This window comes from Nocardia sp. NBC_01730, from assembly GCF_035920445.1.
In the GTDB taxonomy this organism is placed as follows: Bacteria; Actinomycetota; Actinomycetes; order Mycobacteriales; family Mycobacteriaceae; genus Nocardia.
In genome coordinates this window covers 5,743,840-5,974,525 of record NZ_CP109162.1, presented here as the reverse complement: position 1 = coordinate 5,974,525, position 230,686 = coordinate 5,743,840, and the positions used below count along the sequence as shown (strand labels likewise).

The 230,686-nt window shown below is 66.8% G+C and carries 203 protein-coding genes, 2 pseudogenes and 1 riboswitch (1 of these 206 cut by a window edge); of the genes and pseudogenes, 88 read left to right on the top strand and 117 right to left on the bottom strand.

Translation table 11 applies throughout. The features are described 5' to 3' along the window. Both OHB12_RS24990 and OHB12_RS24985 read left to right on the top strand, forming a co-directional pair. On the top strand, positions 1–171 hold the 3' end of the coding sequence (locus OHB12_RS24990) for a ParB/RepB/Spo0J family partition protein (protein ID WP_327111183.1). Its footprint begins 846 nt before the window's first position; 171 of the gene's 1,017 nt are visible here — the last part of the coding sequence; its start codon lies off the left edge, out of view; its stop codon occupies positions 169–171. 251 nt (positions 172–422) lie between these two features. Then, on the top strand, positions 423–1,151 hold the full coding sequence (locus OHB12_RS24985) for a GNAT family N-acetyltransferase (RefSeq protein WP_327121420.1): 729 nt from the start codon (positions 423–425) through the stop codon (positions 1,149–1,151). A 76-nt stretch (positions 1,152–1,227) separates the two neighbouring features. On the opposite strand, the gene OHB12_RS24980 is transcribed toward OHB12_RS24985, so the two are convergent. The 8 genes from OHB12_RS24980 to OHB12_RS24945 all read right to left on the bottom strand — a co-directional run bounded on the left by OHB12_RS24980 (position 1,228) and on the right by OHB12_RS24945 (position 13,588). Then, the gene (locus OHB12_RS24980; protein WP_327111181.1) at positions 1,228–2,421 is read right to left on the bottom strand and encodes an N-acetylmuramoyl-L-alanine amidase; all 1,194 of its coding nucleotides are present in this window, start codon (positions 2,419–2,421) and stop codon (positions 1,228–1,230) included. A 158-nt stretch (positions 2,422–2,579) separates the two neighbouring features. After that, the gene (trxA, locus tag OHB12_RS24975; RefSeq protein WP_327111179.1) at positions 2,580–2,912 is read right to left on the bottom strand and encodes a thioredoxin; all 333 of its coding nucleotides are present in this window, start codon (positions 2,910–2,912) and stop codon (positions 2,580–2,582) included. 36 nt (positions 2,913–2,948) lie between these two features. Beyond that, positions 2,949–3,935 carry a thioredoxin-disulfide reductase gene (gene trxB, locus OHB12_RS24970; protein WP_327111177.1) on the bottom strand — a complete coding sequence of 329 codons (987 nt, stop codon included), beginning with the start codon at positions 3,933–3,935 and terminating at the stop codon, positions 2,949–2,951. Between the two features lie 106 nt (positions 3,936–4,041). Beyond that, positions 4,042–4,851 carry a hypothetical protein gene (locus tag OHB12_RS24965; RefSeq protein WP_327111175.1) on the bottom strand — a complete coding sequence of 270 codons (810 nt, stop codon included), beginning with the start codon at positions 4,849–4,851 and terminating at the stop codon, positions 4,042–4,044. Between the two features lie 101 nt (positions 4,852–4,952). After that, positions 4,953–5,492: an RNA polymerase sigma factor SigM gene (gene sigM, locus OHB12_RS24960; protein WP_327121418.1), complete on the bottom strand. Its 540-nt coding sequence runs from the start codon at positions 5,490–5,492 to the stop codon at positions 4,953–4,955. Between the two features lie 347 nt (positions 5,493–5,839). Further along, positions 5,840–10,264 carry a murein biosynthesis integral membrane protein MurJ gene (locus OHB12_RS24955; protein WP_327111173.1) on the bottom strand — a complete coding sequence of 1,475 codons (4,425 nt, stop codon included), beginning with the start codon at positions 10,262–10,264 and terminating at the stop codon, positions 5,840–5,842. Between the two features lie 220 nt (positions 10,265–10,484). Beyond that, on the bottom strand, positions 10,485–13,055 hold the full coding sequence (locus OHB12_RS24950) for a DUF6049 family protein (RefSeq protein ID WP_327111171.1): 2,571 nt from the start codon (positions 13,053–13,055) through the stop codon (positions 10,485–10,487). Next, the gene (locus OHB12_RS24945; RefSeq protein WP_327111169.1) at positions 13,052–13,588 is read right to left on the bottom strand and encodes an NUDIX hydrolase; all 537 of its coding nucleotides are present in this window, start codon (positions 13,586–13,588) and stop codon (positions 13,052–13,054) included. The genes OHB12_RS24950 and OHB12_RS24945 overlap by 4 nt, the downstream gene beginning before the upstream one ends. Positions 13,589–14,196: 608 nt before the next feature. On the opposite strand from OHB12_RS24945, the gene OHB12_RS24940 reads away from it, so the two are divergent. Then, positions 14,197–15,657, top strand: coding sequence for a CCA tRNA nucleotidyltransferase (locus tag OHB12_RS24940; protein ID WP_327111167.1), 1,461 nt, complete (start codon positions 14,197–14,199; stop codon positions 15,655–15,657). 5 nt (positions 15,658–15,662) lie between these two features. Here OHB12_RS24940 and OHB12_RS24935 read toward each other — a convergent pair whose 3' ends face one another. The 3 genes from OHB12_RS24935 to OHB12_RS24925 form a co-directional block, all read right to left on the bottom strand. After that, positions 15,663–16,478: a hypothetical protein gene (locus OHB12_RS24935; RefSeq protein WP_327111165.1), complete on the bottom strand. Its 816-nt coding sequence runs from the start codon at positions 16,476–16,478 to the stop codon at positions 15,663–15,665. A gap of 239 nt (positions 16,479–16,717) precedes the next feature. Then, the gene (locus OHB12_RS24930) at positions 16,718–20,371 is read right to left on the bottom strand and encodes a hydantoinase B/oxoprolinase family protein (protein WP_327111163.1); all 3,654 of its coding nucleotides are present in this window, start codon (positions 20,369–20,371) and stop codon (positions 16,718–16,720) included. Positions 20,372–20,489: 118 nt separating this feature from the next. After that, the gene (locus tag OHB12_RS24925; RefSeq protein ID WP_442799841.1) at positions 20,490–22,130 is read right to left on the bottom strand and encodes a DUF4185 domain-containing protein; all 1,641 of its coding nucleotides are present in this window, start codon (positions 22,128–22,130) and stop codon (positions 20,490–20,492) included. Positions 22,131–22,379: 249 nt separating this feature from the next. On the opposite strand from OHB12_RS24925, the gene OHB12_RS24920 reads away from it, so the two are divergent. Beyond that, entirely contained in the window at positions 22,380–22,889 is a 510-nt protein-coding gene (locus tag OHB12_RS24920; protein WP_327111161.1) for a hypothetical protein, read from the top strand. Here OHB12_RS24920 and OHB12_RS24915 read toward each other — a convergent pair. Both OHB12_RS24915 and OHB12_RS24910 read right to left on the bottom strand, forming a co-directional pair. Next, on the bottom strand, positions 22,879–24,207 hold the full coding sequence (locus OHB12_RS24915; RefSeq protein WP_327121414.1) for an MFS transporter: 1,329 nt from the start codon (positions 24,205–24,207) through the stop codon (positions 22,879–22,881). The genes OHB12_RS24920 and OHB12_RS24915 overlap by 11 nt on opposite strands. A 78-nt stretch (positions 24,208–24,285) precedes the next feature. Further along, a complete protein-coding gene (locus tag OHB12_RS24910) occupies positions 24,286–24,750 on the bottom strand; it encodes an NUDIX hydrolase (RefSeq protein ID WP_327111159.1) in 465 nt (154 codons plus the stop codon). 233 nt (positions 24,751–24,983) lie between these two features. On the opposite strand from OHB12_RS24910, the gene OHB12_RS24905 reads away from it, so the two are divergent. Continuing rightward, complete coding sequence (locus OHB12_RS24905; RefSeq protein ID WP_327111157.1) at positions 24,984–25,772, top strand: pirin family protein; 789 nt, start codon at positions 24,984–24,986, stop codon at positions 25,770–25,772. A 136-nt stretch (positions 25,773–25,908) separates the two neighbouring features. Further along, on the top strand, positions 25,909–26,391 hold the full coding sequence (locus OHB12_RS24900; protein WP_327111155.1) for a DUF4190 domain-containing protein: 483 nt from the start codon (positions 25,909–25,911) through the stop codon (positions 26,389–26,391). Here the strand turns inward: OHB12_RS24900 and OHB12_RS24895 are convergent. Then, entirely contained in the window at positions 26,378–26,884 is a 507-nt protein-coding gene (locus OHB12_RS24895) for a hypothetical protein (RefSeq protein WP_327111153.1), read from the bottom strand. The genes OHB12_RS24900 and OHB12_RS24895 overlap by 14 nt on opposite strands. 130 nt (positions 26,885–27,014) lie before the next feature. Here OHB12_RS24895 and OHB12_RS24890 point away from each other — a divergent pair, with 130 nt between their 5' ends. The 3 genes from OHB12_RS24890 to OHB12_RS24880 all read left to right on the top strand — a co-directional run bounded on the left by OHB12_RS24890 (position 27,015) and on the right by OHB12_RS24880 (position 30,350). Continuing rightward, positions 27,015–27,866 (top strand): Scr1 family TA system antitoxin-like transcriptional regulator, encoded by an 852-nt coding sequence (locus OHB12_RS24890; RefSeq protein ID WP_327111151.1) that lies wholly within the window; start codon positions 27,015–27,017, stop codon positions 27,864–27,866. Between the two features lie 10 nt (positions 27,867–27,876). Beyond that, positions 27,877–28,257, top strand: coding sequence for a DUF397 domain-containing protein (locus OHB12_RS24885; protein WP_327111149.1), 381 nt, complete (start codon positions 27,877–27,879; stop codon positions 28,255–28,257). Between the two features lie 65 nt (positions 28,258–28,322). Next, positions 28,323–30,350, top strand: coding sequence for a M13 family metallopeptidase (locus tag OHB12_RS24880; RefSeq protein ID WP_442800133.1), 2,028 nt, complete (start codon positions 28,323–28,325; stop codon positions 30,348–30,350). A 34-nt stretch (positions 30,351–30,384) separates the two neighbouring features. On the opposite strand, the gene OHB12_RS24875 is transcribed toward OHB12_RS24880, so the two are convergent. From OHB12_RS24875 to OHB12_RS24845, 7 genes are all read right to left on the bottom strand, one after another. Further along, on the bottom strand, positions 30,385–31,467 hold the full coding sequence (locus OHB12_RS24875; RefSeq protein WP_327111145.1) for an ABC transporter ATP-binding protein: 1,083 nt from the start codon (positions 31,465–31,467) through the stop codon (positions 30,385–30,387). A 32-nt stretch (positions 31,468–31,499) separates the two neighbouring features. Then, a complete protein-coding gene (locus OHB12_RS24870) occupies positions 31,500–32,780 on the bottom strand; it encodes an ABC transporter substrate-binding protein (RefSeq protein ID WP_327121412.1) in 1,281 nt (426 codons plus the stop codon). Positions 32,781–32,919: 139 nt separating this feature from the next. Next, positions 32,920–33,711, bottom strand: coding sequence for a carbohydrate ABC transporter permease (locus tag OHB12_RS24865; RefSeq protein WP_327121410.1), 792 nt, complete (start codon positions 33,709–33,711; stop codon positions 32,920–32,922). A gap of 71 nt (positions 33,712–33,782) precedes the next feature. Next, the gene (locus tag OHB12_RS24860) at positions 33,783–34,712 is read right to left on the bottom strand and encodes a carbohydrate ABC transporter permease (RefSeq protein ID WP_327111143.1); all 930 of its coding nucleotides are present in this window, start codon (positions 34,710–34,712) and stop codon (positions 33,783–33,785) included. A 320-nt stretch (positions 34,713–35,032) separates the two neighbouring features. Beyond that, positions 35,033–35,926 (bottom strand): L,D-transpeptidase, encoded by an 894-nt coding sequence (locus OHB12_RS24855; protein WP_442799840.1) that lies wholly within the window; start codon positions 35,924–35,926, stop codon positions 35,033–35,035. Positions 35,927–36,226: 300 nt separating this feature from the next. Next, positions 36,227–37,618, bottom strand: coding sequence for a cytochrome P450 (locus tag OHB12_RS24850; RefSeq protein WP_327111141.1), 1,392 nt, complete (start codon positions 37,616–37,618; stop codon positions 36,227–36,229). Between the two features lie 65 nt (positions 37,619–37,683). Further along, the gene (locus OHB12_RS24845; RefSeq protein ID WP_442800132.1) at positions 37,684–38,973 is read right to left on the bottom strand and encodes a serine hydrolase domain-containing protein; all 1,290 of its coding nucleotides are present in this window, start codon (positions 38,971–38,973) and stop codon (positions 37,684–37,686) included. A gap of 327 nt (positions 38,974–39,300) precedes the next feature. On the opposite strand from OHB12_RS24845, the gene lppU reads away from it, so the two are divergent. Then, positions 39,301–39,927 (top strand): LppU family putative lipoprotein, encoded by a 627-nt coding sequence (lppU, locus tag OHB12_RS24840; RefSeq protein ID WP_327111139.1) that lies wholly within the window; start codon positions 39,301–39,303, stop codon positions 39,925–39,927. Between the two features lie 33 nt (positions 39,928–39,960). Beyond that, positions 39,961–41,412 carry an MFS transporter gene (locus OHB12_RS24835; protein ID WP_327111137.1) on the top strand — a complete coding sequence of 484 codons (1,452 nt, stop codon included), beginning with the start codon at positions 39,961–39,963 and terminating at the stop codon, positions 41,410–41,412. Between the two features lie 58 nt (positions 41,413–41,470). Here OHB12_RS24835 and OHB12_RS24830 read toward each other — a convergent pair whose 3' ends face one another. Beyond that, the gene (locus OHB12_RS24830; RefSeq protein ID WP_327121404.1) at positions 41,471–42,145 is read right to left on the bottom strand and encodes a serine protease; all 675 of its coding nucleotides are present in this window, start codon (positions 42,143–42,145) and stop codon (positions 41,471–41,473) included. A 526-nt stretch (positions 42,146–42,671) separates the two neighbouring features. Here OHB12_RS24830 and OHB12_RS24825 point away from each other — a divergent pair. The 9 genes from OHB12_RS24825 to OHB12_RS24785 all read left to right on the top strand — a co-directional run bounded on the left by OHB12_RS24825 (position 42,672) and on the right by OHB12_RS24785 (position 52,220). Next, the gene (locus tag OHB12_RS24825; protein ID WP_327111135.1) at positions 42,672–43,526 is read left to right on the top strand and encodes an MlaE family ABC transporter permease; all 855 of its coding nucleotides are present in this window, start codon (positions 42,672–42,674) and stop codon (positions 43,524–43,526) included. A 4-nt stretch (positions 43,527–43,530) separates the two neighbouring features. Beyond that, positions 43,531–44,394, top strand: a complete 864-nt coding sequence (locus OHB12_RS24820) for an ABC transporter permease (RefSeq protein ID WP_327111133.1) — start codon at positions 43,531–43,533, stop codon at positions 44,392–44,394. Between the two features lie 7 nt (positions 44,395–44,401). Beyond that, complete coding sequence (locus OHB12_RS24815; protein ID WP_327111131.1) at positions 44,402–45,895, top strand: MCE family protein; 1,494 nt, start codon at positions 44,402–44,404, stop codon at positions 45,893–45,895. Beyond that, positions 45,892–46,935, top strand: a complete 1,044-nt coding sequence (locus OHB12_RS24810; protein ID WP_327111129.1) for an MCE family protein — start codon at positions 45,892–45,894, stop codon at positions 46,933–46,935. Before OHB12_RS24815 ends, OHB12_RS24810 begins: the two co-directional genes overlap by 4 nt. Continuing rightward, on the top strand, positions 46,935–47,933 hold the full coding sequence (locus OHB12_RS24805) for an MCE family protein (protein ID WP_327121402.1): 999 nt from the start codon (positions 46,935–46,937) through the stop codon (positions 47,931–47,933). Before OHB12_RS24810 ends, OHB12_RS24805 begins: the two co-directional genes overlap by 1 nt. Beyond that, positions 47,930–49,039 (top strand): MlaD family protein, encoded by a 1,110-nt coding sequence (locus tag OHB12_RS24800; RefSeq protein ID WP_327111127.1) that lies wholly within the window; start codon positions 47,930–47,932, stop codon positions 49,037–49,039. The genes OHB12_RS24805 and OHB12_RS24800 overlap by 4 nt, the downstream gene beginning before the upstream one ends. Before the next feature lie 8 nt (positions 49,040–49,047). Next, positions 49,048–50,139, top strand: a complete 1,092-nt coding sequence (locus OHB12_RS24795) for an MCE family protein (RefSeq protein ID WP_327111125.1) — start codon at positions 49,048–49,050, stop codon at positions 50,137–50,139. Next, positions 50,136–51,314, top strand: a complete 1,179-nt coding sequence (locus OHB12_RS24790) for an MlaD family protein (RefSeq protein ID WP_327111123.1) — start codon at positions 50,136–50,138, stop codon at positions 51,312–51,314. Before OHB12_RS24795 ends, OHB12_RS24790 begins: the two co-directional genes overlap by 4 nt. Positions 51,315–51,449: 135 nt before the next feature. Beyond that, positions 51,450–52,220, top strand: a complete 771-nt coding sequence (locus tag OHB12_RS24785; RefSeq protein ID WP_327111121.1) for a hypothetical protein — start codon at positions 51,450–51,452, stop codon at positions 52,218–52,220. A gap of 119 nt (positions 52,221–52,339) precedes the next feature. Here OHB12_RS24785 and OHB12_RS24780 read toward each other — a convergent pair whose 3' ends face one another. The 6 genes from OHB12_RS24780 to OHB12_RS24755 all read right to left on the bottom strand — a co-directional run bounded on the left by OHB12_RS24780 (position 52,340) and on the right by OHB12_RS24755 (position 54,091). Then, entirely contained in the window at positions 52,340–52,618 is a 279-nt protein-coding gene (locus OHB12_RS24780) for a Clp protease N-terminal domain-containing protein (RefSeq protein WP_327111119.1), read from the bottom strand. Positions 52,619–52,633: 15 nt separating this feature from the next. Further along, on the bottom strand, positions 52,634–52,972 hold the full coding sequence (locus tag OHB12_RS24775) for a hypothetical protein (RefSeq protein WP_327111117.1): 339 nt from the start codon (positions 52,970–52,972) through the stop codon (positions 52,634–52,636). Between the two features lie 245 nt (positions 52,973–53,217). Continuing rightward, on the bottom strand, positions 53,218–53,466 hold the full coding sequence (locus OHB12_RS24770; protein WP_327111115.1) for a helix-turn-helix domain-containing protein: 249 nt from the start codon (positions 53,464–53,466) through the stop codon (positions 53,218–53,220). Next, entirely contained in the window at positions 53,453–53,659 is a 207-nt protein-coding gene (locus tag OHB12_RS24765; RefSeq protein ID WP_327111113.1) for a hypothetical protein, read from the bottom strand. The genes OHB12_RS24770 and OHB12_RS24765 overlap by 14 nt, the downstream gene beginning before the upstream one ends. Then, complete coding sequence (locus OHB12_RS24760) at positions 53,649–53,858, bottom strand: hypothetical protein (protein WP_327111111.1); 210 nt, start codon at positions 53,856–53,858, stop codon at positions 53,649–53,651. Before OHB12_RS24760 ends, OHB12_RS24765 begins: the two co-directional genes overlap by 11 nt. After that, positions 53,840–54,091: a hypothetical protein gene (locus tag OHB12_RS24755; RefSeq protein WP_327111109.1), complete on the bottom strand. Its 252-nt coding sequence runs from the start codon at positions 54,089–54,091 to the stop codon at positions 53,840–53,842. The genes OHB12_RS24760 and OHB12_RS24755 overlap by 19 nt, the downstream gene beginning before the upstream one ends. Before the next feature lie 205 nt (positions 54,092–54,296). Here OHB12_RS24755 and OHB12_RS24750 point away from each other — a divergent pair, with 205 nt between their 5' ends. Beyond that, on the top strand, positions 54,297–55,523 hold the full coding sequence (locus OHB12_RS24750; protein ID WP_327111107.1) for a helix-turn-helix domain-containing protein: 1,227 nt from the start codon (positions 54,297–54,299) through the stop codon (positions 55,521–55,523). Positions 55,524–55,852: 329 nt separating this feature from the next. Here the strand turns inward: OHB12_RS24750 and OHB12_RS24745 are convergent, their stop codons facing one another. The 5 genes from OHB12_RS24745 to OHB12_RS24725 all read right to left on the bottom strand — a co-directional run bounded on the left by OHB12_RS24745 (position 55,853) and on the right by OHB12_RS24725 (position 59,772). Then, on the bottom strand, positions 55,853–56,425 hold the full coding sequence (locus OHB12_RS24745) for a ribonuclease H family protein (protein WP_327111105.1): 573 nt from the start codon (positions 56,423–56,425) through the stop codon (positions 55,853–55,855). Positions 56,426–56,435: 10 nt separating this feature from the next. Beyond that, complete coding sequence (locus OHB12_RS24740; RefSeq protein ID WP_327111103.1) at positions 56,436–56,906, bottom strand: SRPBCC family protein; 471 nt, start codon at positions 56,904–56,906, stop codon at positions 56,436–56,438. Positions 56,907–57,078: 172 nt separating this feature from the next. Continuing rightward, positions 57,079–57,777, bottom strand: coding sequence for a hypothetical protein (locus OHB12_RS24735; protein WP_327111101.1), 699 nt, complete (start codon positions 57,775–57,777; stop codon positions 57,079–57,081). A 353-nt stretch (positions 57,778–58,130) separates the two neighbouring features. Further along, complete coding sequence (locus OHB12_RS24730) at positions 58,131–58,922, bottom strand: TIGR03084 family metal-binding protein (RefSeq protein WP_327111099.1); 792 nt, start codon at positions 58,920–58,922, stop codon at positions 58,131–58,133. Between the two features lie 388 nt (positions 58,923–59,310). Then, entirely contained in the window at positions 59,311–59,772 is a 462-nt protein-coding gene (locus OHB12_RS24725; protein ID WP_327111097.1) for a MarR family winged helix-turn-helix transcriptional regulator, read from the bottom strand. Positions 59,773–60,016: 244 nt separating this feature from the next. On the opposite strand from OHB12_RS24725, the gene lon reads away from it, so the two are divergent. The 4 genes from lon to OHB12_RS24705 all read left to right on the top strand — a co-directional run bounded on the left by lon (position 60,017) and on the right by OHB12_RS24705 (position 66,712). Further along, positions 60,017–62,446: an endopeptidase La gene (lon, locus tag OHB12_RS24720; RefSeq protein ID WP_442800131.1), complete on the top strand. Its 2,430-nt coding sequence runs from the start codon at positions 60,017–60,019 to the stop codon at positions 62,444–62,446. Between the two features lie 368 nt (positions 62,447–62,814). Further along, positions 62,815–64,416: an FAD-dependent monooxygenase gene (locus OHB12_RS24715; protein WP_327111093.1), complete on the top strand. Its 1,602-nt coding sequence runs from the start codon at positions 62,815–62,817 to the stop codon at positions 64,414–64,416. Positions 64,417–64,599: 183 nt separating this feature from the next. Next, positions 64,600–65,670, top strand: a complete 1,071-nt coding sequence (locus OHB12_RS24710; RefSeq protein WP_327111091.1) for a DNA polymerase IV — start codon at positions 64,600–64,602, stop codon at positions 65,668–65,670. 46 nt (positions 65,671–65,716) lie between these two features. Continuing rightward, a complete protein-coding gene (locus OHB12_RS24705; RefSeq protein WP_327111089.1) occupies positions 65,717–66,712 on the top strand; it encodes an oxidoreductase in 996 nt (331 codons plus the stop codon). A gap of 60 nt (positions 66,713–66,772) precedes the next feature. Here the strand turns inward: OHB12_RS24705 and OHB12_RS24700 are convergent, their stop codons facing one another. Continuing rightward, entirely contained in the window at positions 66,773–68,296 is a 1,524-nt protein-coding gene (locus tag OHB12_RS24700) for a DHA2 family efflux MFS transporter permease subunit (RefSeq protein WP_327111087.1), read from the bottom strand. A gap of 125 nt (positions 68,297–68,421) precedes the next feature. Between OHB12_RS24700 and OHB12_RS24695 the strand changes: the two genes are divergently transcribed. Both OHB12_RS24695 and OHB12_RS24690 read left to right on the top strand, forming a co-directional pair. Further along, positions 68,422–69,141 carry a TetR/AcrR family transcriptional regulator gene (locus OHB12_RS24695; protein WP_327111085.1) on the top strand — a complete coding sequence of 240 codons (720 nt, stop codon included), beginning with the start codon at positions 68,422–68,424 and terminating at the stop codon, positions 69,139–69,141. Positions 69,142–69,250: 109 nt separating this feature from the next. Then, positions 69,251–70,765: an alpha/beta hydrolase gene (locus OHB12_RS24690; protein WP_327121400.1), complete on the top strand. Its 1,515-nt coding sequence runs from the start codon at positions 69,251–69,253 to the stop codon at positions 70,763–70,765. Between the two features lie 51 nt (positions 70,766–70,816). Here OHB12_RS24690 and OHB12_RS24685 read toward each other — a convergent pair whose 3' ends face one another. After that, a complete protein-coding gene (locus OHB12_RS24685; protein ID WP_327111083.1) occupies positions 70,817–72,697 on the bottom strand; it encodes an ABC transporter ATP-binding protein in 1,881 nt (626 codons plus the stop codon). Between the two features lie 691 nt (positions 72,698–73,388). On the opposite strand from OHB12_RS24685, the gene OHB12_RS24680 reads away from it, so the two are divergent. Together OHB12_RS24680 and OHB12_RS24675 are read left to right on the top strand one after the other, a co-directional pair. Further along, positions 73,389–76,199 (top strand): FAD-binding and (Fe-S)-binding domain-containing protein, encoded by a 2,811-nt coding sequence (locus tag OHB12_RS24680; RefSeq protein WP_442800130.1) that lies wholly within the window; start codon positions 73,389–73,391, stop codon positions 76,197–76,199. 372 nt (positions 76,200–76,571) lie between these two features. Then, positions 76,572–77,507, top strand: a complete 936-nt coding sequence (locus tag OHB12_RS24675; protein WP_327121398.1) for a DNA-3-methyladenine glycosylase family protein — start codon at positions 76,572–76,574, stop codon at positions 77,505–77,507. A 49-nt stretch (positions 77,508–77,556) separates the two neighbouring features. Here the strand turns inward: OHB12_RS24675 and OHB12_RS24670 are convergent, their stop codons facing one another. Beyond that, positions 77,557–77,763, bottom strand: a complete 207-nt coding sequence (locus tag OHB12_RS24670; protein WP_327111079.1) for a hypothetical protein — start codon at positions 77,761–77,763, stop codon at positions 77,557–77,559. Continuing rightward, a complete protein-coding gene (locus OHB12_RS24665) occupies positions 77,763–78,146 on the bottom strand; it encodes a hypothetical protein (RefSeq protein WP_327111077.1) in 384 nt (127 codons plus the stop codon). The genes OHB12_RS24670 and OHB12_RS24665 overlap by 1 nt, the downstream gene beginning before the upstream one ends. Positions 78,147–78,346: 200 nt before the next feature. On the opposite strand from OHB12_RS24665, the gene OHB12_RS24660 reads away from it, so the two are divergent. The 4 genes from OHB12_RS24660 (at position 78,347) to OHB12_RS24645 (ending at position 80,129) form a co-directional block, all read left to right on the top strand. Beyond that, positions 78,347–79,300, top strand: a complete 954-nt coding sequence (locus OHB12_RS24660) for a helix-turn-helix domain-containing protein (protein WP_327111075.1) — start codon at positions 78,347–78,349, stop codon at positions 79,298–79,300. Continuing rightward, entirely contained in the window at positions 79,297–79,503 is a 207-nt protein-coding gene (locus OHB12_RS24655; RefSeq protein WP_327111073.1) for a DUF397 domain-containing protein, read from the top strand. The genes OHB12_RS24660 and OHB12_RS24655 overlap by 4 nt, the downstream gene beginning before the upstream one ends. Positions 79,504–79,534: 31 nt before the next feature. Continuing rightward, a complete protein-coding gene (locus OHB12_RS24650) occupies positions 79,535–79,756 on the top strand; it encodes a DUF397 domain-containing protein (RefSeq protein ID WP_327111071.1) in 222 nt (73 codons plus the stop codon). A gap of 175 nt (positions 79,757–79,931) precedes the next feature. After that, positions 79,932–80,129 (top strand): hypothetical protein, encoded by a 198-nt coding sequence (locus OHB12_RS24645; protein WP_327111069.1) that lies wholly within the window; start codon positions 79,932–79,934, stop codon positions 80,127–80,129. A gap of 49 nt (positions 80,130–80,178) precedes the next feature. On the opposite strand, the gene OHB12_RS24640 is transcribed toward OHB12_RS24645, so the two are convergent. The 7 genes from OHB12_RS24640 to OHB12_RS24610 form a co-directional block, all read right to left on the bottom strand. Then, positions 80,179–80,925: a succinate dehydrogenase/fumarate reductase iron-sulfur subunit gene (locus OHB12_RS24640; protein ID WP_327111067.1), complete on the bottom strand. Its 747-nt coding sequence runs from the start codon at positions 80,923–80,925 to the stop codon at positions 80,179–80,181. A 2-nt stretch (positions 80,926–80,927) separates the two neighbouring features. Beyond that, positions 80,928–82,868, bottom strand: coding sequence for a fumarate reductase/succinate dehydrogenase flavoprotein subunit (locus OHB12_RS24635; RefSeq protein ID WP_327111065.1), 1,941 nt, complete (start codon positions 82,866–82,868; stop codon positions 80,928–80,930). Between the two features lie 25 nt (positions 82,869–82,893). Continuing rightward, positions 82,894–83,760, bottom strand: a complete 867-nt coding sequence (locus OHB12_RS24630; RefSeq protein WP_327111063.1) for a hypothetical protein — start codon at positions 83,758–83,760, stop codon at positions 82,894–82,896. 799 nt (positions 83,761–84,559) lie between these two features. Next, the gene (locus OHB12_RS24625; RefSeq protein ID WP_327111061.1) at positions 84,560–84,847 is read right to left on the bottom strand and encodes a hypothetical protein; all 288 of its coding nucleotides are present in this window, start codon (positions 84,845–84,847) and stop codon (positions 84,560–84,562) included. 196 nt (positions 84,848–85,043) lie between these two features. Continuing rightward, on the bottom strand, positions 85,044–86,006 hold the full coding sequence (locus OHB12_RS24620; RefSeq protein ID WP_327111059.1) for an alpha/beta fold hydrolase: 963 nt from the start codon (positions 86,004–86,006) through the stop codon (positions 85,044–85,046). 494 nt (positions 86,007–86,500) lie between these two features. Further along, positions 86,501–88,456 carry an acyl-CoA dehydrogenase family protein gene (locus OHB12_RS24615; RefSeq protein WP_327111057.1) on the bottom strand — a complete coding sequence of 652 codons (1,956 nt, stop codon included), beginning with the start codon at positions 88,454–88,456 and terminating at the stop codon, positions 86,501–86,503. Between the two features lie 162 nt (positions 88,457–88,618). After that, positions 88,619–89,800 carry an ATP-binding protein gene (locus OHB12_RS24610; protein WP_327111055.1) on the bottom strand — a complete coding sequence of 394 codons (1,182 nt, stop codon included), beginning with the start codon at positions 89,798–89,800 and terminating at the stop codon, positions 88,619–88,621. Positions 89,801–89,967: 167 nt separating this feature from the next. On the opposite strand from OHB12_RS24610, the gene OHB12_RS24605 reads away from it, so the two are divergent. From OHB12_RS24605 to OHB12_RS24595, 3 genes are all read left to right on the top strand, one after another. Beyond that, complete coding sequence (locus OHB12_RS24605) at positions 89,968–90,231, top strand: hypothetical protein (protein ID WP_327111052.1); 264 nt, start codon at positions 89,968–89,970, stop codon at positions 90,229–90,231. A 220-nt stretch (positions 90,232–90,451) separates the two neighbouring features. After that, positions 90,452–90,620: riboswitch (cyclic di-AMP (ydaO/yuaA leader) on the top strand. A gap of 78 nt (positions 90,621–90,698) precedes the next feature. Next, positions 90,699–91,283 carry a C40 family peptidase gene (locus OHB12_RS24600; protein WP_442800129.1) on the top strand — a complete coding sequence of 195 codons (585 nt, stop codon included), beginning with the start codon at positions 90,699–90,701 and terminating at the stop codon, positions 91,281–91,283. Between the two features lie 3 nt (positions 91,284–91,286). Further along, the gene (locus OHB12_RS24595) at positions 91,287–91,691 is read left to right on the top strand and encodes an RNA-binding S4 domain-containing protein (protein ID WP_327111048.1); all 405 of its coding nucleotides are present in this window, start codon (positions 91,287–91,289) and stop codon (positions 91,689–91,691) included. Positions 91,692–91,827: 136 nt separating this feature from the next. Here the strand turns inward: OHB12_RS24595 and OHB12_RS24590 are convergent, their stop codons facing one another. Genes OHB12_RS24590 through OHB12_RS24580 form a run of 3 tightly spaced genes read right to left on the bottom strand, consistent with a single transcriptional unit; the run spans position 91,828 to position 98,953 of the window. Beyond that, positions 91,828–93,564, bottom strand: a complete 1,737-nt coding sequence (locus OHB12_RS24590; protein WP_327111046.1) for a fatty acyl-AMP ligase — start codon at positions 93,562–93,564, stop codon at positions 91,828–91,830. Beyond that, a complete protein-coding gene (locus OHB12_RS24585) occupies positions 93,561–98,660 on the bottom strand; it encodes a type I polyketide synthase (RefSeq protein ID WP_327111044.1) in 5,100 nt (1,699 codons plus the stop codon). The genes OHB12_RS24590 and OHB12_RS24585 overlap by 4 nt, the downstream gene beginning before the upstream one ends. After that, positions 98,657–98,953 carry an acyl carrier protein gene (locus OHB12_RS24580; protein WP_327111042.1) on the bottom strand — a complete coding sequence of 99 codons (297 nt, stop codon included), beginning with the start codon at positions 98,951–98,953 and terminating at the stop codon, positions 98,657–98,659. Before OHB12_RS24580 ends, OHB12_RS24585 begins: the two co-directional genes overlap by 4 nt. A gap of 150 nt (positions 98,954–99,103) precedes the next feature. On the opposite strand from OHB12_RS24580, the gene OHB12_RS24575 reads away from it, so the two are divergent. The 3 genes from OHB12_RS24575 to OHB12_RS24565 all read left to right on the top strand — a co-directional run bounded on the left by OHB12_RS24575 (position 99,104) and on the right by OHB12_RS24565 (position 102,679). Further along, entirely contained in the window at positions 99,104–100,075 is a 972-nt protein-coding gene (locus OHB12_RS24575; protein WP_327111040.1) for an MBL fold metallo-hydrolase, read from the top strand. Positions 100,076–100,439: 364 nt separating this feature from the next. Beyond that, complete coding sequence (fadD5, locus tag OHB12_RS24570) at positions 100,440–102,011, top strand: fatty-acid--CoA ligase FadD5 (protein WP_327111038.1); 1,572 nt, start codon at positions 100,440–100,442, stop codon at positions 102,009–102,011. Positions 102,012–102,073: 62 nt separating this feature from the next. Further along, positions 102,074–102,679, top strand: a complete 606-nt coding sequence (locus OHB12_RS24565) for a cysteine hydrolase (protein ID WP_327111036.1) — start codon at positions 102,074–102,076, stop codon at positions 102,677–102,679. A gap of 171 nt (positions 102,680–102,850) precedes the next feature. Here OHB12_RS24565 and OHB12_RS24560 read toward each other — a convergent pair whose 3' ends face one another. Continuing rightward, positions 102,851–105,223, bottom strand: a complete 2,373-nt coding sequence (locus tag OHB12_RS24560) for a lysylphosphatidylglycerol synthase domain-containing protein (protein WP_327111034.1) — start codon at positions 105,221–105,223, stop codon at positions 102,851–102,853. Positions 105,224–105,514: 291 nt separating this feature from the next. Between OHB12_RS24560 and OHB12_RS24555 the strand changes: the two genes are divergently transcribed. Both OHB12_RS24555 and OHB12_RS24550 read left to right on the top strand, forming a co-directional pair. After that, entirely contained in the window at positions 105,515–106,414 is a 900-nt protein-coding gene (locus tag OHB12_RS24555) for a polysaccharide deacetylase family protein (protein WP_327111032.1), read from the top strand. 20 nt (positions 106,415–106,434) lie between these two features. Beyond that, positions 106,435–107,292: an SDR family NAD(P)-dependent oxidoreductase gene (locus OHB12_RS24550; RefSeq protein WP_327111030.1), complete on the top strand. Its 858-nt coding sequence runs from the start codon at positions 106,435–106,437 to the stop codon at positions 107,290–107,292. Between the two features lie 13 nt (positions 107,293–107,305). Here OHB12_RS24550 and OHB12_RS24545 read toward each other — a convergent pair whose 3' ends face one another. Continuing rightward, positions 107,306–108,079: an SDR family NAD(P)-dependent oxidoreductase gene (locus OHB12_RS24545; RefSeq protein ID WP_327111028.1), complete on the bottom strand. Its 774-nt coding sequence runs from the start codon at positions 108,077–108,079 to the stop codon at positions 107,306–107,308. Beyond that, entirely contained in the window at positions 108,066–108,854 is a 789-nt protein-coding gene (locus OHB12_RS24540) for a 2OG-Fe(II) oxygenase family protein (RefSeq protein ID WP_327111026.1), read from the bottom strand. The genes OHB12_RS24545 and OHB12_RS24540 overlap by 14 nt, the downstream gene beginning before the upstream one ends. Before the next feature lie 85 nt (positions 108,855–108,939). On the opposite strand from OHB12_RS24540, the gene OHB12_RS24535 reads away from it, so the two are divergent. Beyond that, complete coding sequence (locus tag OHB12_RS24535; RefSeq protein ID WP_327111024.1) at positions 108,940–109,539, top strand: DUF459 domain-containing protein; 600 nt, start codon at positions 108,940–108,942, stop codon at positions 109,537–109,539. Between the two features lie 236 nt (positions 109,540–109,775). On the opposite strand, the gene OHB12_RS24530 is transcribed toward OHB12_RS24535, so the two are convergent. Beyond that, complete coding sequence (locus OHB12_RS24530) at positions 109,776–110,327, bottom strand: PadR family transcriptional regulator (protein ID WP_327111022.1); 552 nt, start codon at positions 110,325–110,327, stop codon at positions 109,776–109,778. Positions 110,328–110,413: 86 nt separating this feature from the next. Here OHB12_RS24530 and OHB12_RS24525 point away from each other — a divergent pair, with 86 nt between their 5' ends. Next, entirely contained in the window at positions 110,414–110,818 is a 405-nt protein-coding gene (locus OHB12_RS24525; protein ID WP_327121397.1) for a nuclear transport factor 2 family protein, read from the top strand. Positions 110,819–110,826: 8 nt separating this feature from the next. Here OHB12_RS24525 and OHB12_RS24520 read toward each other — a convergent pair whose 3' ends face one another. Beyond that, positions 110,827–111,618, bottom strand: a complete 792-nt coding sequence (locus OHB12_RS24520; RefSeq protein WP_327111020.1) for a M15 family metallopeptidase — start codon at positions 111,616–111,618, stop codon at positions 110,827–110,829. Between the two features lie 424 nt (positions 111,619–112,042). Here OHB12_RS24520 and OHB12_RS24515 point away from each other — a divergent pair, with 424 nt between their 5' ends. Next, positions 112,043–112,819, top strand: coding sequence for a GntR family transcriptional regulator (locus tag OHB12_RS24515; protein ID WP_327111018.1), 777 nt, complete (start codon positions 112,043–112,045; stop codon positions 112,817–112,819). A 386-nt stretch (positions 112,820–113,205) separates the two neighbouring features. On the opposite strand, the gene OHB12_RS24510 is transcribed toward OHB12_RS24515, so the two are convergent. The 11 genes from OHB12_RS24510 to rpsF all read right to left on the bottom strand — a co-directional run bounded on the left by OHB12_RS24510 (position 113,206) and on the right by rpsF (position 125,429). Next, positions 113,206–114,330, bottom strand: a complete 1,125-nt coding sequence (locus OHB12_RS24510; protein WP_327111016.1) for an NAD(P)H-dependent flavin oxidoreductase — start codon at positions 114,328–114,330, stop codon at positions 113,206–113,208. Between the two features lie 240 nt (positions 114,331–114,570). Continuing rightward, a complete protein-coding gene (locus OHB12_RS24505) occupies positions 114,571–115,923 on the bottom strand; it encodes a WS/DGAT/MGAT family O-acyltransferase (RefSeq protein ID WP_327111014.1) in 1,353 nt (450 codons plus the stop codon). Between the two features lie 135 nt (positions 115,924–116,058). Further along, positions 116,059–116,727: a class I SAM-dependent DNA methyltransferase gene (locus OHB12_RS24500; RefSeq protein ID WP_327111012.1), complete on the bottom strand. Its 669-nt coding sequence runs from the start codon at positions 116,725–116,727 to the stop codon at positions 116,059–116,061. A 13-nt stretch (positions 116,728–116,740) separates the two neighbouring features. Continuing rightward, on the bottom strand, positions 116,741–117,151 hold the full coding sequence (locus OHB12_RS24495) for a nuclear transport factor 2 family protein (RefSeq protein WP_327111010.1): 411 nt from the start codon (positions 117,149–117,151) through the stop codon (positions 116,741–116,743). A 108-nt stretch (positions 117,152–117,259) separates the two neighbouring features. Then, positions 117,260–118,171 (bottom strand): DMT family transporter, encoded by a 912-nt coding sequence (locus OHB12_RS24490; protein WP_327111008.1) that lies wholly within the window; start codon positions 118,169–118,171, stop codon positions 117,260–117,262. A gap of 368 nt (positions 118,172–118,539) precedes the next feature. Next, complete coding sequence (locus OHB12_RS24485; RefSeq protein WP_327111006.1) at positions 118,540–120,267, bottom strand: cutinase family protein; 1,728 nt, start codon at positions 120,265–120,267, stop codon at positions 118,540–118,542. Positions 120,268–120,498: 231 nt separating this feature from the next. Beyond that, on the bottom strand, positions 120,499–123,096 hold the full coding sequence (gene dnaB, locus OHB12_RS24480) for a replicative DNA helicase (protein ID WP_327111004.1): 2,598 nt from the start codon (positions 123,094–123,096) through the stop codon (positions 120,499–120,501). Positions 123,097–123,724: 628 nt separating this feature from the next. After that, on the bottom strand, positions 123,725–124,177 hold the full coding sequence (gene rplI, locus OHB12_RS24475) for a 50S ribosomal protein L9 (protein ID WP_327111002.1): 453 nt from the start codon (positions 124,175–124,177) through the stop codon (positions 123,725–123,727). Between the two features lie 17 nt (positions 124,178–124,194). After that, complete coding sequence (gene rpsR, locus OHB12_RS24470) at positions 124,195–124,446, bottom strand: 30S ribosomal protein S18 (RefSeq protein ID WP_327121395.1); 252 nt, start codon at positions 124,444–124,446, stop codon at positions 124,195–124,197. Between the two features lie 57 nt (positions 124,447–124,503). Beyond that, on the bottom strand, positions 124,504–125,049 hold the full coding sequence (locus OHB12_RS24465) for a single-stranded DNA-binding protein (protein WP_327111000.1): 546 nt from the start codon (positions 125,047–125,049) through the stop codon (positions 124,504–124,506). A gap of 92 nt (positions 125,050–125,141) precedes the next feature. Further along, positions 125,142–125,429, bottom strand: coding sequence for a 30S ribosomal protein S6 (gene rpsF, locus OHB12_RS24460; RefSeq protein WP_327110998.1), 288 nt, complete (start codon positions 125,427–125,429; stop codon positions 125,142–125,144). A gap of 339 nt (positions 125,430–125,768) precedes the next feature. On the opposite strand from rpsF, the gene OHB12_RS24455 reads away from it, so the two are divergent. Continuing rightward, positions 125,769–127,160: a glycosyltransferase family 87 protein gene (locus tag OHB12_RS24455; protein ID WP_327110996.1), complete on the top strand. Its 1,392-nt coding sequence runs from the start codon at positions 125,769–125,771 to the stop codon at positions 127,158–127,160. Here the strand turns inward: OHB12_RS24455 and OHB12_RS24450 are convergent. Next, the gene (locus OHB12_RS24450) at positions 127,157–127,258 is read right to left on the bottom strand and encodes a CGNR zinc finger domain-containing protein (protein ID WP_327121393.1); all 102 of its coding nucleotides are present in this window, start codon (positions 127,256–127,258) and stop codon (positions 127,157–127,159) included. The genes OHB12_RS24455 and OHB12_RS24450 overlap by 4 nt on opposite strands. Before the next feature lie 38 nt (positions 127,259–127,296). Then, complete coding sequence (locus tag OHB12_RS24445; protein ID WP_327121391.1) at positions 127,297–127,614, bottom strand: ABATE domain-containing protein; 318 nt, start codon at positions 127,612–127,614, stop codon at positions 127,297–127,299. Between the two features lie 60 nt (positions 127,615–127,674). Here OHB12_RS24445 and OHB12_RS24440 point away from each other — a divergent pair, with 60 nt between their 5' ends. Then, positions 127,675–128,430, top strand: coding sequence for a DMT family transporter (locus OHB12_RS24440; RefSeq protein WP_327110993.1), 756 nt, complete (start codon positions 127,675–127,677; stop codon positions 128,428–128,430). A gap of 1 nt (position 128,431) precedes the next feature. On the opposite strand, the gene OHB12_RS24435 is transcribed toward OHB12_RS24440, so the two are convergent. The 3 genes from OHB12_RS24435 to OHB12_RS24425 all read right to left on the bottom strand — a co-directional run bounded on the left by OHB12_RS24435 (position 128,432) and on the right by OHB12_RS24425 (position 130,983). Continuing rightward, positions 128,432–129,055 (bottom strand): TerD family protein, encoded by a 624-nt coding sequence (locus OHB12_RS24435; RefSeq protein WP_327110991.1) that lies wholly within the window; start codon positions 129,053–129,055, stop codon positions 128,432–128,434. Positions 129,056–129,149: 94 nt separating this feature from the next. Further along, complete coding sequence (locus tag OHB12_RS24430) at positions 129,150–130,247, bottom strand: DUF475 domain-containing protein (RefSeq protein WP_327110990.1); 1,098 nt, start codon at positions 130,245–130,247, stop codon at positions 129,150–129,152. 160 nt (positions 130,248–130,407) lie between these two features. Further along, positions 130,408–130,983 (bottom strand): TerD family protein, encoded by a 576-nt coding sequence (locus OHB12_RS24425; RefSeq protein ID WP_327110988.1) that lies wholly within the window; start codon positions 130,981–130,983, stop codon positions 130,408–130,410. Positions 130,984–131,127: 144 nt separating this feature from the next. On the opposite strand from OHB12_RS24425, the gene OHB12_RS24420 reads away from it, so the two are divergent. From OHB12_RS24420 to OHB12_RS24405, 4 genes are read left to right on the top strand one after another with little or no spacing between them, the layout of a single operon-like run. Then, complete coding sequence (locus tag OHB12_RS24420) at positions 131,128–132,345, top strand: hypothetical protein (protein WP_327110986.1); 1,218 nt, start codon at positions 131,128–131,130, stop codon at positions 132,343–132,345. 13 nt (positions 132,346–132,358) lie between these two features. Continuing rightward, on the top strand, positions 132,359–133,573 hold the full coding sequence (locus OHB12_RS24415) for an HpcH/HpaI aldolase/citrate lyase family protein (protein ID WP_327110984.1): 1,215 nt from the start codon (positions 132,359–132,361) through the stop codon (positions 133,571–133,573). Then, complete coding sequence (locus OHB12_RS24410) at positions 133,570–136,161, top strand: phosphoribosyltransferase (RefSeq protein WP_327110982.1); 2,592 nt, start codon at positions 133,570–133,572, stop codon at positions 136,159–136,161. Before OHB12_RS24415 ends, OHB12_RS24410 begins: the two co-directional genes overlap by 4 nt. 56 nt (positions 136,162–136,217) lie before the next feature. Beyond that, positions 136,218–136,997 carry an HAD family hydrolase gene (locus OHB12_RS24405; RefSeq protein ID WP_327121389.1) on the top strand — a complete coding sequence of 260 codons (780 nt, stop codon included), beginning with the start codon at positions 136,218–136,220 and terminating at the stop codon, positions 136,995–136,997. 104 nt (positions 136,998–137,101) lie between these two features. On the opposite strand, the gene OHB12_RS24400 is transcribed toward OHB12_RS24405, so the two are convergent. Next, complete coding sequence (locus OHB12_RS24400) at positions 137,102–137,503, bottom strand: MerR family transcriptional regulator (protein ID WP_327110981.1); 402 nt, start codon at positions 137,501–137,503, stop codon at positions 137,102–137,104. 49 nt (positions 137,504–137,552) lie between these two features. On the opposite strand from OHB12_RS24400, the gene OHB12_RS24395 reads away from it, so the two are divergent. After that, a complete protein-coding gene (locus tag OHB12_RS24395; protein WP_327110979.1) occupies positions 137,553–138,350 on the top strand; it encodes an MBL fold metallo-hydrolase in 798 nt (265 codons plus the stop codon). Between the two features lie 198 nt (positions 138,351–138,548). Here OHB12_RS24395 and OHB12_RS24390 read toward each other — a convergent pair whose 3' ends face one another. The 3 genes from OHB12_RS24390 to OHB12_RS24380 form a co-directional block, all read right to left on the bottom strand. After that, positions 138,549–139,400: an alpha/beta fold hydrolase gene (locus tag OHB12_RS24390; RefSeq protein ID WP_327110977.1), complete on the bottom strand. Its 852-nt coding sequence runs from the start codon at positions 139,398–139,400 to the stop codon at positions 138,549–138,551. 33 nt (positions 139,401–139,433) lie between these two features. Beyond that, complete coding sequence (locus OHB12_RS24385) at positions 139,434–140,246, bottom strand: oxidoreductase (RefSeq protein ID WP_327110975.1); 813 nt, start codon at positions 140,244–140,246, stop codon at positions 139,434–139,436. Positions 140,247–140,352: 106 nt separating this feature from the next. After that, positions 140,353–141,063: an SDR family oxidoreductase gene (locus OHB12_RS24380; protein ID WP_327110973.1), complete on the bottom strand. Its 711-nt coding sequence runs from the start codon at positions 141,061–141,063 to the stop codon at positions 140,353–140,355. Positions 141,064–141,150: 87 nt separating this feature from the next. On the opposite strand from OHB12_RS24380, the gene OHB12_RS24375 reads away from it, so the two are divergent. Further along, positions 141,151–141,789: a TetR/AcrR family transcriptional regulator gene (locus tag OHB12_RS24375; protein WP_327110971.1), complete on the top strand. Its 639-nt coding sequence runs from the start codon at positions 141,151–141,153 to the stop codon at positions 141,787–141,789. Positions 141,790–142,325: 536 nt separating this feature from the next. On the opposite strand, the gene OHB12_RS24370 is transcribed toward OHB12_RS24375, so the two are convergent. From OHB12_RS24370 to OHB12_RS24360, 3 genes are all read right to left on the bottom strand, one after another. Next, positions 142,326–143,090: an AIM24 family protein gene (locus OHB12_RS24370; RefSeq protein ID WP_327110969.1), complete on the bottom strand. Its 765-nt coding sequence runs from the start codon at positions 143,088–143,090 to the stop codon at positions 142,326–142,328. Between the two features lie 70 nt (positions 143,091–143,160). Further along, the gene (locus OHB12_RS24365; RefSeq protein WP_327110967.1) at positions 143,161–143,910 is read right to left on the bottom strand and encodes an AIM24 family protein; all 750 of its coding nucleotides are present in this window, start codon (positions 143,908–143,910) and stop codon (positions 143,161–143,163) included. 8 nt (positions 143,911–143,918) lie between these two features. Then, the gene (locus OHB12_RS24360; protein ID WP_327110965.1) at positions 143,919–144,542 is read right to left on the bottom strand and encodes an AIM24 family protein; all 624 of its coding nucleotides are present in this window, start codon (positions 144,540–144,542) and stop codon (positions 143,919–143,921) included. Between the two features lie 186 nt (positions 144,543–144,728). On the opposite strand from OHB12_RS24360, the gene OHB12_RS24355 reads away from it, so the two are divergent. Further along, on the top strand, positions 144,729–146,111 hold the full coding sequence (locus OHB12_RS24355) for a TerD family protein (protein ID WP_327110963.1): 1,383 nt from the start codon (positions 144,729–144,731) through the stop codon (positions 146,109–146,111). Positions 146,112–146,144: 33 nt separating this feature from the next. Further along, on the top strand, positions 146,145–147,722 hold the full coding sequence (locus OHB12_RS24350; protein WP_327110961.1) for a TerD family protein: 1,578 nt from the start codon (positions 146,145–146,147) through the stop codon (positions 147,720–147,722). Between the two features lie 4 nt (positions 147,723–147,726). Here the strand turns inward: OHB12_RS24350 and OHB12_RS24345 are convergent, their stop codons facing one another. After that, positions 147,727–149,430 (bottom strand): glycosyltransferase family 87 protein, encoded by a 1,704-nt coding sequence (locus OHB12_RS24345; RefSeq protein WP_327121387.1) that lies wholly within the window; start codon positions 149,428–149,430, stop codon positions 147,727–147,729. Between the two features lie 206 nt (positions 149,431–149,636). Between OHB12_RS24345 and OHB12_RS24340 the strand changes: the two genes are divergently transcribed. After that, entirely contained in the window at positions 149,637–149,897 is a 261-nt protein-coding gene (locus tag OHB12_RS24340) for a hypothetical protein (protein ID WP_327110959.1), read from the top strand. 223 nt (positions 149,898–150,120) lie between these two features. On the opposite strand, the gene OHB12_RS24335 is transcribed toward OHB12_RS24340, so the two are convergent. Beyond that, on the bottom strand, positions 150,121–152,472 hold the full coding sequence (locus OHB12_RS24335) for a transglycosylase domain-containing protein (RefSeq protein ID WP_442800128.1): 2,352 nt from the start codon (positions 152,470–152,472) through the stop codon (positions 150,121–150,123). Between the two features lie 499 nt (positions 152,473–152,971). Next, positions 152,972–153,391: a DUF5318 domain-containing protein gene (locus OHB12_RS24330; RefSeq protein WP_327110957.1), complete on the bottom strand. Its 420-nt coding sequence runs from the start codon at positions 153,389–153,391 to the stop codon at positions 152,972–152,974. A 42-nt stretch (positions 153,392–153,433) separates the two neighbouring features. Here OHB12_RS24330 and OHB12_RS24325 point away from each other — a divergent pair. The 4 genes and pseudogenes from OHB12_RS24325 to OHB12_RS24310 form a co-directional block, all read left to right on the top strand. Then, positions 153,434–153,640, top strand: a pseudogene (locus OHB12_RS24325) (DUF1707 domain-containing protein); the annotation flags it as partial. Between the two features lie 19 nt (positions 153,641–153,659). Further along, on the top strand, positions 153,660–153,995 hold the full coding sequence (locus OHB12_RS24320; RefSeq protein ID WP_327110956.1) for a DUF1707 SHOCT-like domain-containing protein: 336 nt from the start codon (positions 153,660–153,662) through the stop codon (positions 153,993–153,995). 573 nt (positions 153,996–154,568) lie between these two features. Next, positions 154,569–155,126 carry a PadR family transcriptional regulator gene (locus OHB12_RS24315; RefSeq protein WP_327110954.1) on the top strand — a complete coding sequence of 186 codons (558 nt, stop codon included), beginning with the start codon at positions 154,569–154,571 and terminating at the stop codon, positions 155,124–155,126. Continuing rightward, on the top strand, positions 155,119–156,219 hold the full coding sequence (locus OHB12_RS24310; protein WP_327110951.1) for an inositol-3-phosphate synthase: 1,101 nt from the start codon (positions 155,119–155,121) through the stop codon (positions 156,217–156,219). The genes OHB12_RS24315 and OHB12_RS24310 overlap by 8 nt, the downstream gene beginning before the upstream one ends. 92 nt (positions 156,220–156,311) lie before the next feature. Here OHB12_RS24310 and OHB12_RS24305 read toward each other — a convergent pair whose 3' ends face one another. From OHB12_RS24305 to OHB12_RS24280, 6 genes are all read right to left on the bottom strand, one after another. Next, a complete protein-coding gene (locus tag OHB12_RS24305) occupies positions 156,312–156,737 on the bottom strand; it encodes a GyrI-like domain-containing protein (protein ID WP_327110949.1) in 426 nt (141 codons plus the stop codon). A gap of 9 nt (positions 156,738–156,746) precedes the next feature. Continuing rightward, positions 156,747–157,205 (bottom strand): GyrI-like domain-containing protein, encoded by a 459-nt coding sequence (locus OHB12_RS24300; RefSeq protein WP_327110948.1) that lies wholly within the window; start codon positions 157,203–157,205, stop codon positions 156,747–156,749. 176 nt (positions 157,206–157,381) lie between these two features. After that, positions 157,382–159,658: a transglycosylase domain-containing protein gene (locus OHB12_RS24295; protein ID WP_442799839.1), complete on the bottom strand. Its 2,277-nt coding sequence runs from the start codon at positions 159,656–159,658 to the stop codon at positions 157,382–157,384. A gap of 483 nt (positions 159,659–160,141) precedes the next feature. After that, positions 160,142–161,020, bottom strand: coding sequence for a carbohydrate ABC transporter permease (locus OHB12_RS24290; RefSeq protein ID WP_327110945.1), 879 nt, complete (start codon positions 161,018–161,020; stop codon positions 160,142–160,144). Between the two features lie 136 nt (positions 161,021–161,156). Next, complete coding sequence (locus tag OHB12_RS24285) at positions 161,157–162,182, bottom strand: carbohydrate ABC transporter permease (protein WP_442799838.1); 1,026 nt, start codon at positions 162,180–162,182, stop codon at positions 161,157–161,159. 43 nt (positions 162,183–162,225) lie between these two features. Beyond that, on the bottom strand, positions 162,226–163,527 hold the full coding sequence (locus OHB12_RS24280) for an ABC transporter substrate-binding protein (protein ID WP_327121381.1): 1,302 nt from the start codon (positions 163,525–163,527) through the stop codon (positions 162,226–162,228). 121 nt (positions 163,528–163,648) lie between these two features. On the opposite strand from OHB12_RS24280, the gene OHB12_RS24275 reads away from it, so the two are divergent. Beyond that, a complete protein-coding gene (locus OHB12_RS24275; protein WP_327110944.1) occupies positions 163,649–164,506 on the top strand; it encodes a DUF2786 domain-containing protein in 858 nt (285 codons plus the stop codon). A 181-nt stretch (positions 164,507–164,687) separates the two neighbouring features. Then, a complete protein-coding gene (locus tag OHB12_RS24270; protein WP_327110942.1) occupies positions 164,688–165,218 on the top strand; it encodes a TIGR04338 family metallohydrolase in 531 nt (176 codons plus the stop codon). A gap of 72 nt (positions 165,219–165,290) precedes the next feature. Here the strand turns inward: OHB12_RS24270 and OHB12_RS24265 are convergent, their stop codons facing one another. Beyond that, entirely contained in the window at positions 165,291–166,271 is a 981-nt protein-coding gene (locus OHB12_RS24265) for an o-succinylbenzoate synthase (RefSeq protein WP_327110940.1), read from the bottom strand. 89 nt (positions 166,272–166,360) lie between these two features. On the opposite strand from OHB12_RS24265, the gene OHB12_RS24260 reads away from it, so the two are divergent. Then, complete coding sequence (locus OHB12_RS24260; RefSeq protein WP_327110938.1) at positions 166,361–166,774, top strand: hypothetical protein; 414 nt, start codon at positions 166,361–166,363, stop codon at positions 166,772–166,774. 43 nt (positions 166,775–166,817) lie between these two features. Then, positions 166,818–167,156, top strand: coding sequence for a hypothetical protein (locus tag OHB12_RS24255; RefSeq protein WP_327110936.1), 339 nt, complete (start codon positions 166,818–166,820; stop codon positions 167,154–167,156). 38 nt (positions 167,157–167,194) lie between these two features. Here the strand turns inward: OHB12_RS24255 and OHB12_RS24250 are convergent, their stop codons facing one another. After that, complete coding sequence (locus OHB12_RS24250; RefSeq protein ID WP_327110934.1) at positions 167,195–168,364, bottom strand: thiolase family protein; 1,170 nt, start codon at positions 168,362–168,364, stop codon at positions 167,195–167,197. Between the two features lie 99 nt (positions 168,365–168,463). Between OHB12_RS24250 and OHB12_RS24245 the strand changes: the two genes are divergently transcribed. Then, entirely contained in the window at positions 168,464–168,988 is a 525-nt protein-coding gene (locus OHB12_RS24245; RefSeq protein ID WP_442799837.1) for a winged helix-turn-helix transcriptional regulator, read from the top strand. 193 nt (positions 168,989–169,181) lie between these two features. Here OHB12_RS24245 and OHB12_RS24240 read toward each other — a convergent pair whose 3' ends face one another. Then, on the bottom strand, positions 169,182–170,264 hold the full coding sequence (locus OHB12_RS24240; protein WP_327110930.1) for an ABC transporter ATP-binding protein: 1,083 nt from the start codon (positions 170,262–170,264) through the stop codon (positions 169,182–169,184). 227 nt (positions 170,265–170,491) lie between these two features. Continuing rightward, complete coding sequence (locus tag OHB12_RS24235) at positions 170,492–173,407, bottom strand: helix-turn-helix transcriptional regulator (protein WP_327110928.1); 2,916 nt, start codon at positions 173,405–173,407, stop codon at positions 170,492–170,494. 461 nt (positions 173,408–173,868) lie between these two features. On the opposite strand from OHB12_RS24235, the gene OHB12_RS24230 reads away from it, so the two are divergent. Then, positions 173,869–174,087: a hypothetical protein gene (locus OHB12_RS24230; protein WP_327110926.1), complete on the top strand. Its 219-nt coding sequence runs from the start codon at positions 173,869–173,871 to the stop codon at positions 174,085–174,087. A gap of 80 nt (positions 174,088–174,167) precedes the next feature. On the opposite strand, the gene OHB12_RS24225 is transcribed toward OHB12_RS24230, so the two are convergent. Further along, positions 174,168–175,148 carry a phosphotriesterase family protein gene (locus OHB12_RS24225; RefSeq protein WP_327110924.1) on the bottom strand — a complete coding sequence of 327 codons (981 nt, stop codon included), beginning with the start codon at positions 175,146–175,148 and terminating at the stop codon, positions 174,168–174,170. Positions 175,149–175,508: 360 nt separating this feature from the next. After that, positions 175,509–176,762: a PucR family transcriptional regulator gene (locus OHB12_RS24220; RefSeq protein WP_327110923.1), complete on the bottom strand. Its 1,254-nt coding sequence runs from the start codon at positions 176,760–176,762 to the stop codon at positions 175,509–175,511. A 153-nt stretch (positions 176,763–176,915) separates the two neighbouring features. On the opposite strand from OHB12_RS24220, the gene OHB12_RS24215 reads away from it, so the two are divergent. The 6 genes from OHB12_RS24215 (at position 176,916) to OHB12_RS24190 (ending at position 182,170) form a co-directional block, all read left to right on the top strand. Continuing rightward, positions 176,916–177,710 carry an LLM class F420-dependent oxidoreductase gene (locus OHB12_RS24215; RefSeq protein WP_327110921.1) on the top strand — a complete coding sequence of 265 codons (795 nt, stop codon included), beginning with the start codon at positions 176,916–176,918 and terminating at the stop codon, positions 177,708–177,710. A gap of 148 nt (positions 177,711–177,858) precedes the next feature. Continuing rightward, positions 177,859–179,655 (top strand): ABC transporter substrate-binding protein/permease, encoded by a 1,797-nt coding sequence (locus OHB12_RS24210; protein WP_327110919.1) that lies wholly within the window; start codon positions 177,859–177,861, stop codon positions 179,653–179,655. Next, complete coding sequence (locus OHB12_RS24205; RefSeq protein ID WP_327110917.1) at positions 179,656–180,381, top strand: amino acid ABC transporter ATP-binding protein; 726 nt, start codon at positions 179,656–179,658, stop codon at positions 180,379–180,381. A 117-nt stretch (positions 180,382–180,498) separates the two neighbouring features. Beyond that, positions 180,499–180,795 carry a hypothetical protein gene (locus OHB12_RS24200; protein ID WP_327110915.1) on the top strand — a complete coding sequence of 99 codons (297 nt, stop codon included), beginning with the start codon at positions 180,499–180,501 and terminating at the stop codon, positions 180,793–180,795. A 30-nt stretch (positions 180,796–180,825) separates the two neighbouring features. Next, positions 180,826–181,665 (top strand): alpha/beta fold hydrolase, encoded by an 840-nt coding sequence (locus OHB12_RS24195; protein ID WP_327110913.1) that lies wholly within the window; start codon positions 180,826–180,828, stop codon positions 181,663–181,665. Between the two features lie 55 nt (positions 181,666–181,720). Next, complete coding sequence (locus OHB12_RS24190; protein WP_327110911.1) at positions 181,721–182,170, top strand: nitroreductase family deazaflavin-dependent oxidoreductase; 450 nt, start codon at positions 181,721–181,723, stop codon at positions 182,168–182,170. A gap of 93 nt (positions 182,171–182,263) precedes the next feature. Here OHB12_RS24190 and OHB12_RS24185 read toward each other — a convergent pair whose 3' ends face one another. Genes OHB12_RS24185 through OHB12_RS24170 form a run of 4 tightly spaced genes read right to left on the bottom strand, consistent with a single transcriptional unit; the run spans position 182,264 to position 187,428 of the window. Then, positions 182,264–183,520, bottom strand: coding sequence for a CHAT domain-containing protein (locus tag OHB12_RS24185; RefSeq protein WP_327110909.1), 1,257 nt, complete (start codon positions 183,518–183,520; stop codon positions 182,264–182,266). Then, positions 183,517–185,043, bottom strand: coding sequence for a tetratricopeptide repeat protein (locus OHB12_RS24180; protein ID WP_327110907.1), 1,527 nt, complete (start codon positions 185,041–185,043; stop codon positions 183,517–183,519). Before OHB12_RS24180 ends, OHB12_RS24185 begins: the two co-directional genes overlap by 4 nt. 1 nt (position 185,044) lies before the next feature. After that, entirely contained in the window at positions 185,045–186,067 is a 1,023-nt protein-coding gene (locus OHB12_RS24175) for a hypothetical protein (RefSeq protein WP_327110905.1), read from the bottom strand. Next, positions 186,067–187,428 (bottom strand): hypothetical protein, encoded by a 1,362-nt coding sequence (locus OHB12_RS24170; RefSeq protein WP_327121379.1) that lies wholly within the window; start codon positions 187,426–187,428, stop codon positions 186,067–186,069. Before OHB12_RS24170 ends, OHB12_RS24175 begins: the two co-directional genes overlap by 1 nt. A 183-nt stretch (positions 187,429–187,611) precedes the next feature. On the opposite strand from OHB12_RS24170, the gene OHB12_RS24165 reads away from it, so the two are divergent. From OHB12_RS24165 to OHB12_RS24155, 3 genes are all read left to right on the top strand, one after another. After that, complete coding sequence (locus OHB12_RS24165; RefSeq protein WP_327110903.1) at positions 187,612–188,148, top strand: lipoprotein LpqH; 537 nt, start codon at positions 187,612–187,614, stop codon at positions 188,146–188,148. A gap of 99 nt (positions 188,149–188,247) precedes the next feature. Beyond that, the gene (locus OHB12_RS24160; protein ID WP_327110901.1) at positions 188,248–189,048 is read left to right on the top strand and encodes a hypothetical protein; all 801 of its coding nucleotides are present in this window, start codon (positions 188,248–188,250) and stop codon (positions 189,046–189,048) included. Between the two features lie 239 nt (positions 189,049–189,287). After that, complete coding sequence (locus OHB12_RS24155; protein WP_327110899.1) at positions 189,288–191,354, top strand: PhoX family protein; 2,067 nt, start codon at positions 189,288–189,290, stop codon at positions 191,352–191,354. Positions 191,355–191,399: 45 nt separating this feature from the next. Here the strand turns inward: OHB12_RS24155 and OHB12_RS24150 are convergent, their stop codons facing one another. The 3 genes from OHB12_RS24150 to OHB12_RS24140 form a co-directional block, all read right to left on the bottom strand. Further along, entirely contained in the window at positions 191,400–192,350 is a 951-nt protein-coding gene (locus tag OHB12_RS24150) for a helix-turn-helix transcriptional regulator (RefSeq protein WP_327110897.1), read from the bottom strand. Between the two features lie 206 nt (positions 192,351–192,556). Further along, positions 192,557–193,765 (bottom strand): cytochrome P450 family protein, encoded by a 1,209-nt coding sequence (locus tag OHB12_RS24145; RefSeq protein ID WP_327110895.1) that lies wholly within the window; start codon positions 193,763–193,765, stop codon positions 192,557–192,559. A 202-nt stretch (positions 193,766–193,967) separates the two neighbouring features. Then, positions 193,968–194,645 carry a macro domain-containing protein gene (locus tag OHB12_RS24140; protein ID WP_327110893.1) on the bottom strand — a complete coding sequence of 226 codons (678 nt, stop codon included), beginning with the start codon at positions 194,643–194,645 and terminating at the stop codon, positions 193,968–193,970. A 111-nt stretch (positions 194,646–194,756) separates the two neighbouring features. On the opposite strand from OHB12_RS24140, the gene OHB12_RS24135 reads away from it, so the two are divergent. Both OHB12_RS24135 and OHB12_RS24130 read left to right on the top strand, forming a co-directional pair. Then, positions 194,757–196,340: an ADP-ribosyltransferase domain-containing protein gene (locus tag OHB12_RS24135; RefSeq protein ID WP_327110891.1), complete on the top strand. Its 1,584-nt coding sequence runs from the start codon at positions 194,757–194,759 to the stop codon at positions 196,338–196,340. A 541-nt stretch (positions 196,341–196,881) separates the two neighbouring features. Next, positions 196,882–197,160, top strand: coding sequence for a hypothetical protein (locus OHB12_RS24130; protein WP_327110889.1), 279 nt, complete (start codon positions 196,882–196,884; stop codon positions 197,158–197,160). A 176-nt stretch (positions 197,161–197,336) separates the two neighbouring features. Here the strand turns inward: OHB12_RS24130 and OHB12_RS24125 are convergent, their stop codons facing one another. From OHB12_RS24125 to ggh, 3 genes are all read right to left on the bottom strand, one after another. Then, positions 197,337–198,089 (bottom strand): glycoside hydrolase family 25 protein, encoded by a 753-nt coding sequence (locus tag OHB12_RS24125; protein ID WP_327110887.1) that lies wholly within the window; start codon positions 198,087–198,089, stop codon positions 197,337–197,339. Between the two features lie 197 nt (positions 198,090–198,286). Continuing rightward, on the bottom strand, positions 198,287–198,859 hold the full coding sequence (locus OHB12_RS24120; protein ID WP_327110886.1) for a hypothetical protein: 573 nt from the start codon (positions 198,857–198,859) through the stop codon (positions 198,287–198,289). A gap of 100 nt (positions 198,860–198,959) precedes the next feature. Next, positions 198,960–200,297: a glucosylglycerate hydrolase gene (ggh, locus tag OHB12_RS24115; RefSeq protein ID WP_327110884.1), complete on the bottom strand. Its 1,338-nt coding sequence runs from the start codon at positions 200,295–200,297 to the stop codon at positions 198,960–198,962. A 229-nt stretch (positions 200,298–200,526) separates the two neighbouring features. Here ggh and OHB12_RS24110 point away from each other — a divergent pair, with 229 nt between their 5' ends. Beyond that, the gene (locus tag OHB12_RS24110; RefSeq protein ID WP_327110882.1) at positions 200,527–201,222 is read left to right on the top strand and encodes an SDR family oxidoreductase; all 696 of its coding nucleotides are present in this window, start codon (positions 200,527–200,529) and stop codon (positions 201,220–201,222) included. 319 nt (positions 201,223–201,541) lie between these two features. On the opposite strand, the gene leuS is transcribed toward OHB12_RS24110, so the two are convergent. Next, positions 201,542–204,388 carry a leucine--tRNA ligase gene (gene leuS, locus OHB12_RS24105; RefSeq protein ID WP_327110880.1) on the bottom strand — a complete coding sequence of 949 codons (2,847 nt, stop codon included), beginning with the start codon at positions 204,386–204,388 and terminating at the stop codon, positions 201,542–201,544. Between the two features lie 164 nt (positions 204,389–204,552). Here leuS and OHB12_RS24100 point away from each other — a divergent pair, with 164 nt between their 5' ends. The 3 genes from OHB12_RS24100 to OHB12_RS24090 all read left to right on the top strand — a co-directional run bounded on the left by OHB12_RS24100 (position 204,553) and on the right by OHB12_RS24090 (position 208,414). Next, the gene (locus OHB12_RS24100; protein ID WP_327110878.1) at positions 204,553–204,960 is read left to right on the top strand and encodes an SdpI family protein; all 408 of its coding nucleotides are present in this window, start codon (positions 204,553–204,555) and stop codon (positions 204,958–204,960) included. A 75-nt stretch (positions 204,961–205,035) separates the two neighbouring features. Further along, positions 205,036–206,430, top strand: a complete 1,395-nt coding sequence (locus OHB12_RS24095) for an ATP-binding protein (protein ID WP_327110876.1) — start codon at positions 205,036–205,038, stop codon at positions 206,428–206,430. A 31-nt stretch (positions 206,431–206,461) separates the two neighbouring features. After that, positions 206,462–208,414 carry a vWA domain-containing protein gene (locus OHB12_RS24090; protein ID WP_327110874.1) on the top strand — a complete coding sequence of 651 codons (1,953 nt, stop codon included), beginning with the start codon at positions 206,462–206,464 and terminating at the stop codon, positions 208,412–208,414. 9 nt (positions 208,415–208,423) lie between these two features. Here OHB12_RS24090 and OHB12_RS24085 read toward each other — a convergent pair whose 3' ends face one another. The 6 genes from OHB12_RS24085 to OHB12_RS24060 form a co-directional block, all read right to left on the bottom strand. Next, complete coding sequence (locus tag OHB12_RS24085) at positions 208,424–209,503, bottom strand: ADP-ribosylglycohydrolase family protein (RefSeq protein WP_327110873.1); 1,080 nt, start codon at positions 209,501–209,503, stop codon at positions 208,424–208,426. Positions 209,504–209,600: 97 nt separating this feature from the next. Further along, positions 209,601–210,140, bottom strand: coding sequence for a YaeQ family protein (locus tag OHB12_RS24080; RefSeq protein WP_327110871.1), 540 nt, complete (start codon positions 210,138–210,140; stop codon positions 209,601–209,603). A gap of 112 nt (positions 210,141–210,252) precedes the next feature. Further along, positions 210,253–211,302 carry an aminotransferase class I/II-fold pyridoxal phosphate-dependent enzyme gene (locus tag OHB12_RS24075; protein ID WP_327110869.1) on the bottom strand — a complete coding sequence of 350 codons (1,050 nt, stop codon included), beginning with the start codon at positions 211,300–211,302 and terminating at the stop codon, positions 210,253–210,255. Further along, positions 211,299–212,336: a 3-oxoacyl-ACP synthase III family protein gene (locus OHB12_RS24070; protein ID WP_327110867.1), complete on the bottom strand. Its 1,038-nt coding sequence runs from the start codon at positions 212,334–212,336 to the stop codon at positions 211,299–211,301. The genes OHB12_RS24075 and OHB12_RS24070 overlap by 4 nt, the downstream gene beginning before the upstream one ends. Before the next feature lie 10 nt (positions 212,337–212,346). Beyond that, the gene (locus OHB12_RS24065; protein ID WP_327110865.1) at positions 212,347–213,006 is read right to left on the bottom strand and encodes an SRPBCC family protein; all 660 of its coding nucleotides are present in this window, start codon (positions 213,004–213,006) and stop codon (positions 212,347–212,349) included. Positions 213,007–213,074: 68 nt separating this feature from the next. Beyond that, positions 213,075–214,757, bottom strand: a complete 1,683-nt coding sequence (locus tag OHB12_RS24060; RefSeq protein ID WP_327110863.1) for a thiamine pyrophosphate-binding protein — start codon at positions 214,755–214,757, stop codon at positions 213,075–213,077. Between the two features lie 142 nt (positions 214,758–214,899). Here OHB12_RS24060 and OHB12_RS24055 point away from each other — a divergent pair, with 142 nt between their 5' ends. Beyond that, complete coding sequence (locus tag OHB12_RS24055) at positions 214,900–215,430, top strand: EXLDI protein (protein ID WP_327110861.1); 531 nt, start codon at positions 214,900–214,902, stop codon at positions 215,428–215,430. Positions 215,431–215,556: 126 nt separating this feature from the next. On the opposite strand, the gene OHB12_RS24050 is transcribed toward OHB12_RS24055, so the two are convergent. The 3 genes from OHB12_RS24050 to OHB12_RS24040 all read right to left on the bottom strand — a co-directional run bounded on the left by OHB12_RS24050 (position 215,557) and on the right by OHB12_RS24040 (position 217,588). Next, positions 215,557–216,270 carry an anti-sigma factor family protein gene (locus OHB12_RS24050; protein ID WP_327110859.1) on the bottom strand — a complete coding sequence of 238 codons (714 nt, stop codon included), beginning with the start codon at positions 216,268–216,270 and terminating at the stop codon, positions 215,557–215,559. Next, positions 216,267–216,812, bottom strand: a complete 546-nt coding sequence (locus tag OHB12_RS24045; protein ID WP_327110857.1) for a sigma-70 family RNA polymerase sigma factor — start codon at positions 216,810–216,812, stop codon at positions 216,267–216,269. The genes OHB12_RS24050 and OHB12_RS24045 overlap by 4 nt, the downstream gene beginning before the upstream one ends. Positions 216,813–216,943: 131 nt before the next feature. After that, positions 216,944–217,588: a YqgE/AlgH family protein gene (locus OHB12_RS24040; protein WP_327110855.1), complete on the bottom strand. Its 645-nt coding sequence runs from the start codon at positions 217,586–217,588 to the stop codon at positions 216,944–216,946. Positions 217,589–217,712: 124 nt separating this feature from the next. Here OHB12_RS24040 and OHB12_RS24035 point away from each other — a divergent pair, with 124 nt between their 5' ends. Next, positions 217,713–218,474: a lysophospholipid acyltransferase family protein gene (locus tag OHB12_RS24035; RefSeq protein WP_327110853.1), complete on the top strand. Its 762-nt coding sequence runs from the start codon at positions 217,713–217,715 to the stop codon at positions 218,472–218,474. Between the two features lie 72 nt (positions 218,475–218,546). On the opposite strand, the gene OHB12_RS24030 is transcribed toward OHB12_RS24035, so the two are convergent. Then, a complete protein-coding gene (locus OHB12_RS24030; RefSeq protein ID WP_327110851.1) occupies positions 218,547–218,858 on the bottom strand; it encodes a GNAT family N-acetyltransferase in 312 nt (103 codons plus the stop codon). A 156-nt stretch (positions 218,859–219,014) separates the two neighbouring features. Here OHB12_RS24030 and OHB12_RS24025 point away from each other — a divergent pair, with 156 nt between their 5' ends. After that, positions 219,015–220,613: an alpha/beta hydrolase gene (locus OHB12_RS24025; protein ID WP_327110848.1), complete on the top strand. Its 1,599-nt coding sequence runs from the start codon at positions 219,015–219,017 to the stop codon at positions 220,611–220,613. 47 nt (positions 220,614–220,660) lie between these two features. Next, a complete protein-coding gene (locus OHB12_RS24020) occupies positions 220,661–221,785 on the top strand; it encodes a glycerate kinase (protein WP_327110847.1) in 1,125 nt (374 codons plus the stop codon). On the opposite strand, the gene OHB12_RS24015 is transcribed toward OHB12_RS24020, so the two are convergent. Further along, positions 221,782–222,132, bottom strand: coding sequence for a winged helix-turn-helix transcriptional regulator (locus OHB12_RS24015; RefSeq protein WP_442799836.1), 351 nt, complete (start codon positions 222,130–222,132; stop codon positions 221,782–221,784). The genes OHB12_RS24020 and OHB12_RS24015 overlap by 4 nt on opposite strands. Before the next feature lie 142 nt (positions 222,133–222,274). Here OHB12_RS24015 and OHB12_RS24010 point away from each other — a divergent pair, with 142 nt between their 5' ends. From OHB12_RS24010 to OHB12_RS24000, 3 genes and pseudogenes are all read left to right on the top strand, one after another. Continuing rightward, complete coding sequence (locus OHB12_RS24010; protein ID WP_327110844.1) at positions 222,275–223,150, top strand: NAD(P)-dependent oxidoreductase; 876 nt, start codon at positions 222,275–222,277, stop codon at positions 223,148–223,150. Between the two features lie 86 nt (positions 223,151–223,236). Further along, positions 223,237–223,383 (top strand): annotated as a pseudogene (locus tag OHB12_RS24005) (DUF1348 family protein); the annotation flags it as partial. 158 nt (positions 223,384–223,541) lie between these two features. Next, positions 223,542–223,988, top strand: a complete 447-nt coding sequence (locus tag OHB12_RS24000) for a nitroreductase family deazaflavin-dependent oxidoreductase (protein WP_327110843.1) — start codon at positions 223,542–223,544, stop codon at positions 223,986–223,988. Between the two features lie 55 nt (positions 223,989–224,043). Here OHB12_RS24000 and aroQ read toward each other — a convergent pair whose 3' ends face one another. Beyond that, positions 224,044–224,499 (bottom strand): type II 3-dehydroquinate dehydratase, encoded by a 456-nt coding sequence (gene aroQ / locus OHB12_RS23995; RefSeq protein WP_327110842.1) that lies wholly within the window; start codon positions 224,497–224,499, stop codon positions 224,044–224,046. 25 nt (positions 224,500–224,524) lie between these two features. After that, a complete protein-coding gene (locus OHB12_RS23990) occupies positions 224,525–225,130 on the bottom strand; it encodes a hypothetical protein (protein ID WP_327110841.1) in 606 nt (201 codons plus the stop codon). A gap of 414 nt (positions 225,131–225,544) precedes the next feature. Between OHB12_RS23990 and OHB12_RS23985 the strand changes: the two genes are divergently transcribed. After that, entirely contained in the window at positions 225,545–227,182 is a 1,638-nt protein-coding gene (locus tag OHB12_RS23985; RefSeq protein WP_327110839.1) for an NTF2-like N-terminal transpeptidase domain-containing protein, read from the top strand. Here the strand turns inward: OHB12_RS23985 and OHB12_RS23980 are convergent, their stop codons facing one another. From OHB12_RS23980 to OHB12_RS23970, 3 genes are all read right to left on the bottom strand, one after another. After that, positions 227,183–227,557, bottom strand: a complete 375-nt coding sequence (locus tag OHB12_RS23980; protein ID WP_327110837.1) for a DUF3054 domain-containing protein — start codon at positions 227,555–227,557, stop codon at positions 227,183–227,185. It abuts the gene before it with no gap. 101 nt (positions 227,558–227,658) lie between these two features. Beyond that, positions 227,659–228,747, bottom strand: a complete 1,089-nt coding sequence (locus OHB12_RS23975; RefSeq protein ID WP_327110835.1) for a lysylphosphatidylglycerol synthase transmembrane domain-containing protein — start codon at positions 228,745–228,747, stop codon at positions 227,659–227,661. A 4-nt stretch (positions 228,748–228,751) separates the two neighbouring features. Next, positions 228,752–230,272, bottom strand: coding sequence for an adenylate/guanylate cyclase domain-containing protein (locus OHB12_RS23970; RefSeq protein WP_327121377.1), 1,521 nt, complete (start codon positions 230,270–230,272; stop codon positions 228,752–228,754). Between the last annotated feature and the right edge of the window lie 414 nt (positions 230,273–230,686).

Below are 230,686 nucleotides of genomic sequence, written 5' to 3'. Positions count from 1 at the left end.
ATTCACATGCCCGGGCTGCAAGACGTGGCGGAACGGTTGTCCGGTTCGTTCGACACCAGGGTCACCGTGAGTCTGGGCAAGCGCAAGGGCAAGATCGTCGTCGAATTCGGATCGGTCGAAGACCTCGAGCGCATCGTCGCCCTGATGGAGCAGAACACTCCCACTGTGTGACAGAAGTGACAAAAATAGCTTGTGATTCCGATGGGTGTGGATCCGCTGCCGAAACGTCACTGTGACGGCGTGGGTTCACGTGGGTCGCGGGGCGTTGCACGGCTCCCCGCGGAACACCACAAGTTCTCCGACCAACAGCACAGCGATATGGAATGAGGCGGGTTCTCTTTGATCGCTTATTCTTGCTGGCGAGAAACCATTGATGCGGCATGAGCGTGGATGAATCGGACAGCTGGAGGCTGAGCAGAGCGGTGTCGACCAGCGTCACAGCACTAACCCTCGGTGGACTGGAGAAGCTCCCCGCACATGCGCGGCGCTGCGTGTTCTGGGAGATAGATCCTGCCGTGGCCGAGGACTCCCGCAACTTCAGCGATCCGGTCTTCGAGAAGGAAGCCTGGTTGTCGACGGTGATGCTGGAGTGGGGCTCGTGCGGGCAGGTGGCGAATGTCGACGGCAACATCGCTGGCTGCGCCTTGTACGCGCCGCCGAGCGCGGTGCCGCGGGCCACCCTCTTCCCCACATCTCCGGTGAGCCCAGACGCGGTCCTGCTGACCACGCTGCGGGCCGAATTCCCCTATCAGGATGCCGACATCGCCCACCGGCTGATCCAGGCTGTCGTGGCCGATCTGGTGCGCCGCGGTGTCCGCGCGCTGGAGGCGTTCGGTATTCGCACCGACCCACCGGCGCGGGCGCTGTCGGAGCGATTCGGCTCGATGACCCTGATGGAGCGGATCATCGCGCCGATCAAGGGCGCAGGCGTGCCGGGCGCAATGACCGAATGCTCGCCCGAGACCTGCATGGTCGACGCTGACTTCTTGGAGGACGTCGGCTTCGAGGTGGTCGCTCCCCACCACAGATTCCCGCGGCTGCGGTTGGAGCTCAATTCCGATCACGGCTGGAAGGAAGACGTCGAACGGGCGTTGGACCAGCTGCTCGCCGCCGCCTCGATGGCTCCTCCGGCCCGCGTCGGAGCATGCTGAACCGAATCGATATCCGAAGCGCCACTTGCCGATAGGAAATGGCAAGTAGCGCTTCGTGATTCGATTGGGACCCCTACTACATCCGATCCGCCGCGGCAAGCTCCTCTGCCAGCAGCTCCGCGAAAGTGTAGGTGCCGGTGGGCTGGTCATCCTGACCGAGCAGGTACAGCCGCTTCACCGAGATCAGGATGGCTTCGGCGATCACGTCGCGCATACGCGGGTTGGTGAGCACCGAGGCGTCGTACGGGTTTGTCAGGTAACCGATGTCGACCTGGACGGTCGGCATCTTGGTGAGTCGCAACAGATCCCAGGTTCGTGCATGGGTTCGGCAGTCCTGCAACGAGGTTCGCGCTACGACCTCGCGCTGGATGAATCCGGCCAGCACTTGGCCGATCATCGACACCGAGCCGTGCGAGTTACCGAAGTAGAATCCGGCAACGCCGTTGGCCAGCGGACTCGGGTTGACGGCGCAACGCAGCGAGATCATGAGATCTGCGTCGAACGCGTTCGAGGTGTCGGCGCGTTCGGAGTCGGTCGGATTGGCGCCCCACGGCCGGGACAGGAAGGTCTCCATACCGGTCGCCGCCATCCGGCCCTCCAGGCGACTTGCCAAGTCCCACAGGACTTCCGACTGGTAGACGTCGCCGTACTCGGTGGGCACCACGTAGCCCTTGTCCGGTCCGCCGAGGCCCGGATCGATGACGATCCGTTTGCCGGTGAGCTGCGGACCCGCGCGGTGTACCACCTCTTCCTCGGCGATCCGGTGTGGGTTGCCGCCGGTGACCCTTGCACCGAGCAGGTCGAGCGAGCGCAGCGTGTCGGGACCGCAGATGCCGTCGGCGGCCAGCCCGATCTCCCGTTGGAAGGCCGTGAGCCCGTCATGGGTATGCGGACCGAAGTAGCCGTCCACGCGGTGGACGTAGAAGCCGAGGTCCTGCAGCCTGCGCTGGAGCGTGGCCACGTCGTCGCCGTACAGCGGCGCGGAGAGTTGGTAGATCAGCGTCCGCGCACCGAGCCGGTAGGACGCTTCCTTCAGTGCACGGTAGGTCGCGGGGCCGACTACGCCGTCGACCAAGAGCCCGCGGTGCTGCTGGAACGCGCGCACCGCGGAGTCGAGGTGATGGTCGAAGATAGCGTCTTTGTCCATCCAGTACTCGCGCGCGCCCGCGCGCCCGGTACTGACATGGGCGTGTAGGAACCCGAGGCTTGCCAGGGTGCTCCGAACCTCTGCTACGGCTGGACCGGTATCGCCGTGACGAAGTCGGTGCATGCGTGAGAGCCCTTTCCTTCCGTCAACCCGCGGGTACCCACTCATGCGATGGCACACACCCTCGCACGACCGGAGCGTCGGTCGATTGTCTCAAACCTGGACCGGATTTCGGCAATCCCGGGTCCAGGCATCCTACGGCGCGTCGTCGAATCGCGTCGTCAGATGACGCCTTCGAGTTCCCGCAGAAGGGCGGCTTTGCCCTTCGCTCCGACGATCTGCTTGACCGGCTTACCGCCGCGGAACAGCATCATAGTAGGCAGCGAAAGAATCTGATAATCGCGGGCGGTGCCGGGGTTTGCATCCACGTCCAGTTTCGCGATGGTCAGCTTGTCCGCATGTGTCCCTGCGATCTCCTCCAGGACTGGGGCGACCATCTTGCACGGTCCGCACCAGTCGGCCCAGAAGTCGACGAGGACGGGCTTCTCGCTGAGCAGCACGTCGTCGGCGAAGGACGCGTCGGTGACGGTGACCGTCTTGGCAGACTCGGCCATAAATTCTCTCTCCTTGCGGTGAAACGAGACGGAAGCTCAGTTGGCGGGTACGGAAACCGAGTCGCCCGCGTTCTCGAGGCGGTTCGAGGTGATGTCGCCATGTTCGGCGAGCCAGCGCTCGGCATCGATAGCCGCGCGGCAGCCGGTCCCCGCGGCGGTGATCGCCTGACGGTAGGTGTGGTCGACGAGGTCGCCCGCGGCAAAAACGCCAGGCACATCGGTGGCGGTCGACGGGTGCAGCACCTGCACGTAGCCCTCGTCGTCCAGCTCGACCTGGCCCTCGACCAACTCGCTACGCGGATCGTGGCCGATCGCCACGAACAGGCCGGTCGCGGCCAGTTCGGAGATCTCGCCGGTGCGGGTGTCGCGCAGGGTCAGGTGGGTGACGCTGTTCTCGCCGTGCACCTCGAGCACCTCGGAGTTCAGCACGAACTCGATCTTCTCGTTCGCCCTTGCCCGCTCCAGCATGATGCGGGAGGCGCGGAACTCCTCTCGGCGGTGCACGATGGTGACGCTGGAGGCGAACTTGGTCAGGAAGATGGCCTCCTCCATCGCCGAGTCGCCACCACCGACCACGACGATGTCCTGGCCCTTGAAGAAGAAGCCGTCGCAGGTGGCGCAAGCGCTGACACCGCGGCCGAGCAGCCGCTGCTCACCCGGCACGTTCAGGTAGCGGGCGGCCGAGCCCATGGCGAGGATCACGGCGTGCGCCTGGTAGGTCTGATCGCCGACGGTGACCTTCTTGATCGGACCGTTGAGATCGATGGCATCCACGTCCTCGGTGCGGATGTCGGCACCGAACCGCTTGGCCTGCTCGCGCATCTCGTCCATAAGATCCGGGCCCATGATGCCGTCGCGAAAGCCTGGGAAGTTCTCCACTTCGGTGGTGGTCATCAGTGCGCCGCCGAACTGGGTTCCCTCGAACACCAGCGGCTGGAGCTCCGCGCGGGCCGCGTACACGGCCGCCGTGTAGCCGGCAGGGCCGGAGCCGACGATGATCAGGTCGGAAACTGGCGTGCTCATGGGGCCTTCCGGGGAGAATCGGTGGACGTAGCGGTCAACAACAGGGTAATGGCTGTTGTTCCCACGTTGACCGGGTCACACCACGAGCGTGGCCGAGATCGCAGTGTCAGCCGATGTCCTGCAGCGCTCTCCGCTGAGGATCGTCTGTGCGGCAACCGGTCCCGACGACCAGGGCGGTGATCTTGGGCGGGCGCGGGCCGGGGAGCAGGATGAGAACCGCGTCGCGGCCCTGGAACCTGATGTCGGTCGAGCCGAGCACCGCACGGTCCAGTCCGTTCGCGTGGACGCAGCGGTCGAGCGCTCCCGGCCTCGCGAGCGAGCCGGAGATGTCGTGGCGGCCCAGCGCGCTGAGCGCGGCCGTGGCGGTGAGGTCGTCGCCCAGTTCGTCATTGTTGCCTGCGGTCGGCTGGACGGTCGGCTGAGCGGTCGGCGCGACGTCGTCGTCGTCGCGCAGCGTCGTCACGGCAACTCCTGCGCACGCCACCATCGCGATCGCGGCCGCCGCGGCGAGCCAGCGACGCCTGCTGTGGCGTCGCTCGTCGAGCGAGACCAGCGGTGCGGGAACGGATTGGGAAACCATTGACTCGCCGTCGGATTCAGCCTCGGAACCGGATGACAGCCGGTGGATAGCGGTCCTCGGCTCGGTAGGAGGCTCGGACAGGTCCAACTCATCGACGACCCGCGCGAGCTGTGCGGCCACGTCCCCGGGCATGGCGTGGATGATGTGCTCGTCGCGGCCGAGAGCGCGCAGTTCCGCGGTGACGTCGTCGAGCGAGCGCAGAAAGCGCAGCGCCTCCGGATCGCGCGACACCACCGGCCACAACTGCTCGCGCTGCTCCGGCGTCACATTGCCGGCGTGCAGGTCGGCGAGCAGGTCGGCGGTGAACGGAGGCTGCGGCACGGACCGGGTCGCCATCGCACCTCCGTTGTTTGGATCTGACATCACGGGGATCCCTCGACGACGGGGACTACATGGACATCGTTCAGTGGTTCGTCACTATTAATGACGCATCTCAGCTACCTCCGGTTCCCCGGATCACGCAGAAACTCCAACCGCTCTTTCAAACGCTGCCGCGCCCTGGCGCACCGGCTCTTGATCGTCCCCTCGGGCACACCGAGCATCGCTGCCGCCTCGGACACGCTATACCCCTCCAGATCGATCGCCACCAGCGCAGTGCGCTGCTCCGGCGGCAACGAGAACAGCGCGTGATCGATGATCATGGACATCTCCAGCTCGGCCATCTCGTCGCGGTCATCGCCGGGTTCGGGCATGGTCTCGGGTGAGAGCGAGAACGCGCGCCTGGTCTTGTTGCGCCGGATCCGGTCCAGGCAAGCATTCACCACGATCGCGTGCAGCCAGCTGCGCACCTCGGCCTCGGCGCGGAACGAGGCCGCCCTGCGGTGGGCGGATAGCAGCGCGTCCTGTAGCGAGTCGGCCGCGTCCTCCCGGGTATAGGACGCGCGCAGGGCGGTCTGCCAGAGATGGTCGTTGTGCCTGCGCAGCAGCTCCGCGAACGCGTGCCGCTGGCCGCGGACATGCGCCTGCAGCAGTTCGATATCAGAGTATTCGTCGGGTACGAACGAGCGTTCGCGGTGCGCGACCGGCCGCGACGTCCCCCCGCGAAGTTCCTCGTTCAATTCGGACGACAATGCCAACCCCTTGGACAACGCTCACAGCAGCGACGGGCACCGTAGACCATCGCCGAAATTTCGCAGCATCCAGGAACGAGACACCAGAACCCGGGAAGCTCCCCTGCTGAGAGCGCGAGAAGATCATATCGTCCGTAACGATTTGGCAGCAACAAACCGATCGGGCTGAGCTTGATTGGAGTGCGCGACACATGGCGCGCGAGCGAATGGCCTGCACGAACGATGCGTGCGGCAGAAGTCCTACCTGGGCCGGGCTAAGGCGCGGCGTCGAAACGAATATCGGTGACAGCGGTTTGGAACTGACCTCCGGAGTTCCCCAGTCCGGTGATCCAGACGAGCACGTAGCGGGCGGCTTGGTCGGCGTGCACCGGGATGTCGGTGACGCCGTCGCCTAATCGGGCGGAGCCGATCAGCTGGGTCTGATCCAGGGTTGGTGAGCCGGTCGGCGAGGTGCGGATCTCCACCGAGGTGCCGGAGCTGGGCGAGTTGATCGAGACGTTCGTCAGCTTGGTCGGGCTGGGTAGCGTCGCCAGCAGGCCGACCCCCTTCTTGAGGGCCGGGAACTGCTGGAAGTACTGATCCGTGCGCCACTCGGTGCCCGGATCGTTGTCCAGCACCGCTTGGACGTGGCCGACGCCATCGGGGGTGCCTTCCGGCGAGAACACAGATACACCGGTCACCGGCACCGGGACGCCGTTCGACGCGATGTTCGGGCCCGCGGCTGCCGGTGTCGGTGAGGGCTGGCTGTTGGTCGTGAGACCGATGTTGCGCTGTTCGTTCAGCGGCGCGTCCGATGCGCCAGGCGCGAACACGCTGACCATCCACCAGATGACGATTCCGACAACTAGTGCGGCGAGGATGCCGAGCCCGACCATGATCCACATCATGCGCTGAGACCGTTCCCGCTCCGCCGCAAGCAGTTCCGGATCGGCGAGCGAGTCGTCGGTGCGCGCTGGTGCGCGCTGGCCCAGTCGCAGCACCGGGATGAAATCGGTCTTCTGGTCGACCACCGACGCCTGCTCGAGCACATGCTGCACGGTGGCGGCGGTGCGCACGCCCTTGTTCGACTCCAGCGATCGCACGGCGACCGCGGAGATTTCGAATGGCACTTCGGGACGGATCTGCCTGGGCTCGACCGGGGTGCCGTCCGGGCCGAGGTCTGCGAGGTGCAATCCGCCGATCGTCGCTGTGGTGCCGGAGACTCCGCCGAAGCGGATCGGCCAACGCGCGGTGATCAGCGCGTAGAGCATCGCGCCGAGACCTCGTACGTCGGACTGGGCATCCGAGTCGGACAGCGTTCCAGGGAAGGCGAGCACCGCGTCGCCGGACGCGCTGATGCGCACCCGATCCGGGTGATCGATGGACAGTGATCCGCCGCCTCGGTGTGCCAGCTCGGCCGCGGAGGCGAGAGCGCGGATCGCGCGCGCCGCGCCGATCGGCGAGGGCACCGTCTCCGCCATCTCGCGCAGCGAACGGCCCGGCGTCCACTCGGCCACCACGATGCCGCCGGAACTGCCGCGCACGACGTCGAGCACACGGGCGAGGCCGGGCGAGTTGATCCGGCCGAGGCGTAGCGTGCGCGACAGGATCGCCTGCGGGCCGTCGTGGCCGGAGTTGTCGGTGGCTTTCTGGTCGGCGTCGACGAACGTCAGCGCGACCTCGCGGTCGAGCTTGATATCGAGCGCCTGCCAGAACCGCAGGCCGCGTGCGCCGCCGTGGCCGGCCAGCAGCCGGTAACGGCCACCGGCCACCGAGGCGCCAGGAATCAGCTTGGGGCCGCGCGGAATTCGCCGTGCGCCCAGGTTTTCACCACCCATCGGCGGCATTTCCGGCGACCCGATCGGGATCATCCCGGTGTCGTACATCGGATCGCGGGGCGGCATATGGCCGTCCTGGGGTCTCGCCGCGTCCTGATTCGGCGGAGTCGTCCCCGGCGCCTTGTTCGCGTACGCGGGATCCAACGGCTCCCCCGCGGTCGGCGGAACATCCGTATACAGTCCGCCGGCCGTGGTCGCAGAAGAATCGGCGGCTGGGACGCCGCCCACCGCGTCGTCGCTCACCCTCGGTCCTCCTTCGCCCTGATATGTCGCGGTTTCGGCGAATTCGCCACTTGTGCTTCTCTGCCGAACAGGGTACGGGAACTCGCCCACACCGGTGATGTCAACGGCGTCGGCTCTGATCACTGGCAGCACCATGGTCTGGGCGTCCATGTACGCGTCGAAGCGCGGGTAGGCCAGATACGGGTCGGGCCTGCGGAGCACCTGTGTGACATAGGGATCTTCGACCGGGCTCTCCAGATCGAGATCCGGTGCGGGCGGGGTCCAGCCGAGGCGCCGCGAGATGGCCACGGTGATGGCGACGATTTCTGGAATACCGGCGAGTCGCATGAGGCCGAAGGCCACCGCCAACATGACTATCGCGGTGATCGCCACCCGGACCAGCGAACCGGGGCCACCGAAGGACTCGGTCAGCCGATCCAGGCCGAGTACCCGGTCGATTATCCACATCACCGCCCCGCCCGCGAGTGACGCGAGTACGACACGTGTCACCGTGCGGCCGACGTTGGCCATCCTGAGATCGCCCAGACTGCGGTGCAACAGATAGCCGCCGACCACTGCGCCGACCGCGAAGCCGAGGCCGTTCGCGACACCCAGCGCGATCACCACATGCTCGGCATCGGTGACGACGGGGGCAAGCGCGGAGAAGACGATCTTCGCGGCGGTGATGCCCAGGATGATCCAGGTCGGAATCCACGCCTGCTCCCTGGCATAGAACACGCGCAGGTGGATGAGCACGAGTGAATACGGAATCAGCGCGAACGCCGACCAGCTGACCGCGAGCCCGAGACGCGCGGCATCCGAGCCGCCGAAATTGCCGTACCCGTACAGTGCCTGGCCGACCTGCGGACCGGCCAGCGTGAGGAACGTGACTACCGGGACCAGCGCGATCATGGTCAATCGCGTCGCGGCAGAGAGGTCGTCGACCACCGCGGGCGTGTCGTCGGCCGCGGCGTTGCGGCTCAGCCGCGGCATGATCGCCGTGAGCACCGTGACGCCGAGTACGCCGTAGGGCAGTTGCAGCAGCAGCCATGCGTTGTTGTAGATCGCCGGACCCGCCGCATCGGCATGCGAGGAGATGCGGGTGGCGAAGATGAAACCCGACTGGCTGATCAGGACATACAGGATGATGGCAGCGCCCATGCCGCCGAACTGTTTGAGCCGCGCGTCGATACCCCACAACGGGCGCAGGTCGATGCCTGCCCTGCGGATCGCCGGCACCAGACTGACCGCCTGCACCACCACACCGACCGTGACGCCCACGCCGAGCACCAGCAGCTTCGGGTCGCTCATCCGGACCGGGTCCAGCGTGATCTCGCCGGGCATCAGCACATACATGCCGAGCACGGTCAGGACGACCAGATTGTTCAGCACCGGAGCCCACGCGCCGGGCTTGAACATCTGCCGTGTGTTCAGGATAGCCGTGAGCAGCGCCGACATTCCGTAGAACAGGATCGCGGGTAGCAGCAGGAAAGCCAGCGCCGTGGTCAGGCCGGTGTTCACCTTGCCGTCGTCGGAGAGGAAGACGTGCGTGGTCAGCAGCGGTGCCGCCGCGGTCGCCAACAGCGCCGCCGTGGCAAGGACCACGAAGGCGGCGGTCACCAGGCGCCGGACGAAGGCCTCCCCGCGATCGGGGTCCTCCTGCTCGGCCCGCACCAGGGTCGGCACGACGATCGCGGTGAGCACCGCGCCCAGCACCAGCTCGGCGATCATGTTCGGGATCTGGCTGGCAACGGTGAACGCACTCGCGATGGCTGGGCCGAGCACAGTCAGCAGCAGCAGCTGCTTACCGAACCCGGTGATGCGGCTGATCAGCGTCGCGAAGGCGATCGATCCGGAGTCACTGAGCAGTCGGGAACTCGAAGTCTGCTTCGGCTCGGCGGGCTTCTCCGCGGTCTCGGTGGCAGCGGGCCACTCCTGGGTCCGGGGGCGGTGCGGCGAGGCGGGCTCGCGTCGGACCGGAGCGGGCGGACGCTGCGGCGGAGGGTACGGCTGCGGAGAGGCATACCGTGGCGGCGGCACGCGGCCGGACTCCGGCGCGGTGGCCGGAATCGGGCCCGAGTGCGGCGGACGCGGGGCCGCTGGAATCGGGCCCGACTGCGGCGGACGCGGAGTCGCCGGAATCGGACCTGACTGCCCCGGACGTGGGGGCGCCGGGGATGGGCCCGGCCGCGGCCCGGCGGCGGGGGGCGGGCCGGATTGCGCGGGCCGTGGTCCTATGGGTAGTGCACCGGGCTGTCCCGGCCCTGGACGGGGCGGCACCGAGCGCGGCTGTGCGGGGCCAGGGGGTCCCGGCGGGTACTGCCGCTGGCCGGGGTGCTGTACGGGACCGGGACGCTGGGGCGGCAGCGGCGGCCGCTGGGGTCTCGGTTGCTGCTGCGGTGGCGGCGGGATGCGCTGGCCCGGCCTCGGCTGCTGCGGTGGGGCCGAAGGATGACTGATCTGCGGCACCCTCGGCATCTGACCGCTGTACGGGCCGACGTTCACGTCCGGATCCTCGGACTCGGCCTGAGGCAGAGGCGGGCGGCGTTCCCATGGCGCGACCGGCGCCCGGCGCGGGGATGGCCCGTCACGCCGATCTGCTGGTATGGGCCGATGAGCCGATATGTCATCGTCGCTCATCATGCCTCCTGTACCCGCCGGGATATCCGCATCCCCGTCGGTGCGGTGAGCCGCGTCTCGCCGACACCGTGACCGGTGAACGCTCTGCCCATCGCCGCCCTCCGGTCCGTATCGGCACGGGAACACTGTGATTGTCCTCCACCGTGCCATACGACACTGCGGCAGACCACATCAACGCAGGTGAAAGGCGGTTTGCGAGGGCCCGTCGGTGCGGGCCCGCTCACCGGGCCTCCTGGTGCTGCTCCTGCTCTCGAAGAACCCGTCTCCGTGCGCGCCGGTAGCGGTTGACCCGCCGCCGAGTGCTGGGGTCGAAGCCCTCGTCCGCCGGATCGGGCTGCCCGTGGAACCGACGCCACAAACGGCGGCCGGCCAGGAAGAACAGCAGGAGTCCCGCGCATGCGGTAATTATCGCCAAAGCCTGGCCGTAGGCGTTCGAACGCACCGAGACTTGCGTGGGATTACCGAGCGGGATCCCGTCGGGCGTGGTCAGCGAGATGGGAATGACCAAGTTGCGACTGTCACTGACCTCGGTCGGAACCTGGAACGAGCGCGTCCCTTTCGCCGGGAGCTGCTGCTCGCCGGGATCCGTGATCTTCGTCTCCGACGGGGCCCCGATCCGGAACCGGACCCGGATGGCAACCGGCAGGTCATTGCGCGCGACCAGCAGCAACGGGCTCTGCTCGGACGCGAGCGTATATACCCCGCCCGGCGGGAGCACGGTGACCGAACGGTAGAGGCTGTCCATCGTCCGGGTGGTCTGGTCCAGCCTTCGCTGGGCGAACGTGTCCGGTTGCGCGGCGTCGCCCGCGCGCCGATCCGACAGGCTCAGTACGCGGATCAGGTCGTCTCGCAACGGGGTGAGGAAATCGTGCGAGGTCGGCTCGGCCTCTGGCACGTCGACCAGCGCACGCATCATCTCGGTGATCCGACGGCCCTGATCGCGCACCGGAAGCACGAACCGGCCCGGCACCGCGTCCTGCGCGGCCTGCGCAAGGTAGTTCAGCTCGTAGGGCTGCGGGTCCGGCGGCAGCGTCACCAGGTCGGGGAACGGGCGAGCGGTGGCGAGGTTGGCGCGCAACAGCAGGTCGACCTGACGCAGCAGCGCGGTCGCCTCGTCCCGGTTCGCACCCCACTGCTGCGGTGGGACGAGCAACAGCGAGCGCGGGCCGTTCGCCTCCGGGTTGAGTGCGCTCCAGGACACCGCCCCCAGCGCGTCCTGCAGCCGCGCGGCACGCGAATCGTTGGTGACGTCGTAGCGGACCCGGGACGGGGTGAACGACGGCGTCGGCGGATTGGAGCCGACCGCGGCGAGCGCCGTCGCGGACCAGATATCGAAGGTCGCGGTGTGCATCGCAGGATCGGCCGCAGGACTGGGCGAAGGCGTCGCGGCGCCGTTGACCGGCGGCACGGCCTCGGGTGGGTTGGACGGCTGGATCGCGGTGATCTCGGGCATCCGAACGACTTCCGGCCCCGCGGGGTCCGCAGTCTGGATAGGTGAGTTCGAATTGCCGGTGGGCTGGCTGCTTTCGGTCAACTGTGCCGAGTCCGCGGTGCCCTCCGGAACGGTCGCAGTGTCGGCGAGCACAGCGGTCCCGAAACCGTGGCTCCGCAACAGGAGTCCGGCGCCGTCATCGATGCTGCCGGAATCCGGCAGGCTGACCCCGCGCACCGAGCGGGTGGTCAGAATCGAGTCGACGATGTCGGCGGGTTCGTTGATCGCGCGCGCGGACAGTGCCGGATCGTTCACCGCGGCCAGCGCCGCGAGATCGACCTGTGCGAACGGCAGCGCCACCGTGCACATCGACCCGGCCAGCGCGCGCAGCCGATCCAGCCAGGCCTGCGCCTGTTCGGCGCCTGCGCCCGCCCTGGTCGCGCCGTCGGGGTCGGACGGACTGGCCAGCACGCGATAGCCCCTGGTCATCGCGCGTACCGTCAGGAGCAGGTCAGGGTCGATGGCGAGGCATACCGCCGAGGCCAGGGCGCGGTCCCGGCCGCCATCGGCGCTGAGCATCCCCTCCAGCGCGGCCAGCAGCTGATCGAGGCGGCCACCTTTACCGAGCGAGGCGGCCAGTTCGTCGTCGGTAAGTTCCACCTTGCCGTCGACACTGCCCGGACGGCCCGCGACCTGCCTCGGGCGGTCAGCCAGTGGCCACAGCAACGTCGTTGCCACCGGGGCGCCGGTAGGCGCGGATACCGGCTCGGCGGCCGCACCCGACGAGTCTTCGCCCGCCGCGGGCGGCACGCCGACCACCGGAAGCAGGAACCTGGCGTCGTCGAGCCTGGCCTGTGTGCCGTACGCCGGTTCGCCGTTCACATTCAGCAACAGTGGGTAGACGCCCGGGGTAGTGATGCTCAGCGACGGCAAGCCGCTCTCGGAGCGCAACGGAATGCTCAGCGTGAACTGCATGCGCTGGCCCGGATTCAGCCGCTGCGCGACATCCTCGAAGCTGCCGGTCACGTCGTAGTTGATCTGGTCGAGGCGCAGCGTCGCCCGCAGCCCGCTCGGTGCGGTAATGGCCGCCGCCCGCTGGATACGGATGCTGACGTCGTCCACCACGCGGTCGCCGATATTCGTGACCGTGCCCGAAACGGTGAGCAGCGGATCGCTGGTTGTGGTCACCGCGGTCGGCGACACCGAATCCAGGGACAGCTTGAGGAATTTCGGGTTCGAGGAGGACCCGGACCCGGTGGGCTGCGCCTCGGCTGCCGGGGAAATCAGCAGCGGTAGCGTCGTCATCGGGCCGAGGATGGTCAGGACCGCCACGAAGATCCGGAACAGTCCACGCGTCATCGCTTGCCGGTCTCCATCCGGTCGATCAGTTTATTCGCCATCTCGGCCAGTCGCCGTTCGTCGGCGTAGGCCAGCCGAGAATTCAACTCGCTCAACGGAACCCACGCGACCTGAGTTACCTCCACGTCGGCGTCGGACAGTTCACCACCGACCGATCGCAGCAGATAATGATGCACCGTTTTGTGTACCCGCCGGCCGTCGGTAACGAACCAGTAATCGATGCTGCCGAGTTCGGCGACTACGACACCGTTGATGCCGGTCTCCTCGGCGACCTCGCGGATCGCGGTCTGCTCGGCGGTCTCGCCTTCTTCGATATGCCCCTTGGGCAGCGACCACAGTAACCGTCCGCGGCGGTCGGTGCGCCCGATCAGGGCCGCGCTGCGCTTTTCCCGAGGACCGTCCAAGCCGTCGACGACGAGTCCGCCCGCCGAGGTCTCGCGGACCGTTCGCATCCGCGACTTCGCGGCATTGGCGGCCGAACCGCGGCGCCGAGGCTGGCGGCGTCGACTGTTCGCACGATCGGCCGGAGACACCTGGCAATCCTACTGTGTTGAATTGCCGCGCCTGCGGCGCGGCGTGTTCACGGCCCCTTGATGGCTCGCGTCCGAGCGGCCGCCGCTGGCGACTTCGTCGCGGACGCGGCGGCCGCTCGGACGCGAGCCGGGCCGTGAACGGGAATGCTTGGTCTCGCTGCGCTCGGAACTGGGTGTAGAGCCGAGTGGATGCGTTTGGGTGGGCAACTGTGGCACCGGTTGTTTTGGCTGGTGAGGGGGTGGTTGCCGGTGGTGACTTCGTCGTGGGCGCGTCGATGGAGCGGACGCGAGCCGGGCCGTGAACGGGAATGCTTGGTCTCGCTGCGCTCGAAAGCGGGGGCCGGGCCGGGTGGATGCGTTGGGTAGGAAACTGAGGTACCGGTTGTTTTGGCTGGTGGAGGGGGTGGCTGCCGGGCGGTTGGTGTCCGGGTGGCTGGAGGTAGGCCGCGAGTGGTGGGGCGGCGGTGCGTGGTGATCGGGTGCGACTCGAATTGCGCCGGACGGCGGGTGCCGCTGCCTCGGTTGATGCGGATGGCTCTATATGTCTGGGGGTGCTGCGCGGGTAGCGCCGCGATATTCGTTGCCGCGCCTCGGTAAGCTGCTCATTCGTGGTTTCGCCCAAGTCCGAGGACGCTGCGCTGGATAGACGTACCCGATTGCTGGCCGCGGCGGCGGTGACCCTCGGGAGGCTGTCCGATGTGCTGACGCCTCTGGGCGAGTTGTTCGCCGCGCGGGGGCACGAGCTGTATCTCGTCGGCGGCAGCGTGCGGGACGCGGTGCTCGGCAGGTTGGGGACCGATCTGGATTTCACTACCGACGCACGGCCGGAGGCGGTGCAGGAGATGCTGCGCGGGTGGGCCGATCATCTGTGGGACACGGGCGGCCTCGCGTTCGGCACGGTCAGTGCGGCCAAGGACGACCAGCAGCTGGAGATCACCACCTTCCGTGCGGACAACTACGACCGGGTGTCTCGCAACCCCCAGGTGACCTTCGGCGACTCGCTCGAAGGTGACCTGGTGCGCAGGGATTTCACCGTGAACGCGATGGCCGTCAAGATCGGCGCGGACGGCTCTTTGGCGTTCGTCGATCCGCTCGACGGGATGGACGCCCTGCTCGAGGGCATGCTTGATACGCCTGCCGCGCCGGAGAATTCGTTCAACGACGACCCGCTGCGGATGCTGCGCGCCGCACGATTCGTCTCCCAGCTCGGGTTCGAGCTGCATCCGCGGGTGCGGGCGGCGATCAGCGCGATGGCCGATCAGATCGATCGGATCACCGCCGAGCGGGTGCGGGTCGAGCTCGACAAGCTGATCGCGGGCGCGCATCCGATCGACGGCATCAACATTATGTGCGAGACCGGGCTGGCCCAGCGGGTGCTGCCCGAGGTGCCCGCGATGAAGCTGGAGATCGACGAACACCACCAGCACAAGGACGTCTACTGGCATTCGCTCACCGTGCTGGAGCAGGCCATCGACCAGGAGGATGGCGACCCCGACCTGGTGCTACGCTGGGCCGCGCTGCTGCACGACATCGGCAAGCCCGACACCAAGCGTAACGAGCCTGGCGGTGGTGTCAGCTTCCACCACCACGAGGTGGTGGGCGCGAAGATGGTGCGCAAGCGGATGCGGGCGCTGAAGTATCCGAAGCAGTTCACCGAGGACGTGGCCCGGTTGGTTTTCCTGCACCTGCGCTTTCACGGCTACGGGAAGGGGCAATGGACCGATTCGGCGGTGCGCCGCTATGTCACCGACGCCGAGGACCTGCTCCCCCGCCTGCACAAACTAGTCCGCGCCGACTGCACTACCCGCAACAAGCGCAGGGCGGCCGCGCTGCGCGCCACCTACGACGAGCTGGAGGGGCGGATCGAGCGGCTGCGCCAGCAGGAGGACCTGGCCAAGGTTCGCCCGGACCTGGACGGCAACGCGATCATGGAGCTGCTCGGCCTGCCGCCGGGCCCCGAGGTCGGCCGGGCCTGGAACTATCTGAAGGAGCTGCGGCTCGATCGTGGTCCGCTCACCCGGGACGAGGCCGAATCGGCGCTGCTGGAGTGGCGGAAGACGCAGAACTGACCGAGTCAGAAGACGATCAGGGTGCTGCCCGCGAGTATTGCGGAGCGGATCTGGGCCAGATCGAACGAACCGGTGATCTCCGGTAATTCGATCCGGAACCGGATCAGATCGTCTTCGCGTTGGGTGGAGATGATCCGGGCGTTGTTGGGCAGCCGGTTCAGCGGCATTGTGGGGATACCGACCATCCTGCGCGGTATCCGGATGCCGAACCAGGCGGCCTTGCGGACTTCGATGCCGAGCCGGTTGTCTGTCACGGACGCATCGACCAGGGCGGTCATTCGCATTCGCCGGTGCCGTGCCAGGATCAATCCGGTCTTGTGCAGGTCGAGCGCCCAGCTCAGCGGTTGGGTGTTGAGCCAGCCGACCACTGCGGCGGTGGTGACGGTGCCGTCGATGTCGAGCTGTGCGGCGCGCAACTTGGTCGGCATGCCGGGGATCAGACGGACGCCGTGGGCGATGACCGTCACGGCCTCGATCCGGTGGTCGTCCCAGCGCAGCCGCGACAGCACCGTCTTGGTTTGGAAGTGCGCGCCACGGCGGCGCACCTTCAGCACCTGCAGGGTGGCGTCGAGGTTGTGGCCGAGTAGAGTCGCGCTGACCTCCTGCCCGCCGAACCGGCTCAGGATACCTTCGCTGAGCATAGTCATCAGGACGTCCGGCAGCAGCGCCGTGGCGGTCCCGGCGCCGAGATCGGCCACCGGGTCCATCCATGCGGTCCCGAGGGAGATCCACTGTTCCAGCCAGGATCGATCGAACAGGCGTTTCCCGAGATCGACGGCGCGCCACGGCGACCAGGACTTCGGATCGAAATACATGGCCATGATTGCTCCGAGCGTACTTGGCGGCGGAGAACACAGCCATGATGCTGTGCGCCGGCTCGCATTCTGCGCGGGGGTGTCCGCCGGACGGTGGGCGCAGGCGTGAAGCCGACAGCTTGGCCATCAGTGCCACGCTGTCGCTTTGTGCTTTGATTTCTGATTGCCCTCCACCCCCACCCAGTGCAGGTATCTTCGCCATCGCACCCCGCCCCGTTAGTGGGCGCGCCGAGCCTCAGGAATATTCAGCACCCGTATCCGCCGCCGCCCGGAGTCTCGACGACCAGTACGTCGCCGGGTCCAAGCTGCGCCGAATCCGCGCCGCTCAGGTGCACGACCGTACCGTCGGTGCGTTCGATCCTGTTGACGCCCAACGCTCCCGGCGCACCACCCGCCATGCCGTACGGCGGGACCTTGCGGTGACTCGACAGGGTGGAGACCGTCACCGGTTCGGTGAACCGCAGGCGGCGCACGGCACCGTTTCCGCCGCGCCAGCGACCGGCTCCTCCGCTGCCAGCGCGCACTGAGAATTCCTCCAACAACACCGGCAGTCGCCACTCGAGGACCTCGGGGTCGGTGAGCCGGGAGTTGGTCATATGGGTCTGGACGACGCTGGCACCGTCGAAGCCGTCGCCAGCACCGGAACCGGAACCGATGGTCTCGTAGTACTGGCTGTGGTCGTTGCCGAAGGTGATGTTGTTCATCGTGCCAGACCCCTCGGCCTGCACGCCAAGTGCCGCGTACAGTGCGCCGGTAATCGCCTGTGAAGTCTCGACATTGCCCGCGACGACGGCGGCAGGTGGTGCGGGAGCGAGCATGGATCCGGAGGGGACGATGATCCGCAGCGGCCGCAGACAGCCGTCGTTGAGCGGGATGTCGTCATCGACCAGCGTGCGGAAGACGTACAGGACCGCCGCATTGGCAACGGCATAGGGGGCGTTGAAGTTGCCAGGCAGCTGTGCCGATGTACCGGTGAAATCGACAGTTGCGCTGCGGTTTTCGCGATCTACCGTGACGCGTACCCGAATGATGGCGCCCAGGTCGGTCTCGTAGGCGTATGAACCGTCGTCGAGCGCGTCGATGACGCGGCGCACCGATTCTTCGGCGTTGTCCTGGACGTGGCGCATGTATGCCTCGACGACGTCTAGCCCGAAGTGCTCGATCATCCTCCCGACTTCTTCGACGCCCTTGGCGTTGGCGGCGATCTGCGCGCGCAAGTCGGCGAGGTTGGTAGCCGGGTTGCGGGATGGGTACAGCGCCTCGGTCAGCAGCCGGTGGGTCTCCTCCTCCCGGAACTTTCCGCTCTCCACGAGCAGCCAGTTGTCGAAGACGACACCCTCCTCTTCGATACGGCGACTGTTCGCTGGCATGGAACCGGGTGCGATGCCGCCGATTTCGGCGTGATGGCCGCGGGAAGCGACGTAGAAGAGGATCCGCTCTCCCGCCGAGTCGAAGACTGGCGTGATTACTGTGACGTCGGGCAGATGGGTGCCGCCATGGTAAGGGTCGTTGACCGCGTAGGTGTCTCCGGGGCGCATGATCTCCCGGTGCTTATCCCCGGGTCGCTTCGATCCTTCCCGCCGACGCCGAATGACCTCCTTGACACTGGTGCCCATGGATCCGAGATGGACGGGGATGTGTGGGGCGTTGGCGACGAGATTGCCGTCAGGATCGAACAGCGCGCATGAGAAGTCCAGGCGCTCTTTGATATTGACCGACTGAGCCGTCGACTCCAGACGCGCACCCATCTGCTCGGCGATGGACATGAACAGGTTGTTGAAAACCTCAAGCAGCACCGGGTCCGCCTCGGTACCCGCCTCCGGTCTCGCGACCACGGTCGTCCGCTCCATGATCAGGTGCCCGATGCCGTTCGCAGATGCCTGCCAGCCGTCGTCGACGACGGAGGTCGCGTTGGCCTCGGTGATCACGGCGGGCCCGTGTACGGTCTCGCCCGGCACCAATTCCGCACGTCGGTAGAGGAAGACGTCGCGCCAGACACCACCCGTGTGCATTCGAACGGTTTCTGGACCTGCCTCGCTTGCGGCGCGTTGGGCGAGACTGGACAGCTCGGGTTGTTCGGTGAGCCCGGTCGCCTCGACGGAGAGGGCTTCGAGAACAATCGGGCGGTCCATAGTGAAGGAGTACGTGGCGCGGTGGCGTTCCTCGAAATCCCTTGTCATCCCCATGGGTTCGGTGAGCCGCACGGCGAGGGTGGTGTCAGTGCCGTCGTAGCGCAGCTGAGCTCGCCGCACCACGCGGATTCGCTGCTCGGGGATGCCCTCGGCCAGCAGTTCTGTGCGAGCGGCGGACTCGAGCGCGTCGGCGGTGTCGGCGACACGCGGCATCGACCCGGGACGCAGCGGCAGTTCCACGGACTGCTCGCGCATGGCCGTCGTGTCGGCCAGCCCGATGCCGAGCGCCGACAGCACGCCGGCCATCGGCGGGACGAGAACGGTGCGGATGCCGAGGGCATCTGCAACCGCGCAGGCGAGTTGGCCGCCGGCACCACCGAACGTGGTCAGCGCGTACCGGGTGACATCGTGACCTTTCTGCACCGAGATCCGTTTGATGGCGGCCGCGATATTAGCGACGGCGATCTGCAGATAGCCCTCGGCGACCTGCTCCGGGGTGCGATCGTCCCTGGTGCTTTCGGCTATCTCGGCGGCCAGCTCGGCGAACCGGGTTCGCACCAGCTCATCGTCGAGCGGTTCATCGCCGTTCGTACCGAAAATGCTGGGAAAATAGGCGGATTGGATGCGGCCGAGCATCACGTTGGCGTCGGTCACGGTCAGTGGTCCGCCACCGCGATAACAGGTCGGCCCCGGCAGAGCGCCTGCGGAGTCGGGCCCGACGCGGTAGCGACTGCCGTCGAAATGCAGGATCGAACCTCCGCCGGCCGCGACGGTGTTGATATCCAGCATCGGGGCTCGTAGTCGCACACCGGCGAGCTGCGTGCTGAACACCCGCTCGTACTCGCCGGCGAAATGCGAGACATCCGTGGATGTTCCGCCCATATCGAAGCCGATCACCTGGTCGAACCCGGCGAGCTGGGACATCCGGACCATGCCGACGATCCCGCCGGCCGGTCCGGACAAAATGGCATCCTTACCACGGAACTTCCCGGCCTCGGTGAGTCCGCCGTTGGACTGCATAAACATCAGCCGTACGTCCATGAGCTGGTCGGCGACCTGTTGGACGTACCGGCGCAGTACCGGCGAAAGGTACGCATCCACTACGGTGGTGTCCCCCCGTGGAACCAGCTTCATCAGCGGGCTCACCTCGCTGGACAGCGAGATCTGCGGAAATCCGATGTCGCTGGCGACCTGGCCGATCGCCCTTTCGTGCGCGGGATAGAGGTGGCTGTGCATGCACACTACGGCGACGGCGCGAATACCGTCGGCGTACACCCGTTTCAGCTCGGCGGCGAGAGTTTCCAGGTCCGGCGGTGTCAGCACCGTACCGTCCGCTGTGACCCGTTCATCCACCTCGATCACCTGCTCGTGCAACAGTTCCGGTAGCACGATCTCGCGGGCGAAGATCTGCGGGCGATTCTGATACGCGATCCGCAGGGCATCCCGGAAACCCCGGGTTATCACCAGGACAGTTCCTTCACCTTTGCGTTCCAGCAGGGCGTTGGTGGCGACCGTAGTGCCCATCCGGACTGTGTCGATGCGGCGTTCGGTGCCGGTCGCGCCGTCGGCCGCGGCATCGAGGATTTCGCGCACCCCCGCCACCGCGGAATCGGCGTAACGCGCGGGGTTCTCCGACAGGAGCTTGTGCGTGACGAGTCTGCCGTCCGGGCGTCGGGCGACCACATCGGTGAAGGTGCCGCCTCGGTCGATCCAGAACTGCCAGCCCGGCTCCCCCGGACCGGAGGTCGTCGTGCCTGTCTCGGTCACCGGAATCTCCCGTTCTGAGTGCATACACGCCGGTCGATCACACCGCGCACGATACCGAACGGCGGTCCGTCACATCGACCAGCAGCATGGTGGTCCACCGAGCCCGGTGACGTCGCCGTCAGCGGCCCGAATCCAGCCGGGCATGCATGAAGTACACGTTGTAGCTGTCCCACGCCGAGAGCATGAAGTACAGATCCTTGCCGGTCGACCACGGGTGAATGAACCCGCCGTAGGACTTCGGGTAGTCGCTCGTGGACACCAGCGGGATCGCGTCTGTCCATACGCCCTGCGGGCTCGCGGCCGTGCGCAGCACGATCGCGCCCCGCGCCGAATCGAGGTAGACCATCTGCCACCGCGCGGTTTCCCGGTCATAGCGCACCGACAGCTCGCTGGCCATGCCGAGCACAAGGGGAGTAGCCAGGTTTTCGGCCGCGGGCGCCCAGGTGCCGCCGACCCAGTACTGGTAGGCGGACTTGTTCAGCACCTCGTCCTTCCGCACCCTGGCCAGTCCGATCATGCCGATGCGACCGTTGGGCGTGCCGAACATATAGACGTGGTCACCCTGCGGCACCATCGCCGCCACTTGGAACCGACCGACACCGAAGAGGTTGTCCCACTTGGCGTGCTGGTCCTTCTTCCAGGTGCGCCCTTTGTCGTCGGAGTAGGCCAGGCCGCCGTAGTTGGTCCACCACAGGCCGGGGATGCGGCTCCACCGGTTCACCGACATATAGCTCAGGTACTGCCGGTCCCCGATGGCGAACCCGGAGGTGGGGATGGTGGTGGTCTCCCAGTTCTTGACCTTGCGGCTGCCCAGGATCTCCGCGGCGTGGCAGCGGGTGTCCTGCGCGAACGTGTCCAGCGTCAGACCGTCGGACAGATCGCGGTCGGAGCTGAAGCCGATCACGTTGCTGCGCCAGTCCTGGTCGTCGTGGCCCGCGCCACCGCCGCCCCAACCCTTGCCGAAGGTGTCGCCGAAGACCACGGCGACCTCGCCAGGCTCGGTCTCCCACATGAGGCCGAGGTCGGTGCCGTCGACCTGCCAGCGCATGTCGGTGCGATTCTCCGAGCCGTGCCCGGTCACCTGCCCGACCAGCCGCACCGACTCGACGCGCGGCCCGTCGATCGGTGCCGCGAGCGGACCCGGTGCAGCCGGGTGCACCACCTGCGGCGGGGCGGGTTGCGGTTCATCGCCGGGGACGCCGGGCACCGGGATGGGAATCGGTTCGGTCTCCGGCTCGAACTCGATGCGCGGCAGCTTGATCGGCTCGCCGGAACCGCTGCCTGAGCCGGAACCCGAACCAGAACCGCTGCCTGAGCCGGAACCGGAGGCGGAGCCCGAACTCGAGCCGGTCCCGTCGTCGATGCCGTTGTCCGGCGTCGGGCTGGGGTCGGGATCCGGTTCCGGTGGCTTCGGGGTGTCCCGGATGTCGGGGCACGGGTTCTCGCACGGATCGGTCGGCAGCGGGGCGGGGACGATCCGCGTGTTGTCCTGCGGCGGGTCGGGCACCGGAACCGGTGTGAGCTCCGGAATCGGTACCGGGATGTCGATCTGCGGCGGCAGCGGCGGTGGAGGCGGCTGTGCGGGATCGGGCTCGCGATCGAGTGGGTCGAATCCGGCCTCGCCGCAGCTGTTCACCGGTGGCGGCGCCCACGGGAACGGTGCGGCCTGCGCCGCGGGCATCGGCAGAGTGAGCACTCCGGCGAGTAGGGCGCCGAACAGCGCGGGCGCACAAGGGGAGGTGATTCGGGATTCGCGCATCACGTCGGTTCGGCCGATCGGCTATTCGGCATCCCGGACGGATAGGGCCGATCGAATATTCCACGCGCCCAGCAGTTCTCGCACCGCGTCGGGGTTATTCGCCGAAAAACCCATCTCGTGTTGACTCCTATCGAATCGGGCCGCAGAAAGAGCAACTTACCCGAATAGCGTCTGTGAATGTGGGACGACGGAATCGGAGAATTACTCGAGAAATGGAACCGGTGTCACGGTGTGCGCGTCCAAACACATATGAACGAGATCGAGTACGTGTTCGGTACCGGTGACGGGAGGGTGCACGTCTGGACCAGCGAGGCGGATCTGCAGCTCACCGGCACCGGCATGGCCGACGCGGTCGGGCTGGACTTCGACGGTGACGGCTTCGCCGACGACGCGCTGTGGGATTCGGGCGGCTCCGGAATCGCGGACATCGCGGCGCTGGATCTCGACGACGACGGCGTGCTCGACTACTTCTTCACCGACCCCACCGGCCTCGGCACCTGGGATCACCAGATCACGGGATTGTCCGCCGATGCCGCGAGCGAGCCGTTCGACTGGATCGTGCGCACCGGGGCGGATGGGCCCGATCGTTCGGTCACCGATGCGCCGCACTCGGATTCGGGGTCCCCGCACCCGGACGCCGATCACCCGGCGGCGCTGCCCGATCGTGCCCCATACCCGGCCGATACGCTCCCCGAACATTTGGCGCACTGGTTGAGCCGCGATGGTCGGAAGCTCGGCGACGAACCGATCATCGCGTAAGCGTGCCGCGGCGCGTGTTCAGCGCGATTGCCGCGATTCCCGCGCAGTAGATCGCGGCGCCGGCCAGCACTACGGCGAGCGATCGCCCATCCTCCGGCATCACCAGCGCAGCAAGGGCGATGGCCAGCACGAACGCGATGTTGAAGACGGTGTCCTGCAGCGCGAATACTTGGCCGCGCCGTGCGTCATCGATGTCGATCTGCATGGTGACGTCACCGGTCAGTTTGATCGTCTGTCCGGCCAGTCCCAGCAGGAACGCACCGACCAGCAGGAGCTGATGCGCACGCTGCATCGCGGTGGCCGAATCGGCGAACGCGATCGGCGTGACGAGCGTGAGCTGCACCAGCGTCGCGGTGAGCAGACCGGCGACCACCGTGCGCGGGCGCCCGAAGCGGGGTATGAGCAGCGGCGCGACGACGGCGGCAACCAGCATGCCCGCCGCGGTGGCGGCTATAGCGACGCCGAAGCCGACCAGACCACCGCTGAGCCCGGAGCCGTCCAGCGGAGCCTGGCGCAATACCAGCACCATGATCAACGTATTCACGCCGAACACGATCCGGTGTGTGCCGATGCCCAGCATCGCCGTGGTGACCTGTACCGATTCCCAGGCAGCCGCGGCGCCCGTGCGCAGGCCTGCGGCGATGGCGTGCACGGTGTTCTCTCCAGGCTTCGCCTCGGCTGCGGGACCGAGAACCCGCGGGCGGAACCCGGCCGCCAGCACCGCGCCGAGCACCGAACCGGCTCCGCTGAGCGCCACCGCGACCGCCGAGGCGAAATCCCCCGCCCCGATCAGGCCGATCACCGCCACCGAGGTAGCCGCGCCGAGCCCGGCACACCCGGCGGCCACCGTCGTGAACACCGCGTTCATCGGCACGAGCCACGCTCGAGCCAGCACCCGGGGCAGTGCCGCCGACACACCGGCCAGTACGAACCTGCTGATTCCGACCACGGCCAGCGCCAGTAACAGCAGCGGCGTCTCCCCCATCCCCGCGAGCAGTCCCGCGCTCACCACGCCGATCAAGGCCGCACGGAACACGTTGGCCACCAGCAGCACGGCGCGCCGGTCCCATCGATCCAACAGCGCACCCGCGTACGGTCCGATCAGCGAATACGGCAGCAGCAGCACCACGAAGCCTGCGGCGATGGCCAGCGGATCGGTCTGCCGTTCGGGGTTGAACAGGATCGCGCCCGACAGCGCCGCTTGGAACATCCCGTCGCCGAACTGCCCGGCGAACCGGACCACGGCCAGCCGCGACACGCCCGGGCTTTCACGCAGCGCGGCGCGCAGCGGGGCGGGCCGTTCCTCCGCGGAGCTCAGACCTTCGGAGCGACCAGTCGACACGTTCGCGAGGGTACTGCGTCCGCTCGACAACGAGCGAACAACTTCTCGACCGGCTCAAACCTGGTCGAGGAGCGTGCTCACCGTCGCCCGCATATCCGGCGCCATCGGCAGCTCGTCGAGCGCACCCGCGTCGATCCAGGCGAACGCGTCGTGCTCCCGTGGTGTGAGGGCGACATCGCCCGGTTCCGCCTCCACAACGACGCTGTATTTGCGCACTTTCGCCTTGGTCCGGGTCGCGTAGTCGAATCCGGCCAGAAAGCTGGTGACGGCGCGTACCCGCAGCCCCGTTTCCTCCAGCAATTCCCGCGTCACGCATTCGGCGAATGTCTCCCCGGATTCCACACCGCCGCCGGGGAGTTCGTACATACCGCCGTGATAGTCGTCGGGCACCCGGCGCACCACTAGAAGTCTGCGCTCGCGGAACACGGCGACACCGATCACGAAATGTGTGATGCCGTCGCGGTGCGCTTCACTGCGGAGTTGCCGCTCTATCCGGGCGAGTTCATCGGGTCCCAGCACGTCGTCACCTCCGGTTCCATTGTGGCGCTTGGCGGTCGGCGCTGGGTCGCGCTATCCGGCGAGATGGCCCGGCGTTTCGACGTACCGGTTGGTTCTGCTCGCCTGCCGTTCACCCAGTGGTCGCTCGCGTAAAATGCCGAGTGCAGGACAATTTACTAGGAATGTGGAGTACCGCGATGGGAGTGCTCCTACCCTGGATGGCGATCGGTGCACGGTCCCGAGAGGAGGACCTGATGTCCACACTCACGACACCACACATCGATGTTCACCGCGGCGGCGACCGTTTGAAGACCCGGATCTCGTGGCTGGATTCGAAGCACTCGTTCTCGTTCGGCGAGCATTACGATCCCGACAACACACATCACGGTCTGCTGCTCGTCAACAACGAAGACATCGTTTCTCCCGGTCAGGGCTTCGATACCCACCCGCATCGCGACATGGAAATCGTGACCTGGGTGCTCGGCGGCAGCCTGGTGCACCAGGATTCTCTCGGCCACAGCGGCATCATCTACCCCGGGCTTGCCCAGCGGATGAGCGCGGGCACCGGCATCCTGCACTCGGAGAAGAACGACTCGTGGCGACTGGATGACCATCGCTCCGAGCACGAGGACCCGGTGCATTTCGTGCAGATGTGGGTGGTGCCCGATGAACCAGGCCTCACCCCGGGCTACGAACAACTGGAGATCGATGACGAGCTGGCCGGCGGTGGCCTGGTGACGGTCGCCTCGGGCCTGCCGCGCTACCGCGATCGCACCGCCATCGCGATCAACAGCAGCCATTCGGCGCTGCATGCGGCGCGTATGGCAAGCGCGGAGCCGGGCGTCGAATCGGTCGTAGACCTGCCCGACGCACCGTACCTGCATCTGTTCGTCGCGCGCGGAGAGGTGGAAATGGAGGGGGTCGGCCCGCTATATGAGGGCGACGCGGTGCGTCTGACCAGGACCGGAGGGCAGCGCGTTGTCGCGAGGCAGCCTTCGGAAATCCTGGTGTGGGAGATGCACGCGCGATTGGGCGCCCAGTAGTCGTTTCGCATCAATGTCTGTCGGGAGCGGTCTGTCGGGAGCGGTCTGTCGGGAGCGCGATGACGGCGACCGTCGCGCACTGTCGTACCACCTCGCCCGGACCGAGCATCGCGAGGCACTGACGGAGAGGAAGTCCATGTCGCAATATCCCCCGCCCGGCCAGTACCCGCCGCCCCCGGGGCAGTACCCGCCGCCGAGCCAGCCCGCCTATTGGCAGGAGTCGCCCAAAGGCAGGGGCCTCGCGATCACCGCGCTGGTGCTCGGCATCCTCGGATTGCTGAGCTGCTGGACGGTCGTCGGCGGTTACTTGTTCGGCATCTTCGCACTAATCTTCGGCGTAGTCGCGCTGATCAAGGCCCGCTCGGGTACCGCGGGTGGCACCGGCATGGCGATCGCAGGCCTAGTCCTCGGCGTGCTGAGCCTCATCGCCGCCATCGTGATCACTGTCGTGGGCTACAGCTTCTTCGTCGACTCCGGCGGCAAGGACTTCATCGACTGCATCAGTAAGGCAGGCAACGACCAGTCCAAAATCGATCAGTGCGAACGCGAGTGGAACCAGAAGCTACAGGACAAATACAGCGTCACACTGACTCCGCCGCCCGCTCCTACACCCCGGTGACCGCGGCGCACGCCCGGGTGGCGGTGATCACCTCGGCGAGTTCGCGGCGGAAGTCTCCCTCAGGCGCGTCGACCCAGACCCGATAGCCGCCGCGTTCGTCGGTGGGTGAGGGCAGCACGATGTGGCTGCCCGGCAGCGCGATCGACGCGCAGACCCGGAACAGATCGGCGAACAGCGTGGTATCCAGGTATGAGTTATCGGTAGGGCCGGTCAGGAACGTCCAGCGGTCCGAGCGCGGATGCGCGATGATCGGCCCTGGCCGGTGTTCGAGTCCCGCGGTGAGCCGGTCGCGCACCTGCCTGCCGAATGCGGCGGGCATCACGACCGCGCCCACGGAGCCGACTTCCAGCATGATCCGCCCCAGGGTCGGGTCCACGATGCCGTACAGACCGTGCTCCGAGCCATACCGGTGGCAGCGATCGAACGCGTCCTGGGTCTCCGGGAAATCCGGGGGCCCGGTATGGCCGTATGTTTCGGTGCGGGACGTAGTCATGACGAACAACCTCGCCTCGATGCGGGTGGATCGCTGGGAAACCGACCGCTGCTACCGACCCTAGCCGGGTGCAACTGGGTTGACAATAGTCACCCGCGGGTGAGTCGGAGGGGGCGTAGCATCGCCAGGCATGGCACCCGTGTCGCCGACCGTCGCCCGCTGGGAACTGGTGCTTCGGCTACGTGAGCTGCGGGAACAGCGCGGCTTCGACTCCGCGGGCTTCGCCGAGCGGGTGGGGTTCACTCCGGCCAACTGGTCGCACGTGGAGAAGGGCAGGCGCGTGCTCACGACCAGCACCATCGGACCGGTGCTCGAGCTGCTCGAGGTGGAGACCGAGGAACGCGCGGAGCTGCTCGCTCTACTGGAGGCGAGCAAGCAGCGCGGGTGGTGGGCGAAGTCGTCGGCGCTGATCGGACCGGAGCTGCAGCGGTTGTACGGGATGGAGTTCGGTGCGCAGAGCATCCGCAGCTACGACAGCCTCGTCGTGCCTGGCCTGCTGCAGACCGAGGACTACGCCCGCGCGCTGATCAGCGCTGATGTGATGATCCGCCCAGTACAGGTCGAGCAGCTGGTGGCGATTCGGATGCGTCGGCAGGAGCGGCTGCGCGGCCCGGACCCGGTCGAACTGACCGCGGTGTTCGGCGAGGGCACCCTACTGCAGGAGACCGGCGGGCCGGAGGTGCTTCGCGGGCAGCTGAACTATTTGGCGGATCTGATCGACGAACTGGAGACGGTGGAGGTGCGGGTGATCCCGTTCGCCGCCACCTCGGGCGCGGTGCTCGGCGGCTCCAGCTTCCATCTCATCGACTTCGCGGGCGAGCAGCTGCCCACCTTCGGCTGGGCGGAGAGCGCGGTGTTCGGCGGGGCGGTGGACGACCCGGATCTGGTGCGCGATCTCAGCTTCGCGTATGTGCGCGCGCTCGAACAATCACTCCAACGCATGCAGTCATTGGCCCTGATCAGGCACTATTCCCGCGTGTAAAATCCTGGCCATGGCCACCACCGCAAGCCCCATGCCGGTATCCACCGGCTGGTTCACATCGACTCGATCGAACAACGGCAATCAATGCGTCGAAGTTCGGTTCGATGGTGATGCGGTGCTCATCCGTGACAGCAAGTATCGCCGCAACCCGGCACACCGCACGGCCGAAGAGCCCGTCATCACCGTCACCGCCGCCGAATGGACCGCGTTCCTCGACCTCCTACGCACCCGCGGGCGACCGGAGGGCGAACTGAGTACACACACCGCCGCGGACGGTCACACCACACTCCGCCGCGGCACAACTACCCTCACTTACACCCCTGAGGAGTGGGACGCCTTCCTGCTCGGCGCCCGCGACGGCGAATTCGACCACATCCACCTGCCTGCCTGATTCCGCCGCTCACCACCCCCCGGTCGCATGCGGCCGGGGGGCCGACCCGCGCGCGTATCGGCATACTGGATGTCGTGACTTCCGAACTGACCCGTCCTTCCGGTATCGATCTGTCTCATCTCGACCAGGGCGTGCGCGTACAGGACGACTTGTTCGCGCATGTCAACGGCAAATGGCTGGCAGAGCATGAGATACCGGCGGACCGCGCGGCGGACGGCGCGTTCCGCACGCTGTACGACCAGGCCGAGCTGGACGTGCAGGCAATCATCCAGAATGCCGCGGCCGCCGACGCTGAGCCGGGTAGTGACGCCCGCAAGATCGGCGATCTGTACTCCAGCTTCATGGACACCGACACGGTAGCCGCCGCCGGTCTCGCGCCGATCTCCGCCGAGCTGGCCGCCGTCAACGAGGTAGCCGACAAGGGGTCTTTTGCCGCGCTGCTCGGCCGGTTGCAGCGCACCGGCGTCGGCGGTGCCGTCAGCGTCTACGTCGACACCGATGACAAGGACTCCAACCGCTACCTGGCGCATGCCACTCAGTCCGGCATCGGCCTTCCCGACGAGTCCTACTACCGACAGGACGAGTTCGCCGAGATCCGCACCAAGTACATCGCGCATATCGGCCGCATGTTCGGCCTCGCCGCAGCCGACCCCCGCCTCGCCGCACTGCTGCCCGCGGACCTGGACACCGTCGGGCAGCGGGTGTTCGAGCTGGAGCAGAAGCTGGCCGCAGGGCACTGGGACGTGGTGCGTCGCCGCGACGCCGAACTGCGCTACAACCTGACCACGTTCCAGGCGCTGACCGAGGAGAATCCCGAGTTCGACTGGGTTGCCTGGGCTTCCGCGCTGGCCGAGGGCTCGGACCGCCCCGGGCCCGAGCTGTTCGCGGAAGTGGTGGTGGGCCAGCCGGACTACCTGCGCACCTTTGCCCAGGTGTGGGCCGCCGAGTCGCCGGCCGACTGGCGGGCCTGGGCGGCTTGGCGGGTGCTCCGTTCACGCGCGCCGTATCTGACCGACGCGCTGGTCGAGGAAAACTTCGACTTCTACGGCCGCACCCTCACCGGCACCGAGGAGAACCGAGAGCGCTGGAAGCGCGGCGTCTCGCTGGTGCAGGACCTGCTCGGTGAGGCGGTCGGCAAACTGTATGTGGCCGAACACTTCCCGCCCGCGGCCAAGGCCCGAATGGTCGAGCTGGTGGCCAACCTGCAAGAGGCCTACCGCCGCAATATCGCTCAGCTGGACTGGATGGGTCAGGACACCAGGGCGGCCGCGTTGGCCAAGCTGGAGAAGTTCACCCCGAAGATCGGCTACCCGGACAAGTGGCGCGACTACTCGGCCGTCGCGATCGACCCGGCCGACCTGGTCGGCAACTATCGCAACGGCTACGCCGCCGACCACGATCGGGACCTGAACAAGCTCGGTGGCCCGGTCGACCGCGGCGAATGGTTCATGACCCCGCAGACGGTGAACGCCTACTACAACCCGGGCATGAACGAGATCGTGTTCCCCGCTGCCATCCTGCGGCCGCCGTTCTTCGATATGAACGCCGACGACGCCGCCAACTACGGCGGTATCGGCGCGGTGATCGGGCACGAGATCGGCCACGGCTTCGATGACCAGGGCGCGAAGTACGACGGCGACGGCAACATGATCGACTGGTGGACCGACGAGGATCGCGCCGAATTCGGTAAGCGGACAAAGGCTTTGATCGACCAGTACAGCGCGCTGTCGCCCACGGCCCTCTCTGACGAGCACACCGTCAACGGCGAGTTCACCATAGGCGAGAACATCGGTGACCTCGGTGGCCTTTCCATCGCGCTGCAGGCATACAAGATCTCGCTGGACGGCGGCGAGGCGCCGGAGATCGACGGTCTGACCGGTCTGCAGCGGGTGTTCTTCGGCTGGGCGCAGGTGTGGCGCTCCAAAACAAGGACGGAGGAGGCCATCCGCCGTCTCGCCATCGACCCGCACTCCCCGCCCGAGTTCCGCTGCAACGCCGTGGTGCGCAACGTCGACAGCTTCCACGAGGCGTTCGACGTCGAACCCGGCGATGCCCTGTACCTGGACCCGGCTGAGCGCGTGAAGATCTGGTAACCCGACGACCGGAATCGGTCCGGTCGGCCGGTTCTCAGCGCACGCGGTCCTCGGTTTCGGCGTCGAAGAAGAAGACGTCGTTCGCCTTGGGCCGCAGGCGAAGTCGGTCGCCAAGCGCCACCCGAAAGCGACGATCGACGCGCGCGACCACCTTCCCGGAACGGCTGGTCCACCCCTCGATGACGCCGTGGCTGTAGACGAACGACTCCGCGCCGAGTTCCTCGAGCAACTCCGCGTCCACGGCCAGGCTGTTGTCGGTGTCGGTGGTGACCTCCCACGACTCCGGCCGGATGCCGAGAACCACTCGGTCGCCCGTTTCAGCGCTGCGTGGCAGCGGAATTCGCAGATCGCCGAGCACGGCGGAACCGCCGTGCACGGGCGCCTCCAGCAGGTTCATGCCCGGCGAACCGATGAATCCCGCGACGAAGGTGTTCACCGGGTTGTCGTAGAGCTTGCGGGGCGCGGCGATCTGCTGCAACTTGCCCTCGCGCAGCACCGCCACGCGGTCGCCCATAGTCATCGCCTCGACCTGGTCGTGGGTGACGTACACCGTGGTCGTGCCGAGCCGCTTCTGCAGCGCGGCGATCTGCGAGCGGGTGCTCACCCGCAATTTCGCGTCCAGGTTGGACAGCGGCTCGTCCATGCAGAACACCTGTGGACGGCGAACGATGGCGCGCCCCATGGCAACTCGCTGCCGCTGGCCGCCGGACAGCTTCGCGGGCTTGCGGTCGAGTAGCTGCTCCAGTTCCAGCATCTGCGCGGCCTCCCGCACCCGGAGCTGGGTCTCGGCCCTGTTCATGCCCGCGTTGCGCAGCGCGAAGCCCATATTCTGCGCGACGGTCATATTCGGATATAACGCGTAGCTCTGGAACACCATCGCCACGTCGCGAGCACGGGGAGGCAGGCCGGTGACGTCCTTGCCGCCGATCAGGATGCGGCCTTCCGCAACGGATTCCAGCCCGGCGAGCATGCGTAGGCTGGTCGACTTGCCGCAGCCGGACGGGCCGACGAGCACGATGAACTCGCCGTCGGCGATGTCGAGTTCGAGCTGGTCGACGGCGGGCGCCTGCGCGCCGGGGTAGCGGTGCGTCACACCCTCGAACTGCACGGTGGCCATGCTGTCGGTCTCCTCGTGTCGGACGACGGGTACTACTTGGGCAGCTTCGGGGTGATCTGCCGGTCGATGATTGCCTGGAGCTGGCTGGTCACATTCGCGAACGTGGCTGCCACGTCGGCGTTCTGCAGGCCGATCTGCTCCAGGCCGGTGCCGATGATCTGGTCGCCGCCCGGCACGAATACCCGTGCGTAGTCCTGCGACTTGGTCAGCGACAGCTGCTCGATGGCGACCTTGGAGTTCGGGTTCTTCGTGAGGAAGTCCTGTTCGCTGGGGTCGCGCACGGCCGACTTGCGTACCGGCATGTACCCGGTGCCCTGCGAGAAGTACGCCGTGTTCTGTGCGTTGGTGACGAACTCGATGAATGCGAGCGCGCTCGCCTTTCGCTCGTCGGAGATGCGCGCCGGGATGGCCAGCCCCGCGCCGCCGGTGGTGACGCCGGGCCCGTTCGGGTGCGGAAGGACCGCGGTGCCGAAGGTCAGCTTGCCCTCCGCGTTTTTCTGGATTCCCCTCAGGTCGCCGGTGGAGGCGATGGTGGAGGCGATCACGCCGGTGCCGAAGTCGACCGCGATCTGCGGCTTGATGCCCGCGTATTTCTTGGTGTTGATCATGTTGCGTAGGAACGTGCCCGCCGCGAGGGTGCCGGGGTCGTTGAACTTCAACGTCCAGTTGTCCGAGTACGCGCCGCCGAAGGTCCAGTTCGGGCCTTGGAAGGTCCAGGCCAGGTAGTTCTTGGCGTCACCCCAGCCGTGTGCGAGCTTGCCCTCGCCGACAACCTCCTGCAGTTTCGGTCCCCACTCGTCGAACTCCTGCCAACTCTCCGGGCCGCGGTCGGGCAGACCAGCGCGGTTCCATACATCCTTGTTGTAGTAGAACAGCGGGGTCGAGCGGGCGTAGGGCAGTGCGTAGTGCTTGCCGTTGAACTGGTAGTCGGCGACCAGGGAATCGACGTAGTCGTCGAGCCGCACCCCCGCGTCGGCGAAGTGGCCGTCCAACGGTTCGATGGTGCCGTTGAGCGCGTAGTTGAACCACCAGACATCCGACAGCACAACGATATCCGGCAGGTCACCGCCGGACAGTGCCGCGTTGAACTTCTGCGACACCTCCTCGTAGTTCTTGCCCGCGTCGACCAGGTTCACCTTCCGGTCGGGATATTTCGCCTGGAACCGGTTGATCAGCTCGGTCTCGAGTTCCTTCGAGGTGCCGGGGTGGTTGGACCAGAAGGTGAGGGTCTTGCCGTCACCGGACTGCTTGGAGCTGCCGCCGGAGCCCGCGCACGCGGTCAACCCAGCGCCCGCGGCGACCGCCCCGGTCAGCCCGAGGAATCCGCGCCGGGTAAGTGCCGATCCCCTTGTCGCTGCGCTCCTGCCCGCGGGAGCCGATCCCCTTGTCGCTGCGCTCCTGCCCGCCGAGGCGGGGAACTGTGAAACGGACACGTGGCATCTCCTGTATCGGTTAACCCTTGACCGCACCCGAGGTGAGGCCCTTGATCATGTGGCGTTGTAGCAGCAGGAAGACGAGGAGGATCGGCAGCATCGTCAGCAGCGTGCCCGCCATCACCGGGCCCCAGTTCGTCACGCTCGGATTTTCGGTGTTCTGCAGCAGGGTCAGGCCGACCGGCAGTGTGGCGACGGTCGTGTCGTCGGCCATGAGGAATGGCCAGAGATATTCGTTCCATTCGTTCACCAGCGTGACCACCGCGAACGCGACCATGGTCGGCCCGGACATCGGCAGCACCACCCTGGTGAGCAGCCGCCACCAGTTCGCGCCGTCCATCCGCGCCGCCTCGATCACCTCCGACGGCAGCGAGAGAAAATGGTTGCGCATCAGGAACGTTCCGAAGGCGACGCCGCAAAGCGGAACGATGATTCCTTGGAAGGTATTTCGCCAGCCGAGCTGAGCGATCAGCGCGTAATTGGAGATCACGGTGATCTGGTTCGGCACCATCAACGCGGCGATAATGACCAGGAAGACTGCCGTCTTGCCGGGAAATCGCAGGAATACCAGGCCGTACGCGCTGAACACGCCGAGCACGAACTTCACAGCGGAGACGATCCCGGTGACGATCAGCGAATTGCGCAGAAATGTCCAGAACGGCAGTGTCGTGGTGGCTTCCTCGTAGTTCTCCGGGTGCCAGCTGTGCGGCCAGTACACCGCGGGCTGCACATAGATGTCGGGCCGAGCCTTGAACGAGGTGATGAAGATCCAGAACAGTGGGACGCCGACGATGATCAGCACGCACACCATCGCGGCGTAGCCGAGCAGGGTCACGGCGCGCTGTCTGCGTCGGTAGGAAAGCGTTTCCACGGCGGGGTGTTTCACTGCTCGCCCCGATCCATGATGCGAACCTGCACCAGCGTGACGACCAGCAGCACCAGGAACATGATGGTGGCCACGGTCGCGCCGTATCCGGCGCGGAAGTTGCGGAAGGACTCTTGGTAGACCTGATAGACCATGGTGGTGGTGCCGGTGCCCAGCGGGCCGCCGCGGGTCATCACGTTGATGATGTCGAACACCTGCAACGAATTCAGCAGCACCGTGATGGACAGGAAGAACGTGGTCGGCCGCAGCTGTGGCAACAGAACTTTGGTGAAGGTGGTCCAGCGGCTCGCGCCGTCGATCTCGGCGGCTTCCATCAGTTCGGCTCGAACCCCTTGCAACGCGGCGAGATAGATGACGAAGGTGTAGCCGAGGTTCTTCCATATGTAGGTCACCGTCACCATGCACAGCGCCCAGTGCGGGTTCTGGTAGAAGTCCGGTACGTCGTTCACACCAACGCGGTGCAGTACGTCCTGGATCAGGCCGAAGCTCGGATCGAAGATGAACTGGAATGCGACACCGATGGCGGCGCCGGAGATGACGAACGGCGCGAAGATCGCCGAGCGGACCACGTTGCGGCCGAAGAGCTTTCGATCCAGCAGCAGGGCAAGCGCCAACCCGACGACCATGCTGCCGACCACCGCGGCCGCGGTGAACAGCACGGTGTTGGTGACGACATCCCAGGAGTCCGACCGACCCCACCATTCGCGGTAGTTGTCGAACCCGATGAAGGTGGCGATCGGATCGGAGATGTTCCAGTCGAAGAACGACAACCGGATATTGTCGATCAGCGGTCGGTAGACGAACAGCGCGAGCAGGGCGAGATTCGGCAGCACCAGCACCAGGAACAGCGCGTAGTCCTGCCACGGCCGGTTCCACAGCCCACGTCCGCGTGGCTGCGGCAGAACTCGTTCCGGCCTGGTACGCACGGCGGAGACTCTACGGACCGGAGCAAACAGCCGGTGACGATTGCTCGCCGACGCGTTGAACTTCTCGCGCACCGGCCAAGTGAAGCAAACACCGGAGATGCTACGACCGACTTCAGACTATTCGATCGTTTTGTTCATCAGCCGTCTTGTTCGTCAGCGCCCCCGAAGGGGCGCGACGCGACACGACAACTGATTTCGCGAGCACATGGGTACCTCACCGGGCACGCCCAAGACCCAGCCAGGTACTTACGCAGGACCTGCGCCCGTCCTACCATGCACCCCAACTGGTACGGCCTGAATACGCGGAGTGGCGGTTCAGTTCAGTTCCAGTCGCCCAAGCCGTCGCCGGCGCTGAGCGTGCCGCCCTGGGTGTTCTCCACGATGACCGGGTCACCCTTGCGCGAGTTCTCCATGAACCATTTGGCGTTCTCGGTGCTGACGTTCAGGCAGCCGTGGCTGGCGTTGGACACGCCCTGCTGAGCAACGGACCACGGCGCGGCGTGTACGAAGATGCCGCTGTTGGAGATGCGGGTCGCGTACTCGACCTCGAGCTTGTAGCCCTCGGGGTCCGTGACCGGCACGCCGTAGGTCGACGAATCCATGGTCATCTTGGGCAGCTGCTCGCCGACGATGTAGGTGCCGTTCGGGGTCTCGTGCTTGGGCTTGCCCATCGAGGTCGGCATCTCCTGCACCACCTCGCCGTTGCGGGTAATCGTGATGGTGTGGGTGTTGTCGTCAGCGGTTGTCACGAGCGCGTCGCCGATCTTGAACGAGCTGGTCGTGCCACCGGCCTGCACCTGCACGTCGGTGTTGTCCGGCCAGAACTCGTCCGGCCGCCAGCGCACCTGCCTGTCGCCGCGCCAGTAGAAGTGACCGGGGGCAGGCTTGGACGAGGTGACCTTGATGGCCTGCTCGGCGGCAGCGCGATCGGCCACCGGGTCTTTGAAGGTGATGATGATCGGCTGCGCGATGCCGACGACCTCGCCGTCGGTGATGTTGATCGCCGGCGGGGCGAAGTTCGCCTGCGGATCGGTGGCCGATGCGGCCGAGCCCGTCCCGACGCCAGGAATCGGTTCGGCTTGCGCAGGCGCGACGAGCATGACACCGGCCGCCGCAATCGCGGCAGACAACAGGGCGCCCTTGCGCATCCGGCGGGTTAGGTGGCCTCCCTGACGGCGTGCAGGCAGCGACCTGGTGTGCAAAGCGGCTTGCATAGGTTTCTCGTCCATTCCAATTTTTCGCACGCGCGCGTAGCGAGATCTCTCATTCGTACGCGGAGCCAGCAGAGCGCCCCACAGATATTGATGGCCCGACCCCTGTGGTCCCTTCCTACCGTCCCGGTGCGCCCCGGTGCCAAGCGGTGTTTCACATTTATTCACGCCCTGCATGCTTTGTGACTTGCGTCATATTCGCTTTAGGTGGGCATAAAACCGTCGAACATCCGGGTCACAGGGGTAGGCGCGGTTTGCGGCCGGCGCCAGGCCGGTGACCGGAAGGCGTTCTTCCCAAACGTGTTAGTGAGATAAATCACTCAATACATCGAAGGTAATCGAGCGATGCGGACCAGTCGCAATGTTGTTCGGGACCGAAACCGGCGTGCGACCGTGCGCGTAGCGCGGCCCGAGCCGCAGGCGCACCCGGCCGAGGATGGTGGCCAGCGCGATCCGCAGTTCGTAATCCGCGAGCGCCGCGCCGACACAGCGTCGGTGGCCGCCGCCGAACGGAGCGAACTCGAACGGCCCGTACTTGCGCTCGACGAACCGGTCCGGATCGAAGCGTGCCGCGTCGGACCAGACATCCGGGTCGGAATGCAGCAACGGCACCGCGACCCCCATCGTGTCCCCCGGTGCGAGTGCCACGCCGCGCAGCGTGCACGGCGCGGTAAGGCGGCGCAGGACGATCGGCACCGGCGGGTGCAGGCGCAGCGTCTCCTGACACACGGCATCGAGGTAGGGCAATCCGGCCAGCTCGATCGGGCTCGCGCCCAGACCGGCCTCACGCAGCTCCATGCGCAGTCGTTCCAGCGCTTCTGGCGCGCGGTGCAGATGGAACAGCCCCCACACCAGGGTGGTCGCCGTGGTCTCGTGACCGGCGACCAGCAGGGTGCGCAGCTGCTCGCACAGGTCGTCGTCGGTGGGTGCGGTGCCATCGTCGTACCGGGTGGACAGCAGCATGTCTAGGATGTCGCTGGAGCGGGCGTCTACGGCCTGCCGCCTGCGTGCGATGTCGGCGCGGATCAGCCGGTCCAGCCGGTCGCGTGCCACGACGAACCGGTCCCATGGTGCGTGCCCGAACAGTCCGTGCCGCAGCGCCGGCACCAGCATCAGCGGCCCGGAGAACGCGGTGAGGAACTTCGTGACGGCTGCGGTGTACTCGACCCGCCGCTCATGGCTGTCCACCCCGAACACCGCCGCCAGGATCACCCGCAGCGTGATCGCCCGCGCGGCCGCTCGCGAATCGATGCGCGCTCCGGGCTGCCACGCCGGGCCCGTCTCGCCGGACATCTCCCGCAGAGTGGAGTCTCGGATGATCTCGCCGTATTCGCGAATCCGCACGCCGTGGAACGCCGGCGCGAGCAGCGCCCGGTCCTGTCGGTGCCGCTCACCCGATGTAAGGATCAGCGACGCGGCGCCGACCAGCGGCTCGATCGGATTCGGTCGCGGGGGCTCGAGGAACTCGACCGGCGCTCGGAACATTTCGCGTGCGCCCTCGGCCGTCCCCGTGAACAGCGCCGCGCCGAATCCCGGAAAGCGGACGCAGAACGGATCGCCGTCGCGCGCCCTGCGCCACCGAAAGTACCGCTCGAAATCGATGCTCGCCGCCAGCGCGTGCAGCGCGGTCAGTCGCGGCGCGCGCGGCTGTGCGCCTTCCTCGCCCGCTCTCGTCCGCGGCGCTCGCACGTCCATACCGATAGATACGAACTCGGCCCCCGTCGGGTTCGACCAACCGGACGACTGCGCGGGGACCAGCGCTACCGTTCGGTCCCGCCGAGTTTCTGCCTTCGCACCGTGGCCTGTGCCGTCGCCCCGAGCCGCGCGAGCCTGGCGTCACCGAGCGCGGTCACCGCGCCGCCGAGCCGGTTGGTCACGAACGCGATCGACATGCCGAGCTCTGGATCGGCGTAGGCGCCGGACCCGCCCATGCCGTAATGGCCGAACGCCTTTCGTGGTTGCTGCTTGGCCATCAGCACCGGACGGTGATAGCCGAGGGTGAAGCGGATCGGTACCCCCAGCACGTAGTCGCGACTTTCCGTCGGCTGCACCCGGCCGATCGTCTCGATCGTCTCCGGGCGTAGGAAACGCACGACGTGCTCCGGCCCGGACGCACCGATCCCGCGAACGCCTTCGGGCTGGTCGGTGTAGACCGCGCCGCCGTTGGCCAGTGCGCCGTACATCCGCGCCAGCGCACGCGCCGAGAACACGCCGTTCCAGCCGGGCATCACCGCGTCGTGCACGCGCGGGTCGCGGACCAGTTCGTCGAAACTCTCCGGCATGCCCGCCTCGGCAAGCCCGCGCACGGGCCGCACCCAGGACAACACCGACGAGGCGGTGTTCCAGCGGATCCCAGGGGGGCTCAGGGGCCGGAAGATCCTGGCGATCCGGCGTCGCTCGGATTCCGGCACCCGGAACCAGAACTCGTCGAGTCCCAGCGGATCGGCGATCTCATCGCGTACCACGTCGATGAACGCCGCGCCGGTCACCCGTTGCACGATCTCGGCGACCAGCCAGCCGAAGGTGATCGCGTGGTAGCCGGAGGTTCGGATGCGGCGCGGGTCGGGCGGGCTGGCGGCCAGCGCGCGCACCACCATGTCGTAGTTCAGGATGCCCTCGCGCCCTGGGACGAGGCCGCGCACCCGGTGCAGGCCCGCCCGGTGCGAGAGCACGTCGCGCACCGTGATGTCGTCCTTGCCGTGCGCGGCGAATTCCGGCCAGTACTCGGCGACCGGAGTGTCGTAGCCGATCAGGCCACGTTCGGCGAGCCGGTGCACCACGGTTGACGCCACACCCTTGCCGGTGGAGAAGGTGAGTGCGACGGTCTCCCCGTTCCAGCGGCGGCCCTTGTCCGCCCAGCCGGCCCAGATGTCGACCACGGGTCTGCCATCGAGATAGACCGTGAGTGCGCCGCCGCCGCGCGCGGGTTGGGAGAACATGCCGAAGAACTGGTCGGCCAGCCGGATGAATCGCGGGTCGACCAGCATTTCGCGCGGCGCGGTCGGTTTCCTGTCCGCCGAGTTGGCGGGCTCGAACTCGTCCGCCGCCATTGCCGAAACCATGGGGTCACCTCCTGACCGCCGTTCGTCGGGCCGGTCCATCAGGTTAACCGGTTTTACACCGTCTGCCAGCTATTCGAGGATGTGACGAGGCAGGCGGCGGTCATATCGGACGCGTTCGCGGAGTCATAGTGCACGTCGGCGCACCGGAATTCCACCCTACCCAGATCGGTTGCCGACGGCCCGTTTCCTGCTTTCGGCTCGACGTGTGCTCGGTCCATAGTGTATTCATGGCGTGGTATTTCAAGCACAGCCATATCAACTTCGGATTCTTGCGGGGGTGTGAGTTCGGAGCGTTACAGCTCGGGAGGACTGTACGTGTCTCGTCAACCGACCTGGGGTCGTCTCGCGTTCGCCGGACTTGCCGTCGCGGCGGGGCTGGCGGTCGTCGGGTGCAGCTCCACCATCAACGGCACCGCCCAGCCCGCTGTGAACAACGGGACGATCGACGCCGTTTCGGTCACCAGCACGCCGAAACCAACCTCGGGCAAACCCACTCCGAGCAGCAGCAAGCCGGCACCGACCACCAAGGGTGGCGAAACCGACTTCGAAGCCAACGTCGGTGACTGTGTGACACTCGGCGGCACCACCACCAACGCCACCATCGCCAAGTCGTCGTGCGGAAGCCGCGCGGCGAACTACAAGGTGGTCGAGAAGAAGCCGAAGAGCTCGCAGTGCGTGAGCGACGCCGACAACTACTACGCCGAGACCGTGAACGGCATCGAGCAGGGCGCGTTGTGCCTGGACATCGACTGGGTGGTCGGGGGCTGCATGGACGTCGGAGGCGACGATCCCAAGCGCATCGACTGCACGGGTTCGACCCCCGCGAAGGGTGTGAAGGTGGTCAAGATCCAGCAGAACGCCGACGATGTCAGCGTTTGCGGCAGCGGCACCGGGTACGTCTACGACAAGCGCCGTTTCGTCGTCTGCGTCCAGGAGCTCTGACCGTGTCTCCGGCCTGCCGCTAGGTTGGTTTCGGTGAGTACCACCGAGCTTCCCCGGCTGCGATCGGGTACCGGGCGTTGGATTCTGCTGGCCACCATCCTCGGGTCGTCGGTGGCCTCACTCGACGCGACAGTTGTCAATATCGCGCTGCCGCGCATCGGGGATTCGCTGGACACCGATGTTGCCGGGCTGCAGTGGACGCTGAACGGCTACACGCTGACCCTTGCCTCGTTCATCCTGCTCGGTGGCTCACTCGGCGATCGGCTCGGTAGGCGCAAGGTCTTCATCTGGGGCACTGTCGGTTTCGCGATCGCCTCGGTGCTGTGTGGCGCCGCGACGAACATCGAGATGCTGGTCGCAGCCCGCATCCTGCAGGGTGTGGCGGGCGCGATGCTCACGCCGGGCAGCCTCGCGCTGATCTCCTCGTCGATCGATCAGCGTGACCAGGGCGCGGCGATCGGCCTGTGGTCCGGCTTCGGCGGTGTGGCGGGTGCGCTGGGTCCGTTCCTGGGCGGCTGGCTGATCGAGGTGGCGGGCTGGCGGTCGATCTTCTTCCTCAATGTGCCGCTGACGCTGGTCGTCGTGCTGGTCGCGCTGAAGCATGTGCCGGAGAGCCGTGATCCGAATGCGGTGACCAGGCTCGACGTGCCGGGCGCCTGCGTGGTCGCCGGGGCGCTCGGCGCGCTGACCTTCGGGTTGATCGACTCCATGCCACTGCTCGTCGGCATTGGCGTCGTGCTGCTGGCCGTGTTCGTCGTGATCGAGGTGCGCAGCGACCACCCGCTGGTGCCGCCGTCATTGTTCGGCTCGCGGGTGTTCACCGCGGCCAACCTCGTCACATTCGCGGTCTACGCGGCCCTCGGCGGCGTGTTCTTCCTGCTGGTGTTGGAATTGCAGCTGGTCGCGGGCTATTCGCCGTTGCTGTCGGGCGTCGCGACCGTGCCGGTCACGCTGATCATGCTGGTGCTCTCGGCGCCCGCCGGACGCTGGGCACAGCGGCATGGCCCGCACCTACCGATGTCTGTGGGCCCGCTGCTTGCCGCGACGGGTTTGGTGTTACTGCTGCGCATCGGCCCCGACACCGCCTACCTGACCGACGTCCTGCCAGGGGTGCTCGTCTTCGGGCTCGGGCTCTCAGTGCTCGTGGCGCCGTTGACCGGGGCCGTGCTCGGTGCCGTGCCTTCCAGCGAGGCGGGCATCGCCTCCGGTGTGAACAACGCAGTCGCTCGCACCGCGCAGCTGCTCGCGGTCGCCGCGCTGCCCGGGCTCGTCGGTATCTCCAGTGCGTTCAGCGATCCGGCCGCGTTCGATGACGGCTTCGTCTCCGCGATGTGGATCTGCGTCGGCCTGCTGGTGGCGGGTGCGGTGCTCGCCGCGGTTCTGCTTCGGCCCGCGCGGCACGTGCCCGTTCTGGACAACGTCGACTGCCTGCCGCAGTGCGCGGTGGCAGGCCCGGCGCTCGCACCGGCGCACAGCGAAGAATGAGCGGCCCGGACGGATCGCTATCCGTCCGGGCCGCTCATCCGGGTAAGTCCGGCGTCGATCAGATCGGGGCGTAACCCGCGCCGACGCTGCCGCGCGCGTTGATGTCACCGATGATGGCGCTCATGTTGGTGCCTACCTCCGGGCCGAAGCAGGCGATGGCCAGGTAGGCGTTCACCATGCCGACCAGCGTCGTGCCGACGACCACCGGCGCGCCGGAGTCACCTTCCACGACGCACATCTGGCTCCAGGTCTCGACGTTGGTTCGGAACACATCACCCCAGGCGATGCCACAGGTGTTGCCGGTGGTGCGTCCTTCTTTGCAGACGATCTGCGGGAAGGTGGCCGGCGCGCCGATTCCGGTGATGGTGACGTTGCCGACCCGGTTCACCGGGATGATCTTGCCCGGATCGAACTGGATGACGGCGTAGTCCAGGTCGTGGTTGGAGTACGCGAACCGGCCGATCACGCCTGCGCCCCGGTCGGATTCGGCGTACACCTGCGAGCCGGGATCGCCACAGTGTCCAGCGGTCAGGCCGACCAGACGCCCCGCGTTGTCGTGGCCGATGGTGGTGACGGTGCACTCGAATTGGTTGTCGATGATGATCCCGGATCCACCTCCCACGACCGGCGGGCCCGGTTGGGCGTTGGCGGCCCCTGCGCCCGTACCGAGCAGCGCCGCGCCAAGGGCGACGGCGAAGGCGGCATTTGCCACCTTGGCGAGTTTGCTGAACATGTCCCTCCAGACGTCGGAAGTCCGCACGATATCAATCTGTCGCACCCATCGTGTCAGTAATCTGCTCCGGGCGCGTCACCTAACACAGGTTGTCCACCCGAGACCTGCTCAACCCTATTTTGTACATATCACATCGAATGTATCTTATACGCTGACAATAGCGGGACGCTATCGGAATTGCGAAAATCTGAGTCCGCGTTTGTCTCACCAGGGTAGGAGTAGTCGACCTGTTCGTCTTCGGAATCGAATGCGAATTTAAATGAATATTATCCGTAGTAATTCGATGAGCCGCGGAGTGAAGTGCGGGATTCGCGCAGGTGGGCAGTAGCTGTTCTAGTGGTCCAACCGGCAACCTTGGGATAAATCCCAAGGTTGCAGCCATCATCTCTTTGCTTTTCATGAAGGGTGACAGACATCTATGACTGCGATCACTAGTCATTGGTGTGTTCTGCGCTACCCCGTAGTAAGGTGCGTCAAGCAAACGAGTCGTCGGGGCATCCAACCGGCGTCGAGAGGGGTTTAGCCAGTGCAGTCGACCGAGAGTCCACCTACAGGGTCACGGTTCGGTGACGCGGTCGATTGGACGAAGTCGTACTGGGAGGATCATCCGAAGCGCTCGCTGGAGACTTTCGGTCGGCAGATCACGATGGGCATCGCGGCCGTCGCCGAACTGTTCGTCGCGATTTTCCGCAGGCGCTTCCCCTTCGCCGAGTTCGTCCGGCAGTGCGCTTTCATGGCGAGCGTCTCCGCTGCGCCCACCCTGCTGGTCGCCATTCCGATCGGCGTGATCGTCTCCATCCAGGTCGGTTCGGTCGCCGGTCAGGTCGGCGCCACTTCGTTCATCGGTGCGGCCAACGGCCTCGGCATCATCCAACAGGGTGCGCCGCTGGTCACCTCGCTGATGATCGCGGGCGCCGTTGGTTCCGCGGTCTGCGCCGACCTCGGCTCGCGCACCATCCGCGAGGAGATCGACGCCATGAGGGTGATGGGCGTCGACCCGCTGCGCAGGCTGGTCGCGCCCCGGCTCGGCGCGGCGATGCTCGTCAGCGTGCTGCTGTGCGGCTTCGTCGTCTTCGTCGGCTTTCTGACCGGCTACATCTTCAATATTTTCGCGCAGAACGGTACGCCGGGCTCGTATGTCGGCACCTTCTCGTCGTTCGCGGTGACCACCGATCTGCTTGTCGCACTGGTGAAATCGCTGATATTCGGTCTTCTGGCGGCAATCATCGCCTGCGATACCGGATTGAACACCCGGGGTGGTCCGGGCGGTGTCGCGAACTCGGTGAATTCCGCGGTGGTGAGTTCCGCCATCATGCTGTTCGGGGTGAACCTCATCATCACCCAGGTTTACAACGCACTGTTCCCGTCACAGGTGGTCTGAGCCGGTGTCATCAACCTATGTACCTCCGCTGCTGCGGCCCTTTCAGACGATCCGGAAATCCGCTCAGGCGCCGGTCGATCTGCTTGCCAGGCTCGGCCACCAGGTGTTCTTCCTGTTGCGCTCGATCGGCTCGATTCCTTTGGCGCTCAAGCACTATCCCAAGGAAGTGTGGCGCCTGCTCTCCGACGTCACATGGGGCAACGGCAACCTCGTCGTCGGCGGCGGCACCATCGGCGTCGTCGTCATCCTGAGCGCCTTCGGCGGTATGACCGTCGGCATCCAGGGCTACAACTCACTGAACCTGCTCGGCTTGAGCCCGATCACCGGCGCCATCTCGGCCTTCGCGACAACCCGCGAACTCGGCCCGCTGCTCGCGACGCTCGCCTTCGCCGCGCAGGCGGGCTGCCGGTTCACCGCGCAGTTGGGCGCCATGCGCATCTCCGAGGAGATCGACGCGCTGGAGTCCATCGCCATCCGGCCGCTGCCCTACCTGATCAGCACCAGGATGTTCGCGGCGATGGTTGCCATCATCCCGCTGTACTGCCTCGGCCTGGCCATGGCCTACATCTCCTGCGCGCTCACCGTTCAGCTGATCGGCGGCACCGCCACCGGCACCTACCAGCACTACTTCTACCAGTTCCTGATCCCGACGGACGTGATCTATTCGCTGATCAAGGCGATTCTGTTCGTCGCGATCACCACCTTCATCCAGTGCTACTACGGCTTCTTCGCCTCCGGAGGTCCGGAGGGTGTCGGCGTGGCCGCCGGCCGGGCGATCAAGATGAGCATCATCGCGGTCGTCTTCGCGAATCTGTTCATGACATTGGCGATCTGGGGCATCAACCCCGGCATCCGGATCTCGGGGTAATCACCAGATGATCATCGATCCCAGTGGGCGTGGACCCACCATGCGGCAGCTGCTCATCGCGGGCGTATGCGGTCTGGTCGTCTTCGCGCTGGTGCTGAGCTTCTTGACGCTGCGCTATAAGGGCTTCTTCCAGGAGAAGGTGAACGTCACCGCGAACCTGACCACCACCGGTGACGGCCTGCCCGAGCAGGCCGACGTCAAGTTCCGCGGCGTGCTCGTCGGCGCGGTCAAGAATGTCGACATCGCGGCCAAGGGTGAGCTGCAGAAGGTCCGGATCGAGATGAAGCCGGAATTCGCAGGCGACATCCCGGCCAATGTGACCGCCCGCGTGGTGCCGAGCAACCTATTCGCCGTCACCTCCGTCGAGCTGGTCTTCAACGGCCCCGCCGATCAGTACCTGCACGAGGGCTCGACCATCGACGAGGACCGCAGCAAGGGCACCATCGCGTTGCAGGACACGCTCACCACGGTGCGCAACATCCTCGACGAGATCGACCCGGTGCAGTTCGGCCGGGTGCTCGGCACCCTGTCGCAGGCGCTGGACGGCAGCGGCCGGATGCCCGGCTCCACCGTCGAGCGGTTCGACCGCTGGCTGCAGGCCGTCGACGACTCGATCCCCGATCTCGGCATATTGCTCGGCGATTTCTCCGCGTCGTTCCACGCGCTCAACCGGTCCGCGCCGGAACTGGTCGACGTGCTCGGCACCTCGGTGCAGACCGCGCGCACGATCGCCGACCGTCGCAGCGAGCTGGTCGCGCTGATCACCGGGACCAGCGGCACCGTGGACACAGTGAACGATCTGTTCGCCCGCAACCCGAATGTCGGCAAGGAGGTCACCGCGGGGACCAGCGACATGTTCGGTGCGATCACCGCCGACCCGACCGCTATCACCCGGAGCCTGCTCAACCTGAGCGAGACCATGCGCCGGATGGACACCACATTCACCTGGGGTCCGCAGAAGCAGCAGGTCTGGAACGCGGGTGTCACACTGACGCCGTATCGGCTGTACACCGTGGCCGACTGCCCGCGCTACGGCGAGATGGCGGGCCCTAGCTGCTCGACGGCCCCCGCGGTCAACGATGTGGGCGAACTCCCCGAAAAGCTGAAGCCGCGCGCTCTGGCCTCGGCCGCCGGGCTGCCTCCGGTGGTGCCGATGCCGGGTCTGCCGCTGATCCCGGGTGTCACCACTCCGGACCCGAGCCGGGCTACCGCGGCCGCTCCGACCGGCGGCGCACTCGCTCCGTTCGCGGGCACTCCGCTGGAGGGTTTGTTCCCGATGCTGCCGCCGGGCCTGCTTCCGCCTGCCGCAGCAGTGCCGGCGCCCGCCGCTCCGGCCGCGGCCCCAGAAGGCACGCCGTCGGCCCGGCCGATCGCCTACCAGGGCGACTCCGCGATCGTCGCGCTGCTCGGCCGCAAGCCGACCACCGCCGAATATCTGCTGCTGAGCTCGATTCTGAAGGGCGGAACCATGCAGGTGTCCGACAATGGTGCCGGACGATGAGCATTCGCAGGCCGCTGATCGGATTCGGCATCTTCGCGATCGTGTCCATCCTGGTGACGGTGCTCGTCTGGAACACGTTGGCGCGCATCGTCAGCGGTGACACCAACACCTACACCGCGACGTTCTCCGACGTGCTCGGTCTGCACGAGGGCGACGACGTGCGGATGGCGGGCGTGCGGGTGGGCAAGGTCGAGAAGATCGAGCTGGGCCGCGACACCAACCTGAAGAAGTCGGTCGCGAAGGTGACCTTCGTGGTGCAGCGCGACCAGACGCTTTTCGACGACACCAAAGCGCTTGTCCGCTACCAGAATCTGATCGGTCAGCGGTATGTGGCGCTGGCTCCCGGTAAGGAGTCGAGCCCGGCGGCGCTGAAGAACAAGGGCTCGATCCCGATCGAGCGGACCGAGCCGTCGTTCGACGTGTCGGGTCTGCTCAACGGATTCCAGCCGCTGTTCCAGGTGCTGCAGCCCGAGCAGGTCAACCGGCTGTCGGAGACCTTCATCCAGGCATTGCAGGGTGATGGTGTCTCGCTGAGCGCGTTCATCGTGCAGGCTGCGCAGCTGGCGACCGACTTCCAGCGCAGGGACGCCATTCTGTCCGATGTGATCTCCAACCTGTCCGGTGTGATGTCGGGGTTGGCCAAACGAGGTGATGAATTGGAGACCCTGGTGACCCAGACCCGGGCCTTGATCGGCGGGCTGTACGAGCAGGGGCAGTCCTTGCAGGCATCTACGGTGCAGATCGCGAACGCGACCACGTCGCTGATCGACATGATGGGACAGATCCAGCCGAAGCTGCAGACCGCGCAGAACTCCACCAGCGCGGCGCTGACCCTGCTGCTGGACAACGGCGCCAAGCTCGACCAGGCGGCGATCGACCTGCCGAACATTCTGGCTGCCGCGGGCAGGCACGCCTCCGAGGGCGCGTACGCCAACGCCTACATCTGCGGTCTGGACGTCTCGCTCTACGGCATCCTGTTCCCCCGCGGTCTGTTCTCGCAGATCGGTGGCACTTCGCACTCGGCGGTGTGCCGCCCATGATGACGAAGCTCAGATCCAGGTTCGACAACAACCGGTACTTCTGGCTGGGCATCCTCGGTGGTGTCCTCATCGTGGCGCTGCTGCTGGTGTCCAGCGTCTACAAGCTCGCCGGAGTCGGCGAGCAGACGGTCGAGGCCGAGTTCGTGCAGGCCGCAGGCATCAAAGTCGGCGACAGGGTGAACGTCGCGGGTGTCGGCTCCGGCCGGGTTGCCCGTGCGAAACTCGAGGGTGACCACGTACTGCTGACGTTGAACGTGAGCAACGATGTGAAGCTCGGCCCGGACGCACGCGCCTCGATCAAGATGGCGACGCTACTCGGAGCGCGGTTCGTCGACCTCGATCCCGGCGACGGCTCCGGCCTGAAGGGCGGGCGAATCCGGGTGTCCAACACTTCGGTTCCCTACAACCTGTCCGACGTGGTGCAGGTCGGCACGCCGAAGTTCGAGGCGCTCGACACCCAGAAGCTGGCGGCATCGCTGAACTTGATCAACAAGCAGATCGGCGACTCGCCGGAGCTGACGGCACAGGCGCTCGACAGCGTCGGCGCGCTGGCCAAGGTGATCGATGCTCGCAAGGGTGAGGTGGACGGTCTGCTCAAGGACCTGGACCGGGTCACCCAGATCCTCGGGGACAATCGCAACAGCGTGCTGCTGGTGATCACCCAGGGCGAGGCCATCGCCAACCGGGTGATGGAGCGCCAGGGCCTGCTGCGGCAGCTGCTGGACAATATCGCGACGCTGACCAAGCAGCTGCAGGAGATCGGCGCGGAGAACAACGATCAGCTCGGCCCGACGATTCAGCAGCTGAACACCATGGCCGAGGGCCTGCAGAAGAACAAGGACAACCTGGATCGCATGCTGTCGCTCATGCCGCCGACCTTGCGCTACCTGGCGAACTCGTACGGCGGCAGCGGTCCATACGGCGACGTAGGCCTGCCGTGGCTTTTCCCGGACAACTGGCTGTGCTTCGCCCAAGTCATCGAGGGGTGCCAGGGATGAAATTACGCAGCGCTTTCCAGCTGAAGACCGTCGCGAAGACACTGATGATCAGCGCCGCCGCATTGGCGGTCGGCAGTTGCTCGCTGCTGCCGAGTTCGGTGAACAACGCGCTGGGCACAACGATGCGGATCACCGCGGACTTCGAGAACATCGCGGGCATCTACGAGGGCAATCCGGTCACGGTGCTCGGACTCGACGTCGGCAAGGTCGACAAGATCGTGCCCAAGGGCACCCTCATTGAGGTGCACATCTCCATCGACAAGGACGTCAAGATCCCGAAAGACGCGATGGCGGCGATTATTTCGCCATCCATCGTGACCGACCGGCACATCGAACTCACTCCGGTCTATACCGCCGGTGACACCATGTCCGACGGTGCGCATCTGCCGAAGGGCCGCACCAAGACGCCGGTCGAGCTGGACACGATGATCAAGACGATTGATCAGTTCGCCGCCGCGCTGAAGCCGGAGCCCGGCCAGGAGGGCCTCGGCCCGCTGTCCGGCCGGGTGCTCTACCCGATGATGAACGGCAACGGCGCGAAGATGCGCGACACCCTCAACGCGCTGTCCGGGGCGCTGAAGGTCGGTGTGGACAACAAGGACGCGGTGTCGAACATCATCGTCAAGCTGAACGACCTCACCACTATGCTGGCCGAGAACGACCAGTCGGTGCGCGATTTCAGCAACCGGATGACGCAGATGAGCGGCCTCCTCGCGGAGCAATCCCCTGGCCTTCAGGCGACATTGGAACAGCTCAACGCCTTCCTGGCGAACACGAGCACCACGTTGTCGCAGTATAGGGATCAGCTGTCGGGCTCCATGACAGGTCTGACCAACGTCACCCAGCAGTTGCGTGACAACGCTTACGGCATCAACGAGGTCGTCGACCTCGCGCCGATGGTGATGCAGAACATCGATGGCATGGTGAACCGCGAGCACGGCTATGTCCGGCTGCACGGAGTGATCGGTACTGCGCTCTCGGGTGAGATCGTCAGCCTGTTCTGCGAACGGATCCAGATGAAGGCGGATGGCTGCCGTACCGGAAACATGCAGGACTTCGGACCCGACTACGGGCTCACCGCGGCGCTGCTCGGACTGACGAAATGACGTACCGCATGACGATCAAGGCACGCAGGGCGCTGGTCGCCGCCGCCGCGGTGACCGCTGTCGGCGTCACCTCAGGGTGCGGGCTCACGGTGGAGAAGCTGCCGCTGCCCAAGCCGGGCATGTCCGGAGACACCTACACTGTGCACGCGGTGTTCGAGAACGCCCTGAACCTGCCCGACCAGGCGAAGGTGAAGATCGGTGGCTCGGACGTCGGCGTGGTCTCCAACATCTCGACCAAGAACTTCCAGGCCGTTGTCGATCTGACCATCAGCAAGGACATCGAGCTGCCCAAGGGCAGCACGGCGGAACTGCGCCAGGCCACCCCGCTCGGTGACGTGTTCGTCGCGGTATCCAAGCCCAAGACCGAGCCCGGCACGCAGACGCTGCACGACGGCGACACCCTCACTCTGCAGAGCACGTCCGCGGGCGCGACCGTCGAGCAGTTGCTGATCTCGGTCTCCCTGCTGTTCAACGGAGGCGGTATCGCCAGCTTGTCGAAGCTGGGTGCGGAGCTGGACTCCATCGTCGGAGGGCGCGGCGGGCAGCTTTCCCACCTGATCACCGAGATGACCGGTGTGGTCGGCAGTTTGAACGACAACACCGCCCGCGTCGACGGTGTGCTCAACGAGTTCAGCACCTTGGCGACGACCATCGAGTCGCGCCGCGCCGAGCTCGGTGAGGTTGCCGACACGCTTCCGCAGATGATCGGCGCCATCGCCGAGAACAACAGGGCCATCGGCGAACTGCTGACCAAGGTGTCCACCACGAGCGCCGCGCTCGGCGACTACGCCGACACCACCAGCCAGCAGTTGAGCAGCCTGCTGGACAACACCCGTCAGCTGATGGACGCGCTGGCCAGGACTGGCGACGGCTTCGGCGTGCTGCTCGATCGGATGCGGGTGCTGCGGCCGAAGCTCGACGCGACTTTCCGAGGCAACAGCTTCGCGGTGTACGCGACCGCCACCAATCTCGACCTCAGCGCGCTCACCGATCCCCAGCACGGCAAGCTCCCGGATCTCAACGACCTGCAGGACTTCGCGGGCAGCCTGATCCAGGTGCTGCAACTGGTGTACGGCCGGGTGACCGGAGGACACCGATGACCTTCTTGTCCAAGCTGTTCGGGCGCAAGCTGCTGCTGTCGAATTTCGGCCTGATTCTTGTGTTGCTGGTCGGGGCCACGTACCTGATGGTGAATGTCATGCGGATCAATCCGCTGCGCTCGGACTACACCATCACCGTGAACCTGGACCGTTCCGGCGGTCTGCAACCGGGCAACGACGTGACCTTGCGTGGATGGCGGATCGGAAAGGTCACCTCGATCAAGCTGACCGACCGCGGCCAGGCCATCGCCGCCACCGCGCAGATCGAGTCGAAGTACCGGATCCCGGTCGACACCGCGATCGCCGTGCAGGCGCTCTCCGGCGCCGGTGAGCAGTACATCGACTTCCGGCCGAACGCCGAGCAGGGGCCGTACCTGGCCAACGGCGCGGTGGTCGAGTTCGATCCGGAGAAGATTCACACACCGACGCCGGTGTGGTCGGTGCTGGACAACTCCAGCGCGCTGATCGCGCAGATCGAGCCGGACAAGTTCAAGGTCATCCTGAACGAGCTGGACATCGCGCTCAGCGGTGGCCCGGATCAGCTGCGCGGCATGGTCAATGGGATCAGCCTGGCCGCGGCGGGCCTGGATTCGCTGTTGCCACAGACCACGAACCTGATTACGAACCTGCGCACCATCTCCGAGACCACGTCCCACGCGCAGCCGGATCTCGCCACCTTGACGCGCAACTCCGGAACCCTATTCGAGCAGTTCAACAACGCGAACGCGGAGCTGCAGAGCGTACTCGAGCAGGCTCCTGGCCAGCTCACCACCCTCGGAGCGGTGCTGGACAAGACGGCCGACCCGATCACCAGCCTGGCGACCAACTTCCAGGCGATCACCAAGGCGGCGCAGCTGCGGCTACCCGCGCTGCGTGCGCTGTTTCCCTCGCTCGCGCTCGGCGGCGAGGCGCTCGGCATCCCGGCGCACGATAACGAGTTCTACGCGATCGTCGACATCTGGCCGCGGCCGTTCTGCACCTACAACACCCCGAAGATCCGCAACGAAGTCGTGCAGGACGGCACGCTTCCGAAGTGGAATTACTGTGAGAACCCGCCGCCAGGGCAGCTGATCCGTGGTGCGGCGAACGCGCCGCGGCCTGATGTGCCGAACAACGGCGCGCATATGCCGCCGGGTGTGGATCCGAACGAGCGGACCCTTCCTCCGGTGCGGTGAGTTCGTACCCGGCACGGCGGCCATCCCGTCGGCCGGGCATACTCGCCGGTTGAACGCCTACGGTTCGCCTCTGTCGCGGGCCGGTCAGCCAATCGGCGCGCGCTGGTGCGCGCCGGGAAAGTGCAGGTTGTATCGATGTCTACCGACGACGGCGAGACCGACAAGGACGCCGAGACCAAGGCCGCCGACAACGACGAGGCCACCGAAGAGGTGACCGCCGAATCGGAGGATGACGCCGCCGCGAAGGCCGAGGAGTCCGAGGCGGAGAAGGCGGACAACGAGAAGACGGAAGAGAAGAGCGAGCCCAAGGCGGGCGCTGGTCCCGCTACGCCGAAGAAATCCGCTTCGCTGCCCTTGGTGGCTGCATTCGTGGCCGGTGTGCTCGCAGTGGCGGCGATCACGGCGGTCGTCGTGTTCTTCCTGCAGGGCAAGGACCGCGGTGACAAGCTCGACGCGATCCGCGATTCGACCAGCGCCGCGTGTGAGTTCGGCAAGGACGTCTCCGTCTACGACTATTCGAAGAACCTCGACGACTACTTCACGACGGTGAAGGCCGGCGCGACCGGCGAGTTTCTGAAGGAGTTCGACGACGCGACCAAGGCGCTCAAGGACGCCATGGTCCAGGCGCAGGTCAAGTCCTGGGCCGACGACGTGCAGTGCGGCTACCAGTCCGGGGACCAGACCTCGGCCAAGGTGCTGGTGACCCTCACGCAGTTCCGGACCAACTTCACCCAGACCAACCCGGAGCGGCAGTTCGTGGTGGTAATCGCCCAGCTGCAGAAGTCGGGTGACAAGTGGCTGGTCGAGAAGCTCGACTCGCCGATGCTGAAGGGCGCCGGCACCGGCCTGCCCGGCGCGCCCGCGCCAGGAAACGGCCAGCAGCCCGCACCGCAGCCGGGCAACTAGCAGAGAGGCCTCCGGCGGTGGGCAGAGCCACCACAGGAAAGCCCAGCTCATCAGGCAGCCCACTACTCACGACAACGCCCCTGCTCTCGTGAGAGCAGGGGCGTTCTTCGGCTTCGGGATCAGGCAGGTCGCATGGTGATGGTGCCATCCAGGGACCGCACCCGGTACTGGCCTGGTCCCGGAATCGGCGCATCCAGGAACAGGTTCAGCTGCCTAACGAGTTCGGCGACGTCGACGCCCATCCGGTGCCGCAGTTCGAACGTTGGCACGGCATCAGGATCGGCGAGGATTGCCAGCATGAGGTGCTCCACGCCAACGTAGTCGTCACCGCGTTCGTGGGCGATCCGCTCAGCGGCGGAGATGATCAGCTCATAGTCCTGGGTGTGCCTGATCGACATCAGTCCATCCTCCCATCACATGCCGAGGACTTCGGTCCATTGGTAGTAGGTGTGGCCCCACGAGTCCTTGTACTTCTTGCACAGCCAGAACCGGTTGCCGTGCGCGTCCCTGGTCCGGACGTGCTGGTTCTCATTCAGCCGGGTGCAGGTCAGTGCCGGTTCCCCGTCGGGACCTTCCTCCGATTCCGGCCATGTCGCCGAGTCGCTGTACTTGCAGGCGCTGTCGTTGTTGTTCGGGTCGACGTGACCGAACAGGCATGGTCCGGCCGTGTCTTCCGCCGCGGCGGTTGCTCCGCCGAGCACGGATGCGGTGATGGCGCAGGCCGTGAGCATGGCCCCAAGAAAGTTACGCATTCTCATCTCCCCTTTGTCTTCTGGTACGAACGCCCCCGCCGATCTCCTCGGCAAGGGGCGAATTTTCGCGTGTAGAGCTCAGTCCTGGCCGTCGTCGTCGGCGTTAACCGGGACGTTCCAGTCGGTCCACGTCGGCCGAGTTGCCATCCGGACCGGGGTTGTAAAGCTCGTTCATGCGGTCCTTACTCGGTTCTATCTCGGATATCCCGACTGCTGCCGGGACGTTCTATAGGCGGGCGCCGGGGTCAGGCGTTGGTGGTGCGGTACTCCCGGTAGGGGCGTGTCGCGACCAGGCGGAGTCCGCAGTCGGTAATCCGCCAGTAGGTGGGGATTCCGTCGGTGTTGGCTGTCCATCCGTCGTGAGTGAGGGATGTAGCGGCGGCCCGCACGGTTGTCGCAGCGAGCTCCGTCCGGGTGCTCAGTTCCTGGGTCGTCAGCGGCTGGCCTCGAGCCAGAGCACCGAGCACCTTGGCTTGGGCCTCACTGAGTGCCACCGGATTTCCTCTCCAGCGCACGCAGGGCGTCACGGACTAACTGGAGCAGCTCGAGGGACTCGTCTTCGCTGGCTTCCCTGAGGAAGTCGGCGGTCTCCTCGGCGCTGTAGGGCCAACCGTCGGCGCCGATGATCGACAAGGTGCCGTCTACGTAGCTCTGCCGGATGCCGATGGGCTCGTTGTCACGAGTCATGGTCGGACCCGTCCCCGGAGCCTATGATGTACGCCGTCGCGGCGAGGTACTGAAGGCAGGACGGCCCGTGGCCACCGTGCACGTTGGTGACGAACTGGGCCTGGTCCAGCGACCGGAATGTGCCCTTGGCGTAGCAATTACGGTGGAAGTGGCGCCATTGTTCGGCGTCGGCGAGGGTGGTCACCGGGCGGTCCGCCACGGTTTGACGATCTTGGCGTCGATGAGGACGTCGAGCGCCGCGGCTTTGTCTGCGCACGTTTCGGTGTCGCAGCCGATCCGCGCCTGCCACACCAGGTGTGCGTCCTCCGGGGTGTACGGGAAATCAGGTGCGAGATGGCACGTCTCAGCGCTTCTCACAGGCCGATCGAAGAAACAGATCGTGCCGTAGAAGACGGCAGCGACCGTGAAGGCGATCAAAAGAGCGATCGGCATCTTGTCTATACCCCCGGGCATGGTGTTGTGGTGTTGGAAGCGCCCGATGCCGGATCACGGCCCCGGTCGGGGTTGAGGCCAGCCCCGGCATGGGGAGCTGAACCTCACGTTAAGAACGAGACATGCACCGATCGGGTACATTCCGTACCCCATGCCATCTGGTCGGATACGCTTTAATCCAGTGGGTAGCCATAGGAGGGGCACCATGCAGGACCCCAAAGGTGAAGCGCCTGTCGGCACACGAATCAAGTGGCTACGCGAGCGCGCAGGCATGTCGCGCCCGGTCCTGGCCGGGCTGGTCGGGCGGTCGGCGGAGTGGATCAAAGCGGTCGAGACAGGCAGGCTCCAGCCACCGAAACTGCCGATGCTCCTCCGGATCGCGCAAGCGCTGGAGGTCAAGGATCTCGCCGAGCTGACCGGCAACGGTCACGCCGTGTCGGTGGCAGTGTTCGCCGGCGAGCAGCACGAAGCGCTGACCGAAGTACGTTATGCCCTCACCGACTATCGGATGACAGCCGGTCTCCGCGCCAGCAGCGTCGAGCATCTGGCGATTCGCCTGGACCAAGCGTGGAAGATTCGCCATATCAGCCCAGATCACCGAACCCAGCTAGGCGCCTTGCTCCCTGGCTTGATCAGGGACGCACAGCAGGCTGCTCGCATCCCTGGGCCGACGCGGAGGAAGGCGCGGCGGATCCTCGCTGGCGTCTACCAGTTGGCGGACTTCTACGTCGCGTATCAGCCTGCGCCGGAGTTGGTTTGGCTTGTCGCGGACCGTGCCATGAACGAGGGGTTCGAGGCGGACGACCCGTACGTGATCGCGTGCAGCACGTGGGCGATGGTGCAGGCGCTGCGTGACTCCGGCCGTTGGGAGGAGGCGATCGGGATTGCGCGGGATGCGATGGATCAGCTCGCGCCCTACCTCGGCAGGGATGAGACGCCAGACGATTGGCGGGGTATCGCGGGCGCGCTCGAGGCTGAGGTGGCGTATGTGCATGCTCGCCGTGGTCGTTATGGCGAGGCGTGGGAGCACTGGGAGGCCGCCGATGGGACGGCGCGGCAGTTGGGTCCGGGGTATCGGCATGTGCAGACGTCGTTCTCGGTGCCGGTGATGGCGGCCCATGCGACGACCTTGGGTGTGGAGTTGCGGCGATCGGCTGAGGCGCTGCGTGCCGCGAGGGAGTTGGACGCGGAGACGATCGTGTCGGTGCCGCGCCGCAGTCGGCATTACATCGAGGTTGCCCGTGCGTATTCGCAGCGGCGGGAGGCGGCTGCGGCGTTCGCGATGTTGGAGAAGGCGCAGCAGACGGCACCAGAGACGATCCGGTACAACGGGTTCGCGCGCGAGATGCTGCATGGGCTGGTGAAGTCTCCGCCTACGGGGATGAGCCGCGATGTTCGGGAGCTGAGTCGACAGGTCGGTCTACCCGTCTAGGTCAAGATGAGCCAAATGGCTCACGTCAGGGCACTGCCTGAAAAAAGGGGGGTACTCGAACGCGAGTACCCCCCTTTCGTGTGTCGGCAGCGCGCCCCGTCCGACGTGCCGAGCGTCTGACAGGGCGCTGTCCCGGCGTGACCACGCGCCGCTACCGTGGGCACGTTTTGGGCACAATCGACCGGGATTCGGCGTGATCGGGCGAGATGTCGTCAGAGATATCTCCACAGATCAGAGCCTATTTAACCTAGCCCAGAGGCCTCCGGCGGTGGGCCGAGCCACCACCGCCGGAGGCTATTCGGGTGGTCTTCGCGATCCGCGCGAGCGGATCAAAACAGCGTCAATGTCTGTGGTGCCGACGGCGCGGCCGCCTTCCCCGCGGCCTGGTCTTTCGGCGCTTCCGGCGCCGTCGACGCTTCCTCCACAGTCACCGCGGGGATTTCCACGGTGTTCACCTCGGCGACCGCCGCGGTGACCGCAGCCTGCCGAGCCGCTTCTCCGGCCAGCGCGTCGGCCTGCTCGTTGAAGTAGTTGCCGACATGTCCACGGACCCAGCGGAACCGGACCGGACCCGGCCTGCTCGCGATGGCCCGGTCGATCTGCCGGATGAGTTCGACGTTTTTCACGGCGCCCCCGGTGGATGTGCGCCAGCCGTTGAGCCGCCAGCCCGACACCCACTCCGAGGCGCACTTGATCGCGTACAGCGAATCGCTTTCGATGAAAAGGGGTTCGGACCCGGAATGGGCGGCGATCGCCTCCAGCACCGCGCGCAACTCCGCGACCTGGTTGGTTCCGGACGCGGCTCCTCCACTCGCCGAGGAGCCCTGGTGATTGACCCAAGCCCAGCCGATGGCGCCGCCGGGATTGCGGAGGCAGGATCCGTCGGTGCTCACGATGATCATAGGTGGCACCCTACGCAATCCGACCGACAAGATCGGTAACGTGGAATTCCTCTATCTCCCTTCGCAATTGGGTCTCCGTGCGGCGGAGTGCCGACTTCGCGGCGGAATCCACCGGACCGACGCACAGGCGCCCGGCGAATCCGCGCGGTGGACTGTACTCCGTCTCCGACGTCAGCGCCGACCGCCCGTAGCCGAGTGGGTCGAAGCGCAGCGTCAACGTCCAGGTCAAACGCCCACGGAGCGTATACCCGATCACCGCGTTGCGGCGGTATTCGGTGATCTCGCATGTCACGGTCTGTCGCCAGAGCCCGAGACGAACGGCGGCTGCGAAGGTTGCGCCGAGGCCGCGGTCGAGTTCGCCGGTCGGCTCGAAGCTCACGATGCCGAACATCCAATTCGGTACGAAGAGATGGTTGTCCGTGTAGGTGAACGCCACTTCTACCGGGGCTCCGACGTCACTCGCGTACTTGATGTGGCCCATAGGCCCTCCCTGTCCCACGACTGGCGTTAAAAGTACTACAGCTCTCCTCTTTATTCGAGAGGTCACCGGAATCTGGTGCGACGTATTTCCAGATCAGGACTGGACGGTCGCTCGGGAGTCTGGGTGGGTGCGGCCGCCTCAGGGCTGGTTGACGATGTGCTCCGCGATCGGGTTACACCGAGACGGCGTGCTCGGCGCCGGGTGGGAGCGCAACCGTGGTCTCGACGGTGGCGGGCTCGGGACCCATGCGCGCGGGGCGTGTCGTCTCCGAGGTCGCCGCGGGCTCAGGGCAATGGCTAAGGCGCAGGTTGTGCTCGCCGAGCGTCGGGTCGGAGAACGCCAACCGCACCTCGCCGCTCTGGATGTCGAGATCGGTGCGCACCGTGGTCACGGCCGACGGTTCGGCGCCGAGCGGTCCTGGCACCGGCGTCGGCAGGTGGTCGGTGAGCAGAGCGAACGCGTTGGTGTCCACCGTGACCGAGAGGGTGTTCGTCTCGGCCTCGGCGAACTGCGCCTCGACAAAGGCGTTGCCCAGCCTGACCTTGCCGCCTCGGTTCGTCGGCATGCGTTGGGTCGAATCGCTGTGTGGTTCCGTGAGTGTCGGTTCGGCTGCCAGCTGTCGCGTGTACGCCGCGGGCAGCGCGAAGCTGCGGCCGGTCAGCATCGGATCGGAGCCGATCGGGCCGCCGCGGTGGGTATGTTTCGGCCCGGACGGAGCGACCGGTCCGGCGAGCTCCCTGCCGGAGCGCTGCGCATCGGCCATCTGGTGCACGATGTACGCACCCGCGACGACGGTCAGGCTGAGGCTGGTGGCGCCGGCGAGCACGATGGCGGTGTGCCGTGCAAGCTGGGCAGGTCTGTGTGCTGTCATGATGCGTCCTTTGTCTCCGTTGCTGCTCCTCAACAGAACGACCCGCATCATCGGAAGTCGTACGTTTGTCCAGGTTACCGGGGTTGCTGGTGGCCACGCCGCGTGGGAGAGACCAGGATCACAATGTGCGGCCAGAGCTGCCGCACCCGGACGGTCGAGCACCGAATGTGAGGGCCTTTTGATGTTTCTGTCGGCACACGAGTGGGTAAACAATCGCGTAGCTGGCGAGCGTCATTCTCGACTGCCACATTGAGACACCCGGCCAACGGCGTCCGGCCGTCGACACGAACGGCGCACTTAAGTGTGGCGCTCGCCCGCTCCCGGATCTTCGGACCGGGTCGGGTGTCAGCGGGTCAGGCGAACTGGCCCGCTGTCCTGCCTTTTCCCGTCGGACCCGCGAAAGCCTGTGCGATAGTGAGCCATTCGGCGGCGTCCTCTCCATGCACCTCGATCGCGAGGTCGTCCGGATGGCGGCGCTGCGTCACCAGTAGGCAGAAGTCCACTGCGGGTCCCACTACTCGCTGAATGGCGTCCACGGGACCCCAAGACCAGATCGCGCCATCGGGCGCCGTCAGCTCAACCAGGAATTCCACTCTGGGCGGGATCTTTTCGCGCACTGTGTACGCGAAGTTCCTGGTCCGCACGCCGATGTGCGCCACGGCGCGCAGGCGCGTGGTGGGAGTCCTGGCGACTCCGAGGGCATCGGCCACGTCCTGCCCGTGCGCCCAAGTCTCCATGATGCGGGCGGTGATCATCGAAGCCGCGCTCAGCGGCGGACCGAACCAGGGCAGCTTGACGCCCGCGGGTACCGCGCGCAACGCATCGGTGAAGGTCGTGCGTCCGTGCCGCCACCGGTCGAGTAGTTCGGCGGGCGGTGCGGCCGCGGCTTCCTCGGCCGCTTCGTCGACGAAGGTGAGTGCACGCGGCCCGGCGTCGGCTACCAGCTTCTGGAAGCCGCCGCTGTCCGCGATGGCGATGGTCGCGAGCTCGTCGGTCCAGGCCAGATGGCCGATCTGGTGCGCGATGGTCCAGCCGGACGCCGGCGTCGGCCGCGCCCAGTCCGCCGGCGCCAACGGGGCGACGAGTCGGTCCAGATCCGCGCATTCGGCGGCGAAATCGCCGAGTAGTGCTTCGAGGTCAGCCATCCATTCCCCTGCCGATCGAGGCACACCGCCTCGGGGTGCCGCCGCGGTCCAGCTTCGCAGCGGGCCGAGAAAGATGCAAGCGTGCGTGCTTGTATTTTCCCCCACTCTGGGGCCGAGCGGTGCTCGGCCCGGCTATCAGCCGAAAACGACCAGGTGCGCGGTGCCGACGACCAAGCAGAGGGCCGCGCCGTGTAGGTAGAGCAGCCAGGTGTCCTGCTCGACCGGCGCGGGAAGTAGGGATAGAGCACGTGCAGGCCGGGAACTCGGACGCCGCGGAACCGCACCGGCCAGAACAGCATCAGCACGCCGGTCCAGTTGGTCAGCCAGCCCGCCAGCGCACTGAAGATCGGGAAAGTGATCAGGTCGACGACGAACTTCGACCGCCGGGTCAACTCCGACGGGCGGCACGGCGCCCGACAGCTTGCACGGCGGGAAAATAGCGGGCGAAGCCTCGCATCAGCTCGAGGGCCGCATCGACGGATCGGCCGTCCGTGACCTCGTCGATTGTCCGATACAGCCGTTCTTCGATCTCGGCGACTTCGGACGACAGTCGATCTCCCTCCGCTGTGAGTGTGAGCGTGATCCGGCGGCGATCGTCGAGCGCGGCTTCCCTCTTGATCAGGCCCATAGTGACCAGTCGATCGACAAGCCTGCTCGGGCTACCGCCGGTCTCGCAGACCAGCAGTTCGCCGAGCCCGGCGAGGGCCAGTGGTTGGTGATCGGTCAGCACCCGGAGAACTTCGGCCTGTGAAGGGGTCAAACCCAACGGCCGCAGATCCGCGGAGAGTATCCGATTTCCCTCGCGCTGAATGGCCAAGACGAGATAGCGCAGTTCCTCAGCTCGCCGCACGCGATCCTCCTCCTTTAAATGTTGTGTAATCAGATCACACAACATTTATCCGCGTGGCCAAGCCGACCAACGGCCACGCGAACCCACGGTTTTCGCTCGAAGCGAACGAGCTGAGCAGGGCGGAACAAACGTGGGAACACCGGGGTTGAGTAGGCATCGCTCAACTTTTGGAAGGGTCGAACACGTGACTACACCACAGAACCTACCGGTGCTGTTCTTGACCGATCCGATCGTGCTGCCGGGCATGGTCGTGCCCATCGAACTGGACGAATCCGCGCAGGCCGCGATCGACGCCGCACGCGCCGCCAAGACCGAGGCCGTGCTGCTCGCGCCGCGGCTGACCGAGGGCTACGCCGCCTACGGTGTGGTCGCCACCATCGAACAGGTCGGCCGGATGCGCGGTGGAGCACCGGCGGCCGTGCTGAAAGCCGAACGGCGCGCCAAGATCGGACACGGGGTCACCGGACCCGGCGCCGCGCTGTGGGTCGAGGCCGAGCCGGTCGAGACTCCCGCACCGGATGGCCGGACCAAGGAACTGGCCGCCGAGTACAAGAAGCTGGTCGTCTCGGTGCTGCAGCGCCGCGAAGCCTGGCAGATCATCGACACGGTCAATCAGCTGAGCGACCCGTCGGCGATCGCCGACACCGCCGGTTACGCGCCGTACCTGACCGCCGAGCAGAAGCGGGAACTGCTCGAAACCCCCGACGTGGCCACGCGGCTCACCACCCTGATCGAGTGGACCAAGGAGTACATCGCCGAGGCCGAGATCACCGAGAAGATCAGCGAAGACGTCCGCGAGGGCATGGAGAAGAGCCAGCGCGAGTTCCTGCTGCGCCAGCAGCTCAACGCCATTCGCAAGGAACTCGGCGAGGACGAGCCCGACGGCGCCGACGACTACCGCACCCGCGTGGAGCAGGCCGACCTCCCCGACAACGTCCGCGAGGCAGCGCTGCGCGAGGTCGGCAGGCTGGAGCGGGCCAGCGATCAGAGCCCGGAATCCGGCTGGATCCGGACCTGGCTGGACACCGTGCTGGAGCTGCCGTGGGCGGTGAAAACCACCGACAGCACCGACGTTTCGGCGGCCCGCGCGGTCCTGGACGCCGACCACCACGGCCTCGACGAGGTCAAAGACCGCATGGTCGAGTACCTGGCCGTCCGGTCCCGCCGAGCCGCCCGCGGCCTGGAAGTCGTCGGCGGACGCGGCTCCGGCGCGGTGCTGGTGCTGGTCGGCCCGCCCGGCGTCGGCAAGACCTCGCTTGGCGAGTCCGTAGCAAGGGCGCTGGGCCGCAAGTTCGTTCGCGTCGCCCTCGGCGGAGTGCGCGACGAAGCCGAGATCCGTGGTCACCGGCGCACCTACGTCGGGGCTCTGCCCGGTCGGATCGTGCGCGCCATGAAGGAGGCGGGCTCGATGAACCCCGTCGTCCTGCTCGACGAGATCGACAAGGTCGGCTCCGACTTCCGCGGCGACCCGGCCGCCGCCCTGCTCGAGGTGCTGGACCCGGCGCAGAACCACACATTCCGCGACCACTACCTCGATCTGGACCTGGATCTGTCCGACGTGCTGTTCATCGCCACAGCGAACGTGATGGAGACCATCCCCGGCCCGCTGCTGGACCGGATGGAGCTGATCACCGTCGACGGCTATACCGAGGACGACAAGGTGGCCATCGCCCGCGACTTCCTGGTGCCAAGGCAGCTGGAACGCAACGCGCTGACCGCCGACGAGGTGACCATCAACGAGGAGGCGCTGCGCGAGATCGCGGCGAACTACACCAGGGAAGCCGGTGTCCGGCAGATGGAGCGGTTGATCGCGAAGGCACTGCGTAAGGCGGCGACCCGGCTGTCCGAGGGCGGAAACGTTCCCACCGGATCGGGGTACGACCCCGAACTCGGCTACGACGCGCTGGTGAAGTCCGAGGACGGAACCACTCCGGTCGGATCGGCCTACGACTCCGAACTGGGCTATGAGGGGCTGGTGAAGTCCGAGCATGGTGGCGCTTCCGCGCAATCCATGACGATCGGTCTCGGCGACCTGAAGGACTTCCTTGGTCGTCCGCGCTTCACCTCCGATTCGGTGGAACGCACCGCCGTTCCGGGTGTGGCGACCGGTCTCGCCGTGACCGGCGCGGGCGGCGACGTCCTCTACATCGAGGCCAACGCCGCCGAGGGCGAGCGCTCGCTGATCCTCACCGGCCAGCTCGGCGACGTCATGAAGGAATCCGCGCAGATCGCGCTGACCTACGTGCGCTCGCACCTGGAGGAGATCGGCATCGAGCCGTCGGTACTGGATCGCAATATCCACATCCATTTCCCGGCGGGTGCGGTGCCCAAGGACGGGCCGTCCGCGGGCGTCACCATGGTCACCGCTCTGGTATCGCTGGCGCTGGATCGTCAGGTGCGCTCGGATGTCGGCATGACCGGCGAGGTCACGCTGAATGGGCGGGTGCTGCCGATCGGCGGCGTGAAGCAGAAGCTGCTCGCCGCCCAGCGGGCAGGGCTGAAGACGGTGTTCATCCCGGCACGCAACGAGCCGGACCTGGACGACGTCCCCGCGGAAGTGCTTGCCGCACTGGATGTCCGCCCCGTCGCCGACGTGGCCGACATCCTGGCCTACGCCATCGAGCCGGTCGCCGAACCGGCCGTGGAACGCCCGGCGTTCGCGGCCAGCGCCTGACAAACGCCGAACCGAGCCGGGCACGGAATCTTTCCGTGCCCGGCTCATTCGTGTGTGCCGAGTGCGCGACAACTCTCTGCTGTCATCCCAAGTGAACATCGACGCGACAACGTCGCCACGGTGCGGCGGATCCTTGACCTGTTGCCGGCGCGAATCGGCGTGGTGCGGTCTGCCTCGGCGTGCTTGTCCGCCTTGTAGCGCTGACGCCGCGCGCCGCGTCGAGGGCAGACGCTCGGCTGACACCGGGGATAGGGAAATGGTGGTTCGGTAGTCGACCGCAGCCGCCATATCACTGTTGCCGAGGTCGTTCAGGTCGCGCGCAATCGGCGCGCAAGGCCGGTGCAAGTGCCGCCGCGCAGTCTGGCGACATGACCACTGTGCACCATGTACCTGTTCTGATTGTCGGCGGAGGTCTGGTCGGACTGTCCGCCGCGTTGTTTCTCGAATACCACGGTGTCCCCTATCTTCTCGTCGAGCGCCGCGAGCAAGCCTCGGTGCTGCCGCGTTCGCGCGGGGTGCACACCAGGACCGTCGAGCTGTTCCGGCAGGTCGGCCTCGAGCGCCGCGTCCAGCAGCTGGCCGCGACGGCGCTGAAGGCGGGCGCGTTCGGCGGCGCAAGCCGGGGTGCCACGCTGCGGACCGCGACGCCGCTGAATCTCGATGGCCTGTATCGGGCGCTCGCGTCCGCGGAACCCAGCCCGTCGCAGTTCTGTTTCGCGCCGCAGGTACTGCTGGAACCGCTGCTCGCCGCGGCGGCCCGGGAGCGCGGCGGCGATCTGCGTTTCGGTGCCGAGCTGGTTGCGTTCCGTGCGGATGACGAGGGCGTCACGGCAACCCTGCGTGATCACTCCGGCGAATCGATCGTGCGGGCCGACTACCTGCTCGCTGCCGACGGAGCGGGGAGCTCGATCCGCCGGGCACTGGGCATCGGCGGCTGGGATCTGCCGCCTACGCACCACTACATCAACGCGTTCGTCCACGTCGATCTCACCGAGGTGCTCGGCGGCCGCACCTTCAGCCAGTGCGAAATTCGCAACGACGACGTGCGGTGCCTGGTGTTGTCCAAGAACAACACCGACGAGTGGTCGTTCCACCTCGAATTCGACCCGACCGTCCAGACACCCGCCGACTACCCGGACGATCGGTGTGCTGCCCTGATTCGGGCCGCGATCGGCGCGCCCGACATCCCGGTCCGTGTACTTGCGAAAAGTGCTTGGGACACCGGAGTTTTCGTCGCCGACGAATACCGACGCGGTCGGGTATTCCTGGTCGGCGACGCGGCGCACCGGCACGCGCCATGGGGCGGCTACGGCGCGAACACCGGAATCGCCGATGTCCACAACCTGGTGTGGAAACTGGCGGCGGTGCTGTCAGGTGTCGCAGGGGACGCACTCCTGGACAGCTACCGGGACGAGCGAAGGCCGCGTGCGCTCATCGCCGCCGAACAGGCACGTCTCGGAACCGATTTCGCGACCCGCTACGGCCTGCCGACCGCCGACAATGCCGACGAACTGGCGCGGCAAACGGATTTCGGCACCGTCATGAGCCGGTTCCGATACTGCTCGAACGCGGTCCTCGGCGGCGAATCCGCGTCGCATGTCGACACCTTGACCGGTCAGGTCGGTACTCGGTTGCCCCACCTGTGGATCGATGCGGACGTACAGGTCTCCACCCTCGACCTCGCCGGCCCAGGCTTCGCGATTCTCGTCGCGGGAGCCGCGGCGGCGTGGCATGCGGCAGCGGCGGAAGCGCAGCGTGACCACGGCTTCGAACTCACCGTGGACGCGCTGCCCGCCGAGCTGTGGTCCGCGCGCACCGGACTGCCGGAAGGGGGTGCGCTGATCGTCCGGCCGGACGGCGTCGTCGCCGCGCGTTCCGACGCCGGTCTGTCCCCTGCCTCACTCACGGCCGTGGTGCGCACGCTCACGGGCCGGACCGAGGCCGATGTCCGCGCCGCCACGTCCGCCTAGTACCGCCGCGTCGGCGTACCGCTGGGTCTGTGTTCCTGGATGAACAACAGTGCGGCGGCGAGCTCGGTCCATCCCTCGATGGAAGCATGATCAGCCCAGCAGCGCGTCTGTCGCTGTGCGGAACGGTGATCGATCCCGCCGGAATTCCGACGGCTTGTCGGACCACTGCGGTAAGAACGGCATATGGCCAGGTGGCTGTTGCACGTCGATCTCGACCAGTTCCAAGCGGCGGTGGAGTTCCGCCGCCATCCGGAACTGCGCGGACTGCCGGTCATCGTCGGCGGGCACGGCGACCCCACCGAGCCGCGCAAGGTGGTGACGTGCGCGTCCTATCCAGCGCGTGCGTTCGGTGTGCGGGCCGGGATGGCGCTGCGCAGCGCCCAGCGCAAGTGCCCGGAGGGTGTGTTTCTTCCACTGGACATGGCCGCATACGAGGAGGCATCCGACGAGGTCATGTCCCTGCTGCGGACTTTCCCGGGCCGAGTCGAGGTCTGGGGCTGGGACGAGGCGTTCCTCGCCGCCGACACCGACAACCCGGAGGGTCTCGCACGCGAGATTCGCGCCGCCATTGCCCGTTTGCACCTGACCTGCTCGATCGGCATCGGCGACAACAAGCTCACCGCCAAACTCGCCACCGGCTTCGCCAAGTCGTCGGGCAAGTCGTCGGCCGAACCGGCCACGGGCGCCGGTGCAGCCGCGGGCGTCTTCCGGCTGACCGCCGGAAACTGGGCTGAGGTGATGGCCCACCGCCCGACGAACGCACTGTGGGGCATCGGCAATCGAATCGCCGCCCGCTTGGCCGACCTGGGCATCGACACTGTCGGCGATCTGATGGCAGCGGACCGGCATCGCCTCGCCGCCGAGTTCGGGCCCAACACCGGCCCGCATCTCTGGGTGCTCGGCCACGGCAAGGGGGACACCGATGTCACCACTGAGTCGCGAGTTCCCGTGGGCCGCAGTAAATCCGAGACATTCCCGCACGATCTCACCGATCCCGGCGAGATCCGTGCCCAAGTGGCGCGGCTGGCCACCGAGGTCGCCGAGGAGATGGCCGCCGCGGGCCGGGTCGGTACCCGCGTGTCCGTGACGGTGCGCACCAACTCCTTCTACACCCGCAGCAAGCAGGAGAAACTGCCCGAACCGACCATCGACGTCGCGCGGATCGCCGAGTCCGCGCTGCACATCATCGATCGGTTCGAGCTCGACCGCCCGGTTCGACTGCTCGGCGTCCGGCTCGAACTCCTCCCGGAGTAGTCGTGGCGCCCCCGGCACCGGGCTCCGCGCTCGTATGCTCGTCGGCATGGAGTTCTGGGCGATGGTGGCACACGAATCGGACAGCGGGATCGTCCTGACCCGGCAGCAGGTCGACGAGGAGTTCCTCGGGCCGGGCGAAGTGACGATCAAAGTGCACTACTCGAGCGCGAACTACAAGGACAGCCTGGCGATCACCAAGGGTGGCGGCGTGGTCCGCAACTACCCGATCGTGCCCGGCATCGACTTCACCGGTGAGGTGGTCTCGTCCTCCGACGACGACTTCGCGCCCGGCGACCTGGTGGTCGCGCACGGGTACGACATCGGTGTCGCCCACAACGGCGGTTTCGCCGAATACGCCAGGGTGCCTGCCGACTGGGTGGTCAAGCTGGAGGGGCTGAGCCCGCGGGATGCCGCCGCGCTGGGCACCGCGGGCTTTACCGCGGCGCTGAGCGTGCAGTCCCTGCTCGACCGTGGCCTCACCCCGGACGACGGCGCGGTGCTGGTGACCGGTGCGACCGGTGGCGTGGGCAGCGTGAGCGTGGACATTCTCTCCGGCCTCGGGTTCGAGGTCATCGCCTCCACCGGCAAAATCGGCGCGGGCGGGCTGCTCAGCGAGATCGGCGCCAACGAGCTGATCGGCCGCCTGCCGGAGGACCCGAGCGCCAAGCCGCGGCCGCTGACCAAGGCGCGCTGGGCCGCGGCGGTCGACAGCGTCGGCGGCACCTCGCTCGCTTACGTCCTCAGCGCCATCGGCTACGGCGGCGCGGTCGCGGTCAGCGGGCTCACCGGCGGGTCCGACCTGCCCACGACGGTGATGCCGTTCATCCTGCGCGGGGTCTCGCTGCTCGGCATCGATTCGGTCAACATCCCGATCGAGAAGCGCCGTGAACTGTGGTCCCGGCTCGGCAACGAGCTGCGCCCGCAGCATCTGTCGACCCTGGAGAACTACGCGCCGATCACCGAGGCGGAGCGGGTGCTGCACTCGATCAAGAACGGAACCCACTCGGGTCGAACGGTGCTCGGCGTCGCAGGCGAATTCTGATCGTCCACCGACCTGCCAGGAAGCCCGGCTCGATTCGGTCGAGCCGGGCTTCGTGGCAGGCTACTCGGCCCGCACCCCCACCGCGGCGGTCTCGCCGACCTGCTCGACGGGCGCGGACCTGGTGTTGCGCATGAGGAACATGGCGACGATCGCGGCGGCCAGGATGCCGACCCCACCCGCGAGGAAGCTGGTCGACATGGCGGAGGTGAAGGCATCGCGGGCGGTGGTGACGAGTTCGGTGTTCCCGGTCCTGGCGGCGAGGGCGAGAGCGTCCGTGATCGAGTGCTTGGCGAGTTCCGGCGTCGACTCGGGCATGCTGCTGGTGAAGGTGCTCGACAGGATGCTCCCCAGGACGGCGATGCCGAGCGCGGCGCCCGCCTGCTGAATGGTGTCGTTCAGCGCGGACCCGACACCGGCCTGCTCTTGCGGCACCGCACTCATCAGCGCGGCGATGGCCGCGGGCTGCGCGAGACCGGCACCCGCGCCGAGCACCACCAGCGCGACGGCCGGCATTCCGAAGCCGCTGTCGGCGGACATGCCGGCCAACAGGCCGAGTCCGACCGCTGAGATCAGCATGCCGGTGACGGCCAGCGTCCGGTTGCCGACCTTGCTGCCGAGCCCCGCGCCAAGCCCGTTGAACACGATGGACGCGACCATCATCGGGATGAACGCCAGGCCCGCCTCGGTCGGCGAGTAGCCGAGTACGAATTGCAGGTACTGGGTCAGCACCAGCAGCAGACCGCCGTTGGCCACCTGGACCAGGGTCAGCGACAGGCTGCCGCCGCTGAAATCGCGGTTGCGGAACAGGCTCAGCGGAACCATCGGGTTGGCCACCCGCTTCTCCCGGATCACGAAGGCGGTCAGTGCTACGACGGCGGTGGCGAGCGTGATCAGGGTGCTTGCATGATCGAAACCGCCCTTGGGGAATTCGATGATGGTCCACACCAGTGCGGTCATGCCGACCATGGACAGGACGGCGCCGGGCAGGTCGGGTGCGGTCCGCGGCCCCCTGGACTCCGGCATCAACACGAGCGCTGCGACGATGGCGAGGACCGCGACCGGGATGTTGATCAAAAACGCCGCGCCCCACCAGAAGTGCGCGATGAGCACGCCGCCGAGCACGGGGCCGCCGACCAAGCCGAGCACCGACGCGGCGCTCCAGAAGCTCATCGCCTTGCGCCGCTCCTCGTCGTCGAACACCGTGATCAGGATCGACAGCGTGCTCGGAAGCACCAGCGCGCCGCCGACGCCCATCACGGTGCGGGCCACGATCATCTCGATCGGGCTCGCGGCCAGCGTCGCCCCCAGTGAGGCGAACCCGAACAGGGCGAGGCCGATGACCATCACCCGGCGTCGGCCGAATCGGTCGGCCAGGCTGCCCGCGGTGAGCAGCAGTCCCGCGAAGACCAGGATGTAGGAGTCCAGGATCCACTGGATGTCCTGCGCGGTCGCGTTCAGGTCCTCGGCCAGCGGCGGCACCGCCACGGCCAGGACGAAATTGTCGATGACCAGAACCAGTGTGCTGAGGCACAGCACGATCAGTATCCACCAGCGCTTCGGTTCGCGGGTCGGTGTCGCGTCCATCGGAAACCCTCTTCCAGCAGTGTTGCGTACGAAGTTCTCGTAATGCGAACACTGTACGCATGAAATTTGGACGTTCGCAAGTGCGAACGTCGTGCGCTAGGCTGGTCGCAACGGAAGGAGTCGATATGCCCGTGGAGAAACAGCAGCTGGGTTCGGTGTGGACGCGCCCGCGGCGCGGCAGGGAACAGCCGGCCCTGACCAGGGAACAGATCGTGGTCGAAGCGGTCGCGCTGCTCGATGCGGAGGGGATGGAGGCGCTGAGTATGCGCCAGCTCGGTGCGCGTCTGAACGCGGGCGCCACCTCGCTCTACCGACACGTGGCCAATCGCGACGAGCTCGTCGAGCTGGTGGTCGACGAGGTGTACGGGGAGATCAGCGTTCCGGAGATCGACGATCCGACGCACTGGCGCGCGGCTACGCGGGAGTGCGCGCAGAGCCTGCGCGCGATGATCCTGCGGCACCCGTGGATGGCCTCGACGCTCGGCCAGGTCGGCCTGTCCTACCTGGGCCCGAACGTGATGCGGCTCAACGATCGCATGGTCGGGTTGTTCCAAGCGGGAGGATTCCCCGGCGACGAGGCGAGCGACGGCATCGGCACGGTGATCAGCTACGTGGTGGGCATGGGTATCACCGAGGCGGCATGGCTGAGCATGCTGGCGCGCAGTGGACAGACCGAGAAAGAGCTGATCGCCGATCTCCGGCCCGCCGCAGAGCAAGCGGCGCTGGAGTTCCCGAGAGTTCAGCAGGCCGATTGGAACAGGGACCCGGCGGAGATGCGCGAGCGGAAGTTCCACTACGGGCTGGACCGCGTGCTGGTCGGACTCGATGCGCGCCGAAATGCTTGACTCACCCTGAGAGGGTGTGGGCTACCACAACCGAACCGCCCTATCGGCTACGGTTCACGTCGCACCAATCTGCGTGATCGCTTATGTCGAGAGGCGAAGTCTGTTGTTGGTGAACCTGTTCTGGCGTTCGATGTCTGTAGTGGCGGTGTCCCTGCTGATGGCTGTGCCTGCGTACAGCCAGGCCGACCCGGTGGACGACTCGCACCCGATCGGGTTGGACCGGTTCTATCACCAGCGGCTCGAGTGGAAGCCGTGCGGCGTCGAGAATGTAGACAAGGCCGGTGGCGAGTGCGCGGATGTACTGGTGCCGCTCGACTACGGGAAGTCCGACGATCGCACGATGACCGTCGCGATTTCGCGGGTGAAGGTCGGCGATCCGGCGCGGCGGCGGGGAATTCTGCTGTCCAATCCAGGCGGTCCGGGTACGGAGGGTCTTGACAGTCTGGATCTGCTCGGTGATGTCCTGTCGCCGGAGGTCTTGGCGAGTTACGACCTGATCGGCATGGATCCGCGCGGGGTCGGCGAATCCGGTCGGAGTCCGCGGTGCGGGTGGCCGGTAGGCGAGATGATTCGGTCGGCAGGTCTTGATTTGCTCGGATTCGTGCACGACACCGTTCAGTCCGGGGGGATGGCCGCGACCTGCCTGATTCGTGATCCGAACAAGCTGCGGCAGTTCACTACTCGCAACACCGCGCGCGACATCGACATTGTGCGAGGTGCCCTGGGTGAGGAGAAGATCAACTTCTTCGGCTTGTCGTACGGCACCTACCTCGGGGCTGTGTTCACGCAGATGTTCCCCGAGCGCAGTGATCGGGTAGTGCTGGACAGTGCGATCGATCCTGACCGGTATTGGGAGGGCTTGGTTCAGGATTGGGGTCCGGCGGACGAGATCGCGCTGGACGACTGGGCCGGGTGGGTCGCCATCCGGGATGACGAATTTCATTTCGGTGCCACTCCGCAGCAGGTGCGGGCAAAGATCGAGGAGCTCGTTCGGGTCGCCGCACGTCAACCGATTGTCATCGATGGGTTTGCGATCGACGATCACTGGCTTCCGTTCATCCTGCACGGATTGCTGACGAACTTTCGGCTGAACGAAGCGATGGCCGCCACCGTGCGAGAGATCGCCGATGCCGCGGGTGGTCCGCCCACTACGTCGCGCACACCCCGACTTCGCGCCATAGTGGCGGCGCTGCGCGACAACGAGAACTCGGTGCTGGCGCAGATCGCCTGCGGAGATGTCGGAGCACCGATTGATCCCACCTGGTACTGGCGCAACATCGAAGAAACCCGTGCCACGCAGCCGGTGTTCGGCGCAATGGCGAACAACATTCAGCCGTGCGCCTTCTGGCCTCGGCCGGTCGAACCTCCGACTGTGGTCCGGAATTCGGTGCCCGCGCTCATCGTGCAGGCGACGGGAGATGCCCGGACTCCTTATGCCCATGGCGTTCGACTGCATCAGGATTTGTCCGAGTCGCGCATGGTGACGCTGCAGGATGTCCGTATCCACATGACGTTCCGGCCCGAACTGAGCAGCTGCGTGAACAACGCGATCAACACATACTTCAGCGCGGGAACTATGCCGGATGCCGATATCACCTGCTATGCGGATCAGTCACCGCTTTAGGCGGACACCGACGACGCAGGATGATCGGTCTCATCCGGGCCGGCGGATCGGTCAAGCGGCGACTGTGACGGTTTCGTCGGCGAACTGGGTGCGGTACAACTCCGCATAGCGACCGTCGGCGGCCAACAGCTGAGTGTGGGTGCCACGCTCCACGATTCGACCGTCCTCCAGCACCAGGATCTGGTCAGCCGCGCGGATCGTGGACAGGCGGTGTGCGATCACCAGGGCGGTCCGGCCGTCCAGCGCTTCCGCGAGCGCCTCCTGCACGGCGGCTTCCGAAGTCGAGTCCAGCGACGCCGTCGCCTCGTCCAGGATCACCACCCGCGGCTGCTTGAGCAGCAGCCGGGCGATGGTCAGGCGCTGGCGCTCACCGCCGGAGAGCCGGTAGCCGCGCTCGCCGACCACCGTTTCCAGACCGTCCGCCAGCGACGTGACCAGATCGCGCAGCCGTGCGCGCTCCAGCGCGTCCCACAGTTCGTCCTCGGTCGCCTCCGGCCGGGCGAGCAGCAGATTGGCCCGGATGGTGTCGTGGAACAGGTGCCCGTCCTGGGTGACGAGCCCGACCGTCTCCCGGATCGACCTGGTAGTCAGTTCGCGCACGTCGGCGCCGTTCAACCGCACCGCACCGCCGTCGACGTCGTATAGCCGGGAAACCAGCTGGGCGACAGTGGATTTTCCCGCGCCCGACGACCCGACCAGTGCGATCAGCTGGCCGGGCTCGGCACGCAGCGACACCTGGTGCAGCACCTCCACCCCGCCGCGGGTGTCCAGATTCGCCACGTCCTCGAGCGAGGCCAGCGACACTTTGTCGGCCGAGGGGTAGCCGAAGCTCACCTCGTCCAACTCCACCGCGACCGGTCCCTCCGGCACCGGCTTCGCGCCAGGCGCGTCCTCGATCAGCGGCTTCAGATCGAGCACCTCGAACACCCGCTCGAAGCTCACCAGCGCCGCCATGATCTCCATCCGCGCGCTTGCCAGCGCGGTCAGTGGCGTGTAGAGCCTGGTCAGCAGCAACGACAGCGACACAACCGCGCCCGCGTCCAACTGTCCGCGCAGGGCGTACCAGCCGCCGAGCCCATACACCAAGGCGATCGCGAGCGCCGACACCAGCGTGAGGGAAGTGACGAACACGGTCTGCAGCATCGCGGTGCGCACACCGATGTCGCGCACCCGGCGCGCTCGCAGCGCGAACTCGTCGGATTCCTGCTCCGGACGGCCGAACAGCTTCACCAGCGTCGCGCCGGGCGCGGAGAACCGCTCGGTCATCTGGGTGCTCATCGCCGCGTTCAACCCGGCCGCCTCGCGCTGCATGCTCGCGAGGCGACTGCCCATCCTGCGCGCGGGGACCACGAACACCGGAAGCAATACCAGCGCGAGCAGCGTGATCTGCCACGAGATACTGACCATCACGCCGAGCGTGAGCGCGAGAGTCACCAGATTGGCCACTACCCCGGACAGTGTGTCGCTGAACGCGCGCTGGGCGCCGATCACGTCGTTGTTCAAGCGGCTGACCAGCGCACCGGTCCTGGTCCGCGTGAAGAAGGCGACCGGCATCCGCTGCACGTGGTCGAACACGGCGGTGCGCAGGTCGAGGATCAGTCCCTCGCCGATCCGGGACGACAGCCAGCGGATCACCAGCCCGAGTCCCGCGTCGAACACCGCGAGCATGCCGATCACCAGCGCCAGGGTGACCACCACGCGCGGCGCCGCCCCGCCGACGATGTCGTCGATCACGTGACCCGCCAGCACCGGCGTGGCGACCGCGAGCACCGCCGACAACACACTGAACAGCAGGAACGCGCCGATCCGTCGCCGATGCGGCACGGCGAACCGGATGATCCGCTCGGCGGTGGCCAGTCGGAACGGCCGCTGCTCCTGCGGCGCGTTCGCCCGCCGGTACATCTGGCTCCACGCCACGGATTCGATACTCACGTCGTTTCTCCCTCTCGCTCCCCACCCATCAAAGCCATGGCCACCGACACTAAGACCTCAACAGCGGTTGAGTTCAAGTCGATTCCGGGCGCGACCGCATTCCGCCGAAAGCGAAACCGGCCGCCGCGCCGATCAGGCGCACCGGACTCTGCCCGTCATCAGCCCGCGCCTGGCCGAGCGAAGGCGAGGCATGGCTCGCGGCCAAGTGTCCGCCGCGTCCGCGACGAAGTCGCCAGTGGCAGTCACCGCAGCTGCGAGCCATCCGAGCGAGGCACACCCCTGTGCCGCCGATACCGCCTCTACGCAACCACATCGGCTCAACTCCCAGTTCCGAGCGCAGCGAGACCGAGCATTGCCTGTTCGCGGCCCGGCTCGCGTCCGAGCGGCCGCCGTGTCCGCGACGAAGTCGCCAGTGGCAGTCACCCCAGTTGCGAGCCATCCGAGCGAGGCACACCCCTGTGCCGCCGATACCGCCTCTACGCAACCACATCGGCTCAACTCCCAGTTCCGAGCGCAGCGAGACCGAGCATTGCCTGTTCGCGGCCCGGCTCGCGTCCGAGCGGCCGCCGTGTCCGCGACGAAGTCGCCAGCGGCGGTCGCTCGGACGCGAGCCATTAGGGGGCCGCGAACACGCCGCGCCCGCGCGGCCAACAAACACAGCTTCTAGGCTGGCCAGGTGACCGAGAACCGGATGGCGGCACTGCACGCCAGGATCGCGGGTGAGGTCGACACCTCCGCACGCCGCCGCGCGGAGTACTCCTCGGACGCCTCGAATTACCGTGTTCTCCCCGCAGCGGTCGTTTTTCCCAAGACCGACGCGGACGTGGCGGCCACGCTGGAGTTCGCCTGTGATCACGGCCTGCCGGTAACCGCGCGCGGCGGAGGAACCTCGGTGGCGGGCAACGCGATCGGCCCCGGGCTCGTGCTCGACTTCAGCAGGCACATGAACCGGATTCTGGCGCTGGATCCGGCGGCGCGCGTCGCCACGGTGCAACCAGGTGTGGTGCTTTCGCAGTTGCAGGCCGCGGCGCGCCCGCTCGGCTTGCGCTTCGGACCGGATCCGTCGACGCAGAATCGCTGCACGCTCGGCGGCATGATCGGCAACAACGCCTGCGGGCCACGGGCCGTCGCCTGGGGGCGCACCTCCGACACCGTACGTGAGCTGCGGATTCTGGACGGCAACCGCACGGAGCGCAGGCTGGCCGCCGACCTGTCGGTGGTGCCGGGGCTCGCGGGGTTCACCAGGGCGCATCTCGCGGTGTTGCGCACCGATCTCGGCCGTTTCAGCCGCCAGGCCTCCGGCTACGGTCTCGAACATCTTCTGCCCGAGCGGGGCGCGTCGGCGGCGAAGGCGTTCGTCGGCAGCGAAGGCACCTGTGGCCTGCTACTGGACGCGACGGTCGAGTTGGTCGCGCTGCCCGCGGCGACCGTGCTCACCGTGCTCGGTTACCCCGACATCGCCACCGCGGCCGATGATGTCGCCGCCGTCATGGCTTGCGCGCCGATCGCGGTCGAAGGCATCGATGCGCGGTTGGTCGACGTGGTCCGCGCCCATCGGGGCCGGGTCCCCGAACTGCCACCCGGCGGTGGATGGTTGTTCGTCGAGACCGCGGGTGCGACGCAGGCGGAGGCGGTGGCGGTGGCACAGCGGCTGTGCCGGTCCGCGGATGCACTCGACGCCAGGATCGTCACCGATTCTGTTGCTGCCGCTGCACTCTGGCAGATTCGGGCCGACGGCGCCGGACTCGCCGGTCGCACACAGGACGGACGCCCGGCGTGGCCGGGGTGGGAGGACGCCGCCGTTCCACCTGAGCGGCTCGGCGCCTACCTGCGCGATTTCGCCGCGCTGACCCGAGACCACGATGTGGACGGCCTGCTCTACGGGCACATCGGCGACGGCTGCATCCACGTTCGCCTCGACCTGCCGATCGCCGACGCGCCGCAGCGTTTTCGTGCCTTCCTCTTCGACGCGGCCGAGCTGGTCGTGCGGCATGGCGGTTCGCTCTCCGGCGAGCACGGCGACGGACGCGCCCGCTCGGAGCTGCTCTCGGTGATGTACTCCCGCGCAGCGCTCGACGTCTTCGCGAGGTACAAGGCGTTGTTCGATCCTGGTGACGTGCTGAACCCGGGTGTCCTGGTCGCGCCGCGTCCGATCGATGTCGATCTGCGGCTCGCCGGGCTGCCGGGTGTCGGGTCGTCGGACGGGTACGGGTTCCCACACGACGACGGCGATCTGAGCACAGCCGTCCATCGTTGTGTCGGCGTGGGCAAGTGCCGCGCCGACGGCGGTTTCATGTGCCCGTCCTACCTTGCCACCAGGGACGAGAAGGACAGCACGCGAGGGCGGGCGAGAGTGCTGCAGGAAGTGGTCCGGGGTGCGCTGCCGTGGTCGTCGCAGGCCGTCGCCGAATCGCTCGATCTGTGCCTGTCCTGTCGGGCGTGTCGCTCGGACTGTCCGGCGGGCGTCGACCTGGCCACCTATAAGTCGGAGGCGCTGCACCGCCGCTACCGCCATCGCCCGCGCCCGCGCGATCACTACTCGCTGGGTTGGCTGCCGCGGTGGCTCGCCGTCGCGAGCCGGATGCCGCGGGTCGTCAACGCACTGGCCGGTCGTGCCGCGCTGCGCCGACTCGGACTGCGGGCGGCGGGAATCGATCCGCACCGTGACGTGCCGCGCCTCGCCGAACGCAGTTTCCGTCGCATATGGCGTGACCTGGACGACGGCGCTCGGCTCGCCGAGTCGGCGGACGCACCCGATCGGCTCGAGGCCCGCTCTGCCCGTGGCCGATCCGAGGATCGCTCCGGCGAGGTGATGTTGTGGATCGATACCTTCACCAATGCCTTCGACCCGGAGATCGCGCTGGCCGCGGCCCGTCTGGTGACCGCGCTCGGCTACCGTGTCCGGATTCCGGAGCGCGGTGTCTGCTGTGGTCTCACCTGGATCAGCACGGGGCAGCTCGACGGCGCCCGTGCCCGGCTGCGCGACACCACGGCCGCGCTGGACGAGCACGTGCGCGCGGGCGGCCTCGTGATCGGACTGGAACCGTCCTGCACCGCGGTCCTGCGCGCGGACCTACCAGAACTGCTTCCGGACGACCCGCGGTCGGCCGCTGTCGCGGCGGCCGTGCGCACGCTGGCCGAGTTCCTCGCCGAGCAGCCGAACTGGCGCCCGCCATTGCGGACCGGGCAGTCGGTGGTGGTCCAACCGCATTGTCACCAGCACGCGATTCTGGGGTTCGATCTCGATCGCCAAATATTAGCCAACATGGATGTCAACGTGAATGAAATCACTGGATGTTGTGGCATGGCGGGAAACTTCGGAATGCAAACCGGCCATTACGACATTTCGGTCGCGGTGGCCGAGAATGGCATGTTGCCCGCGTTGCGTACTGCGGGAGGCGACGCGATCCTCCTCGCCGACGGATTCTCCTGCCGCACCCAGGCCGTTGCCATGGCCGGGCGTCGAGGTCGGCATCTCGCTCAGTTCCTCTTGGGACAATGAGACTTTCGCGCACCCGCCGCGACTGACCGCGGCGAGTGCGCCACATCGCTCAGCTGCCGAAGGGCATGGTGCCGGGCGGAATCTGGTAACCCGAGCTGCCCGCGAAAACGCCGCCCAAGGCGTCGAGCAACCAGTTGAGCGCATTGGTGATCATCAGAAACCTCCGTAATGGCGACTGCCAGCTGTTTGCCGATCGAAACCAGTATCGGCAGGCTATTTCTTCGCGTTACAAAATAACCACCTTCACGTATTATGCAGAATTGCTATCGAATGGTGTGGTATCGCGTTGCGTGTGCGGCAATCCTCGGCCGATTGCGACGGGGGGACGTCCCCGAGCCGACACCGGGCAGAATGATCCGGGTGCGCAACGCGATGGTCGAGCCGGGAGCGGGCCGGACCGGTTCGTCCAGGACCCTGACAGCGGATCGGCCGATCGATCTCGCGTGCACCCTCGCCCCGCTCGGCCGTGGCAACGGCGACCCCTGCCACCGGGTCTCCAGTGACGGCGCGCACTGGCACGCTTCCCGCCTCCACACCGGCCCGGTCACCTACCGGTTGGCCCAGTCCGGGCAGTGCGCCGTCGAGGCCCGTGCCTGGGGCCCCGGTGCGGCCGAATTCCTCGACGGCCTCGAGCACATGCTGTGCCTGGACGAGGACCTCTCGGCGTTCGCCCCCGATCACCCGAAGCTCGTCGACGCCCACCGGCGTTATCCAGGTCTGCGCATGCTGCGCACCGGCCTGGTCTTCGAGGCGCTGGTACCTGCCGTGCTGGAACAAAAAGTGCACACCGTCTCCGCTCGCGCCTCTTGGCGAACACTGGTGCGGCGGTTCGGCGAGCCAGCGCCCGGGCCCGCAGCGGAGGAAATGCGACTGCCGCCGGACGCCGACACCTGGCGGCGGATTCCGTCCTGGACCTATCATCGCGCCAACGTCGGCCCGCAGCGCGCCCAGACCATCGTGCGCGCTGCCCGGGTGGCGAGCTCGCTGGAGCGGGCGGCGCAGGTCGATCCGGCCGAGGCCGCGCGCATGCTGCGGACCATCCCCGGCATCGGAGTGTGGACCGCCGCCGAGATCGCGCAGCGGGCGTTCGGTGACGCGGATGCGTTGTCGGTCGGCGACTACCACCTCGCCGCGACGGTCGGCTGGACCCTGCTCGGTCACCCACTCGACGATGAGGCATTGGTCGACTACCTGGAACCGCTACGCCCGCACCGGTATCGGGCGATCCGATTGCTGGAGATCAGCGGGCATTTCCACAAACCGAAGTTCGGCCCGCGCACGCCGCTCACGGACCACACCTGGCACTGAGCTACCCGGAAGTGCCAGGGCGTGATCGGCCGAGGAGACCGACGTCAACTCAGCTGGGCAGCGCGCGCTCGTCGAGCACACACTTGCCCGCCTCGACCAGCGTCGTGCGCGCGCGGCGGCGCACCTGGCACCGGTCCACGGTGCAGTCGATGTGTAATTGCATTGCGGCGTGGGCTTGCTCGATGCTCATCGCACCGGGATCGGCTCTGCAGGCGAGCAGCCCGACGACCTGTAGGTTCAGCTCGGTCAGCGGCATCAGGCGACTCCCTTTTCGCGGGGGCCGACTATCCCGCGATGCCTGGTCGGGGCGGCGCCGGGCCCCCCGCCCGACCGGCGCGCCGTCGGTCCGACCTCGTCGGCCGGATCGCCGCCCGAACCAGGTGGGGTGGGCACGACTTCGGCAACACGTAGGGCGGCGACCGCCTGCGCGCAGGCCAGGGTCAGAGAGGGCACCACCCAGCTCTCCTGTCCGACTCCACGTGCCTGATGCGGAGTGAGATCGCCGGTCATCAACGACGACGCTATGACGCCTGCTGCCATGACTCCTCGCTTCTGCGTGCGACTCCATGCGTGCCCGAGGGTTTCGTGGTGGGCGACGTACGGGCCGGAGACCTTCCGGGCATACTTCCAGCACACCATCGCCTCGACTGTGGGACAACGATCATCGTGGATATCCAAAATTTTCCCGCGAATTCCCAGCACGAAATCCAGCTCGCGAGAGAGGATTCTCCATAGTGGACGAAAGAGCCCTCTGCCCAAGCGAAGTGCCGGGGAGCCGAGCTTGTGGGTCGACCCCGATCGCCCTCGGGCGGCAATCGGAACACAGAACGGAGCGTGCTGTGTCAGAGAGTTCGGCAAGAGCGTCAGCGAATTTCCAGGAACCGTCCTGCGGGTCCGACAAACCAAGCGGCTCCGAGAATCCCTCCTCAACCCTACCCCGCCGGCAACTCGGCAGATACCTCCGGGATTGGCGCACTCAGGCGGGGCTCACCATCGCCGAGGCGTCGAAGCTCATGGAATGGGGCGCAAGCACTTTGCAGCGCCTGGAGAAGGGGCAGGCCGATCGCATCCGCACCATCGACATCCAGGAACTTTGCCGCATATACGGCATTCCGGACGACCTGGCCGACGGTCTCAAGGGCCTGGCCCAGCAGGCGGCGGTGAAGAGTTGGTGGCACGCCTACGGCGATCTGATTCCCGAAAACTTCGACGTCTACGTCGGTCTGGAGGCATCGGCCCGCCATCTCACCTCCTACCAGTCCGAACTCGTCCTGGGGTTGTTGCAGACCGCCGACTACGCCATGGCGCTGAATCGTCTGGGCTATCCGGAGGATTCGGAGGCGGAACTCCATCGGCGGGTCCAGCTGCGCTTACAGCGGCAGGCACTGATCACGAGGAAGGCCTCGCCCGCCACTGTCGACGTGGTGTTGCACGAGTCCGTGTTGCGCAGAGTGGTTGGTGGCGTGAAAGTGATGGCGGCGCAGCTAAGACATCTTGCCGATTTCGGTACTCGAGACAATATCTCGCTGCGTATCCTGCCGTTCGCGGCTGGTGTCCCGCTCGGAGTATCCACCGGTCCGTTCACGGTTCTCGAGTTCGGAACCGATAGCAAAGGGCAGCCGGTCGAACCGTCAGTGGTGTACACGGAAGGTTTCACCGGGGATCTTTACCTGGAAAGACGTGCCGATGTGCGGCGGTACGATCGGGCCCACGAGTGCCTCCAGCGCTGTGCGCTGGATATTCAGTCGAGTAGGCACCTGCTTCGGCAGGTAGCGAAGGAGTATGTGGCATGAGTTTCGATTTGGTTGGAGCGCAGTGGTTCAAGAGCACCCGCAGCGGAGCGGGCAAGGACTGTGTGGAGGTGGCCTTCCTCGACGGTAGCCACGTCGGCGTCCGTGACAGCAAGAACCCCGGCGGACCAGCCCTCGTCTTCACACCAGTGGAATGGGATGCGTTCACCGCGGGTGTGACCGGTGGAGAGTTCGTCCGCTCATAAGGGCGGCAAAGAGAGCAAAGGAGTCCATGTCGTGAGCATCCAAGGCAACACGAACGTCGATCTGGCCGGCGCCACCTGGCGTAAGGCGGGTGAAGGCGCGAGCAATAGCGTGGAGGTAGCGCTGCTCGCCGACGGGCACGTAGGCCTACGCAACGGCAAGGATCCCGACGGACCTGTCCTGGTCTTCACCCCGGGGGAATGGGCCGCCTTCACCGCGGGCGTCCACGACGGCGAGTTCGACCGGCCGGAATAGTGATGGCGCGGCCCGGCGGCGGGTGACGAGCTGCCGGGCCGAAGTCGGGCGGCCGACGCATTATCCCAGGTAGACGCGCACGATGTGACCGAATCTGCACTTTCAGATCACGAAATGGCACAGATTCGACAACGAATTCATGTTTGCCACGGCCGCCTACGGGTAGACACTTGTTGTGGACCGTGGGCTCAAGAGTTCCCATCCCCGGTACAAGAAGCTGCGTCCGGAGGATTGGGTCGAATGGCTGATCGTCGCGCTGTTGTTCGCGGTGTCGGCAATCGGTGTCTTCATCCTCACCAGCTCGGTGCTGTCGGCATTGTTCGTCGGCCTGCTGGTGTGGATCGTCGCCATCGGTGTGGTGGCGATGCTGTAAAGGTGCGCCCACCGGCCGGGTCTGCTCCCGGCCGGTGGCCACAGCGTGTTCAGCGGCGGAAAAGCTTGTTGCCCAGCCAAACAAGCGGATCGTATTTCCGGTCCGCCACCCGCTCCTTGAGCGGAATCAACGCGTTGTCGGTGATCTTGATGTGTTCCGGGCAGACCTCGGTGCAGCACTTGGTGATATTGCAGAGGCCGAGTCCCTGCTCCTCCTGTGCCAGTTCCCTGCGGTCGGCCACATCCAGCGGATGCATCTCCAGCTCGGCGATCCGCATCAGGTACCGCGGCCCCGCGAACGACGTCTTGTTCTCCTCGTGGTCACGTACCACGTGGCAGGTGTCCTGACACAGGAAGCACTCGATGCACTTGCGGAACTCCTGCGAACGCTGCACGTCGACCTGCTGCATCCGGTAGTTGCCCGGCTTCAGATCGACAGGCGGCGTGAACGACGGAATCTCCCTCGCCTTCTCGTAGTTGAAGGACACATCGGTCACCAGGTCCTTGATCACCGGAAAGGTGCGCATCGGTGTCACCGTGATCACCTCGCCCTCGGTGAAGGTGGACATGCGCGTCATACACAGCAGACGCGGACGCCCGTTCACCTCGGCCGAACAGGAACCGCACTTGCCCGCCTTGCAGTTCCAGCGGACGGCCAGGTCGGGCGCCTGCGTGGCTTGCAGCCGGTGAATGATGTCGAGCACCACCTCGCCCTCGTTCACCAGCACGGTGAAGTCGTGCAGTGCACCGCCCTCGAGGTCGCCGCGCCACACGCGGAATTTGGCGTCGTAACCCATCGCTACGCCTCTCGCTCCGTGGAATTCCCGGCCGCCGCCGGGTGCCCGGCGAGTTCGGCCGGGGTGTAGTACTTTTCGAGCTCGCCGAGATCGAAAAGAGCGAGCAGCTCGGGCCGCATCGGCTCCTGATCCTTGGGCGTCACCGTGACGGCGGGGATCGGGTCGTCGGCCGTTTTCGGGTCCACCGCGCAGACCAGAAGCCTGTTGCGCCAGTCGGGATCCATCGACGGGTGGTCGTCGCGGGTGTGCCCCCCGCGACTTTCGGTGCGCAGCAGCGCGGCCTGCGCGACGCACTCGCTGACCAGCAGCATGTTCTGCAGGTCGAGCGCGAGATGCCAGCCGGGGTTGAACTGGCGGTGTCCCTCCACGGTGACCTGCTGGAACCGGGCGCGCAGCGCGGCCAGCTTGCTGATCGCCTCGCGCACCTCGTGTTCCTTGCGGATGATGCCGACCAGGTCGTTCATCGACTGCTGCAGATCGGTGTGCAGGGTATAGGGGTTCTCGCTGCTGTCCTCGGTAGGCGGATCAAATGGGGCCAGTGCGACTTTCGCGGCCTTCGCGATGTCGTCCTCGGAGATCGACGGGCGCTCGCCGAGGTACTCGACATAGGCGGCAGCGCCGAGTCCGGCCCGGCGGCCGAACACCAGCAGGTCCGACAGCGAGTTCCCGCCGAGCCGATTCGACCCGTGCATTCCGCCGGAACACTCGCCCGCGGCGAACAGACCGGGCACGGTGGCCGCGCCGGTATCCGGATCGACCTCGACACCTCCCATCACGTAGTGGCAGGTCGGGCCGACCTCCATTGGCTCCTTCGTGATGTCCACGTCCGCGAGCTCTTTGAACTGATGATGCATCGAAGGCAGCCGTCGCATGATCTCCTCGGCGGGCATCCGGGACGCGATGTCGAGGTAGACGCCGCCGTGCTCGGTGCCGCGGCCCGCCTTGACCTCCTCGTTGATCGCCCGCGCGACTTCGTCACGCGGCAGCAGGTCCGGGGTGCGGCGTGCGGAATCGTTGTCGCGCAACCACTGATCGGCCTCCTCCTCGGTCTCGGCATACTGTCCCTTGAAGACCGGCGGAATGTAGTCGAACATGAACCGCTTGCCCTCGGTATTCTTCAGCACCCCACCGTCGCCGCGCACGCCCTCGGTGACCAAGATGCCCTTCACACTGGGTGGCCAGACCATGCCGGTCGGGTGAAACTGCAAAAACTCCATGTTGATCAGCGTCGCGCCCGCCCGCAGTGCGAGCGCATGCCCGTCGCCGGTGTACTCCCAGGAGTTCGAGGTCACCTTGTACGACTTGCCGATGCCGCCGGTCGCCAATACCACCGCCGGCGTCTCGAACAGGATGAATCGGCCTGACTCGCGCCAATACCCGAACGCGCCGGAAATCCGCTCGCCGTCCTTGAGTAGTTCAGTGATCGTACATTCGGCGAACACCTTGATCCGCGACTCGTAGTCACCGGTCTCCGCGAAATCCTCCTGCTGCAGCGAGACGATCTTCTGCTGCATGGTGCGGATGATCTCCAGGCCGGTCCGGTCACCGACGTGGGCGAGCCGCGGATAGGTGTGGCCGCCGAAGTTGCGCTGGCTGATGCGGCCGTCCGGGGTCCGATCGAACAGCGCCCCATAGGTTTCCAGTTCCCACACCCGATCGGGCGCCTCCTGGGCATGCAATTCGGCCATGCGCCAGTTGTTCAGGAACTTGCCACCGCGCATCGTGTCCCTGAAATGGGTTTGCCAGCTGTCCTTTTCATTGGCGTTGCCCATGGACGCGGCGCAGCCGCCCTCGGCCATCACGGTGTGTGCCTTGCCGAACAGCGACTTGCACACCACCGCGACGGACAGACCGTGTTCCCTTGCCTCGATCACCGCCCGCAATCCGGCGCCACCCGCTCCGATCACGACGACGTCGTAGTTGTGCCGTTCCACTTCTGCCATGCAGAGAAACTCCTCAGTGAGGCGGTCAGTTGATGAACCGCAGGTCCGAAATCGTCTTGCTGGCAACCAACATGACGTAGAAGTCGGTCAGTACGAGCGTGCCGAGGGTGGTCCAGGCCAGCGCCATGTGCCGCGTGTTGAGCTTGGAGATCTGGGTCCAGAACCAGTAGCGCACCGGATGCGCGGAGAAGTGCTTGAGCCGTCCGCCCGCGATATGCCTGCAGGAATGGCACGACAGCGTGTAGGCCCACAGCAGGATCACGTTGACCAGCAGCACGATATTGCCGAGGCCGAAACCGAAACCGCCGGTTTTGCCGTGGAACGCGACGATCGCGTCGTAGGTATTGATCACCGAAACCACCACGGCCACATAGAAGAAGTAGCGGTGCACGTTCTGGATGATCAGCGGCAGCCTTGTCTCGCCGGTGTAGGTGGCGTGCGGCTCGGCTACGGCGCAGGCGGGCGGGGAGAACCACACCGCACGGTAGTAGGCCTTACGGTAGTAGTAGCAGGTCAGCCGGAAGCCGAGCAGGAAAGGCAGCACCACGAAGCCGAGCGGCAAGACCACGGGCAGCTCGCCGAACGGTGTGCCGAAGTGGCTCGAACCCTCGACACAAGAGGTGCTCAGGCACGGCGAGTAGAACGGTGTCAGATAGTGGTATTCCGAAACCCAATATGCCGTGCGCACATACGATCTGATCGTCGCGTAGAGAAGGAACGCGGCTAGCCCGAGCACCGTGACAAGTGGGGGGACCCACCATCGGTCAGTGCGCAAACTGCGTTCGGAGATTCGGGCCCTTGTTCTGCTGAAGACGCCGGTGCCCGTCTCCGGGGCGGCGGTCGGTGCGGCACTCACTTGGATGCCTCGCTGATCTGCTGTGCGGGTGGTCATCGTTACCTCCGCAATCGAATGTGATGCTGAGCACCATACGACACACGTGCTATCGAGCGAGCGGGGTCCCGGCAATACCCACCCGGCCGTATGTCCGTGATTTGCGCCACATTCGACGTCGCGTCACCGAGTCGCCGAGGTCGGTGAACAGACCGCAAACACTTGGAACTCGACCGAATGGAACGTGTCCGGCGTGCGAACGCGCCAAGGAAACTCGAGGCCGAAATATCATGTCGGCACGCGATACGCGGGGCAACGAAAGTGTCGCTGTCTTTCCCGGAGATGTACCCGCTGACGTGCGCTGATTCGGCGTTGACCTGGCTCGGCCGGGAAGGGGGCACCGAGTGACGAGAACGGCGTCACGTATGCGACGAGCCTCGGCAGTCGAGCCGATCCGCACCCCGATCAGCGTGGTAGGAGACGCGCCGTCTGGTAGCCCGGGATCGCTCGCCACCACTGTCCGGTCAGTGGTGATCGAGCGGTCTGGAACGATCCGGTGCGCATCAACGACGCGCCGTGGTCTCCCCGTCAACGGGGGCCGGCAACCGCTCGGGAACTGAGCGGGCTTGCCGCGTAGGGCGGGTCTGCCGTTCGCGGTGCCGGGCTCATACCGATCACCTGCAGAGGGGCTCGGGGGCGCATGAGCTGGAAGCGATCGCATTTGGTCACGATCGCGGCAACACGGCCCTGTTCGAGTCGGCGGCGGGCTCGGCGCGGGGCGTTTGTTGTTCTGCCCCGCGCACCGCAGCACGGGCCTGGTCGGTGATGGGCAGGCCCGCGAAGTACTTGCGTTACGGGGCTACTTGGTCCGAGGGCGGGAGTGGAAGCCGAGCCCCTCGTCCTGTGCGCCCATCCATGCGGCCTCGTCGGACTTGCTGTCCGGAACGTAGATCGTGTCCTGCGGTCGGTGCGGCACTTCCGGGGGTGGCGACTGCTCGAGTTCGTCGGCGTCGATGACGAGCCGTTCGAGATCGTTCTCCAGTCGGCGCACCGTATTGGCGTCGCCATAGTGGGTGCGCAGTGCGCCGATGGATTGCCGGAGCTGGCCGACCGCGTAGCGGAGTTCCGCAAATTCGCTGCGTGTCATTGATGCCTCCTCTGTTCCTTGGCGGACAGTCGAACTCGGCGGGTAGTGCGTGGTTTCTGCCTGTCTCGAACCGTGCTCCACCGAGTTGTGTGACCCACCACACAACGTGATCTATAACACAGTACCGAATGATTTCGATTCTGGCTCGCTGGATGTCGATTCCGCCGCTTGTGCCGGGTTTTCCTGGTGTCTCCGATCAGCCCGCGGCCGCGTATCCGGATCCCTCGCGCACCGCGCCGAAGGCTCGCTCGGCGAGTCCGACGATGGACAGCGCGACCTCTTCGGCCCTCTCCAGCATCACGCTGTGTCCTGCCCCTTCCAGGCGCACCAGCTCCGAACTCGCCAGCTGGGAGGCCAGCACCACGGAGTGCGCGAACGGAATGACGATGTCAGCGGAGCCCGCGAGGACCAGCGCGGGGATGGTGCCGAGGCGGTGCAGCGTCGCTGTCTCGTCGAAGGTGATCAACGAGTGCAGGAAGCTGGACATCGTCAGCAGTGACGTGTCGTTGAGCATCGCGGTGGCGAGCGCGACGATGCGCGGATTCACCTTCCTGGTACCGAAGTTGGCCTCGCGGATGATCGGCGCGAACAACCGCCGCGACAGTCGCTTGGACGCCCGTGTCGCGCGGGGCGCGTGGGTGACGGCGGCTTGCAGTGAAGTCACCGCGCGGCGGCTCAGGAAGCGGCCGAGCCCGACCTCGGTGACGCCGTTGGCTGCTCCCGCGAGCAGTCCGACGCCAACGACACGTGTGCCGATGGCCTCCGGGAACAGCCGAGCGTAGGCGAGCGCCACCATCGCGCCCATCGAGTGCCCGACCAGGATCACCGGACCGGTCGGAGCGACCGTCCGCAGCACCGCGTCCAAGTCGTGTCCGAGCTGGTCGATCGTGTAGGTCGACGGATCCGCCATTCCCGACTCGCCGTGGCCCCGGTGGTCGTAGAACACCATCCTGGTGTCGCTGCCCCACTGCCGGAGCAGCTGATCACGCAGAAAGGACCAGGATTCGATGCGCAGGCAGTGACCATGCACGAAGACGACAGTCGCGGGAGCGTTCTCGGCGCCGAAGACGCGGACCGCGAGAGGGACACCGTCATCGGCCGACACCGTGACACGGTGGCCGTCGTAATCGGCGGCGCGGCGAGCGATCGTCGTGGACATGACACCCTCCTGAGGGCGAGCACCTGATCGGAGCTTCTTGCCTGCTTGTCGATCCGGATTTCGGTGCCGTTAACGACGCATGCCCGCTGTTATGCGCCCGTTGTCCAACGGGAGACGGTGAACGACACGGCGACCCGCCGCCGTGCTAGCCGAGGGATCCGAGAATGTGGGCCGGATGCCGACATCCTGTGCGTAGTCCGGGAATCCGTCGCTCGCCTCTTTATCGCCCAGTCGAGTGATTTTCCTAGAGTCCGCTAGATTTTGTTATCCGATGGGCCGTAGCCAGTGGTCGGGAAGTCTGCGCCTCTCTACAAATATCCCGATATGGCCGAATAGCGTGCGAGCGTCGAACCCGGCGGCGGCACGTCCGGGTGCCGCGCCCCGAACGTGACAAACGTCCTCGCCTATTGTGCGCAGCCGGACGAAGTCCGCCGCAGCCCGCGGGCGGCCGAGCGAAGGCCAAGGGCGGCCGCGGGCTGCGGGCCGAGCGACTCCTAGGTGCCTGCGTGGCTACGGGTCGAGGGCAGGAACGGGCGCAGCAGGTTCGCCTCGGTTGACGGACCGACCTGCCATTCGGCGATCCACGGCCCGGTCCCCTCGCTCGGATCCAGCACGCCCTCCTCCAGCCACTGGTAGCGACTGTCGAGCACGCCGCGGGTGAGGGTGCCATCGTCGTCGTCGGTGTTGTCCCACAGCGCATCGAACAGCTTGCGCACGCGCACCCGCGACTGCTTGCAGAAGACATCCGCCAACTCCTCGGCGGACTTGCCTTCCGGCGCCCCCGCGCCGCGCAGCGACTGCGCACGCACGCAGACTGCCGACATCGCGAACAACTCGGCGCCGATGTCGACGATCCGGCCGAGGAAGTTCTGCCGGTACTCGAGGCCCGCCTGCCAGCGGCCCATCGCGTACATCAGCGATCTGGCCTGCTTGCGCGAACTACGCTCGACGAACCGCAAATGACGTGCCAGCGGGCCGAATTCGGGATATGCCGCCGGCACCGTGCCCGCCCCGACGGCCAGCTGCGGGAACCACTTGGCGTAGAACCCGGTCGCGCCGACCGCCGCCTTCGCCTTGTCCTTCAACTCGGCCTTGCGGTCGACCAGCGCGCCTGCGGCCGCCATGTGCGCGTCGGCCATCTCCCTGGCGATCAGCAGCCGCATGATTTCGCTGGAACCTTCGAAGATGCGGTTGATCCGCAGGTCGCGCACCAGCTGCTCGGCGCCGACGGCGCGCTCGCCACGCGCGGCGAGTGAGGCCGCCGTCTCGTATCCGCGACCGCCGCGGATCTGCACGAGTTCGTCGGCGATCCGGCAGCTCATCTCGCTGGCCCACAGCTTGGCCAGCGCCGCCTCGATCCGGATGTCGTTGCGCGCCTCGTCGCACATGGCCGCCGACAAATCGAGCGTCGCCTCCAGCGCGAAGGTGGTGGCCGCGATGAACGAGATCTTCGCGCCGACAGCGGCGTGCTCGCCGACCGGCCTGCCCCACTGCACCCGCTGCGTGCTCCACTCCCGTGCGATCTTCAGCGACCACTTCGCTGCCCCGGTACACAGGGCGGGAATGGCGAGTCTGCCCGCGTTCAGGGTGGTGAGTGCGATCTTGAGGCCGTCGCCCTCGCGGCCGATCAGATTGCGCCTTGGCACCCGGACGTTGTGCATCCGGGTGAGGCCGTTCTCGATGCCGCGCAGGCCCATGAACGCGTTGCGCCGCTCCACCGTGACGCCCGGCGAATCGGCTTCGACCACGAACGCCGAGATGCCGCCGCGATGTCCCTCGCTCTTGGGCACGCGCGCCATCACGACCAGCAGTTCGGCGACTACGCCGTTCGTCGTCCACAGCTTGACGCCGTTGAGCTCGTAGAACTCGCCGTCTTCGATCGGCGTCGCGGTGCTGGCCATGCGGGCCGGGTCGGAGCCCACGTCGGGCTCGGTGAGCAGGAACGCGCTCACCGCGCCCGCCGCGCAGCGGGGCAGGAACTCGGATTTCTGCTCGGGGGTGCCGGCCAGCTTCAGCGGTTCCGGTACCCCGATGGACTGGTGCGCCGAGAGCAGCACACCCAGGCTCGGGTGTGCGGAACCGATCAGCATCAGCGCCCTGTTGTATCCGAACTGGGAAAGGCCCTGGCCGCCATAGGATTCCGGGATCTTCAGGCCGAAGCAGCCGAGTTCGGCAAGACCTTTCACGTAGTCGTCCGGGATTCGGCCTTCGGATTCGATCACCGATCCGTCGATGGTCTCGCAGTACTGCCGCAGTCGGGCCAGGTACGCCTCGGTGCGCGCGGCGTCCTCGGGGCCGGGCTGTGGATAGGGGTGGATCAGATCGAGCCGGAATCGTCCCAGAAACATCTCCTTGGCGAACGATGGCTTGGCCCAGCTGGTTTCGCGGGACTCCTCGACTAGTGCGCGAGCCTGTTCTTCGGTCGCGTCGACTTTCGCGGCTGTCGCCATGATGCCCTCCTAGGACGTGATCGGGATCACATACAAGTGTAGGAGGGATTGTTACTCGCTGGTAGGTCTTCCGGTCGAGAGAAATCTACGAATCTCTACTTCTTTCGCGAGAGAGGCAAATATACGGCTGATTCAAACGGTCATCGGCTGCGGCCTCCGTCATCAGACCGAGCGCAGGTAGCGGCCGAAGTGCGGCACGGTGAATCCGATCGTGCCGCGTTCGGCCGAGTAGATGAGGCCCTTCTTGATCAAGCCGTCGCGCGCCGGGGACAGCGAGGCGGGTTTGCGCCGAAGCTCGTTGGCCACCGCCGCGGTCGCCACCGGGCCGTCGTCGCCGGCCAGGTCGGCCATGGCGCGCATGTACTCCCGCTCCGCGGGGGTTGCGCGCTCATAGCGGGAACCGAAGAAGCCGACCGCCAACTCCTCCTCCGCTGACGGCGCGGCCACCTCGACATCTTCGGCGCCGATCGGACTCTCCGGCGCCTGGTCCCAGGCAGCCTTCCCGTACGCCTGCACGAAATAGGGGTAGCCGTCCGCCTTGTGATAGAGAGCATCGAGCGCTTCGTCGGTGAACTTCACGTCTTCGCGCAGGGCAGGCGCGATCAGAGCCTGGTCCGCGGATTGTCGGTCGAGTCGGTCGATGCGATGATAGCTGAAGAGTCGCTCGGAGTAGCTCTTCGAGGCGGACAGTACCGCGGGCAGGTGCGGGAGGCCTGCGCCGACCACGATCAGCGGCGCCGCGTCCTGGCTCAGCTCGTGGCAGGCGCCGCAGATCGCGGAGATGTCGGCGGCGCCGAGATCCTGCATCTCGTCGATGAAGACCGCGATGCCGACACCGATGTCGCCGGCCAGCGCGGCGGCCTCGATCAGAAGTTCCACCAGATCGATCTCGATGTCGCCGGAATCGGCCCGACCGGTCACGGCGGGCACGTCGATGCCGGGTTGCCAGCGTTCCCGCATGCCCTTGTCGGCGGTGGCCCGCAACGCGAACGCCTTGAGGATGCCGAGGAAGTCGTCGACCCGCTCCGGATGGCGGTGCGCCATGGCGATCGCGCGCACGGCCATGTGCAGCGCCGAGGACAGTGGGCGGCGCAGTTCCTGGTCCGGTCGCGCCTCGATCTTCCCGGTGCCCCAGCCGCGCGAGATCGCGGTGGAACGAAGTTGGTTGAGCAGCACGGTCTTTCCGACACCGCGCAGGCCGGTGAGCATGACGCTCCGTTCCGGACGCCCGCGCGCGACACGTTCGAGCACAATGTCGAACGCCGTGAGTTGCTTGTCGCGTCCGGCTAATTCGGGTGGGCGCTGTCCCGCTCCGGGTGCATACGGATTCCGCACGGGGTCCATGCCCTGACACCGTAGCGCGTCTTGTCCCCATATCTGGGTGTTTCTACGGCGTGTCCTAGAGAGGCTTAGCGGGCCGTATTGCACTATTGCTCGCGCCGCCGAACTTCTAGGCTGGTGGCGGTTCGGCCAGAATGGTCGCGCGGTACCGCGCGCGGGAACGGAGGGGCATGTCCGACGAACCCATCACGGAATCCACCGCAGAGGTGGTCGAGTCGTGGAACGTTCCGGCGGGCGCCACGGTGGCGCAGCGCATCAGGTCCAACATCCTCGTCGCGATCGAACGCGGCTACGACGACCCCCAGCTCGTCGCGGACCTCGCGGTCGGCCCGCTGGTCATGGCGCTGGGCAGACTCGAGGTCGAGCTGGCCGACGCGCGGCGCAGGATTGATGAGCTCGAGCGCGCGCTCAGGACACGCCGCGCGGAATCCTGATCGCATGACCGCGATTCGGCAGGCAGTTGTCCGTTCGGTGATCAAGTGCCGAAGGTCGAGATCGAGTCGTGACCATCGGGGGTGTCCGGTTTTCGGGTGATCATCCAGGGGTTTCGGTGTTGATGGAAAAACGCAGCTCTGTGCGCTGGACAACACCGCGTTCGCGCCGTAATCTCTTCGTGACTTAGTGGAGTCAGTCGCTTCGTAAGAGAAACGGCGCCACTAGTTACCGCCTAAACGGCTGTCGAGACCAATCAGTCTCGGCTGTCGTGCCGGGGACCCACAGGTTTGTCTGGGGTGAATCCTTGCGGCCATTTCGGTCGCGAGGTAGGGCCGTTCTCCCGGCCCGAACCCGTCAGCTAACCCGGTCGGCGGTAGAGCAGCAAGATCGGAGACGTAGCTCGGTGGGTAAACACAGCTTGCAGCGGGATTCTCGGGTTCCGAATTCCGTCAAGGGCGCCATTGTCATGGGTGCGGTTGCCGCGACTGGCGCGATGCCCGCGATTCCGGCGATGGCCGCGACTATCAACGTTCCCGGTGTCGGCAACTTCGACATCCCGCAGGAATACGAGCAGCCGGCCCAGCAGCTCAGCCAGCAGATCCAGCAGGCGCTTGCGGCTGTCCCAGCCGCCCCCGCCGCGCCGCAGGCAGCTCCCCAGCCTCCCGCCTTCGCACCGCTGCTGCCGGATCTGTTCTCCCAGCCGAGCAGCCCGGGTGACATCGCCCTCGACGCCGCCAAGAGCAAGGTCGGCGCCCAGTACTCCTGGGGCGCCGCGGGACCCAGGTCCTTCGACTGCTCCGGACTCGTCCAGTGGGCGTTCCGCCAGGCGGGAGTCGAACTGCCCCGTACCAGCTTCGAGCAGTCGCACGTCGGCGCTCCGGTGGCGTTCCAGAACCTGGAGCCGGGCGATATCGTTGTCACCGCCAACGGCGGCCATGTCGGTATCTACGCGGGCGACGGCAAGCTGCTGAACGCGGTGCAGTCGGGTACGCCGGTGTCCTACACCCCGCTGCGCCCCGACATGGTGGTCACCGCACGCCGTATCGTGTAACGAGTGGCTCGCGCCGAACACGGCACCCAGAACAGCGCGACACAGGCCCGAGTCGACTCGTGGACCTGGGCGGTGCGTCTGTTCAAGACCAGATCCGCTGCCGCGGAAGCCTGTCGCGGCGGACATGTTCGCGTAAACGGATCGACGGCTAAGCCCGCGCAGCCGGTTCGTGTCGGCGATGAGGTCCGTATTCGCGCGGGCGGTCTCGAGCGCATCGTCATCGTGGAACGGATCGTCACCAAGCGGGTCGGCGCTCCGATCGCGGCGCAGTCCCTGATCGACCGCAGCCCGCCGCCTCCCCCGCGGGAGATCACGGCGACCATGCCGCGTAGAGATCGCGGGGCAGGACGGCCGACCAAGCGTGAGCGCCGCGAGACCGATCGGCTCTTGGGCCGAGCCGAGCCCTGAATTCGTACGCACCGCATTCGCCTTACCGCTTGCCGATGGCACACCGACGACTTCCCGGCTCCAGCATGTGCGCTACGAGCCGACAGCGATCAGCCCCGACCGGCAATGCCGATCCGCGTCGCCGCCGGCGCCCCGGTCAGATCATCGCGACCGGCCGAAGCCGGCCCGCGAGGTAGCGGGCCCTGCACTCGCCGCGGCGTAGCTTTCCACTGCTGGTCTTGGGAATCCGACCCGGCTCGACCAGCATCACCGCGCCCGGCATCACCTCGTGCGTAGTGGCGACGGCGGTGCGGATGCGACGTGCAAGCACGAAGAGCTCGGCGGGCTCGGTGTCGACCGCGGTGGTGATTTCGGCGACCACGACCAGATCTTCGCGCCGACCGTCATCATGTCCGAACACCGTCACGTGGCCTGGCCTGATCTCCCGGGCGCAGGCCTCCACGGTCATCTCGATGTCGGCGGGATAGTGGTTGCGCCCGTCGACCACGATGACGTCCTTGCGGCGTCCCGCGAGGTAGAGCTGGCCCTCGTGCTGGAAGCCGAGGTCGCCGGTGCGCAGCCAGCGGCCGCCGCCGCAGGCCAGGGTGGCGCCGAAGGTTTCCTCGGTAGCGTCGGGCCTGCCGAAATAGCCGTCGCACACATTGCTGCCCATCACCCAGATCTCGCCGACTCGCCCCGGTGGCAGCACCGTCCGTGCGATCGGGTCGACCACCCGCACCGCCTGTCCCGCGGGTGTGCCGCAGCCGACGAGCGGCACACCGTCCTGGATTTCGGCGGCGTCGCTGGTGGGCATCGCGACAACACGCCCCTCGGCGAGTGCGCCGCGCTCGAAGTAGTGCCCCACCGGTTCGTCCCGCTGGTCGCAGAGGGTGACCGTCAGGGTGGCCTCGGCCAGGCCGAAGCCGGGGGTGTGCGCGTGATGGCGGAAGCCGTACGGGCCGAAGATTCTGGTGAACTCGTTCAGCGCGTCGGCACGGACCGGCTCGGCGCCGTTGAGCAGGATCGCAAGCCCGGACAGGTCGAGGCCGGTCCGCTCCTCGGGCGTAGTGCCCGAAACCGCCAGTGTCAGCCCGAAACTGGGGCAGCCGGTCAAGCCGGCGCGGTAGTCGCCGATCGCGCGCAGCCAGCGGATGGGGCGCTTGACGAACTCCGCGGGCGCCAGGGTGACGCCGTGGACGCCGAGCGAGAGCGGCAGGGACAGGCCGAAGATCAGGCCCATGTCGTGAAAGAACGGCAGCCAGGTCACGATCGGCCGGTCCCTTGCTGCGGACAAGGCGTGCCGCAGCTGCACGAGCGCCGTCGCCAGATTCGCGTGCGTCACGCGGACCCCGGTGGGGGATTTGGTCGAACCGGAGGTGTATTGCAGGTAGGCGAGGTCGTCGCATACCGGGTCGATAACCGGCTCAACCGCATCCGCCACCGAGACGGTCACATCCGGTGGCAACACCAGTAGGCGCCCGGTTGCCTGCCCGAGCGTCGGAGCGCTGACTTCATCGTGCGCCGACAGCAGCGTGAGCGCGGGCCGGGTGTCGGCGAGCACCGCTTGCAGCCGCTCTCGATTGCGTTCGCCCGTGGCTGGAAACAGCGGCACCGCGACGCGATTGCTGTACAGGCAGGCGAGAAAGGCGACGGCGTAGTCGATTCCGTGCGCGCAGAGAATTGCCACCCGGTCGCCGGGCACGCTCTCCTGCCGCAAGCGTGCGGCGAGCGTGCCCGCGGCGGCGTGCAGACTGGCGTAGGTCAGCGTGACCGGCACATGTTCCTGCATGCGGAAGCGCAGTTCGGTGAAGGCGTCTTCGTCCGGCCGGGCCGCGGCCCATTCGGCCACGCGGGTCGCGAGGATGTTGCTGAGAGGCGAGTCGGTCGCGGTCACGATGCCCCGCTGGTGTTCGCGGCGAACCGATCCAGCAGGGCGGCGCCGAGGGCGGTGATGGTTGGGTGCTTGAAGAGCTCGGCGGTGGAGATCCGAATGCGCAGCCGGGCTTCCAGGTTGCGGCGCATCTCGATCGCGAGCAGCGAGCTCAGCCCGAGGTCGTTGAAGTCCGCGGCGGGGTCGATGTGCTCGGCGGGAAGATCCAGCGTGCTCGCGAGGACGCGGCGGATGGTGCTGGTCAGTGGTTCGGCGATGTCCGGTGCTGTCCGCGCCCGCTCGAAGTCGGTCCTGCCGTCTTGACTCCGCGTCCGAATCGAATCTCCACTCGGGGCAAGGAGATTCATCAGACGGAGTGCCACCGGTGATAGGTCGGCGGTTGGGGCGTAGTCCAGCGCGAGCAGGTACGGGCCGTCATAGCGCATGGCTTCGGACAGCACGGTCATCCCGCGGCGCACGTCGAACGCCGCGATGCCCGCCCGGCGCAGATGGCTCGCACCGCCCGCGGCCGCGGCGAGACCGGAATGCCAGACGCCCCAGCCGATGCTGAGAATCCGCCGGCCCGGAGCGGTCGACGCCAACGAGTCCATGGCTGCGTTCGCGGCGGCGTAGGCGCCCTGACCAGGGGCGCCGAGTGCACCGGCCGCCGAGGAGAACAGCAGAACGAAGTCGGTGGGATCGGTTGCGGTGAGCTCGATCAGATTGTCCGCCGCGGTCGCCTTGGGCGAGAGCATCCTGGTCAGCTGGCCCGCCGTGACCGTATCGAACGCCGCACCCTCCAGCGCGCCCGCGGCGTGCACGACGCCACGGATGGTCGAGCCGCATTCGCGGATATCGTGCAGCGCGTTGGCCAGATCGTTCGGGTCGGCGGCATCGCAGCGAACTACGACGATGCGATCCTCCAGGCCGTCGAGCAGCGCGGGCACCGGGCGAGGCGCGCGCGTCAGCACCACGACGTCTCGCGCTCCCGCATCGAGCAGCCAGCGCACAGCGACCGAGCCCAGCAACCCAAGCCCGCCGATGACGACATAGGTTCCGCCTGCGTCGATGGCGGCGACGGGCAGCGCGCGCGGTCGTGCGGGCGTGAAGCGCCGAACGGCGACATCACCTGAGTGCAGACGCAGTTCGTCGGGAATCGCCAGGTCCCCGGCAGTCACCAGGCGGCACAGCGGCGGCAAATTTCTCGTGTCGGCATCCGCCCAGACCAGGCGTACCGCCCGGCCCGTCTCGAGCTGCAACGAACGCACCAGGCCCGCGATCGCCGCCGGTGCGACCGCCGCTCGCGAGCGGGCTTCGTCGGGCAGTGTGCGGGTGCCGCCGGGGTCCGGCAGCACGATCGTCACGGATGCTGTCCCGTCCTCGGAATGGACACGCTGTAGCAGATCGAGTACCCGTCCGACCGACGTGGCGGCGCCTATCGGTTCGGTCGCCTCGGCATCCGGCGGCCAGACCACCACCACCGCGGTGGGAGCGGCGCCACCACGGCCGGTCAGCACGGCGGTGGCGATCGCCATCGCTGCGTCGGGTTCACGTGCGATCCGCTCGGTCGGCATGTCAGCGTCCAGCGCCCTGGCCAGCCGGACCGCGAGGTCGGAGGCGCCGATCACCAACGCACGCTGCGCGAGAACCTCGCGCGCCGCGCCGAGCCCGAGCGACTCCGGATCGCACGGCTCCCACGTTTCCTGCCGGAACGGCGCGGGCCGCTCGTCGCGCGTTTCCCATTGCGTGCCGACACCCTCCGTGGTGCCGGGGTCCGTGTAACGGATGCGCACGCCGGAGAAGGCGAGGCAGGGAACGCCGTATTGGTCGGTGCCGATGACGTCGCCGACCAGTCCGGTTCCGGTCCGCTCCAGGATCAGCGCGTGCACCTCGAGCACAACGCGATTCGGTTCGCTCGACAGCCAGGCGGAGTCCACGCCGATCGGCAGCGGGACCGCCGCGGCGGGCAGCTCATCGACCACCACGGCGGCGAGCAGCTGCAGACAAGCGTCCAGAGTCGCGGTGTTGAGCAATTCGGCGGCGTCGAGCAGACCGATGGCCCGCTCGCTGCCCGCCGCGATGCCGCGCAGTGCACGGAAACGCGGACCGTACTCCAGCTGTCTACGGCGCAGTTCTTCGTAGAAGGAGCCGGTGGCGATGACTCGCATCCGGTGCCGGGCGGCCCGATTTGCGTCCACCACCCGCATCCATGCGACGATATCCGCGGGTGTGGGGTCACCGGCGGGCCGGGCCGAAGCCAGCGTTCCGGTGCCTGTGACCTCCGCCCGTACGCTTGCGTCTGCTCCGCCGCCACGATAGGTGACCTCGGGCAGTGCGCTCGGATCGGTCCGCTCGTGCACGACGAAGTCGACGAGCGTGGCCGCCGCGGCCGTCTCGCGGGCCAGGCGCAGCAGCCTGCGCAGCCAGAACACGGCGGGTACCGCGGCGAGGCCCTGCACCATGTGATCGGTGAGATCCTCGGCGGCGAAAACGGTTTCGGCCGTTTTCGCGTGTGGGGTCATCGAGACCAGAAGGGGAAACCGCCGCTTGCGCCACTGTCGTGGCGACGGCACGGCGAAAGGGCCGAGCGCCGACCAGTCGACCGGCCGTCCCTCCAGGTACAGCCGCGCCAGACAGGTGAGGAACCCGCCGGCCTCGTCCTCGCGGAGCGCCGCGGGGTGCGCGGCATCGCGAAAGTCCGGATACTCCCGCAGTGCGGAGATCAGCACCGGATGCGGAGCGACTTCGAGTACGGTCGAGATCCCGTCCGCGGCCGCGCGTTCCATCGCGGCGGCGAGCTCCACCGTGCCGACGACATTGTCGGCCCAGTAGTCGCGGTCCATGACCGCGCCGGTGATCTTCTCGCCGCGCCGGGCGGTGGAGTACACCGGGACGCGCGGTGCCAGCGGGGTGAGTTCACTCATTGCCGCGACGAACGATGGGAGCACGGCGGCGACCTGCGGACTGTGCGCGGCGAAGTCGACCGCGATAGTGCGCGCGAACATATTGCGGCGCTTGGCCCGTCGCACCAAGATGTCGATATAGCGTGGTGTGCCGGAGACGACCACCGACCGGGGGCCGTTGACCGCCGCGATGCCAACCTCTGTGTGCATCGGCTCGACCAGTTTCGCCGCCTCATCCGGGCCCACCTCCAGCACCGCCATCGCGCCGTGGCCGTCCAGGTGCGCCAGGGCCGCGCTGCGCAGCACCACGACACGTGCCGCATCGGCGAGGGACAATGCGCCGCTGACGACCGCACCCGCGATCTCGCCGAGACTGTGTCCGACGACCGCGTCCGGCCGAATTCCCCACGCCGCCAGCAGTTTCGCCAGCGCAACCTGAAACGCGAAGAGGGCGGGGTGCACCAGATCGGTGGCATGCGCGCCTGCGGCGCCCGACGGTGCGAGCGCGAAGCCGTACCGCGGAGTCCAGATTCGTGGTCCGCCCGCCGCGACGATGGCATCGGCGGCGTCGGCGAGTGCGCCGGCGAACACCGGATACCTTGCCGCCAGTGATCGGCCCATTTTCGGATGCTGGCTGCCCTGCCCGGAGAACAAGAAGAGCACGCCGCCGCGGCGGCGGTTCGGCACGGGACCGAGCGCCGCATCGGCGTCGCCGCGGCCGACGGCGCGCAGCCGATCCGCCGCATCGCGGCGGTCGCTCACCAGCACGGCGGCACGGGTCGACTCCGGAAGCAATCGCGCTGTGGCCGAGGCGAAATCGCACAATGCCGGACCAACGGTGGTGTCCGCGTCCAGCTCATCTGCCAGCCGCAGTGCGCGCTCACGCAACTCCGCGTCGTCCCGGGCGGTCAGCGGGATCAGCACCGGCGGCTGGTCGCCACGGTTGGGCCGCACCGCCTCGAGCCCGCGCAGCACGACGTGCGCGTTCGTGCCGCCGAATCCGAACGAGCTGACGCCCGCAGCGCGCTCGGCTACGGGTACGTCGGTCCAGTCCACCGGTTCGGTCGGCACCCGCAGTCCACGCTCGGCCAGTTTCAGCAGCGGGTGCTCGGTCCGGAAATGGATCGTCGGTGCGATCACCCCGTGGTAGATGGACAGCGCGGTCTTCACCATTCCGGTGACCCCGGCGGCGGCCTCGAGATGCCCTATGTTGGATTTCACCGATCCGATCCAGATCGGATCTCCTGCATCGCCGCCGAGCACCTCGGCGAGCGCGCCGACCTCCACCGCATCGCCCAAAGCTGTTCCGGTGCCGTGGCATTCGATGTAGTGGGCACTGCGCGGTGCGAGTCCGGCGCGTGACCAAGCGGTGCGCAGCGTCTCCTGCTGCGCGCGGCCGTTCGGCGCGTACAGGCCGTTCGAGCGTCCGTCCGATCCGACGGCCGTGCCGACGATCTCCGCGTACACCCGGTTGCCCTCGCGCAGCGCGTCCGCGGTGCGCTGCAGGATCACCACCGCGCAGCCGTCGCCGCGGGTGTAGCCGTCGGCAGCGGCGTCGAACGGTGCTGCCCGGCCGCCCGCCGCCAGAAAACCGCTTTCGGCGAGGTAGTTCGAGGTGTGCTCCAGCAGTACGAGATTGACGCCGCCGACGATCGCGAAGGGTACCGTGCCGTCGGCGAGCAGTCGGACCGCGAGGTCTACCGCGGCGAGCGAGGACGAGCAGGCACTGTCGAGCACCAGGCTCGGCCCGTGCAGATCGAGCACATAGGACAACCGGTTGGCGATGATGCTGAGCGCGGAACCGGTGACCGCATACGGTGCGTCGTGGCCCGCCCGGCCGAGCACAGCGATGCCGTGGTCGTAACCGGATGCCCCGAACACCACCGCCGCGCCGGAACCCCGTGCACGGTAACCGATCCCGGCGTCATCGAGTGCCTCCACCGCGACCTCCATCGCGAGCCGCTGCTGCGGATCCATCACGGCGCTCTCCCGATCGGAGATGGCGAACCAGTCGTTGTCGAACGACTCGACATCATCGAGGTAGCCGCCGTGCCGGTGGCCGCGTCGCCCGGCCGGCGGTGGGGTGGTGGCGTCGTGGCCGTCGAGTAGCAGCCGCCAGAAGTCGGTGACACGCGCCGCTCCTGGCACTCGACAGCCGATGCCGATGATGGAGACGGGCGGATGCGGGCCGGCGGAATCAGAGGTCGCGGTGCTCATCGCATCGCGAGATACTCGACAAGCTGTTCGATGTCCGGATGGTCGTAGATCGCGGTCAGTGGAACCTCCACTCCCATGGCGTCTTCGAGATGGGCGGTCAGCCTGGCCAGCTGGGTGGAGCTCAGGCCGAGATCGGTGAAGGGCGAATTCGTCGACACCATCGCGGCGTCGACGCCGAGTTGGTCAGCGACGGCCGAGACGGTGGTACAGGTCAGCGCGGTGCGTCGGCGACAGCCGAGCGAACCGTCTTTTTCCGTCGCACCACTACGCCCGTCCGGCAGACTGGGCCGCATCGCGTCCTCCCTACCCGTCTCCCGGTTGCTGTTGTCCACAGAGAACGGTACCCACGCGATTATGCCGGAGAAATCCCTCGGGGCAAGGAACGCATTTGCGCTGCCTGCCCGGCCCTTTCCCGAACTGCGGTGATCGCTTACGGTGGCACCGTGACCGAACCGGACAGCGGCGCCGATGCCCGCGCCGAGCGCACCCCGACCCTGCCCACCGTGCTGCGCTGCTGCGCCGCGCTGGCCGCAATGCCGGGCCGGTTGCTGCGCCCGCGCCGCCCAGACACCGCACTGCTGGCAAACCTCGAGGTGACGCCGCTCCCCTCGGCGAGCGCAGCCGTACGGCTGACCGTGCTGACGCAGGCCACCATGTCCGTACCGACCACCATCGTTGCCGAGGGCGTGCGCAGCCTGCGTGAGATGCGGCTGTCGATGGGGGCGTTCCTGATCGAGCATCCCGAGGCGCGCTTCCTGGTCGATCCCGCGTTGTGCTCGGGCGTGCACGACCGGGTGCTTCCCGAACTTCCGTTCCCGGTTCCGCTGCTCGTCGCTCCGGACAAGCCGGTACTCGGCCTGTCCGACGCGCTCGCCGCGCGCGATATCGCGGGCTCCGATATCGATTTCGTGGTGCCTACCCATCTGCACTGGGATCACGTGTCAGGCCTACTGGAGCTGCCGTCGTCGGTCGAAATCCGTTTGCCCGCAGTGGAATACGACTGGGCGATGGGTGGGCCGCACGCCCCGATCGGCGTGGCGCGCGGCCCGCTGCGGAATCGGTCCTTCGACCGCTTCGAATTGGACGGCCCACCGGTGCTGAGTTTTCCGCGCAGCAAGGATCTGTTCGGCGACGGTTCGGTGCTGCTGGTGGATCTCGCGGGCCATACCCCGGGCAGCATCGGCGTGTTGCTCGCGGTGGACGACGGCAGCCGGGTGCTGTTCGCGGGCGACGCCGTCTGGAGCAAGCTGCAGGTCGATCTGCTGCGCGAGAAGGCGCCGATGCCCGGCCGGCTGTTCGACGCCGACCGGGACGCCGCCTTCGCCACGATCCACCGCCTGCACGCGCTGCCTGACGGCATCGAACTGATCGCTGGTCACGACTACGCGGCAGTCACCGCGCGCGCGGCCAGGTAAGCGGAGCCGTCAGCTGACGACGGTTTCGGCGAGGACGCCGCCTTCGCGCGGCGCGCCGGTCCACCCGTCGGTCCTCGATGGTGACACGAGGGTCGCCACGCATACAACTCATATGTAAGCCAAGGTTCGCATATACTTTGAGCCAATTCTGGCATTGTCTTCGCGTCGGTATAGCGTAGATTTCGATGAAATCCCAGTTGGAGTTCGATGTACTCGCCGAGATCAGTCAGGTTGATCAACACGGATTCATTGCCCGATCTCTTGATGGACAATTAAGTTAGTTGTTATTCTGTTCTCGGTTCAGCCTGTCACCGCCGTCGGATGTCCCGACGGCCTCGGTGGCGGTCCGAGAGGAGTTCGTGGCATGACCACCGGTGCGGCAGCGCTCGATGAACCGATCAGGTCGCGGCGTAACCATTGGAACAACCAGATCGCGGTGCACGCGCAGATGCGCCCGGACGCGGTCGCGGTGCGATTCCGGGGTGTGGATACCACCTGGCGGCAGCTGCGCGAGCGGTCGCTGAAATTCGCCGATGGGCTCGCGCGCCGCGGCGTCGGCTTCGGCGACCGCGTGCTGATCCTCGCGCTGAACTACCCCGAATACCTCGAGGCGGTGTTCGGCATCAACGCACTCGGCGCCATCGCAGTCCCGGTCAACTTCCGGCTCACGCCACCCGAGGTCGCCTACATCGTGAGCGACAGTGGCGCCAAGTCGGTCGTTACCGACACTCTGCTGCGGCCGCTGGCCACCGCGGTGCGGGCGCAAGCGCCGACCCTGACGACCTGCGTGGTGATCGGCGGCAAGTCCGGCGACGGCGTGATCGGCTTCGACGACCTGCTCGCCGAAGCGGGTGAACTGCACACTCCGCTGGACATTCCCGAGGACACCCCGAGCCTGATCATGTACACCTCGGGCACCACGGGCAGCCCGAAGGGCGCGGTGCTGACCTACGCGAACATGAACGCCCAGGCGCTCACCTGCATCCGGGCCCTCGCGATGGAACCGGATTCGGTCGTGCTGTGCAGCTCGCCGCTGTTCCACATCGCCGGACTCGGCAGTCTCGCACCGGCTTTCCTGCTCGGCTCGAAAACCGTGCTGCACCCGCTCGGTGCGTTCGACGCCGGTCAGTTCCTCGACGCATTGGAGCGAGAGCAGGCCACCTCGGCGTTCTGCGTGCCCGCGCAGTGGCAGCTGGTGTGCGATCACCCGACCGTGAAAGACCGCAAGCTCGCCCTCGAGGTGCTCAGCTGGGGCGCGGCGCCCGCGTCGGATACCGTGCTGCGCGCCATGGCGGACTGCTTTCCGAACGCGTTCAACGTCGCGGTGTTCGGCCAGACCGAGATGTCGCCTATTACCTGCGTGCTGGAGGGCAAGGACGCGATCCGCAAGTCCGGTTCGGTCGGGAAACCCATCCCGACCATCCAGGCGCGCATCGTGGACGACGAGACGAATGACGTTCCGCCGGGCGAGGTGGGCGAAATCGTCTACCGCGGACCGACTCTCATGCAGGGCTACTGGAACAAGCCTGAGGACACCGCGCAGGCGTTCGCGGGCGGCTGGTTCCATTCCGGCGACCTGGTCCGCCAGGATGAGGATGGCTTCGTCTATGTGGTGGACCGCAAGAAGGACATGATCATCTCCGGCGGCGAGAACATCTACTGTGCCGAGGTGGAGAACGTGCTCTTCGCGCACCCGAAGATTCGGGAGGCCGCGGTGGTGGGCCGCTCGCACGAGAAGTGGGGTGAGGTGCCGGTCGCGGTCGTCGCACTGCGCGACCCGGACGACGAGCTGACCCTGGCCGAGTTGGAGCCGTTCCTCAACGAGAACCTGGCCCGCTACAAGCACCCCAAAGATCTGGTGCTGGTGCCCGAGCTGCCCCGCAACGCGAGCGGAAAAGTGATGAAAGTGCGGCTGCGCAAGGACTATTCGTCCTGATCGCTGGTTTGTTTCACGTGAATCGAACCGAGTGAGCGGCCGTGGATGCGTAAGGTCGGCATATGGCGATCCCAGGTATCCCCGCCGCCGTGCTGGCGCTGCACTGGCAGGTGAATGTCATTCGGCCGGAGGGCTTTTTCGGTCCGATGCTGGCTGCCCCGGTCGCGGCCAGTGGCGTTGTGACCTGCGCTACGGACTTTCATGCCGCGGCTCGCGCGCTTGCGCTGCCGGTGGTCTTCACCCGGTTCACCATCCCCGTCGGCGAGGGTGAACTCGTGCGCAACACCGGCTTCATGCGCTCGGTCGGTGCGGCGCAGACCGAGTTCCGGCCCGATTCCCCCGGTACCGCGATTATTTCGGAGATGGCGGCACAGCCGACGGAAGTATTCGACAACCAGAAGCTGTCCGGGCTGGCGGGCAGCAAACTTCCGGAGTGGTTGGCGGATAGGGGTATCGAGACGCTTTTCGTCACGGGAGTGGCGACCAATCTGACTGTCGAGCAGACCGCGAGGCACGGCACCGACCTAGGGTTCACGGTGCATCCGGTGGCCGACTGCGTGGCCGCGGCCGGCGTGGAAGCGCACGAAGCCGCCTTGACCAATCTCGAACTCGTCACGGCGGGCAATGTGACCGCGGCGCACGCGCTGGAGATCGCCGGAGGTCGCTGACGCCCGCCGGCTGCTGGTCGTCTGCGTCATCGACGCGGCTGGATAGCGAGTGCGGGCCGCGCGCTCGACGGGCGAGCTGTTCGTGGTTCCGAAGGGGTGAGGCGTCGACCGGTCGTCGAGGACACCGCGCATGTGCTCCTGATCGAGCGGACCGAGACCCTGGTGCGGAAACTAGATCAGATTCTTCGACGCCAGCCAGCGCATGGTCGGCCAGCCGCAGAACACCGGAAGCCAACAGGTGAGCACGCGGTACAGCAGCACGGCGGGTACCGCGATGCCCACTGGCAGGCCGAAGGCGCCGAGACCACCGATCAGCGCGGCCTCGACCGCGCCAACACCGCCGGGGGTGGGTGCCGCCGAGGCCAGCGTGCCGCCGATCATGGTGACGATGGTGACGGTGACGAAGGTCGTGCCGCCGCCGAACGCCTGCACACTGGCCCACAGTGCGCCGGCGAGGCCGAGTGTGACCGCCGCGCCGCCGAGGATGATCACCGAGAACCGTTTGGGATCGCGCGCCAGCTCGGCGAGTTCGCCGAGCACCTCCTGCAATTGCGGGCGGACAGAATTGTTCAGCCACCGGCGCAATTTCGGCACGAACATGAAGGTGCCGACAATGCCGACGCCGACACCGGCGAGCAGATACAGCACCGTGGCGTCGGGGACGAAGTGCGAGAGATCCGTCGAGGTGCCCGCCGCGATGCTGAATACGACGAGCAGGCTGACGTGGGTGATCACCTGCACCGCTTGCTGCAGCGCGACGGCGGCGGTGGCCCGCACCGCACCGATGCCGCCCTTCTGCAGGAAGCGCACGCTCAACGCGAGCCCGCCGACGCGAGCCGGGGTGGTTGTCGCGGCGAAGGTGTTGGCGATCTGCATGATCACCAGATTCCGGAAGCTCACCGCGCCGGATGCGCAGGCCCACAGCGCCGCCGCCGCACCGAGATAGGTCAGCCCCGAGACCGCGAGCCCGAGTAGTGCCCACCACCAGTTCGCCGTCGTCAGCTGGGTGAAGAAGGTCGGAACCGCGCTGATGAACGGGTAGGCGACGTACACGAGGCCGATCAGCAGCACCAGTTGGATGATCTGGTTGCGGGAGAAACGGGTGATCTGCTCGGCCTCGATCCGGTCCTGTCCGGTCTGCTTGCGGACTTCGTCGCGGGCCGCGGACAGCGCGGCCTTCCACTCCGGGACCGCCTTGCGGATCCCGAGCGGTATGGCGGACTTGGTCAATCGGCTCGCCGCGGTGAGTACTCGCTGCTCACCGAGCGCATCAATGGCCGCGCGCACGGCGGGTTCCTTGCCGAAGACCGCGGTGGTCGTCACGAGCAACTGTGCGACGTCCGACTGCATCTGCTTGTCCGACGCGCCGAACTCGGCGCTGCCGAAGCCGCTGAACACGGCTGCGCCGTCCGCGATTCGAATATCGGTCGGTCGGAGGTCGCCGTGTGAGATCTGGCCCCGGTGCAGGGTGTCCAGCGCCTGCCACACGCCGGGCAGCAGGTCGCCGGATACTTCGGCGATCGGCGTGCCCTGCGGTTGGGTGTGCGCGAAGAGCACCCAGCCGCGCGAGAGCGCCGCGACCGCAACCTGGGTGCAGCTGGCCAGTCCGAGGTCGCCGATGGCGATCGCCATCAGCGCGCGATGCTCGACCGCGCGGTGCATGGACCCGTGCAGCGCGGCGGTTTCGCTGGTACGGAAGGTGAGCCAGCGCCACAGCTGGTGCAGCGCGCCGAAGCTGCGCTGGTTCTTGCCGTACATCTCGACGATCAGCTCGCGTTCCGGGCCATCGATGGCCGCCACGAGCACCAGCGGTCCGCGACCCGCCGGATGCAAGACAGTGAACCCGATCACCGTGTGCCCGCGCTCCGCGAGCACCCGGGCGGCGGCGGCGAGCGGGACCTCCAGCGCGGGCGTGCCGACCACGAGCACGATCACCGCGCCGACCAGCCAGCCGACCGCGAGACCGAACATCGCCCGCGCGGGCACCACGGTGCTGACCACTAGGTGGATCGGCGCGAACGCGAGCAGCAGGAACCACAGCCAGCGCCGCGGTCGAGTAGGCAGCCACGGGCTGGAGACGGTGAGCACGGCCGCGAGCATCGCGATCCAGCGCGGATCGTCCAGGAACTGAGAGAGGAACGTGTCCAACCGGTCCGGCACCTGCAGGTGCCACCTCGGGGTGGACAGCCCGGTGCCGGTGATGGACAGCAGCAGCCCGGCGACCAGCCCGGCCGCGGCATAGCCTGCCAGCAGTTTCCACTGCCGGCCGATGACCAGCTCGATCAGGATCGCGAACGGCAAGGCCAGGATCGCCATGCCGTAGACCAGATACACCAGGTTCGACTGGTCGGGATTGAGGAAACCGACGATATTGGAGACCGAGCGCTCCAGGGCCAGCCATTCCGGCCGCGTGATCAGCGACGCCGCGATGACGACCGCGACCCACAGCGCCGCGATGACGACACGGACGATGTCACTTGTCCGACGGATCAGCGGCTGCAGCAGGTTACCCGTGACCGGGATCTCCCGCCCGTCGACTCGCATGTCTGTTCCGCCTCTCTGTTCCGCCTCTCCGCGCCTTTTGCCGGTCGTGGGTGGGGCTAACGTACCGTTGCGGGCTGGCGGATTACGGCGTGGCCGAGTTCTGGGCGTACCCGACGAGTTACCCAGGTGCGTACGAGATCAGTTGTTACGTTCACTGCACGAGCCAGGCCAGCACACTTCGGCGAGGTTTCGTAAATCCAGCTGGGTGCCACGGATCGACGGCACATTGTGTCCGACGTCACTCACGCCCGAGGTTGATCCTCACATCGGTGTGAGGTTTGAGCATGGGGCATGGACAACGAACTTTTCGACTACAGCCCGATCGTCGACCGCGCGCCGCTGCACTGGCCCAGCGGCGCCAGGGTGGCGTTCTATGTCGGTCTCAACGTCGAGCACTACCAGGTGGACCGCCCGTCCACGAGCATTTTTTCCGGCACCGCGGGACTCGCACCCGATCCGTTGAACTACGGTTGGCGCGACTACGGACCGCGGGTCGGCATCTGGCGGGTGATCGAGGCGCTCGACCGGCATGGCATCCGAGCCAGTGCACTGCTCAATTCCGATGTTGCCGAGCGCAATCCGCAGATCATCGCGGCAGGCGTGCGGCGGAACTGGGCGTGGCTGGCGCACGGCAAGAATAACTCGATCTTCCAGGCCGACATGTCGGTGGACGACGAACGCGCCTATCTCGCCGACCTCGTCGCCACCATCGAACGGGCGACCGGCCGCAGGCCGCGTGGCTGGATGGGGCCCGCGCTCACCGAGACCTTCCACACCCCGCGGCTGCTTGCCGAACTCGGGTTGAACTACGTGCTCGACTGGACCAACGACGACCAGCCGTACCGACTGAATGTGCCGGGTGTGCTCAGCGTTCCCTACTCGGTGGAGCTGAACGACAACACGTTGTTTCTGGGCAAGGCGACCAGCGGCCCGGATTTCGTGCGGATCGTCGAAGACCAGCTCGACCAGCTCTACGCCGAGTCCGCTGACAGCGGCCGCGTGATGGCTCTTGCCCTGCACCCGTTCGTGATCGGACAGGCATTCCGGATCAAATACCTCGACCAGGCGCTCGGGGCCGTGGCGAACCATCCCGGCGTCTGGTTGACGACCAGCGACGAGATCGCCGAACACTACGCGGTCGTGTCGGGTCTTGCCCAATCCGCGCGATCCGATGATCATCGGTTCAGTTAGCCGATGCTCGGGAGGCAGGGATGGCAGTGCAGGACACGGATCTGACCGGGAAGACGGTGGTGGTGACCGGCGCAAGCTCGGGCATCGGCGCCGCGGCGGCGGCGCAGCTCGCGGCCCGCGGGGCGTCGGTCGCGGTGGTCGGGCGATCGCCGGAACGCACGGCGGAGGTCGCCGCGCAGGTCAGCGCGGAGCCGTTCGTGGCCGACTTCGCCCGCTTCGACGACGTGCGTGAGCTGGCCGCCCGGCTGCTGGCCCGCTACTCGCGCATCGACGTGCTCGCCAACAACGCGGGCGGCACCTGGCCCGAGCGCACCGTCACCGACGACGGCAACGAACTCACCTTCCAGGTCAATCACCTGTCGCCGTTTCTGCTGACCAACCTGCTGCTGGAGCGTTTGCTGCAGTCGCACGCCAGGGTGGTCAACACCGCGAGCATGACCTACCGGACGGCGAAGCTGAACTTGGACACGATCAACGCGCCGACCGGTTCGTTCAAGCAACTCGGCGAGTACGGCGCGACGAAGCTGGCCAACATCCTGTTCACCAGGGAGCTGGCCCGGCGTACCGAGGGCACCGGCCTCACCACCGCGGCCTTCCATCCCGGTGTGGTCGCCACCCGCGTTTACGACACCGCGCCGTTCGGTCTCCGCTGGTTCATCCGGTCTCCGCTGTCGCGCCCCATCTTCATCCGCCCCGACAAGGGCGCCGAGCCGCTGGTGTACCTGGCCACCACCGAGAACGACGCGGCGATCAACGGCCGGTACTTCCACCGCCTCGAGCTGGAGCCGCCGCGTAACAAGCTGGCTGTAGACCCGGATCTCGCGCAGCGGCTATGGACACTGTCCGAGCAGGTCACGGGCATCGGATCGGTCGGGTAACAGCCGAATTCGCTCAGTACGATTCGGCGTCGAGCCCGACTCGGCGGCTGCCGGCCAGCTCCTCCGGCTCGACGCCGACCCCGAAGACACCACCGGACAGGCTGCTTGCGTCCAGCTCGGCGATCGCCTGGGCGACCCGCTCCGTGGGCACCAGCGCGGGAAAGCTATTGGGCGCGATGGCATTCGCCCGCACACCGAACTCCGCGAACTCGGCGGCGATACCGCGGGTCAGGTGATCGAGCGCGGCCTTCGACGCCGAGTACACCGTCTGTCCGGGGTACACCTCGGAGCCGGAGATGCTGGAGACGTTGACGATATTGCGGTTGCGCGAGCGGTTCTCGTCGCCTGCGTGTAGCCAGGATCGTTGCGCGAGGCGCGCCGAAAAACGCAGCGGCACACTCACATTCAGCGCGAAGTGCGGATCGAACTGTTCCAGCGCGGCGTCGCCGTCGACGATGCCGCGCGGGTGCAGCCGGACCTGCGCGGCATTGTTCACCAGCAGGTCGACCTGGCCGAACCGGGCCAGCGCCAAGTCCACCACGCGCTCGACCTCGCCCGGCTGGGTCAGGTCGGCGCGAACCACGAAGACGCGTGACTCGTTGTCCGGCACCGGTGTTTTCGGCGCCAGTGGATCTACATACCACTTCAACTGCGACGGTGTGTCGGGTGTGCGCGTGCGGCACACGGCCACGATGTCGTAGTCCTGATAGTAGGCGCGGCAGAAGGCGTCGCCCAGTGTCCCGCTCGCGCCGGTTAGCAGGCAGACGCGGCGTTCACCAGTGGACAATCCGATCTCCTCCCCAGCGCTGCTCGGCGTCCGCCCGTGTGCGGTGGACCCACATCACCACGCTGTTGCGGTCTTTGGCGTTGTTGCCCGCGAAGGTGTGCCAGCTGCGCGGCGTGACCTCGAACAGAACGAGCGAATTGTCCAGCGGCGGAACGAGGGTCACCGAAGGCAGCGCATTCCCGTCCGCGACATGGTCATAGAGGGCGGTCTCGCCGCCGTCACCCGGTGCCCACCCCGGATTGCCGAGATAGAACAGCACCGCGACGGCGCGCACGGTCTCCCGTGCGACCACATCCGGGGCGCGAGCACCGGTCTTGGTATCCACCGTGTCGTCCGGCACCCGCACCTCGTCGGGGCCCGGCGGTTCTCCGGGGAACCAGGCTGGATTCAAGTCGTTGTGCGGCCAGCCGAACGGGCTGCCGGGCGCGTGATGGTGCACCGACCCCTCGATATCGCCGGTCGCCTCGACCCCGCCGACCTGGGCGACCAGGTCGTGCCACTCCCGTGAGGTGAATACCGCGAGCGGGCCGTCGCGCAGTTCAGCCAGCTGGACTCCGTCGGCGCTGTAGCCCTCGGCGATCGCCCCGAACAGTTCGGGGCGCTCGCGGCGCACCCGGTCCAGCTCGTCGGTCAGCCGCTGATAGAACTCGGGAACGAACACGTCGCGGGCGTACACGTGCGGGAACGGCTGAATGCGGCGAATCCAGCGCCGATGCGCGAACAACTCCGCGAACCACTGCGGCGCCGAGTCGGTTGTCACCACCACCACCACCATCACTCCCTCCCAGTCGAACCCCTCGGATCATATTGCCCGCACCCGGGGACGTGCGGGCGGGCATCCGCGCTGCGAAGATCGTGGGGTGAGTGGTGACCTGCGTGTGTGTTTCATCGGAGATTCGTTCGTCGCCGGTGTCGGCGACCCACGCTGCCTCGGTTGGGCGGGTCGTCTCGCCGTCACGTCCCACGAGGAGGGTGTGCCGCTCACGTACTACAACCTTGGGGTGCGCAGACAGACATCAGTCGAGATCCTCGCTCGCTGGCACGCCGAGTGCGCTCCCAGACTCCCCAAAGGCGTAGACGCCAGGGTGGTGCTGTCGTTCGGCGTGAACGACGCCATGCATGAGAACGGCCGTCCACGTACCACTCCGGAGGAGTCGGTGGCCAATCTGGCGAAATTGCTCGCGCAGACCGCCGAGCACGGCTGGCCGGTGCTGATGGTCGCGCCGCCGCCGATCGACGACGCCGAGCACAATGTCCGCACCGAGGCGCTCGACGAGCGGTTCGCGCGGACCTGCGCGACGGCGGAGGTGCCGTACGTGCGCGTCCACCAACCCCTGTGCGACAACGCGGTGTGGGCTGCCGAGGTACGCGCAGGTGACGGCGCACATCCGGGCGCGGCGGGCTACGAGGAGGTGACGGCGCTGATCGCACCGCGGTGGCGGGAGTGGCTGTCGCGCTGACCTTTCCGACGATTACCGGCCCCGGGTACCCGTGCGCCTATGTCGGCCGACCGGTCGCCGACGGTCGTGCGCAGTGCAGCAAGCACGGCTGGAGTACCCCGGCCTCGGTCGCCGGCGTCGCCGCTGATGGGGCAGCGGCACTCCGTGCGAGACCAAGATGCCTTCGTCTGCGCCATGTGCGTTCGAAGTCCATGCCGGGGTGACGCTAATCGAGTGCCTGACACGAGGCTCCGCGGCTACCTCCGCCTGCCGTGTTCGGCGGGGTCGGCGGCGAGGTCTTCCCAGAACTCGACATATGCCTGCTCGTGCAGGATGCCGAGCCGGAGGACGCGTGCGCGCGAGGCCGCCCGGATCTGGTCGGCCCGATCTATCTCGGCGTGCAGTGATCGATAGAGATCGAGCAGGCGGCGATGCTCTGCGGCCTGGCTTTCCGCGAGCGCCACCACATCACGTGGGGCGCCGAGATCGGCGAAGAAGAGTTTGAGCTGCGCGGGGTCGCGGGTCTCCGCGGGCGGACTCTGTGGATCGGCGAGCCAACGCTTCAGTTCGGCCCGGCCCATGTCGGTCAGATGGAAGAGTCGCCGCCGCCGCCCTCCCTGCTCGGCCTCCTCGTCGAGCAGGCCATGCTCGGCCAGACGTACGGGAATTCGATACAGCTGCGCATGCGGCACGGGCCAGAAGTAGTCGACGCTCTCCTCGAGTTTGGCCTTGAGCTCGTACGGGGTGAGCGGCCCATGCCGGGCGATCAACCCGAGCACGATGTGGTCCTGCGGCCCGAGTTCCGGCATCTTGCCCCTCGCTCCCGTTGACACCGTATCGCTGAGACTATAAATTAGTGTCAGCGAGACCGTATCACTGATAGCATTAGGGAGTGATGATGCGCGATTTCGGCATCGACCTATTCGACCGATGGACCGCGATGTGGAACGGCGACCTAGCGCTCGCCGACCAGATCATGGCCCCCGAGTTCACCCTGCGCTACGCCCAGCCCGGCGCCACCGTCTACGACGACATCCACCATCCGCAGGCTCTCGCCGCCCAGATCGCCACTTCGCGTGAATCGACACCCGACCTCCGATTCGCCCCTCAGGGTGACGCGGTCATCGAGATGGACGACACCCGAACAGGTTTCGTCGCCCGCCCTTACGGAGCACAGTTCACCGGCACAGGCGGCACACCCGTAGCCGTCAGCGGAACCGACATCCTACGCACACTCAACGGTGTGATCACCGAGGTCTGGTCGGTATCCGGCGGACCCGGCGGCCGCAGCTTCTACTGACGCACCCATCAGCGCACGGGGAAGTCGAAGTAGGTCTGCGGGAAGGGCTCTTCCTTCAGGGTGAAATGCCACCATTCCTCGGCGAGGTTGGCGAATCCATGCTCGTCCATCAGATTCGTCAGGAGCGTGCGGAGTGCTCGTTGGGTGCCGCCGACGGCCCAGGCTGCGGTGTGTGCCGAGGGGTCGAAGCAGTCGTAGCCGGTGCCGAAATCGAGGATATTGTCGTGGAACCGCTGATCGGCAGGGAGGAAGCATTCGCGTAGCGGATCACCGTCTCGATACTGTTCGGGTGCGGCCGCGGGCAGTGCGACGATTGCGAGATCCACCGTGCTTCCTCTACTGTGACCGGACTTCTTGGCGATGTAGCCGTCCCGGAGCAGGTTCGCCTTCTCCACGGTGGGGTAGAACTCCTTCTGCATCTTCACATCACCGAGATCTTTTGCCCACGCCACGAATTGATCGACGGCACGCTGCGGGCGGTAACAGTCGTAGGTCTTCAGCGTGAGGTTCATCGGCCGCAATTCCTGCTGCACCCGCGCCAGAGCTGCCGCCGCCTGCCGAGTCAACAGACAGTGGGGTGCCTCGTAGCCGGTCACTCTGGCGCCGATGAAGTTGTGCTGCCCGAAATAGCGAGTCTCGACCATGATCGTCGGATCGACATCTGTGATCGAAACGAATGCCGCCGCACCCGTCACCGGCGCATCGGCATGACGATCCTCCCCGCAAGCCGAGATCATCACCGCCACCGAACAGGCGAGCGCCAACGAGCCGAGGCGCTGGAACGACCGAACAGAACTCATGTTTCTCCTCGCGATTCAGGCTTGGGCTCAACTACTTTCAGAACGTGGCGTCCCGATGAGGACGCGCACGTCACAATCAGTGTTGTGCGAGAACGCTACCGTCGGCATGCGCTGTCGCGCGCGGCTCCGCGGGACAGGAGGTTGGCGATGGGATTGACGCCGTCGCCGGAGATGAAGATGCCGTCGCCCAGGATCACTTGCTTGCATTCGGCATACCGGGGACCGTATAGACCTCCTGCGCCGTAACCTCTCTCACGGGTGTGAAACCAGCCTGGACGACGCGGGAACCGGTGACCACACCTCAACAGTTCGGACATCGGACGTCCGAAAAGGACTGCGTCACAGGCTCCCCACGGAGTTCTCAGACGCGCTGTTAGGCTGTCTGGGACGTTGTTTCGAAAGTACTCGAGAGGTGCCAACCGAGATGGGATCCCAGACGGTGGTCGCCGACGTTGCCGATGAGCTGGCGCGCAGGGTTGCCGCAGGGGAATATCAGCCGGGGGATCTGATGCCGTCGGTGCGTCGGGTGGCCGAGGAGTTCGACATGAACCGGGCGACTGCGCAGCTGACCCTCGGTCGGCTGGAGTCGTACGGCTTCGTCGAGGCTCGGCGTGGCAAGGGATTCACGATCCGTGACGTCCGCGAGGTGGGTGGCGTCGACGTGTACCGCCAGCTGTTCCGGTTCGCTATTCCGATGCCGGGCATCGCGGTCGAAATGTTCCGCGACATCGTCGACGTCGAGCGCAACCTTGTGCGGGAGGCGCTGCTCGCGTACACCGGCAGCGAGCGGCAGGTAGATTCGGCCGAGCTGAAGGCTTCGATCGACGAACTCGAATTGACTGTGCGCCAGGATGATCCGGATCTTCGGCGGATTTTGGCCATCGAGGTCATGCTGGTGCGCAGGCTGCTTACCGCACTCGGGCACACCATGCAGCGGGCGATCTTGAACTCGATCGGCGAGCTGGTGCTCGAGGTTCCGGAGGCGGTCGAGGCGTTCTTCGCAGGCGCTCCAGATCTGCACGTGCTGGTCTGGCGGGCGCTCGCCGCGGTGTGGGACTCCGGCTCGGGACCGTCCGACGCGCAGATCGCCCTGTTCGAGGACCTGCTCGGCAGGTACCACGAGAAGGTGGTCCTGCGGTTCGAGGAACTCGTCGGCGTGGTCGATGAGCAGTCGCGCGGGCCGCACGCTCTGCTGGCATAGCTGCTTTCGTACACTGCACAATCTGTCTGAGTCGCGAATGAATCACGCGCTGAGCGTTGTTCACTGTCATCGCTCGGGCGGGAAGCTGCCACGGCCTTCTGGATGAAAGGTTGTCTCAGACAAAATTGAGGCAATGCCTTCATCGCGCTGCATGCGTCCTCCGCGGCCATCTGATAGTCATCGGTCCGCGCGGATACGCATATGCCTCGGTGGTAGACGGATTCGGGCGCATCGCGGTCTGCGATAGTCCATTGGGGCGGCAGTTCGACGGATCCGCTCGCGAATTAGCTTTTGTCGCATAGGGATCGGATCCGAACTCGCCGGGTGGGATGCCGGGTAGCTGGTCCGCTGCGGCATCGCCGACCCGGTCGAGCGGTCGACCCGAGTCAGAGCCCGCCGTTGAGCTTGTTGAGACGGTCGCAGGCCTCGACGTACTCCTCGATGAGCCGGTTGATCACGTCGGCGGAGCGCTCCACCCGGTTCATCATGCCGACGATCTGGCCGACCGGATTGAAATTGACGTCCTTGGCGGCCTCCGGGTAACGGTGCCCGCGCTTCACACCGTCCAGCGCGACCATCATCTGCAGCGGCATCGGCAGCGGGTCCGGACTGTCGGCCTGCTCCCATGCCTCGGTCCAGTCGTTGCGCAGCATGCGGGCCGGCTTGCCGGTCCAGGCACGGGAACGCACGGTGTCGTGGCTGCTGGCGTCGATGTAGGTCTGCATCTGCGCCGGCGGCACATTCGCCTCCTCGACGGTCAGCCACAGCGAGCCGGTCCATGCGCCCGCCGCGCCCATCGCCATCGCGGCGGCGACTTGCCTGCCGTTGCCGATGCCGCCCGCGGCGAGCACCGGCAGGTCGCCGACGGCGTCGATCACCTGCGGCCACAGCACCAGGGAGGAGATCTCGCCGCAGTGCCCGCCGCCCTCGGTGCCCTGGCAGACAATGAAATCTAGGCCGGCGTTCTTGTGGTTGAGCGCGTGCTTGACCGAACCGCACAGCGCGCCGATCAGCCTGCCGGAGTCCTGTACCTGCTCGATCACGTCATCAGGTGGGGTGCCGAGTGCGTTGGCGACCAGTTTCGCCTTCGGATGCCGCAGGATCACCTCCACCTGTGGGCCCGCGGTGGTCGCGGTCCAGCCGAGCAGCTGGTTGTGATGCTCGCCATCGGGCAGCCGGGGGACGCCGTGGTCGGCGAGGATCTTCTCGGCGAAGTCGCGGTGTCCCTGCGGAACCAGTTCGGCCAGCTTGGCTTCCAACTGCTCGGGGGTGAGGCCGTCGACACCCTTGCCCTCGTACTTGGAGGGAATTACCAGGTCGACGCCGTAGACGCCCTGCACGTGCTCGTCGAGCCAGGCCAGCTCGACCTCCAGCTCCTCGGCGGTGAAGCCGACCGCACCGAGCACGCCGAGACCGCCGGCGTTGCTGACCGCGGCCGCCACGTCGCGGCAATGGGTGAACGCGAAGATGGGGAATTCGATCCCGAGTCGTTCGCAGATTTCGGTACGCATGGCGTGCTGATCTCCCTAACTGCTCCGCCGCGAACCGCGCGGCGCAGATGTCCTAGAACGAGTTGCATAATTGTCGCGTGTTCTGCGGTGGCCACGCCGGGTCGAATCCGCCGCAAGCCGCAGATATCGCCATGACGCGGCCGCGGCTTCCTCGACTGGCTTACGCACCATGCATCGACAGTAACACGTTCTAGTTTTCTGGGGGATCCCCCGTTCGGTCGCGACTTCCCATCGGCCCGCTCAGGCGGCGGCGTGCTCCAGTTCGGCGAGGGAGTCCTCCAGGTGATCGAGCAGCCGGTGCAGCTGCGGCACGCTGCGGCGGCAGCCGACTAGACCGAAGTCAAGATTGCCCGCGGTGGAGGTCAGCGTGATGTTCACGGCTTGGCCGTCGAACGGGATCGACAACGGGTAGTTGGCGTCGAGGCGCGCGCCGTTCCAGTACATGGGCTCGCGCTGGCCCGGCACATTCGAGATGACGACGTTGAACGTCGGGTTGGCCCACGGGATGAGTGCGGGCACGAGATTGACGGCGAGGGGACTGAGCATCAGTCCGGACAGCGCCATCGCCTGGATGCTCGACAACGAGCGGTAGACCTCCTTGCTCTTGCGCATCGATTCGCCGATGACACGCAGCCGATCCAGCGGATCGGCGACGTCCGTGCCGAGATTGCACAGGACGGCGCCGACCTTGACACCGTTGGTCTCGTGGTCCTCGTCGGACCGCAGCGATATCGGCACCATCGCGATCAACGGCTTGTCCGGCAAAGCATCTCGTTCGATCAGATACCTGCGCAGCGCCCCCGCCGACATGGTGAGCGCGACATCGTTGACCGTCGAGCGGGTTGCCTTCTTCACCTGCTGGAGCCGCTCCAGCGACCAGGACCGGACCGCCGATCGGCGCGCGCCCCCGATCGGCACATTGAACATGGTGCGCGGGGCCTCGAACGGCAGGGTCAACTGCTGCTGGAGCAGTGCAGCGCGGGCGGCGCGCAGCAGCGACGTGCCGGAAGCCGCCGCCGACAACAGATTTCGTGCCGTGTCGCGCGCACCCGACGCCTCCGCCGCGTGCTTGCGCGGTGCGCGGGGCAGGTCCCACGGCACCCGGGTCACGGCCGAGGACTGGTCGCTGGTCAGCGTGCGCTGTAGGAGGCGCTGGGCGGAGACGCCGTCGATCAACGCGTGATGCATCTTCGAGTACACCGCGAACCGCCCGTCGGTCAGACCTTCGATCAGATGGATCTCCCACAGCGGGCGATGCCGATCCAGCAGTGTGCTGTGCAGCCCAGAGGCCAACTCGACCAGTTGATCGATCCGTCCGGGACCGGGAACGGCCAGCCGCCGGACGTGATAGTCGAGCTCGACGGCCCGGTCGTGCGTCCACGCCAGCTGCGGCGCCCCGAGAATTGTTGCCGGACGCTTGCGGAAGGTGGAATCGATGTCCTTGCGGCCCAGTAGTTTTTCGTAGGTCTTCCTGGCGAAATCGGGGCCCGCCTCTTCCGGCGGTTCGAAGAGTTGCAGTGAACCGACATGCATCGGGTGTTCGCGGGATTCGGCGAGAAGAAAGACGGCATCGGCAGGCGCGATGAATTCCATAGTGAGTCGCCCCCTGACGACAGTGGTGAAAAGCGTTGGAATTTCAGATCGACCACGTTGTCGGCGGGCCCGCGCGGTCAGGAACCAGCGCGACACAATCAACCTACCCGGACCGGATGAACCGTGTTCGGTGAATCACCGAACCTTCGACGCCAGCAGGTAGGCCTGGCCGAACCGCTCGCCGGGAACCGGCTCGCGGACCATGCGGGCGATCATGGTGAACCCGGCTTCGGTCAGCAGACGCGCGAGCCTTTTCGGCGCCCACCGGTAGGCGCGAGTCACTTTGTGGTCGAAGGCCTCCACCGCGTCGGGCAGGTCGGCCGTCTGGAATGCCAGCAGCACGTGGCCTTCAGCTGCGAGTACCCGATGAAACTCGCGCAACACCCGCGGGACGCGAGCGGGCGGAATGTGGATCAGCGAGTACCAGGCGACGATGCCGCCGAGTGCGCCGCTGCCGATCGCTAGCTGCTCTAGCGAACCCTGGTCGAACGACAGGTGTGGAAATTCCGCCCGTGCGAGCGCGACCATGCGGGCCGAGAGATCGATGCCGAAGACTTCCGCACCCAGCGTCGCGAGGTGCGCGGTCACCCTGCCCGGGCCGCAACCGAGGTCTGCCACCGGCCCGGAACCGTTGTCCGCCACCGACTCCGCGAACACGGCGAGGATCGCCCGGTCGAGCGCTTGACGTTCGAGCTGGTGCTTGAAAAGGTCGGCATAAAGGTCAGCGATGTCGTCATAGGCGGCGCGGGTCGTCGTTACGTCGGCAAGCTCGGTGGCCGCGGGATCCTCGGTGGAATAAGGCACCCTGTGGAGGGTATTACGCCGTCGGACCAAAAGCTTGGGCGACGGCCAGACTGTCCTCGTATATGTGGTGGCGGGTGATCAGGCCGTGCTCGACCGTGAGGTGCAGTGCGAAGCGTGCACGGTAGGCGCGTCCGGTGGGGCGCGCGGTCTGCCGGATCTCCCCCAGTACTACAGCGTCGTCGCCGTCGACGAGTATCCGGTCGACGCGCGTCGCAGCCTCCTCCGGCACATGGTGCTCGGCGAGCGAGCGGTAGTGCGCGGCAGCGTCCGCCCTGGTCGAACGGTGTCTGATCCACGGTGTCGCCGTACGACCGTGTTCGGCCTGCGGCCAGTCCAGCTTCCAGTCCGAGTCCTCGGCGTACAGCTCGGCGATCGCTTCCGGATCGCCGGAACCGATGCGGCGCAACAGCTCCTCGACTACCACGCGGGTAGTCTGCGACGTGACTGACGACAACGGCATGTCCTCTCGAAGTGCGCGCCCCGTCGATCCGCGGCGCCCTCTTATTCTCGCCACGTCCGCGTCGGAGGGCAATTACCTCTCGGGTAATCCAGCGACGGCCTTCGGCGCGGTGGGGACCGCGTCCGGTCCTGCCTTGTCGCGGCTGCGGGCGGTGCCGAAGAACGAGCCGAGGACAACCAGCGGGAAGCCGATCAGCATGCCCGCGGTCAGCGGCTCGTCGAGCGCCGTGACGCCGAGCAGGATCGCCACCGCCGGATTGATGTAGGTGACAACCGTCGCGCGCGCCGGTCCGACCTCGGCGATCAGTGCGAAGAAGAACAGGAACGCCGAGGCCGTGCAGACGACGGCGAGGCCGAGCACCGACCAGGCCGAGTCGGCGGTGATGCGCGACGGCCACAGCCAGCCCGCGAACGGGGCATAGATCGCCGCGGCGAGCAGCAGCGAGCCGGCTACCACGCCCATCGGAGGCAGGTCGGCCAGCGCGCGGTTGATGACGATCGGGCCGACCGCGTACCCGATCGTCGTCAGCCCGATCGCGCCGATGGCAGCCGGATTCGACAGATCGATGTCCAGGCCGACGAGCGTGGCGACGCCCGCGAACCCGACCAACAGCCCAGCCACCCGGCGCGCATCGAACCGCTCGTGGCCGAGTTTGGTCACGATCACCACGGTGATCAGCGGAACCGCCGCGATCAGCAGCCCTACGGTCGAGCTGTTGAGCGTGGTCTCGGCGTACCCGATCAGGAACCACGGCCCGGTGATCTCCACCAGCGTGTAGAGCAGTAGCGGCCGCCAGCGGCGGAACACGGGTGCGAGCGCCTTGGTGTACAGCGCGATCGGCAACAAGAGCAACCCGCCGATCAGGGTGCGCCCGAATGCGACGACGATCGGGTCGAGATCCTCCACCGCGATCCGGATCATCGCGTACGGCACGCCCCAGATCACACCCATCGCCAAGAACAGCGCCCACCCGCGTCGCGTCATCGCGCGACCACCGATTCGCACGGATGACGGGGAACGATCTCGGTGTCTGACATGCTCCACTCACTTTCGATCAAGTGGAGCTTAGACAGGCGATCCGATGATCCGACAGATCCAGTTCTCGGCGGGAAGAAGGCCACTTTCGCGCCTGCTGCCGCGCCCGGCGAACATCCGCTTCGGCTGAATTGTCCACGGAGCTGCGGGTTTTCGGACTCGGCCCGCCGGGGCAATGGGACATGCCTGGTCGACGTGATCGGCCGACTTGGCCCGAGCCGAGTAGGTGTTCGCCGCAAGCGGGGTCTTCATCGGCTATTCGGCTCAGGTGTCGGGATCAGGCGGCATTGTCGGTCGAGTCAATTGATGTGCTGTCCTCACCGCGCACTGGTGGTGGTTGGCACTGCGGATTCCGTTGTCGTGGTGGTCGGCGTGGTGGTGGTCGGCTTCGTAGTCTCAGTGGGCGCCGCGACCGAAGACGGAGTCGGCGGGGTTGCCACCTTCGGTGTGACTGCCGTGCTCGTGGTCTGGGACGGCGACGCCGAAGTCGTCGGCACCGGGGTCGTCGGTTCGCTACTGGTAGCGGTCTTCGTGGCGGCGGCACCGGTGGTCTTCGTTGGGGCGGTTGTGGTTGTCTTCGTGGGGGTGGTGCTGGTGGTCTTCGGTGACGAGGCCGCGTCCTTGGTCGGTTCGCTCGTCGCCGCTGCCGAGGTGGCCGCCACCGCCTTGTACGCGGCGGCGAGGTCGGCCGCTTCCGGCTTGGCAGTCGTATCGACCGGCTCACCAGCCTGCGCCTGCTTTGCCAGGTGTGTGAGCCAGGCGGCCGCATACTCGGCGGATGTCAGTGGCTTGCCGTCGGAAGGATTGGCGTCACGCCAGTAGTCGAAGTGGTGACCGGTTCCGTTCGGCCCGAGCGTGAGCTGGTACGGGTCGCTCATGATCACGGGGATCGTGTTCTGATTCGTCACGATGAGACCGATGATCTCGTTCAGCACCTTCTGCGGCAGGTAGGCCAGCGGCGACATCTCGTTGGTCGAGATCGACTCCGACTTCGCCGGAGCCTTCGGCGTCTCACCTGGCTTGTATGCCGGGTCCGACACCCTCAGCAGTACCTGGAGAAAGGTCTCGTCGCTCTGCACCCAGTTCGGTTGCGACTGAATGTCCGCGAACGCCGCAAGCGCGATACGGCTGAGGGCAACGGCGACATCCTGCCCTGTGGCCGGCGTGAGGCCGTCTCGTTCGAGCGCGTCGACGTTCAACTGTCGGCCCACATTGACCGCCAACTGCAGCAGTGAAATATTCTCCGGTGCCGCACAGGTGAGATCGCCATCGGAGCAGAACGACGCGATTTTGCCGTTCAGCGCACCGAAGTCACCGCTGGTGCCCGGCAGCGCACCCTGACCAGGCGCCGGTTTCGTCCCGTTCTGATATTGCTGGTCGAAGCCGTCAGGACTGCCGAACGGATCCTCTGCGCCGGGGAACGGTCCCTCTCCCGCCGTGCGACCTGCGTCGGCGAGGATGACGACACCGACGACATCGGCCGGATCGACGATCCCGTATCCACCGTCCCGGTCGGCCTCCTGATGTCCGACATTCATCGCGACGCGGCGGACGACATCGGCGCCCTCGCTGTATCCGACGATCGAGAACTTGGTGTCGGGGCATGCCTTCGCGATCTCCCGCATCACCTGTTGCGTATTCGCGACACCGGTGGTGACGGCGTCTTCGTAGGTGGCCATGTTCGCCGGATACGCGATGTAGACGGCGGCGTACGAGCCGGGGTCGACGGCATCGGCCGGTGCGTTGACGACCGGATCGACCCAATCGCTGCGATGGTCACCGGACAGCGCTGCGGGCAATTCTTCACCGTTGGGCCCGACAAGCATCTTCGTGGTCCCCGCGACAGGAGTGTCGTTGCGGCCGGCCACCGAGATGGTCACCATGTCGTGGCATTCCGTAACGGATGCCGTGAGCTGCGTATTCCTGGTTTGCGGCGTTGATGTCAGTGCCCACGAGGCAGCGACGACCGCCACCACCCCCAACACTGCCGGCGCAGCAGCAGCCGAAGCGATGCGATGCCGTACAAAGAACTCGCGAAGAGCCATGCCCTGATCCCTATCCATAACCGACAAGTGGACGGATAGGCCCCCCCGAAGGGCCACGCGTCACCGAGGACTTCGTGGCTGGGAGGTCGAATGTTACTGATCAGTTTGTTTGTTGATCTTGATCAGGGGGTACAACGCGTTGTTGATTTCCCGATCAACGCGTGCTGCCGGATTCATCGGACGACGATCGGGACCGCCGAAGCCGACCACTGTGGGATCGATATCACAGCCTCAGCCGCGAGCCATATCCACGAACCGCGAGAGGTGCAGCTGGTGTGCGACGGTGATCGTCGCTGTCGGGCCGTTACGATGCTTGCCGAGAATCAGGTCGGCTTCACCGCCACGCGGGTCATCGCGCTCGAAAGCGTCGGGGCGGTGCAACAGGATGACCATGTCGGCATCTTGTTCCAGCGAGCCGGACTCGCGCAAATCGGACACCATGGGGCGCTTGTCGGTTCGCTGTTCGGGACCACGGTTCAGCTGACTGATCGCGACCACCGGGACTTCGAGCTCCTTCGCCAGCAACTTCAGGTTTCGGGAGAAGTCCGAGACTTCCTGCTGGCGGGATTCGACCTTTTTGCCGGAGGTCATCAGCTGGAGGTAGTCCACCACAACGAGCTTCAGATCGTGGCGTTGCTTGAGTCGCCGTGCCTTCGCGCGGATCTCCATCATGGTGAGGTTCGGCGAATCGTCCACGAACAGTGGTGCTTCGCTGATCTCGCTCATCCTCCGCGCCAGTTTGGTCCAGTCATCGTCGCTCATTCGCCCGGAGCGCATATCGCCCAGCTTGATCTTCGCTTCGGCGGAGAGCAGGCGCATGACGATCTCGGTGCGGCTCATTTCCAGCGAGAAAATGACACTGGCGAGTCCGTGCTTGATCGAGCAACTACGCATGAAATCCATGCCCAGCGTGGAATTGTGCGTGGGAATCATCGAGCTTCCGGCCAAATACAGATGGTCGGCGTTGTCCACTTCGACGCAACGTACCGGAACGCTGTCGACCCGGCGCACGTCCACGACGAACCGTGCGTTCCATCGCACAGTGCTGCGGCTCGCGCGCCGCTCTTTGTGCAGGACGACCTTTCGATGCAGGCCGAATACCTCGTCGTCGGTAGCGAACGTGATGGTATACGCGGTGGATGATTCTTCGGACCGACCGCGGACGCTTCTGGTGGAGCTGTGGCAGCGGTAGCCGAGGCTGACGATCAGCTCCTGCACGTCCCGAACGAGTTGTGAGTTGGTGGCGCAGAACTGCACCGAGCCGCTGTGCGTCACGGTGCCGTCGGTGTCCAGCAGACCTGCCAGGAGCGCACGACGTTGCCGTTCGGACGCCCGCAGGTAGTCGATGGGGATGTGCTTGTTCCCGAGGACGCCGAGCGTCCGGAGACGCGCCTGCACGCTGCCGACGGTGTTTCGGCACTTCTCGCACAGGCGCAGACCGATCGACCGCCCGCCGCAATTCGGGCAGCATGGCGCGGGGACCGAAGTGGAGCGGAACGGCGCCTTTCCGCCGCAGGACCGCCCACAGGTGCGGACCTCGTTCGTGAAAGGAACGAATTCCTTTCCACAGACCGCGCACTCGCGAGCGGTGATCGGCTCGTCGGCAGGCAACCGGAGTTGATAGCGCGACCGCGCCGACGGCGATGGCACGGCGACGATTCCCTCAGCTTCGATGCGCGCGACAATCTCCGGATCGGCACACGTCAGCTGTGCGGCCGCGGATGTTCTGTCGCCGAGCCAAGCGCCCAGTGTGTAAGGCGGCACCGGCAAGGTGCGTGCGGGCAGCTGCAGCGGGCCGGCGTTGGTGACCGAGTGATTGAGCCTGCGATCGGCCGTCTCGCACCGCAGCGTGCTCGCGATCTCGCCGGTGGTCCGCACCTGGGCGAAGGTTCGCTTCGATCGCCGGGATGACCTGGTCTCGGTGAGCCATTGGTGCTGTTCGTCCGCGACGAGCACGCTGCCGTCGGAGAACTCGACTTCGTAGCAGGGGCGTCCGGACATGACATCGGTAGCTGCCACCACACGAGTGGGAAAGCCCTCGGCATCGAGCAATTCGTCGCCGACCCGGACTTCACCCAGGGTGGTCCAGCCGGTGGGCGTGGGCAGCCGGGTGTCGAGGGCAAGCGCTTTGCCTACGCCGGGTCGCGCCGCGACGATGATCATCTGGCCGGGATGGAGGCCGTTGGTGACTTCGTCGAGTTCGGTGAAGCCGGTGGGAACGCCGAGGGAGATGCCGCCGCGGCTGGCGATGGAGTCGATTTCGTCCATCGTCGGTTGCAGGAGTTCCTCGAGCGGGAGGAAGTCCTCGGTGGTGCGGCGCTCGGTGACCTCGTAGACCTCGGCCTGGGCGCGATCGACCACCTCGGCGATGTCCTGGCCGTCGGCGCCCGCGTAGCCGTACTGGACGATGCGGGTGCCCGCTTCGACCAGACGGCGCAGGATCGCCTTCTCGGCGACGATCTCGGCGTAGTAGCCAGCGTTGGCGGCGGTGGGCACGGTCTGAGTGAGCGTGACCAGATAGGGCGCGCCGCCGATGCGCTTGAGCTCACCGCGGCGGTCCAGGCCCGCGGCGACGGTCACCGGGTCGGCGGGTTCACCGCGGCCGTAGAGATCGAGGATGGTGTCGTAGACGGCTTGATGAGCCGGACGGTAGAAATCGCCGGGGCGGATCACCTCGACGACATCGGCGATCGCGTCTTTGCTCAAGAGCATGCCCCCGAGGACCGACTGCTCGGCCGCCATGTCGTGCGGGGGCTGGCGGCCGAAGTCTTCACCGGGGGGTTCGGGCGGAAAATTCGTGTGCTCGCGGCGGTCATCAGTGGCTGTCACCAGACTCGACCGTCCTCTCTACCCCACGACCGGGTTCTGCCCTATTGATGACTCGTTGTACTCCCGGGCACCGACACTTTGCCTCGGTCGACTGTGTTCCAGCTACCGCCATGGCCTGCCGGTTGACTTCGGTCGGGAGGCGGCTCGCACACGGCAATGCGACGAACCTAGGTGACCCGACAGCCGTCCGCCAAACCGGGCTGTGCACATAGCTGTGGATAAGTTGGGGACTGTTTACCCGGTGTTGTGCACCCCCTGTGTACAACTTGGGGAAAACCCACGTCGCTGCGGATAAACATCCAGATAGACATGGATTTCCGCATCACTCGATGTGTGGATGAATCAAGTATCGGCGTGTCGACCAAGTTGAACAGCCGGGCGTGTTGAGTGAACAGCACGTAAGCGGAGTATGACTTGTATCACATTGCTCCCGGCTGGTTTCGCCAGTAATCCACAGGTCGAATAACCGGAGGTCCGGCGGACGGCAACCGATTCGCTGAGAATTTTCCGAGCGAAATGTCTGACGTGAGCAAGCGGACAGCTAACTGGCGCTGTGGAATATCACCGCGCAGCTGAAGACCACTCCTGTGCGGGGGCACGGGAGTGGTCCTTCGACGTAAAGCCTGAATCAGCTGGCGGTGACCGTCAGGTCGAACTTGGCCACCACATCCGGGTGCAGGTGCACGACGATGCCGTGCTTCCCGGTCGTCTTGATGTGCGCCTTCGGCAGATCGATACTGCGCTTGTCGACGACGGGGCCGCCCGCCGACTTGATGGACGCGGCGACGTCCGCTTGGGTCACCGAGCCGAACAGTTTGCCGGTGCCCGCGGTCTTCACGGTCAGCGAGACCGACTCCAGGCCCTCGATGGCCTGCTTCAGCTCGTTGGCGTGGTCCAGGTCGCGAACCCGACGGGCGTCCTGCGCCCTGCGGATGCCTTCGACCTGCTTCTGCGCGCCGCGGCTGGCCGCGATCGCCAAGCCGCGCGGCAGGAGGTAGTTGCGGCCGTAGCCGTCCTTCACCTCCACCGTGTCGCCAGGGGCACCGAGGTTGTCCACATCAGCAGTCAGAATCAACTTCATTTGTGTGCCTCCCTTTCTCAGCGAGCCGTCGACACGTAAGGCAGCAGAGCCACCTCACGCGAGTTCTTGACCGCAACCGCGATATCACGCTGGTGCTGCACGCAGTTGCCGGTGACACGGCGGGCGCGGATCTTGCCGCGGTCGCTGACGTACTTTCGCAGCAGCGTCGTGTCCTTGTAATCGATCGAAACGGTTCCGGTCTTGCTTTCTTTGCAGAACGCGCAAGCCTTCTTCTTGAGCACCTTTTCGCGCGCGGGCGCTTTAGGCATGGTCGTGTACTCCGTAATCATTGATGGCCCGGATCATGCGGGCCGATGTGTCCGTTCTCAGAACGGCGGTTCGTCATCCATGCGGCTGCCGCCCCCGAAGGAGCCCGCCGCGGGCGCACTGCCCCAAGGGTCGTCCTCGGCACCGCCGGAACGCCCACCGCCACCACCGGAGGAGGCGTAGTTACCGCCACCGCCACCGCCACTACCGCCGGACCCGAAGCCGCCGCCGCCACCGCCACGGCTGGCCTTGTTGACCTTCGCGGTGGCATAGCGCAGCGAGGGACCGACCTCGTCGACCTCGAGCTCGACGACCGTGCGCTTCTCACCCTCGCGGGTTTCGTAGGAGCGCTGCTTGAGCCGTCCGCTCACGATGACGCGGGAACCCCTGGTCAGGCTTTCGGCAACATTCTCCGCGGCTTCGCGCCAGATATTGCAGCGCAAGAACAGCGCTTCGCCGTCTTTCCATTCGTTCGAATTACGGTCGAAAACACGGGGTGTCGACGCGACGGTGAAATTCGCCACCGCCTGTCCCGCCGGCGTGAATCGAAGCTCGGGGTCGGCCGTCAAGTTTCCGATGACGGTGATGACCGTGTCGCCTGCCATGTGGTTGGTTCCTCCTGCTCGGTGTGCAGTTCGCGTCTCGCTGTTGCGCTAGAGCCTAGGCACAGGCTCTGACGCAAACGAGGGTTGCGGAACTACTTGTCGTGGCGCAGAACCTTGGTGCGCAGCACCGACTCGTTGAGACCGAGCTGCCGGTCGAGCTCGCTCACGGTGGCGGGCTCGGCGGTCAGATCGACCACGGCGTAGATGCCCTCGGCCTGCTTGGCGATCTCGTAGGCGAGCCTGCGGCGGCCCCAGATGTCGACCTTGTCGATCTTGCCGCCATCGGTGCGAACGACACTGAGCAGGTTGTCCAGCGACGGACCAACAGTGCGCTCGTCCAGGCTTGGATCGAGGATGACCATCACTTCGTAATGACGCACGGACCAATCACCTCCTGTGGACTAGGAAACGGCCACGGACGGTCCGTGGCAGGAGGGTCGTTGCGTCAGCAACCCGACAAGGCTACATGAGCGGGCGGTGCGCAACGAAACGCCCCACTCCTCCGCCCCACTCCTCCGCCTCGCTGCTCCGCCTCGCTCCTCCGCCTCTCCGAGTATTCAGGCCGGACTCGGCAGCCGCGGTGGTGGCGTCGGCGGCTGGCGGTGAGGTGGCGGGCGAGTCAGCCGGTGCTCGGCGAGTTAGCCATGTGCGTACGAAATCAGTCGTTGCGGTGGGGGGAACATCGGCATGGTCTGGTCGTGCCGCTTAGGGTGGTTGGCATGCCGACCGGACTCGCCGCCAGCGATCTGCTCGCAGGGCGCGTGCGACGTAGCGCGGCGCTGGCCGCGGTGGTTGTGCTGCTGTGCGGTCTGACCCTCGCGCTGGCATACGTGAACAAGGCCCGGTGTGCGGGCGCGCCGTTCGACGCGGACGGTCGCAGCATCGTCTTCGACATCGCCAAGGATTCGGACGTCTGCTATTCCGACATCCAGTTTCTCTGGCTCGGCCGCGATATCAACGAGCACGTCTTTCCCTATCTGGGCGGCGGCATCACCGACGACGGTGCGCTGGTCGGAGGCGCGGTGGAATATCCGGTGCTCAGCGGTCTGCTGATGTGGCTCGGCGCGGTCGGCGCGGACAACGACGCCGAGTTCCTGCTGCACTCCGCGCTGTTGCTCGCGCCGTTCGCACTGCTGACCGCATGGATGCTGGCCCGGCTCGCCGGGCGCGCCGCGCTGCTGTGGGCGGCGGGACCGCCGCTGGTGCTCTACGCCTTCCACAATTGGGAACTCCCGGTGGTGTGCACGGCGGTCGCGGCCGTCTACGTGATGGGTGTCCTGACCCGATACTCGTTGCGCACCAGGGGAATTCTGGCAGCGGTGCTGCTCGGTCTCGGCTTCTGCCTCAAGCTGTACCCGGGGATTTTCGTGTTGCCACTGGTGGCGTATGTGCTCACCGGGGGCGTCGAACGCGATCGGGATCAGTCGGATCGTGATTTCGACATCCGCGGCGCACTGCTCGCCGCCGCGGCGGCCGCCGGCACCGTCGTCGCGGTGAACCTGCCGTTCGCGCTGGCAGGTTACGAAGGTTGGCGCGCGTCGATCACCTTTCAGCAGCTGCGTCAGGCCGACATCACCACGAATTCCATTTGGTACTGGGGGCTCCGGCCGATGTTCGGCCAGGACGTCCAGAGTGAGGCGATATTCCAGCAGGTGGTGTCGGTCGCCTCCCCGATGCTGGTGATCGCCGCGTTCGCGCTGGCCATGTGGCTCGGTTGGCGGCGGTACCTGACGACCGGCGTCTTCCCCTGGGTCGGGGTGAGCGGTGCGATGCTGTGTGGATTCCTGTTGTTCCACAAGGTGCATTCGCCGCAGTACACACTGTGGCTGGTGCCGTTCCTCGTGCTGCTCGAGGTGCCGTGGTGGCAGATCGGCAGCTATCTCGTCGCCGACGCGGCCATCGGGATCGGTGTGTTCCGGTACTTCTACTCGATGGGGCAAGGCACCTCCGTGGATCTGATGGAGAACATCGTCCAGTTCGGGGTGTGGGGCAGGGCGAGCCTGCTGGTAGTGCTGTTCTTCGTGTTCCTGTGGGCGCTGCCGCGCGGGTATCGCCCGGCGCCGCCGCCGGTGCCGCGGTATGAGCCTGGCGATCTGGTCCCAGTGGTCTAGGGTCCGCTCCGGCGGGCGCGGAACGCGGCGCTCTTGGCGCGGTTGCCGCACAGTGTCATGTCGCACCAGCGGCGGGAACCGCCGCGAGAGGTGTCCAGGTACAGGCGAGTGCATTCGGCGCGGCCGCACTCCTTGATCAGCGCCCCGCACCGCCGAGCAGTTCGACCGCGGAGCGGGCGATCGCGGTGAGTGCGGCGCCCGCGTCGCCGGTTCGGGTCATCGTGCCGTCAGCCCGCAGGGCGACCGAAGGAAGGTCGCCATCGGCCATATCGTTCACCACCCGGCGGTCCGCGTCGGCAAACGGTTTGTCGTCCGCCGCGGCCAGCGCCATGCGGTAGGCGGCCTCGCGCAGCCGCACCGCGCGAGCGAGCGTGTCCGCGTCGCAGCGCGGGGCGGCGTCGAGCAGTTCGGCGGCGACGATCCAACCGGCGAGCGCGACCGGGGTGTCGAGCAGGTCGTCGAACGTGGTCGATCGGGCCTTGACGGTGCCTGCGAAGTCCAGTGCGAGCTCACGGTGTACGCCTGCGCGGTGCGAGCCACCTGGCCGCGCGGCAGCCGATTAGGGCACGTGCTCGTCGCCGGGCTACTGATGCAGATCGTGCAGTTCGGCGCTTTCTACACGGCGATGAGCGATCATGTCTCGGCCGCGGTGATCGCGCTGGTGCAGGGGTTGAACCCGGTGGTCATCGCGCTGTTCGCCGGGGTTCTCGGCGAAACCGTTACGGCGCGTCAGTGGTTCGGCTTCGGCATCGGCGGAATCGGGGTCGCGCTGGCGGTGATCGACCGATCCCCCCTCTCGCCGGTCGGGTTGCTGCTGTGCGTGGTCGGTTTGCTCGGCCTGAGCATCGGCACGGTGTACCAGAAGCGGTTCACCCCCACGATCGATCCGCGGGCGTCCACAACGCTGCATGTGCTGGTGAGCGCGCCCATCGCCGGGTTGCTGGCCTGGCTGACCGGTCAGATCCACGTGTCGGACGTCGGCCGGTTCGCCGGATCGGTCACCTGGATGGTGCTCGTGAACTCGATGGCGGCATTCCTGCTGCTGAACGCGATGCTGCGGCGCTGGGACGCGACCAGGGTGGGCAGGCTGTTCTTCGCGACGCCCGCGGTCACCGCGATCCTGGCCTGGCTGCTGATCGATCAGCCGTTGCGGCCGCTCACGATCACAGGGCTGAGTGTCGGCCTCGTCGGTCTGGTGTTCGCCGCACGCAAGCCCTCGGCTCCCTCCGCCTCGGTCGCGGCGCGGCGGCCCGCGGTCGCGGCCCGCTGACCTACTTGCGTGCGCTGTGCCACTGCATGCCCCAGCGGTACGCCTGGTCGATCTCGGCCTGGGCGCCGTTGACGTACTGCATCTCCCGGTACACGGTGATTCCGGGCCCCTGGTTCTGCAGCAGCGCGATCGCACACGAGCGGGCGCCTGCCACCGGAGAGTCCAGGCGGACCTCGATCCGCGGGCCCGCGGTGGGGTGCAGCGTGACCACACCATCGGCGGCGGCCCAGTTCGGCACGCCCTCGTAGATGAGGGCGAAGATCAGGATGCGGCGGAACAGCTCGGGGCGGGCGAGGTTGATGCGCATGTTCTCGCCGCCTTCGACGGAACCGCTGCGGTCGTCGCCGTCCAGCTGGATGTAGGGTTCGGCCTCCAATGCGCCGAAGTTGTCGCCGATCGCCTGCACGACGCCCTTCGCGCCGTTGGACAGCTCGTAGAAGCAGCCGAGGTCCAGGTCGACGGGCTTGGACCGGCGGAAGAATCCCTTGGATCCGCTCGACCAGTTCAGGTTCACCCGCATGGTTCCCTGCTGCTCACCAGGCTTGGTGACGTTGATGCTGGGTGTTGCCTTCGACAAGGTCACCTTGGGCAGGTTGACGTCGCTGGGATTGTGGTCGATCGCCATGGCGCGATCCCCCCTCAATTGAAACGAGAGCGGCAGCGGCCATCCCATGGGATGGGGCCGCTGCCGCAAAGGGTCTTCGGCTACATGCCGGGAATCAGCCTACCGGCGTCGGTTCCCGTTCGCTGGCAAGTTCCTCGTCGTCCTCGCGCCGGTTGCGGATGATGCTGGTGATGAATGCCGCGCCGATGAACGCGACGCCGACCATGCCGGTGACGAGCTCATTGACGTGCACGCCGATCGAGATGAGCAGGATCAGTGCCAGCGCGCCGATCGCCCAGTGCGCGCCGTGCTCCAGGTAGACGTACTCCGCGAGGGTGCCTTTGCGCACCAGGTACACCGTGATCGACCGTACGAACATGGCGCCGATCAGGCCGAGGCCGAGCGCGATGATGATGGGGTCGGAGGTGATGGCGAACGCACCGATCACACCGTCGAAGGAGAACGACGCGTCGAGCACCTCCAGATACAGGAACAGGAAGAAGCCGGCCTTACCGGTGGCCTTGACCAGCTCGGACGGTCCGCCGGTGTGTTCCTCGGTGTGGAACATCGAGCCGAGCCCGTCGACCGCGATGTAGGTGATCATGCCGAGCAGGCCCGCAACCAGGACGGTCGAGCGGTGCGCTTCGTCGGAGATGTACTCGGCGGTGAGGATCAGGCCGGCGCCCGCGACGACAACCGAGAGCATGTCCAGCTTGCCCGCCTTGGCCAGCGCCCGCTCCAGTCCGCCGAGCCAGGTGATGTCGCGCTCTTCGAAGATGAAGTTGAGGAACAGCAGCGCGAGGAACATGCCACCGAACGCCGCGATCTGCGGGTGCGCGTCGGTGAGCAGTTTCTCGTAGCTCGGGCTGCCGTCCGGGAAGGTCAGCGCGTCGTTCGCGGGCGGGTTGAGCGCGAGGTCGAAGGCCCGCACCGGATCCAGCCCGGCCGTGATCCACACGATCGCGAGGGGGAAGACCAGGCGCATGCCGAAGACGGCGATCAACACGCCGATGGTGAGGAAGATTCGCTGCCAGAAATCGCTCATCCGCTGCAGGATGGTGGCGTTGATGACGGCATTGTCGAACGACAGCGACACCTCGAGGATGCCGAGGATCGCGGCGAGCGCGAGGGCGGTCGGCCCGCCGTACAGCAGTGCCGCGACGAGCGAGACCACCGTGACGAGTAAGGACATGCCGAATATGCGCAGGACCACGCTGGGACCTTTCGTGAAGTGAAAAACGAGTCGGCGACGGTTGCTACCAGCGTGGCCGCTGAACCGCCGGTTGTCCAACGCTACTTCCGGGCCGCCGACATGCCCGGCCACATGACCAGGGGGCCCGTCGCCGGGCCCCCTGCGAATAGCTAGATGTTCCTCAGACGTTCACGCCGTAGTCACGGGCGATGCCGGCCAGGCCGGAGGCGTAGCCCTGGCCGACCGCGCGGAACTTCCATTCCGCACCGTTGCGGTACAGCTCGCCGAAGACCATGGCGGTCTCGGTCGAGGCGTCCTCGGAGAGGTCGTAGCGGGCGAGCTCCTCTCCGTTGCTGCGGTCCACAACGCGGATGTAGGCGTTGCGCACCTGGCCGAACGACTGCGACCGGGAGTCGGCGTCGTAGATCGAGACCGGGAAGAAGATGCTCTCGATCGTGGGCGGGGTGCCGGACAGGTCGACGTTGATGACCTCGTCGTCGCCTTCGCCCTCGCCGGTCCGGTTGTCACCCACGTGCTCGATCGAACCCTCGGGCGAACGCAGGTTGTTGAAGAAGACGAAGTGCTGGTCCGACACGACCTTCTTGTCCGCGCCGGTGGCGATGGCGCTCGCGTCGAGGTCGAAGTCGGTGCCGGTGGTGGTCCGCACATCCCACCCCAGGCCGACAGATACAGCGGTCAGGTTAGGCGCCGCCTTGGTCAGCGAGACATTGCCGCCCTTGGACAAACTGACACCCATGCGGGATTCCCTTTCAATAGTCCGTCATTGGTCCCAGCATGTCCGAATCGCCGGGTACGCCATACGACAGTAGTAGGTTTCCGCGAACTTTCGTAAGAACCGGCGTAACCCTCGGCAAACAGGAACATCTCCTACCATCGGGGCGTGGCAGGCCGAAGGCGTGGATGGTTCCGCTCGTCCGGGGACGACGAGTGGATCGAACAGGCCCGTACGGCGCTGGCATCGGCGTTTCTCGACATGGATCGACGCCAGAGCGCGGCCGACGCGGCGGTGCTTGCCTCCGACCAGGTTTTCCCCGAGCGGCGGATGGGCGCGCGCTGGGAACCGGTGCGCGACAGGTGCTATGAGGCCGCGGGCGTATACCTGGCGCTGACCGAGGAGTTGGAGGCAGCGCAGCGCGACGGCACACCGGTGCAACACGGCCCGCAGCGCACCGATGCCGTGGTGCGGCAGCTGGCCGACGCGGCCCGGGCCGTCGACGAGTTCTACCGCGGAAATCAGTCTCAGCTCGAACACGCGGTCGCCGTGCTCGGCACGGTGCCGCAGCTGGTGCGGCAGGTGAAGATCGCCGCGGCGACGGTGCGTGGGCAGGCCGCCGAATCCGAGTTCGCGAACTATCCCTCGGTGCGCGACCGTGCGGCCGCGGTGGACGACGCTGTGGTCGCCTTGGAATCGGCAGGCTCCGGCGCGCAGGCGGGGACGCTGCGCGAGGCCGCGAACCGGCTGGAGGCGGCCGCCAAAGAACTCGCGGACGCCTTGGCGCATGCCCCATCGCGGGCCGCTGCGGCGAACACCGCGATCTCCTCGGTGAGCACCCGCATCGCCGCTGTCCGGACCAGGGCGGAGGGGATCGCGCCCGCGTTCTCGGCGCTGCTTCGTGAGTTCAATGCTGCGAGTTCGGCCGATCTGGCTGACAATGAGCGGGAAAGTCAGCGAGCCATCGATGCCGCGGACGCGGCTCTCGGCAGGGCGCGCGCGGCAGCGGCGGAGACCAACCCGGAGTTTGCACTTGATCTGACCACATCCGCGCGCGGGTTCCTGGCCGAGGCCGAGCAGAAGGTCGATGCCGTCACCAAACGGCTCGCGGTGCTGCGCGACGTCCGGTCCAACCCGCAAGAACAGGCGAAGGCCGTACGATTCCGGCTGCGGGATGCGCAAATGCTCGCGGTGAGCCGCGGGCTCGTCGCCGAATGGGGATCGGTGCTCGACGCACAGGCCGCACGGATCGACAGAATCAGCGAAACACTGTCGGGGCGTCACCCCGACTACTGGGCCTATATGGCGGAACTCGATGCCGTCAGACAATTCATAGCCGGGGTAGTGGATCGAATGAGAAAACAAGCAGGACCACGACGAGAATGAGGATGGGGCAAGGATGACCGCAGGCATCGCCGTCCAGCAGGAGGTTTCCCTGCGGAAGCGAATGCCGCTGCGCCACTTCCGGCAGTTGCACGGCCAAGAGGCGAGGCGTCTTTTCCACCGGCAGCCCGAACCGTTCGGTGACGACTACACCGACCGAGAGCTGTTGGCGATCGGGCTCGGCGCAACCCTGTACGCGCCCGCGACGAGACCGGACCTCGCGCTGACGATCAGCAAACGCGCCGAGCGCGGCGTGTGCTCGATGGTGATAGACCTCGAGGACGCCGTCGCCGATCACGAGGTGGAGTACGCCAAAAGACAGACCGTCGCGGTGCTCGATCTGCTCGCGGCGAGCCCGGACGCCAAACCGCTGCTGTTCGTGCGGGTCCGCGACGCGGACACGATCACCGAGATCATCGAACAACTCGGCCCCGGCGCCAAAGTGCTGACCGGGTTCGTATTGCCGAAGTTCGACAGCATTTCGGGATCGAAGTACCTGAACGCCCTGAATGCGGCCGCGCAGCGACTGGACCGGCCCCTGTACGGGATGCCGGTGCTCGAATCCGCGGGCCTGGTGCACCGGGAGACCCGCGATGGCGAGCTCGTCCAGATCGCGGCGCTGCTTGCCGCGCATCGGGAGCGGGTGTTGGCGGTGCGGGTCGGTGCGACCGACATGTGCTCGACGTTCGGTATCCGGCGTGATCGCGACCTGACTATCTACGACGTGCGGGTGGTCGCCGACGTGATCGCCGACATCGTGAACTATCTGGGGCGCGCGGACGGGACCGGTTTCGTCATCACCGGGCCGGTGTGGGAGTACTTCGCCGACCACGAGCGGATGTTCCGCCCGCAGCTGCGCACCGCGCCGTTCGAGGAATCGGACGCGGTCCCGTTCCGTCAGTACCTGGTCAGCCGGGATCTGGACGGACTGCTACGCGAGATAACCCTGGACCGCGCCAACGGCATCCAGGGCAAGACGGTGATCCATCCGTCGCATGTGGCTGCCGTGCACGCGCTGTCGGTGGTGTCGCACGAGGAGTACTCGGATGCCCTGGACATCCTGCGGGCCGACGTCGGCGGTGTCGCGGCCTCGGGTTACCGGAACAAGATGAATGAGATGCGGCCGCACCGCAGCTGGGCCCGGCAAACCCTGTTGCGCGCCAGGGTGTTCGGCGTGGCGAACAAAGGAGTGTCGTTCGTGGACTTGTTGCAGGCGTCGGTCACCGTATGAGCCAGACCGCGGCCGAGCTCAGCTTGCATAGAATTCCTTGGGCCACAAGAACTTTAGGTATCGAACTCCACCACGAGCAGTCGCACGGCGATGCCGGATCGGAGCGGGCGCTACCTGCCGTGTCGTCGATTTCCGCGCTGATCCAGCCCGGTTTGCGGTGCAATCCGCGGCGGGCGCATCTGTTGGTGTCGACGGTCCTCGGCAAGCATCTGCCGACCGATCCGCGCGTGGTGCTCGACGCGGGCGACCGCTTGGGCGATCTGGTCCGTGCCATACTCGGCGAACGCGGCGCGGTAGTGCTCGGATTCGCCGAAACCGCGACGGGACTCGGGCACACCGTCGCCGCACGGATCGGGGCGGACTGCTACCTGCACTCGACGCGCCGTGCGGTCGCCGCCGCGGACACGCTCACCGGATTCGAGGAGGGGCATTCGCACGCCACCTCCCACCTGCTGCAACCGGTGCCCGCAGGCATCTTCGTCAACGATCTGCCGCTGGTGCTGGTGGATGACGAGATCTCCACCGGCGCGACGGCGATAGACGCGGTGCGCGCGCTGCACGCGTTCGCTCCCCGGGCGCACTACGTGCTCGCCGCACTGGTCGACATGCGCACCGCGGCCGATCGCGCCGTCTTCGACACTGTCGCCGCCGAACTCGGCGCCACGATCGACACGGTCTGCCTGGCGTCCGGCCGCACCGTCTTGCCGGACGGTCTGCCGAAGGCGGTCGCGGAGCTACCCGAACCGGAGCTCAATCCGGTCGCCGCGCAGCCCGGTGTGTTCGTACGCGGGATGCTTCCGTGGCCGGGATCGGTGCCGGAGGGAGGCAGGCACGGCATCCTTTCCTCGGACGCGACGGCGTTCGAATCGGCGCTCGCCGACGCCGCCGCCACGGTGCGCGATTGGCTCGCGGCGGATTTCGCGGGGCGGCCGGTCATCGTGCTCGGGCACGAGGAATTGATGTACCTGCCGCTGCGGATCGCGGCGGAACTCGCCGAATCCGGGACTCCGACCCGATTCCAGACGACCACTCGATCGCCCGCGTACGTGCTGGACGAGCCGGGATATCCGCTGCGCCGCGGCTTCCGGTTCCACGCTCCAGAGCCCGACCCCGGGCAGCCGCGGTACCTGTACAACGCGCGGTGGTCCCCCGGGTTCGCGGGGGCGACAGGTGACGTTGTCGCCGAACCGCGGGCCGCCGATTCCGCATCGATGGGCACCGATACGCGCGATGTCGAGTCCTTCTCCGGAGAGTTGGATTTCGGTTCAGGCGAGCCGGTGTTGCTCTTGGTGATCGATTCCCCCGCGGACACCCCCGAACTGGTCGCGGACGGCGGCTTGATCGATGTGCTGACCGCCTCCGGCGCGGATGTGCTGCTCGCGGTGCTGCCGGAGGCCGACCCACGGCAGCTGCACGCCGGGCGGTCAGGCGTCGCCGACCTGTCCGAGTCTGTCGCTACGTCGAAAGCGGGGCGTGCTGTGCCGTTGCACGGTCCGGAGTTCGGGTCCTACGCGGCCGAGGAGGTCAGCTGGTTGCTGACGGATCTGTCCGATGTCGACCTCGAGGCCGACGTGGCCGAGCGGGAGCGGAAGATCCAGGCCGGGAAGGCCCATTACGCCGAGTCGCTGCCGATCGAGTACCAGCCGGACGCGTCGTATCGGATGCTGTTCGACGAGGTGCTCGCGGCTAGCGCCGAGCGGCTCGCGCTCGCCGTGGCGACGGTGTCGGAACTCGTCGTCGCCGAACGCGGCGAGGACATCGTGCTGGTGTCGCTGGCCAGGGCCGGGACACCGGTCGGCGTTCTGATGCGCCGCTGGCTGCGGTCGCGGCGGCAGAGTATCGAGGTGCCGCACTACGCGGTGTCGATCGTGCGGGATCGGGGCATCGATGCGGTGGCTCTGGACTATTTGGCCGAGCACCATGATCCGGCTTCGGTCGTGTTCGTGGACGGATGGACCGGCAAGGGCGCGATCACCCGCGAGCTCACCGAAGCGCTCGACGCGTATCACGCGGCCGGTGGTGCGCGGTTCGACGACGAGCTGGCGGTGCTGGCCGATCCGGGACATTGTGTGCGCACCTATGGCACCCGTGACGACTTCCTCATCGCCTCGGCCTGCCTGAATTCGACTGTGTCCGGGCTGATTTCGCGCACCGTACTGAACGACGCGCTGATCGGTCCCGATGATTTCCACGGCGCCAAGTTCTACCGGGAGTTGATCGGCGTCGACGTGTCCGGGCGGCTGCTCGACACCGTGAGCGGCGCCTTCGACGCGGTCCGCGACCGGGTCGCCACCGAAGTCGCCGCGCTCCGCGCGAGTGACCGGACGCCGACTTGGGCCGGATGGGCATCGGTGGAGAACGTGCGCGCACAGTACGGCATCGCGAGCGTGAACTTTGTGAAACCAGGTGTCGGCGAGACCACCAGGGTGCTGCTGCGGCGGGTACCGTGGCGGGTGCTGGTCCGAGAGGCGGACGCGCCGGAGCACGCGCACATCAGAATGCTCGCCGCCGCCCGAGGCGTTCCGGTGGAGGTCGTCGCCGACCTGGCCTATTCATGCATGGGATTGATCAAGGACGTACAGCAGTGAACCTGGCCCGAAGACCACGAAGACGGGCACTGATCGCGACCGACCTGGACCGCACGATGATCTACTCGCGCAACGCCTTCAGCGCCGCCGGTGAGGTGCCGATGGTCTGTGTGGAGCATCTCGAGGGGGCGCCGCTGTCGTTCATGACCACCGCGGCGGCGCTGCGGATGCAGTCCCTGACCGAACCGGCCGCCGTCATTCCCACCACCACTCGCACCATCAAACAGTTCGGGCGCATCCAATTGCCCGGTGCGCCTTGGCGTTACGCGGTCACAAGCAACGGAGGAAACATCCTCGTCGACGGCGTTCCCGACGTGCGCTGGCGCATCGACGTCGATGCCGAGGTTCGTGCGGGCGGCGCGGCGCTGTCGGAGGTGAGCGCGGAACTGCGTGCGCGCATCGATGATTCGTGGGTCACCAAGTTCCGCCTCGCCGACCACCTGTTCTGCTATCTGGTGGTGAAACCCAAGGCTGTCCCTGCGGGTTTCCTCAGCGACTGGGATGCCTGGTGTCGTCAACGCGGCTGGTCCGCGTCCCAGCAGGGCCGCAAAATCTACACCATGCCGCTGGCTGTCTGCAAGAGTCGCGCGGTTGCCGAGGTGCGCCGCCGTCTCTGGGAAACCGGTGAACTCGCCGGTGCCGCGAAAACCTTCGCCGCGGGTGACGGCGCCCTCGACGCCGAGATGCTGCGCTCCGCGGACTTCGCCATCCGCCCCCGGCACGGTGAACTGGAACAACTCAACTGGACTCACCCTAACCTCACCATCACCCGCGCCACCGGCATCCTCGCGGGCGAAGAGATCATCAACTGGTTCCTCGAGTCCGCCCCGGCATAGAGTTCGATCAGCCAGCACCGCATCCGTGTACTTGCGGTTGTGCGATCGCTTCGATTCCGAGCTCGCATAGCGCGTTTCTCGAATGGCCTCGAGTGCTTCGATCATCACACCGGCTCGGCGGCGGGTTCGAAGGTGGACTTGAAGTCCGGGCATTCGACCAGGGGGGCGTGGGTACAGGTGGACGCATGGTGGAGGCTGTCGCGCATGCGGATCAGGCGGGCGATGTCCTCGTCGAGTTGACGGGCTTTCTCCGCCATGCGAGCGCGGAGTTCGGTGTCGGTGGGTGTGGCGCGCAGGAAGCGGGCGATCTCGGCGATGGTGAAACCGGCGCCGCGGGCGCAGGCGATGAGGGCGAGACGGCCGAGGACGTCGGGGTGGTAGGCGCGGCGCAGGCCGTTACGGCCGGTCGAGGTGATGAGGCCGCGTTTCTCATAGAACCGCAGGGCGGAGGGGGCCAGGGCGGCGTGGTCGGCCACCTCGGCGATATCGAGCAGGACGTCGGTCATCTCTCGTCTCCTTGACTTGAACCGCGCTTCAAGTCGAAGACTAGCTCGCATGACAGTTCATCACCTCAATTGCGGATCGGTACGACAGATCGAGGCGACCTACGATGGGCCGCCACCTGCCCACGCCGTCAACCATTGCCTGCTCGTCGAGACCGAATCGGACGGGCTGGTCCTGGTCGAGACGGGCATTGGGCTGGACGATGTCCGTGACCCGGCAGGCACCCTCGGCGCGGACTGGTTGGCGATGTCCCAGGCGGTCCTTTCCGAAGACGAGACCGCGATCCGGCAGGTCCAGCGGCTCGGCTACGACCCCCACGACGTCCGGCACATCATCCTCACCCACCTCGATGTGGACCACTGCGGTGGACTGCCCGACTTCCCACACGCACGGGTTCATGTCCTCGCCGCCGAACTCGAGGCCGCGCTCGCCGAAGCGCCCAGTTTCCGCTACCGCCCCGCGCACTGGGCACATGACCCGCACTGGGTCACCTATCCATCGGGGAAGACCGGAGACTGGTTCGGCTTCAACGCGATTCAACCGAAGGAGCTTTCCGCGGACTTCCAGCTGATTCCACTGGGCGGCCACACGGCAGGCCATACCGGAGTCGCCGTCCGGGACGGTGATCGCTGGCTCCTGCACTGCGGAGACGCCTACTACTACCACCGCGAACTCGATCCCGCCCCGCAGCCACATCCGATCCTCGATATCGTGCAAGCAGCCTCGGAGGTGCACCATGACCTGCGCTTGGGTACCCAAGCGCGCCTGCGTGAACTACACCGCGATCACGGCGACGAGGTGACCCTGATCAGCGCCCACGACCCCTGGGAATTCCAGCGCGTCGGCTGACCTGAGTGGAAAGCGACTGCCCGGCGGTCGTCCCTGATTCGACCGATATCGGGACGACCGCCCCGCCCGCCTGGCAGGGGCTGTCCCGCCCTTCAGAGGACTTTGCCGCTATCCCACTGGATCTTGTTCAACCCTCAGTTCACCGGGCAATGAGGTGATCTCATGCTGAGATGGATTGGCTCGTGCGGGCGAGTGGTGTCACTTGGTGAGGAAGTTGGTCACCTGGATGGCGAAGGCTTCGGCGTGTTGGAACAGGAAGGCGTGGCCGGCGTCGCTGTAGCCGAGGAGGGTGGCGTTGTCGGTGTGCTCGGCGGCGGTGTAGGACACCATGGCTGGGGTCATTACGTCGCGTAGGCCGGTGGCATACAGGACCGGTTGCTCGATTTGCTTCAGGTCCGTTCGCACCTGGTGGAATGGGATCGATGTGTTCTTGCCGATCGCGGTGAGCTGCCCCTTGGCCGCCACTTCGGATACGCCGGGCCTATTGGTGGTCAACCGGGTGGCGACCCTGGCGAGGTATTCGTGCCCGGCAGTGCGCCCGGCGTCGGTCTCTGGGAAGAACAGATACACCAGGTCGTCCCCGGTGACCTCCGGCTTGGTCATGGTGGCGAGCACCTTCTCGTTCGGGGCGGGTGCGCCCGGCACCTGACCGCCGGGATTGCTCGCCGCCAGTACCAGCCTGCGGACCAGGTCGGGGCGCAGCAGGGCCATCCGCTGGGCGATGGTGCCGCCCAGTGTCCAGCCGAGGAGGTCGACCTCGGTCAGGCCGAGCGCCTCGATGAATTCTATTGCGCCGTCGGCGAATCCCTCGATGCAGTCGCGTGGTTCACCAGTGGTGTAGCCGACGCCGATGTCGTCGAACACGATTACGTCGTGGTCGGCGGCGAGGTGGTCCAGCAATTGCGGGTCCCACCAGTCGATGGTTGCGCGCACGCGGTTCAGCAGGACCAGTGGGATACCGCCGTGGGGGCCGGTGCGTCGGTAGGTGAACCGGGCCGAGGGACCGGTCACGGTCGAGTTCTCGACGGTGTCGGAAAGATAGGCGCTCATGGCGAGCCTCACGTTCTGATTGCGATGGGCGTGTCAGGCGGGGAGCCGGTTGAGCTTGCGCAGCTGCTGGTCGAACATTCGGGCGGGCACGATTCGGCGCATGGTGCTGACGCGAGCGGTCTGGCCTATGGGATAACGCAGTTTCGGCTTGGTGTCGGTGGCTGCGGCGACGACTGCCTTGGCGACCAGGGCCGGATCGTCGCCGCCCTTGACCGCGTCGGCCATGTATTCCTCGAAGACCTGCCGATGCGCGGCGTAGACCTGCAGCGGCTGGTCGGGTTGCACGCTGTTCGCGTCGAACGCCGTACTGGTCCAAGCCGGTTCGATGAGCAGGACCCGGACGCCGTACTCGCGAACCTCGTGGTCGAGGGATTCGGAGTAGCCCTCGACCGCATGCTTGGAGGCGGCGTAGACGGCCATATAGGGCTGCGGCATGAATCCGACGATGGAGGAGATGTTGACGATGCGTCCGCTGCCGGCGGCGCGCATATGTGGTAGGACAGCGTTCGTCATGCGAATGACGCCGAAGACGTTGATGTCGAAGACATTGCGCGCTTGGGCCACCGAGCTTTCCTCGGCCGCGCCCGCGGAGCCGATACCGGCGTTGTTGACCAAGATGTCGATCCGGCCGAACTGGTGGATCACCTGCCCGACCAGGGCGGTGACCGATGCGTCGCTGGCGACGTCGAGGTCGAGGAAGGTGACCCCGTCGGGTGGGGTGAGTTTTGCGGTGTTGCGACTGGTTCCGATCACCTGGAATCCGGCGTCGACGAGGGCGAGGGCGGCTGCTTTGCCGATCCCGGAGGATGCGCCGGTCACGAGGGCTACGGGGCGTGTGGTGGTCATGGAAACTCCTGATTTGGGGGATTGTCGGTTAGGTCTCGAGGTCGGTGTGCCGCGGTGGCTGGGGGCAGCATGTTGTGCCGCCGTAGTGACGGCTGCCCGTCTTCCGCTACTCGGCGGCGACTTGGGGGTAGAGGACCGCAGGGTCGGCGGCGAGTCCGGCTTTGACCTGTTGCGTCAGGTCGTCGGCGATGACTTCGAGGGCGTCGGCCTCGATGCCGTCCAGGGCTTGGGTCGCGACGCTGTACGGGGAGGTCTTGGGGGCGGTGACCCCGGCGGCAAGGTCGGTGTCGACGTAGCCGACATGCAATCCGGTGACGCCGATACCGCGCGGGCGCAGTGCCAGTCGTAGCGCGTTGGTCTGTGACCACAGTGCCGCCTTGGACGCACCGTAGGCGTCGGTGCCGGGGACCGCGAGCCAGGACAGCACCGAGTGAATGGTCAGGATGTGGCCGCCGCCGTTGCGTTCCAGGATCGGTGCGACGGCGCGGGTGACGTGCAGTGACCCGAAGAAGTTGATGTCGAATTCGCGGCGGATATCGGCGATCGGCGAGTCGAGGAACGAGGAGCCGAACGCGACACCGGCATTGTTGATCAGGATCGTCACGTCGGGTGTCTTCTCGGCCAACGCCGCCGCGGCGGCAGGATCGGTGAGTTCCAGCGCGAGCGGGATCACGTCCGGGTGCGTGATGGTTCGCGGGTCGCGGGCGGTGGCGTAAACCTTGGCGGCACCCCGCGCGTAGAGCTGTTCCACCAATGCCTTGCCGATGCCGCGGCTGCCGCCGGTCACAAGTGCTACCGAATCTTTGATGCTGGTCATACGCCCTACTCCCTCGGAAACTGATCTGTTTCCTCAGAATAAACAGATCGGTTTCCAAAATGCAAGGGCGTAGGTAATCTGAGATTCATGTCCGACCCCACACCGCCTGCGGCACCAACCGGTGCTGCCTCGACCCGCGACCGTTTGCTCGACGCGGCGGCGCAACTGTTCTACGACCAGGGCGTCCACGTCGGCGTCGACACCTTGTGCAAAGCCGCCGGTGTGTCCAAGCGTTCGATGTACCAGCTGTTCAACAGCAAAGATGAACTCGTGGCCGCCAGCCTGGAACGCATCGCGCCCGACTATCGGACCGCCCTGCTACCGGCCGACGACGACGCCCGAGGGCCGCGGGCGCGGATCCTGCACGTCTTCCAACGATTGGAAGTCCTGGAACCGGTCCAGGGTTTTCGCGGATGCCCCTACGTCGCGGCGTCGGTCCAACTCAAATCACCCGAGCACCCGGCGAGTCAGGTCGCCCGACGACAGAAGGACGGACTGACCTCGTTCTTCCAGCATGAGGCCGAGCGTGGCGGCGCCCACGACCCCACCGAACTGGCCCGACAACTCACCCTCGTATTCGACGGAGCCAGCGCCCGCTCGGTCGTCCAAGCACACGATCTCGACGGCCTCGCCGTCACAACCGCCGCCACCCTCCTCGACGCCGCCGACCTCCGCGATCCCCAGCCCGACAGCCATGCCTCCCAAGGGACGATCACCGCGACCTAATAGGTCAACAAGGAGATCCTCGCGACCGAAACGCCCACCGCGCAACACTGCAACGACGGCGATAGCGGCAACGATCACAACGACCTCCTCGATCTGTGCCGACCCGGTTGTCGGCACAACTATGAGAGGACCAGACATCACCAAAGGATTCACACCGATGTCAGCACAGCCAGCGCCACGCCGAGTTCGGCCACCAGATCCACAACAGATCGGCGCGTTTGCGGTTGAGGCTTGCGCGCGATCCGGAACATTTCCCCTACACCCCGCAGTTCCTCACCTGCGGCCGCTCGAGCTTCCGGTACGACTCAACCCCACGTATTTCGGTGACCTCGCGATATGGGGGCCGCCCGCCTCCTGATAGGAGGTGAGCGCCGTGCGACGCTGCGACGCAAGCGCCAAGTCGGCCATGTCTCGATTCTCCGCCGACCGCGACTCCGTCCGGCACGCGTCGAGATGATTTCATCTTGTCGTCGCGAACCCTTCGCTGTCCGTGGGTGATCCGTCCAGCGATACGCTGGCGCGGTTCTAAGCCGGAATCAGTACTGCTGCTGCGCACCCAACTGCTGGGTGATGATCCCTTGCAGTCGTTGCAGGCCGCCGACGGTGATGCCGCTCTGGATCTGCCCCTCGATGGTGCGCACCAGCATCGAGTCGCTGAGCACCTTCTCACTGGACTGGATCAGCACGGTGCCCGCGCCGGTGAAGTCGAACTGGCGCTCCTCGCCGGAGTTCGCGCCGAAGGCCGCCGCACCCGCGGCCAGGAAGTTGGAGACCCATCGCTGGTCGTAATGGTGGCTGGGAGAGGGGCAATCCGCCCATCCGACCAGCGATTCCGGGTCGACGCGCAGCGGCGGCTCGGCGAATATGACCGGCCCGTTGGACGAGGCGAGGAACTTGCCGGTGCCGATGAGGGTGAGGAAGCCGGGCACGATGGACTGGTTCAGCGACAGGCCCGGCTCGAACGCGAGCAGGTTCGCCGCCCGAATGGTCAGGTTGCCGTTGTCCTCCAGGTCATAGGAATTGATGTCGTAGCCGCGGTCGCCGATGATCAGCTTGCCGTGCCCCTCGGCGACGACGTAGTCCCCGGTGAACAGTGGTGCGGAGAACTGTTGCGACACCATGTGCAGCAGGCCGCCCTGCAGCCCGTGGGTGAGCATCTGGAACCGCATGTCGCCGTAGTAGGCGATCATCGCGCCTTTGCGCATGAACCACGGTTTGTTCAGGTCGATGCAATATGCGTAGCTGTTTCCCGGGATGTTGTCGCTCTCACCGAGATTCATGGGATTGAGGATCTGGGTCATGACTCCGCCTCGCCGACGCTCGGCGCCGGCATGCCGATGGGCGCTGTGTTGATGATTCGCTCACTCATGGTCACAACTTCTCTTCGGAGGCCTGAACGTAGACGACGCCCTGTCCGGCGCAATGCAACTGCATCGCCTCGCCCGAACCGCGGCCGACCGCGTCGCGCCAGCTGAGGGCCGTCTTCAGCTCGGTTTGCACGTTGCCGTACGCGGCGACGAAGGCCTGCGGGTCGACTACGATCTGCCCGGGGTTCTGGGGGTGTCCCCCAGATGAGCCGAGCGGACCGCCCACTTGCAGTTCCAGGAAGCCGCCGTGCGCCAGCAGCACCGCGGCGCCCGGCCCGGACAGCTGTGTGGTGAACATGCCCTGGCCGGTCAACGCACCGGTCGCGGCACCGCGCAGTGCTCCCATCAGGCCTCCGCCTCCGCCTCCGCCTCCGCCTCCGCCTCCGCCGCCCGAACTCATCACGGAGACAACCGAACTCTGCAACCCGGCAGTATTGGCCAACAGTCGCGAGGCCTCGACACGCAGCGTCGCGCCCTGCTGCATATGCACCACGTGCACTTCCAGGCCCGCGAACCCGTAATGCACCTCGCCGGTCCCCTGCGCCAGCATGGTGCGCTCGTGCTCGCCCGCCATCGCGCGCCCGGCCATCCGCATCAGCCCACCCATGCCGCCCATCCCCTGGGCGCCCGGCACCTGATGCGGAGCAAAGGAAACGTCGCCGGTGTAGAAGAGCATCGCGCCATTTCGAGCGACCACGCCGCCCGCCATCCCGACGTCGACCTTGACGACTTTGCCGTTGACCTTCTCGAACATCGCTCGCCCTACCGTTCCGCCGGCTGGATCAACACCACACCCTGACCGTCCCAGCGCAGCGAGAACGCCTCGCCCGCACCCTGGCCGATCGCGGTCCGCCACGAGATGTCGGTGACGAACGACTGGTTGAGGTTGCCCCGCGCGGCTACGAACGCGTCCGGGTCCACCACCAGTGGATACTGCGGCGACACCTCCAGGTGGATGAGCGGTCCGCCCGCCGCGAGCAGCGCGACCTGCCCCTGCCCGGACACGGTGGTGGTGAACAAGCCCTGGCCGCTGGACGCGCCCCGCAGACCGGCGAAGCGCACGTCGGTGCGTAGATTCCCGACAAAAGCCAGCAGCTGCTGCGACTCCACTTGGAGTGTCTCGTTGTTCAGGTCGACCACCGTGACATGCTGGCCGTTCACCGCGAAGAAGACCCTGCCGTGGCCGGAGCACTCCATCAGCGACAGCTTCTCGCCGGTGGCCCGCCGCTTGAGGCCGGCGAGCACTCCGTCGCCTCCGCCGAAACCGGCCGTCTTGAACTGCACATTGCCTTCGTAGGCGATCATCGAACCGGAGATCGCGCGGAGGCTGGTTCCGGCAAGGTGAGCCTCGATCACCTTCTTCGATTGTTCGAACAATTGCGCCATGAGGGTGTCTTGCCTTCTGTCTCGATCGCCGAACACGGATGTGATTGCCGTACTGCATCTGCGTGCCGTCACACTAACCGATCATTTCGGCGGGTATCCGACCATCGCGGCCGTTACCTACGAGCGGCGGGAAGCGCGTTTCTCGTAGAGTGTCAGGCGAACGCACCGACAAGCGAAGGGTCGAACTTGTCCGCAACACTCGCCAAGGGTCAGAACGGTCCGCTGGCCATGAACGACGTGGTGATCTCCATCCAGCTCACAGCGCCCGCGGATCTGTCCGCGCTATTGGTCACCGAGCGCGGCAAGGTCCGTTCCGACGCGGACTTCGTCTTCTTCAACCAGCCGACCGGCCCTGGCGTGAACCTGCAGCCCGCGCCCGCCGGACAGCCCGCGTCGCTCGCGGTGTCGTTGAACGCGGTGCCTGCCGATATCGACCAGATCCGCGCGGTGATCACGCTGGACGATACGAACAGCAACTTCGGTCGTTTTCCCGCGCCGACCGCGATCGTGTCGGACGCGGCCGGTAATCGGTTGTACGAGTACCGGATCGACGGGCTGAACGCCGAGTCGATCGTGATCGCGCTCGAACTGTACCGACGCCAGGGCGCGTGGAAGGTACGCGCGGTCGGGCAGGGCTACGCGGGTGGGTTCGCCGCTCTGGTCACCGACCACGGCGTATCCGTCGACGACGCACCCGCGCAGGCCGCGCAGGCCCCGCAGCCCGCGCAGGCCCCGCCGCCTCCGCAGCAGCCGCCGGCCTACCCGCCGCCGACCACCCCGGCTTACCCGACGCAGCAGCAGACTCCCCAGTACGGGCCGCCCGGTGCGTACCCGCCGCCGCCCGGTCCCGGTCACCCGCCGCAGGGCGGTCCCGGCTACCCTCCCCCCGGTCCGGGTTACCCGCCGCCGCCGGGTTCGGGAGCCGGTTACCCACCTCCGGGTCAGCCTGTGCCGCAGCAGCCACCGGCCGAGGTCAGTTTGAGCAAGGACCGCGCGGTCAGCCTGGTCAAAGGCCAGCGGGTCACCCTCCGCAAGGAGGGCAACGCGCTGACCTTCGTCAAGATGGGTCTCGGCTGGGACCCGGTGCGCAGCCGCGGCATGTTCGGCAACCGCACGGTCGACATCGACCTCGACGCGGCGGTCATCCTGTTCGCCGACATGAACCCGGTGGACGTCGCCTACTACGGCCAGCTGATCTCCAAGGACGGCTCGATCCGCCACCAGGGCGACAACCTCACCGGTGAGGGTGAGGGCGACGACGAGGTGATCCTGGTCGACCTGACCCGCATCCCGGCGCACGTGACCACGCTGGTGTTCGTCGTGACCTCCTACAAGGGCCACACCTTCGAACAGGTGCAGAATGCGTTCTGCCGTTTGGTCGACGGCGTCAACAACGGTGAACTGGCCAGGTACACGCTGGCGGGCGGCATGCCGTTCACCGGGATGGCGATGGCCAAGCTGTTCCGGGTGGGCAACGACTGGAAACTGCAGGCGCTCGGCGAGGGCATCCAGGCCAAGCATCCCGGTGAGGCGGTGCCGCAGCTCGGCCGGTTCCTCGTGAACGGTTGACCGTGGGCGGCGCGAACAGCTAAGGCAGACAACGTGATTCAGCTGAAGGCCGGTCAGAACATACCGTTGACCGGCGATGTCGTTCGGTTCAGTGCGAAAGCCGGGGCTGCCCTCGATGTTTCCGCGCTGGTGGTCGCGGAGAACCTGAAGGTGTTCTCCGGCGACGATTTCGTCTTCTACAACCAGCCCGCCACGGCGGGGGTCGTGCTGGCCGCCGACGAGGTCACGGTGACCCTCGCCGAAGTGCGTGCCGACGCCGAGGCCGTGCTGCTGGTGGTCAGCGCCGACCCTGCCGCGCCCGCGCGCGCGGAAGGGCTCGGGCCGGTGACCGCGACGCTGTCCGAGAACGGCACCGTGGCAGCCGAATTCGCGATCACGCCGTCGGCCGGGGAGACGGCGCTGATCTGCCTCGAGGTGTACCGGCGCGGCGCCGCCTGGAAGCTGCGTGCCGTCGGCCAGGGCTACGCGGGCGGTCTCGCCGTGCTGCTCACGGCACACGGTGTGGAGGTCGACGGCGAGTCGCCGCAGAGCAGGCCCGCACAGCCCGGTCCGGGGACGCACACGATGACCGGCTCCATGGTGGGCGATGCGCGGAGCGCAGGGGGTGCGCCGCTGGAGGTCGGACATGGGCTGGACCGCCTGTGGATGGTCTTCGAGGACGCCGCGCGATCGGCTGCCGCGTTGGTCTCCGCGCGGGAGTACGCGGCCAAGCGGCTGGATCACGAACTGTCGCTCGCTGTTTCCGATCCGGCGACCAGGAACACCCCGGTGGCCGAGGAAGCCCGCCGCGCCGCGCAGAAACGCAATGACGAGCTGATCGCCACCGCCGAGCACAACCACCAGCGCGATACCGAGCAGCTGATGCGCGAACTCGCCGACGCCGACCAGGTGCTGCCGCCGTCGCTGGCGTCCTGGGACGCACCCGCCTGGGACAAGCCGGTCGCACCGAGCGACGGCCTTCGGCTCGGTGAGCTCTACGCGATCGACCGCGGGCCGCTGCGGATTCCGTATTGCGTTCCGGTGCCGCTGAATCGTCCGCTGTGGATCGATACCGAGTCGACCCGCGCGGTCGCGCCTGTGGTCGGCGCGTTGCTCGCGCGACTGCTCGCCGCGGCGCCGGAGCGACGGGCGCTGGTCGACATCATCGACCTCACCGACGCGTTCAGCGGGTTCACCAGCCTGCTCGCGCCGGTGCTGAACGGACCACCGATCACCGATCACAGCGATATCTCGGCGCGGTTGCAGGCATTGGTCGACGCTGCCGAACTCGCTGAATTGGCCTACACCAGTGGCGCTTTCACCCCGCCCAGCGAGCATCGTGTGCTGCTGGCCGCGGATTTCCCACACGGATACCAGACCTCGGACGCACAGCGGATCGGTACGCTGATCACGCGTGGTGACCTGATCGGATTGTCCACGGTGATCGTCGGGACCAACGAATCCGACTCGACCGACACGACGGTGGCGATGCTCTCGCAGTCCTGCAGGCACCTGCCCGCCGTCGGCGGAACCCCGTTGTTCGATCCATGGACCGGCAGCGCGTGGCAGCTGGATCTGGACATGTTGCCGCAGGAGCCGGAACGACAGGCGCGCTTCATGCGCACCCGGTGAGCGCTCAGCCGCGCGTGAGCGCCACGCGCGGGCGCAGGTGCTCGGGCAGCCAGGGCAGCAGTGGATCGGGCATACGGTCGACGATGCCGCCGACCGGGTCGTCGACGTAGTCGCGCCGCACCAGGTCTTCCTCTGGACGATAGATCTGGCGGACGATCACAGCGCACAAGGCGACCACCGCGAGGTCACGTAGCGCCACGGTGCCGGTGAACCACTGCTCGGGCAGGCCCTTGTGGTCCAGGCCGAGGTAGTAGAACATGCGTGGCACCCAGACCAGCGCGTCGATGGTCATCCAGGCCAGCAGGACACGCCGGTGCGGCAACGCGAGCACAGCCAGCGGGACCAGCCACAGCGAATACTGCGGGCTCCACACCTTGTTCGTCAGCAGGAACGCCGCGACCACCAGGAAGCACAGTTGCGCAAGGCGCGGCCGCTGCGGCGCGGTGAGGCCGATGTAGCCGATCAGCCCGCACGCCACGACGAACACCAACAGCGAGACCGCGTTCAGGATGACGGGCTGCTGCGCGTAGTCGAGCGCCCCGTCGAAGCCTGGCCAGTCGGTGAACGACTTGATCACGTTGTAGATCGAGTCCGGATCGGCGTGCCGGGTGGTATTGAGCCGGAAGAACTCTCGCCATCCGCTCGGGTACAGCGCGGCGATCGGCAGATTCACCGCCACCCAGGTGGTCAGCGCCGCGACGACCGTGACGATCGCGGCGCCGAGCGGGCGGGTGCTGAGAAACTGGACACGGTACGGGGTCTCCCGTACCCACGTCATGGCGGTGGCCCAGCAGTCGATATCGCGGATGCGCAGGCCGAGGTGGGTGCGCGGCGTGCGCTGCATCGGGTCTGCGCGCAGGCACAGCACGAGGATGGGTCCGAGTAGCAGCAGTGGATACAGTTTGGCGGCACCGCCGAGCCCGAGCAGCAGCCCGGCGAGCACGGGTTTGCGCCGGGCCCAGGCGAGCAGACCGGTCGCGGCGAAAGCCGTTGCGAGGGCGTCGAAATTGGTGAACGCGTGCGCGATCACCAGGGGCGAGCAGGCGACCAGCGCCGCGTCCCAGATTCGCCGACCTGCCAGCAGAGCGGTCGCCCCGACGGTGACCAGCCAAGCCATCGCGAGGCCGAACGCGACGACGTTGAAGTAGATGACCACCTGCAGCGCGCCAGGCAATGGCGAAGCGTCCCAGCTCTTGGCGATCCGCATCGAGAGATACTGGTACAGGCCCGAGAGCACCGGGTATTCCATGTACCGTGTCTCCAGGCCACCGTCTGGAGTCGACTCGGTCCACTGCTTCTTATACGGGAAGGCGCCTTCGTTCAGCCGTTCCGCACCGTAGAGCGGGACAGTGTCCGAATAGCACATGGCCACGTACTGGCGGCCGTCGCTCCAGTCGAGGGTCAGGCCGCCATCCGCGCCGGTGGTCTGCTGGATGCAGCCCGCCTTGCCGAACCAACCGAGCGCGAGGAACACCACCGCGAACGCCATCAGCACCCGCATCGGCGTCCAGAACCGCGCCCGCCCGATCAGGGCGTGATCACCGACCGGCCCCCCGACAACCGTGGACAGCTGGGCGGTCAGCGAATCGTTGCGGCTCGGCCGATCTCGCGCGTCCGCCGACCGCAGATCCGGCGCGAGCGGGCCAGGGGCGACATAATACGGACCGTCGGAAGACGTCCTACTCGTCTGCGGCACGCTCCCGTTCATCCGCTGGTTCACCAGTTCCTGATCGGTCACGGCACCCGAGGCTACCTGGAGCGCGGCTCTTGGTTCGGAGCGAGCCGTCGTCGCTCATCCATGCGAAGGCAGACCATGCAATGCATATTACCTTCCGAAAGCATTTCGCGGATGTTAGGGTTCGTTCGATCGGTACTCATTGCGGGAGCGTCGATCATTCGATAAAAGGGGTGGGTATGTTCACGAAATTCATTGTTTCAGTGGCTGTTGCCGGTGCGGCTCTGATCGGATTTGCCGGCAATGTCGCGGCCGGGCAACCGTCTTACGCGGACTGCCTGAACGGGAAGGGGGTGGCGGACAAATGCGTCCAGATATCGGATGGCTCGTGGATTGTCCTGCGTGGCTACTGGCAGTTTACCGATTGCTTGAGTGATGCCGGTGCGCTGGAGCGATGCTATCAGGATCCCAATGGCTTCTGGTACAAGACGCCTCAGTGAATTCGAACATTCTTGACGGTCGTAATCGGACTGAACAATGCTGGTCAGGACTGACTCGCTTCGCATGACGGCATTGTTGGCGATTGCCTGGTTCCGGTAGGGCAGTTGCGTAAAAATATTGACATGATCCCCGGTCCGGCATATAGCGCGGACCGGGGATCATTTCGTTATGACGAAGCCGCATTATGGTAAGGCAGCCGACATCGACTTAGTCGAGTCGGACTTATCTGCCGCGAGTCGGCGGAGTTCCGTCCTGACCTGAGTTGCCGTTATTGCCTGGCCGGGGTGCGCCGGTGACGGTCGGCGATGAGCCGTCCGTCGGTGCGACCGGCTGACCGGGAAGCGGGCCAGGGCCCTCGTCACGCTGTTGCGAGCGCTGCTGCTGCGGCGCGGGTTGGATGCCGGGGACCGGGACGATGACGCCGGGGAAGATCTCCACCTGAGTCGGCGCGACCACGACCGGAGGCAGGAGCGGCGAATCGACGGCGGACGGCGGAGTGTAGGGCGCCGTCCACTCCGGGACACCGGCCTGGCCCTTGATCGGCGCGGGCTTCGGGAAGGTCTCGTTGGTGGTGCCCTGCAGGGCACCGTCCATCGTGGCCTTCCAGATGTCCGAAGGCAGGCCCGAGCCGTAGACCATGCCGCCGCTGTAGTTGCGCAGCGGATCGCCCTGCTCGGTGCCGACCCAGACCGCAGTCGCCAACGACGGGGTGTAGCCGACCATCCACGCGTCTCGGTTCTCACCGGTGTCACCGAGCTGAGCGGTGCCGGTCTTGGCGGCCGACTCGCGGCCGCCCGCGAGGTTGTGGTTGCGCGACCAAGCCGCGATGGGTTTCATCGCCGCGGTCACATTGTCGGCCACCGCGGCTGACACGCGTTGCTCGCCCGCTACCTCACCGCGATCGAGCAGCACCTGGCCGTCGGCGGAGACCACCTTCTGCACGAAATGCGGTGCGTGGTAGACGCCGGAGGCCGCCAAGGTCGCGTAGGCAGAAGCCATGTCGAGCGGGCGGGTCTGGTACTGACCGAGCACGATGCCGTTGTTGGGGCCGGAGCCGTCCGGCTCGGTGAGCGTCTTGCCGACGCCCGGAATGGTGTCCGGGATGCCGAGCTTGTGCGCCATATCGGCGATCTTCCGCGGGCCGTTCTGCATATCTATCTGCATACGGTAGAAGCTGGTGTTCAGCGACCGCTTCAGCGCCTCGGCGATGGTGCACATGCCGCATTGCTCGCCCTCGACGTTGGTGATCTTGATGCCGTTCACGGTGATCGGCGAGCTGTCGTACATCTGCGAGAGCGGGATGCCGAGCTCCAGGTTCTCGGCGAGGCCGAAGACCTTGAACGAGGAACCGGGCATCAGACCAGCATTGGCGAAGTCGTAGCCCTGGCCGTCGTTGCCGCCGTAGTACGCGCGCACCGCGCCGGTGCGCGGATCCACCGAGACGACGGCGGTGCGCAGGTGGTCCGGTTCGCCTTCCAGCTTCTTGGTCGCCGCGTCGACGGCCGACTGCTGGGCCTTCGGGTCGATCGTGGTGGTGATCTCGAGACCAGCGGTGTTCATCTGCTGCTCGCTGATGCCCGCGGCCGCCAACTCCTTGAGCACCTGCGTCTTGATCAGGCCCTCCGGACCGCTGTCCAAGCCCTTGTCCTTGGTCGAGGTGACCGGGACGACCTGCGGGAACTGCTGGCTCTGCCGCTCCGGCGCGGACAGGTTGCCGCCGGCGACCATGCCGTCGAGCACGTAGTTCCAGCGAGTCTTCGCGCCCTCCGGATTCTTCTCCGGATCCAGACCGGACGGCTGCTGGATGGTGGCGGCGAGCACCGCGCCCTCGGCTACGGTCAGCTCCTGTACCGGTTTGCCGAAGTAGGCCTTGGCGGCGGCGTCGATGCCGTACGCGCCTCGGCCGAAGTAGATGGTGTTGAGGTAGGCGGCGAGGATCTCGTCCTTGCTCCACTGCCGCGCCATCTTGGCCGAGATGACCAGCTCATGCATCTTGCGTGAGAGCGAGCGCTCGTCACCGACCAGCGCGTTCTTCACATACTGCTGGGTGATCGTGGAACCACCGCCTGCGCTCTCCCTACCGAGGACGTTGTCCCTGGCGGCGCGCGCGAAGCCGGAGATCGAGAAGCCGGGATTGGTGTAGAAGTCCCGGTCCTCGGCCGCGATCACCGCATTGCGCACATGTGGCGGGATCTGGTCGATCGAGACGTCGGTCCGGTTGCCTTCCGGCGGGACGACTTTGCTGATCACTGTGGTGCCGTCGGTCGCGAGGATGGTCGCGACCTGATTTGTCTTCAAGTCACCGGGCTGCGGCACCGACACCGTCGTGTACGCGGCCAGGAAGATGCCGCTGGGCACCAGGATGGCCAGTACGAGGCAAACGTAGATGGTTCGGCGGACGATGCGCCATGGCGACTTCTTCTTCTGCGCGGGGCGACGCCTGCCCGGCCCGTCGGAGCCGTCGCCGCTGCCGCCGCCGCGGCGCGGAGGCGGACCGGATGGCGGGCCGCCTGCGGTCTGCCTGCGTTCGCCGGTTGTGCCGTTGCCCGGGACGCGACGGGCCGTACGGTCCACACCGGGGCGCGGGCCGGTGGCCGGATTCGGTCCGGTGGCTGGACCGCGCCGGTTTCGCTCGGCCACCGCCTCGGTCAGCGAACCGGGGCGTTGGATCTTCTGGGTTTCCTGGCGGCCTGAGGGCGCGCCGCGATTCGGCTGCGGTGGACGGCCCTGCTGCGGAGGAACGCCGTGCGGCGGAGGGCCGGGACGACGCGGCGGCTGCGGCCCGCGCGGATCGCCCGGGATCGGTCCGCCGGGGCGCGGACCGGGCGGCGGGCCCGGCCGGGCGCCGGGCGGGGGCCCAGGACGGGGGTTCTGGTACGGGTCAGGACCTGGATGTGAACTCCGTTGAGTACGGCCGCCATGCGGTTCATCGCCGTAGGGGGAAGTCTCGTAGGGCGAATTCACTGACAAGATCTCCATAACTCGTAACGGTCGAGGTGGCTAGCGGTCGTACGCATCGCGGCAGACGCGTACCGGCTCCGCGAGTCACCCGACGGGCTGATGACCAGGTATTTCATTCGGCGGCAGTGCGCCGGTTCGCTCGCGTCCCCTGGCGGCGGCGCGACGGCGCAGGCGTGGTGCCGAGCACATAGGACTGCACCAGATGATTCCAGCTGCAGGACCGGCATACCTCGACGACATGCACCGAGAACTCCTCGCGAGTCTCGGCGAGGCGCATGAGCTCTTCGGGCGTGCGAGCCGATCCAGCCACCGGTCCGAGGCCGTCGCCGTAGACCCAGGATACGAGCGTCAGCTGTTCCTTCCGGCAGATGGGGCATGTGACCTCGCTCCCCCGGCCGTGGAATTTCGCCGCCCGCAGTAGGTAAGGGTTGGCATCACACACCTCGGCGACATCGACACGGCCCGCATAGACGTCAGCCAGCAGCGACCGGCGCCGGAGGGCGTAGTCGACCACTTGCCGCTGAATTCGCACGAGAACCAGAGTAGCGGTGTTGCAATCCCCCCGCCCCGGGCTGTGCAGATTGGCTGGTTTAAATGCGCGCTCGAACGGGCATCAGGCGCCCAGTCGGACTACGATTCGGCTGTGTCCACCGCGACATCAGGGCGCACACGAGCGCGTGATCTCGACGGCGCCAACGCGTCGGGTCTGCTGGATGCCGCCTATGCCGAAGGACAGCTCGGCGCCGACGAGTACCACGACCGAATGGCGCAGGCCGCGGCCGCGAAGACGAGCGAACTGCATGGACTCCACCGCCGATCCGCAGACGCCGACCGCCGCGCGGGAACTTGGCGCCGACCGGCCGTCGATGACGCGAAAAGCGTTGGGCCACGCCCGATCTACCGGAAGTTATCCTCGTCACACGACGGCGCGCGATGCCGATCGAGCCACCACCCGGGAGCTGATAGACCTCGCCCGTGCCGATGGTCAGCTGTCCGAGGAAGAGCACGATCCGCTCATCGAACTCGCGGGCGAGGCGCGCACGCTGGGGGATCTGGCCGACTTGGTCGCCGACCTGCAACGGCCCGCGACCACCGCGCCCACACCGCCGCCGCTGGTCGGCCTCGGTCCGGTCTGAAGATCTCGGTGCAGAACAAGAGCGGCGCGTTCGGGCACTTGACGGTCACCTTCACGGGCGAGCCCCTTCGGGTCTCCCTGCCCCCCTCGCTGACACCCTCACGTAATCCGCACATTGGTGACCACAAGCTGCCACCCAGCACAACCACTTCGGCCCAACCCCCGATTCCGAGCAGCGAGACCGAGCAATCCCCCGTTCGCGGCCTGGGCCACAAGGGGCCGCGAACGGAAATGCCGCAGGCGCGGCCGAACAAACACAGCCGCAAACACCGGGTGCCACAGCTGCCACTCAGCGCATCCAGATCGGCCCGACATCCGGTTCCGAGCGCAGCGAGACCGAGCATTCCCCGTTCGCGGCCCGGCTCGCGTCCGAGCGGCTGCTGCGTCCGCGACGAAGTCGCCAGCAGCGGTCGCTCGGACGCGAGCCAATAGGGGCCGCGAACACGCCGCGGCGCAGCCGCGGCCGAACAAACACAGCCGCGGCCAAACAAACACTGCACAGATGTATCGTTCCGATATAGTGGAAAGTCGCATCCATCGGTTAGGTCTGGACATAGTCAGGTGGTGAAGCCCGGTGCTCGAACTGGCGATTCTCGGGCTGCTCCTCGAATCGCCCATGCACGGTTACGAGCTGCGCAAGCGGTTGACGGGCCTGCTCGGCGCGTTTCGGGCCTTCTCCTACGGGTCGCTCTACCCGACGCTGCGCCGCATGCAGGCGGACGGGCTGATCGCCGAGGAGATGCCGGCGGGCGCGACGACACGCCGTGCGCGCCGCGTTTACCAACTGACTCCGACCGGCCGGGAGCGGTTCAGCGATTTGCTCGCCGACACCGGACCGCAGAATTACACCGACGACGGCTTCGGCGTTCACCTCGCCTTCTTCAGTCGCACCCCCGCGGAAGCGCGGATGCGAATTCTGGAGGGCAGGCGGCGTCAGGTCGAGGAGCGCCGAGAGGGGCTTCGGGAGGCGATCAAGAAGGCCAGCGGGTCATTGGATCGCTACACCCGGCAGCTCCATCAACTCGGACTCGAATCAAGCGAGCGCGAAGTGCGCTGGCTGAACGAGTTGATTGCGGCGGAGCAATCGACGAAGGCGGCACCACAGAAAGAGGGAAATATCGGCCATGAGTGACGTCAATAAGGCTGACAACGCCACAGAAGTTCGCGTCGCCATCGTAGGTGTGGGCAACTGCGCCTCCTCGCTGGTCCAGGGCGTGCAGTACTACAAGGACGCGGACGAGTCCACGACGGTTCCCGGTCTGATGCACGTGAGGTTCGGGCCATACCATGTCCGCGACGTCACGTTCGTTGCCGCGTTCGACGTGGACGCGAAGAAGGTCGGCTTCGATCTGGCCGAGGCGATCTTCGCCAGCGAGAACAACACGATCAAGATCTCCGACGTGCCGCCGAGCGACGTCGTTGTGCAGCGCGGCCCCACCCTGGACGGCATCGGCAAGTATTACGCGGAGACCATCGAGCTGTCCGAGGCCGAACCGGCCGACGTGGTGCAGGTCCTGAAGGACAACAACGTCGACGTGCTGGTGTCCTACTTGCCGGTGGGCTCGGAGGAGGCCGACAAGTTCTACGCGCAGTGCGCCATCGATGCGGGCGTCGCCTTCGTCAACGCGTTGCCGGTGTTCATCGCCTCCGACCCGGTGTGGGCGGAGAAGTTCACCAAGGCCGGCGTCCCGATCGTCGGCGACGACATCAAGAGCCAGGTCGGCGCGACCATCACCCACCGTGTGATGGCCAAGCTGTTCGAAGACCGCGGCGTGCAGCTCGATCGCACCATGCAGCTCAATGTCGGCGGCAACATGGACTTCAAGAACATGCTCGAGCGCGAGCGCCTGGAGTCGAAGAAGATCTCCAAGACCCAGGCCGTCACAAGCAACCTGAAGAAGGAGCTCGGCGCCAACGACGTGCACATCGGCCCGTCCGACCACGTCGGCTGGTTGGACGACCGCAAGTGGGCCTACGTCCGCCTGGAGGGCCGCGCCTTCGGTGACGTGCCGCTGAACCTGGAGTACAAGCTCGAGGTGTGGGACTCGCCGAACTCGGCGGGCATCATCATCGACGCGGTCCGCGCGGCGAAGATCGCCAAAGACCGCGGCATCGGCGGACCGGTCATCCCGGCCTCGGCCTACCTGATGAAGTCGCCGCCCAAGCAATTGGCCGACGACATCGCCCGCACCCAGCTCGAGGCGTTCATCATCGGCGCGGATTAATTCACCGCACTATCTCATGAGGAAGTCGGCCGGAGGCGAAATGCCTTCGGCCGACTTCTCCAGGTCCGTCAGATTTCCGCCCAGGGGTGAATTCAGTCCAGCGAGACGTATACCTCTACCGATGCAGGCCCGGTGTAGCGCTCGATCTCGGCGGTGTGTGAGCGGGTGATGGTTCCCGCGTTCTCCGCCTTCGCGACCTGGGCCCATGCGGTGCGCAGCAGGTCGTAGGGTTTGTCCGAGACGACGAACCGCGCATAGCGGCCCTGCGGGATGATGGTGAGCACGTCACCCGCGTCCATGTCCGTCATGGCCGCGACCTCGTAGCCGAGCACGGCGACGGCATGGTCGTTCTGGTCGATATAGGCGGCCACCCTCGGCACGTTCTTATCCCGCGCCAGGTACCGGTCCCAGGTGAAGTTCACCAGGTCGAGGTCGCGCGCGGTCACCTCGCGGCCGGCGAGCGGAATGGTGAGTCCCGCGACCATGCTCTGGTCCAAAGTGACGATCTCGAAATCCACAGCCCGTTCCTACCCGTTGACCTGATCGTCTGCCATTGCCACGAAGACTTCCACCGTGCGGGCGTCGGGATAATGCTCCCAGTCGCCGGTATAGGCACGCACGAGTCGGCCTGCGGCCTCGGCGTCCCAGACCGCCCGCCAGATGCTCACGATGGTGTCGCCTAAGTTGTCCCCGCTGGCGATGAACCGGGCGAACCTGCCGCCGGGCACCCGGGCGAGCACGTCACCAGGCAGCAAATCGGCAAGGCCGTGGCAGCGGTAGCCGACGATATGGGTCAGGTACGAGTTGATCTCCGGCGCATGGTCGACGTATGCCGTGGTCGGCGGTCCGGGCAGCTTGCGAGCCAGATTGCGCTTCCACGCCTCTTCGACTCTCGCGCGGCGCGGCCCCTCGACCGCGAGCGCGGGGCTGCGAAGCACTGTTCCCGCCACCAGCGTCTCGGGTTGGTCAACGACATTGAAATCCACCGGCGTAGCCCCTATGTCTCGTCTTCCGTCGTCGCTCGAGCGCATATCCTCCCGCATCGTTCCCGGGGTATCGACGTCGGCCTGTTTCCGACGCACTCGCTGTTCGCTCTCACTCTGGCAAACGATGCTGCCATGTCATGCGTTCCCCCGGGCCACGGAAGGTCACAGCATCATCGCTATCCCGGCACGGGGATGCTCAGCCCGGGGAAAATCTCGACTTCCTTCGGCGCTTCGGTGGTCGGCGGGACGACGACGGCGGGTTCGCGCGCTGACGTCTGCGGCGGGTTCAGGATGTCGTAGGCGCCGCCGGAGGGCTTGCTCTGAAGTGGCTGCGCCGGGCTCGGCGTGCCAGGGAACTGCTCGACCAGGGTGCCGTCCAGCGCGTCGTCCATCACCTGCTTCCAGATATCGGCGGGCAGCCCCGAGCCGTAGATGTCGCTGCCGCGCGCGGTGCGGATCGGCTCCGACTGCTCGGTGCCGATCCACACCGCCGTGGACAGCGAGGGCGTAAAGCCGATCATCCACGCGTCCTTGTTCAGGTCGGTCTCGCCGAGCTGCGTGGTTCCGGTCTTGGCGGCCGAGGGGCGGTCGGCCGCCAGAGCGTGCCCGTTGGAGTAGGCAGCGATCGGGGTCATCGCCTGGATGGTGTTCTCCGCGATCGCGCGCGGGATGCGTTGCTGTCCCGGCGGCATCTGCTTGCCGACCTGCTGGTCGGGCGCGCCGCGATCCAGCAGCACGTGGCCGTCGGCGGTCGCCACCCGCTGCACGAAGTACGGCTGGTGGTAGACGCCCGACGCGCCGACCGTGGCGTAGGCCGAAGCCATGTCGATGGGACGGACCACGTATTGGCCGAGAACGACGCCGTTCAGCGGCTCTCCGCCGTCCTCGGCCAGGGTCTTGCCCGCGACACCGGGGATCTCCTCCGGGATGCCCGCCGCGTGCGCCGCGTCGGCGATCGACTGTGGCCCGTCGGACATCGACATGGTCAGCCGATAGAAGCTGGTGTTCAGCGAGCGCTTCAGCGCCTCGGCCATGGTGCACTTGCCGCACGACTCGCCGTCGACGTTGGTGATCCTGACGCCGTCGTCGGTCAGCGGGGAGCTGTCCAGCATGCGGGTCAGCGGAATGCTCTGCTGCTGCGCGGCGATCACCGCGAAGATCTTGAACGCCGACCCGGTCTGCAGCGGCGCCTGGGCGAAGTCGTAGCCGATGCCGTCGTCGCCGCCGAAGTACGCGCGCACCGCGCCGGAGCGCGGGTCGACCGACACCACCGAGGCGCGTAGCTGCGGCGGCTGCGAAGCCAGCCGGTCGTGCACCGCGCCGAGCACCGCCTGCTGGGTCCTGGCGTCGATAGTGGTGGTGATCTTCAGTGCGCCGGTGTTCAGCTCGCGCTCGCTGATGCCGGAGGCGCGCAGCTCGCGCAGCACTTGGTTGCGGATCAGTCCCTCCGGACCGCGGGCCACACTCTCGTCGGGGATCTCCGCGATCGAAATGATCGAAGGGAACACCACCGCGTCGCGATCGCCCGGTGCGAGCACACCCATCTCGACCATGCCATCGAGCACGTATGCCCAGCGGCGCTTCAGGTCCGCGAGATGGGTCTCCGGATCCAGGATCGACGGCGTCCTGATCAGCGCCGCGATCACCGCGCCCTCGGCGAGGGTCAGCTGGTTCACCGGCTTGTCGAAGTAGGCCCGTGCCGCCGCGGCGATCCCGTAAGAGGCGCGGCCATAGTAGATGGTGTTGAGGTAGGCCGCGAGGATGTCGTCCTTGCTCCACTGCCGCGCCATCTTCGCCGCGATGACCAGCTCGCGCATCTTGCGCGTGACCGTGCGTTGGGAGCCGAGGAAGGCATTCTTCACATATTGCTGGGTGATCGTGGAGCCGCCGCCCGCGTCGTCGCGCCCGAGCACATTGTCGCGGACGGCGCGCAGGAAGCCGGAGCTCGAGTAGCCGGGATTGGTGTAGAAGTTGCGATCCTCGGCGGAGAGCACCGCGTCGCGTACCGGCCGCGGCACCTCCGACAGCGGGACCGGGGTCCGATTGCCTTCCGGCGGAATGACCTTCGCGATCACGGTGCTGCCGTCGGCGGCCAGGATGGTGGCGGTTTGATTCGTCTGCATCGCGGCCGGGTCCGGTATCTCCGCGCTCCAGTACACGAGCACCGACATCAGCGCAGGAACCACGCCGAAAAGGATGAACAAGGCCAGCAGCAGCCGACGGAAGCGTTCACCTCTGCCGGCCGGCCGCCGATTCGGATCTGGTGCCGGTCGTGGGGCGGGAGGTCGCGACTTTCGGCGAGTTGCCTTCTGCTCGCGTATCGCTCGGGCGTCCCGGTTCGGCGCCTTCGGCCGTTCGCTCCAGCCCGCGATCGAGGCATACGGTGCGGTCGGGGGAGTGCCCTTGGAGCCGCGCCTAGGCTCTCGCGGTTTGCGGAACGAGCTCACGATCATCTCCTCCCAGAGCGTCGGACAACACCTGCACACACGATCGGAAACGAGCTGTGTTTATTTTGCAGCGCCTGCGGCGCTGCCTGTTCGCGGCCCCCTCTTGGCTCGCGTCCGAGCGGGCGAGACTCGCGACTGTGTCGCATGCGCTTCGCCCGCTCGGACGCGAGCCGGGCCGCGAACGGTGCTCGTAAGACTCGCACTTCGGCGGGGGTTGGTGGGGTGAAAACGGGCGGTATGTTTTTGCGGTGGGTCGGTAGAATGGTGGCGCTTTCGTGCAGGTGGGCTTGTAGTGCGGTGAATGGACGGGTCGTTGGGGCGTTGACCGGAGTCTTTCCACCCCTGGCGATTGTGTCGAGAGAGGGTGGGCTGGCGTGACGCGCTCCTGGACGGAGCGGGTGCTTGTGGCTCGCGTCGTCGTGATCGGTCGGCGCCGCTTGTCTCGGGCAGTGCGGAATTCGTCGGGCGGCAGGTGTGTCCGCCGAGTGGTCAGCTCTTCACGCCGCCTGCGGTGAGGCCCGAGATGATTCTGCGCTGGAACAGCAGGACCATGATGACCAGCGGGATCGTGACCATGGTGCCCGCCGCCATGATCGCGGCGTACGGCTGCACCAGCGGGTTGTTGCCGGAGAAGCGGGCGATCGCGACGGTGACGGGTTCGGTCTTGTCGCTGGAAAGCAGGCGGGCCAAAAGGTATTCGTTGACCGCCGCGATGAACGCAAGGATCGCGGTGGTGAAAACGGCAGGCGCGGCCAGCGGCAGCATGACCAAACGGAACGCCTGCATCTTGGTGGCACCGTCGATCCGCGCCGCCTCCTCGAGCTCCCACGGCAGTTCGGCGAAGAAGGACGCGAGGATGTAGACCGTCATCGGCAACACGAAGGAGATGTTCGGGATGATCATGGCCTGGTATCCGCCGATCCAGCCGAGGCTGGTGAACAGCTGGAACAGCGGCGTCACCAGCACGACAACGGGGAACATCGATGCGCTGAGGATCAGCCCCGACACGAGGTACTTGCCGTGGAAGGTGAGCCGCGCCAGCGCGTACGCGGCGAACACACCGATCACCAGCGCGATCACCGTGGTGACCGCGCCGATGAGCACGCTGTTCACCAGCGCCTTGCCGAAGTCGTTGCCACGGCTGGTGTCGAACGCGTTGCGGAAGTTCTCCAACGTGATGTGCGTCGGCCACGGGGTGTTGTCGAAGGTGTACTCGGGGTCGCGGAACGCGGTGACCGCCATCCAGTAGAACGGCGCGAGACCCCAGACGAGCACGATCAGGGCGCCGAGATACAGCCGGACCGAGCCGATCCGCTTGGTCCACGCAACCGCTTGCGTGGCGGGTTTTCTCGTCGTCTGCACGGACATCAGCACGCCTTCCGTGTCATGCGAGACACCCGGTCGGGCAGGATGAGCGCTGCGCCATGATGTCTCATCCTGCCCTGCGGTGTCTTGCGGGACACCCGCACCCGGTCGGGCGGGATGAGCGCTGCGCCATGATGTCTCATCCTGCCCTCCGCTGCTCTTCCTGGGTCCGGACCGCGTTGGCACCCAAAATCTTCACGAGCACGAACGCCACCGCGAAGATCAGAAGGAAGGTGATCGTCGACAGTGCTGCCGCACTGTTCGGGCCCTGCCGCACCTGCTCGACCACCAGAATCGACACCGTGCGGGTGGCCGGGTTGCCCAGCGTCATGATCGCGGGCAGGTCGAACATGCGCAGCGCGTCCATGGTGCGGAACAGCACCGCGACCAGCAGCGCGGGCTTCAGCAGCGGCAGCGTGATCTGGGTGAACCGCTGCCAGGCCGATGCGCCGTCGACCCGCGCGGCCTCGTACACGTCGGCCGGGATCACCTGCAGACCGGCGAGCAGAAGCAGCGCCATGAACGGCGTCGTCTTCCACACGTCGGCTGCGATCACCGCGAACCGCGCGGGCCAGGCATCGGAAGTCCACAGGATGTGCGTGCCGAGAACCCGGTTCACCACACCGTCGTATTGGAACATGAACTCCCACAACCGCGCCGTGACGGCGGTCGGGATCGCCCACGGAATCAGCACCGCCGCGCGCAGCAGCGCCCTGCCGCGGAAGGTCTTGCCCATCACCATGGCCATGCCGAGGCCGAGGGTCGCCTCGAGCGTCACGGTCACGACCGTGAAGAACAGCGTGATCCCGATGGCAAGCCAGAACTGCGAGCCGAGGTTGCCGGTCGGGCAGGACATCGTCCCGTCGCCGGTGACCTGGCACTGCTGCAGCAGCCAGTGCGTGTAGTTGGAAATCCCGGCGCTGCCGCCCTCGACGAACATGCCGGTCGCCGGATCTAGCCCTTGGTCCTTCTGGAAGGACATCCACAACGCCCGGAACACCGGATACCCGATGACGACCGCGAGTGCGAGTAGCACAGGCGTGACGAAAAGCCAGGCCTTGCCGGAGCGTCGCAGCTCGAGGACCACCGCCGCGCCGAAGCCGCGTCTGATCGGAAGGGGTTCGTCTTTCGGCACGCTAGTCGCCGCTCCCGAGGGATCCGACACCGTTTCTCTCCTGCGGGCTTGTCGGGTCCGTTGCGTTCACCGCTTACGATCCGGCGGTCTCGATGCCCTTCTGCATGCCGGTGATCGCGTCGTCGACGGACTTGGTTCCGTTCAACGCAGCATAGGCGTTGTCTTGGATGGCCTTCGACACCGCAGGATAGAACGGGGTCACCGGGCGCGGCACCGCGCCGGTGATGGAGTCCTTGAGCGCGGGCAGGTACGGCATCTTCGCGATCAGGGCAGGGTCGTCGTACATCGACGCGCGCACCGACGGCAGCGCACCGGAGGCCACGATGTGCTGCGCGTCATCGCTGACCAGGAAGCGCAGGAAGTCGAGGGCGGTGGCCTTGTTCTTGGAGTATGCGCTGATCGCCGCGTTGTAGCCGCCGAGGGTGGAGGCGCCGACGCCGTTCTCGCCGGGGAGTGGCGCGACCGCGAACTTGTCCTTCACCGCGGACGCCTCGCCGCCCACGTCACCGAAGGTGGACGGCCACGAACGCATGAACATCAGCTTGCCCTGCGCGAAGGCGTTGCTCGACTCCGGCTCTTTGAAGGTGATGGCTTCCTTCGGGATGTCGCCGTTCTTGTACGCGTCGACCAGGACGTTCAGTCCGGCACGCGATTGCGGGCTGTTCACCGTGGGTGTCTTGCCGTCTGCGCCGACGAAGCTCCCGCCATAGGCGTTGATCACCTCCGCCGCGTTCACGGTCAGGCCTTCGTACGGTGCGAACTGGCCCGCGTAGCAGCCGATGTTCTGCTCGCGCGCGATGGGGCACTGAGCGAGCATCTCGTTCCAGGTCTTGGGCGGGTTGGGCACCAGATCCTTGCGGTAGAACAGCAGGCCGCCGTTCGTGTTGCGCGGGGCGGCGTAGAGGGTGTTGTTGTAGGTGGCGCTGGCGACTGGCGGGGAGAGCAGCGTGGAGGTGTCGATCGTGAAGGAGTCCTTCAGTGGCTGGATCCAGCCCTTGGCGGCGAACTCGGCGGTCCACGGAACGTCGAGGGCGACCACGTCGTAGTCGGACTGCTTGGAGCGCATGTGCTCGACCAGGTCGTCGTACTGCTGCGAGGCGTCGTTCGACTGTTCCTTGAACGTCACCTGCTCGTCCGGGTGCGCGGCGTTCCACCGCTCGATCAGCTGTTTGACCGCACCAGTCTCGGAGGTGTCCTTACCCTCGACGTAGGTTATCGGGCCTCGGCCGGTGAGATTCTGGCTGATCGGGCTGCCGCCGTTGTCGCTGGAGCAGGCGCTGGTGAACGTCGTGGCCAGCAGCGCGACCGACGCCGCCGCCACCGCGGCGCGCGGTACGAGCGACGAACGTAGGGTCGACACCTTTTTCACAGCCATCGCGGACACTCCAGGATCATTCGTGAGCGGCAGCACACCCTGCCGGTGCACAAGGCAAGATACATGGTGTTGATATGACATGTGGGATTGCGGCGGGAAGTCCTCGCTAGGCTTGCGTGTGATGACTTCGCCGAACGCGGTCCCCGATCGGATGCTCACCCGCATCGGTGGACTGCTGCGTAAGGCCGAATCCACCGACAACGAACACGAGGCCGAGGCGTTCCTCACGGCGGCACAGCGGTTGGCCACCAGATCCTCCATCGACCTCGCGGTGGCGCGGGCGCACATCGCGGGGCGCGAGCGCAGGCCGACGCCGGTGCAGCGGATCATCCCGATCGGCGAGCCGGGCAAACGCGGGTTGCGCACCTATGTCCAGTTGTTCGTCGCGATCGCGTCGGCCAACGACGTGCGCTGCGATGTCGCCAGGACGTCGACGCAGGTCTACGCCTACGGCTTCGACTCGGACATCAATGCCTGCGAGGCGCTGTACACGAGCCTGCTGGTGCAGATGGTGCGCGCGTCCGACCAGTACATCAAGTCGGGGGCCTACCGGTCGGCGACGGTGGAGAAGGTTGTCGTGGAGAAGCGGTGGGGGCGGCAGGTACGGCGCCGGGTGCAGGCTCCGCTCGCGGGCGTGACGGCGCGGCTGAACTTCCAGATGGCGTTCGCGGCGCGGATCGGGCAGCGGTTGGCCGCGGTGAAGGCAGAGGTGGAAGCGGAGGCGTTGCCTGCGGGCAGGATGGCGACCGGTACCGCGCTGGCGTTGCGCGACAAGGAAATCCAGCTCGCGGACTTCTACTCGCGGACTTCCGAGGCGCGCGGCACCTGGCGCGGGCCGCAGGCCTCTGCCGGGCATTCCGCGGCGGCGCGACAGGCGGGTGACCGCGCGGGAAAGGCCGCGCGGATTGGTACGTCGCCCGAGCTTCCCGCTGCCCATGGGCAATTGGCTTCGCCCGACTCGCCTGGTGGATCCGCGTGAGTATCGTGCGCTGTGGCGAAAGCACGGCTGGCGGCTACTCCAGGCAGCCGCTCGTCACGGGTGGCGACCCTGAGCCCCGCCGCGAGTACTCCGCGATGACGACCGCGCGGTCCGCCGCGCGTCCACCTCGGGTGTTCGTCATCGGCTCGCGAGTGGCGACTCGTCTGAAGTCGGTCGTGACATGCACACGGCAGTGCCGGTGACCGTGCGCGACAGCCAGCGCGCCAAGGTGTACGACGCCGAACAGCTGGTGCGCGGGGTGTTCGACCGCGCCGATGAGCACGGCGTCCGCACCGTCGAGCTCTACGGCTCGCAGCTCACGCTGCCGATCGAGCGCCGCTTCGCCTCCGTCGAGTCGGTGCAGAGCTATGCCGACAAGGTGCTTGCCCTCAATTGGGTTCGAGCGCAATGGGCTCGTGCCGCCGTTTCGGTCCGCGTCCGCTCGCGTGCTGGAACGGCCGCTGCCCATTACGAGGCGGGCGACGCGGTCCTCGCGGTGCCGCTGCACACCGGCGGTACCGCCTGGGCCCTGCGTGAGCTGGTGGTTCTGCACGAACTGGCGCATCACCTCGAGTCCGCCCCCGCCGCGGTGGCCCCACACGGCCCCGAATTCTGCGGCCGGTACCTGGATCTGGTCGACGGCGTCGTCGGCCCCGAAGCGGCGCTGCTCTTGCGCGTCACCATGCTCGGCTGCGGCGTGCGACTCGGGTGAGTGTGCCCAGGTGTCGGCGCGGTCCATTGCGCACCTGTTCGGCCTGAGCAAGACCAGTGTGGATGGCCGGAGCTATGACGTCGGGCTCGCCCGGACCAGTGCTGAAACGCGGGCGAATCGCTCCTGCCACCAGGCGGTGCGGGTGGTGTCGGGGTGGCGGTAGCGCTTCAGGAGTGCCGGGTCCGGACAGGGTGGGGTGCGGGGAACCGTGAGATACCCGTCGACGGGACGTAGGGATTCCGGAACTACGTCGCCGGCCAGCAAATCCAAAGTGCCTAGGCCACAGGCGAAGTCGAGGGTGGGAAGCACGCCCGCCAGCGCGAGCTGGGCGGCCAGGCCGACGCTGGTCTCCAAGGCAGACGAGACCACGCAGGGCAGGCCCGCGGCCTCCGCCACCTGGAGGGCACGGCGGACACCGCCGAGCGGCGTGCATTTGAGGACGGCGATATCGGCGGCCCCCGCGACCGCCACCCGCAGCGGGTCCTCGGCGCGGCGGATGGATTCGTCGGCGGCGATGCGCACCTCGACCCGGCGACGCACGGCGGCGAGCTCCTCGATGGTCCGGCACGGCTGTTCGACATACTCGAGACCGCCCGCGGCCTTGTCGATCCGGCTGATGTGCGCGACGGCGGTATCTATGTCCCACACCGCGTTGGCATCGACGCGAATCGCGCCGTCCGGGCCGAGCGCGTCGCGCACCGCCTCCACCCTGGCCACATCCTCCGCGAGCGATTCGGGATGGTCGGCGACTTTCACCTTGGCGGTGCGGCATCCGGACCCGGCGACGATGGCATGCGCCCGCTCCGGATCGACCGCAGGCACGGTGCAGTTGATCGGGATCCGATCCCGTATCGGCTTCGGCCATCCCACCGTGACCTGCTCCAGCGCGGTGGCCAGCCAGCCCGCGGCCTCCCGATCGTCGTATTCGGGAAACGGGCAGAATTCGCCCCATCCGAGCGGGCCCTGGATCAGCATTCCCTCCCGCACCGTAATGCCACGGAACTTGGTGCGCATCGGAATCGCGTAGACGCTCTGTGCTGCGGAATCGCTCATCGGTGACCAGCCTATTCGAAGGATTGCGCATGCGGACTCGAGTAGTTTCCCGGAGTCGGCTGAAAGCACGAACCGGGATCGTTGACGACATGATCGAGACAAGCTCCCCGCGGCCCGATACCTGGCCGCCCTACTACGCGGTTCCCCAGTCGGTGCGCGGGTCCGGTCGGCAGCAGGCGCGGACCTGGGATCTAGTACTCGCCGTCCTGTTGTACTGCGGCGCGGCGGTGCTCGGACTGGTCGCCGCCTACTTCACCCTCTTCTTCGCCTTCGCCACCGATCCGTGCACGCAGGACAACTGCCGCACCGAATACCTCACCTGGGCTTTCGTCGTGTCCTGGGGCGGAACCGCACTCGCGTTGCTCGGCTCCCTCGCGCTGCTCGTCGTAGCCGCGGTCAAGCGCTGGTACCTGTGGTTCTGGCCGGTGTCGGCGATACTGCTGATCATCGGCTCGTTCTTCGGCGGGGCCGCGCTGGCCGCCCAGGTCTACATCGGACCGTGAGTGTCGAGATGCCGTGCAGTCGTGCACAAGTCATGCTGAGGGCATGGCGTGCCATCCATGGCGGCGGTTGACCGACTTCCTGCGCGCGGCGCTCGGCTCCGTGATCGCCGTCGGATTCGGCTGGCTGATCGCCTCTTTTGTCCCGCTCTACGAGATGCTCGCCCGCGACGCGGACGGCTCTCGCTGCGTCGGGTATCTGCCGTGGGCGCAGGTCGTTGCGTGGACGGGGATCGTGGCCTCGGTGATCGCCGCGGCGGTCTCGATGGTGGAGAAGGTGCGCGACGGCAGGCCGATCGCATGGACCCCGCTGGTGGCGGTGCCGCTGATCGTCGAATCCTGGTTGATCGGATTCGTGATCGCGATGGTGCTCGTCTCGATCTGAGCGCGGTACCCGACCCGTATCGGGTACCGCGCGAGAACTCACAGCCGTTCGAGGATCGTGGCGTTCGCCAGTCCGCCTGCCTCGCACATGGTTTGCAGGCCATACCGGGCGCCACGATCCTGCATGGCGTGGACCAGCGTTGTCATCAGGCGTGCGCCGGACGCGCCGAGGGGGTGCCCGATGGCGATCGCACCGCCGTTGACGTTGACCTTGCCGAGATCGGCCCCGGTGTCGTGCGCCCAGGCGAGCACCACCGGCGAGAACGCCTCGTTGATCTCAATCAGGTCGATGTCGGAGAGCTGAAGTCCAGCGCGCTGCAGCACCTTCTTTGTCGCCGGGATCACCGCGGTGAGCATCAGCAGTGGGTCGTCACCGGCCACGGCGAAGCTGTGCAGCCGGGCCAGCGGCTTCAGGCCCAACTCCTCGGCGCGTTCGCTGGTCATGATCAGCACCGCCGCGCTGCCGTCGCTGACCTGGCTCGCGGTGGCCGCGGTGATTTCCCAGCCGATCTGCGGGAAGCGGGCGGCCATGGCCGGGTCGTAGTAGGCGGGGCGCAGCTGGGCCAGGGTTTCCAGCGTGCTGCCGACCCGGATGCCCTCGTCGGTGCTGAGCCCGTTGATCGGCGCCAGCTCCCCGGCGAACAGCCCGTTCTTGGTGGCGAGTGCGGCTTTCTCGTGGCTGCCGAGCGCGAACTCGTCCAGCTGGGTGCGGGTCAGGCCCCACTTGGCCGCGATCAGTTCGGCGCTGATGCCCTGCGGCACCAGACCTTCCTGGTATCGCTCGGCGAAGCCGACGCCGGCGATGTCCTCGGATCCGACCAGGTTGGCGCCCATGGGAATCCGTCCCATCGACTCCACGCCCGCGGCGACGACGATGTCGTAGGCGCCCGCGATCACGCCCTGCGCGGCGAAGTGGATTGCCTGCTGGCTGCTGCCGCATTGCCGGTCCACCGTGGTCGCGGGGACGGATTCGGGATATCCGGCGGCCAGTGCGGCCCGCCGGGTCATGTTGGCGCCCTGCTCGCCGACCTGGGTGACGATGCCACCGATCACGTCGTCGATGAGGGCGGGATCGATGCCGCTGCGATCCACTACCTCGCGCAGGCTGTGGGCCAGCAGGTCCACCGCGTTGATGTTGTGCAGTGCGCCGTTCGGCTTGCCCTTGCCGATCGGGGTGCGTACCGCTTCGACAATCACCGCGTCTCTCATGGTGTTTCCTCTCGGACCGAGAGCCGGGCTGCCATGCCTGGCTCTATCGACACATAGTCAGACTACATCTGACGATAGTCGAGGAAAGTCAGCATCGGTATGATGTTCGTCATGGCAGCAGTGATGGAAGGACCGTTGGCCGATCTCAGCTCGTGGAAAGCCGAGGAGTGCTCGATCGCGAAGGCGCTCGAGATCGTCGGCACTCGCTCGGCGGTCCTCATCTTGCGCGAGGCGTATTACGGGACCCGGCGGTTCGACGGGTTCGCCAGCCGGGTCGGGATCACCGACGCGGCCGCCGCGGGCCAGCTACGCAAACTCACCGAGGCCGGCTTGCTGATAAAGCGGCCGTACCAGGAGGAGGGCAAGCGCACGCGGCACGAGTACGTGCTCACGGCGATGGGACGGGACCTGCTTCCGGCCGTGCTCGCGCTGATGCAGTGGGGCGACGCTTATCTGCAATCGGGTCCCGCGCCGTTGCTGCTGGTCGAGGCGTCCACCGGCGCTCCGGTCCGGGTACAGGTCCGCAGCGAGACCGAGCGAGAGATCGAGCTGGATGAGCTGGGCGTGCGGCTCAACGAGGAGTACGCCAGGGAAGTGCGGCTGCGCTCCGGCACGAAAAACTGACCTGCCTGCGCGCCGGACCACGCTGACGGTCGATCCGGTGTGAAAGTCCGACCTTCCTGGGCTGCCGGACCACGCTGGCCACGGTCGATCCGGTGTGAAAGTCGGAGCCGCTCGCACGCCGATCAGGCGTGCAGCGTGGTTCCGATCGAGCCCGCCCGCAGGCGTTGGGCGAACGGGCTGTTCGGCGACGAACTCAGTTGAGGCGGCGGCCGTCTGTGTCGAAGAAGTAGATGTGCTCGGCGTCGGCGGACAGCCGCAGCCTGGCGCCCTTGGCCGGCGGGTTGCGCCAATCCGCCCGCGCCACAATCGTTTCCCCCGGGCCGCTGGTCATGCCATCGGCGACGGTGCGGCCGTAGATGTAGGCGTCGGAGCCCAGCTCCTCCACCACGTCGACCTCCATCTCGATGCCGGAGCCCTCGCCGAGCTCGAAGTGCTCGGGCCGGATGCCGACCGTCACGGTGTCCCCGGCCGCGTCCGAGACCGAACGTGGCACCTGGAGCACATGTCCGCCCAGCCCGACGCCACCGTCGGTGATCGGAAGCGTGAACAGATTCATGGCGGGCGAGCCCATGAAACCCGCGACGAACACGTTGGCCGGATCGCGGTACAGGTCGCGCGGCGTCGCGCACTGCTGCAGCAAGCCATCCTTCAGCACTGCGACGCGGTCGCCCATGGTCATCGCCTCGACCTGGTCGTGCGTGACGTACACGGTGGTGGTGCCGAGCCGACGTTGCAGCTGTGCGATCTGGGTGCGGGTCTGCACACGCAGTTTCGCGTCGAGGTTGGACAGCGGCTCGTCCATCAGGAACACCTGCGGCTGACGCACGATCGCCCGGCCCATCGCGACGCGCTGCCGCTGACCGCCGGACAGCGCCTTCGGCTTGCGGTCCAGGTAGGGCTCCAGATCGAGCAGCTTGGCCGCCTCCAGGACCCGCTTCTCTTTCTCCGCCTTGGCGACCTTGGCGAGCTTGAGCGCGAAACCCATGTTCTCCGCGACCGTCATGTGCGGGTAGAGCGCGTAGTTCTGGAACACCATCGCGATGTCGCGTTCCTTGGGCTCGGCGTGTGTCACGTCGTTGGCGCCGATCAGAATGCGCCCGTCGTCGACATCCTCCAGCCCGGCGAGCATGCGCAGCGAGGTCGATTTGCCGCAGCCGGACGGACCGACCAGAACAAGGAACTCACCGTCCTCGATCTCCAAATCCAATTGATCGACGGAGGGTTTGGTAGCGCCGGGGTAGAGCCGCGTCGCGCGGTCGAAGGTCACAGTGGCCATGATGAATTCACTTCCCATCCCGGCAGGAACGTGCCGGACGATCCGAGTAAGGGTGGGGAGTGATACTACTGGGCGGCCGGTGTTTCGGCGAGCGCTTGTCGGCTTGGCCGGAGCCGCCGGTCACATCGGACGAAGGCAATGACCGATCCGTGGTCGCGTCGACTGGCGAAGAACATGTGATCACGCTGAGCTGCCGCTCGCGCGGAGTCTGGTTTCGGCGATCAGCACTACCGTGCGCCGGTGTGACGGCGGTTCAATGCTGTGGCGACACCGGCGCGGGAGGAAATACCCAGCTTGGCGAAGATCCGTGCGAGATGTTTCTCGACGGTTTTCGGGCTGACGAACAGCTCCGTGGCGATTTCGCGGTTCGTCAACCCCTGCACGACCCGATCGGCGATGGATTGCTCGCGTTCGGTCAAAATCGGCGCGCCTGTCGGCTCATCGGCGGTGGGCTTTCGCCGCACACGTCTGCCCAGGGTTCGGAGCTCTTTCGCGGCCTCGTCCCGCAACCGTTCGGCCCCTGCGTCGTCGAGGATGCCGTGAGCCAGTTCGAGTTCGCGTACCGCCGCCGCGTGCTCACCGGCGAGCGCGTGGGCGCGTCCCGCGACCAGCCGGGCGCGACCGGCCCATACCCGCATTTCCAGGGCGTCGAAGCACTGAACAGCCTCATGGGCGAACCCTGCGGCCTTCTGGAAGTTGCCTGCCACGAGCGAGATGCGAGCCTGGGCGTGGCGTGCGTTTCCCGCGCTGGAAGCTAATCCCGGCGCAGCATCCGCCATACGCCGGGCCACCGTCTCGGCCGCCTCGATTCGGCCGGCGGACAGCTCGGCCGTGACCAGCGCTTGACACCACAAGGCGCGCGGCGTTGGCGGCAGATCGGAGAGTTCGGGTCCGCCGATGGACATGATCTCCCGGCGTCCCCGTTCGACTTCGCCGGCTTCGATGAGCGCTTCGCCGTAACTGACGTGTCCGATCCATGCGAAAAGTGCGTTCGGTTGCCGATCGGTCGCGCGTACCGAAGCGCGCCCGGCGGCCAGCGCTGCAGGCAGATCGCCTCTCAACGTCTCGATCCAGCACAACACGCCTTCCGCGTTCGAGAGCAATTGATCATTGTCCAACAAGACAGCCGCTTCCACCGCGCTCTCCGCGGCCGACTTGGCGTCGTACAGCTGTCCGAGCCACAGTTTCGCCCCGGCCACACCGAGGGTGAAGCGGACGTACAGGTATCCGTGGCCGGTGGTACGGCTGACGTGTAGGCCACGTTCGGCATGGCGGCAGGCGTCACGGAAGCGGTCGGTGGACAGCTCCGTGTAGACCAGATCATCCAGCGCCTCGAGCAGCGTAGGAGTGAGTTCTACACCACGCGCGTCCATGCCACCGGCGGCCCAGTCGATCAGCTCCAGCGTTTCCGCGACGGTGCCCTGGTGGCTGGTGAACACGGCAAGCTTAGAGGTCGCCGCCAGGAGCAGCGTCGGATCGCCGAGCGCCCGCGCCTGAGCGCGGGCCGCCGCTGCCGTCTCTACTGCCTGCGCCCCCTGGCCCATCATGAGGTGGTTCTCGGCGAGATTCAGGCGCAGCGCCACGGCGTTCGGGCTGCCGGGTGCTGCCTGCTCGAGAGCCGTGGTGAGGAGGTGGTGGGCCTCCTCGGCTCGGCCCAGTCCGTGGTCTGCTCGGACGATCATCCCGATAATCCGCACTCGATCCTCGAGCGAGTCGGCCGGAAGAAACTCCAGTGTTCGCTCCAGCACCGTGCGACTGTCGCGCAAACGGCCTGCGGCAGCGAGGGCACCGGCCAGCGAGATCATCAGCGGCAGCCGTCGTTCGGACCTACTGGTTTCCGGCAGCAGCCGCAGCGCGGCCTCGAACCAGCCGGCCGCCGCCGCCGGTGCACGGGCCTCCGCTGCTTGCCCCGCGTCGGTCAGGATCGCCACGGCCTCGTCGTCGCCTGCGCTGGCCGAGTGCTCGACATGATGTGCCTGTACCCCGAGGGGCGCGTCGCGCCGGGCAAGCGCGCGAGCCGCCCGCTTGTGGGCACCGAATCGCCACCCGGGCATCGCACTGTCGTACACCACGCGACGCACGATCGGATGCCGGAAGCGGAGCCACCCTGCCACATCGGTGGCCCGCACCAGGTCGGCTGCGGCGAGCGAGTCGATGCGTTCCAACAGCAGAGTCTTGTCGGTAGCCACGATCTCGGCCACCAGGTCCACATCGAACGGATCGCCTGCGACGGCGGCAGCCTGAAGCACCTCGAGGGTCTGGAAAGGCAGGTTGGCCAATTCCTGGGCGAGCGCCGCCCGCACCGCGGCAGGGATGCCTGTCTCGGGCTTGCCGCCGATCCACGCTCGGGGTGTTGGCGCCGCAGGCTCGTGGGCCATCCGTGCCAGTTGCTCGATGTAGAACGGGTTCCCGCCGCTCTCGGCGTGTAATGAGCGGACGAGCGCCGAGCCTGGCTGTTGTCCCAGCAGGTCAGCCGCCTCGCCGATGGTCAGCGGCGCCAGATCGAGTTCACGAAGGAGACCGTCGCGTCTGGCTTGCTGGACGGCGGCGAGTAGCAGGCGCGGCGCCTGTCGCGCACGGTAGGCCAGAGCCAGCACCATCCCAGGCACCGCGCGTCTGAGCAGGAAGCCGATCAGCTCCACCGAAGCCGGGTCAGCCCAGTGCACGTCATCGAGCGCCAACAGCACTGGCCGGCGGCGGACGAGTTGTTCGAACGTGGCTCGCACCGCGCGATGGAACTCGAATCGCTCCACCTCGAGTCGGCTCGCAAGCGGGCCACCGCGCCCCGACAACGACGGCAGGACCGCGGCGAGCTCTGCCAATCGGTCTTTCCCCAAGCTCGCGATGATCTCGGCCGCGAGCACCCGGAACCGCTCATCGAGGGAGTCGACCACCAGACTGTAGGGCACCTCTCGCTCGAACTCCGACCCACGTCCCGCCAAGACGTCGAAGCCCCCTGCGGCGGCTTGCTCGCACAGTTCATCGAGCATGCGCGTCTTGCCGATGCCAGGTTCGCCCAGCACGATCACCGCACCCGCGGAGCCGGCTCGGGCGGAAGCCAGCACCTTCGCGATGTTCAGCAGTTCGGGTGCCCTGCCGACCAGCTTCGCGTCCGGATCCTCGCCAATGAAGCTCAGGGCCATCGAGACTCCCGAGTGACGCAGCGATGCGGAACGACCGTGGCCGACCCTTTCAGCGTTCCCTACCTCCGGACGCCGGTCCTGGAGCCGCGTGGCCAGGATCTCGGCGCGCCGACATTCCTTATTCCTTGTTTCACCTTACCGCCGAGGTAGCCCCGCGTACGGCGGCTAATGCTCGGGCCGGGCACCGCCTGCGCACCTGATCCCGGTTCGGGCGTCCGGGATGGGGGAAATCGTAGGGATTTCCCCCATGCCGCTCTCGTCAGTGACGTGGGAGTGTCACGTTGTGGCCAATGCGATGCGGCGTCAAGGAAGACGATGCGCACACGGCACGGCCACCATCCCGATGTGTTCGAACGGATGTGATCGCTATGTCTGACACAGCGGCGCATGAAACCAGCGCCGACACGCCGACTTGGGTGTGGCACCTGAACGGCCGCCGTCCGCGGTGAACAGGAGCGCACTTGAGTACCGAAGCTTCGCCACTGCCTGATGAGCCGGACGTACATCTGTGCGTCCATCTGCGCGGTGTCCAGTTCCATTTCGCCGCCTGCCTGTCCGCCGCGAAAGTGTTCGTCCAGGAGCATCTGCGCTGCCGCTACGCCGATGACGTGAAAGTGCTCCCCGGGGACACCGGAGGGTTGCCCCGGATGGCAAATGAACGGCTGTTCTTGGAACGGTGACATTCGGAGATCGTTCGGCACACCAAGGAGCGGCCACCTGCGGTTCGCCGCAGCCATGTGCCTCTCGTTGAGCCAGGTGTTCAGCGGCCTTCGAAGAACGCGCGAGGCACGTCGATCAGCATGGTGTCGATCTGTTCCTTGCTTACGCCGCGTTCGAGTACGTAGGGGAACACGTCGTCGAATATGTGGGTGTAGTGCCACTGTGGCAGGGCGGCCATCGCGGCCGGTTCGATCCAGTCGAGGTAGCAGCTCGCGTCCTGCGAAAGCACCATCCGGTCGGTGTAGCCGCGTCGCACCATTTCGATGAGGGTGTCCGCGCGGGCCTCGAAAGTGGTGTCGAGGTTGATGCCGAAGCGGTCCATGCCGAGGACGAAGCCCGCGTCGGCCAGTTCGGCGAGGTGATCGCAGTCGGTGGTGTCGCCGCTGTGGCCGAGCACGATTCGGCCGGGGTCGACGCCTTCTTCGTCGCACAGGACGCGCTTCACGTCGAGGCCGGTGCGGGAGTTCGGGTGGGTGTGCACGGTGATCGGCACGCCGGTTTCGAGGTGAGCCTTGGCCACCGCACGCATGACACGTTCGACTCCAGAGGTCAGCCCTTGCTGGTCGATAGCGCACTTGAGCATGCCTGCCTTGACCCCGGTGCCTGCGATACCGTCACGGATGTCACCGATGAACATGTCGACCATGGGGTCGGGGACCTGCGCGCCCACGATTGCGTTCAGGGCCGGCCCCCGGTAGTGGAAGTAGAACGGGACATCGTCATAGGTATAGACGCCGGTCGCGACCACCAGGTTGACGGAAATCTGTTCGGCGATCCGCTGAATGCGCGGGATGTAGCGGCCGAGGCCGACCACCGTCAGGTCGACGATCGTGCGTACGCCCGCGTCGTAGGCGCCGCGCAGTCGCCGGACGGCGTCGGCGATGCGTTCGTCTTCGGAACCCCATTCGGCCGGGTAGTTCTGGTGGATATCCCCGGTGAGCACGAAGACGTGCTCGTGCATCAACGTCACGCCGAGATCGGCGGTGTCGATAGCTCCGCGGACGGTTTCGATCCGTGTCACAGCGGTTGTCTCCTTATTCGAAAGGGTTTTCTACCAGCCGCCGGCCGTGCGGCAGGGCAAAGCTCAACGCTGCGAGCGCTCGCCCTCCGCAATCGAATGGTTCGAGGAATGAAAGATCATTCAGCTCGGCGGATCGCCTAGCCGGTAATTGGGTTGAACGCATAACTCACGCTGATGGGTGTTACATGCCGTCTCCTTTGCGCACCAGCGTTGAGCTGCGCGTATGACAGATGCTAAGGCTGCGCTGTGGGCCGGACCATATCCTGTGCGAATGAAAGTTTGTACATTTTTTGTGCGGAGAGCACACAATTGATGGCCACTCTTTCGGATCCCGCACCGACAGGTGCAACGATCGTCGGGTCAGCGAGATGCGGTCGGTCTCAGGACCGCGGGCCCCAGCCAGCGCGCGGCCTGGAGCGCCAGATGCAGGTGCAGTGTGCGGTCATGATCGTCGAAGACGTCCCCGATCGCGTCCAGCGCCTGCCGCACCCGGTACTGGATGGTGTTGCGGTGCACGGCCAATTCCTGTGCGGTGGCGGCGAAACTGCGGTTGTTGGCCAGAAAGACGCACAGGGTTTCCCGTAACCACACGTTGCGATGGTTGTCGACGGCCAGTTCACCCAGGCAATCGGCCACGAACTCGCGCAGCGCGTCGATATCTCCGACCATCAGCGCGACGGCCGCTACCTGGGCGTGTGACACGACACGGGGAGCGCTCTCGCCGGCCAGAAGCACGATTTCTCGGACCCGGTCGGCTTGGCGCAGGCTACGGCAGAAACCCGCTACATCAACGCCGCACTCGCCGATCGCCACGCGTCCGGGCAGCGCCGATATCGCGCGCTCGATGGCGGCCACGTCGATTGCGAACTCGCGGGGAACCGAGAACCACAGCCGAACCTCGTGTTCGTCGGTCGGCACCAGCAACGGCCGCCGAGAATCGTCGAACAGCGGAATGAGCGCACCGCGAACGGCATCCAGAACATCAACCGCTGCCCGCGGTGAGATCTCGGGATCGGTCCACACATTCAGCGCGACGTGGCTGCCGCTCAGTGAATACCGCAGTACCTGCTCGGCCTGGCCGATGTCGGCGACCGAGCCGTCCAGCACGCGCGCCACCCACTCTTGACGCAGCCCGCCGCGGCTGCCCACCCACCGGTCGCGTTCCTGCTCGTAGGCGATCCCGACCTGCTCACAGACCCGGTCGATGTAGACGGCGGTGCGATTGACGAGGCGGACAATGGCCGCTGCGCTGTCGGCTCCGCCCAGCTCAACGGCCAACCGCATCGCGACATCGAGGAACTCGGCGTGCCCGATGCGGTAGCCCCGAATCAGCGCTGACACCGGGACATCACGTTGTGCGAGGGTTCGCGCGTACACCAGCGCCCTGGTCGGAGCCTGCACGTCTTTCTCGGCAGCGTCGTTCTGCACGAAGTCGAGGACCGCCATCAGGTTGTCGGTGGTGCCTGCCTCGAACAGTCCGCGCATTCGCGTGTCCAGGTCCAGCGCCTCCACCTGTGCGCGAATCTGCGACGACAGATCGCTGATCAACTGGTCGCGATTCCGCAGAATCTCCCGCACGACTCCGCGCACCACATCGTCGCTACTCCCGGCCACACCCGACACCTCCGTCCGCCATCTCGGGCCATCGAGGTCTCAACCTAGACGCGGCGATCCGCCTGGTGTGCGGTGTTCGCCAGGGCTTCTGCGTGAACAGCACCGCGCCGGTAGCCTCGATCGGGGTATTCACCGAGTGACGAGGAGCACGTCATGAGTCGTCCTGTTCGTATCGGAGTTCAGCTGCAACCGCAGCACGCGCCCGAGTACGGGCTCATCCGCGACGCGGTTCTGCGGGCCGAAGACGTGGGTGTCGACATCGTGTTCAACTGGGATCACTTCTTTCCGCTCACCGGCGACCCGGACGGGGCGCACTTCGAGTGCTGGACGATGCTGGGCGCCTGGGCTGAGCAGACCGAGCGGGTGGAGCTCGGCGCGCTGGTCACCGGCGGCGGCTACCGCAATCCGGACCTGCTCGCCGACATGGCGCGCACTGTCGACCACATCAGCGGCGGCCGGCTCGTTCTCGGTATCGGGGCGGGTTGGTTCCAGAAGGACTATGACGAGTACGGCTACGAGTTCGGCACGCCGGGCAGCAGGCTCACCCTGCTGAAGGACAATCTGGTCCGGCTTACCGCCCGCTTGCGGAAGCTGAACCCCCCGCCGACCCGCGAGATCCCGATTCTGATCGGCGGCGGCGGCGAGAAGAAGACGCTGCGGCTGGTCGCCGAGTACGCCGACGTCTGGCACACCTTCGCCGACCTGGACGCGCTCGCGCACAAGAACAAGGTGCTCGCGGAGCACTGCGCCGCCGTCGGCACCGACCAGGGGCGTATCGAACGCTCCGTGCAGTGGCCGGGCGCGGCGAAGGCGCCGGAGTTCGTGGCGGCGGGGGTGACGACGTTCACCATCGGAGTGAGCGGACCGGACTACGACCTGAGCGAGATCGAGCGCGCTGTTCGCTGGCGCGACGAAGTCAACCCGGAGCCGGTCAGGGGGCTGGCCTGAGCCGGATCGCCGGTCGGCAGGCGGACGTCGGCGCGGAGTTCGGATCAGGGTGATTCGAACTCTCGACCGCCGTGTGGGGCGAGGATTCTCACGCCGTCGGCCTTCGGGTAGCCGAGGATTAACAGCTTCATCCGGCTAGGGTTCCAGCATGGCTCGTCTGCCCGCTGTGCGGTCTCGTTCGTTGATCGCCCTGATATTGCTTGCTGTCGGTCTCAGCGTCACCGCCTGTGGTTCCGGCTCCGATGACGCGTCCACGGAGCGCAACCTGTGCGCCCCGCCCGGCCTGGCCGCCGCATCGGCCGCCCCGACGAACCTGGCCGCGTCGGAAGCCGCGGGCACCGACCGCTACACCACCGCGACGACCGCGCCGCTCGGATCGATCGACGTATCCAAGCTCGGATTGATCACCCCGGGCAAGCTCAGCGTCGGGACCCTCTCGGACGCACCGCCGAGCATCTGCGTCAACCGGCAGGGGACGTTCACCGGCTTCGACAACGAGCTGTTGAAGGCGATCGCCGCCAAGCTCGGCCTGCAGGTGGAGTTCTCGGGTACCGAGTTCGCCGGACTGCTCGCCCAGGTGTCCGGCGGCCGCTTCGACGTCGGATCGTCGAACATCACCACCACCGACGCGCGCCGCAGGCTGGTCGGCTTCACCAACGGCTACGACTTCGGCTACTTCTCCCTCGTTGTGCCGAACGGCGGTGCCGTCAAAGGTTTTTCGGACCTCAACCGCGGCACCAGGATCGCCGTCGTACAGGGCACGGTCCAGGACGAGTTCGTGGTGAACCAGCTGCACTTGGACCCGGTGAAGTTCCCGGACTACAACACCGCCTACGCCAACCTGAAGTCCGGCCAGGTGGACGCCTGGGTCGCGCCGTCCGCGCAGGCGGAGGGCGCGATCGCGCCGGGTGACGGAACATCGGTATCGCAGAACACCTTCAGCCTGGACAACTTCGTCGGCTGGGCGGTCGCCAAGAACAACCAGCCGCTGATCGACGCGCTCAACAGCGGCCTGGACGCGGTGATCGCCGACGGCACCTACGCCAGGCTCTACGGCGACTGGGTGCCGCGGCAGCTGCCGCCGGGCTGGAAGCCGGGATCCAGGACTGCGCCGTCGCCGCAGCTGCCGGACTTCGCCGCGCTCGCCGCCGGAAAACAGCAGGGTGACACGACGCAGAACGCGCCGAAATCCACTTTGCGGCAGTTGAAGGACACGTTCTTCGACTGGTCGTTGTACCGCAAGGCTTTTCCTGATCTGCTCCGGACCGGGCTACCGAATACTCTGATCCTCGCGGTCGTTTCGGGTGGTCTCGGCACCGTCCTCGGCATGCTGCTCGCGGTCGCGGGCATTTCCCGGACCCGCTGGTTGCGCTGGCCCGCCCGGGTTTACACCGACATCTTTCGTGGCCTGCCCGCCGTGGTGATCATCCTGCTGATCGGCCTCGGCATCGGTCCGGTGGCGCGCAACGTCACCGGGAACAACCCGTACTGGCTCGGCGCCGTCGCACTCGCGCTGCTCGCCTCGGCCTATATCGGCGAGATCTTTCGCTCCGGCATCCAATCGGTCGAGCCCGGTCAGCTGGAGGCGGCGCGCGCCATCGGGTTCGGCTACCGGCAGTCGATGACGCTGGTGGTGATCCCGCAGGGCGTGCGCCGGGTGCTGCCCGCGCTGATGAACCAGTTCATCGCGCTGATCAAGGATTCCTCGCTGATCTACTTCCTCGGTCTACTCGCCACCCAGCGCGAGCTGTTCGCGGTCGGCCGAGATCTCAACGCGCAGACCGGGAATCTCTCACCGCTGGTGGCCGCGGGCCTGGTCTACCTGCTGCTGACCGTCCCGCTCACCCATCTGGTGAACTACATCGACCGCCGTATGCGCACCGGACGCCCCGACCGGCCCATCGACCCGGTCGAAGCGGCCACGATCACGGAAGGGCGCGGATAGATGAGTGCCTCCCTCACTGGTACCGGATTGCACCTGACGCTCGGGCACAATCATGTGCTGCGCGGCATCGATATCCATGTCGCCGCGGGCAAGACCGTCACCGTCATCGGACCGTCCGGCTCCGGCAAGTCGACCCTGCTGCGCGTGCTGAACCGGCTGCACGAGCCGGACCAGGGCGACGTGCTGCTGGACGGCGAGTCCGTGCTCACCGAAGACCCGGACAAGCTGCGTCAGCGCATCGGCATGGTGTTCCAGCACTTCAACCTGTTTCCGCACAAGACCGTGGTGGAGAACGTCGCGCTCGGGCCACGCAAGCTGCGCGGCCTGTCCAAGGACGCGGCGCGGGCGCTCGCGGTCGAGCAGTTGGAGATCGTCGGGTTGGTCGACAAGGCCGACACCAGACCGGCCAACCTCTCCGGTGGCCAGCAGCAGCGCGTCGCCATCGCGCGGGCGCTGGCCATGAAGCCCGAGATCATGTTCTTCGACGAGGCCACCTCGGCGCTGGACCCCGAGCTGGTCAAGGGCGTGCTCGCCCTGATGGCCGATCTCGCCTCCGGCGGTATGTCGATGATCGTGGTGACGCACGAGATGGGCTTCGCCCGCACCGTCTCCGACAGCGTGGTGTTCATGGACGAGGGACAGGTCGTCGAAACCGGTTCGCCCGACGCGCTGTTCGACGCAGCGCGGACGCCGCGGCTGCAACGGTTCCTCTCCCAGGTGCTCTGAACCGCGCCCCCTTCCCGCTCGGCCAGCACATGCCTGGCTATCTGCATAAATGCGCACCTGGTAATGTGTTGCGAGTCACGTATCCAGCTGTCTGAGCAAGGAAAGGGGAAAAGTCTGATGGCCACAGCACACGTAGAGCACACCGGCCACGACCACAAGCACGGCCCGGACTGCGGTCACACGGCGATCCAGCACGGAGACCATGTCGACTATGCCCACGAAGGCCATCTGCATCGTGAACACGAGGGCCACTACGACGAGTGCGAGCCGTCCGGGCATGCCGAACACGCCGACCACCCGCACCAGCACGGCCCGAACTGCGGCCACGACGCGGTCCAGCACGGCGACCATGTGGACTACCTGCACGAGGGCCACCGCCACGCCGCCCACGACGGGCACTATGACGAGCACTGACTGTCGGTATTCGGCTCTAGAGTCGGGCGGGTGATCGAACAACTCGAGATTCACACCGCGGCGGGGACGTTCGACGCGTTGGCCGCCGGAACGCCCGGCGGCCGGGAAGTGCTGCTGCTGCACGGGTTCCCTCAGGGCGCGGTCGAGTGGGAGTTCCAGCTCGAAGCGCTCGGCGGAGGAGGATGTCACGCCGTGGCGCCCGATCAGCGCGGATATTCGCCGGGGGTGCGGCCGGAGCGGGCCGCCGAGTATCGGCTCGAGGAACTGGTCGGCGATGTCGTAGCGATCGCCGACCGGCTGGGGTGGGAGCGGTTCGATCTGATCGGCCACGACTGCGGAGCCCTGGTGGGATGGGCGGTCGCGGACCGGATACCGGGGCGGATCCGCACCTTCAGTGCGGTGTCGCATCCACATCCCACAGCACTCGAGCAGGCCATGGCCAAGGACGAGGACCAGGCACAGCGGGCGCACCATCTGACGATGCTGCGCCAGCCCCGCGCAGCCGAGCGGATCCTCCTCGCGGACGATAGCGCCGGCCTGCGCAGGATCTTCGAATGGAAGGTTTCCGAGGAGCACGTCGAGGACTATGTGCGCCGGCTCGAGCGGCCGGGGGCGCTCACCGCGGCGCTCAACTGGTACCGCGCGACGCATCTCGCGAGCCCGATCGGTCCGGTGAGCGTTCCCACACTGTATGTGTGGAGCACCGAGGACGCGACTGTAGGGTCCACCGCGGCACTGGCCACGCAGAAATACGTGTCGGGCCCGTATCGCTTCGAGATGCTCGAGGACGTCTCGCACTGGATACCCGAGGAGGCGCCCGAGGCCCTGACCCGGCTGCTCATCCGGCACCTGCTCGCCCATCGCGCATAGATGTGCAGGTCACGGCCCTAATCCGGGCGTTTTCCGGACATAACGCTCGACCAGGGTGAAAGCTGGGAGTGGTCCGACGCACCCGAGCGAGGTGAAGAACATCGACGTCCAGGAAATCAATCGAAGAACTATCGCTCAGTTCCGGGCGGGCGGCGACATAGAGGGCATGCACCGCGACCGCTTGGTCCTGCTGACCACGACGGGTCGCCGATCCGGCGCGCCGCACACCACCCCGATGATGTTCCATCACGACGGCGACCGCCTCTTGATCGTCGCGTCCAACGTCGGCGCCCCGACCCACCCCGACTGGTACCTGAACCTGGAGCGAGACCGCCGCGTTTTCGTCGAGGTGGGCGCGGAAGCCTGCGAGGCGCTGGCCACCCCGCTCACCGGCGACGACCGCGCGCGCACCTGGGCCATGCTCAAGCAGACCTACCCGTTCTTCGCCGAGCACGAGATGCGCACCGCCCGCATCATCCCGGTCGTAGCCCTGACCAGGGTGTGAGTCGGCGCATCCGCCCACATCCAGGTCATCACGATCTTCACCGTGGCCAAGCGCTCCGACGTCTATCGGTGACCTGCGACCGCCGCCGCATCACTATGCGCACACGGTTGCGAACGCCGACCAGAGCACCGGTGAGTGCTCGATCCTGCCTTCGTTGCGCCAGGCGGCCAGCCGTGCGCGCTGCCAGTCGGCGAGGGCGGTCACCGGGTCGGGCTGTTCGTGCGCGGCGTCGATGGCGCAGATGGCCTGTTGGAGCGGGTGGGCGTCGGGCGGTGCGCCCGCGATGCGCTGGAAGGCCAGATCGGTCGGCAGCGCCCACCTGCTCGCGGTAACCAATTCGGCGCCGCCGTTGATCATGGCCGCGGTCAGGCCGAGCGCTTCGCTGAAACGCAGGTCGCCGCCACTCTCGCACGCGATCAGCGCTACCCGGCTCGGTATCGGCCAAAGTACCGGCCCGGCAACGGGTTCCGTGTCCAGCGTGTGCGTGCCGAGCAGTAGGTCCTTGGCCGACAGCGGCCGGTGCGTGCGGGTAGGTGCGGCGAAGCCGACGGCATCGGCCGTGCAGGCCAAGTGGAGTTCGGCGTCCTCGCTCCGGCCGGATTCCGGCACCGCCGCGGTGACATGACCGACGTAGATCAGGCGGCTGGCGCCGTCGCTCATGGCGGCGCCGAGCCAGGCGCGGTCGAGATCGGTGCGCCGGAAGACCTGGACCGGGTCCTGCGCCGCGGGCCGCAGCCGACCAGCCGCGGCATAGCCGGCCATCCGTTGCGCGAGTGGGGTGTGCGCGGTCATCCTGCCCAGCACTGAGCCGAGCGTCGAGTCGGCGCGGAACCCGGGGATTCGCGGATCGAGGACAGCGACGACCGGACCCGAGCGGGTTTGCGCCCAGCTCCGCGCGACCCTGGCCGGTGCCTGCACGATGCCCGCGGGAGCGAGGAGACTGACGTCCGCGATGTCGATCAGCCGGATGTCGCGGTCCGGCGCGATCAGCTCCCACGGCACCTGGGCGACCCGGGGCGACGGTTGCAGCCGAATGTGCGGCCGTACGCCACGCTGAGACAGCTCGTAGAGCTGAGCGGCGAGACCGTAGGGCAGCAGAGCTCGCGAAAGTGCCTGTGCGACAAGGTACTCGTTCTCGTAACTGGCGAAAGCACCCGTGGTCAGTGCGCGTTCCAACCCGCCGGACTCGGCGGGCTGCGGAAGTGCGTCGGCCAGCATACTCACTGCCCGCATGGCCGCTTCTTCGGGCAGTGCGCTCGCGCCCCGTGGCGCACTGTCGGCGACCCACCGCCACGACATGTACACATCCCCTGCGTCCGCCATGCGGACGATCACCGTCGGCTGAGTCATACCGTCAGCACCCGATCGTCCCGGATCACCCGGCCGTAGCGTTGTTCGGCGGCGGCGATGAACGGCGCCAGCGCGATCCGGCCCTCCGCGGCCAGCGCCAGGTGCGGCGGCAGTGCGACCGGAAGGCCCGCGCTCGCCGCGACACCGGCGAGAGCGGCGCCGAGCTGAAGTGCCGCGCTGCCCGGAAGATCGCCGACATCCTCCGGCGGATCGAACAATTCGTAGGGAAGCCGGACCGGGTGGTCGCGCTGGGCGTGATCGATGCTCAAGGTGGTCCCCGCGCACTGCGTTTCGATCAGGTCCGCGAGGAGCAAGCCGTTGCCCGACAGGTGGGCGAAGCGGAACGCCAAACGCATAGCAGGATCGGCGATCCGGCGGTTCCACTGCTCGCGCTGGCTGCCGTTCGGCAGGGTATGGCGCACAGCGTCGATGGCCAACGCGGCAGGCACGGCGAGTTGCACTGCTTGCGTGAGCATTTCGTCGGTCGGCGACTCCGTCGCGGCGATGGCGCCCTCCAGCAGAGTCGCGTGCCAGAAATCGAGCTGGGCGCAGTGCAGGCCGAGGCCGCGCTCGGCGTAGGTCGCGAACGCCGCGGCGAGCAGTTCTCCGCATTCGGTAAGACGGCCGGTCTTGAAGGCGACCGTGGACAGGCGCATGTGGAGGTCGGCGGCGTCGAGCACGGCGCCGGACTCGACAAAATACGCCAGGCTCCGACGATAGAAGTCCTGCGCCACCTCGAGGTCGCCGCGGCCCTCCGCGAGGAATCCCATGGTCTTGAGCCCGACTCCGGCCCGATAGCCGAGCCCGGCCCGCTCGAAATACTCCTGACTGGACCGCAGTGGCTGTTCCGCTTCGTCGTACCGCTCGACGCGGACCAGCATGGTGGCGAGATTCTGCTCGGTCTCGGCGACGGCGTTGCGGTCGCCCGCCGACTCGAACGCGGCCAGTGCCTGCCGCGCGAAGTCGACGGCCAGGTCGCGGCGACCGGTCTCGAAATAGGTCGCCGCGAGGTTCATCAGCGGATGCCCGGCCAGCTGCGGCGCGAAACGCAGTGCCGCGTCCAGTGATTCGGTGGCAAGCTCGGCGGCGTAGGCCCAGCTCTGACCGTGCAGCGCGACCGCGGTCAGGGAAAGCAGACAGGCCACGCGCAGCACGCCGAGGTCGGTGTCGGTGTTGTTCGCGAGCAGTGCCCGGGCCTGCTCCAGTGCCGCCTGCGCCTCGTCGAGTTCGCCGAGGTGCTGCAACGCTTGCGACATATTGACCAGTGCGTTCGGCCGCAATCGCGGCGCGTGCTCTGGCATTTCGGCCAGCGCCGAGCGGTACAGGGCGAGGGAGGCGGCGTGGTCGCCGAGTTCGTCGGCCATGCTCGCCGCGTTGATGATCGCGCCGAGCCGGATGTCGCCCGTGGTCTTCCCCGCGGCGTCCTCGAAGAGGCGTTTGGCCGCCGCCGCGTCTCCGCGGGTGTACGCCTCGGCGCCCGCGGCAAGCAGCTCGCGACCGTCGTCCGGAGTCTCGTCGGCCATATCAGAAATCCGAATCCGGAGCAGCCGCGGCGATTTCGGCGAGCAGCGGAGCCTCGACGGGGTTGTCGGGCCCGTCGGCCGTGCGGCGCAGCCGGGCCGTGACCAGCTCGCGCACCTGCTCGCGACGCGTGGCGGCGTCCGGCTCCGGCTCGTCCACGCCGACACCGGGCACGTAGATATCCACGGTCACACCCGATTCCGCACCGGTCGGGGCCGTTGTCGAGGCGTTCCAGATTTCGCCATCGCGAGTCAGGGGTACCTCGGCGGCGTCGGTGGCGGTCCGGATCACAGCGAGCGGACGCAGGTGCGGCGGCGTATCCGTTGGCGAGAGCGGCGCGGCGACCGCGTGCACTCGCACAATCGTGCTGCCCGCCTCGCGCACCACTGCCCAGGACACCGCGCGCTCGGAGGCATCGAGCAGGCCGGGCGGGCATCGGCGCCAGTTCCACCCGCAGGTTCCTCTGGCCAATACCAGTTCGCCAGGCGCGGCGGTCGCGAGTCCGGCGGCCAACGCGTAGTCCTCGGCCCGCGTCGGAACATCGGCGATCTCGTGCTCCTCGGCCGGCGGCGCGTCCGCTCCGTCGACGATCAGCTCGCATTCCTCGCTCAACGCGGCGATCTCGTCCGCGAGCAACCGGGCGTCGAGCGGCGCGATGCCGTCCAGGGTCGACGCAGGCCACCAGCGCGCCGCCCAGTGGGCGTAGCCGAGCCGCCATGCGCGCGCCGCGAGTTCCGGCAGTGCGGGCGCGGCGGTGAATTCCGTTCTACCCCCGCCGAATTCGTCCAGAGCCAGGGCCACCTCCGCGCCGAACACGGCCCAGATCCAGTCCTGCGCGAGCGCGCGGTCGTCGATCACCGCCGCCGGTGTCACCTGTCCGCCGAGCAGGCTCCAGGTCAGGTGCCCGCCCACCACCTCGAGCACGAGCACATCGATCCCGGCCGCGCTGTCGAGCACCGTCGGCGCACCGTCCGGCGCGATGATCCACAGGCCGTCTCGATGCCGGATGCGTACGGTCGCGCTCATCAGCTCGCCCTCGATTCCGCCGCGTCCGGTTCACCCGCGCTCGCCCGCACACTGAGCGCCTGTTTGACCCGCGTTCGATGGTCCAGAATGACCGAGCGCACCACGCCGTCGAGCAGATCCCACAGTTCGTCCGGATCGTAGATCGCGAACTCCCGGACATCCCTGCCGTGCAGACGAACCCACAGCCGGCGCAGGTACGGCCGCCATGGCGTGGTCAGCTCAGCGGCGATGGCCGCGAGCGGTCCGGTGGACGCTCCGGCGTCGTCCGCGGACACCACCAGCCGCCGCGCCTGCAGCACGTAAGCCTCCCGCTGCCAGCGACTGTTCACCACTTGATGCGCCGCAGTGGCCGAATCGTTTTCGGCCAAGCGCAGATACCGGTCGCTCGAAAGCCGCTGTTTCCGGTGATCGATCGGCACCAGACCGACCGCCAGCTCCACCCCCACCGTCGCCGCGACGCGCAGCGACTCGTCGAGCAGCGCCCACGGTGCACAGCTCCTGGCGATCTCGGCGGCAACCAGCTCCGGGATCGGCGGCAACTCGGCGCGGTCGCTGGATGCCTGCAGGACGGTGAACACACGCTCGTAGACGGTGCGGTCGAACGGCAGTCCCAACGTGGATTTCGAGGCGGAGGCGCCGATCGCGGGCTGTCGCGGCACCGGATGCGCGGTGAGGCCGAGTTCTGTTGCCGAATGCCCGGATTCGATCTGCCACAACCGAATTCCCATGTGCGTTCCGGCATACCTGGCGACGAGACCATCCAGCGCGGGCTGCCCGTCGCCCGTGTCTCGGCCGAGTCGTGCGGCGGCGCAGGCATCCAGCAGATCACGTACCTGCGCCGCATGGTTACCGCTCGCCGGGCCGGTCAACGGCCGCCGCCGCCACGCGATATCGAGCAGCTCGGTCAGCCCCCGCTCCCGCGTGTGGTCGGTCAGGTAGGTCTTCAGCGCCTGCGTAGTGCGGCCCGCGGCGTACTCGTGGACATCGCGCAGTGTGGCCTCCGCGACGGCACGCGCCTGCGCCACCTCCGGCATGCCGGAGGTGGTCGCCAGCTCGAAGCAGCGCTGGAAGTACAGATCCTGCGGATGCCCCTCGGTGATTCGCAACGCCCGCCGGACCTGCTTGAGCACCGTGAACCAGGCCGCCGTGGCACGCAGCACGTCGGCCGCGGCCTGAACACGCGCCTCCAGCAGCACCGCACCGTCGGCCGTGAGCACGGCGCCCGCGCACAGCGGATGCTGCACGGGGCGGATCACCAACGGGTCGAGCACGAGCTTCACGGTGCGACGCAACGGACCGCCGTGCGGGCCACTGAGCGGTTCGACACCCTCGATCCTGCGCCACACCTCGTCGAGCACCATGGCGCGCGGTCGTCGCATTCGATCATTCTGCAGCGCCTGCGGCGCTGCGTGTTCGCGGCCCCCGTGCAAAACCTGGGATCGGTAGGGCGCGAACCGTTCATACGTTTCTCGCATCGGCTTCACACGGTGGGCCGAACGAAACAAAAGACCGGGGCGTCGCCCCACGAACCACTAGGACACATCATGAACGCCACTTCGGTCCGCATCTCCTCCCTTGCTCTCGCCGCGTCCGCCGCCGTCGCACTGTTCGTCACCGGATGCAGCGACTCCGGCAGCTCCCCCGCCGCGCCGGCGCCTTCCTCGGCGAAGCCGGGCCCGGCCGCTCCGGCAGGCAAGTCGATCGCGTCGGTTGACGGCAAGGCCTTCGACGCGAAGTTCTCCACCACCTGCGCCAAGCAGGGCGGGACGCTGGCGCTGGCGCTGACCGACACCGAAAACGGCGTCTACGGCAATCTCTCGGTGAGCGCGACCATCACCGACGCCGACACCGTGCAGGCTGTCGCGATCGCGGGCAGCAAGGGCGGCGACAACGGACTGCCCTACGCGGTCGGCTTCGGCAACGGCATGCCGGGTGGCTCGGCGAAGGTCGTGAAGGACGGCAACACCTACAAGGTCACCGGTGAGGGCGTCGGTGCCCCCGATCTGACCAACCCGCTGGCCGGCCCGAAGTCGTCGAAGTTCGACATCACCTTCGCCTGCTCGACCATCGTCGGCGCCTGATCCCTCCTTCCCACCACTTCCCGCTCCGTCATCCCGGTCGCTCCACCGGGATGACGGGCGCAGTGGAATCCCGAAAACATGGAATATCAAAGGAATGTCATGAAAATGGTCCGATCGATCACCCTCGCACTCGCTGTCGCGGCGGTCGGCTACTACCTGTTCCACGGCCTCACCTACGTCCCTTCCGATGAATTCGATTCCGTTGTCTTCGGCTGGGTCGGTTGGCAGATGTCGCTGCCGATCATCGCGATCACCTCGGTCATCGTGGTGTTCGCGTTCACCGGCGAGGGCATCGTCGCGGCGCTCACCGGCCGAAACAGCTCGGAGTTCCGCGACGGCCTGACCGGCCTCGGCACCATCGAATCGTTCGCGCAGACCGGGCTTACGCTCAACGATCAGCCGCAGGTCCGCGTCGAATTCAGCGTCGAGGGCGCGGACGGCAAGATCTTCCACTCGAGCGCGAAGATGATCGTGCCGCTCACCCAGCTCGCGCTGCTGCGGCCCGGTGTTGTGCTTCCGGTGCGCTATCTGCCGGATCGGACCGACAAGGTCGAGGTCGATCTGTCCGGCGACGCGTCCGCGGCGCAGCAGGCGCTGAACGAGTCGCTGATCCGCAAGGGCATCACCACCCAGCACAAGCTCGACATCGCCGAGCGTGGCATCGCCACCCAGGCGGTGGTGCGGTCGCTGTCGGTCACCGGCACGATCCGCGACGGCCACTCCGAAGTCGAACTCGGTCTGGTGGTCACCCGGCCGGACGGGTTGTCCTTCGCTACCCGGGTGACGAAGTTCCTGGCACCGGGCAGTGTCGGACAGGTGCAGGTCGGGCGCATCCTGCGGGCGCACTATCTGCCCGAGAACGAGAGCGAGGTCGTCATCGCCCTTCCGGTCAATGCCTGATGGGCGCAGCCGGACGAAGTTCGTCCGCGGCCCCGCCGGGCCGAGCAAGGCCGAGGCAGCCGCCACAGCGAATGTCGCGTCGGTTCGAGATTGTCGAACGACGCGGCATTCGCTTTTGTGCTTGCCGGTGGCCCGGCAAGTTGAGGATTGCCTAATTGGGCGGCTGTTCACCTTGTCGTCTTTTCCGTATTGTCCGGATGGTCTACCGTGCGGGCCATCGGTCCAACCCAGGAGTCACCGTGAGTCTTCAGCCACTCGCCCTTTTCGTGCAGCATGACGGCCAGTCGTCGCGCGCCGCCGTGACGTGTGAATACAAGTGCGCGAACGCATGCTTCCACGAGGCGCCGAACACGTCCGCCGGTGCGTACTTCGGTGACGTCGTCAGCTCGCTGAACCGGCGCGGGTTGATCAAGGGCGGCGCGGCCGCGGTGCTCGCGGTCGGCGCGGGCAGCGTCCTCGCGGCCTGCGGCGACGACAGCGAGCCGACCGCGGTGGTGTCCACCTCGCCCGCGGGTCCACCGGGAACCGGGACCGACTTCACGGCCGTCGCGCCGAACAGAGAAGACGCCGTGGTGATTCCGGACGGCTACGAGCAGTCCGTCGTCATCCGCTGGGGCGACCCGCTGTTCGCCGACGCGCCCGCGTTCGACTTCGACAAGCAGACCGCCGCGGCGCAGGCCAAGCAGTTCGGCTACAACAACGACTTCGCCGCCCTGCTGCCGATCGAGGGTCAGGCGAACAGCTACTTGTTGGTGGTCAACCATGAGTACACGACTTCCCCGCACATGTTCCGCGGCTACCACAAGGACGCGCCGACCGACGAGCAGATCGCGATCACCATGGCCGCGCACGGCCTGACCGTGGTCGAGGTGAAGGGCGAATCGGGGTCGGGCAAGCTCGTTCCCGCTTTCGGCAAGTACAACCGCAGGATCACCGCGAAGACCGAGTTCGAGCTGACGGGCCCCGCTGCGGGCAGCGACTTCGTCAAGACCTCGGCCGACCCGACCGGCACCAAGGTGTTCGGCACCTTCGCCAACTGTTCCGGCGGCCTGACCCCCTGGGGCACAGTGCTTTCCGGCGAGGAGAACTTCCACGCCTATTTCGCCAACGGCGACAAGGTGACCGAATCCGCCGCCGCGGCGCGACTGAAGCGATACGGCGTCGCTGCGGGCGGGACCGTCTACCAGTGGGAACGCGCGGACAAGCGTTTCGATCTCGCACAGGAACCCAACGAGGCCAACCGATTCGGTTACGTCGTCGAGGTCGATCCGTGGGATCCGACCTCGACACCGATCAAGCACACCGCGATGGGGCGGCTCAAGCACGAGGGCGCCACCATCTATGTCACGAAGAACGGCGATGTCGTCTCCTACACCGGCGACGACGAAAAGTTCGACTACATGTACAAATTCGTGTCATCGCGCAAGACCCAGGCGGGAAACGGCGCCGCGAGCATGCGGCACAACCTGACCATCCTGGACGCGGGCACACTGTACGTCGCGAAGCTCGACGGCGATCACGCGGACAAGATCGACGGCACCGGAATCAAGCCGTCGGACAAGGGTTTCACCGGAACCGGCCAGTGGATTCCGCTGCTCGAGACCGGGCCGGAAGGCAAAGGCAAGTCGCTTGTCGAGGGCATGAGTGCCGAAGAGGTCGCGGTGTTCACCCGGCTGGCCGCGGACAAGGTCGGCGCCACCAAGATGGACCGCCCGGAAGACTTCGAGGCCAACCCGTATACCGGCAAGGTGTACGTCGCCCTGACCAATAATGACAACCGGGGCGCGGCGGGCAAGCAGGGCCCGGACGAGGCGAACCCGCGCAATCTGAACAAGAACGGCCAAGTCCTGGAGATCGACGACAACCACACCGGCACTACGTTCACCTGGTCGCTGCTGCTGGTCTGCGGCGATCCCGCGGCCGCGGACACCTATTTCGCCGGATATGCCAAGTCCAAGGTGAGCCCGATATCCTGCCCCGACAACCTGGCCTTCGACCCATACGGCAACCTGTGGATCTCCACCGACGGCAACGCGCTGAAGTCGAATGACGGGTTGTTCTCGGTCGTCCTCGACGGCCCGAACCGCGGCGAGACCAAACAGTTCCTCACCGTCCCCCGCGGCGCGGAGACCTGTGGCCCGGTGGTCACCGAGTCGCGGGTCATCGTGTGCGTGCAGCACCCAGGCGAGGCCGATGACGCGAGCCCGGAAAACCCGCTCTCGCACTGGCCGGACGGCGGAGCCGGTCAGCCGCGCCCGTCGGTCGCGGTGGTGTGGAAGAAGAACGGCGGTCGCGTCGGCGCCTGAGACCGCCGGCCGGCGTGGTCAGTTCCCGGCTCGGCCGTAATCCGTCTAGTAATGGCCATCGTCGGCTGGCCTGGCATTCTCGGTCAGCCGGCGTTTTTGGAAATCCCGCGGAGTTTCGCCATATCGTGCTTTGAATGCCGTGGAAAACCATGTTTTGGTGAAGCCACAGCGCGCCGCGATCTCACCGATGGACAGTGCCTGCGGGCCGGGTTGCGACAGCATGTCACGGGCGGCGTGCAGTGCCTCGTCCTGCCGTATCTCCCGATAAGTGGTGCCAGTCTGCTGCAAAGCGAACTGCAGCTGCCGGGGTGACCAGCCGAGCACGTGTGCCACCGCCGGTAACCGAATGTCGCCGACGCCCACGTTCTCTCGCACGAATCGCCTGACGGCCTCAGCCGTTTCGGCCAGGTGAGCCTGCTGAGGTGACATATCCCCCATCGACATCATGCACAGCAGCTCACCGATCCGATCGCAGACCGCATCGAATTCCCGCGCGGAGAGCGCCGCGTGCGCGGCATGTGTTTCGGTGATCATGCTCCGCACGACTCGGCCCAGGCCGGACTCCATGTCGAGCACCGTTCGCCGCGGCCCGGCGGAGGACAACCGCCGATCGACCTCTCCACGCGGTATCCGGAACGCGTAAGCGACAGAGCGGGGCATGTGCAGCTGCCACGCCTGGTCCAGCCTCATCAGCAACGCGCGACCGGGCGCGATTGGCGTAACGGTGTCATCCTCCCGAAAAGTGAACGCCCCCTGATGGGGGAGAACCATCCAGTAAAAGCAGTCGGGTCCTCTGCGGACGTGCGACGAAGTGCGGGAGACCAGCTGATCTGCATACTGCTCGGTCCGTAGCAAGGTGTATGCGGCCGTATCCTGAACGGTCAGCCGGACACGCACGCTGAGCGGGTCACGATACCGATGATCCATTGGGACGAAGCTGTCGCTGATGGTGTTCCAGGTGTCTACGCCGTCCACGGTCAGCTCGGAATACTGCATTGTCACACCTCGATCGCATGTAGGACGACGCCCATTGCCCCCAAATCCACTGCACGCGACAGTACCTACCTACTGTCGCGGATTCTCGTTGTTGGGGAGACATGCAGACGATCGGGCGTTCAGCAAGCGACCAGTTGCGATGATTGGTTGTCATCGCAACATGCGGTGTGGCATGAGGCACCGGGCAGCCTCGAGGGTTCGAGCGATTACCCAGCTGGATCCAGGAGCGCCGGCAAGGTGAGAGGACCGCAGGTGATGATCTGCGGACTGTATGGAATCAGCGCAGGATCACAGCCGAGACTCAACCGCGGGAATCGGTTGAACAATGTCGACAACGCAATTCGGCTCTCCAGCCGCGCGAGCGGCGCGCCGAGGCAGAAGTGCGGTCCGTGTCCGAAAGCCAACTGGTCGCGGTGGTCGCGGGTGATATCGAAAACGTCGGCATTCTGGTGCCGCTCTGGATCCCGCCCCACACCGGCGTCCCACCCGACAATGGCGCCTGCGGGAATATCGACCCCAGCTATACAGACATCCCGCAGTGCGTACCGGTTGAACATGGTGCACGCCGACGAGCGAAAGCGCAGGGCCTCCTCCACAACTTCTTTCCACCGGTCCTGGGCGCGAGCTGCGGCGAGTTGCTCGGGATGGGTGCACAGCGCGATGATCGCGTTGCCCAGCAGATGCACAGTCGTCTCGTGCCCGGCGATGATTACCAACCAGAGCATGTCGACCAGCTCGTTGTCGGTCAGTCCGTCCTCGACGTTGGCTTGCAGCAGGGCCGATGTGAGGTCCTCACCAGGTGTGTGTCGTTTCCGATCGAGCAACTCGGTCAGGTAGCCGATTATGCCCTGCATAGCTGCCTGCATTTGGTCGCCGGTGCTGGTATGCGAGACAAATGTGGTTGCCCAGCTCCGGATCTGCGGTTGTTCGCTCGGCGCTACTCCGAACAGCTCGCAGATCACTCGTACCGGCAGTGGTGTCGTGTAACCCGGAACGAGGTCGATTTCGTCGGGCCCGTCGGGAAGAACGTCGATCAGTTCGGAGGCGATCTGCTGGATTCGCGGTTCGAGCGCGGCCACTCTGCCGGTGCTGAACGCCCGGCTGATCGTCTTGCGCATCCGCCGGTGGTCCTCGCCGTCCTTGTTGAGCATGTGGTCGATGTCGGTCAGCGCGCGCAGTGGCCAATCGGCCGCGATGGTGCCGTCGTGGAGCGCGGGACAGTTCTTCGCGTTCTTGCTGAACAGCGTGCCGTCGCCGGCGAGGACTTCGCTCACCGCTCGGTGGCTCACCGCCATCCAGGCTGCGACGTTTCCGGGAAGTTCGATCTCGACGATCGGACCGCGGCGGCGGATCCGCTCATAGGTGTCGAACACCGACTCTCCAGCGGTAGGCAACTGGATCACGGACTCGGTCATGCTGTCCTCCCATAACGCGATCGGCCATTCGCACGCGAACATGTCGCGGGCCGGATAAGCGTGAATCGCCGACGCTTCCTGGGTGGCTCGAACCGAGATCCTCTGCGTCGCAACGTAACTTTATTGCGCAACAACCGAATTGATTCCCGCCCATGACGTGCACTGGACCCGGTCGACCGCACGGTCCAAGGATGCCGGTCGATCAGCGACGGTTCGCGGTGCGTTTGGGTCGCGCGATGCGTACCCGCTGGTCGTTGGGCGCATTCTCGATGTCGTCGAGTTGCGCGAAGATCGTGCCGCGCAGGTCGTCGTAGTCTTCGAACCGGTAGTCGTTGAACAACGTGTAGCCCGTCCACATCAGGTTGGCGCAGACGCGGGCAGGCACGCGGCCGGTTTCGGCACCCATGCCGACCAGCGCCACCGACTCGATGCTGCCTGGCGCCTCGTTGTTCTGCCGGTGGATCGCCTGGAACCCGGCGGCACACGCCAAGGCCACATTCAGGGTCTCGCTGACGTTCTGTGCGGACGTTTCCATTGTCGGCGTGGAGATCAGGAACTTCGGGTTGGTCGCCCCGGACGGAACGCACACCGCGCTTCCCACCGGAAGCCTTCCCGCGCACTGATCACGGATGGCCCGCTGCACTCGCAGTTGGATCCCCGCCCCGAGGTGCCGCTTGATGACCGCGTCGACCCCTCCGTCCATCCGACCCCGGGAGTTGGTCGGGGTGACCCAGGCATCGACGTGCTGATCAAGGATCGAGGCCCGATGGATCTCGATCTCGGGGTTGTCGGCGAATGCCGCCCGCCACGCCTCCACAACGTGCGGGTTGATGTCGGTCAACACCACCCTCAGCGACGCCTGCATACGGTTTTTGCTCATGATCCACTCCCATAGCGATGCGGTTCTTACCACTGTTCGCGACGCTACCGCGCCCCACCGACATGGCCGCTGCCAGAGGAGATTTCATGACCTATAGTGCCGATGGTGAGCATGAATGATCCGCTGGACCTTGCCGAATTGTTCAAAGGCGGCGGTGAACCGTGGCTTCCACTGCTGAAGCCGGTCATCGAGGCACAGCCGGACGCGGCCATGTTCATGGGTCCGGGCCGTAGCCCGCATGTCGTCCCCGTTCGGGAGCTGACCTTCCAGGCGCTGAAGCCCCATCCACCGCACAAGTGGAAGGTCGTCATCTTCGGCCAGAACCCGTACCCGCGGCCGGAGAGTGCCACCGGCATCGCCATGTTCGACAACGCCTTCCACAATTGGAAGGACAGCCAGTTCGGAAGGGTCATCAGCATCCGCTGCATTATCAAAGCAACGGCGATGTGGAAGTACGGCATACCCAAGAAGACCCCGATCGCCGATATTCGTGCATTGTTGCACGAGCAGGACGCCGTCCAGCCGCCGGAATGGTTCCAGGCGATGCTCACTCAGGGTGTGCTGCTGCTGAACGCGGCGCTCACCGCCAGTAGCGACGGGGTGATGGGAACCGAAGAGCACACTGCGTTCTGGCGTCCCGTTGCCGAGCGGATCGTCGAAGAGATCCTCAGGGCCAAGCAGAACGCCGACGAGGCCGACCGTGGTGTTGTCTTCGCGTGGTGGGGGGCCCACGCCCGCAGTTTGAAAAAGGTTGTCCTGCAACTCCAGAAGAAGTACCCCCAGGTCGAAGTCCGGCATGTAGACCACGCCAATCCGGCGGCGCAGGGCGATATCTTTTGCAACGGTGACCATTTCGAAACGGTGAACGCGGCGCTGGCAGCACTGGGCGCCGATGAGATCGACTGGTTGCCGAGCACAGGGTGGAACAAGCTTGCGGCGGAAGCCGGCGGGACGGACCACGACATCGCCGAACGCATGGGCGCGTTCATCGCGTCCACCATGGAGCTGCACCAGCTGTACCTCGAACGGCTCGCGAGCGTCAAGGACGAGGGGCTCGTCCTCCCCGCGATCACCGGTGTGTTCGAGACCCCGCTGATGGACTTCCACGACGCCATCGCCCCGGTCGCCAAGCTGCTGTCCGGTCTCGACCGGCACGCCGCGTTGTCGCACGAGTTCGGCAAGAGGCGGGCGGACCAGACGACCGGGAGTCTGTCCGCCGACGCGATTGCCGCACTCCACCTTTACACCCACGAGTCCGCGTTCTATCGGCAGATCAACATCGTCCTGCGCTCCCCGGACCGGGCGAAACTCGCCCCGTACCTCCCGTACCTGCGGCTGCTGTTCTCGGCCGTGTCACAGCTTCCCGCCCGCAGCGAGCCGTTGTGGCGTGGGGTATCGCTCGACCTGCGCGCACAGTACTCGCGAGGTCGGACCGTGACCTGGTGGGGAGTATCTTCCTGCACGTCCGAGCCCAGCGTGGCCCGGGCATTCCTCGGTGGTCGCGGTAAGCGAACACTCTTCGAGGTGCGCCCCACCCGGGCCGTGAGCATCCGGAATTTCTCCGCGTTCACCGACGAAGAGGAATTCATCCTCTTGCCGGGCACGCAACTCGAGGTGACGGACGTCAAGGCCGAGCGCGGCGGGTTGTACATCGTGCAGTTGACCGAATCGGACGAGCAACCCCTCGTGTCCTGAGCATCGAGCTGCATCGAATAGTTCGAATGCGAATGTCTGCCCGAAGCGGTGCGCGACAGCGTTCTCGCCTTCGCCAGCCGGTCGAGATCTGCCGAGCCGCCACCACCGGCGATACGAGGTTGTCGTCGTCGAACCGCGCCGAGTGCTCGGCGAAGGTATGGAACAAGTGCGGCTGTTATTAAATTCGGCGTGTATTGCCGATATTTTCCGGGGAAATCATATATAGCCAGCCATTATCACCCGACGCGCGACCGTTAGTCGACGCGAACATCAACGCGATGAACATTCTCATACTAATATGTCGGAAATGTCTCGATTTCAAAGCTTGTCGGAAATTGTTCGGATAATGCTCGCAAACCACTCGACATCAACTGTCATGTCAGCTCGTCGACTGCAGGAAAACTTCTGCTACCTACCTAATCATGGCCATTTCAGACAGGGCTTCAACACGCTAGCGTTCGCATCGCTCCGATCTGGATCTGCGCGACTCGATGCCGCGAAATCTGCGTGATCAGGGAGTAGGGTACGAGAAGGAGCTATCATGCAGCAACATCGATTTTGCTTGCGTAACGGAGGCAAGAACATGGCTGTCGGCACCTTTACCTACCAGAACGCCTCGGGGTACTCCGACCAGATCATCGATCCTGGCGAGTATCGAACCTACAATATCGATATCGGTCAGGGGTTGATCGAAAACAAGACCAACGCCACCGTCCGTCTATACACCGACAGGGATGGCCGCGGCGACTCTGACTATCTGAATCCCAGTTCCAGTACGTATCTTTCGAGGAGCTATCAAAGCTGCGTATTCACAACCTGACAGTGCCTTACCGGCGCGAGGGAACAGTGCGGCACCAACCGGCGCAGGCGGATCCGGTTTCGCGACGAGAGTCCTGATTCTCGCGATCGACACCAGCGAAATTTTTGGCCTCCCGTAATCGATTGTGCTGCATGAATTTCGGCCATGGTTCGATCGTGTTCGAAAGACGCACCGTTCTATCCGCTTCCGGTGAGCCCGCTCATGTTCGCGAACCGGGCGAAATCGCCTTGGGCGCCGCTGTATACGTTGAGGTCGGTGCGACCGGCAATGCCTGGGATGGTGCCGCGGTCGGTGGTCTGCCAGAACGTCCAGGTAGGCCAGCCGCCGGGGACCTCGGGTTGGGCGTTGCCGCGGTAGTCGGCGATCCAGAGGGGGTATCTGGTGAACTCGTTGGTGTCGGCCATCGCGCTCTGCCAGAACCGGGGATAGGTGTAGATGATCGGGAGGCGGCCGGTCAGCGCCTGGACGGTGTTCAGGTACCGGTGCGTCCAGTCGATCAGGGCCGCTGGGGTGAGCCCGCCGGAGTCCTCCAGGTCGAGGACCGGCGGCAAATCGAGCGGGCCGTTCTGCCCGAGCGCCACCGCCGCGTACATCGCGGCTTGCGGCTCGGGCGGCAGGTTCGGCCGGGCGTAGTGATACGTCCCGCGAGCTATGCCCGCCGCACGCATCAGCAGACTGTCGGGCACGAAGTAGGGGTTGATGTAGCTCAGGCCCTCGGTGGCCTTGACCATGGCGAAGTCGTGCCCGGAACGTCTGACCGCGAACCAGTCGATCAGCCGTCCGTCGCCGTGCTGCCAGGACGACACGTCCGGCCCGATCGGCGCGGCCGCGGCGACCGGAATGGTAGCTGAAAGGCCGCTGATCAGTGTGATCAGCGATAGCGCTGCAACCCGTCGACGGGTGGTCGAGTCCCACCAAGTGTTGTCCATGGCGTTTGACGATAGCGACTTGCTCTAGATGTTACCAGTGATGCGGATGTGGCAGTTGTGAATGGATAGCTACACAGCAGCGCAACGACTGGCTTCGTGCTCCGAGGAACCTCCTGTCGGCACCGACCTCGCCCGCGTCGGACCCTGCACGTTGGGCAATCGGGTACCAGCGGCTCCGGAGGTGAACAGGAATACAGCTATCTGGCTTGGTATGCCTGGGTAGTGAATCCGGGGCTGGGGAAGTTGGCGGGGAACAGCGGGCAGATCAACTGGCGGGTGAGGATGCCTGAGAGGAATTCGCTCATGGTGCCGGGCCATTCCCAGTTTCCGGCGCGGCCGATGACGACGATGTGGCCACGTGTCGGGTACCAGTGGAGCCGGTGGGTGTTGGCAGTGGTGCCCCAGGGGTAGAGGCCGCCGGGTTCGGGGTGGAGGGGGTAGGGGATGTCGTCGGGGTCGACGTCGCGCAGCGCGCGGTCGAAGTCGAGGAGGGCGTCGGCGGTGAACAGGTTGGGTGCCGGCGCTGCGGGGTGGAAGACGGTCAGAAAGCCGTCGATGGTGATCTGGGGGTAAGTGGCGGCCCAACTGCGGTAGTCAGGGGGGACGGAGAAGCCGAGGCGGTGTTCGACCTGGGCCCAGTCCACCGGCGGTACAGCCTGGGGGACGGAGCCCAGCAGATCCGTGAGGTCACTTCTTGCAGATCTGGGGAGGTGAGGCGGTGTCGGGGATGTCACGGTGAAGTCGCTGCCCTTGCTGCTCTTGGCGGCCATGGTGACGCTGTCTGGGATCACCTTGCCGGGATGTAATTCGCTGTAACGGGAATCTGCTGGACAGAGCATCTGACGGCGCACGGCCTGCGCCGGAGGCGGGTCAGCCCAGCCAGTCCAGTACGGATGCCGCGGTCCAGGACTGTTGCATGCTGCCGAGCGGTTCCCCGGTGAACGGCTCGTAGTACTCGGCGAAGCTGCCGTCGCTGGCCTGGCGTAATCCCTCGGCGCGCAGCATGAACGAGCGTTCGGCCCAGCCGCGCCGGGCGAAGACCCAGGAGAACAACCAGCTCATCACCGGCCAGACCGGGCCGCGCCAGTATTCACGGGAGCGGAAGTCCTTGGACACCGGTGAAGTGGACGGCGGCAGCACGTAGCGCAGGTCCGGATGTCCGCAGAAGCGCGGGCCCTCGAACAGCCGCAGCAGGCTGCGTTCAGTGTTGCGCGGCAGGCCGCCGCACAGCAGCGGCGCGAACATGGCGAGTGTCTCGGTGCCGATCCGCCGCCCCAACCGCACATCGAAGTCGCGCGCGGCGCCGGTGCGGGCGTCGGTCGTCGCGACGACGCCAGCGCGGAACCGGTCGGCCCATGTGTACAGGTCGCGCACGTCGGCGTTGGGCTGCTTGTACTCCTCGCCGATATTGGCCAGGACCTCGCAGGCCAGCGCGAAGATCGCGGTGACGAACACGTCCTCTACGGCGAAGCTCATGGTGGAGGCGAGCTGGTAGTCGTCGTAGCCCGCGCGGCGCATCTGCTCGACCAGCCACAGGTAACGGTCGTACTCGCGGTCGGTGGGCCGCTGGGTCGGATCGGCGACCACGAGCAAGTCCTCGCGGTGGTAGGGCGGCAGGTCGCCGGGGATCACGTTCTCGTAGGCGCGGTCCCAGCGGGGTGAGTTGTCCATGCCGGACTCCCACCCGTGGTACAGCGTGATCCGGCCGGTCTCCTTGGGGTCCCTGGCGTGCGCCAGCCAACGGTGCCAGCGCACCAGGTCCGGCCAGCGCCGGTTGAGGAACTCCTCGGCCACGGACCTGGTGCTGCGGCCATGTCTGCGCGAGTGGTCCAGAATCCGCTGGACCGCGATGGCATGCACCGGGGGCTGGGTGATCCCGGAGGTGTCCGGGCCATCCGGCGCGTTGGCGGCCAGATTGCGGCACTCCCAGCGGGACGGGCCGGGAAAGTAGCCGTCGACGCCGTTGGCGAAGACGATGTGCGGGATCATGCCGTTCTTCCACTGCGCCGAGAGCAGGGTGTCCAGCTCGATCACCGCCCGCTCCACGCTCAGCGGAGCCAGCCCGACCGCGACGAACGCCGCGTCCCAGCTCCACATGTGCGGATACAGCCGCGGCGCGGCGGTGGTCATCGTGCCCAGGTCGTTGCCACGCAGCAGGTAGGCGGCGCGGGCAGCGAGCTGGGTTGGGGTGAAGCCCGCGTTTTGCATCCCCCTATTCTGCGACGCCGCTCGCGGATATGCCCGCTCAGCGGTGTCCGAGTCGCCCTCGTCACTCCGGCGACCGGCTGGCTCGGGTTCGGCGGTTCGCACTCTCGAATGCCTCCATCCGTGATCAGCTGCCCGAGATCGTCAGATCGATTCGTGCCCGCATCGCTCTGCCTGCGTTCAGTGCTGTGGTCTTACGCCGCATGTTCTCCCGATGGTTACGGTGGGGTCCATGACTTCCGCCGTGACCCGGACACCGACCGCGTTGATCACCGGCGCCAGCCGCGGGCTCGGCGCCGCGATCGCGCGTGAACTAGCGCCGACGCACGATGTGCTGCTCGGTGCCCGCTCGGCGGACGCGTTGCGCGACATCCTGGCGGAAGTGCCCGACGCGACCGCGTGGCCGGTCGAGCTGACCGACTATTCCGCCGTCGCCGCGGCAGTCGCGCCGATCCGACGCCTGGATGTGCTGGTGCACAACGCCGGTGTCGCTGATCTCGGCACCATCGCGGACTCCACCGTCGATCAGTGGCGAAAGACCTTGGAAGCCAACCTGATCGCGGTCGCCGAGCTGACCAGGCTGCTGCTTCCCGCGCTGCGGGCGAGCAATGGCCATGTGGTGCTGATCAATTCGGGCGCCGGATTGCGCGCGAACGCCGGCTGGGCTTCCTACGCGGCGAGCAAATTCGGGCTGCGCGCCTTCGGTGACGCGCTGCGGCTGGAAGAGCCCGCGCTGCGGGTGACCTCGATTCACCCGGGACGCATCGACACCGACATGCAGCGCCAGATCGTCGCGGACGAGGGCCGCGAGTACGAACCCGAGGAGTTCCTCACTCCCGAAACGGTCGCGGGTGCGGTGCGTGCCGCCATCGACACTCCGCGCGACGGACACCCCACCGAGATCGTGCTTCGTCCCCACCATGCTTGAGCAGCCGCTGACCTGTGGCTTTAGTGGGACAGCGCGATCGAACCACCCGGCTGCGGCTACCGCTGCCTCGACGGGACCGCACGAGCTACCGCAGGCGGGTCATTCTCGCCACTCGGATCTGTGCCCGAGTCCGGGAGCCCGAAGCCCGAGTCCCGGTTGACAACGCTCGCCGACGGGACGGCTCCGACACACCTATCCGAAGGTGTGTGAAACCAGTCCGGATGACGCGGGAACCGATGACCGACCCCTAACAGATCGGTCACCGGACGTCCGAGAAGGACGGCGTCACACGCTCCCGACGGAGTTCTCGGACGCGCTGTCAGGCGACGATGTTCACCAGTCGGCCGGGCACCACGATCAGCTTGCGCGGCGCGGCCCCGTTCAGCAGCGTGGCGATCTTCTCGTCGGCAAGCACGGCAGCCTCGATCGTCGCGTTGTCGGCGTCGGCGGCCACCTGAATTCGGCTGCGCACCTTGCCGTTCACCTGGATCGGATACTCGACCGACTCATCCACCAGCAGCGCCGGATCGGCGACCGGGAACGGGCCGTGCGCCAGGGACGCGGTGTGGCCCAGGCGTTCCCACAGCTCCTCAGCGATGTGTGGAGACAGCGGAGCCAGCATCAGCACCATCGGTTCGACCACCGCGCGCGGCGTGCCATCCGGGTAGGTCTTGGTCAGGTGGTTGGTCAACTCGATCAGCTTGGCGCCCGCCGTGTTGTCACGCAGCGCGGCGAAATCCTCGTCCACGCCGGCGATCGTCTTGTGCAGCAGCCGAAGCGTCTCGTCGGCCGGCCCGGCGTCGGTGACTCGCACACCGCCGGTCTCCTCGTCCACCACAAGTCGCCAGAAGCGCTGCAGGAAGCGGTGCGCGCCCACGACGTCCTTGGTCGCCCACGGACGGGAGGTGTCCAGCGGACCCATCGCCATCTCGTAGAAGCGGAAGGTGTCCGCGCCGTACAGATCGCACATCTCGTCCGGGGAGATGGCGTTCTTCAGTGACTTACCGATCTTGCCGTATTCCTGGAACACCTCGATCTCGGCGCCGGTGGTGTCCGTCCAGAAGAACTTGCCGTCCCGTTCGACCACCTCCGCGGCGGGCACATACGCGCCGCGCTCGTCGGTGTACGCGTGCGCCTGGATGTAGCCCTGGTTGAACAGTCGCCGGTACGGCTCCGAGCCGGTGACATCGCCAAGGTCGAACAGCACCTTCTGCCAGAAGCGCGCGTACAGCAGGTGCAGCACCGCGTGCTCGACGCCGCCGACGTACAGGTCAACGCCGCCCGGATCGTTCGGGCCGCCGACCTCGGTGCGTGGGCCCAGCCAGTACGCCTCGTTCTCCTTGGCGCACAACGTCTCGGTGTTGGTCGGGTCGGCGTAGCGCAGCTGGTACCAGGAGCTGCCCGCCCAGTTCGGCATCACGTTCGTGTCGCGCCGATATTTCTTCGGTCCGTCGCCCAGATCCAGTTCGACGTGCACCCAGTCGGTGGCCTTGGCCAGCGGCGGCGACGGCTCGGAAGACGCGTCGTCCGGGTCGAAGGTCACCGGTGCGAAGTCGTCCAGTTCCGGAAGCCGCACCGGCAGCATGGATTCCGGCAGCGCGTGCGGTGCGCCCTGCTCGTCGTAGACGATCGGGAACGGCTCGCCCCAGTACCGCTGGCGGGCGAACAGCCAGTCGCGCAGCTTGTACTGGATGGTGCCGGTGCCGTGACCGTCGGCCTCCAGCCGGGCGATCACCGTCGCCTTGGCGTCCTCGACCGAAAGCCCGTTCAGGTAGTCGGAATTCACCAGTTCGCCCTCGCCCGAGTGGGCCGAGGCGGTGATGTCGCCGCCGGAGATGACCTCCTTGATCGGCAGGCCGAGCATGGTGGCGAAATCCCAGTCGCGCTGGTCGTGGCCGGGCACCGCCATGATCGCGCCGGTGCCGTAGCCGCTGAGCACATAGTCGGCGATGAAGATCGGCACGGGGACGCCGTCGACCGGGTTGGTGGCGTAGGTGCCGAGGAAGACGCCGGTCTTCTCCTTGCTCTCCTGGCGCTCCAGATCCGACTTGGCCGCGATCGACTTGCGGTAGGCCGCGACGGCATCCGCGGGAGTGGCGGCGCCTTCGTTGGTCCAGCGAGGGTCGGTGTTTTCGGGCCACGCGGCGGCGGTCAGCTTGTCGACCAGCTCGTGCTCCGGTGCCAGCACGACGTAGGTCGCACCGAACAGGGTGTCGGGCCGGGTGGTGAAGACCTCGATCTGCTCGCCGTCCGCGTCGAACTTCACCTGCGCACCACGCGAGCGCCCGATCCAGTTGCGTTGCATGGCCTTCACGTTCTCCGGCCAGTCCAGGTCGTCCAGATCGTCGACCAGCCGGTCGGCGTAGGCGGTGATGCGCATCATCCACTGCCACAGCCGCTTGCGGAACACCGGGAAATTCCCGCGCTCGCTGCGTCCCTCGGCGGTGACCTCCTCGTTCGAGAGCACGGTGCCGAGGCCGGGACACCAGTTGACCATCGAATCGGTTTGGTAGACCAGGCGATACGAATCCACCAGCGCGCTGCGCTCGGCGGCGGTCATGGTGGCCCAGTCCTGCCCGCCAGGGGCGGTCCGCGCGCCGGAGGCGAATTGGGCTTCCAGTTCGGCGATCGGGCGGGCGCGACCGGACTCCTGGTCGTACCAGGCGTGGTAGATGCGCAGGAAGATCCACTGGGTCCAGCGGTAGTACTCCGGGTCGGTGGTCGCGAACGAGCGGCGCCGGTCATGGCCGAGACCGAGCCGGTCCAGCTGACGCTGCATGGTGGCGATGTTCGACTCGGTGGTCACCCGCGGGTGCGCGCCGGTCTGCACCGCGTACTGCTCGGCGGGCAGGCCGAACGCGTCGTAGCCGAGGGCGTGCAGCACATTGCGGCCGTGCATGCGGTGGTAGCGGGCGAAGACGTCGGTGGCGATATAACCCAGCGGATGCCCGACATGCAGACCGGCGCCGGAGGGGTAGGGAAACATGTCCTGCACGAACAGCTTGTCGGCCGGGGTCGTCCCGGCGAGCGGGCCCACCGGATTCGGCGCGTGGAAGGTTCCGCGCTCATCCCACGTCCGCTGCCACCGGCGCTCGATGCGGCCGGCAAGCTCCGCGCTGTACCGGTGCTCTGGTACAGCGCTTTCGGTTGCACGTGTGTCCTGCACGGTCCTGCCTTCTTGTGATCGCCGAATCCCAGACAAACTTCGTCTATCAGCGTAGAACGTCCGGTCTCCAAGACCGAAAATCGGGCTGGCCTGGACTTCCCTTCGTGTCGCTCGGTGCACGGCCCGGCAGCGGCCGGTTGACACGGATGCGCTAGCCTGCATGGGTGTTCGTCGTCGCTCCCGTCCTGTTCGTGCTGGCTGTCGTGGCTATCACAACCGGCGCGCTCGGGCTGACCGGTCGGCTGCCCCGCAACCGTTTCGTCGGGGTGCACACCGAGGCCGCGCTGTCGAGCGACGAAACCTTCCGTGTGGCGAACCGTGTCGCCGCTCCCACATCCATTGCGGCCGGGGCCCTGCTGTTCGCCGGTGGTCTCGTCACGCTGGCCGCGAGCGGGATCGTCGCGCTCCTTGTCGCGGCCGTTGTTGCGGCCGTCGCGCTGTTCACCCTGGGTACGGGCGCCAACGCCGCCGCGCAGGCGGCCGAGGCGATTGCCCCGCCCGTCGAGGTCGGCGGCTGCGGCAGCGCCTGCGGCGCGTGTTCGCTCCGCGACGCCTGCCAGCCCGCGAGCTGACTCCCCTGGTCGGCGCACGCCTGCGTCGCGAGCTTTACGTCGACCGGAGCGCCGATTGGACGTAGCGTCGAAGTCGTGACAGTTCCAGAACACTTGCCCACGACCGCGGGCGAGCTGCGCTCGGCCGGCTACCTGCCGCGTGGCGTGAAGACCGAGATTCGCGATAACCTGCTGGCCCTTCTGGGTTCCGGTAGCGACCCGTGGCCCGGCATCGTCGGCTTCGACCGGACTGTCCTGCCGCAGCTGGAACGTGCGCTGCTCGCGGGTCACGACGTCGTGCTGCTGGGTGAGCGCGGCCAGGGCAAGACCCGGCTGCTGCGCACTGTGGTCGGCCTGCTCGACGAGTGGACGCCCGTGATCGCCGGTGCTGAGCTGGGTGAGCATCCGCTCGCCCCGATCAGCCCGGCCGGTCGCAGGCTGGCCGCCGAGTTCGGTGACGACCTGCCCGTCGCGTGGCGACACCGCTCGGAGCGCTACGCGGAGAAACTCGCCACGCCGGACACGTCCGTCGGTGACCTGATCGGCGACGTCGACCCGGTCAAGGTGGCCGAGGGCCGCAGCCTCGGCGATCCCGAAACCATCCACTTCGGACTCGTGCCGCGCGCCCACCGCGGCATCGTGGCGATCAACGAGCTGCCCGACCTCGCCGAACGCATCCAGGTCGCGCTGCTGAACGTGATGGAGGAACGCGATATCCAGGTTCGCGGCTACACCCTCCGCCTGCCCCTGGACGTGCTGCTGGTCGCGACCGCCAACCCTGAGGACTACACCAACCGAGGCCGGATCATCACGCCGCTGAAGGACCGGTTCGGCGCGGAGATCCGCACCCACTACCCGCTCAGCGTTCAGGCCGAGGTCGCCCTGGTCCGCCAGGAGGCCGAACTGGTGGCCGAGGTAGGGGATCCGCTGATCGAGGTGCTGGCCCGGTTTGTGCGGCAACTGCGCGAGTCGTCCGCGATCGATCAGCGGTCCGGTGTGTCCGCGCGGTTCGCGGTCGCCGCGGCCGAAACGGTGTCCGCCGCCGCACTCCGGAGGTCAGCGCTCACCGGGGAACATCCCGCTGTCGCACGGCCCGTCGATCTCGAATCCGTGCCCGCGGTGTTGCGCGGCAAGCTGGAGTTCGAGTCCGGCGAAGAGGGACGCGAGCAGGAACACCTCACCCACCTGCTGCGGCGCTCGTTCTCCGAGACCGCGAGGGAACTGCTCGGCGGTCTGAACCTGCGGCCGTTGGCCGACGCGGTCGGCGAAGGCCACCTGGTCACCACCGGCGAACGCGTGCCAGGCAAGCAAGTCCTGTCCGCGTTGCCCGAACTGCCCGTCCTGCATGAGGTCGCCGGTCGGCTCGGCGTGGACGCCACCGACCCGCCTGCCCGGATCGCGGCAGCCGTCGAGTTCGCCCTGGAAGCCCTCTATCTGGCTCGCCAGGTCGCTAAGGATTCCGACGACGACATCGCGGTGTACGGCGGGTGACCACCGCCGCACCCGATCTTGGTGAGGCACCATGACAACCCCTGACCGCTACTCCTACGGGCCTTATCACGACGGGCCCGATCCGCTCGCGCCACCGCTCGACCTGCGGGAGGCGCTGGACCAGATCGGGAACGAGGTGATGGAAGGCAGCTCGCCACGCACCGCACTGCAGGAGCTGTTGCGGCGCGGCACCAGCACCATGCCGGGGCTGGAGGAGCTGACCCGCAGGCTGTGGCAGCGCCGCTCCGAGATATCCCGGCGGCACCGGCTGGACGGCACCCTGCAACAGGTCCGCGCACTGCTGGAACAGGCACTGGAAGCCGAGCGCGGCGCACTGTTCCCCGACCCGTCCGACGACGCCAGGTTCGCCGAAGCACAGCTGGACGCACTGCCATCGAGCACAGCGGCCGCCGTCAACGAGCTCACCGACTACAGCTGGCGATCGGAAACCGGCCGGAAGAACTACGAGAAGATCCGCGACCTGCTCGGCCGGGACCTGCTGGAATCCCGCTTCCAGGGCATGAAACAGGCCCTGCAGAACACCGGGCCCGAAGACGTCGAGCGGGTCAGGCAGATGATGTCCGACCTGAATGACCTGCTCGCGGCACATGCCAGGGGCGAGGACACCGAGCAGCGGTTCGCCGACTTCATGGCCGAGCACGGCGGGTTCTTCCCGGAGAACCCCGGCAGCACCGAGGAGCTGATCGACGCGCTCGCCGCCCGTGCCGCCGCCGCGCAACGCATGATGAACTCGATGTCCGCGCAGCAGCGAGCGGAGCTGGCCGAGCTGATCGGCCAGGCGTTCGGCGATCCGGCCATTGCCCAGCAGATCGCCGCGCTGGACGCCAACCTGCGGGCGTTGCGTCCGGGCGAGGACTGGGACTCCGAGCAGCGGTTCCGCGGCCATGACCCGCTCGGCCTCGGTGCAGGCGCGCAGGCCCTGCAGGACCTCGCCGAACTGGATGCGCTCGCCGAGCAACTCGGCCAGTCCTATCCGGGTGCCCGGCTGGAGGACATCGATCTGGACACACTGGCACGCCACCTCGGCGACGACGCGAGCGTGGACGCGGCCCGACTGGCCGAGCTGGAGCGGGAACTGCGCAGGCAGGGCTTGTTCGAACAGACGAAGGACGGCTCGCTTCGGTTGACGCCGAGGGCTTTGCGGCGGCTCGGTGAGGTGGCGCTGCGCCGAATCGTCGGGCAGTTGCGGTCCCGGCGTGGTGAGCGGGACACGGCCTTGGCGGGTGCGGCCGGTGAGCCGACCGGTGCCGCGCGGAAGTGGCGGTTCGGCGACACCGAGCCGTGGGATGTGCCGAGAACCGTGCGCAACGCCGTGCTGCGGTCGGCGTCGACGGGCAGTCGCCGTGTCGCGCTGGACGTGTCCGACGTCGAGATCATGGAAACCGAGCGGCGGTCGAGGGCAGCCGTGGCACTGTGCGTCGACACGTCCTGGTCGATGGTGCAGGACGGCAGGTGGGTGCCGATGAAGCGCACCGCCCTCGCCCTGCACCACTTGATCGGCACGCGGTTCCGCTCCGACGCGCTCAGCGTGATCACCTTCGGCCGGCACGCCGCGACCGTCGATATCGGCGAGCTGACCGCGCTGGAAGCGGTGTGGGAACAGGGCACCAACCTGCACCACGCACTGCTGCTGGCCGCACAGCACCTGCGCAGGCATCCGGACGCGGTGCCTGTCGTGCTCGTAGTGACCGATGGTGAGCCAACGGCCCACCTGGAGCCGGACGGGGCGGCGTACTTCAGCTGGCCGCCGCGGCCGCGCACCCTGGACGTGACGATGGCCCAAGTCGACGCCCTGGCCAAGCTCGGCGCGTCGGTGACGGTCTTCATGCTCGGCGAGGACCCCCGGCTGGCAGCGTTCGTCGACTCGGTGGCCCGCCGCAGCGGTGGTCGTGTCGTGGCACCCGACCTCAACGGTCTCGGCGCCGCCGTGGTCAGCGATTACCTGCGTGGCAGGCGCGGCTGATCGCGACCTTCACAGGCCCTCGTCGAGGGGATACCGGGCACCGAGTGCCGACCGGTCGCCGAGCCGATAGTTCATCACGAGATCATCGGCGACCTGGACCAGCACGTCGCGCCCCTCTACCGCGGATACCCAATCCATCGGTAGCCCGGAGACACCATGGATGGCGCCGAGCAGGTTGCCGGCAACCGCACCTGTGGAATCGGAGTCACCGGAATGGTTCACCGACAGCAGCAGCGCCGCGCGCACGTCGCCGGTCTTGGCCGCGTGCAGGGCGCAGTACACCGCGATGGCCAGGCACTCCTCGGCGACCCACCCTGCGCCGACCTGCTCGACCTGCTCGGCACCTGCCGGATGCTCGGACAACTCGACCGCTCGTGTCAGCGCCGCCACTGTTTCCGCGCCGGCGGGAAACGCCTCGAGCTGAGTGCGAGTCTGCTGCACCGCAATTGACAGCTCGATACCGCTCACCACGCGATCGACCAGTGCCGCGAACGCACCTGCCGCGACATATCCCGTGGGATGCCCGTGCGTCAACTGCGCGGCCCGCGCGGCCGTGGCGAATGCACGATCAGGCCCCACACCTGCCAGTCCGAACGGCGCGGACCGCATCACCGTGCCGCATCCTTTCGACCCGGGATTCACCGGGCCGCTTTCGCCGAACGGACCCGGTGCGAGAAATCCCCGTGCCTGCTGACCCAGCCCGGACATGCACGCATTTCCCGGCGCACGCACCGCATACAGAAACGGCAGACTCGCCAGCCACCCATCGGTGTCAGCTGCGGGTTCCTCCTGTCTCTGGGTCTGTAACCAGCGCAGATACGCCCGTCGCAGCGCAGGCACCGGGTCGGCGCCCGGCTCGGACCGCAACAGCCCCTCCGCGGTGAACAGCGTCATCTGGGTGTCATCGGTAATCTGCTGCGGCGCCCCCTCGGCATACTGCGGTAGAAAACCTGTCAGGCCTTCGGCGCCATACCGCTGACGAATCTGCGTCAGCTGCAGGAATTCGATAGGCCACCCGAGCGCGTCACCGACCGCTCCACCCAGTAGAGAACCCCGGACCCGGTCGAAGACCGTCATGTAATCCACCACGACACACCATCATTACGCATCCGTCGCGGATGGGTGCCTCGCCACCTCGTCTTCGGCGGTCACTTCATCGAAACGGCAGTGACCGGGGCAGCGACAATCAGAGTCGGTGCTCGTCGACCGACGTGCTCAGGCCCGTACCGTTGAGGTCCAGGTACAGCAGGCGCTCGGTGATGGACAGGGTAACGGTGTTGCGACGTTCGATCGCGGCGACGGCGGAATCGACGAAGTCACGATCGAAACTGTAGAGGGGAATCGCGTCGGCGCGATGGATCCGCTTGCCGCCGAGTTGCGCCAGCACCTTGGCCGGTTCGCGATGGGTATAGATGGCGATGCGTTCAGCCAGTTTGCTGCCTCGGTGCACCCGCTCCGCGTCGGGTGCGCCGACTTCGATCCAGGCGGTGAGGCGTCCGGTGAGATCGCGCACCAGCACCGCGGGCTCGTCGGTAGACGAAACGCCGCCGTCACTGAAGGCGATGCCCTCCTCGTACTCGAGGCAGTAGGCCAGCAGCCGCGTCAGCATGAACTCGGCTGTTTCGGACGGGTGGCGCGCTACTCGCAACTCCAACTCCTGATAGACGTCACGATCGACGTCGGCCAGTTGAACGGCGAAGCTGTGCAGAGTTGCGCTGAGGGCCATAGGAGCAGGAGCTTAGGGAACCCGCGCGCATGCTGCACAGCGAGCCCCCACCAGACCATCACTCCCGGGACGGCACGAAGTCGACCTCCGCGATCAAGTCGATATCCCTGGCCTAGGCGATGTCCGAGCGAAAGGCGTGTGCATCGAGCGCTCGCAGTACCGCGTGACCGGCCTCGGGATCGCCGACCGCGATCCGCGCGCTCCCGTCGGGGTAGGACTTCGCGGTGATGCCGGCCCGGCGCAGTGCTGTCGCGACGCCGGGCCCGGGCAGGTATAGGAAGTTGGCGTGGCTGCGCGGCACCGCCATACCGCGGTCGCACAGCGCGCTGCGGAGGGAGTCCCGCTCCGCGGTGATCCGCATGGTCCGCGCGGCGAGTTCGGGTTCGGCGGCGTAGGACGCGCAGACCGCGGCCACCGCCGCCGAATTCATCCCGAACGGCAACTGCAGCCTGCGGACCCGCGCGATCAGCTCGCTGCTGCCGAAGGCATACCCGATACGCAGTCCGGCCAACCCGTATGCCTTGGAAAACGTGCGCAGCACAAGGAGATTGGGGTGTTCGCTGATCAGCCGCAGCGGGTCGACGTATTCGGCGGCGCCGAGGAATTCCACGTAGGCCTCGTCCAGAATCACCGGCACCCGGGCGGGAACACCGGATAGGAACGCATTGAGCTCGCTAGCCGGGATCGCGGTGCCGGTCGGATTGTGCGGGCGGCACACCACCACCAGCGCGATCCGCTGATCGATGGCCCGCTGCATCGCCCACAGATCCTGATTGCCCGCGACGTCCAGCGGCACCGGCACGGCCTCGGCGCCGGTCATCTCGGCCAGGATCGGATAGCCGTCGAAGGTCGGTGCGCCGTAGACGATTCCGGCTCCCGGCGTGGTCAGCGATTGGAGGATCTGCAGCGCTACACCGGTCGCGCCCGATCCGACCACTACCTGATCCGCCCGCACCCCGACGTGCTGTGCGATCACCGCGGGCAGTCGTCGAGGCAGGAACTCTGGATACCGGTTCGCTTGCGTCAGCGTGGTATTCACCGCTCGCAACACCGAAGGCAGTGGTGGGAACGGGTTCTCGCTCAGATTCAAGTCGAAATGGGGCTGCACGCGCGGGGAACGATGGTGGCGTGACGACCTGTCGTCGGCGAGGCGCACGCTCATCGCGCGGCTCCCCAGCGGACGGCCGCCGCGCCCGCGAAGTCGCCCGCGTGCGCGAACGCCGCCATCAGCACCAGCGATCCGTTGCGCAGCCTGCCCGCCCGGTTCTCCGCGTCCAGGGTCACCGGGATCCCCGCGGCGAAGAGATTGCCACAGGAGTCGAAGGTGTCCGGGTGCCGTTCGGGCGGAAGCTCCAGCGCGTCGTGCCAGTTGCGCAAGAACAAGCGGTTCGGCTGGTTGGTGACGAAGGTATCGACCTCGCGTCCACGCACACCGATCCGGTCGCAGACCGCGAGCGCAACCTCAGGGACCAGGCGGTTGCCGCGGGCGAACACCTTGGTGATTTTGGACTCGGTGAAGCTGACGCAGCCCTGTCCCTCGCCCGGCTCCCAGTACTTGCGCTCGCCGTTGGTGGAAAATTCCATGTCCCCGGCGAATTCGGGATAGGTCTGGCATTCGATGTCGAGGATCGGCGCGCTGTCGTCCTTCACGAGCAGCCCGACCCCGCAGCCGTCACCGGGCACCGGCGCCTGGGCCAGCTTGCGGATGTCGGTCTGGGTGAACACCTGTCCCGCGCAATTCTGCGTCGCCGCTATCAGTGCGGTGCGGGCGTCGGTCGTCTGCAACACCATACGAGCCATCGCCATCATGTGCACGAACGCCGCGCAGCCCCCGTTGTGCACGTCGTAGACGAACGAGGGACGAATGTCGAGCCGCCGCGCCACCTCGGGGCCGCAGCCGAGCACCGGATTGTCCGGAAGCTGGGTGTGGGTGATCAGCACGTCGACATCGGCGATCACGTCGGCGCCGTGGCGGTCGATCAGCGGCGCGACCGCTTGCTCGACCATGTCCACCGCTGTCTCGTCTCGCGCTGCGTGGTGACGGCCCTTGGGCGCGCGGAACATGACGTTCTTCGCCATCCGTTCCGAGCGCGCGAACTGGGTGAAGTACTCGGTGCCGACCGGCTCGCCGGGCAGGTAGCTGGCCACGTCGACCAGGCTGACCGTCGGCAGACCAGCGGGGTTCATGGAGTTCATCGGTGACGCCTCACTTCATCCAGTCGGGCTTGACGGGCAGGCCGTGCGCTGCCCGGTACTCGCAGATCGCCTTGAGGTTGTCCATCTCCAGCTGATGGCCTGCCGAGAACATGTCCCAGAAGTCGCCCACCCACACCGGCCGCTTCGGGGGCGCGGTCTCGGGATAGGGGTTCTCGTCGTAGAACGGATGCTTGCAATTCATCCACACCACAACCGAACCCGGCTTGTTGAACACGACCTGCGCGTCGACCACGCGCATCAGGTAGATCATCCACAGGTGCTGTCCCTGGTCCCAGGCGCAGTGGTAGTCCACCGTCATGGCGTCCGGGTTCGCGACGGTGCGGGTGAAGATCTTGGTCGCGTCGCCGAGCCGGTCGTAGGCCAACCACAGCCCGGGTTCCTCGGTCTCGGTGAAACCGCGCAGGCTGTAGGTCCACTCCTCCAGCGACCGGGTGTCGGCGAGGTACTCGTACACATCGCGCGGCGGTGCGTCGATATACGCCTGCACCGGGCAGTACTCGCCGAAGATCTGGTCGTGCGGATACACCGACCGCAGCATGTCCATGATGATCGGGGTGGTCGCGTCCTTGTCGGAGTTCTCGATGCGCAGCACACCGGGAACGGCATCTTCCGGGATGTCACCGAGTGCGGGCAGGGAACTTGTGGTCACGGCGATACTCCTCACAGTGGCGGACTCCCGTACCCGACCGGCCTCTGGCGAGGCGTCGCGAGTGTGTTTCATCGGGAGACCTCGGATTGTTCGATGGTCGTCAGGAACGGAAGGAACGGAGGGATCTCGTCGGGGTCGCAGTCGATCGAAAGGAACGACGGCCCTTCGGTTTCCCAGCAGCGACGCAGCGCGTCGGGGAGTTCGTCGGTGGTGCGCACGGAGAATGTTGCCAGCCCGGGGAACATGCCGCCGACACCGGTGCCGATGTGCGCGGGCTGGAATCTGTTGAAGCTGTATCGATCCCGGTAGTACAGCTGTTCCCTGGTCACGCACATGCCGTGCGCGTTGTTGTTGAGCACGATGAAGGTGATCGGCAGCGCGTGCTCGATCGCGGTGTGCACCTCCATGCCGTGCATGAAAAACGCGCCGTCGCCCGCGATGACAACGGTGCGCCGCACGCCGCTCGCCGTCCGGTGCCGTGCGAAGGATGAGCCGATCCCCGCGCCGAACGCGTAACCCATCCCGCCCATGCCGAGCGCCACGGTGAACCGTCCGCCCCGCGGTACCCGGAGGTGGTGCACGACGGAGGCGCCGGTGTTGCCCGCGTCCGCGAACACGTCCGTGCCGTCCGGCAGTGCGGCGTCGATCGTCTCGACCAGGTCCCGGTAGCGCAGGCCCGGACCCGAGGATTCGGGCACCCGCAGCGGCGTCGGTGCAGGTGCGACGTGACCACGCTCGGAAGCCATTGCACCAGTGTCCAGTTCGTCGGCCAAGTCGGCCAGCGTGCGCGACAGGTCGGTACTGGTGGCGTGGACGGCCGGGGTATAGGGCGGCGCGACGCCGATGCTTGCCACTGTGCCGCCGAGTTCCTCCAGACCGGTCCGTGCGGTGATCGGCAGTTGTGTGCCAACCAGCAGGCACAGTGCCGCGGAGCGGACGGCCACGATCAGCTCGGGGTGGCCCATGCTGCCTGCGACACCGCGGAATCCGGGGTCGGCGTTGTCATAGGTGTCCTTGGCGTCGGGGGCGACTCCTACGGCGGCGTCGAGGACGGTGGCCAGGCGGGCGAGCGCGTCGCGCGCGTTGTCGCGGGCGACCTGGTCACCGGCGATGATCACGATCTTCCCGGTGCGCCGGGCCGTCGTGAGCGCGTCGCGCACCTTGCCGAGTCCGGCCTCGTCCCGCCGATAGTTCTCGGCGGGAAACCGGAGCGGCGGAACTTCGCCGATGTCCTCCTGCTGCACGTCCTTGGGCAGCAGGAGGACCGCGGGCCCGCCGCGGCGGGCAGCGCCGACCGCCCTGGCCACCTGATCGGGTAGGTCGGCGCCGGTCTTCACGCGCGCGCAGTAGGTGCTTACCGCACCGAACAGGCGTACCGCGTCGATGGTTCCTGCCCGCCCGCTGGTGTCCTGAAAGGCGCCGTTGCCCTCCAGCGCGGTGGGCGGTTGCCCGACCAGGGCGAGTACCGGAACCCGCGAGGCGAACGATTCGGCAAGTCCGGCAACGAGATTCATGGCGCCGCCGCCGGATGTCGCCGCGACCACACCGATTCCGCCGGTCGAGCGGGCGTAGCCGTCGGCCATGGTGGCCGCGGAGAACTCGTGCTTGGCGACCACGCCGGTGACATCGCCTGACGCGTCGAATATCGCGTCGTACAGATCCTCGATATTGGCGCCGTCGACCCCGAAGATATGGCGCACGCCCAGTGCTGAAACTGCTTGCACCAGATAGTCGACTACTCGGGTCTGCATCGGCGCTCCTTCCTGTACACGGCCTGCTGCCGAGCACCCGCGAGATTGCGTACACGAGTGGATACGGATGAGAACCCCGGATGGTTCAACTCTGGACCGAAACAATCTTGCATGTACGTATACATCTACATATAATGAGCTCATGCCCAACAAGACGATCTATGTTGCCGATGACGACCTCCGGCTCTTCCAGCGCGCGCAGGAGCTGGTCGGCGGCAACCTCTCCGGGGCGGTGGTCACGGCGCTGCGCCGGTTCATCGAACTCGAAGAGGGCAGGCTGGAGGGCTACGACGAGATTGTGCTCGGCGTGGGTCGCGACGGCGTTCGGCAGGTCCGGTTCTCCGGCACCCTGCTCGGGGAGTGGCGCGACGTCAACGACACTCGTATCGAGCACGTCCGGGTGTATCGCACCCGCAAAGGCAAGTATGTGATGCACGCCCAGTACTCGAACTGGGACGAGTACCCCACCGACGCGGGCGCGAATTTGCTCAAGGACTGGAAGGACCCGAAGAGTTGGCGCCGTCTGCTCGGCGTCGGACAACAGGATTGGGGCGAGTTCCTCTTCGTCGTGGTGGATTCGCTCGATGAGTTGAAGGGGCAACTGCCCGACAAGTTCTACCGGCGGGTGGTCGACGTGGCCGAGGGGCCGAAGATCGAGGATCTCGACATCTAGTCGAATCACCCCGCGCGACAAACGAATATCGCATCGAAACGCCGCACCAGGGGAGCGGCGCGCTGATCGGTTGCCGCACCGACGATCCCCCGCCGAAGAAGTATCGGCGGGGGATCGTTCGATTGATCAGACCGTTCCGGCCAGCAACACCTTGCCGCTGGCCGCCGACCGGATCTCGACGGTGCGGACCTGGTCGGGCGGGCCGTCGATGGTGTAATCGACGGTCAGCTCGGTGCCGGGGGACGCGGGCCATCGGCCGAGTTCCTGCTGCTGTCCGTCATTGTGGGTGACGTACAGGGCGAGGGGCCAGTTGTAGCGCTGGTCGCTCGGTGCGTAGCTGCAGGACATCACGACGCGCGTCTTGTCTCCGGCCGGAACGAGTTTGAAGCTCGCCGAGACCGGCGTCGGCTCCAGCGGCTCCATCCGGCGTTGGGCGAAGACCTGCTCTGAGGTGCCCGTTTTGTCCGACCCGGTCACTGTGACGGCGATGGGCACCGCGATCGCCACCGCGGCAGCGGCCGCCGCCACCGCTGTGCCGATGGGCACCCACCGGCTGCGGCGGCGGCGCCGCTCGGCCGCGTCGGCGAGCCGGGGTAGCAGCTGCGGCATCGGCGGCACGGCCTCGGCCGCGTCGGACTCGGTGGGCCCGATCATCGCCAGCGCGGTCTCGGTGTCGACCAAGCCGAGCATGCCGGGCATGCCTGCCAGTCCGGTCACCGCGGCCTGGCAGTCGGGGCAGCCCGCCAAGTGCTCCTCGTACTTCTGGCGCTCGGCCCGGGTGAGGGAGCCGAGCACATACGGCGCATCCCACGTGGTGTAGTCGTCGGTGAGGTCCATCATTGATTCGTCACCCCCATCTCCTGAAGTGCCAGTCGTAACGCCCGCATGCCGTAGTGCATTCGGGATTTCACCGTGCCCGCCGGGATGGCGAGTTCTTCGGCGATCTGGTGAGTGGAAAGCCCTCGATAGTAGGCACGCACGATCACCTCACGGTGGTCGCCGCTGAGCCTGCCCAGGGCGTCCGCGATAAGCCAGCCGTCCAGCGCGCGGTCCGACTGGTCGGGCGTCGGCTGTTCGGGCGGACTGTCGGTGCGGAACTCGCGCCGGTTGCGGGCGCTGCGATGCTCATCGACCACGAGATTGCGTGCCACGGTGAACAGCCACGCCCGCGCCGACGTAGTGGATTGATCCAAGACGTTCGGGCGTTGCCACGCCCGCAGCAATGTCTCCTGCACGATGTCCTCGGCTCGGCCCGGGTCTCGGACCAGACCAAGCGTGTACCGCCACAGTGCGGTGGCATGGTCGCGATAGAGAACCCGCATCAACTCCGCTTGATTGTCCGGCTTGTTCGGCTTGTCCGCCGCTCCGCGTATTCTGCGCACAAGTAGGTGCCTCTCTGCTTGTGTTGCGGGGCTGGTTATCGGTCGTATTCGATAAGTTACTCATGTTTTGCCGGACCAGTTGTCATGTCTCATACCGTGTCTCCTGCTATCCCTTCGAGGAGTACACGTACTCAGTTGCGTTCGAGTTCAATCGGGTGGGTCGCGAGCAGGGAGAGGGGCAGCGGCTGGCGGCGCAGCACGTGTGCCCACAGGTCGGGGCGGCCGGTACTGATCGGATCGGACGGCAACGCCGACAGCACGATCCAGTCGTCGTTCTCCAGCTCGCCTTCCAGCTGCCCGACGGTCCAGCCCGCGTAGCCGGCGAAGACCCGGATGCCCTCGACGAGGGGGCCGACCCGTTGGGGGTCGGCATCCAGGTCGACCAGGACGACCCGGCCGTCGATGCGGCGCAGTCCTGGCACGTTCTCGATCCGCGCGCCGACCCGGACGGTGCCGAGGCACAGCGCCGCGTCCCGTTTCACCGGGCCGCCGATGAACAGCGTGCGCGGCGCGGCGACCGCGTCGGTCCAGCGGGGTAGCACGTCGTGCACGGCCGTGTCGCTCGGACGGTTCAGCACGACCCCCAAGCTGCCCGCCTCGTTGTGCTCGATGATGTAGACGACGGTGCGCCGGAAGGTGGGTTCGACCAGTTCGGTGGCCGATACCAGCAGGGTTCCCGCGCGCACCACCTGCTCGCCGTGCCGGAAATCGCGCCGTTTGCGGTCACCGTGCCCGCCGCGAGTTTGCCGATCGTCCGGGTCTTCTGCGCGTGCCACCACGACATCATCTCAGCTGTTCGCCCACAATGCGCCTTCTGCGACGGACTTCTGTCTTTCGGATTTGCCCGAGCGGATGTCGGCGCCCGTCGCGCCGGTTCTCCGGCATCGTAGAGTCCAGATCATGGAACCGCCCGAGGTGCGACTCGAGAACAGCGACAGCGTGTACGACTTCTATCGCGAGCACCGCCAGAATCGACTGAAGGCTTGGGGAGCGTACGCCATTCTCGGCCGTCGATACCATCCGCGTGTCGCCTACGCCGACGGCGCGCGCGAACTGCTCCGCAGGGTGCTCGCGCAGGGGCGGCCGCTGCTGATCGCCATCAACCACCTGTCCGAGAACGACCCCTACACCGTCGCGGCCGCGGCCTGGCGCAGCGGGCTGCGGCCGGTGATCGGGCGGGTGCGCGTGCTGGCCAAGGACGAGCTGTTCGTGGCACCCGACCAACGGCGCAAGATCGACATGATGGGCGGCATCCCGGTGTTCCGTGGCAAGGACCACGGCATCCGCGCGGTGAACGCGGCCGGTCAGCACATGATGGACGTCTGCGCCGAGCGGATGGCCCGTGGCGACGGCGTCGCGGTGTTCCCGGAGGGCACTTGCAACGATGTCGATCCGACCAAGGTGCAGGCCGTTGGCAGCGGGATCGGGCACATCGCGTTCCGCGCGATGAAGCTCGGTGCCGAGCCGGTGCTGCTGTCCATCGGGCTGAGCTACGGGCCGCGCCCGGATCCGACGGTGCAGCCGACACGGGAGGAGGCGAAGTCGGCCAGCTTCTATTTCGGCGTGCCGGTGCTCGACCTGCCGACCCGGCCCGGTGACATCGCCCGGTTGGTGCGCGAGGACCTGCAACAGGCGTTGGACGGCGCCGTCGCGGTGTACTGAGGGATCACGCCTGCACCTCGCTGACGCTCGGCTCCGGCATGCCCTGCTGAGGCTGTATCGATGTTCGTCCGCTCACAGGGGCAGGTTCAGCCGGTCCCGGGCCCAGTGCGGCACCATCGTCAGGTATTCGGGGCGGGTCTCGATGAAGTGATGGACCGTCCGGCACATCGGCAGCGCGCCGAGCTTGTCGTCGCGGGTGCTGTTCAGCGCGGTTTCGACCAGCAGCCGTGCATAGCCCTGGCCCTCGTAGCGCGGGTAGATCTCGGTGTGCACGAACGCCCGCTCGGACGCGGTGTCCTGGTATTCGGCATAGCCTGCGATCGCACCGTCGACGTAGATCTCGAAGCGTTCCAGTGCGGTGTTGTTGCTGACCTCGGTCGACATGGCTCGACGCTACTCCGGTGCGTTGGCAACCGGGTAACCACCAGGTCGACCGGGCGAAATTCCGCCGCCGACTTGTCTGTCGGCGCGGGTCTGCGCAGAATGCTCTTGATCGAGGCATCCTCGCGCGAGCGGGGCACGCCCGGGGAGGTACGCAACATGATGAGGACACCGCGCATTTCGCGGATCGCGGCCACCGTGGTCACCGTGGTCACCGCGAGCCTGCTCGGGGGATCGATCGTCACCGGCCTCGTGCACGCCGAGCCGGGCACGGTGTTCGGGGCGTGTCCCGACCACGCCGTGACGGCCGGTCGCGGCGTGCAGTGCGCTGTCGTCAGCGTGCCGATGAACTATGCCGAGCCGAGCGGGCCGAAGATCGAGCTGACCGTCAGCCGGATCGCGGCGAGCGGCGAGCGCTCGGGCGTCCTCTTCGCCAATCCCGGCGGCCCCGGCGCCGACGCACTGGACTACTGGGCGCGAAGGTCCGAGGTGTTCCCCACCGACCTCGGCGCGCACTACGACCTCGTCGCCGTCCAGCCGCGCGGGCTGCGCTGGGCTACGCAGCTCGACTGCGCGGCGGGCGCGAAAACCGCAGAGGGAGATCGGGTTTCGCTTGGTGGCGGCGACCGCGATGCCATCAAGAGGGCCTGCGACGCCGCACGCCCCGGCTACCTGGACACCATCACCACCGAGAACACCGCGCGCGACTTGGACGCCGTGCGCGCCGCGCTCGGGCTGGAGCGGATCAGCTACCTCGGCACGTCCTACGGCACCTATCTCGGCGCGGTGTACGCGGCGTTGTTCCCCGAACGGGTGGACCGGATGATCCTGGACTCCAATGTCAACCCGGACTGGGTGTGGACCGAGGAGTTCGCCCAGCAACAGGTGGCGGGCAAACAGCGCCTCGACGACCTGTTCGCCTGGATCGGCGAGCACAACGGCGAATACCACCTCGGCGACACGGCGCTGCGGGTCTACCGGAACTGGGTCCGGCTGGCGGCCGATCAAGGCGGCGGCTGGTACGCGAACCTGACCCCGCCGCCCGCGAGTGTCGCCGATCTGCCCGGCGCGCTGCCCGAGCCGCTCGCCGAGATCGCGCGTGACGGCTACAACGGCAGCGTCGAACAGCTGGGCAAATTGCAGAACCTGTTGCGCACCTTGGTCTCCGGCGGCGTGTCGGCGCAGGTGCCGCTGCTCGGCGCGACGGCTGTCGCCACTTACACGCGCACGTTCTGGCCGATTTTCGCCCGCGCGATGGCCGACGTGGCCGTCGACCCGGCGAACGTACAGCGGCTGCGGGCCATCGAGGGCGCGACCTCGGCCGACCCCACCGGCCGTTTCGTCTTCGCCGCCGTCACCTGCAACGAGAACGCCGTGCCAGGCAGGCCGGAGCTGCTCGGCGCAGCGGTCGGCACCATCGCTTCCGGCGGCGACGCGATGGACGCGCGCGCCGACCTGGTCCGATCCGGGATGGCCTGTGGTGCTTGGAAACCGGTGACGAAGCCGGTGCGGATCACCGGGGCCGGCCTGCGCACCCCGCCGCTGGTACTGCAGAGCCGCCACGACGCGCTGACCAAATACGAGGGTGGCCCGGCCATGGCGAAGGCGCTGAACGGTGCGCTGATCACCGTAGACGGCGGCGACCACGGCACCTTCGGCCGCGGCAATGCCGCCGTGGACGACGCGGTGCTGACCTATCTGAGGACCGGGCAGGTCACCATCACCCAGGCCGACCAGGCTCCGCTGCCAGCGAGCTGATCGAGGGCCGTCGTGCGGTTGCCCCTGCGGCACCCGACAATATGGAGATGACGCGCATGTCCGCACCCCGGGTGATTTTCGCCCCGGACAAATTCAAAGGATCGCTCAGCGCACCGCAGGTGTCGGCGGCCCTTGCCGCGGGTTTCGCACGGGTCGCGCCGGAAGCGGACATTCGGCAGGTGCCGGTCGCCGACGGCGGTGACGGTACGGTCGAGGCGTTCGTCGCCGCGGGCTGGACGCGCGTCGAACTGACCGCTCCCGGGCCTACCGGTGTGCCGTGCCGCACCGCCTACGCGAGGCTTGAATCGACCGCCGTCGTCGAACTGGCCGCGGTGGTCGGTTTGGCGAGAATACCCGGTGGGCGGTACGATCCGCTCGGCGCGAGCACCTACGGGCTCGGCGTGGTTCTTGCGCACGCCATGGACAACGGCGTCACCGACATCGTGCTCGGTCTCGGCGGCAGCGCGTCCACCGACGGCGGCGCGGGCATGCTGCAAGCGCTCGGCGTCCGCATCCTGGACTCCGCCGGGCGGGCATTACCCACCGGCGGAGCCGTTCTGGCACGCGCCGCGCACGTGGACCGCTCCGGGCTGCATCCCGCGGTCGCCGGCACGACCTTCACCCTGGCCTGTGACGTCGACAATCCGTTGCTCGGACCGACCGGCGCCGTCGCGGTGTACGCACCGCAGAAGGGCGCGGGCCCCGCCGAACTCGACGTCCTCGAATCGGCGCTCACCACCTGGGCACGCGTCGCAGGCCCCGAATTCGCACTCCGCCCCGGCGCGGGCGCCGCGGGCGGAACCGGTTTCGGCGCACTCGCCGTGCTCGATGCGCAGGTGCGCAGCGGCATCGAAGTTGTGCTCGAACTTCTCGACTTTCCTGCGCTGCTCGCCACCGCCGCCCTCGTGATCACCGGCGAGGGATCACTCGACCGGCAAAGTCTGCACGGCAAGGCGCCGGTCGGCGTGTGCGCGGCGGCACGTGCGGTGGGTGTCAAGGCGATTGCCGTTGTCGGCCGCACTTTGCTTGCGCCCCAAGAGGTTCGGGACGCGGGCTTCGCGTGCTGCTATGCGCTCGCCGACCTGGAACCCGATCCCGGCCGATCGATGGCCGACGCGGCGGCACTGCTCGAGCGCATCGGTGCGCGGATCGCGGTCGACAATCCGGTTTAACCCGCGGACGCCAGGAGGTTCGCGGCGAGTTCGTGCCGATGCCTCTCGCCCCACTCCTCGAGCGGACGCAGGGCGACGGCCAATTCCTCGCCGAGTGGAGTGAGGGAATATTCGACGCGCGGAGGGACCTCGGCGTAGACCTCGCGGTGCACTACACCGCCGGACTCGAGTTGGCGCAGGTTTTCGGCGAGGACCTTCTCGCTGACGCCGTCGAGCAGGCGGCGGATCTGGCCGAAGCGCTGCGGGCCCGCGCCGAGCACCCACATCAGATGCAGTTTCCACTTGCCGCCGACGACATCGATCGCGACCGTCATGCCGCACACATCGTGATCCGCGTCACTGTTCATGTCCACCGCGCTCCTTTGACCTCATGTCGAACCTCGAGGTAAGCAACCACACCCCGACGTTCGGTCTTCCCGACTCTACCTGCGGCAACGACCATGGACCCCGGCGCCGACAACAACCGAACGAGAACTGAAGGGACACCTCATGTCCGAGCAGACCCCCCGCTCCGTCTCCGTCATCGGCCTCGGTCCGATGGGCCAGGCCATGGTCCGGGCATTCCTGGACGCGGGCGTCGAGGTGACGGTATGGAACCGCAGCCCCGACAAGATCGACGCCATGGTCGAACTCGGTGCGAAGCGCGCCGCGACCGTCGGCGACGCGCTCGAAGCCAACGAGGTCACGGTGCTCAGCCTCACCCACTACGCCGCCATGTATGACGTGCTCGCCCAGGCGACCGGACACCTCGAGGGCAAGGTGATCGCGAACCTGTCCTCGGATTCCCCCGAGAAGGCGCGAAAGGGTGCGGAGTGGGTCCGCTCGCACGGCGCACAGTTCCTCTCCGGCGGCGTCATGTCGGCGGGTGACAACATCACGCACCCGGCGTCGTACATCTTCTACAGCGGTCCACGCGAGGTGTTCGACGCGCACGCCGAGCTGCTGCGTCCGCTGAGCCCGCAGGAGTACCTCGGCGCCGACGACGGTCTGGCCCAGGTCTTCTACCAGGCCCTGCTGATCATTTTCCATCCCTGGCTGCTCGCCTTCGACCAGGCGACCGCGGTGATCGATCGCTCCGGCCACGACATCGCGAATTTCGTTCCGTTCGCGATCCGCTCGGCCGCCGCGTTCCCTTACTTCATGGAGGAATTCTCGGTGGCCAACCAGAATGGCGGCTGGGCCACGCTGGCGAGTCTGAAGATGATGGACGCAGGCGCGCAGCACATCATCGACGCGAGCGAGGAAGTCGGTGTCGACGCCACCTTCTCGCATACGGCACAGGCGTTCTGGCGCAAGGCCATTGCCGCCAGTGAGCAGGCGGGTACGGCGGTCTCCACCTATGCGTTGATGCGCGGCGACGCGTGAACGCCGGAGTCCTAGCCGATCCACACCTGCGGCTCGCGTGCCGCGATCCACGCCCGCTGAGACAGCTCGTCGGCGATGATCCGCCCAGTCACGGCAACGAATTGTGGGAGTTCGCCGAAGACGGGCTGATGCGCCGCCGTGAGGCCGGCATCGACGACGTCGCCATCGCCGAGAGCGACCGGCGGATTCACGGCCCTCGCCCCGAGTGTGGACTGCTGCTGCCGATCCGATGAGCCGGAAGTGGCGATTACCCATGTAGACCAATCCGACCGGTGGGGCGGGGGTCGGCGAGCCCTGTACGACTACCAGTCAGAGTGCGGCGCGAACACGCGAGTGGCGAACGAAGAGTGTGACTCCGGCAAGAGGCCGGACGCGCACGATCCGGTAAGTCATGGATCTCGGCACCCGCTACATCGGCCCCACGGGTATCGATCCGATTGTGAACCGGATCGCCAATCTGCTACCCAGGCTGGGGATCAGCGTGATGGGGCCGCGCCTGCTCGCGGTTCGCGGACGTAAGAGCGGCGAGTGGCGGACCACGATGGTCAACCTGATGGTGCGGGAGGACAGCGCCCGCTTCCTCGTCGCACCGCGTGGGCACACACAATGGGTGCGTAACCTGCGTGCGGCGGGGGGCGGCGAGCTGCGGCTCGGTCGCAAAGTCGAGGCGTTCACCGCCACCGAGATCGCCGACGCCGACAAGGTGCCGCTGCTGCGGCTCTACCTGCGGAAGTGGGGCTGGGAGGTTGGCAAGTTCTTCGAGGGCGTGACCAAAGATGCCACCGACGAGGAGCTTGCCGCCATCGCACCCGGCTTTCCGGTGTTTCAGATCAAGTGATGAATCGCCGGTGTCGCCGGGTTCATCGAGCCCGATCGAGGCGAACTCGACCGGATCACGCCGAGCGGGCGAGGAATTCGATCGCGGTAGCGTAGCCCTGGATTCCCATCCCCGCGACCACCGCGGTGGCGATCGGGGAGATGTAGGAGTGGTGCCGGAACTCCTCTCGCGCGTGCACGTTGCTGATGTGCACCTCGACGATGGGGAGCTCCGGAATCACCAGTGCGTCCCGCAGCGCCACCGAGGTGTGGGTGAGGCCGCCGGGGTTGATGACGATGCCCGACTCGGTGCCGCGCGCCTGATGGATTCGATCGATCAGAGCGCCCTCGGAATTGGACTGGAAGGCGACGATCTCCCTGTCGAATCTCGCCGCGGTCCGCTTGCACAGTTCCACGACGTCGTCGAGCGTCGTCGACCCGTACACCTCCGGCTGGCGGGTGCCGAGCATGTTCAGATTGGGGCCGTTGAGGACGAGGATCGGGCCCGGCGTCGCGTCGACAGTCACAGCCATGCACGCAACACTAGACCCGACCGACCTACAGCCCCTGCGGCCCTTCCGAACGCAGGTCGTCCACTTTGCGCATCGCGTCGCGCAGTTCCGCCAGCCACGACTCCGCGTGTTTGCCCGCCAGTTTCACCGTCCAGGCCAGCGCGTCGGCACGGGAGCGGGCGACGCCCGCGTCGACCAAGGTGTCGAGCACCTTTCGTTCCGGCTGACGCAGCCGGGTCATGACAGGAACGGCCAGGTGGGTGAACATGATCCGTTCCCCGTCCACCGAGACACCCCAGGCGACATTGCGCCGGTAGCGGTGCTGAGCCTCGTTCGCGATCTGCATGCGGGCCGGACGGGTGGACTCACGGAACCGGGCGACGGCGCCCTCTTTGGTCGCGCGGGGAACTTCGTCGGTCGGTGCTTCCGCATCGCCTTCGCCGGCGGCCGGTGGCTTGTCGGGTTGCGGGATCGGCAGCTCGCCGATGACGACGATCTCGTCCCGATCCACCTCGATGACAGGCGGACCGGTGAACCAGTCGCTTGGCAACCGTCCGGCGAACCAGTCGGGCACGTCCGCGGGGTCTGGCAGGTCGGCCTGTTGCCAGCCTCCTGGTCGTCCGAAACCCCGTCCTCGGTGTGCGTTTCTCATGAGAATCACCTACCTACTGTGGTGCTGCGCTTTCATTGATTACAAGATTACGTCGCAAAGCAGACGAGCGGTTCCGCCCTGCGCGAACAAGATTCGGTCCTCGACTGCGGCGCTTGGAACGGCGCGCTCGGGGTACCCATAAAGACACAATCACCGAGAACGGGAGTAAGTGCGCGACTTCGTGCGGAGGCCGGTACGGTAGCGGCGCCGGGTACGTGGACGAGATCGTGAACGGTCTCCCGAAATGGAAGGTTTCGGGCACAATTGGGATGCTGAGCATGGATAACGTCCGTATGACGGAGGCGAAACGGACAGGTCTTTTCGGGTACGGTGGTCTTGTTACTGGAGTGACAAGAGTGAAGAGTGGGCGATATGGATGTGTGGGGATCTCGCCGCTTTCGCGTTCGGGGCGTCATGGCACTCATGGGGGTGGCATCGCTCGCGATCGGGATCGGCTCGTGCGGGATACATGAGAAGCAGAGTGAAGCCGAGACCGTTGTCGAACGCTTCGCCGATCTGCTCGACGATCGGGACTACGCCAAGGCGGCGGACCTGACGTCGTACCCCACGGCGGCTTCAGCAACTTTGAAGCAAATGTTTGAGGGCCTCAATCCGGGCAAGGTCGACTACCGAACGACCCAATTCATCGGTCTCGACGCCCAGTCCGGGATCTTCAGCATGGACGTCGACTGGACCTTCGGTGAGCAGAAGACCTGGACCTACAGCTTGCAGGGCAATATCCGCAAGCTGGCCATCGGCTGGCGGATCTCCTGGGAGCCCTCGATCGTCATGCCGCAGCTTTCGCACAATCGGAACGTTCGGCTGGTGCGGACTCTGCCGTCGCCCGCGCCTCGGGTCAACGACATCGCCGGTGAGCCGCTGATGACCGAGCAGATCATCAACGTGATCAAGCTCGACCCCGCGAAGACGCCGGACCCGGTCGCCTCGTCCGACGCGCTGGCCAAGGCCATCGAGCCGGTCGCGCCACTGATCACCGGGGGATCGCTCATGCAACAGCTGGCCGCCTCGCAGGGCAAGCCGGTGGTCGCGGTGAATCTGCGCGAGGGCGATTTCGCCATCCTGGAACCGCGGATGGCGCCGATTCCCGGTGTGGTCATGGAGAAGCAGCCGCGGCTGATCTCCGCCGACCGCCGGGTCTGGTCGCCGATGCTGGACGCGCTGCGCAAGGTGCAGCAGGAAAGCCAGGAGGCACACTCCGGGTGGGGTGTCCAGCTTTTCGAGCAGGACGGACGGTTCGTCGGTCAGCTCGCAGGTCAGCAGGGCCCGCCGGGGCCGGACATCGCGGGCACCATGGACCAGCGCCTGCAGCGCGCCGCCGAGGACGCGGTGGTCAGCGTGGGCACGCCGGCCTCGATCGTGGCGATCCAGCCATCCAGCGGCGCGGTGGTCGCGGTCGCGCAGAACAGTTACGCCACCGAGCACGGTCCGGTGGCGTTCACCGGGCTCTACCCGGTCGGCGGCAACATCGACCTGTTCCGTCTCGTCGCCGCAGCGGCAAAAGGCAAGCCGCCGCAGGACGTCTCGGTGCAGGACGCGGCCGAAGCGGCGACCGCCCTCGGGGTCGGCATCGACTTCAAAGTGCCCGGCCTCGATGAGGTGACCGGCAGGCCCGCGATCGCGGGACGCAGCGCCGAACAGGTGCGCCAGGGCGGTGGTTCGGACGCGGTGCTGGCCAGCCCATTCGGAATGGCGATCGCCGCGGCAGCCGTCGCGCGCGGCTCGGTGCCGCCGCCGATGATCGAGGTCGCCCGGCCGAGTACCACCGACGCACAGCTCGGTCCGCTGTCGCCCGAGGCCGCCGACCGGCTGCGTGGCAGGCTGCGCGACGCGACGAACGCGCCCGAACTCGCGAGCGTGCGGCGCTACCGGGACGTCAACGCGTTCGCCGCGACCGCGGGCCCGGACGGCTGGCTCATCGGGACCATGGGCGATCTGGCCTTCGCGATCCACATCAGCGACGTGGACAGCGGCGACGCGACGGCCCGGATGGCGGCCAGGATGCTGCAGGCGCTGGCGACCCCGGAGCCTTGATCAATTCAAGGCTTTGATCGCCGCGCGCCAGCCGAGCAGGAACAGCGCGAGCACCGCGCTCGCGACCAGCACGAAACTGAATGCTGTTCCCTGACCACTCACCACACGCAGCAGCATGCCGCCGCCGAGGGTGCCGAGCCAGACCAGGATTCCGGTGGGCCACGGGGCAACGCCGTCGAACCGCTCATGGCCGGTCTTGCCGATCTGTCGGCCGACCGTGACGGCGATGGTCCAGCCGGCCGCGAGTCCGATCGCAAAGGGCCACAGGGTGCGCAGCAGTCCGGGCAGTACCGCTTCGTCGTGGCTGCGCCTGCCGATCACACAGAAGAGGACGACGAGCATCGCGTCCGCCACCAACGGCACCAGTTTCCTCACGCGGGAAAGCGTAGTGGGCGCACTTGGACCGCACCTTCCGACACCACGGTCGCGGGGGCCTGCTCGCCGGCGGTCAATCGCCGAAACGCTGCCGCATCGGATTACAGTCGCCGCTGTTCGAATTCCTTTTCGAACTCGGCGTCGTCGGCCTGCCGGGTGCGGAACCGGAACAGGAACACGATCCAGCCGACGATGGCGACCAAGATGAAGCTCACCAGCCGGTACACGAACGCCGCGGCAACTGCCTGTGCGGCGGGCAGTCCGGCGGCCGCGGTGAGGCCGTATATCAGCGTCGCGTCGACATAGACGATGCCACCGGGCGCGAACGGAATCGAGCCGACCGCCTTGCCCACGGTGAACGCGAGCAGCAGGCCGGCGACTCGCGGATCGGCGCCCACCGCGTAACACGCCGCACCGAGGCAGGCCACGTCGGCGAACCGGTGCACCAGCGCCCACATGGTGACCCATGCGCCGTCACGCTTGCCGAGGTCGACCGATTCCAGCTGGCCGAGCACCTCGGCGATCTTGCCGGCGCCCTGGTCCGGCGGGCGCTTGCGCAATCGGTTGGCCAGCGTGAGCAGCCTGCGCAGCAGTGTGTCCAGCAAGCCGGGATGGCGCGACATATGGTTGCCCGCCCAGACCAGCGCGGCGACGGCGGCCAGCGAGAGGATCAGCTTGAACGGGCCGACCCGGCCACCCGCCAGCAGTGTTCCGCCCACGCCGAGCAGCGCCAGACCCACTGCGGCGACCACGCCGGAGAAGACCAGCTGCCACGAGGCGACGATCGGGCTCGCGCCCCAGCGCCTGGTCTGCCGATAGGTGAAGGCGGTGGAGAACACCTGGCCCGCCGGCAGGGTCACCGACATGGCGGTCGCGCCGTAGACCACCGCGACGGATTTGCGCTGGCTGACCGCGACGCCGCCCGCGTTGAGCAGTTGTTTCTGCACCCTCGCGAAGCCGCTCATCGACAACGCCTGCATCCAGATACAGGCCGCCACCCAGCCCCAATGTATCTCGGTGAGTTTTCGCCATGATTCGTGCAGGCGCGGCCAGAGATACACGCCCTCGGCGATGAGCAACGCCAGCAGGGCGACCCCGAGCACCCATTTGAGCCACCAGAATTTGCCACGGCGGGAATCCGCCGTGGGCGGCGGCGCAGGTTGTCCTGCCAGTTCCCCGTTGGCCGTCACACCGTCAGCCTAACGAACGCACCGTTTCGGCGTCTGCATCGTCGCGTGCGTCGGCCCCGTCTTTCGGCCAGGCCAACAGCGTTTTTTTGCGCCTGCCGCGCAGCTGTACCTCGTCGCCGGTCTCCCACTGGTCCTGCTCGCTTTCATCGGCGAAATACAGTGCGCTGCCCGAGGCAAGTGTCCGGCCGGGCCGGTCCTTGGCCAGTTCGGTGAGTCGGGACGCCTCATTGACCGGGTCTCCGATCACGGTGTATTCGAAACGGTTTGCGGCACCGATATTTCCGGCGACGGCGAGACCCGCCGAAACGCCGATTCCGATATCGAGACCCGGAACTTCCCGCAGGGTTTCGCGCAGTTCGCGCGCGGCGGCCAGCGCGGCGGTCGGCGCGTCCGGCCGGTCCAGCGGCGCGCCGAAGATGGCCAGCGCCGCGTCACCGACGAACTTGTTCACGAAGCCGTTGTGGCGGTCGATCACATCGACCACGATCCGGAAGAACTCGTTGAGCAGGCTCACCACCTCGGTCGGCGGACGCTCGGCGGCGGTCGCGGTGGAACCGACCATGTCGACGAACAGCACCGCGACGAACCGGGTCTCGCCGCCGAGCTCGGTGCCGTAGTCGAGCGCGCGCTGCGCCACTTCCTCGCCCACGTGCTGGCCGAACAACTCCTGCAGCTGACGACGCTTGGCGGCCTCCTCCATCATCCGGTTGAAGCCGACCTGCAGCAACCCGATCTCGCTGCCGTCGAAGACCTCGACCTGCACGTCGCGCGCGCCCCCCTGCACGCGGTCGATGGCCTGGCTGAGCTGGCGCACCGGGTCGGAGATGCTGGAGCCGGTGAGCATGGACAGCGCGAGGGCCTGCATGATCACCACGCCACACAGCAGCAGGATGGAGATGGCCAGCGACTGCGCGGAGAACTTCACCTCCGAGGAGATCTGGGTGACGCACAGCAGCACGATGGCGATGGTCGGAGCGAAGGTACCCATGCCCCAGGTCATCGCCATCCTGGTGCCGACGCCCGGGGTGAGGGTGTGGTCGAAGATTCCCTCGGTCAGCGCCTGGGCCGCGACCGGGCGTAGGATGCGTTCGCCCAGCATGTAGGTGAAGCCGAACACAATGGTGGCGGCCATGCATTCGGTGATGATGACCGCTCCCGCCAGCGCGGGGGTGTCCTTGATGATGACCGCCGCGAGGATCGCGCCGCCGATCAGCCACAGTGCCAGATGCAGGATCGCCTGGCGTAGCGGCGCGTGCAGCGCGGCCATCTGCTCTTGGCGGCTTGGCGGTCCGCCGCGCATCTGCCAGCGCATCACCGGACGCAGCATCAGCGCGGAGGCGGCCATGCTGAGCAGGCCGCCGGTCGCGAAGACCAGGGCCGGGATCAGCAGGCCGGTGCGCCTGGCCCCGGAGGCCTCACCCTCGGGGACCGGCAGCCCGTACTGGATGAACGCCCACACCAGAACCGCGCCGAAAGCATTCGCCAGCAGCATCGATGTCAGGTACAACGGCCAGCGCGTTCGCATGGTCTGTTTGACCGCTTCCAAAGGCGCCGACACGAGACCAATCTAGCGTTTCGATCATGTGAGCATGTTCGCGGCGCTGGACGCCCATCAGGCGCTGCCTTGTCTTCCCTGGCCCGGCGCGGGCTGATGGCGGACTGTGTCCGGCTGTGTCTGATATGCGGCTGCCTCGCCTTCGCTCGGCCCGGCGCGGGCTGATGGCGGACTGTGTCCGGCTGTGTCTGATATGCGGCTGCCTCGCCTTCGCTCGGCCCGGCGCGGGCTGATGGCGGACTGTGTCCGGCTGTGTCTGATATGCGGCTGCCTCGCCTTCGCTCGGCCCGGCGCGGGCTGATGGCGGACTGTGTCCGGCTGTGTCTGATATGCGGCTGCCTCGCCTTCGCTCGGCCCGGCGCGGGCTGATGGCGGACTGTGTCC

Coding starts and splice junctions, on each gene's coding strand:
- OHB12_RS24980 (WP_327111181.1), bottom strand. CDS start 2,421: ATGCACCGACTTCGTCACGGCGATACCGGTCCAGCCGTAGCAGAGGTT.
- trxA (WP_327111179.1), bottom strand. CDS start 2,912: ATGGCCGAGTCTGCCAAGACGGTCACCGTCACCGACGCGTCCTTCGCC.
- trxB (WP_327111177.1), bottom strand. CDS start 3,935: ATGAGCACGCCAGTTTCCGACCTGATCATCGTCGGCTCCGGCCCTGCC.
- OHB12_RS24965 (WP_327111175.1), bottom strand. CDS start 4,851: ATGGCGACCCGGTCCGTGCCGCAGCCTCCGTTCACCGCCGACCTGCTC.
- OHB12_RS24955 (WP_327111173.1), bottom strand. CDS start 10,264: ATGAGCGACGATGACATATCGGCTCATCGGCCCATACCAGCAGATCGG.
- OHB12_RS24950 (WP_327111171.1), bottom strand. CDS start 13,055: ATGACGCGTGGACTGTTCCGGATCTTCGTGGCGGTCCTGACCATCCTC.
- OHB12_RS24935 (WP_327111165.1), bottom strand. CDS start 16,478: ATGGCCATGTATTTCGATCCGAAGTCCTGGTCGCCGTGGCGCGCCGTC.
- OHB12_RS24925 (WP_442799841.1), bottom strand. CDS start 22,130: ATGCGCGAATCCCGAATCACCTCCCCTTGTGCGCCCGCGCTGTTCGGC.
- OHB12_RS24920 (WP_327111161.1), top strand. CDS start 22,380: ATGAACGAGATCGAGTACGTGTTCGGTACCGGTGACGGGAGGGTGCAC.
- OHB12_RS24905 (WP_327111157.1), top strand. CDS start 24,984: ATGTCCACACTCACGACACCACACATCGATGTTCACCGCGGCGGCGAC.
- OHB12_RS24900 (WP_327111155.1), top strand. CDS start 25,909: ATGTCGCAATATCCCCCGCCCGGCCAGTACCCGCCGCCCCCGGGGCAG.
- OHB12_RS24895 (WP_327111153.1), bottom strand. CDS start 26,884: ATGACTACGTCCCGCACCGAAACATACGGCCATACCGGGCCCCCGGAT.
- OHB12_RS24890 (WP_327111151.1), top strand. CDS start 27,015: ATGGCACCCGTGTCGCCGACCGTCGCCCGCTGGGAACTGGTGCTTCGG.
- OHB12_RS24885 (WP_327111149.1), top strand. CDS start 27,877: ATGGCCACCACCGCAAGCCCCATGCCGGTATCCACCGGCTGGTTCACA.
- OHB12_RS24875 (WP_327111145.1), bottom strand. CDS start 31,467: ATGGCCACCGTGCAGTTCGAGGGTGTGACGCACCGCTACCCCGGCGCG.
- OHB12_RS24865 (WP_327121410.1), bottom strand. CDS start 33,711: ATGGTGTGCGTGCTGATCATCGTCGGCGTCCCACTGTTCTGGATCTTC.
- OHB12_RS24855 (WP_442799840.1), bottom strand. CDS start 35,926: ATGCAAGCCGCTTTGCACACCAGGTCGCTGCCTGCACGCCGTCAGGGA.
- OHB12_RS24850 (WP_327111141.1), bottom strand. CDS start 37,618: ATGGACGTGCGAGCGCCGCGGACGAGAGCGGGCGAGGAAGGCGCACAG.
- OHB12_RS24845 (WP_442800132.1), bottom strand. CDS start 38,973: ATGGCGGCGGACGAGTTCGAGCCCGCCAACTCGGCGGACAGGAAACCG.
- OHB12_RS24830 (WP_327121404.1), bottom strand. CDS start 42,145: ATGTTCAGCAAACTCGCCAAGGTGGCAAATGCCGCCTTCGCCGTCGCC.
- OHB12_RS24815 (WP_327111131.1), top strand. CDS start 44,402: ATGATCATCGATCCCAGTGGGCGTGGACCCACCATGCGGCAGCTGCTC.
- OHB12_RS24810 (WP_327111129.1), top strand. CDS start 45,892: ATGAGCATTCGCAGGCCGCTGATCGGATTCGGCATCTTCGCGATCGTG.
- OHB12_RS24805 (WP_327121402.1), top strand. CDS start 46,935: ATGACGAAGCTCAGATCCAGGTTCGACAACAACCGGTACTTCTGGCTG.
- OHB12_RS24800 (WP_327111127.1), top strand. CDS start 47,930: ATGAAATTACGCAGCGCTTTCCAGCTGAAGACCGTCGCGAAGACACTG.
- OHB12_RS24795 (WP_327111125.1), top strand. CDS start 49,048: ATGACGATCAAGGCACGCAGGGCGCTGGTCGCCGCCGCCGCGGTGACC.
- OHB12_RS24790 (WP_327111123.1), top strand. CDS start 50,136: ATGACCTTCTTGTCCAAGCTGTTCGGGCGCAAGCTGCTGCTGTCGAAT.
- OHB12_RS24785 (WP_327111121.1), top strand. CDS start 51,450: ATGTCTACCGACGACGGCGAGACCGACAAGGACGCCGAGACCAAGGCC.
- OHB12_RS24780 (WP_327111119.1), bottom strand. CDS start 52,618: ATGTCGATCAGGCACACCCAGGACTATGAGCTGATCATCTCCGCCGCT.
- OHB12_RS24775 (WP_327111117.1), bottom strand. CDS start 52,972: ATGCGTAACTTTCTTGGGGCCATGCTCACGGCCTGCGCCATCACCGCA.
- OHB12_RS24765 (WP_327111113.1), bottom strand. CDS start 53,659: ATGACTCGTGACAACGAGCCCATCGGCATCCGGCAGAGCTACGTAGAC.
- OHB12_RS24755 (WP_327111109.1), bottom strand. CDS start 54,091: ATGCCGATCGCTCTTTTGATCGCCTTCACGGTCGCTGCCGTCTTCTAC.
- OHB12_RS24750 (WP_327111107.1), top strand. CDS start 54,297: ATGCAGGACCCCAAAGGTGAAGCGCCTGTCGGCACACGAATCAAGTGG.
- OHB12_RS24745 (WP_327111105.1), bottom strand. CDS start 56,425: ATGATCATCGTGAGCACCGACGGATCCTGCCTCCGCAATCCCGGCGGC.
- OHB12_RS24740 (WP_327111103.1), bottom strand. CDS start 56,906: ATGGGCCACATCAAGTACGCGAGTGACGTCGGAGCCCCGGTAGAAGTG.
- OHB12_RS24735 (WP_327111101.1), bottom strand. CDS start 57,777: ATGACAGCACACAGACCTGCCCAGCTTGCACGGCACACCGCCATCGTG.
- OHB12_RS24730 (WP_327111099.1), bottom strand. CDS start 58,922: ATGGCTGACCTCGAAGCACTACTCGGCGATTTCGCCGCCGAATGCGCG.
- lon (WP_442800131.1), top strand. CDS start 60,017: ATGGTCGTGCCCATCGAACTGGACGAATCCGCGCAGGCCGCGATCGAC.
- OHB12_RS24715 (WP_327111093.1), top strand. CDS start 62,815: ATGACCACTGTGCACCATGTACCTGTTCTGATTGTCGGCGGAGGTCTG.
- OHB12_RS24710 (WP_327111091.1), top strand. CDS start 64,600: ATGGCCAGGTGGCTGTTGCACGTCGATCTCGACCAGTTCCAAGCGGCG.
- OHB12_RS24705 (WP_327111089.1), top strand. CDS start 65,717: ATGGAGTTCTGGGCGATGGTGGCACACGAATCGGACAGCGGGATCGTC.
- OHB12_RS24700 (WP_327111087.1), bottom strand. CDS start 68,296: ATGGACGCGACACCGACCCGCGAACCGAAGCGCTGGTGGATACTGATC.
- OHB12_RS24695 (WP_327111085.1), top strand. CDS start 68,422: ATGCCCGTGGAGAAACAGCAGCTGGGTTCGGTGTGGACGCGCCCGCGG.
- OHB12_RS24680 (WP_442800130.1), top strand. CDS start 73,389: ATGGCGGCACTGCACGCCAGGATCGCGGGTGAGGTCGACACCTCCGCA.
- OHB12_RS24675 (WP_327121398.1), top strand. CDS start 76,572: ATGGTCGAGCCGGGAGCGGGCCGGACCGGTTCGTCCAGGACCCTGACA.
- OHB12_RS24670 (WP_327111079.1), bottom strand. CDS start 77,763: ATGCCGCTGACCGAGCTGAACCTACAGGTCGTCGGGCTGCTCGCCTGC.
- OHB12_RS24665 (WP_327111077.1), bottom strand. CDS start 78,146: ATGGTGTGCTGGAAGTATGCCCGGAAGGTCTCCGGCCCGTACGTCGCC.
- OHB12_RS24655 (WP_327111073.1), top strand. CDS start 79,297: ATGAGTTTCGATTTGGTTGGAGCGCAGTGGTTCAAGAGCACCCGCAGC.
- OHB12_RS24640 (WP_327111067.1), bottom strand. CDS start 80,925: ATGGGTTACGACGCCAAATTCCGCGTGTGGCGCGGCGACCTCGAGGGC.
- OHB12_RS24635 (WP_327111065.1), bottom strand. CDS start 82,868: ATGGCAGAAGTGGAACGGCACAACTACGACGTCGTCGTGATCGGAGCG.
- OHB12_RS24630 (WP_327111063.1), bottom strand. CDS start 83,760: ATGACCACCCGCACAGCAGATCAGCGAGGCATCCAAGTGAGTGCCGCA.
- OHB12_RS24625 (WP_327111061.1), bottom strand. CDS start 84,847: ATGACACGCAGCGAATTTGCGGAACTCCGCTACGCGGTCGGCCAGCTC.
- OHB12_RS24620 (WP_327111059.1), bottom strand. CDS start 86,006: ATGTCCACGACGATCGCTCGCCGCGCCGCCGATTACGACGGCCACCGT.
- OHB12_RS24615 (WP_327111057.1), bottom strand. CDS start 88,456: ATGGCGACAGCCGCGAAAGTCGACGCGACCGAAGAACAGGCTCGCGCA.
- OHB12_RS24610 (WP_327111055.1), bottom strand. CDS start 89,800: ATGGACCCCGTGCGGAATCCGTATGCACCCGGAGCGGGACAGCGCCCA.
- OHB12_RS24605 (WP_327111052.1), top strand. CDS start 89,968: ATGTCCGACGAACCCATCACGGAATCCACCGCAGAGGTGGTCGAGTCG.
- OHB12_RS24600 (WP_442800129.1), top strand. CDS start 90,699: ATGGGTGCGGTTGCCGCGACTGGCGCGATGCCCGCGATTCCGGCGATG.
- OHB12_RS24585 (WP_327111044.1), bottom strand. CDS start 98,660: ATGAGCACCGCGACCTCTGATTCCGCCGGCCCGCATCCGCCCGTCTCC.
- OHB12_RS24580 (WP_327111042.1), bottom strand. CDS start 98,953: ATGCGGCCCAGTCTGCCGGACGGGCGTAGTGGTGCGACGGAAAAAGAC.
- fadD5 (WP_327111038.1), top strand. CDS start 100,440: ATGACCACCGGTGCGGCAGCGCTCGATGAACCGATCAGGTCGCGGCGT.
- OHB12_RS24565 (WP_327111036.1), top strand. CDS start 102,074: ATGGCGATCCCAGGTATCCCCGCCGCCGTGCTGGCGCTGCACTGGCAG.
- OHB12_RS24560 (WP_327111034.1), bottom strand. CDS start 105,223: ATGCGAGTCGACGGGCGGGAGATCCCGGTCACGGGTAACCTGCTGCAG.
- OHB12_RS24555 (WP_327111032.1), top strand. CDS start 105,515: ATGGACAACGAACTTTTCGACTACAGCCCGATCGTCGACCGCGCGCCG.
- OHB12_RS24550 (WP_327111030.1), top strand. CDS start 106,435: ATGGCAGTGCAGGACACGGATCTGACCGGGAAGACGGTGGTGGTGACC.
- OHB12_RS24540 (WP_327111026.1), bottom strand. CDS start 108,854: ATGGTGGTGGTGGTGGTGACAACCGACTCGGCGCCGCAGTGGTTCGCG.
- OHB12_RS24530 (WP_327111022.1), bottom strand. CDS start 110,327: ATGCCGGAACTCGGGCCGCAGGACCACATCGTGCTCGGGTTGATCGCC.
- OHB12_RS24525 (WP_327121397.1), top strand. CDS start 110,414: ATGATGCGCGATTTCGGCATCGACCTATTCGACCGATGGACCGCGATG.
- OHB12_RS24520 (WP_327111020.1), bottom strand. CDS start 111,618: ATGAGTTCTGTTCGGTCGTTCCAGCGCCTCGGCTCGTTGGCGCTCGCC.
- OHB12_RS24515 (WP_327111018.1), top strand. CDS start 112,043: ATGGGATCCCAGACGGTGGTCGCCGACGTTGCCGATGAGCTGGCGCGC.
- OHB12_RS24510 (WP_327111016.1), bottom strand. CDS start 114,330: ATGCGTACCGAAATCTGCGAACGACTCGGGATCGAATTCCCCATCTTC.
- OHB12_RS24505 (WP_327111014.1), bottom strand. CDS start 115,923: ATGGAATTCATCGCGCCTGCCGATGCCGTCTTTCTTCTCGCCGAATCC.
- OHB12_RS24490 (WP_327111008.1), bottom strand. CDS start 118,171: ATGACGCGACGCGGGTGGGCGCTGTTCTTGGCGATGGGTGTGATCTGG.
- OHB12_RS24485 (WP_327111006.1), bottom strand. CDS start 120,267: ATGGCTCTTCGCGAGTTCTTTGTACGGCATCGCATCGCTTCGGCTGCT.
- rplI (WP_327111002.1), bottom strand. CDS start 124,177: ATGAAGTTGATTCTGACTGCTGATGTGGACAACCTCGGTGCCCCTGGC.
- rpsR (WP_327121395.1), bottom strand. CDS start 124,446: ATGCCTAAAGCGCCCGCGCGCGAAAAGGTGCTCAAGAAGAAGGCTTGC.
- OHB12_RS24465 (WP_327111000.1), bottom strand. CDS start 125,049: ATGGCAGGCGACACGGTCATCACCGTCATCGGAAACTTGACGGCCGAC.
- OHB12_RS24455 (WP_327110996.1), top strand. CDS start 125,769: ATGCCGACCGGACTCGCCGCCAGCGATCTGCTCGCAGGGCGCGTGCGA.
- OHB12_RS24435 (WP_327110991.1), bottom strand. CDS start 129,055: ATGGCGATCGACCACAATCCCAGCGACGTCAACCTGCCCAAGGTGACC.
- OHB12_RS24425 (WP_327110988.1), bottom strand. CDS start 130,983: ATGGGTGTCAGTTTGTCCAAGGGCGGCAATGTCTCGCTGACCAAGGCG.
- OHB12_RS24415 (WP_327110984.1), top strand. CDS start 132,359: ATGACCGCAGGCATCGCCGTCCAGCAGGAGGTTTCCCTGCGGAAGCGA.
- OHB12_RS24410 (WP_327110982.1), top strand. CDS start 133,570: ATGAGCCAGACCGCGGCCGAGCTCAGCTTGCATAGAATTCCTTGGGCC.
- OHB12_RS24405 (WP_327121389.1), top strand. CDS start 136,218: ATGATCTACTCGCGCAACGCCTTCAGCGCCGCCGGTGAGGTGCCGATG.
- OHB12_RS24400 (WP_327110981.1), bottom strand. CDS start 137,503: ATGACCGACGTCCTGCTCGATATCGCCGAGGTGGCCGACCACGCCGCC.
- OHB12_RS24395 (WP_327110979.1), top strand. CDS start 137,553: ATGACAGTTCATCACCTCAATTGCGGATCGGTACGACAGATCGAGGCG.
- OHB12_RS24390 (WP_327110977.1), bottom strand. CDS start 139,400: ATGAGCGCCTATCTTTCCGACACCGTCGAGAACTCGACCGTGACCGGT.
- OHB12_RS24385 (WP_327110975.1), bottom strand. CDS start 140,246: ATGACCACCACACGCCCCGTAGCCCTCGTGACCGGCGCATCCTCCGGG.
- OHB12_RS24380 (WP_327110973.1), bottom strand. CDS start 141,063: ATGACCAGCATCAAAGATTCGGTAGCACTTGTGACCGGCGGCAGCCGC.
- OHB12_RS24375 (WP_327110971.1), top strand. CDS start 141,151: ATGTCCGACCCCACACCGCCTGCGGCACCAACCGGTGCTGCCTCGACC.
- OHB12_RS24370 (WP_327110969.1), bottom strand. CDS start 143,090: ATGACCCAGATCCTCAATCCCATGAATCTCGGTGAGAGCGACAACATC.
- OHB12_RS24365 (WP_327110967.1), bottom strand. CDS start 143,910: ATGTTCGAGAAGGTCAACGGCAAAGTCGTCAAGGTCGACGTCGGGATG.
- OHB12_RS24360 (WP_327110965.1), bottom strand. CDS start 144,542: ATGGCGCAATTGTTCGAACAATCGAAGAAGGTGATCGAGGCTCACCTT.
- OHB12_RS24345 (WP_327121387.1), bottom strand. CDS start 149,430: ATGAACGGGAGCGTGCCGCAGACGAGTAGGACGTCTTCCGACGGTCCG.
- OHB12_RS24340 (WP_327110959.1), top strand. CDS start 149,637: ATGTTCACGAAATTCATTGTTTCAGTGGCTGTTGCCGGTGCGGCTCTG.
- OHB12_RS24320 (WP_327110956.1), top strand. CDS start 153,660: ATGGACTCCACCGCCGATCCGCAGACGCCGACCGCCGCGCGGGAACTT.
- OHB12_RS24310 (WP_327110951.1), top strand. CDS start 155,119: ATGAGTGACGTCAATAAGGCTGACAACGCCACAGAAGTTCGCGTCGCC.
- OHB12_RS24295 (WP_442799839.1), bottom strand. CDS start 159,658: ATGATCGTGAGCTCGTTCCGCAAACCGCGAGAGCCTAGGCGCGGCTCC.
- OHB12_RS24290 (WP_327110945.1), bottom strand. CDS start 161,020: ATGTCCGTGCAGACGACGAGAAAACCCGCCACGCAAGCGGTTGCGTGG.
- OHB12_RS24280 (WP_327121381.1), bottom strand. CDS start 163,527: ATGGCTGTGAAAAAGGTGTCGACCCTACGTTCGTCGCTCGTACCGCGC.
- OHB12_RS24275 (WP_327110944.1), top strand. CDS start 163,649: ATGACTTCGCCGAACGCGGTCCCCGATCGGATGCTCACCCGCATCGGT.
- OHB12_RS24270 (WP_327110942.1), top strand. CDS start 164,688: ATGCACACGGCAGTGCCGGTGACCGTGCGCGACAGCCAGCGCGCCAAG.
- OHB12_RS24265 (WP_327110940.1), bottom strand. CDS start 166,271: ATGAGCGATTCCGCAGCACAGAGCGTCTACGCGATTCCGATGCGCACC.
- OHB12_RS24260 (WP_327110938.1), top strand. CDS start 166,361: ATGATCGAGACAAGCTCCCCGCGGCCCGATACCTGGCCGCCCTACTAC.
- OHB12_RS24255 (WP_327110936.1), top strand. CDS start 166,818: ATGGCGTGCCATCCATGGCGGCGGTTGACCGACTTCCTGCGCGCGGCG.
- OHB12_RS24250 (WP_327110934.1), bottom strand. CDS start 168,364: ATGAGAGACGCGGTGATTGTCGAAGCGGTACGCACCCCGATCGGCAAG.
- OHB12_RS24245 (WP_442799837.1), top strand. CDS start 168,464: ATGATGTTCGTCATGGCAGCAGTGATGGAAGGACCGTTGGCCGATCTC.
- OHB12_RS24240 (WP_327110930.1), bottom strand. CDS start 170,264: ATGGCCACTGTGACCTTCGACCGCGCGACGCGGCTCTACCCCGGCGCT.
- OHB12_RS24235 (WP_327110928.1), bottom strand. CDS start 173,407: ATGGCCCTGAGCTTCATTGGCGAGGATCCGGACGCGAAGCTGGTCGGC.
- OHB12_RS24215 (WP_327110921.1), top strand. CDS start 176,916: ATGAGTCGTCCTGTTCGTATCGGAGTTCAGCTGCAACCGCAGCACGCG.
- OHB12_RS24210 (WP_327110919.1), top strand. CDS start 177,859: ATGGCTCGTCTGCCCGCTGTGCGGTCTCGTTCGTTGATCGCCCTGATA.
- OHB12_RS24205 (WP_327110917.1), top strand. CDS start 179,656: ATGAGTGCCTCCCTCACTGGTACCGGATTGCACCTGACGCTCGGGCAC.
- OHB12_RS24200 (WP_327110915.1), top strand. CDS start 180,499: ATGGCCACAGCACACGTAGAGCACACCGGCCACGACCACAAGCACGGC.
- OHB12_RS24185 (WP_327110909.1), bottom strand. CDS start 183,520: ATGACTCAGCCGACGGTGATCGTCCGCATGGCGGACGCAGGGGATGTG.
- OHB12_RS24180 (WP_327110907.1), bottom strand. CDS start 185,043: ATGGCCGACGAGACTCCGGACGACGGTCGCGAGCTGCTTGCCGCGGGC.
- OHB12_RS24175 (WP_327110905.1), bottom strand. CDS start 186,067: ATGAGCGCGACCGTACGCATCCGGCATCGAGACGGCCTGTGGATCATC.
- OHB12_RS24170 (WP_327121379.1), bottom strand. CDS start 187,428: ATGGTGCTCGACGAGGTGTGGCGCAGGATCGAGGGTGTCGAACCGCTC.
- OHB12_RS24165 (WP_327110903.1), top strand. CDS start 187,612: ATGAACGCCACTTCGGTCCGCATCTCCTCCCTTGCTCTCGCCGCGTCC.
- OHB12_RS24160 (WP_327110901.1), top strand. CDS start 188,248: ATGAAAATGGTCCGATCGATCACCCTCGCACTCGCTGTCGCGGCGGTC.
- OHB12_RS24150 (WP_327110897.1), bottom strand. CDS start 192,350: ATGCAGTATTCCGAGCTGACCGTGGACGGCGTAGACACCTGGAACACC.
- OHB12_RS24145 (WP_327110895.1), bottom strand. CDS start 193,765: ATGACCGAGTCCGTGATCCAGTTGCCTACCGCTGGAGAGTCGGTGTTC.
- OHB12_RS24140 (WP_327110893.1), bottom strand. CDS start 194,645: ATGAGCAAAAACCGTATGCAGGCGTCGCTGAGGGTGGTGTTGACCGAC.
- OHB12_RS24135 (WP_327110891.1), top strand. CDS start 194,757: ATGAATGATCCGCTGGACCTTGCCGAATTGTTCAAAGGCGGCGGTGAA.
- OHB12_RS24130 (WP_327110889.1), top strand. CDS start 196,882: ATGCAGCAACATCGATTTTGCTTGCGTAACGGAGGCAAGAACATGGCT.
- OHB12_RS24125 (WP_327110887.1), bottom strand. CDS start 198,089: ATGGACAACACTTGGTGGGACTCGACCACCCGTCGACGGGTTGCAGCG.
- OHB12_RS24120 (WP_327110886.1), bottom strand. CDS start 198,859: ATGGCCGCCAAGAGCAGCAAGGGCAGCGACTTCACCGTGACATCCCCG.
- ggh (WP_327110884.1), bottom strand. CDS start 200,297: ATGCAAAACGCGGGCTTCACCCCAACCCAGCTCGCTGCCCGCGCCGCC.
- OHB12_RS24110 (WP_327110882.1), top strand. CDS start 200,527: ATGACTTCCGCCGTGACCCGGACACCGACCGCGTTGATCACCGGCGCC.
- OHB12_RS24090 (WP_327110874.1), top strand. CDS start 206,462: ATGACAACCCCTGACCGCTACTCCTACGGGCCTTATCACGACGGGCCC.
- OHB12_RS24080 (WP_327110871.1), bottom strand. CDS start 210,140: ATGGCCCTCAGCGCAACTCTGCACAGCTTCGCCGTTCAACTGGCCGAC.
- OHB12_RS24075 (WP_327110869.1), bottom strand. CDS start 211,302: ATGAGCGTGCGCCTCGCCGACGACAGGTCGTCACGCCACCATCGTTCC.
- OHB12_RS24070 (WP_327110867.1), bottom strand. CDS start 212,336: ATGAACTCCATGAACCCCGCTGGTCTGCCGACGGTCAGCCTGGTCGAC.
- OHB12_RS24060 (WP_327110863.1), bottom strand. CDS start 214,757: ATGCAGACCCGAGTAGTCGACTATCTGGTGCAAGCAGTTTCAGCACTG.
- OHB12_RS24055 (WP_327110861.1), top strand. CDS start 214,900: ATGCCCAACAAGACGATCTATGTTGCCGATGACGACCTCCGGCTCTTC.
- OHB12_RS24050 (WP_327110859.1), bottom strand. CDS start 216,270: ATGATGGACCTCACCGACGACTACACCACGTGGGATGCGCCGTATGTG.
- OHB12_RS24035 (WP_327110853.1), top strand. CDS start 217,713: ATGGAACCGCCCGAGGTGCGACTCGAGAACAGCGACAGCGTGTACGAC.
- OHB12_RS24030 (WP_327110851.1), bottom strand. CDS start 218,858: ATGTCGACCGAGGTCAGCAACAACACCGCACTGGAACGCTTCGAGATC.
- OHB12_RS24025 (WP_327110848.1), top strand. CDS start 219,015: ATGATGAGGACACCGCGCATTTCGCGGATCGCGGCCACCGTGGTCACC.
- OHB12_RS24020 (WP_327110847.1), top strand. CDS start 220,661: ATGACGCGCATGTCCGCACCCCGGGTGATTTTCGCCCCGGACAAATTC.
- OHB12_RS24015 (WP_442799836.1), bottom strand. CDS start 222,132: ATGAACAGTGACGCGGATCACGATGTGTGCGGCATGACGGTCGCGATC.
- OHB12_RS24010 (WP_327110844.1), top strand. CDS start 222,275: ATGTCCGAGCAGACCCCCCGCTCCGTCTCCGTCATCGGCCTCGGTCCG.
- OHB12_RS24000 (WP_327110843.1), top strand. CDS start 223,542: ATGGATCTCGGCACCCGCTACATCGGCCCCACGGGTATCGATCCGATT.
- aroQ (WP_327110842.1), bottom strand. CDS start 224,499: ATGGCTGTGACTGTCGACGCGACGCCGGGCCCGATCCTCGTCCTCAAC.
- OHB12_RS23990 (WP_327110841.1), bottom strand. CDS start 225,130: ATGAGAAACGCACACCGAGGACGGGGTTTCGGACGACCAGGAGGCTGG.
- OHB12_RS23985 (WP_327110839.1), top strand. CDS start 225,545: ATGGCACTCATGGGGGTGGCATCGCTCGCGATCGGGATCGGCTCGTGC.
- OHB12_RS23970 (WP_327121377.1), bottom strand. CDS start 230,272: ATGCGAACGCGCTGGCCGTTGTACCTGACATCGATGCTGCTGGCGAAT.